Consider the following 222,759-nt stretch of genomic DNA (forward strand, 5'->3'; position numbering starts at 1 on the left):
GATCTCCGTCGGCAAGTACGACACTGCTGCGCAGCTAAGCGTCCCCGACCAGGCTTTCCGCGACCAGCAACTCGCCTTCATTGACGAATGGCTGGATAAATTCGGCAAGATCGACGCCAGGCAGCTCTCGCCGAAACAGCGCAGCGACCTTGGCCTGCTGCAGAACAAGCTGAATTCGGACCGCTGGTACCTGACGACTTTCCGCGAGTGGGAATGGAACCCCGCGCTCTACAACATCGCCAGCCCGATCGACTTCGTGCTGAACACCGAATATGCCGCACGGCCGCAGCGCCTGCGCACCCTGCTGCGCCGCATCGCCAGCGTACCGGCGTATTACGAAGCCGCACGCAACAACATCAAGAACCCAACGCGCGAGCACGTGAAGCTGGCCATCGACCAGGCGCCTGGCGTGCTGGCCGTGCTGGCCGACCTGGACAAGCAGGCACAGGACTCGATCCTCAATGCCAACGAAAAGAACCTGTACGCGCAGCGTATCGCCGCCGCCAAGGTAGCCGTGGAGGCTTATGCAGCCTGGCTCGGTGAGCTGGACAAGTCGCTGGCTGTCAGCGGCGCGCGCTCCTTCCGCATCGGCAAGGAGATGTACGAAGCGAAGTTCGGCTACGACATCCAGTCCGGCAGCAATGCCGAACAGACTTACCAGAAGGCGCTGGCGGCCCGCGAACAACTGCTGTCGAACATGGACCGCATTTCGGACGACCTGTGGCCGAAATACCTGGCGGACAAGGCCAAGCCGTCCGACCGCTTCGCGAAGATCGGCATGATGATCGACACGCTGTCGTCCAGGCACGTGGCGCGCGAAGAATTCTTCCCCGAGATCCGCCGTCAGATTCCTGTGCTGCAGGACTGGGTGGTCAAGAACGACCTGCTGACGCTCGATCCGAACAAGCCGCTGGTGGTGCGCGAGACGCCGGCCTACCAGCGCGGCGTGGCCGGCGCCAGCATCGAAGCTCCAGGCCCTTACCGCCCGCAGGACCGCACCTACTACAACGTGACGCCTCTGGACGACGCCACGCCGGAACAGGCCGAATCCACGCTGCGCGAATACAACCACTGGATCCTGCAGATCCTGAACATGCACGAGGCGATCCCTGGTCACTATGCGCAGCTGGTGTATGCCAACAAATCGCCGTCGATCGTGAAGTCGATCTTCGGCAACGGCGCCATGGTGGAAGGCTGGGCGGTGTACAGCGAACGCATGATGCTGGAATCGGGCTACGGCAACAACGAGCCTGAAATGTGGCTGATGTACTCGAAGTGGAACCTGCGCAGCGTGACCAACACCATCCTCGATTACAGCGTGCACGTGCAGGGCATGACGGAGCCGGAGGCGATCGACCTGCTGACCCGCCAGGCCTTCCAGACTGCCGCCGAAGCGAAAGAGAAATGGCGCCGCGCGCAGCTCACCTCGGTGCAGCTCACTAGCTATTTCTCGGGCTACTCGGAAATCATGGAATTGCGCGAGCAGCGCCGCGCCGCCCTGGGCAGCAAGTTCTCGCTGAAAGACTTCCACGAAGACTTCCTGAGCTACGGCAGCGCACCTGTGCGCGTGATCAAAGAGCTGATGCAGTAATCAGTCTAGGCTGCTCCCATGCCCCGCGCACGCCGCGGGATGATTCTGCTAACATGAATCGAGGGAGTGGCCATGACCATGCCGATCCAGTTTGATACAGCTCAATTCGTTAAAACACTGGTTGATGCTGGCGTGCTGCGTGAGCATGCCGAGGCGCACGCCGACGCTTTGAAACTTGCGCTGAGTCAACCGGTGGCGAATGATGCAGATCTAGCCATATCACGTGCAGAAATGCGTACTTTGCTTGCTGAACTTGAGTTGCGGCTGACGAAGAAGATGCGGCCGCTCTGGGTCTTGAATATCATTACCCTGATACTCGTCAGCGCAAATACGGTAAAGATCTTCTTCTGATCCTTAGTCCGCTTTTTCTTCCGGTGCAGTGGTCGCCTTGACGAACATCGGCGACAGGATCACGCCAATTTCAAACAGCAGCCACATCGGGATAGCCAGCGAGAACTGGCTGACGATATCCGGCGGGGTCACGATCGCTGCGATCACGAAGGCCGCCACGATCACATAGCCGCGCCATTCCCTCAGCTTGGCGACGGACACCAGGCCCATGCGCACCAGCACCACCACCACCACCGGCACTTCGAAAGCGCAGCCGAAAGCCAGGCACATTGACATCACGAAGTCGAGGTAGTTCTCGATATCCGGCATCACCGCAATCGAAGTCGGCGACACCTGGTTGATGAAGGCGAACACCTTGCCGAACACCAGGAAATAACAGAACGCCACACCCGCCATGAACAGGGCGGAGGAGGCAATCACCAGCGGCGCGACCAGCTTCTTTTCATGCGCGTACAGGCCGGGGGCAACGAAAGCCCACATCTGGTACAGCACCCACGGCAGCGACAGGATGAAGCCGAACAGCAGCGTCACCTTCATCGGCACCAGGAAGGGCGAGATCACGCTGGTGGCGATCATTTTCGAGCCCACCGGCATGGCGGCAATCATCGGCGCGGCGATCAAGTCATAGATCTTGGAGGGGCCGATACCGAAGCCGATCAGCGCCGTCATCACCACGATGCCGATGCTGGCCTTGACCAGGCGATCGCGCAGCTCAACCAGATGGCTGATGAAGGTCTCTTCGACGGGTTCTTGTTGACTCATTTAGAAAAACGATGCGTTCTTGCGGCTGCCGGGGCGGTGGCGCTTCATGCGCGCCGCGCCGGAGATGACGTGGGTGCGGACGCCGGCCTGCTGCTTGTACCACAACGGCACGGCAGAACTGCGCACCACGCGCTTGCGGCGGAAATCCTTGGCCTTGCGCGCCATGTCTTCGCTGGTCGGGGTGTACAGGTCCAGCGAAGGCGTCGTGACCGGGTCTTCATTGCGAAACGCCGCCTCCACTTCCCGCATATCCTTGCCGATGGAGTTTTCCATCTCGTCCTTGAAGGTGCTGGCGGCTTCTTCGGCCTGCTTGCGCAGGTTCTTCAGCTCGTCCAGCTCCATTTCACGGGAGACTTCGGATTTGACGTCGTTCAGGTAACGCTGGGCGCGGCCGTACAGCGTCCCGGCCATGCGCGCCACCTTGGGCAGCTTTTCAGGACCGATGACGACCAGGGCCACTACCCCGATGACGGCGATTTTGGTAAGACCGAGGTCGATCATTGCTGGTTACTGCTTATTCTTTTCCTTGGCTTCGACTTCGATGGTGCCCTTGTCGGTCACCTGCGCTGCCGGAGGAGCTGGCTGTGCCGGCTTCTCTTCATCCGCGCCCTTGACGCCATCCTTGAAGCCCTTGACGGCCTTGCCCAGGTCGGAGCCGATATTGCCCAGTTTCTTGGTGCCGAAGACCAGCATGACAATCACCAGAACGATCAGCCAGTGCCAAATGCTAAAAGAACCCATTACAAAACCCCTAAAAAAATCATTCGTTGGGACAGTATACGCGAAGCGCACCCTGTCATGTGCTTGTCATAATCTCAAGTCCGCATGCCGCGCCATGGACGCGGGCCGCCGTACAGGTGCATATGCAGGTGGTACACCTCCTGGCCGCCATCGGGACCGCTGTTGATCAGGGTCTTGTAGCCGCGTGTCGGCGTGCCATCTGCCTCGTAGGCAACGGCAATATCATGCTGCTCAGCCAGTTGCGGCACCAGCGCCAGCATCTTGCCCAGCAGGGGCGCGTGCTCCGGCTTGCAGTCAGACAGGGTCGACAAGTGCTGTTTCGGGATGATCAGCAAGTGTACCGGCGCGGCCGGGTGGATGTCCTTAAACACCATCAAGTCGTCGTCTTCGTGCACCACGGTCGACGGGATCTGTTTCGCTGCAATCTTGCAGAACAAGCAATTTTCCACTTTTATTCCTTACGGGATGCTTTTTCTTCCAGGCCGGACAGGCCTTCGCGGCGCGCCAGCTCATCGAGTACCTGCTGCGGCGACAAATCGAATTGCGCCAGCAGCACCAGCGAATGGAACCACAGGTCGGCGCATTCGTACAGCACTTTCGAAGCATCGCCGCTGACGCGGGCGTCTTTTGCCGCCATCACGGTCTCGGTGGCTTCCTCGCCGATCTTTTTCAGGATCGCATCGTCGCCTTTGGAAAACAGCTTGGCGACGTAGGAGGACGACGGGTCGCCGCCCTTGCGCGATTCGATGGTGGCCGCCACGCGGTCCAGTACATTGCTCATTTCTTAGCTTCCGCGTAAATCTCTTCAGGATCTTTCAAGACCGGCTCGGTGTTCTGCCAGTCGCCATTCTCGAACTTGTTGAAGAAGCAGGAGTGGCGGCCGGTGTGGCAGGCGATATCGCCTTCCTGTTCGATCTTCAGCAGCACCACGTCTTCGTCGCAATCAAGGCGGATTTCCAGCACTTTCTGCACGTGGCCGGACTCTTCGCCCTTGTGCCACAGCTTCTTGCGCGAGCGGCTCCAGTAGACGGCCTCGCCCAGCTCAACAGTCTTGTAGAGCGCATCCCGGTTCATCCACGCGAACATCAGCACATCGTTGCTGCCGGCTTCCTGTGCGATGACAGGCACCAGGCCATGTTCGTCCCACTTCACCTTGTTCAGCCATTTGGCTTTGGCGACATTAGCTGCAATTGCGGTAGCCATTGTGTGTTCCCCGAAGTTTAAGAAAGGCGCATGGGAATCCCCTGCGCCGCCATGAATTGCTTGGCTTCCTGTACGGTGTGCTGGCCGTAGTGGAAGATGCTCGCCGCCAGCACCGCATCGGCGTGGCCCAGCTTGACGCCGTCGGCCAGGTCTTGCAGGCCGCCTACGCCGCCGGAGGCGATCACCGGGATGCTGACCGCATCGCTCACGGCGCGCGTCAGGCCCAGGTCAAAGCCGGACTTGGTGCCGTCGCGATCCATGCTGGTCAGCAGCAGTTCACCGGCGCCCAGCTCGGCCATCTTGCGCGCCCATTCCACGGCATCCAGGCCGGTCGCGTTGCGGCCGCCGTGGGTGAACACTTCCCACTTGCCGGGAGCGACGTTCTTGGCGTCGATCGCCACCACGATACACTGGCTGCCGTGCTTTTGCGAAGCCTCGTACACCAGCTGCGGATTGGTCACGGCGGAGGTGTTCATGCTCACCTTGTCCGCGCCGGCGTTCAGCAGGCGGCGCACATCTTCGACCTTGCGCACGCCGCCACCCACCGTCAGGGGGATGAAGACTTGCGAGGCCACGGCTTCGATGATGTGCAGGATCAAGTCGCGGTTGTCGCTCGAAGCAGTAATGTCGAGGAAGGTCAGTTCGTCCGCACCCTGCTCGTCGTATCGGCGTGCGATTTCCACCGGATCGCCGGCGTCGCGCAGCTCGGTGAAGTTGACCCCTTTCACGACGCGGCCATCGGTCACGTCGAGGCAGGGGATGATGCGTTTAGCCAGCATATTCTTTACTCTGAAAGTTCGTCGGCACGTTCCTGCGCCGAAGCCAGGTCCAGCGTGCCTTCATAGATCGAACGGCCGCAGATCACGCCTTCGACGCCTTCGTCCTGCACAGCGCACAGGGCTTCCACGTCGGCCAGGTTGTGCAGGCCGCCGGAGGCGATGATCGGGATGCGCACCGCCTGCGCCAGGCGCACGGTGGCTTCGATGTTCACGCCGCCCATCATGCCGTCGCGGCCGATGTCGGTGTAGATGATCGATTCAACACCGTAGCCTTCGAATTTCTGCGCCAGGTCGATTACTTCGTGGCCGGACAGCTTGCTCCAGCCATCGGTCGCCACCTTGCCGTCCTTGGCGTCCAGGCCGACGATGATGTGGCCGGGGAAGGCGCCGCAGGCATCCTGCAGGAAGCCCGGGCTCTTCACGGCGGCCGTGCCGATGATGATGTAGCTGATACCGTCGTCGAGGTAGCGCTCGATGGTGTCGAGGTCGCGGATGCCGCCGCCCAGTTGCACCGGGATTTCAGGCAGGTCAAACTCCTCGGCATAGTCTTGCACGGCCTGGATGATCGATTTCACCGCACCTTCGTTCTTTGGCTTGCCGGCAAAGGCGCCGTTCAGGTCCACCAGGTGCAGGCGGCGCGCGCCTTGCTCGAGCCAATGGCGGGCCATCTTGCCCGGGTCGTCGGAAAAGACGGTTGCAAGTTCCATATCGCCCTGTTTCAGGCGAACGCAGTGACCATCCTTGAGGTCGATAGCAGGAATGAGCAGCATGATGTTGTTCTTGAGGTTAAGGATTCCAGTGGATGAAATTTTTGTACAGTTGCAGGCCGGTGGCGGCACTCTTTTCAGGGTGGAACTGTGTGGCAAAAATATTGTCGCGGGCGACGGCGCAGCAGAACGGCTGGCCGTACACGGTTTCCGCCGCGCTGTGCTGCGCCTGGGCGGGTTGCGCGAAGTAGCTGTGCACGAAATAGAACCACGCGTTGTCGGGAATACCGTCCCACATCGCGTGCGGCGCGCGCTGGCGCACCTGGTTCCAGCCCATCTGCGGCACCTTGAAGCGCGAACCGTCTTCCTGCAGCATGCCGTCGAGCTGGAAGCGCACCACCTTGCCGGGCAACAGGCCCAGGCCCGGGGTATTGCCGCCTTCTTCGCTCATGTCAAACAGCATCTGCTCGCCCACGCACACGCCCATCATCGGCTTCGACGCGGCAGCGCGCAGCAGCGCATCTTTCACGCCGGATTCATTCAGGCTGCGCATGCAGTCGCGCATGGCGCCCTGGCCGGGCAGCACGATGCGGTCGGCGGCATCAATGGCGGCGGGCTCGCCGGAAATCAGTACTTCGGCTTCGGGTGCGACGGCGCGCAATGCCTGCGCTACGGAGCGCAGGTTGCCCATGCCGTAATCGACTACTACGATTTTTTTCATGTCAGTCAGCCGTAGTTGTCGTTACAGGCTTCCTTTGGTGGACGGGATGGCGCCGGCAGCGCGCGGATCAAGTTCGCTGGCCATGCGCAGGGCGCGGCCGAAAGCCTTGAACACGGTTTCGCACTGGTGGTGTGCATTGGTGCCGCGCAGGTTGTCGATGTGCAGCGTGACGCCCGCATGGTTGACGAAGCCGCGGAAGAATTCCAGCGTCAGGTCGACATCGAACGCGCCGATCATCGCGCGGGTGAATGGAATGTGATACTCGATGCCCGGGCGGCCGGAAAAATCGATGACCACGCGCGACAGCGCTTCGTCCAGCGGCACATACGCGTGGCCGTAGCGGCGGATGCCCTTCTTGTCGCCAATCGCCTTGGCAACTGCCATGCCGAGCGTGATGCCCACGTCTTCCACTGTGTGGTGGTTGTCGATGTGGGTGTCGCCGGTGGCTTCGATATCGAGGTCGATCAGCCCGTGGCGGGCGATCTGGTCCAGCATATGGTCGAGGAAAGGCACGCCCGTGTTCAGCTTCTGGACGCCGGTGCCATCGAGATTGATGGCAACGCGGACCTGGGTCTCGCTGGTGTTGCGAGTGATTTCTGCGGTGCGGTTCATGAAAAGCTCTTGGGTTTCGCTTCAGGACGCCAGGGCGGCTTTCAGGCCGTCCAGCATGATTGCGTTTTCCTCGGGCGTACTGACCGTGATGCGCAGGCAGTTGGCCAGTACATTATGCATTCTACCCACATTTTTGATCAAAACCTTGCGCTCGAGCAGTTTGGCATGCGCCTGGTCGGCATTCGGTACACGAATGAGGATAAAGTTTGCCGCCGAGGGGAAAACGTTGACACCCGGCAATTTCGCCAGTGCCTCGGACAGCTCGCTGCGCTGTTGGCGCAGCAGGGCGGCCTGTTCGTTCAGCACCTCGAGGTGGTCGAGGCAGAATTCGGCGGCGGCCTGGGTCAGGACGTTGACGTTGTAGGGTGGGCGGATCTTGTCGAATTGTTCCAGCAGGGCTGGCGCGCAGGACATATAGCCGAGGCGGATGCCCGCCAGGCCAAGTTTCGACAGCGTGCGCATGACGATCAGGTTGGGGAATTCAGGCAGGCGGCCCATGAAGCTCTGTTGCGCAAAAGGCTCGTACGCTTCATCGACCACGCACAGGCCCTTGTCGCCCAGCGCCTTGATGACTTGCTCGATAGCGCCGGTGTCGAACAGATTGCCGGTCGGGTTGTTCGGATAGGCCAGGAAGACCAGGGCCGGCTGGTGCTGCGCGATCGCCGCCAGCATGGCCGGCAGGTCGAGTGTCAGGTCGGCCTTCAGCGGCACGCCGACGAAGTCCATGCCGGCCACCATGGCCGAGCGCTGGAACATGACAAAGGACGGCGCAGGCGCCATCATCACGGCGCGCTTGCCCTCGGCAGGCTGCAAGGCGCAGGCCTGGGCCATGATGGCGATCAGCTCGTCCGAGCCATTGCCCAGCATGACGTCATAGCCCGCTGGCACGCCCAGCCTGGCGCGAATACGCTGCTTGATGGTTTCGTAGCTGGCGACCGGGTAGCGGTTCAGCGCGACGCTGGCGATGCGGTTGGCCAGCTCATGATGCAGGTGGCTCGGCAGCACATAAGGATTCTCCATCGCATCCAGCTTGATAAATCCGCTGGCATCCGGCACATGGTAGATGTGGTCGGAACGCACATCCTGGCGGATCGTATTGGCGATAAGGCTGTCGAGGGACATTCTGCATTACTCCTGTTCTAAAACCTCGCTAAGCGCCGGCGATTGCTTTGCCTTGCGCCCTCTGCGTGGCGGAGGTGTCTGACCCTGCGGGTCAGACATCGGTTTACCGGTTTCGGCAAGCGCTTCAAGGCGCTTCCGAGCTATGTCGCAATACTCGGGATTCAATTCAAAGCCAACGAAATCACGGCCGCAGCGACGCGCGGCAACAGCGGTGGTCCCGCTGCCCATGAACAAATCCATCACCACGCCATCCGGCGGGCAGCTGGCCTTGACCATGCGTTCGATGATTTCCAAAGGCTTTTGCGTCGGGTGGTCGACCCTTTCCGCATGCTCCCGGTGCAAGCGCGATACGCTCCACAGGTCCTTGGGGTTGTAGCCCACTTCCAGCCATTTCGCGCCGACGAAGATCGAACGAGAACGGGCTTTCTTGGTTTCGGCGTCGTACGGGATACGCACGGCGTCGAGGTCAAAGTAATAATCCTTGCGGCGCACAAAGAAACCAATGGTGTCGTGCACCGACGAAAAACTGCGGGTACTGCCGCCCATGGAAGGCACGCGGCGGTCCCAGATAATCTCATTCATCATCGTCATGCGCTTTTTTAGCATGACGAAAATCTCCGGCGAATAACGCCAGGTCAGGAAGATGTACAGGCTTCCGTTCGGCTTCAGCTTGGGCAGGGCGGCGTCGATCCACGCTTCCGTCCAGGCCAGGTAGTCTTCCATCGACTGCTGGTCGGAAGTGTTGCCGTAATCCTTGCCCAGGTTGTAGGGTGGATCGGTCAGGATCAGGTCAACGGAACCATCCGGCACGCGGGCCAATCCGGCCAGCGCGTCCTCACAGTAGACCTGGTTCTTCCAGTCGGTCATTTCAGGCGCAGCTCCGCGCTGCGGGCGTGGGCCTGCAAGCCTTCGCCGTAAGCCAGTTCCGCAGCGATCTTGCCCAGCGTTTGCGCGCCCGCTTCACTGACGTGTATCACCGACGAACGCTTCTGGAAATCGTAGACGCCGAGCGGCGACGAGAAGCGCGCAGTGCGCGAAGTCGGCAGCACGTGGTTCGGGCCGCAGCAATAGTCGCCCAGCGATTCGGACGAGAAGCGGCCGAGGAACATGGCGCCTGCGTGGCGGATCTGGTCGGCCCACTGCTGCGGGTTCTCGGCCGAGATCTCCAGGTGTTCGGCGGCGATGCTGTTGGCGATGGCGCAGGCTTCCGCCATGTCGCGCACTTTCACCAGCGCGCCGCGATCGCGCAGGGAAGTTTCGATGACGGCCTTGCGCGGCATGGCCGGCAGCAGCTTGGCGATGCTGGCCTCGACCTTCGCGATGTATTCCGCGTCAGGGCACAGCAGAATCGCTTGCGCCAGTTCATCGTGTTCTGCCTGCGAGAACAGGTCCATCGCGACCCAGTCAGGATCGGTGGTGCCGTCGCAGATCACCAGGATCTCGGACGGGCCGGCGATCATGTCGATGCCGACGGTACCGAACACGCGGCGCTTGGCCGATGCCACGTAGGCATTGCCCGGGCCGACGATCTTGTCAACCGGCTGGATGGTTTCCGTGCCGTGCGCCAGCGCAGCCACGGCTTGCGCGCCGCCGATGCCGATCACGCGGGTCACGCCGGCGATGGCGGCGGCAGCCAGCACCATCTGGTTCTTCACGCCATCCGGGGTCGGCACGACCATGATGATCTCTTCGACGCCAGCCACTTTCGCCGGCACGGCGTTCATCAGCACCGACGACGGATAGGCTGCCTTGCCACCGGGGACGTAGATGCCCACGCGGTCCAGCGGCGTAATGCGCTGGCCGAGGATGGTGCCGTCGGCTTCGGTGTAGGTGAAGCCTTGCAGTTCCTGCCTCTGGCGCTCGTGGAAGGCGCGAATGCGGTCGGCGGCGGTTTGCAGGGCAGCGCGCTGCGCGCCAGGCAGCGCGGTCAGCGCGGCATCCAACTCCGGCTGGGTGATGTCGAAGTCGGCCATCGACGCCGCCTTGGTGCGGTCGAAGCGGTTGGTGTATTCCAGCACCGCTTCATCGCCGCGCGCGCGCACGTCGGCGATGATCTTTGCTACCGCGCCTTCGATGGCGTCATCGGTTTCTGCTTCAAAGGCCAGCAACGCGTCGAGCGTTTCCTGGAAGTCGTCTTGGGTGGAGTCGAGTTTGCGGATCATGACCATTACGCCTTCGCCAGCGAGGCGCGTTCAAATGCTTCGATAATCGGTTGCAGGCGGGCGCGCTTCATTTTCAGGGCGGCCTGGTTGACAACGAGGCGCGACGAGATGTCCATGATCTCTTCCACTTCCACCAGGTTGTTGGCGCGCAGCGTGCTGCCGGTGGAGACCACGTCGACGATCGCGTCGGACAGGCCAACCAGCGGCGCCAGCTCCATCGAGCCATACAGCTTGATCAGGTCGACGTGCACGCCCTTCTTGCCGAAGTGCTCGCGCGCGATCGAGGTGAACTTGGTCGCCACGCGCAGGCGCGCGCCCTGGCGCACCGCGGTCACGTAATCGAAGCCGGCACGCGTCGCCACCGACATGCGGCACTTTGCAATATGCAGGTCGACCGGCTGGTACAGGCCTTCGCCGCCGTGCTCCAGCAACACGTCCTTACCCGCCACGCCGAAGTCCGCCGCGCCATGCTGCACATAAGTCGGCACATCGGATGCGCGCACGATCAGTACGCGAATGCCAGGGTCCGAGGTAGGCAGGATCAGCTTGCGGGAGGTTTCCGGATTTTCGAGGACCTTGATGCCTGCTGCTTCCAGCAGCGGCATCGTGTCTTCAAAGATCCGGCCTTTCGACAGGGCGAGAATAAGGTCCATGATGATTATTTGATGCGGGTGATATTGGCGCCTACGGCGGACAGCTTCACTTCCATGCGGTCATAGCCGCGGTCCAGGTGGTAGATGCGGTCCACCAGGGTTTCGCCCTTGGCGGCCAGGCCGGCGATCACCAGCGAAGCCGATGCGCGCAGGTCGGTCGCCATCACGGGCGCGCCGATCAGCTGCTCGACGCCGTCGATGTAGGCGGTGTTGCCGTCGATGGAAATCTTCGAGCCGAGGCGGTTCATTTCCTGCACGTGCATGAAGCGGTTCTCGAAAATCGTTTCGGTCACCTTGCTGCTGCCGCTGGCGATCAGGTTCACCGCCATGAACTGCGCCTGCATGTCGGTCGGGAAGCCCGGGTATTCGGTGGTGCGGAAGGAAACCGGCTTTGGACGCTGGTCCATTTTCGCGCGGATCCAGTTGTCGCCCACGGTCAGCTCCACGCCCATCTCGCGCAGCTTGTCCAGCGCCACGTCGAAGATGTCGGTGCGCGTATTGCGGATCGTGATGTCGCCCCCTGCCGCCGCCACCGCGCACAGGAAGGTCGCCGCTTCGATACGGTCGGAGATCACGTCATGCTTGGCGCCGTGCAGTTCCTGCACGCCCTGGATCACCAGGCGGTCGGTGCCGATGCCTTCGATCTTGGCGCCCATGGCCACCAGCAGGTGGGCCAGGTCGGTCACCTCAGGCTCGCGCGCGGCATTCTCCAGCACGGTCTCGCCTTCGGCCAGGGTGGCCGCCATCAGCAGGTTCTCGGTACCGGTCACGGTGATCATGTCGGTCACGATGCGCGCGCCTTTCAGCTTCTTGCACTTGGCGTAGATATAGCCGCCGTCGATCGTGATCTCGGCGCCCATCGCCTGCAAGCCCTTGATGTGCTGGTCGACAGGGCGCGAACCGATCGCGCAGCCGCCCGGCAGCGACACCTTGGCTTCGCCGAAGCGGGCCAGCAGCGGCCCCAGGACCAGGATCGATGCGCGCATGGTCTTTACCAGCTCATACGGCGCTTCGTACTTGTCGATCTTAGAACCGTTCAGCGTGACCTTCTCGCCGTCCTGCTCAACCGACAGGCCGGTCTGGCGCAGCAGCTTGAGCATGGTCGCCACGTCGTGCAGCAGCGGCACATTGGTCAGTTCCAGGTCGCCCGCGGTCAGCAGGCCCGCGCACAGGATAGGCAGGGCAGCGTTCTTGGCGCCGGAAATCTTGATGTCGCCGACCAGGCGCTTGCCGCCGGTGATGAGCAGTTTGTCCATATTGTTCTTATCCTTGGAATTCTTCTGGGGTCAGGGTTTTCATCGACAGTGCGTGGATCTCTTCGCGCATGCGGTCGCCCAGCGCGGCATACACCAGCTGGTGGCGCTGGATCAGGCGTTTGCCGGCGAAGGCAGGCGACACGATCACGGCCTGGAAGTGCTGGCCGTCGCCTTCCACTTGCAGGTGGGTGCATTCGAGGCCGGCAGCGATGTAGCTGTGGATTGCTTCTGGAGTTGTGGTCACTTTGAATTCCTCAATAAATCAGTGGCGCAAGCGGTAGCCGCTGCGCAGGAGTTTGATAGCGAGCAGCGCCAGCACCACCAGGAAGGCGGAGACGATGGCGACGCTGATCCATGGGTTCACGTCGGACTGCCCGAAGAAGCCGTAGCGGAAGCCGTCGATCATGTAGAAGAACGGGTTCGCGTGCGAGACGGCCAGCCAGAATGGCGGCAGCGAATGGATCGAATAGAACACGCCGGCCAGGAAGGTCAGCGGCACGATCAGGAAATTCTGGAAAGCAGCAAGCTGGTCGAACTTCTCGGCCCAGATGCCGGCGATCAGGCCCATGGTGCCGAGGATGGCAGCACCGAGCAGGGCAAACACCAGGATCCACAGCGGCGCGGTGAAGCTCAGGTGCGCGAACCAGGCGGTAATCGCGAACACGCCAAAGCCCACGGTAATGCCGCGCACCATCGAGGCCAGCACGTAGGCGGAAAAGATCTCCCAGTGCGACAAAGGCGTGAGCAGCACGAACACCAGGTTGCCGGTGATCTTGGACTGGATCAGCGAGGACGAGGAGTTGGCGAATGAATTCTGCAGGACGCTCATCATCACCAGGCCCGGGATCAGGAAGGCGGTATAGGTCACGCCCGGATACACCTCGACGCGGCCCGACAGCACGTGCCCGAAGATCAGCAGGTACAGCATGGCGGTCAGGATCGGCGCGGCGATCGTTTGCGTCGCTACCTTGTAGAAGCGCAGCGTCTCTTTGTAGACCAGGGTGCGGAAACCGGTGGTGATCATACGATGTTCTCGTCCATGATTTGCAGGAAGATGTCTTCCAGGTCGGCCTGCTGCAGCTGCATCTCGTCGATGCTGATGCCGCCCTGGCGCAAGCGGGCCAGGATGCCTTCGACCTCCGCGTAATCGTTGATGCGCAGGCTGTATTTGTTGTCTTCCGGCGGATGGTTCAGCAGCGGCTGCAGGTCTTCCGGCAGGGAGTTGTGCGGCAGGTGCAGCACCAGCTGCGAACCGGAGATGCGGCGAATCAATTGCGACATGGTGTCCAGCGCCACCACCTTGCCCAGCTTGAGCATGGCGACGCGCTTGCACATGGCTTGCGCTTCTTCCAGGTAGTGCGTGGTCAGCACGATCGTGTGGCCTTCGCGATTCAGGCGCGTGATGAACTGCCACAGGGTCTGGCGCAATTCCACGTCGACGCCGGCGGTCGGTTCGTCCAGCACGATGACGGGCGGCTTGTGCACCAGGGCCTGGGCCACCAGCACGCGGCGCTTCATGCCGCCGGACAGCGCGCGCATATTGGTGTCGGCCTTGTTGGCCAGGCCCAGCTCCTCCATCACCTCGTCGATCCACTTGTCGTTGTTGCCCAGGCCGAAGTAGCCGGACTGCAGGCGCAGCGTTTCGCGCACCGTGAAGAAGGGATCGAATACCAGTTCCTGCGGCACCACGCCCAGTTTGCGCCGCGCTGCGCGGAAATCGGACACCACGTCATGGCCGTGGATCTTGACGCTGCCGGCATCGGCGCGGATCAGGCCGGCGATGATGGAGATCAGGGTCGTCTTGCCGGCCCCGTTCGGCCCAAGCAAGCCAAAGAACTCGCCTTCCTCGATTTTCAGGGACACGCCGCCAAGCGCCTGCAGCGCCTTGTAGCGCTTCTGGACGTTGCTGATTTCGATTGCTGTCATGCTTACTTGTATAGATAACTGGGACAACGATGACCGTTGTAAAGGCGCGCGCTCATCAGGCGCGGTAGACGGTCAATTATATTGGAATTTTGGTTCGGGCTCGTTGAACCCGTATTTAGTTACCAGGATTTCCGGTGTCAGGTGCTGACAGGCGAAGCCTGTTGGCCCCTGATACCGCTGTTACTACGCAGGGGGTGAGGCGGGGGTCAATGATGATGCAGGTCGGCGGGCGACACGAGCGTGCACACGCCGTAGAGCTTGGTCAAGCTCTGGAGCTGTTCTGGCAGGTTGCGCAGTTCCAGCTTGATGCCGCTTTGGGCGGCAGCGCGCTGCCATGCCAGCATGACTGACACGGCAGCGGAGTCCACGGCTTCCACCTGGCTCAGGTCGAACACGGTCTGGCCGGCGCGCAGCGCAGCCAAACCATGTGCCAGTGCCTCCGTGGCGTTGGCCACGGTCAGCGACTTCAGCGACAGCTGATTGGAAACAGTGGTATCAGGCATTATTTACCTGCGGTCTTCAGCGGCTTGGAAGCCAGCTTCTTGTTCTTTTCGGACAGGGTCTTGATCAGGCCGTCGATGCCGCCCTTCGAGATTTCCGAAGCGAAAGTGCCTTTGTAGGCTTCCACCAGCCAGGCGCCCAGCACGTTGATGTCATAGATCTTCCAGCCGGCGTCGGTCTTGGCAACGCGGTAGTTCAGCTGGATCGGCTCGCCACGCGTCTGGTTCACCTGGGAACGCACTTCCACTTCAGTGTCGCCTGGGGACGAACGCATAGGCTTGAAATCGACGGTCTGGTCTTTCACCTGGGACAGCGCGCCCGAGTAGGTGAAGATCAGCAGGGTACGGAATTCGGCAGCCAGTTGCTTTTGCTGTTCAGGGGTAGCTTCACGCCAGTAGCGGCCGGCCGCGAGCGAGGTCATGCGCTGGAAGTCGACGTAAGGCAGGATCTTGGTTTCCACCAGGTCCATGACTTTCTTCTGGTTGCCGGCCTGGATGTCCTTGTCGGACTTGGCGGTTTCCAGCACTTCGGAGCTGATGCGCTTGACCAGCGCGTCCGGCGCTTCATTGGCAGGAGCAGGAGCGGCAAATGCGCTGGTAGCGAAAGCTACAGTTGCGACCGCGATCAGTTGTTTGATCAATTTCATTGTTCTTTACCTATGTAGGGTTGTGTTCCGGATCACAGGCTGGGTTTGGTTTCAGCCGGTTCCGGCATTATAGCCTGAGGCTGCTTTGGCGCCTCGTCCTCCACTTCAGGCTGCTTCTGCTTGTCCTTCGGACCGTCTTCGCCATCGTAAACCTGGCTGTTACGGCGCTGCATCCAACCGTCACGGATGAACTCGTAACGGTCGAGGGCGGCATCTTCCAGCAGTGTGGAGGCGTCCAGCAGAGCTGCACGCTGATCCACAACACGGGTAACGGTGCCGATGTTGCGCACGTTGACAGGATCTTTGTATTGCCATGGATCGGCGCTGATATCCACCGGCAGGGCGGCAGTATCGCGCACGGTGGATGGGCCCAGCAGCGGCAGCATCAGGTAGGGGCCGGACGGCACGCCCCAGGAGCCCAGGGTCTGGCCGAAATCTTCTTTATGTTTTTGCAAACCTGCTTCGGAAGCAATATCGAGCACGCCCAGCAGGCCGAAGGTCGAGTTGAAGGCCACGCGCATCAAGTCCGACATGCCATCGCCAACCTTGCCTTGCAACAGGTTGTTGGCGGCGGTCCAGACGTCAGCCAGGTTGCCGAAGAAGTTGCTCACGCCGGTCTGGAAAAAGCCGGGGGTGACGTTCTTGTAGACGGTGGCGGTCGGCTTCAGCGCGTACTCGTCCACCTTGTCGTTGAAGTTGAACACGGCACGGTTATAGCCTTCGAACGGATCGCGCGGGTTTGGACCGGCGCAGCCGCTCAGCGTGCCAACGACGGCCAGGCTCAGGGCAAGTGTACGGAATTTGCTCATTGGGAGTCCTTTCCTTCGGCTGCCTTGCTATAGATGAACTGGTTGATCAGGTCTTCCAGCACGGTTGCGGACTGGGTGCGGGCGATACGGTCGCCAGCCACCAGGTTCTTCTCGTCGCCGCCGGCTTCGATGCCGATATACTGCTCGCCCAGCAGGCCGGCGGTCAGGATCTTGGCCGAGCTGTCTTTAGGGAACTTGAAGCCCTCTTCCATATCCAGCGTCACCACGGCTTTATACACCTTGTCGTCAAAACCGATCGACGCGACACGGCCAACCACCACGCCGGACGCCTTGACGGCAGCCTGCGGGCGCAGCGAGCCGATGTTGTCGAAACGAGCGGTCACCTGGTAGGTCTTGCCCATGGTCATCGAGCCGAGGTTGCCGGCCTTGAGTGCCAGGAACATGAGGGCGGCAGCGCCCATCACAATGAACAGACCAACCCAAACGTCGAGAGATTTACGTTGCATATCGAATCCTATAATCAGCGGTGTCAGGGCCAAACATACAACACGCTGCGCGTGTCGCATGTCAGGAGCTGACCCCGGTTGTTACTTGCTATTTGCTAAACATCAGCGCCGTCAGCATGAAGTCGAGCCACCAGATCATCAGCGAAGAGATGACCACGGTGCGCGTCGTCGCACCGGAAACGTCTTCCGGGGTAGGCTGGGCTTCATAGCCCTGGTACAGCGCGATATAGGTGATGGCTACACCGAACACCACACTTTTCACGAATCCATTGAATACGTCTTTCCACACGTCCACGCCACCCTGCATCTGCGACCAGAACGCCCCTTCGTCGACACCGATCAGCCCAACGCCGATCAGGTAGCCGCCCAGGATACCGACCGCGCTGAACATGCCGGTCAGCAGCGGAACCGAGATCACGCCAGCCCAGAAACGCGGCGCCAGCACGCGCTGGATCGGGTTCACAGCCATCATCTCCATGGCGGACAGCTGTTCGCCCGCCTTCATCAGGCCGATCTCCGCGGTCAGCGACGTACCGGCGCGGCCGGCGAACAGCAGGGCCGTGATGACCGGTCCCAGTTCGCGGGTCAGGCCCAGCGCGACCAGCAAGCCCAGCGATTCGGAAGCGCCGTATTTGTTGAGGGTGTAATAGCCCTGCAGGCCCAGCACCATGCCGACGAACAGGCCGGACAGGATAATGATCAGCAGCGAATAGTTACCGATCACATGAAGCTGCTCGACCAGCAGGCGCGGACGGCGCAGCAGGCCAGGCGACAGCCCCAGCATCGTGAAGAAGGTACGTGCGGAAAGGCCGATGCTTTCCACATAGTCGCGTGCGCCACCACCCACGCTCAGCAGGAAACGGCGCATCATTTGCGTGCTCCCAGGCCCAGGTCTTCGGCCAGCGATTTGCCCGGATAGTGGAATGGCACCGGGCCATCCGCTTCCGCGTGCACGAATTGCTTCACGTAAGGATCAGTCGAAACCATCATGTCTGCCGGAGTGCCGTGGGCAACGATCTTGCCCTGCGACAGGAAATACACATAGTCGGCAATCTGGAACGACTCTTTGACGTCGTGCGAGACCAGGATCGTGGTCGAACCGAGCGCATCGTTCAAGTTGCGGATCAGGTTGGCGGTCACGCCCATCGAGATCGGGTCGAGGCCGGCGAACGGCTCGTCGTACATGATCAATTGAGGGTCGAGCGCGATCGAGCGCGCCAGCGCCACACGGCGCGCCATGCCGCCGGAAATTTCGCCGGGCTTCAGCTTGGCAGCGTTGCGCAGGCCGACCGAATGCAGCTTCATCAGCACCAGGTCGCGGATCAGTTCTTCCGGCAGGTCGGTATGTTCGCGCAGCGGGAAAGCCACGTTTTCATACACGGTCAGGTCGGTGAACAGCGCGCCATGCTGGAACAGCATGCCCATTTTGCGGCGCAGCACGTAGAGTTCCTTGGTCTTCAGCTGGTGAACGACCTGACCCTCCACGCTGACGGTACCTTTTTGCGGGCGGATCTGGCCGCCGACCAAGCGCAGGACAGTGGTTTTGCCGCTGCCGGAGCCACCCATGACAGCTACCACCTTCCCGCGAGGAAAGTCCATATGGAGGCCGGACAGGATGGCCCGTTTTCCATAGCTGAAGTGTAAGTCCCGGATTTCGACTAAATTTGACACGGATGTCGCTCTTTGTTCTTGAGGCCACATTGTAATTCAGAAACGCTTATCTCTGCTTGGCGCGCCGTAGCGGCCCAGGTGGCACAGCTAAAGAGGCAAATTTTACAACACTAATAACCGCAAAGTCAGCAATTTACAAATTGAAACGCTTGTTGATTGGTGTTCAGTGCTGCAAGGCAGCAAATTCCTGCTATTTTAATAACTTTGGCTCATTCATAGGAAAAAAGGCATGAAAATTCGTCGGACGGTCGTTGCGTGCTCCCTGGCGGCTATCTCGGCCCAGGCCTTGGCGGATAGCGACAAGATCGAAGTGGTCACCGTGACTGCGCAAAAGCGCAAGGAAGACCCGAACAAGGTGGCGATGAGTATTTCCGCCATCAGCGGCTCGTCCCTGCTGTCGCAGCAGGTGGACGATTTCACCGACCTGACGCGGGCCGTGCCGAATATTTCCTTCACCGCCGCCACCGGCAATGGCGGCGCCGGTCCGGGAACTTCCAATATCGAAATTCGCGGCATCAGTTCCGCAGCCGGCCAGGCCACCGTCGGCATCTACCTCGGCGACGTGTCGCTCACCGTCGGCAACCTGTACACCATGGGGACGGTGGAGCCGAAGTTCTTCGACATTGACCGCGTCGAAGTGCTGCGCGGTCCGCAAGCCACGCTGTACGGCGCCAGTTCGATGGGCGGCACCATCAAGTTCGTGCCGAACGAACCGGACCTGAAGGAGCGCGAAGTCACGGCCTACGCCGAAGCCTCGTCCACCAAAGGCGGCAGCCCGGGCTATTCCACCAATGTGGTCGGCAACTTCCCGCTCATCGACAACGAACTGGCGCTGCGCATCGGCGCACAAGCCCAGCGCTCCGGTGGTTTCATCGACCAGGTCGACGGCGATGGCAAAGTACTGGCCAGCGATATCAACAAGATCAACGACCAGGAGCTGCGCGTTGCGCTGAAATGGGCGCCGACGCGCGACCTGACCATCACGCCTTCTATTTACTACCAGCGCGTGGACGCCAAGGATATCGCGGCCTTCAACCTGGATCGCCCGCCCTACCAGGCGCAAAAGCAGGTACGCGAGCCATCCATCGACAAGCTGCTGACGCCTAACCTGGCCGTCAACTGGGACTTGGGCGGAGCCGACCTGACCTCGAGCACCAGCTACTTCCAACGCAAATTCGACCGCACCCAGAACGGTTCGGCCTACAACAGTTACTCGCTGTCGACCTTCCTGACCTCGACCGACGATGGCGGCAAGGCCCCGCCCGAACTGATCGAAGCGATTGCAGGCCTGCCGTCGGCTGTGTACCTGAATAACGCAGTGCGCCAGATCTCGCAGGAGTTCCGCCTGGCGTCCAAGCCTTATGCGGCAGGCGGCTCGCCGGTAACCTGGCTGGCTGGCTATTACTTCTCCAACCAGCATACCAACCTGAATGAGAACGACCCGATCTTCGGCGTCAACGACACCTTCACCAGGTTCGGCTTCTCCAGCGCCGATCCGGACTTGCTGCCGGACTCATATCCCGGCGCCTTCCCGAACGATAACTCATTTGCCGGCGAATTCCACTACCGCGAAAAACAGCACTCAATCTTCGGCGAAGTAAATTACTACTTCTCGCCGGCGCTGCATGCCACCATTGGCGCGCGCTACCTGAAGGGCAAGTCCGCGCTTGCCCAGCGCAACAGCCTCTACCTGGCCGGAGCAGGCAACAACAGCACCACCAATCTGTCGTCGCATGCCTTCACTCCGAAATACGCGGTGACCTGGGAAGCTTCGCCTGACCACACCATCTACGGCTCTGTCGCCAAAGGCTTCCGCCTCGGCGGCTCCAATGTATTCGTGCCGCCAACCACCTGCGGTCCGGACCTGGAAGAAAACGGCCTGACTGCAGGCCCGCCAACCTATGCCTCGGACAGCCTGTGGAGCTATGAGGTCGGCAGCAAATCGCGCTTCATGCAAGGCCGCGTCGCCGTCAACGCCGACGTGTTCTACGTGAAGTGGAAGAACATCCAGCAAGGCGTGTACTTGCCGACCTGCGCCTACTCGTACAATGCCAATGCCGGCAACGCCACCAGCAAGGGCTTCGAATTCGACGTCAAGGCCAAGCCGATGGCCGGGCTGACCCTGAGTGCAGCCGGCGGCTACGTAAAGGCTGAACTGTCGAACGACGACGGCATCGCCAACGGCGTAGTCGGCGCAGTCAAAGGCGCGCAAGTGCAGGGCGTGCCGAAGTACAACGGCACCCTCACCGCGCAGTACAACTTCTCGACCGCCGGCGGCCGTAGCGCATTTGTGATGGGCGGAGTGCAGTGGGTCGGTCCTAGCAAAGGCTCGCTCAACCCCGAGCAGACCGACTACGAGCGTCCTTCTTACCACACGGCTAACTTCAGCGCCGGCATTTCGATTGACCGCTATCAATTGACCGCATTCGTGAAGAACGCCTTTGACGAAGACAAGGCAATCCAGCACCCGCAAGTCGCCTCGATCGTTCAGGGCTACCGCTTGGCGCCGCGCAGCATCGGCATGAGCATCGCTGCGAAGTTCTAAAGGAGAGATGGCGCTATGTACAAACGGATCTTGCTGTTATTTTTTCTAGCGGCCCATGCAGCACTTGCATCTGCTGCTAGCGACCGTGAACTGGAAGAGGGCCTGGCGAACGCGCTTCGCCTTAAACCCGGCACAACCGAACGTACCCGAGACTCTGGCAAAGCCATTCAAGCGTATATGCGTGAAGGAGTCGTGAACAAGCGGCCAAACGATCGCTGGGACTATACAGATTACTATCAGGTGAAGAAACCGGCTTCTTTCATGGGACATGACCTCGTCGTCATCGAAGAGGAGTACATGTCGAAGTTTATTGGTTGCTGTGTCAATCCGGGAGCTGGCGTCACGGTCAGGCTCAATGGGAGCCCACACAACCTGGAAAAATTTGCCGAAGCTAACATGTGCTCATTCGATGACAACGTAAGCGTCAAGGAAGGGTTGCGCGGCGTGCGAAACAAGACGGCGCTGCGCAAAGGGCGATACGCAACGTTGAGCTGTCGCGATAACGACACCCGTCGCTAACCTGATAGGGAACCAAAGGTCCCGACGGCCTTCGGAGTCTTTATGGGCCTATGCGGTTTGGTCGGCTGGCACTTTCATCCTACCGCGCTGGTGGCACTGCTCTCCTAAAGCTAACCCATGTTTGAATAGACGTGAACCCAATGCGCGCTATCACGGTTCCAGGAACCGAAGGCTATGCTGAAGATGCCGCGTGGCTGATCCCGCGCTATGAAAGCGTTTCCTTCGTCGATAAATATCGGGCTGTCTCTCATCTAATTCCTGCGGCACCAAGCACAATCCTGGATATCGGTGCCGGAACGGGTGTGGATTCTTCCTGGCTTGCCGAGCTTGGCCACGATGTCGTGGCCATAGAGCCTGTCACCGCATTCCGGGATGCTGGCATCAAGCTTCATCCCTCGCGCCGGATCGAATGGATTGATGACAGCCTTCCAGGATTGGTAAAGATCGCGCAACGCGAAAAGGAATTCGATGCTGTGTTGATTAGCGCGGTTTGGGGCCACCTTGCGCCAGATGAAATGTAGTAGTTCAGATCTGATCGTACAGTAAGGCCTTGCCAAGGGTGGGGTTACCCGGTTTGATAGAGGTGCGAATCTTTATTAAACCTGCGCGTTAGCGCAAAGGAGTAACCCCATGCGTAGTGTTCCTCAGAACGTCATTAAACACAAGGTCGGCCTGCTGAATCTGGCCGCCGAACTTGGCAACGTGTCCCGCGCCTGCAAGGTGATGGGCTTTTCCCGTGACACTTTCTATCGCTATCAGTCTGCCATGGAGACTGGCGGCGTGGACGCGCTCATCGACGCCAATCGCAAGAAGCCCAACGTCAAGAATCGCGTCGATGAAGCCATCGAGACGGCCGTAGTAGGCTTTTCGTTGGAACAGCCGGCATTCGGTCAAGTTCGGACGTCCAATGAGCTACGCAAGCGCGGCATCTTCGTCTCGGCATCGGGCGTCAGGTCAATTTGGCTGCGGCATGACCTGGAGTCCTTTAGGAAGCGCCTTTCTGCGCTTGAGCGGCACGTTGCGGAAACCGGGGATGTACTGACAGAGGCGCAGGTGGTAGCACTCGAGCGCAAGCAAGAAGATGACGTTGCCTTTGGCGAGATTGAGACTGCACATCCTGGCTATCTCGGAAGTCAGGACACGTTTTACGTCGGCACGATCAAAGGCGTCGGACGGATTTATCAGCAGACCTTCGTGGACACTTACTCCAAGTGGGCTGCCGCCAAGTTGTACAGCACGAAGACCCCGATTACTGCGGCAGATCTTCTTAACGACAGGGTCTTGCCGTTTATGGAGGAACAAGGGATGGGCGTTATCCGGATCCTCACCGACCGAGGTACCGAATACTGCGGGAAGCCGGAGAAGCACGATTACCAGCTGTATCTGGCGCTGAACGAAATCGAACACACCAAGACCAAAGTCCGACACCCTCAGACCAACGGTATCTGTGAGCGCTTCCACAAGACCATCCTGCAGGAGTTTTACCAGGTGGCGTTTCGACGCAGGATCTATCGGAGCATCGATGAACTGCAGGCGGACGTCGACGAATGGCTTCGCTACTACAACAACGAGCGCACGCATCAAGGGAAGATGTGCTGTGGCCGGACGCCGATGCAAACTCTAATTGACGGAAAGGAGGCGTGGCGCGATAAAATCATCGCACTGAACGACGGAATTTGATCTGACAGCGCCGATGTCCAAACCGGGTCACTGTCCGATCAGATCGCGACCACTACAGATGAAAGAAGGCTGGCAATGTCCAACATTGTGCCCTTACTCAAATCTGCCGCGGTCCTCGTCATATCGATCAGGCACGGCCTGGCTCCTGCTAATCGGCGAGTTTTCGAGATTTCTGCCGATGACACTATCGAATTGGCAAAGTCGTTCGGCCTTGAGATGACGCTGATTGCCCGCATGCCGTCAATACAGCCACTTAATTGCCAAGCGGGCGTCACCTGGTCCTGGTTAGCCTTCAAACGAAGTTATGCGCCATAGACCTTAGCCAGGATTGCGACCACCCCCAGCACGACGGTAAATAGCATGCCTGTGAGGATGCGAATTTCGACGCGGACACCGCGAATCTCCGCCCGAACGTCGCGGAAATTCTCCCTGGCCTCCGCCCGAAAGTCGCGAAAGTTCTCTCGTGTATCGTCCCTGAACTGGCTTAACAATTCTGACTGGTTTTCAGTGAAAACTTCGAGCCGCACCACTCGGTTTTCAACGTCACCATTCGGCTTACGCGTGGGGTCGCCATTCATCAGCCGCCTCGCTTTGGTATGCATGCACCGAGTTTACGCTCATGAGGAAGATCGTCAAGCGCACTGGGCTGTGCACTTGACGGGTGTGAAGATCAGTTCACCGTGATCTTGCCGGTGCCTGCGTTACTCAAGACCGATGCCTTAACAGCCGACGCGGCCAATGGTGAAACCGAATACGGCACACTCCAGCCGACCTGGTTGCTGAAGCTGCACTTGGTCGACAGGTTGAGCGCTGCGCCGTTCAACAGCGAACCGGCATCCGTGATCGCGCCGGTCTTGCTGGACGAGCCAGGGTTGGTCACGACCTGCGGGCAGCTCGAGGCGCCAGCGATATCAAATGCGTTGTTTTGCGAGATGATCTTGGCCTTGTAGGCGACGCCAATGCTGTAATGGTTCGGGTAGACAGCGTGCGAACGCGAGCCCTCGAAGTAGTTGTTATACAGGTGCACCTTGCCGAACCGTACGCGCGGGCCGCGTTCCGCCACATTCAGGAAGTGGTTGTTGTGGAAGGTTACGGTCAGGTGGCCGTCGTCAGTGGTCTTGCTGTCAGAAGAACCGATCAGGTTGTTCTTCTGGTGCAGTTCGAAGCGGTTGTTCGACACGGTCACGTAGTCTGAGCCGTTCTTCACATCCAGCGCGCCGTCGTGGCATTGCTTGACCTTGCCATTTTCGACTGGCAGCTTGTCGTCAGTGATCGAGCCGTCAGTGAAGACGTTGTGGTCGACCCAGACATTGCGGGAGTTCGAGATGGTGATGCCATCGTATTCCGAGTTCCAGTTGCCGCTGCTGCCATCGTTCGGATCCCAGACCGGGTAGAGCGAGCATGGGTTCTGGATCGTGAGATTGCGCACGATGACGTTCTGCACGCCGTTCAGCACGATGTTGCCGTTCACCAGGCGGGCGTCGTTGCCGACACCGATCAGGGTGGTGTTGCTGCCTGGTTTGATCTGCAGGCGCAGTCCCTCGTCGGTGGCGCTGGTGAATGGACCACCATTGTCGGCCGCGGCCATGTTAATGGTGCCCTGCAGTTTGATGATCTTCGGATTGTTGCCCTGCGCTTTCAGGGCAGCGACCAGTTGCGACCCAGTGTTGACCAGGTAGATGGCCGATGCCGGTGCTGCTGCGCCGCCGGTGGTGCCGCCACCTTGACCTGCCCAACCAGTGGAAGGTGCGGCTTCCTTGGTGGCGTTAGCTGCCGGCGCTGGTGCAGGGGTAGGGTCCGGGGTTGGCGTCGGGGTCGGCGTTGGCGTGGTGCTGGACAGGGGACCCACGGCGCACTTCTTGGTCACGCCTGGAGAAGGATCGCTGCCAAACGTGCTGGTAGCGCACAGGATGTCGCCAGCGAGCGTCTTGACGACCCATTTGTCCTTGATGCCATAGGAAACCTGTCGACTGCTGGTGCCGACCTTGCAGGTACCGCCCTGGTCAGCGCATTTGGAATAGCCACTGGGCCAATCGGCCGCGAATGAGCCGGCGGAATAGATCAACATCAGGGCGCCGCAAATGAAGCTTTTCTTCATAGCCTAGATATCTCCGAAAAATTGTTGAGGGAATTGACATGTAGGACAACCTTGTTCAAATAATCCATGTCATCAGACATCCTATAACATTACCGGCAGTTACGCAGAAATATTTCTATTGGACAACTACGAAAGTGTGGCTCCAGCTATACTTTGGAAATGGACAGGCTGCCTCTGACTCTCGTCGCGTTGGCTTTCGCGATCCTTTTTCCGCTCCTCGGCTTTGTTGCCGGCGTGAAGCCGCTCTATGAACACGGAGAGAATTGGTGGCGTTCCCGCACTTCCGTGGCAGTACCGGCCCGGGTCGAATCATTGGAACGGGTCGAGCATCTCAGCAGGAAAAGAATCGCGACGTATCGGGCCAAGGCCTCCTTTCGCTACACTTTCGAAGGCCGCCAATTCGTTGGCGGACAGGCCAGCTTCTATGACACTCCGGAACTTCACGGCGGCTTCCAGGACAAGTTGTACGATGAGTTAAAGAATTCTCAGCAGCGACAATCCCTGGTCGACATCTGGGTAGATCCCAGCCACCCCGAGCGCGCCGTTTTCAACCGTACGCTGGATTGGGAAACAACTGTCTGGAGCCTGCCATTTGCGCTGCTGTTCAACGGCTTCGGGCTGGCAGCCTGGGGCTACATATTTAATCTGTGGCGTCCCGGGCGCAACAAGACGATGGCTGACCGGCTCCGGGAAGGGCGGCCAATCCTGCTCGAAGGGACAGACGGCACAGCGCTGCTTTTTGTCTTTGCGCTGGCCTGGAACTCCTTTAGCTGGCCTTTCGCCACAATCGCGCTGGAACACATTCGCGCAAACGGCCTTTCGCTGGCGGCGATAGCGTTTCTGTTCCCAATCGCTGGCCTGGGTCTCATTCTGCTCACCTGGCTGCAGTTTCGGAATCGATGGTTTGCTGGACGGCCCGTTCTCGAAATTACCGGCCTTTCGCCGCTGCGTGGGTCCATCCATTTCAGCCCGGCGATCGGGCAGCGGTCGCCGCCACTTGAGCTGATGCATCATGTCAGCATCAGCCTTCGATTAGTGAAGAGCGTCAGAAGCAGCCAGAATAAGCCGATCAAGATTTGGGAACATTGCTTGCAGGACGGGCCTGTAGCCCGCGGCACCAAAGTCCTGGATTTCGTGGCCGGTCCACCACGCGAGCGCATGGGGGAACAGCTTGAACTCGTGCTTGAGCTGGCGGGCGCGAACTATTCGTTCCATTTGCCACGCAGCCGCTAGCTCCCGCCAAACACCTTCACAACCAATGCCGCAGTGCCAAGTCCCACGGTGACAATCATGCCAATCGTCGCAATTTGAAGACTAATTACCATCCGGAAATCAGCGCGGAGTTCACGAACATCTGTCAGGAGGTGCTCCGCTGTCGCTTCAAGGCGGGCCAGTCGGCTTTCAGTATCGCCCTTCTGCTTGCGGGAGGGTTCGTTCTGCATGGCAGCCTCGCTTTGAATGCGTGCTGCCAGTTTACGCTCATGGAAAACTTCGTCAAGCGCACTGGGCTGTGCGCTTGACGTGAGGCGGGATCAGCGCGGCAGGACCGAGGTGCCCATCAGGTACTCGTCGACAGCGCGGGCGCACTGACGGCCTTCACGGATCGCCCACACTACCAGCGACTGGCCACGGCGCATGTCGCCTGCTGCGAACACGCCAGGCTTGCTGGTCTTGTAGCTGTTGTCGCCTTCAGTCGCGGCGCGGGCATTGCCGCGTGCGTCCTTGTCGACACCAAAGGCGTCCAACACCTGCTGCACCGGCGAGACGAAGCCCATGGCCAGCAGCACCAGGTCGGCCTTCATTTCGAATTCCGAGTTCGGCACTTCGGTCATCTTGCCGTCTTTCCATTCGACGCGGCAGGCGACCAGCTTTTCAACCTTGCCGTTCTTGCCTTCGAGACGCTTGGTGGCGACGGCCCAGTCACGCTCGCAGCCTTCTTCGTGCGAAGACGAGGTGCGCAGCTTGGTCGGCCAGTACGGCCATACCAGCGGCTTGTTTTCCTGCTCCGGCGGCATCGGCATCAGTTCGAACTGGGTGACGCTGGCAGCGCCATGGCGGTTCGAGGTGCCAACGCAGTCGGAACCGGTATCGCCGCCGCCGATCACGATCACGTGCTTGCCGGTGGCCTTGATCTGGTCCTTGATCTTGTCGCCCGCGTTGACCTTGTTCTGCTGCGGCAGGAAATCCATCGCGAAGTGGACGCCTTTCAGTTCACGGCCCGGCACCGGCAGGTCACGTGGCTGCTCGGCGCCGCCCGCCATCACCACGGCGTCGAAATCTTTTTCCAGGTCTTCCGGGAAGATGGTTTCCTTGGAGCCGTTGGCAACGGTGGCCGGGAAGTCCTTGCCGATCAGGACGGAGGTGCGGAACTTCACGCCTTCTGCTTCCATCTGCTCGACACGGCGGTCGATGTGGTGCTTCTCCATCTTGAAGTCAGGGATGCCGTAGCGCAGCAGGCCGCCGATGCGGTCGGCCTTCTCGAACACGGTCACGTCATGGCCGGCGCGCGCCAGCTGCTGCGCAGCGGCCAGGCCTGCAGGACCGGAACCGACCACGGCAACCTTCTTGCCAGTCTTGACTTCGGCCGGCTGCGGCACGACCCAGCCGTGCTCCCAGCCTTCATCGATGATCTTGTGTTCGATCGACTTGATGCCGACCGGCAGCTCGTGGATGCCCAAGGTACAGGCGCTCTCGCAAGGCGCCGGGCAGATGCGGCCCGTGAACTCGGGGAAGTTGTTGGTCGAGTGCAGCACGTTCAGCGCTTCGCGGTAGTGGCCGCGATAGACCAGGTCATTCCAGTCCGGGATGATGTTGTTGACCGGGCAGCCCGAGTTACAGAACGGGATGCCGCAGTCCATGCAGCGCGCGCCCTGTACCTTGGCCTGGTCGTTGGTCAGGTGAATGACGAATTCTTTGTAGTTCTTGAGGCGAGCCTCGGGTGCCAGGTAGCTTTCTTCCTGGCGCTGGAATTCCATGAAACCGGTGATCTTACCCATTTTTCTGATCCTCTCTTACGCAGCGATTGCTTGAGTTTCCGCTTCGATCGCGGCGTTGTCTGCCATTTCCACCAGGGCGCGTTTGTACTCGCTCGGGAACACCTTGACGAACTTGGAACGGCTCTCGTTCCAGTTGTCGAGCAACAGGCGCGCGCGCGTGCTGCCGGTGTGTTTGAAGTGGCGCTCAATCAAGCGTTTGAGGATGATTTCATCGGCCTCCGGTTCGCCATTGCGATGCTGGCTATGCCAGGTGGCTTTGTCGACCAGCTGGTCGGCGGCCGCCTTCACTTCTTCCAGGCTCACCATGGACATATTGCACTTGCTGTGGAATTCGCCGTCCGGGTCGTACACGTAGGCGATACCGCCCGACATGCCCGCCGCGAAGTTGCGGCCGGTGGCGCCCAGCACGACCACGGTACCGCCGGTCATGTATTCGCAACCGTGGTCGCCCAGGCCTTCCACGATCGCGGTGGCGCCGGAGTTACGCACAGCGAAACGCTCGCCAGCCACGCCGTTGATGAAGGCTTCGCCGGCAACTGCACCGTACATGACGGTGTTGCCAACGATGATGTTGTTCACGGCCCAGCCGCGGAACTCGGTGTTCGGGCGCACGATGATGCGGCCGCCCGACAGGCCCTTGCCCACGTAGTCGTTGCCTTCGCCCACCAGGTCGATGGTGATGCCCGCTGCCAGGAAGGCCGCAGCCGACTGGCCTGCGGTGCCTTGCAGCTGGATGTGGATGGTGTCGTCCGGCAGGCCGGCGTGGCCGTATTTCAGGGCCACTTCGCCCGACAGCATGGTACCGACGGTGCGGTTGACGTTCTTCACCGGCGAGATGAAGGACACGCGCTCGCCCTTTTCCAGCGCAGGCTTGGCTTGTGCGATCAGCTTCAGGTCCAGTGCCTTGTCCAGGCCGTGGTCCTGCTCTTCGGTGTGGTAAATCAGCTTGCCGTCGTCCACTTTCGGCTGGTAGAACACATTGGTGAAGTCCAGGCCCTGTGCCTTCCAGTGGGTGATGGCTTTCGACTTGTCCAGCAGGTCGGCGCGGCCGATCAGTTCGTCGAAGGTGCGGATGCCCAGTTGTGCCATCAGCTGGCGCGCTTCCTCGGCGACGAAGAAGAAGTAGTTCACCACGTGCTCAGGCTTGCCCTGGAACTTCTTGCGCAGCTCAGGATCCTGGGTCGCAACGCCGACCGGGCAGGTGTTCAGGTGGCACTTGCGCATCATGATGCAACCTTCCACCACCAGCGGTGCGGTGGCGAAACCGACTTCGTCGGCGCCCAGCAGGGCAGCGATCACCACGTCGCGGCCGGTACGCATCTGGCCGTCGGCCTGGACGCGCACACGGCTGCGCAGGCCGTTCAGCACCAAGGTCTGCTGGGTTTCGGACAGGCCCAGCTCCCATGGCGTACCGGCATGCTTGACGGAGGACAGCGGCGATGCGCCGGTGCCACCGTCGTGGCCGGCCACCACGATGTGGTCGGCCTTGGCTTTCGATACGCCGGCAGCGACGGTACCGATACCGACTTCCGACACCAGCTTGACCGAGATCGAAGCGCGCGGGTTGGCGTTCTTCAGGTCGTGGATCAGCTGCGCCAGGTCTTCGATCGAGTAGATGTCGTGGTGCGGCGGCGGCGAGATCAGGCCCACGCCCGGTACCGAGAAGCGCAGCTGCGCAATGTACTCGGACACCTTGTGGCCCGGCAGCTGGCCGCCTTCGCCCGGCTTGGCGCCCTGCGCCATCTTGATCTGGATCTGGTCGGCGGAGTTCAGGTACTCCGCGGTCACGCCGAAGCGGCCGGATGCCACCTGCTTGATGCGCGAACGCAGCGAGTCGCCTTCCTGCAGCGGAATATCGGATTCAACCTGGTCCTTGCCCAGCTCGGAAGCCAGCGTCGCACCGACCTTGATCGGGATGCCTCTCAGCTCATTGCTGTAACGGCGTGGATCTTCGCCGCCTTCACCGGTGTTGGATTTGCCGCCGATACGATTCATGGCGATGGCCAGGGTGGCGTGGGCTTCGGTCGAGATCGAGCCCAGCGACATCGCACCGGTAGCGAAACGCTTGACGATTTCCTTGGCCGGTTCCACTTCGTCCAGCGGGATTGCCTTGGTCGGATCGATCTTGAATTCGAACAGGCCGCGCAGGGTCAGGTGGCGCTTGCTCTGGTCGTTGATCAGCTGTGCATACTCTTTATAGGTCGAGTAGTTGTTGGAGCGGGTCGAGTGCTGCAGCTTGGCGATGGCGTCCGGCGTCCACAGGTGGTCTTCGCCGCGCACGCGGTACGCGTATTCGCCGCCTGCATCCAGCGCGTCCGCCAGCACCGGGTCATTGCCGAAGGCCAGCTTGTGCAGGCGCAGGCCTTCCTCGGCCACTTCGAACAGGCCGATGCCTTCCACGTTCGACTGGGTGCCGCGGAAGTACTTGTCGACCAGCTGGCGGTTCAGGCCAACGGCTTCGAAGATCTGGGCGCCGCAGTAGGACATGTAGGTCGAGATGCCCATCTTCGACATCACCTTCATCAGGCCTTTGCCGACTGCCTTGGTGTAGTTGTAGATGGCGGTTTCCGGAGTCAGGTCGCCCGGCAGCGAGTGCGCCAGTTCGGCCAGCGATTCCATCGCCAGGTAAGGGTGGACTGCTTCCGCGCCGTAGCCGGCCAGCAGGGCGAAGTGGTGGGTTTCGCGGGCGGAGCCGGTTTCCACCACCAGGCCGGTGGAGGCGCGCAGGCCCTTGCTCACCAGGTGCAGGTGGATGGTCGACGTTGCCAGCAGGGCCGGGATCGCCACGCGGTCCGGACCGACGGTGCGGTCGGAAATGATCAGGATGTTGTGGCCGGACTTCACCGCGTCCACGGCTTCCGCGCACAGCGATGCCAGCGAAGCTTCCACGCCTTCCTTGCCCCAGGCCAGCGGGTAGCAGATGCTCAGCTCATAGGACTTGAACTTGCCGCCGGTGTGCTGGCTGATGGTCCGCAGGCGCGCGATGTCGTCGAAGCCCAGCACCGGCTGCGACACTTCAAGGCGCATCGGCGGGTTGACGTTGTTGGTATCCAGCAGGTTCGGTTTCGGGCCGATGAAGGACACCAGCGACATCACCATCGCTTCGCGGATCGGGTCGATCGGCGGGTTGGTTACCTGCGCGAACAGTTGCTTGAAGTAGTTGTACAGCGGCTTCAGCTTGTTGGAAGTGACGGCCAGCGGCGAGTCGTTGCCCATCGAGCCGACAGCTTCTTCGCCGTTAATTGCCATTGGCGCCAGGATGAAGCGCATGTCTTCCTGGGTATAGCCGAACACCTGCTGGCGGTCCAGCAGCGATGCGGACTGCTTCTCGCCGGCAGCCGGACCGTACTTGGCCACGTTGGCAGCGGTCTGGCTTTCGCTCATTTTGAGCTCGCCCAGCTTGATACGCACCGCGTTGATCCATGCCTTGTATGGCTTGGCGTTGGCGTAGGTGTCTTTCAGTTCCTTGTCGTCGATGATGCGGCCGGCTTCCAGGTCGATCAGGAACATCTTGCCCGGCTGCAGGCGCCATTTCTGGATGATCTTCGATTCCGGGATCGGCAGCACGCCCGATTCGGACGCCATCACCACCAGGTCGTCGTCGGTCACGATGTAGCGGGCAGGACGCAGGCCATTGCGGTCCAGCGTGCCGCCGATGTAGCGGCCGTCGGTGAAGGCCATGGCGGCCGGGCCGTCCCATGGTTCCATCATCGATGCGTAGTATTCGTAGAAGGCCTTGCGGTTGTCGTCCATCAGCGTGTGGTTTTCCCACGCTTCAGGAATCATCATCATCATCGCCTGCGCCAGCGGATAGCCCGCCATCAGCAGCAGTTCCAGCGCATTGTCGAAGCAGGCGGTGTCAGACTGGCCTTCATAGATCAGCGGGAACAGCTTCTGCAGGTCGTCGCCCAGCACGGCGGACTTCATCACGCCTTCGCGGGCGCGCATCCAGTTGAAGTTGCCCTTCACGGTGTTGATCTCGCCATTGTGCGCGATCAGGCGGTATGGGTGGGCCAGCGGCCACTCAGGGAAGGTGTTGGTCGAGAAACGCTGGTGCACCAGCGCCAGCGCGGAGATGCAGCGCGGATCCTGCAGGTCCTTGTAGTACACGCCCACCTGGTCGGCCAGCAGCAGGCCCTTGTACACGACGGTACGTGCCGACATGGACGGCACGAAGAATTCCTTGCCGTGGATCAGTTTCAGCGCCTGGATCGCGTGGCCCGACGATTTGCGGATGACGTACAGCTTGCGCTCCAGCGCGTCGGTCACCATCACGTCCTGGCCGCGGCCGATGAAGATCTGGCGGATGACCGGCTCTTTTTCGCGGACGCGGGGCGACATCGGCATCTCCGAGTCGATCGGCACGTTACGCCAGCCCAGTACGACCTGGCCTTCGATACGCACAGCGCGTTCAATTTCCTGTTCGCAAGCGATGCGGGAAGCATTTTCCTTCGGCAGAAACACCATGCCGACGCCGTATTCGCCTGGCGGCGGCAGTTCGACACCCTGCTTGGCCATTTCGTCGCGGTAGAACTGGTCCGGAATCTGGATCAGGATGCCGGCGCCGTCGCCCATCAGCTTGTCCGCGCCGACCGCACCCCTGTGGTCCAGGTTCTTCAGGATCAGCAGACCCTGTTCGACGATCGAGTGGCTCTTGTTGCCTTTGATGTGGGCGACGAAACCGACGCCACAGGCGTCATGTTCGTTGGCTGGGTTGTACAAACCTTGCGCTTGCATGCGATTCTCCGCTGAATTTTTGGTCACGAAAATCCAGAGTAATGCAGTGCACAAAAACGCGCAAGAAAAACAAATAGGGTCGGAGTCGAATTAAATCGGCGACAGTCGCGCGGGAATTTAATTGGGGACAGAGTGCCAGCCAAAACCGGGAAACCAGTGTCTGACCCATAGGGCCAGGCACTTTCGGCCCGCGTCCGCCGCGTCTTAAAGGATCTGACCCTGCGGGTCAGACCCTGGTTTACCGGTTTTGGCTGGCCGCCCCCGCTTAGCCGGCAGCACCTGCCGCTTCATGCGCCGCTCCAGTTCAGCCTTCCATTTGTCGCTGCCCAAAGGCCAGCCTTTCAGCGCCGCGCTCTCGATTGCCCGCTGGTCCACTCCAGCCAGCCCCTGCGCCGCCAGTTCTATATAGGCCGCCTCGCGCTGGAACGGCGTATTGCCCAGCGCCCAGTAGATCGGATGATCGTTCACCGCCCCATCCTGGCGAATCCCCGCATGGTGTGGATAGCTCGACCACTGGTAATGCTCCGGCCCTTCGGCCAGTCGCGCTCGGACCGCAGCGAATTCAATGTATTTAGAGCAAGAAATGAAGTAGCGCTCCGCCTCGATGACCGAGGTTTTATAGCGCCCCTGCCACAGAGTGCCGGCCCGGGAGTATTTCTGGTTGAAATAAGGGACATAGTGCCGCCCGATCCATTGCATCATGCCACCCAGGCCTTCCTCGTCGCTGGGAGAGGCTAGCAGGTGCAATTCGCCCGGCAAAAGGGTGTAGGCATGCACCGCCACCTTGTATTGGCGGGCGGCGGCGCGCATCCACGCGATGAAACTGCTGAAATCTTCAGCATCCAGGAACACTTCCTGGCCATTCAGGCCACGCTGGATGATGTAATGCGGCTGGTTGGGAACGACGAGACGAGGCAGACGGGCCATGAAAACAAAAAGGGTAGGATCGGGAAACCCCGATTCTACCCAGTTCGCTTGACTCTGTCCCTATTAAGACAAATTGAAGCTGGCGGACAGGCTGTAACCCTCGCCGTAGGCCGAACGCAGGGGCAAATCCTGGCCCAGGCCGCTACGCGCCTTTTTGCGTAAACGATACACCAGCATGTCGACGCGGCGGCCGGCATCCGGATCGTCGCCGCCAATGCCAGCCACGATCACCTGGCGCGGCACCGGACGGGTGTTAATGGTCAGCAAGTGCAGGAAATTGCACTCTTTCTCGGTCAGGGTGATGGCCTGGCCCTGCAGTTCCAGCTGGCGGGCCGAGACCTTCAGGGTCCACTTGCTTGGAACAGGGATGGCTTCCTGCGGGCCGACGCGGCGGTCCAGCGCCTCGATATGGGCGGCCAGTTCCGGGAACTTGATCGGCTTGGTCAGGTAATGGTCGGCGCCCAGGCGCAGGCCCATGATGCGGGAGTCGAAGGCCACGCGGCCGGTCAGCACGAGCAGGCCGATCTGAGGGTACAGCTGGCGCATGCGCGGGATGACATTGAAGCCATCCTCATCCGGCAAGCCCAGGTCGAGCACGACAACGCCCACGGTGCCCTGGCTGAGGGCGGACCACATTTCCTGGGCGTTATTGGTGGTGTGAACTACATGGCCAAGTTCAGCCAGGAAATCCGCCATCTCTTCGGCGTATTCCAGGTTGTCTTCCACGATGAGTATTTGCGTCATTGATGCGCCATTTTCCATTCAGTCGCGAGCCGGGGTTTAGGGCTTGCGTCGAAGAATTATCACGGTTGGTCACGGGCTGCGCAAGCCTTAAGCAGCGACCGGGAGCCAAATCCGAAATTTCTTGCCGCTTTCAGGCAAATTTTCCACAGACAGTGTGCCGCCGTGGACCTCAACAACATTCCTGGCCATATACAGGCCGAGGCCGGAACCGGCATGCCCTGCGGCAGCCTTGCCTCGGTAACCCTTGTCGAAGAGTTTGCCTAGCTCATCATCCGGAACGGGAGCGCCGTGGTCGATGACGAGGAGTTCAACCCCGCCTTCGCTGGCTTTCCTACCCTGCAATTCTATCGCAACGTTGTCATTAGTGTACTTGAGGGCGTTATCTAAAAGTATGTCGAGACACAAACGCATGCCCTGCGGATCGCAACGCATCCATTGCGGCAAGCCTTCTGCACGCACCGTGATGTCGCCGCGACGCTGGCGCGCGGCTTCGGCCGCCGTTTCCAGCAAGGCTTCCGGCGAGATTTCGTCGGCCTGGCGCTTGCGGCCAATGCTGGCCATGCGCTCAGGGCTCAGGTATTCGTTGATCAACTCCAACAAGCGGTCGACCGACGTCTGTATCTTGCGGTAGCGCTTCTTGGTGTTTTCATCAGCATTGGCCGAAGTCATTTCCAGGCGCTGGATCGCACCGTCGATCGTGGAGAGCGGCGTGCGGAATTCGTGCGACACCATCGACGCGAATTTCTTTTGCTGCTTCTCACGCTCGATGCGATCGCGGATATCGCGCACCGTGCCGACCAGGCGCAGCACGCCGCTATCGACGTCGGGCACCAGGGTCGATTCGATTTCGACCGGGATCATCACACCGTCGCGGCCCGTCATTTCCGCATCGCGCACGGTATGGCGGCGCGTGGTATCGCCGGAGGTGTAGGCTTCCAGCCGTTCCGGCAGTTCGCCCATCAAGTCGGCCGCAACCTGCTGAGCGCGGTCCGGCATGTAGCCAAACAGCTTTTCAGCAGAAGGGCTGACGTACAGCAGCTGGCCACTATCGCAGTCCAGCATCCAGTGTACGTCGCTGCTGTGGTCGAGGATCTGGCGATAGTGTTCAGCACTCAGCATGGGATCAATCCTGTAACGGTGCGAAGATCTGTTGCAGGTCTTCCTGGGTCAAGGCCATCTTCTGCGATTCGCCTTCGGCCAGCACGGATTGCGCCAGGTCCGATTTCTTCTGCTGCAGCAGCTGGATCTTTTCTTCCAGCGTGCCCTTGGCGATCAGCTTGTACACGAACACCGGCTTGTCCTGGCCGATACGCCAGGCGCGGTCGGTGGCCTGGTTTTCGGCGGCAGGATTCCACCACGGATCGTAATGGATCACGGTGTCGGCTGCAGTCAGGTTCAGGCCCACGCCGCCGGCCTTCAGCGAAATCAGGAAAATCGGCACCGCGCCTTGCTGGAAGGCAGCCACCTGGGCGCCGCGGTCGCGGGTTTCTCCGGTCAGGATGGCGTACGGAATGTCGCGTGCTTCCAGTTCTTCCTCGATCAGTTCCAGCATCGAAGTGAATTGCGAGAACACCAGGATCTTGCGCTTCTCTTCCAGCAGGTCTTCCACCATCTGCATCAGGTCGATCAGCTTGGCCGAACCAGCGGAGGCGGCTTTCTTGGTAGTCTTCACCAGGCGCGGATCGCAGCAGACCTGGCGCAGCTTGAGCAGCGCTTCCAGGATCACGATCTGCGAGCGCGCCACGCCCTTGCGATCGATCTCCTCGCGCACTTTCTGGTCCATGGCCAGGCGCACAGTTTCGTACAGGTCGCGCTGCGCGCCGCTGAGCTCCACCTTGCGCACCATCTCGGTCTTCGGCGGCAGTTCCTTGGCCACGCTGTCCTTGGTACGGCGCACCAGGAAAGGCTTGATGCGGCGGTTCAGCAACTGGCGGCGCTGCGGATCATCCTGGCGCTCGATCGGGTGGCGGAAGTTGCTGTTGAAGGTCTTCTCGTCGCCCAGCAAGCCCGGCAACAGGAAGTGGAATTGCGACCACAGCTCGCCGAGGTGGTTTTCCAGCGGCGTGCCGGACAGGCACAGGCGGTGGCGCGCACGCAGCAGGCCCGCGCTCTGGGCGGCCTTCGATCGGGTGTTCTTGATGTAGTGCGATTCGTCCAGGATCACCAGGTGGAAATCATGCTCGCGCAGCTTTTCCTCGTCGCGCGGCAGCAGGGCGTAGGTGGTCAGCACCAGGTCGACTTTCGGGATCTCGTCGAACAGCTCGGCGCGGTCCTTGCCCTGCAACAGCAGCACTTTCAGGCCAGGCGCGAAGCGGGCGGCTTCATCCTGCCAGTTGTTCATCAGGCTGGTGGGCGCGATGACCAGGGCTGGATGATCCAGGCGGCCGGCTTCTTTCTCCACCAGGATGTGGGCGATAGTTTGCACCGTCTTGCCCAGACCCATGTCGTCGGCCAGGATGCCGCCGAAATTGTATTCGCGCAGGAACTGCATCCAGCTCAGGCCGTCGGTCTGGTAATCGCGCAGGGTCGCTTGCAGGCCGGCCGGGGTCGGCACACGCTTGACCGAGGAGAACTGGTTGAGCTTGCGGCCCATTTCACGCAGCTCTTCGCCGCCGGTCCACTGGAAGTCGACATTGCGCGCCAGCTCGTCCAGGCGCGCCGCATCCAGCGAGGACATGCGCACCGAATGGCGGATCTTTTCGCTGAAGTAGAGCTCGCCGATCGTCGCCAGGATAGGGCGCAGGCGGTTCCATGGCAGGGCCACGCGCGTACCGTCCGGCAGCGCGGCCAGCATCTGGTCCGAGTCGCCATGCACAGCCAGCGCTTTCGGGCTGAAGTCGTTCGGGAAATTGCGGATCATCTGCACCAGCACCGGCAGCAGCGGCACGCGCTCGCCATTGACGGTGATGCCGAGTTCCAGGTCGAACCAGGCATTGCCATTCTCGGTGGTTTCTTCCTCGACTTCGGCGTACCAGTCGTCGACCGCCACCATATCGTAGCGGTACTTCGGCGATTTCTCGACGCGCCAGCCGGCAGCCAGCAATTCATCGATGCCGGATTCGGCGAAGCGGATCCAGTCGGCCTGGTTGGCCAGCAACAGGCCGCCGCGCACGCTGGACAGCGGCAGCGCGGTCGGTTTCTTGAAGCCCAGCTGGGTCAGTGTTTCCAGCGCGGCCGCCTCGGCAGCCTCGTCACGCTGGATGATCTCAGTCACTTCGCCGCGCTGGCGCACCACACGCTGCGAAGGATCGAAGGACACGCGCTCGCCGTCGTAGTCATACGACAGCACGGCATAGTCATTCCAGCGCTGCAGGGTGCCGTCGGCCAGTTGCGCCGAATCGAGCACCAGGATAGGCCGCGGCTTGACGTCGGTGCGCACGCGCTGGGGCAGCGGCTGTGGCAACGGCATCAATTGCTGCAGGCCGTGCGCCAGCAGCAGCTGCGATACCCGCATCTTATCGTTCGGCATCAGCAGCGGCGCCTGCGCCACCAAGGCCTGCAGGTCAGCCAGCGGAATGGTGGTGCCACCCTGGTTCAGCTGCAGCACGCCGGTCGACAGGTTGTCGATATACCATGGCGGTTCGGTCGGCAGCATGTAGTCGATCTGGTCGGCGCCATGGTGCCGGGCCCCTTCCTGCACGTCGACCTGCCAGCCAAGGCGCAGGCCCTTGCCTTCCTCGCGCCAGGCCAGGCTGGCATTGCGCTTGTCGCCAGCCTTCATCGGATAGACCAGGCCGTTGCCCACGTCGGACCAGGAGTTCGCCCACAGCAGCTTGTCCTGTTCGGACAACATTTGCAGCAGCGCCGCGCCGATCTTGCCGCGCGGCTCAGTGGCGCTGCCGGTCTGGGAATTGGGCCCGCTGCGCATGGCCACGAAGAAGCGGACCAGGTCTTCATCGCCCGGCGCCAGGAATGCTGGCGGAGCGGAGAGCAGGGAAAACACTTCGCTGACCGGGGTGGCCGCAGCCACGTCCCCGTTCGGTTTCAGGCGCGCCTTGTACAGGCAGAGCGCGACATGGCGCCCGCCGCTGGTCGGCGCCAGCACATAAATCAGTTTGTAGTTGGTCTGTTTCGGGTCGATTTCGACCGGGGCCAGTTTTGGCTTGGGATGCGCGGCTGCATCCACCCTCTGCAACCATGTCGCCACAGCATAGGGAAGCTGGTTGGGCGGAGCAGCTGGTGCGGGAGCCGGTGCGACTGGAGTTTCGCGGGCTTCGTCGCGGGTAATATCCATTGGGCGCATTCTTTTAAATCAGCGGTTCAAAAACAGCAACATGCAATATTATCCGCCTTCCACGTTTTCGTGTTTGTGAAAATCCTAACTTAGTGCAACTACAAGTTAGACGGACAACATTGACTAATTAATAATAATCGATTCCCGGGCCCGTGTTGTATGATTTCGGCCTTCACAGTTTGGAATACCGTCATGCTGCCTTCTATCGAACAACGCCTTGCCCTCGAACTGGCCGCCAAGCCGGCCCAGGTCGCCGCCGCCATCGCCCTGCTGGACGAAGGCGCCACCGTCCCGTTTATCGCCCGCTACCGCAAGGAAGCGACCGGCGGCCTGGACGACACCCAGCTGCGCAATCTCGAAGAGCGCCTGCGCTACCTGCGCGAGCTGGAAGAACGCCGTGAAGCGATCGTCAACTCGATTACCGAGCAAGGCAAGATGACGCCGGAGCTGCTAGATGCGGTCATGCACGCAGAGGACAAGACCCGGCTGGAAGACCTTTACCTCCCTTACAAGCAAAAACGCCGCACCAAGGCCCAGATCGCCATCGAAGCGGGCCTGGCCCCGCTGGCCGACGCCCTGCTGGCCGACCCGACCCTGAATCCCGAGGAACAGGCCGCCGGTTACATGCGCGAAGCCTTCGAGACCGCCGACGGCAAGAATCCTGGCGTGGCCGACGCCAAGGCCGCCCTCGATGGCGCCCGCCAGATCCTGATGGAACGCTTCGCGGAAGACGCCACCCTGCTGCAATCGCTGCGCGAATATGTCCAAGAGCATGGCGTAGTTGAATCGAAAGTTGTTGAGGGAAAGCAAGAAGAGGGCGAAAAGTTCGCCGATTACTTCGATTATTCCGAGCCGCTGGCCGCCGTACCGTCGCATCGCGCCTTGGCACTGTTGCGCGGACGCCGGGAAGGCATGCTGGACGTCACCCTGCGTCTCGATTCGGAAGAGGAAAAGCCGAAGTGGGACGCCCCGCATAACCCCTGCGAAAGCCGCATTTCGGCCCGTTTCGGCATCAAGCAAGCCGGCCGCCCCGCCGACAAATGGCTGGCCGACACCGTGCGCTGGACCTGGCGCGTGAAATCCTTCATGCACCTGGAAACCGAACTGATGGGCGCCCTGCGCGAAAAAGCCGAACTGGACGCCATCAACGTGTTTGCTACCAATTTGAAAGCTTTGTTGCTGGCCGCCCCGGCCGGCCCGCGCGCCACCATGGGCCTGGACCCAGGCCTGCGCACCGGCGTGAAAGTCGCCGTAGTCGACGCCACCGGCAAGGTTGTGGATACCGCCACCATTTATCCACACCAGCCGCGCAACGACTGGCACGGCTCGCTGCACACCTTGTCGCGACTGGCCGCCAAGCACGGCGTGCAGCTGGTCTCGATCGGCAACGGCACCGCCTCGCGCGAAACCGACAAGCTGGCGCAAGACCTGATCAAGCAATGTCCGGAGCTGAAGCTGACCAAGATCGTGGTCTCAGAAGCCGGCGCATCGGTGTACTCGGCCTCCGAATACGCCTCGCGCGAACTGCCGGAGCTGGACGTGTCGCTGCGCGGTGCCGTCTCGATCGCGCGCCGCCTGCAAGACCCGCTGGCCGAGCTGGTGAAGATCGACCCGAAATCGATCGGCGTCGGCCAGTACCAGCACGACGTATCGCAGACCCAATTGGCGCGCTCGCTGGACGCAGTCGTAGAGGACTGCGTGAATGCGGTGGGCGTCGACGTGAATACCGCCTCGGCGCCGCTGCTGGCACGCGTCTCCGGCCTGTCCGCCAGCGTAGCGCAAAGCATCGTCAGCTACCGCGACATGAAGGGCGCATTCGCCTCCCGTGCAGCGCTGAAGAACGTGCCGCGACTGGGCGACAAGACCTTCGAGCAGGCAGCCGGCTTCCTGCGCGTAATGGGCGGAGAGAACCCGCTGGACGCGTCGGCAGTGCACCCTGAGTCATACCCGGTGGTCGAGAAGATCCTGGCCGACATCCAGAAAGACGTGCGCGGCGTGATCGGCGAAAGCAAGTTGCTGAAAGCGCTGTCCCCGGCCAAATATGCCGACGACAAGTTCGGCGTGCCGACCGTGACCGACATCATCAAGGAACTGGAAAAGCCGGGCCGCGACCCGCGCCCTGAATTCACCACCGCCACCTTCAAGGAAGGCGTGGAAGAGATCAGCGACCTGCGTCCGGACATGATCCTGGAAGGCGTAGTGACCAATGTGGCCGCCTTCGGCGCCTTCGTCGATATCGGTGTGCACCAGGACGGCCTGGTTCACATTTCCGCCCTGTCGAACACCTTCGTCAAAGACCCCCACACGGTGGTGAAAGCCGGGCAGGTGGTGAAGGTCAAGGTACTGGAGGTGGACGTGAAGCGCAAGCGTATTGCCCTGACCATGCGCCTGTCCGACAGCGCGCCCGTCGCCGGCTCCCGCCCAGAGCAGCGTAGCGACCGCAACGACCGCCGCGCCATGGGCCAGCAGCAAAAGCAGCAATCGCGCGAGCCAGTCCAGCAAAGCTCGATGGCCGCCGCCTTCGCCAAGCTGCGCAGCTAAACAAAAGTCGGGGTCAGGTCTGTCTTTTGGACAGCTAACGCAATCATTTGATCTTGCTCAATACGCGATTTCGCTACCTTTCGCGTATTGATTTTGATCAAAGGGTAGCGCTGTCTGTCCGAATGACAGACCTGACCCCGAATTACGCCAGGACATGACCTGTGTCATCAAGTAAGGCGCCGTTTCGCGGTAAAATGGCGGGATTCCAATCCTTAGCAGTGAGAATGCAATGAGCGACGTACAAACCTGGATCAAAGAAACCGTGACCAACACCCCCGTCGTGCTGTTCATGAAGGGCACCGCCCAGTTCCCACAGTGCGGCTTCTCCGGCCGTGCCATCCAGATCCTGAAAGCCTGCGGCGTTGAAAACATCGCCACCGTGAACGTACTGGATGATCCGGAAGTGCGCCAGGGCATCAAGGAATACTCGAACTGGCCAACCATCCCGCAGCTGTACGTGCGCGGTGAGTTCATCGGCGGCTCCGACATCATGTCCGAGATGTATGAATCCGGCGAACTGAAGGCCCTGCTGGACAATAATGGCTGATCGCCCGCAGCGGCTGGTCATTGCCATCACCGGCGCTACCGGCGCCGTGTACGGCGTGCGGCTGCTGCAGCATTTGAAGCAAGCGACGGGGCAGGATGGCCGTCCCGTCGAGACCCACCTGGTCATCTCCGACGCCGCGGTCCTCACCCTCCATCAGGAAACAGGCTTGCAGCGCAAGGAAGTCGAAGCGCTGGCCCATGTCGTCCATAAGCAGAACAATATCGGCGCTTCCATCGCCAGCGGCTCTTTCCAGGCCGACGGCATGGTGATCGCTCCCTGTTCAATGAAAACCCTGGCTTCCGTCGCGCATGGCCTGTCGGACAACCTGATCGCCCGTGCTGCCGATGTGATGCTGAAGGAGCGCCGCCGCCTGATACTGATGGTGCGCGAGACGCCTTTCAATCTTGCGCATCTGCGCAATATGACCGCTGTCACCGAAATGGGCGGCGTTATCTTTCCGCCATTGCCAAGTTTTTACCACCAGCCGGAATCCATCGATGAAATGGTGGACCACACCGTGGCCCGTGTGATCGACTTATTCGGCATATGTCACAATCTGGCCCCTCGCTGGAATGGCATGAACCCTTGAAAACATGCGCCTTTGCGGGCCAATGTATCAAGTTTGTTACAAAGTGGTCTGGTCGTTTGTGACATGGCAGGACACCATGTTGGCAGTATCAAAAACATCATTTTGACACTTGGGCGGGGCGCGCCGGGAGCCGGCGCGCTAAGTGAAACTCGGACGTGCTTTTGAAAGCAATTTGCCCCGTTTTGCGCAGGATAAATGGTGTCGTTTTGTTACTTTTGGTAGTTGACCCTCACCAGCATGCGAATAAATTCGCGCGCAATTTGCTTGTGATGGTCGTCCAGCCGTTGCAAATCAGCGATCAATTTGACGTCAGCCGACTCGAACCGGTTCAGGTTGCTACCGTTCGAATCTCCATTATGGTGCTCGATTTCGGCACCGCCAAAGCGCAGCCATTCAGCAGGAACGCCCAGCCACTGCGCAATCATGCGCAGCTTTTCCTGGGTCGGAATTGCCTCTCCAACCAGCCATTTTCGGGCGGCGTGGACCGTAATCGGTCTGCCCTCAAACCTGATGTTGAACTCTCTCGCCAGCCGGGTTGGGCTGTCCGGAGAGTAGTGGGCATTTTTCAAAGCCTGCTGGAGTCGCTGGCTGAAGCTTTCACGTTCGTTCGAAGAATTCATAGTTGCACTATTTCATGTCACAACATGAATGTCAGTCTCTAGAACCATCAGACCAATTGTGACAATTGTAGTTAACAACAATTAACAATTGGCGCTACAGACTGGACGATTTCCCGCTCTGCCAACCCGAATTTCTTTCGGTAAAATCGGTAAAAAGTAGCAGAATCTACTTGTCATGACGACAAATAATCGGTTACAACTTTAGAAATAAAGTTGCTTGGCGACTACAAACCTAGGGGCTGTCTTTGTTGTCGACCGGTCGGCTGGTATTAAAGACCGTCGGTAACTTTATGCGCCTTTATGAATTTCATGATGCCGTGATCTCCGGTATCCCGGCGCACGATACCATCCCGCCATAGTTTGTGAAGGTGGGCCAGCGCTTCGCCCAACGCGAAGCTGAGTTGGTGGGCATCCAGCGGGCGGCGGAACATGATTGGTACTATCTCTGCCGCGGAGCGCGGCTGATCCGTGCAGGCGGCCAGCACCTCGGCCAGGCGCGCCTCGTGGTGATCGCGCAACTGCTTGATGCGGGTGTGCAGGCCTCGGAATGGCCGGCCATGCGAGGGCAGCACCAGCACGTCTTCCGGCAGGGTGGCGAAGCGCTCGAGCGAATCGAGGTATTGCTGCAAGGGGTTGGCTTCGGGTTCAACCGCGAAAACCGACATATTGGTCGAAATGCGCGGCAAGACCATGTCGCCGGAAATCAGCACATTGAGCTGTTCGCAGTAGAGGGCGGCGTGTTCCGGCGAATGGCCGAAACCGGTGATCACGCGCCAGGTGGCGTCGCCGGCCGCGATCACCTGGCCGTCATGCAGGCGCACATAGGAAGCCGGCACAGAAGGCACCAGCGAGGGGTAGTAATTCTTCCGGGAGCGCATTTTCTCCAGCATTTCCGGGTCGACCAGGCCATGCCGTTCAAAATGGGGGACGGCCGAAGGGCCGTCGACGCCGGGCAAGCCGGCCGACATCATGCGTGCGAAGGCATACTCGCCCGCCGTCATCCACAACGAGACGCCAAAGCGCTGGCACAGCCAATCGGCGAGCCCGACGTGGTCCGGGTGACAGTGAGTGGCCACTACGCGCCGCAGCGGCTGGCCAGCCAGCGGCCCGGCCAGCACGGCATTCCAGGCTTCCCTGCTGGCGTCCAGCGCCACGCCGCAGTCCACCGCGCTCCAGCCATCGGCTTCGCGCAACAGCCACAGGTTGATGTGGTCGAGCGCGAACGGCAACGGCAGCCGCATCCACGCCACGCCGGGCGCGACTTCGAGCACCGTGCCGCTGGCCGGCAGGGTGTCGCCAAATGGATAGTCAAGCTGGGATTCGAGCGGGTTCATGGCGTACAATAGATTGACGTTACGTAAACGGAAGATCCATTGTAAGCCATGCCGACCTACACCATCACCGAACTGGCCCGTGAGTTCGATATCACCCCGCGCGCCATCCGCTTCTATGAAGACCAGGGCCTGTTGAGCCCATCGCGCGAAGGTGCCGGCGGCCGCAACCGCGTGTATACCCCACGCGACCGCACCCGCCTCAAACTGACACTGCGCGGCAAGCGCATCGGCCTGTCGCTCAGCGAAATCAAGAGCCTGGTCGACATGTATGAGTCGCCAAAGGACACCGAAGCCCAGATGAACCGCTTCCTGGGCGTGCTGTCGCAGCACCGCGAGACGCTGGAACAACAGCGCGAGGACATCGAAATGTCGCTGCAAGAGATCGCCACCCACGAGGAAGAGTGCAAGCGCCTGCTGGCAGCACTTGCCGAAAAGCAAACTACGGCTACTTGACGTTTACGTTAACGTCACTCAGGCGTATCATTTGCGCTTCAATACCCAACACCAATAGAGGAAGACATGCTCCATCTCCCAGGCCTGACCTTTGATCACGGCGAAGACATCGCCGCCCTGCGCGAAGCGGTACAGCAGTTCGCCGCCGCCGAAATCGCCCCGCGCGCCGCTGAAATCGACCGCACCGACCAGTTCCCGATGGACCTGTGGCGCAAGATGGGTGAATTGGGCCTGCTGGGCATCACCGTCGGCGAAGAATACGGCGGCTCGAACATGGGCTACCTGGCCCACATCATCGCGATGGAAGAAATTTCCCGCGCTTCCGCCTCGGTCGGCCTGTCGTACGGCGCGCACTCCAACCTGTGCGTCAACCAGATCAAGCGCAACGGCACCGAAGAACAGAAGAAGAAATACCTGCCGAAGCTGATCTCCGGCGAGCACGTGGGTGCGCTGGCCATGTCCGAGCCGAACGCCGGTTCCGACGTGGTGTCGATGAAGCTGCGCGCCGACTTCAAGGGCGACCGCTGGGTGCTGAACGGCACCAAGATGTGGATCACCAACGGCCCGGACGCCGACACCCTGGTGGTGTACGCCAAGAACGATCTGGAAGCCGGCCCGCGCGGCATGACCGCCTTCCTGATCGAGAAGGGCTTCAAGGGCTTCTCCATCGCCCAGAAGCTGGACAAGCTGGGCATGCGCGGCTCCCACACCGGCGAGCTGGTGTTTGAAGATTGCGAAGTGCCGGCCGAGAACGTGCTGGGCGGCCTGGGCAAGGGGGTCAACGTGCTGATGTCCGGCCTGGACTTCGAACGCACCGTGCTGTCCGGCGGCCCGCTGGGCATCATGTCGGCCTGTATGGACGCCGTGGTTCCTTACATCCACGACCGCAAGCAGTTCGGCCAGCCGATCGGCGAATTCCAGCTGATGCAGGGCAAGCTGGCGGACATGTACTCCACCATGATGGCTTGCCGCGCCTACGTCTACGCCGTGGGCCAGGCCTGCGACCGCGCCACCTCGCCTGAGCAGGTGCGCGCATTGCGCAAGGATGCCGCCGGCGCCATCCTGTACTCGGCCGAGAAGGCAACCTGGATGGCAGGCGAAGCAATCCAGACCTTGGGCGGCAATGGCTACATCAACGAGTACCCGGTCGGCCGCCTGTGGCGCGACGCCAAGCTGTACGAAATCGGCGCCGGCACCAGCGAAATCCGCCGCATGCTGATCGGCCGCGAACTGTTCGCCGAGACCAAGTAAGCGAAGCCGCCCGCAAGGCCGCCATGATCCACGCCGCCTTCCCCAAGCTGCTGTCGTCGCAAATCGCGTTCGACATCGCGCGCACCATCCGCGAGGGGTTCGACAAGCACTACCGCCTGTTCCGGCAAGCGGCGCAGGCGGCCAAGCGGCATTTCGAGCAAGGCGACTGGGCGGTGGCCCAGGTCGCGGCGCGTGAACGGATCGACTTTTACGACAAGCGCGTGCAGGAGTGCGTGCAGATGCTGGAGGACGAATACGATCCGTCCGAGCTGACCGATGAAGTGTGGCGCGAACTCAAGCTGCACTACATCGGCATGTTGTCCGGCCACAAGCAGCCGGAGCTGGCGGAGACTTTCTTCAACTCGGTGTGCTGCAATATCCTGCACCGCTCCTACTTCCACAACGAATTCATTTTCGTGCGCCCGGTCGTATCGACCGAGTACATCGACACGGAAGAAGTAGCGCCGACCTACCGCGTGTACTACCCGGGCAAGGACGGCCTGACCTTCACGCTCAAGCGCATCGTCACCAACTTCCAGCTGAACACCCCGTTCGCCAACCTGTCGCGCGATGTCGCGCTGGTGGAAGAACGGCTGTCCGACCTGTTCGGCGAACTGGAACCGAATGCGCAAATACAGATTCTTTCGAGCCTGTTCTTCCGCAACAAGGGCGCCTACATCGTCGGCCGCGCCATCAACGGCAGCCGCGAACTGCCTTTCGTGGTGCCTATCCTGCACAACAAGAACAAGCAGCTGGTGCTGGATGCAGTGTTGACGGAGCAGCAGGACATCGTTCTGCTGTTCTCGTTCACGCGCGCCTACTTCCTGGTCGACATGGAAGTGCCGTCGGCCTACGTGCAGTTCCTGCGCAACCTGCTGCCGCTCAAGCCACGCAGCGAGATCTACACCATCCTCGGCCTGCAGAAGCAGGGCAAGAATGCCTTCTACCGCGACTACCTGCAGCACCTGAAGCACTCGTCCGACCTGTTCGCGATTGCGCCCGGCATCCGCGGCCTGGTGATGCTGGTGTTCGCGCTGCCGTCCTTCCCTTATGTGTTCAAGGTGATCAAGGACTTCTATCCGCCGCCGAAGGAAACCACGCGCGAGCAGATCAAGTCCAAATACCTGCTGGTGAAGCACCACGACCGAGTGGGCCGCATGGCTGACACGCTGGAGTACTCCAACGTCGCCTTCCCGCGCAACCGCTTCAGCGAAGAGCTGGTGATGGAGCTGAAGCACTTCGCACCATCGCTGATCGAAGAAGAAGGCGATCAGCTGGTGATCAAGCACCTGTACATTGAACGCCGCATGGTGCCGCTGAACATGTTCCTGTCGCACGCCGATGAAGTGGGCGACGATGCGGCACTGGAGCATGGCATCATCGAATATGGCAACGCCATCAAGGACCTGGTGGCAGCGAATATCTTCCCGGGCGACATGCTGTACAAGAATTTCGGCGTCACCCGTCACAAGCGTGTCGTTTTCTACGACTACGATGAAATTGAATACATCACGGACTGCAACTTCCGTGTGATTCCGGCGCCACGCAACGAGGAGGACGAAATGTCCGCCGAGCCGTGGTACCCCATTGGAAAGCACGACGTGTTTCCCGAGCAGTTCGACAAGTTCTTGCTCGGTAACGCGAAAATCCGAAAATACTTTATGAAGCACCACGCCGAGCTGCTCTCGCCTCACTGGTGGGCCAGGAAAAAAGCGCTGATCGCCAGTGGTGTCATTGAGGACGTGTTCCCGTATCCCCAGCACGTCCGTTTCCGCAACCGAGATTCGCTGCCCGAGGCAGCGAAGCAAGCAACACCTTCCCTTTTGGAGACCTTTGAAAATGAATGACCCAATCGTAATCGTCGGCGCAGCACGTACCCCAATGGGCGCCTTCCAGAGCGACTTCGCAAGCCTGAGCGCCAATGACCTGGGCGCAGTGGCCATCAAGGCCGCCGTCGAACGCGCAGGCATCAAGCCGGAAGCAGTCGAACACGTCTACTTCGGCAACTGCCTGATGGCAGGCCAGGGCCAGGCGCCAGCACGCCAGGCTTCGATCAAGGCTGGCCTGCCGGTATCGGCCGGCGCCGTGACCCTGTCCAAGATGTGCGGCTCCGCCATGCAGGCAGCGATCTTCGCCTACGACGCACTGGCAGCCGGCAGCGCTGAAGTGATCGTGGCAGGCGGCATGGAATCCATGACCAACGCCCCTTACCTGATTCCGAAAGCACGCGGCGGCTACCGCATCGGCCACGGCATGATGTTCGACCACATGATGTACGACGGCCTGGAAGACGCCTACACCCGCGACGCCAAGACCGGCGCCGGCCGCTCCATGGGCACCTTCGCCGAACAGTGCTCGGCTGCCTACAAGTTCACCCGCGAAGCGCAGGACAACTTCGCCATCGAATCCGTCAAGCGTGCGCAAGCGGCACAGGCATCCGGTGCCTTCAACTGGGAAATCGCCCCGGTGACCGTATCCGGCCGCGCCGGTGACGTAGTGATCGACAAGGATGAAGGCCCGCTGAAAGCCAAGATCGAAAAGATCCCAGCCCTGAAGCCAGCCTTCGCCAAGGACGGCACCATCACCGCCGCTTCGTCCTCCTCGATCAACGACGGCGCTGCCGCCCTGGTCATGATGCGCGAATCCACCGCCAAGAAGCTGGGCGCCACCGTGATCGCCAAGGTCACCGGCCACGCCACCAACTCCCTGGTGCCGGAACAGTTCACCACCGCCCCAGTGGGCGCGATCCAGAAGCTGCTGGCCAAGACCGGCTGGAAAGTCGGAGACGTTGACCTGTTCGAGATCAATGAAGCCTTCGCCGCCGTGCCAATGGCAGCGATGCACGACCTGGACATCCCGCACAGCAAGGTGAACGTGCACGGCGGTGCTTGCGCCCTGGGCCACCCGATCGGCGCCACCGGCGCGCGCATCATCACCACCCTGATCGGCGCATTGAAAGCCAAGGGCGGCAAGAAGGGCGTGGCAGCACTGTGTATCGGCGGCGGCGAAGCCACTGCCATGGGCATCGAGCTGGTTTAAGCACGATGGCGCTGGCACTCGTTATCGGCGCCTCGCGCGGCATCGGCCTGGAACTGGTTCGCCAGTACCTGGCCGACGGCTGGCGCGTGATCGCCACGGCCCGCAGGAAAGAAGATGTCGCCATGCTGGCCGAGATGGGTGCCGAAGCCCATAAGCTGGATGTAACGAATGTGGAAGCCGTAGCAGGCCTGGGCTGGAAACTGGATGGCGAACAGCTGGACGTCGCCATCCTGAACGCCGGCGTGTACGGCCCGCGCAGCGACGGCTTCCCGATGCAAACCGATTTCGACGCCGTCATGCACATCAACGTGCTGTCGGCGATGCGGCTGCTGCCGATCATCGCGCCGCTGGTGTGCGCGGGCCGCGGCAAACTGGCCGTGATGTCGTCGCGCATGGGTTCCCTCAGCGAGCGCCAGGGTTCATCCGGCTCGCTGTACCGCGCCAGCAAGGCCGCGCTGAACTCCGTGCTGGTCGACACCGCGCACCAGTTCGGCCCGCAAGGCGCCACCTGCGTGGCGCTGCACCCGGGCTGGGTGCGCACCGACATGGGCGGCGCCGGCGCCGCGCTATCGGTCGAAGAAAGCGTGCGCGGACTGCGCAAGGTGCTGGCCGAACTGCCGGCATCCGAACAAGCCGTCTACCGAGACTATGACGGTTCACCAATAGGCTGGTAAAGCCGAGCCCGTGTCACACCCTGGGGTCACACCCCAAGTGTGACACGGGCCCAGCCGTACAGAAAGATAACAATGATCCTCAACGAACAACACGAAATGATCCGCGACGCGCTGCGTGCGTTTTCGCAGGAGCGCCTGGCGCCCAACGCAGCGCGCTGGGATAAGGAACATCACTTCCCGAAAGAAGAACTGAAGGAACTGGCGGCATTAGGCGCCTTCGGCGTCGCCGTGCCGGAAGAACTGGGCGGCGCGGGCCTCGATTACGTTTCGCTGGCACTGGTGCTGGAAGAAATCGCGGCCGGCGATGGCGGCACCTCCACCGTCATTTCGGTGAACAACTGCCCGGTGTGCAGCATCGGCTTGATGTATGCGAACGAACAGCAGAAGCAGCAATGGCTGCGCCCGCTGGCGCAAGGTGAGATGCTGGGCGCCTTCGCCCTGACCGAACCGCACACCGGCAGCGATGCCGCCGCCCTGCGCACCACCGCCACGCTGGATGGCGGCGACTACGTCATCAACGGCACCAAGCAGTTCATCACTTCCGGCAAGCATGCCGACGTGGCGATCGTGTTTGCCGTGACCGACAAGGCAGCCGGCAAGAAAGGCATCAGCGCCTTCTGGGTGCCGACCAATACGCCCGGCTACATTGTGGCTGGCATCGAGCACAAGATGGGCCAGCATTCTTCCGACACCGCGCAGATCCTGTTCGAGAATTGCCGCGTGCCGGCAGCGAACATGATCGGCGAGCCAGGCCAGGGATACAAGATCGCCCTGTCCGGCCTGGAAGGAGGCCGTATCGGCATCGCTTCGCAATCGGTCGGCATGGCGCGTTCCGCCTTTGAAGCAGCGCTGAAATACGCACGCGAACGTGAATCGTTCGGCAAGCCGATCTTCGAGCACCAGTCGGTGCAGTTCAAGCTGTCGGAAATGGCGATGCAGCTGGAAGCCGCACGCCAGCTGATCTGGCATGCCGCGTCGCTGAAAGACGCCGGCCAGCCGTGCCTGAAAGAGGCGGCGATGGCCAAGCTGTTCGCCTCCGAGATGGCGGAGCGCGTCTGCTCCGACGCGATCCAGATTCACGGCGGCTATGGCTACACTGCCGACTTCCCGGTGGAACGCATCTACCGCGACGTGCGCGTTTGCCAGATCTATGAAGGCACGAGCGATATCCAGAAACTGCTGATCGCCCGCGCGTTGTGATGCAAGCGGGAGCTACGGCTCCCGCGTCGGCGGTTGTTGCGGCGAACCCGGGCAATCGCCGAGGCTGTCCAGGCTCTTTTTCGCCTGCTCCATTCCGTTCTGGCTCGCCATCGTGAACCAGTACTTCGCCTCGGTACACTTATCCGGGCTCGAAGTGCCCAGCACGCGCACGCCCAGGTTATATTGGGATGTCACGTGGCCATTTAATGCCGCCTTCCTGAACCAATAGTAGGCTGCTTCACGATTGCGGGTCGTAAAATCATAAAAGAAGCCCAGGCGGGCGGCCGCCCTGTTGTCGCCGGCATTAGCTTTGCCAACCAGTTCATTCCTTTCGGCTTCAGTCAACAAGAATGCAGAATTCGCATAATGCGGCTCTGCTTTTTTGGGCTGTTTATCATGCGCAATGACTTCAGTTGAAAGCAGGCACGCAGCGGAAAGCACGGCAATAATAGCGGTCGGTTTCGGCACATCGGTTCCCTTTGAGTTCTGGCAAGCATTACATGTTGCATGCCAAATGGCCAGCCCTTCGCGAATTTCGTCTGTTTGTAACACTTTGTCGGATTTCAAGTGCATATATGCTGAGAGGTTGTGGCTCTTATAAAATGTCCGCCATAAGGAGAAAGACATGGTTCATGTGATGTTGGTGGAAGATGATGAGCGCCTGGCCGAATTGGTCACGGAGTACCTCGCCGGTTATGAATTCAAGGTCGAGGTGGTGCCGCGCGGCGACGAGGCCCTGTCGCGCTTCAAGGCGGCCAATCCCGACGTCGTGGTGCTGGACCTGATGTTGCCGGGCATGGATGGCATGAAGGTCAGCCAGCAGATTCGCGACATCAGCGACGTGCCGATCCTGATCATGACCGCCCGAGAGGATTCCTACGATGAGGTATCGCTGCTGGAGCAAGGCGCGGACGATTTCATCAACAAGCCGGTGCAGCCGCGCGTGCTGCTGGCGCGCCTGCGCGCCCTGCTGCGCCGCCGCCAGGGCAAGCCGGAGGTGGACCACCTGAGCTTCGGCCAGCTGAGCATTGCGACCAGCGACCGCTCGGTCACCTGGCGCGGCCAGCCCTGTCCATTGTCGAATACGGAATACAAGCTGCTGCTGGTGCTGGCGGAAGCTGCGGGAACCGTGCTGTCTCGCGATGCGCTGCTGAAGACCATGCGCGGCATTGAATTCGATGGCCTGGACCGTTCGATCGATAACTCGATTTCAAAACTGCGCCGCAAGTTCGACGATACCGATGGCGAGAAGATCAAGACCGTTTGGGGCGAGGGGTACCTGTTCTCGCCGTCGGCCTGGAACTAGAACCGGTCAACCTGGGTCAGGTCCTGGCCCGCTCATTCAAACAGCGGCGCAATGGCGAGCGGGGTATTCTGGCTGACGACCTGGCCCTGCGCAGACCAGTCGGCAAAGCGGTAAGTAGCGGTACGATAAGTGCCGAGCGTTTCGCCGTCGAAGGCTGGACCATCAACTACTGGCAGGGGCGCTTCGCGCGGCCCGTATTTCGCCTGCACCAGCGCATCCGCGCGATTGCCGAACACGAAACGCACACCGCCGCACTTTTTCGAGCCGTAGGAGGAATCAATGTAGCGCTGGTAGGCCAGCGCCTGTTCGCACGCTGCCCGCAAGTCGGTCGACTCGTAAATGCCGTCGTTGCGCGTCAGGATCGTGACGCGCGGCGCAAAGCGGTAGCTGGCCATGCGGCGGTTCAGCGCCAGCACGGCGTTATCATCGTAGGCTGCCTTCAGCAGCGGGAAAACGGCGCGGCCGGTGGCGTCCAGCGGCAGGTTAAGCTGGGTGTTCTTGCCTGTCAGCGTCAGGTGCAAGCCTTCCAGCGTCGCCATCGGATCACGCGGGCTGACTTCGTAATGGATCTGCAGGAAGTTCTTCGGCTTGCCGTATTTGGCAAACACGACCATCTGCTTGTAAGCGTCGCGATAGCTGACCCACTCCTCCTGCGCCTGGACGGCGCAGCTCACCACTGCCAGGCATACAGCCGGCAGCGTGGTGCGGAGCAAGGTCAAAATCTTCATCAGAATCGGTAAGCCAGGGCCGTGGAAACGGAATAGTTGGTAGCCCGTTCGACCAGCGGGCTGTCCTTTGCATCGCCGACAAGGCGGTTGACCGTGGCGCCGGAAGTCAGCATCCAGCTTGGGCTCAACGCCCAGTTCCAGCGCACGCCGGCGCGCACATCCTGAACGCCAGCGCCGGGGCGGTAAGCGCTATTGATGCCGGAGCGGTCGGCTTCGTCCTGGGTCACACCAAACCAGGTTTCGCTATAGGCGCGGTTGACCAGCGAAACGCCGGCCGACAGCACCACGCTGTGGTGCGGCGCCACGTCTGTCATCATGTACTGCATGGCGGCATGCAGGCGCGCACCATTGCGCTCCCTGCCGCTGCCATAAGTCAGCGTGTTCGTCAGGCGCAGCTTGGGCGACAGGTAATAGTTGAAGAAGCCGCCGGCCAGGACGCGGTGTTTGATCACGTCCATATCGCGCAGCCGGTTGGAGTCAATTTCCTCGCGCTCACGGAACTCGTCAGGGCGAAGATTGGTGTGGGCTGTGCGCGCGCCGGATTCTGCGGACACGCCGCTGAAACTGAAGGAGACGCCATCCTGGTCGCGGCGCGGCGACAGTGCCAGCATCGGCCCGAATTCCACCGATGGCGTCTGCGACAGGTGCCAGCCCAGGGCGGTGCCGGAAACAAAAATACCATTGCTCCACTGGACCTGGAGTACCGGCATGGCCAGGGTGCGGTTGTCGCTCGATCCGTCGTAGCGGGGAACCGACTGGGCGCCAATACCAATATACATATCGCGGCTGCCGTCTGGCATCGGGTTGGTGGCCGGCGTCTGCGCAGCTACGGTGCTGCAGGCGCTGGCAATGGCGAGGAACAGGTACTGTCGCATATCAAAGGTGTGCGGTTGGGAATGGCGGACATTGTAATTGCAATACCCTCCCAGGCCGCTAAAACGCTCAGCTCCCTATCCCAGATTCGTTGCGAATTCACCGAAACGGTAGCGTAATCATATAAAAAATGACTGCCGAAATCCGCCCTGAGCTGTACGCTTTTTGTCGCAAATTTGTACGACAGGTTCACTGCAAGCCATTGTTTCTTATACAATGCGCCTTGATGAATCGCCTGTTCTTCCGTTTTTTCATACTGGTGATGCTGTCCATCAGTGCGGCGGCATTCATCGTCTATTTCGCCATCAACCGCCTGTTTGGCGACCCCCTCGATTCGATTGCGCGGCGCCAGGCCGCAGCCCAGATCTTCCTCCTCGAGCAGTACATCGACCAGGCCCCGGCCGACCAGTGGCTGGACCGCCTGAACAAGGTGCGCGAGGTTTCCGGCGTGCGTTTCGAGCTGGTGCCGCTGGGCGATGTGCGGCGGCAGCTGTCCGGCATCGACGCGGCGGGCTTCGAGCGCGGCGACGTGGTGCTCGATATCGGGCGCAAGGCCTTCTACCGGCGTGTGGACCTGGTCGGTGAGCGCTATATCGGCAGCAACGAGGAAGCGCTAGTGGCGCAGGACTTGCCGATCGATATCGGCTTTGCGCTATCGATGGAGGCGGTGCGCTACCTAATCGTGGCCCTGGTGCTGCTGATTCCGATCGCGGCCTGGTCGCGGGCGCACTGGCAGGGGCTGCAGCAGCTATCCGATGTGGCGGACCGCTTCGGCGGCGGCGAACTGGGGGCACGGGCGCATATGGAGCCCAAGGACAGCATCTATCCGCTGGCGGAGCGCATCAACCACATGGCCGACCGCATCGAGCGCTTGCTTGATTCCCAGCGCAACCTGCTGCACTCGGTGGGGCATGAGATTCGCACCCCGATCGCACGGCTTGAATTCGCGCTGGAGTTGCTGCGCGATGCGGCGGAAAACCCGGCGCTGGACAAGCGCATCAACGCCATGGAAGGCGACCTGCGCGAACTGAAGGAGCTGGTCAACGAGCTGCTTGGCATGACCCGCCTGGATGCCGAACAGCACCTGCAGCGCCGTCCGTTCGACCTGAGCTCGGCACTGGCCCATTGCCGCGAGACCCTGCCGCCTTCCGAAGGCATGCTGCTGGAAATGGAATTGGGCGGCACGCTGGGCCAGTTCAGCGGCGACCAGCGCTTGCTGGAACGCGCGGTCGGCAACCTGCTGCGCAATGCGCTCAAATACGGCACGCGTTCGGTGCGCCTGGGCGCGGCGCGGATCGGCAGCGTAGTGCAGGTGGTGGTCGAGGACGATGGTCCCGGCATCCCGCATGCCGAGCGCGAACGCATTTTCGAACCCTTCTACCGGCTGGACCGCAGCCGCGACCGCAATACGGGCGGCTTCGGCCTGGGGCTATCGATCGCGCGCAAGGCGGTGCAACTGCATGGCGGCACCCTGGTGGCCGGCAGTTCCGCGCTGGGCGGGGCGCGCTTCACGATCACGCTGCCGGGCTAGCAGGCGGTCTTGGTCTGCAGGCGGTGCGGGGCCTTGTTCTGCTCCCCGCGACCGACCCGTTCGAATTCCGAAATCACCTGCGCGCCGAACAGCAGCAGGGTGGCGCCAATTTCCAGGCTGAACATGACGACGATGGCCGTCGTCATCGAGCCGTACACCAGGTTCACCTGCGACAGTGTGGTGAAGTACCAGACCAGCACATGGCGTGCTACTTCCCACAGCGCAGTGGCGGTGGCGCCGCCGATCAGGGCGTGCGGCCAGGACAGGCGACCGACCGGCATGACCAGGTAGATTGAGCTCAACATCAGAACCTCCCCCGCCAGTCCCAGCAGGTAGAGCAGCACGCCGGACAGGCCGTGCAGCGACCACTTATAGCCGAACAGGTGCACGCTTTCCTCGCCGATCACCTGCAGGCTGCCCGCCACCAGGGTCATCACCAGCGCCCCAACGCCAAGGAACAGGATGTAGCAGTAGGGCAGGACCGCCGACACCAGGTAATGACGCCGGCGCACCTTGGCGCGGTGCAGGAAGATGAAGCACATGGCGTTTTCCAGCACGGAGAAAGCCAGGGAGCTGAAGAACAGCATCACCAGCACCAGCGCCCAGCCGACCAGTTCACGATGCTCCAGGAAATGGCCGACTTCGGCCACCACGGCCTTTGACTGCCCGGGGATCAGCCACTCGAGATAGCGGCCGATAATCTGCAGCAGCTCCTGCTGTGGAATGATATGGGACAGCGCCACCACCACCAGCATCAGCAGCGGAACGATGGACAGCAGCGAGTAATAGGCCACGGCGCCGGCCAGCAACAGCCCCTGGTTGGCCCGGAAACCCTTCAGGCACTGCAGGGCAAAATCCAGGGGATGCGCCAGCACAAAAGCCACCGCCCTGTGCTTGAGTATTCGCATCGCCCCATTCTACGCCGAAGTCCGCTGACGAGCCCGTGTCACACCGTGGGGTCACACCCCGAGTGTGACACGGGCTCGACTGTGCATTAGTTGAGCTCGTGTCACTGTTAGGGTGTGACCCCATGGTGTGACACGGGCTCTGCTGTGGCGCTAGGAGACGGCGGGTTCGAGCAGGGTGAGGGTCTGACGTTCGGTGTCGAGGCGGGCGCGGATGCCCATCGGGAGGGTGAACTGGTCGCGGATATGGCCGAAGCTGTAGCCGCTGACGGCGGGTACTTTCAGGGGCTTGAGGTGTTGGTCGGTGGTTTCGTCCAGCGTCAGGGAAATGTCGCTGTCTTGCGGGCCGCAGTTTTCGCAAATGCCGAGCATGATGCCGGCGGCCTGATCGAATTTGCGGTTGAGCTGGAGCTGCATCAGCATGCGGTCGATCCGGTACGGCGCTTCGTTTACCTCTTCCAGGAACAGGATGCCGCCCTTGTAATTGCTGGCGTATTCGGTGCCGACCAGGGCACTGACCAAGCATAGGTTGCCGCCAGTCAGCGGACCTTCACACTGACCGGGCACCACCGTGCGCAGTCCGTAGTGCGGTTCTTCCTCTGCCTTACGGCTGTTTTCCAGCGCCATCGGGATGGTGTATTCGTCCTCCGGTTGCATCAGCACATGCATCAGATGGGTCACCGAGTAGTCGGAGAAGGTGGAGGAGGCTACCGGGCCGTGGAATGTGACCAGTCCGACCTTCTTCTGGATCGCCAGGTGCAACGCCGTGATGTCGGAGTAGCCGATCAGGATCTTGGGATTGCGGCGGATCAGCTCGTAGTCGAGGTGCTCGAGCAACTGGATGCAGCCAGAGCCGCCACGAATTGCCCAGATCGCGGTAACTTCGGGGTCGGTAAACATGGCGTGCAAGTCTTCCAGCCGCTGCTCGGGGAAGCCTCCGTAGTTGCCATACACGGCTTCCAGGTTACGGCCCAGCTTGACGTGGAAGCCCAACGATTCAATATTCTTGATGGCCTTGGCAATCGCCGGGGCGTCGGTGTGCCCGCCGGGGGCGATCAGGCCCACCGTATCGCCAGCTTTCAGGCGTGGCGGCTTGACCAGGGCGGTTTTCTTCATGGTTGGCTTTCGGGAAACTGAACGGCCGCCTGCCGCTGCCGATACTCCAGGGAGTGTGGCAGCGGCCAGGGCGGCCGTTACGATTCGGCCAAAACTGCGCCGGGTAATCACATCAGTAGAACTTGTATTTCAGGTTGAGCGCGAAGGAGCGGCCACGGCCGTCTGCCACGCGCGGGTCCCAACCGGCGCCCACCACCTCGTCCACATTATGGGCGGTGAATGGCGGGTCGGTGTCGAACAGGTTCTGGATGCCGGCCATGATGGTGGTGTTCTTGAAGCCGGTGTACGTGCCCGAAATGCCGAAGATGCTGTAGTGCTTGATCTTCGGGTCAAAGCCGGCGGGCGGCGTGCCTTTGCCGCCATTTGGCAACTGGTCAGCGTAGTGCGAGGCGAATTTGTTGTTGAACAGTACACTCCAGTCGCCGCGCGAGACGGTCAGGCCGGCATTGTGCTTCCAGCGCAGGTAGACGTCGCGGGTGGCGAACTGGCCGACTTGCTCGATGAATGGCTGGCCTTCGAACTCGGCGAACTTGAAGGACTGCATCCAGGTGCCATCCAGCGTGGCGGTGGTCTTGTACTCGCCGAACTTGCCGTCATGGCGCATGCCCAGGTCCAGGCCGCGGGTTTTCAGGCCGGCGGCATTGATCCAGCCTGCCTCCACGTGGTCGATCACACCGGTTTGCGGGTTACGGATGATGTAGTCGTTCAGGTACTGCCAGTTCTTCAGCACTATTTGCGGCGTGCGGTTCAGGATGCGGTTCTGGATGTTGATCGCCCAGTAGTCCAGCGAGGCGGTGAAGCCGGTGAACGGCGCGATCACCATGCCAAGCGTGCCTTGCTTGGAGGTTTCGGGCTTCAGGCCCGGATTGCCGCCCGAGAAGTAGTTCAGGCGTGGAATGGCGCAGAAGGCCGGGTCGCCCGGATGCTGGGCGCAGCCCTCCTGGTCGATGGTGCCGTTGGGCAGTTCGCCCAGCAGGCGGCCCGAATAGAGCTGGGTAAAACTCGGCGCCAGGAAGCCCTTCGAGGCGGAGCCGCGGAACATCAGGTTCTGTGATGGCTGCCAGCGGAACGACACTTTCGGGTTGGTGGTGGCGCCGATCACCGAATAATCGTCGCGGCGCACTGCGAGTTGCACTTCCAGGTCCTTGATCACCGGGACGATCATTTCAGCGTAAACCGCCTTGATATTGCGGCTGACCCGGTCCTGGTTGGCGTTGCCGGGAGCGAGCAGGATCTTGGTCGCGTCGACATCCTGCGCGAACTCGTAAGTTTCCTTGCGCAGGTCGAGGCCGACTGCCATCGATACGGCACCCGCCGGGAGCTGGAATACCTCGCCCGAGATCGAACCATCGAGCTGGGTCATGGTGGTCTTGCCATGCTGCAGGCGCCCGCGGAACTTGGTCGATTCGATCAGGTTCATGGCTTCGTCGGTCTGGCTCTGGCCGGGCAACAGCCACGGATTGATCTTGCCGGTGCCAAGGGCTGAGTAGATCTGGCTGGTCCAGCCATAACCGTCGACCAGGTCGGTCTTGGTGGTGCTCTGGGCGCGCGACAGGCCAAACTTGTAGTCGTATTTACCCGCCAGCACGCCTTCCATGCCGATCAGTCCGCGCAGGTTTTCGGTCACGTTCTCCTGGGTGCGGTTGCCCCAGGGGGTTGAGCGCCATTTGTAGATGATCGGCTTGGTCTTGTCGTAAGCAGGAATGAACTGCGTCATATCCAGGTAATACGGGCCATTGACCGGATAGGCGGCGCCATTGGCCAGGCTGGTCGAAATCTGCACCGGGGTCAGTTCGGCAGTCGCCTTGGTGCGCGAGCCCAGCAGCTCCGCGAACAGCTTGTGCTCAGGGCTCAACTGGAAAGTCGCGCGCGAGATAGCGTTGGTGCGTTCGACCGGGAAGCTGATCACGTAGTCCGCGCCATAGTCATAGGCACAGGAATACCTGGTGCGGGTTGGCGCCGTAACGTCTTTCCACAGGTCGGTCTGGTATTGAGACATGCCGGGAATGCTGCCGCACTTGCCCTGGAAGCTCAGCGGGCTGGCCTGTAGGTAGGTGGTGTTGTCTCCTGGGACCTTGAAGCCCGTTCCCAATGCCGTGCCGGCGCCGGTCAGGATGTTGGCGTAGGGCGTGCCGGTGGTGTCCGGCGACAGGCCGCGCTCCGGCTGGAAGCCATTGGCGAAGTCGCGCTGGCTGGACGACAGCTTGTCGTTGACGTCATGCGTCACGCTGGCCATCACGTTCCAGCCCTGTTCGGCCAGGCTGCCCACGCCGCCCAGCAGGGAGTACCGGCGCTGCATGCCGCCACCGGCTTCAGTTGCGTTGTAGCTGGCTTCCGCTTCCAGGCCGGTGTAGTCCGTCCGCAGGATGAAGTTGACCACGCCGCCGATCGCGTCGGTGCCGTAAATGGCAGAAGCACCGTCTTTCAGGATTTCCACGCGCTGGATGGCTCCGAGCGGAATCGAATTCAGGTCGACCGCCTTGCCGGAGGCGCCGTGGTTGCCCACGCGGCGGCCATTCAGCAGCACCAGGGTGGCGTTCGGGCCCAGGCCGCGCAAGGAGGCGAAGGAGGCGCCGCCGGACACGCGGTCGGCGTCGGCGCCGAACACGTTGTTACCCGAAGTCATATTGTCGGCGCCGGTACCGTTGGCGGAAATGCTGCGCAGCAGGTCCTCAGTGCTGGTGATGCCGGCCTTCTTGATGGCATCGAAGGTGATGACTTGTACCGGGAGGGCGCCTTCGGCCGCTACACGCTTGATGCTGGAACCGGTGATCTCGACGCGCTGCATCGGCTGCGCAGCTTCCTGTGCGATTGCGGGGCTGACCACTCCAATGAGCGCAATCAGTTGCGCCAGCTTTTTAACCTTCACGAGCCTCTCCCAAGATAGGTGTTTTTTGCAGGTTAGCTCCGGAGAAATCTTGTCATCCAATGAAAATTACTCTTACGTCCATAACCTAATGTAATGCCGGCGTCACATTGCTTTTTGCTTCAATGTCGAGGTAGCGCCAGTTGGTGAATTCGACTGGGTGTCGGTTGTAGTTTTTAAGCCACGGTTGCTGGATATCGGCCGAGATCGGGTGGATCAGCAATACCCAGGGGTTATAGGCGTGGATCAGCTGGTTCAGCTCGCGGTACAGGGCGTTGCGCTCCGCACCGTCGCTGAGCTGGCGGGCTTTCTCGTAACGGGTGTTGTAGTCAGGCAGGTTGAAGCGGGCGTAATTGGCGCGGCCGCTATTTGGGCCCCACAGCAGCTGGAAGAAGTTGTCCCCGTCCGGGAAGTCGGCGATCCAGTTGGTTTCGAACATCTGCACCTTGCCGAGGCGGCTGGCCTTGATGATTTCGGTCTTCTTGTCGGTCTTGAAGCTGACCCGGATGCCCAGGGCATTCAGGTTCTTGCGCCACAGCTCGTCGCGCAGGCGGCCGACCATGGTCGGCTCGCTGTGCATGACCAGCGCCAGCGGTTGCCCGTTAGGCAGGGTGCGGAAGCCGTCCTTGCCCACCTTGTAGCCGAAGCGGTCGAGCAGGGCTTTGGCCAGCTTGGGGTTGTAGCTGATCGGGCTGCGATAGGCCCGGTCGTAGCCCAGCACGTTCGGCGGCAGCGGGCTTTGCGCGGGGATGGCCAGGCCTTTCTTCAGCAGGGCGATGTCCTCGGGGCTGTTATAACCCAATGCTATGGCGCGGCGCAGGGCGACCTTTTCCTTGCTGTAGCCGCCGATCACCGGATCGTCCATGTTCATCCACATGTAATAGGTCTGCAGCACCGGGAATGGGGACAGCACCATGCCACGTGCGGCCAGGTCCTTTTTCAGCACTGGCTTGGCCGACGACGGATCGAGCACCATGTCGCGCATCGACTCGGGCACCTGCTCGATATAGTCGAACTCGCCATTCAGGAAGCCCAGCACGCGCGACTGGTATTCCTCCATGATCTTGACTTCGACCTTGTCGACAAGCGGCAGGTGCTTGCCTTGCCAGACCTGGTGGTAGCCCTTGTTGGCGGCCAGCGTGATCTTGTCGCTGCGCTTCCATTCTTCGATGACGAAGGGACCGCTGCCGACCGGGTGGTTGCCGACCTGGCTGCCGTAGGCATCGGTCACCTCTTTCGCCACCGCGCCGGTAGCCGGCAGGGCAAGATAGAACAGCAGGCTTGGGTCGGGTTCTTTCAGCGTCAGGCGCAAGGTGTACTTATCAAGCACGCGCAAGTCCGCCAGTTTGCCCTCGAACATGAAGGACCAGGGCGACTTTAACGCCGGATCGAGGAGGCGTTCGATGGCGAATTTATAATCCGAGGCCGTAACTTCGCGCTTCTTTCCCTTAAATGCGGGATCATCGCTGAAGAACATGCCGGGCTTGAGGTGGAAGGTCCAGACCTTGCCGCTGGCATCGCTGGTCGGCATTTCGCGCAGGCTGCTGGGGGCCAGTTTGACCGGGCGCGCTTCGTAGTCGTAGCGCAGCATCGGCTCAAACAGGTTTTCAAGCAGGCTCAGGCTGGCCAGATCGGAGGCGACGGCAGGATCGAGGCCGGTTTCGCCCGTCGACAGGAAGGCGTGCAGGACTTTGTCGGCTGCCAGCACTGCCGGAGCTGCGCCAGCCAGGGCAAGGGACAGGGCGGCGGCGAGAACGCGAAAGTTTTTCATGCGGCGGAGCATAAGCCAGTGCGTGGCGATACGCCAGCTTATAACTTTTTTACATGAGCGAAGCGCATACTTTCATCCGCTGGCCCTATACTTTCGCTGCAAAATTGGTCATTCCACTACAAGAAGTACATCCATGTCCCTCAATTACATCTGGTCCGGATTTTTCCTCGTCGGCTTCGCAGCCGCCATCATCCAATGGCTGTTCATGGGCGATACGGAGATCTTCAAGAAGATCATCGACGGGACTTTCGAATCCGCCAAGCTGGGTGTGATGGACATTGCGCTGCCGTTGGCAGGCGTCATGACGCTGTGGCTGGGGATCATGAACGTAGGCGAAAAGGCGGGCGCAATCGGCTGGCTGGCCAAGATCATCTCGCCCTTCTTCTCGCGCATCTTCCCGGAGGTGCCGAAGGACCACCCGGCCACCGGTCATATGGTGATGAACTTCTCGGCCAACCTGCTGGGCCTCGACAACGCCGCCACTCCATTCGGCCTGAAGGCGATGGAAAGCCTGCAGTCGCTTAACCCGAACAAGGACACGGCCAGCAACGCCCAGATCATGTTCCTGGTGTTGCACACTTCCGGTCTGACCCTGATCCCGCTGGCGATCATGGCGCAGCGCGCCATCCTCGGCGCGGCCGATCCCTCCGATATTTTCATTCCGTGCATGATCGCCACCTACGCCGCTACGATCACCGGCATCATCGCGGTCGGCATCCGCCAACGCCTGAACCTGTTCGACCCTGTGCTACTGGCCTGGATCGGCGGCATGACGGCGGCCATCGCGGGACTGATCTGGTATTTCACCGCTTTCCTCACGCGCGAGCAGATCGAGGTGGTGTCCAAGGTGGCGTCCAACCTGATCCTGATTTCGATCATCGCGGCCTTCATCATCGGCGCCTTGCTCAAGAAGGTGAACGTGTACGAGGCGTTCATTGAGGGCGCGAAGGGCGGCATCCAGACTTCGCTGACGGTGATTCCTTATCTGGTCGGCATGCTGGTGGCGATCAGCGTACTGCGCAACGCGGGCGTCTTCGGTTTGGTAATGGATGCTTTCAACTGGGTGTTCAGTGCGCTCGGCCTGCGCACGGATTTCGTGCCTTCGCTGCCGACCGCGCTGATGAAGCCTTTCAGCGGTTCCGGTTCGCGCGCCATGATGATCGATGCGATGAAGACCTACGGACCCGACTCCTTCGTCGGCCGCCTGGCTTGCATCTTCCAGGGTTCGGCCGATACCACCTTCTATATCGTGGCGCTGTACTTCGGCTCGGTCGGCATCCGCAAGACACGCTATGCAATTTCCGCCGGCCTGATTGCGGATCTCGCGGGGGTTTTGACCGCGATTGCGGTAGCCTACGTGTTTTTCGGTTAAGGACCCATTGATGCGCCGCCTGCTTCTTGCCACATTGTTTGCCACATTGTTTGCCGCAATCAGCGCTTGCGCCCAGGCGGCGCTGCCGGAGCCGATCGCCAGGCTGGCCGCCGAAAAAGGCATTCCGGAAAATGCCATCGGGGCGGTGGTGCTGCGCGGCGATGAGGTGCTGGTGTCGCACGAAGCGACGCGTACCTTTACGCCTGCCTCGATCATGAAGCTGTTCACCACCATGGTGGGCCTGGATGTGCTCGGGCCCCAGTTCCGTGGCCGCACCGAGCTGCGCACAACAGGAGAAGTTGCGGGCGGCGTGCTGCATGGCGACCTGGTGCTGCGCGGCGGCGCCGATGGCGACTTCACTGCCGACGCCTTCACGCATATGCTGGAAAAACTGCGCACCAAAGGCATCCGCAGGATCGAAGGCAACCTGGTGCTGGACCGCCAGCTCTGGCAGCCGGCGCGTGCCGATGCAGGTGCGCCGCCGTTCGATGAATCGCCTGAGGCGTATTACAACCTGATTCCCGATGCGCTGCTGCTGAACATGAACCTGCAGACCCTCGATATCACGTCCGATGCGAAGTCGATCAAGGCCAGCGTGCTGCCGGAACTGGACAATGTGCGCGTGCGTTCCGAGCTGACCTTGGTAGACCGCGATTGCGCAAAGTGGGAGGACGGCTGGAAGATTCCCGAATACGTGCGCAACGGTCCAAACCTGACCGTGGTGCTGAAGGGGACATTCCCGCGCAACTGCAGCCGGACCAATGTGATCAATGTCCTGGACCGCACGGATTACGCCGAGCGCCTGTTCCGCGCGACCTGGGAACGGCTTGGAGGCCAGTTCAGTGGCCAGGCGGTCGAGGCTTCCGAGGCGCAGTCACGCGCCTTCAATAGCGGTTCGTCGACGCTGTTGGCCGAGCATGTGAGCCGATCCCTGCCCGAGATGGTGCGCGATACCAACAAGCTGTCCGACAATGGACTGGCCCGCACCATTTTCCTGAGCCTGGGCAGCCTGCAGGCCGATCCCTTGCTTGGCAGCCGGCCGCTGCCCGACCTCGCGGACGCTCCCGCCGCCCAGCCCCAATGCTGCGCCATGATGGATGCGCCACCTCGCATGCCCACGCAGGTCCGTGCCGAACTTGAGATCCGCACCTGGCTGCGCGGCCAGGGCGTCGACGATACCGGCATGGTGTTCGAAAACGGTTCCGGCCTGTCGCGCATCGAACGATTTACTCCCAATCAGATGGCCGGCCTGCTGAGGGTCGCGCAAACGTCCCTGTGGGCGCCCGAGTTCCTCACTAGCCTGCCGATTGCGGCGATCGATGGCACCATGAGGCGCCGCCTGAAAGAAAGCCCTGCAGCGATGCGCGCCCGCATCAAAACCGGTTCCCTCAAGAACGTGGTCGCGATCGCCGGCTACGTCCCCGACGCCAGTGGCCGCCAGTGTATCGTGGTGGTCATGGTCAACCACGAACGCGCTGGCAACGGCAATGGCCGCGCGCTGGCAGACGGCGTGATCGATTGGGTCGCGCGCAGCGCGGCACCGCAAGCGGCAAACGAGGTGCCGAGCGCACGATAAGGAGCATCCATGAGCGAAACGAAACAGTATTGGTTCCCAGCCAAAAGCCATGGCTGGGGATGGGGCGTGCCTGGCACCTGGCAGGGTTGGCTGGTGCTTGCCGCCTACGTGGTGGCCATGGCGGCCGGCGCAGTGGTGCTGAATCCTGCGCGTTCACCGCTTGGATTCCTGGTCCTGACCACGGCCGCCACGGCGATCTTTATCCTGGTTTGCTACCTCACGGGTGAACCTCCGCGCTGGCGTTGGGGGAACGATGGCAAGACGAAGTAAAGGGATTCCGAGCGCGCTGCTGGCGGTTGTAGTTGCGGTGGCGGCGTATTGGTACTGGTCGCCGCTGCTGGTTGTGCACCAGATGAAGGAAGCGGTGCGGGTGCATGATGTGGAGGCCTTCAATAGCCACGTCGATTTTCCGGCGCTACGCGAGAACATGAAGGACGATATCGCCGGCAAGCCGGGCGACGATGCGCTCAGCGGCTTCGGGCGCCTGCTCGGCGGCGTGGTGGTGGATGCACTGGTGCGGCCGGAGGCGGTGATGTTTGTGCTGGAGCACGGTGATTTTGCGAAGAAGCGCGACCGGCGCCACGAGGATCGCGACGCCCGTGACCGTGAGCGGGAACGGGACGAAGAGCCGGACTCCGGCGCAGCGAAACCGAAATGGGTGACCGAGCGCGATGGCGTCGACCGCTACATCGTCCGCAACGACAAGATCGCGCTGGTCTTCGTCCGCAACGGCTTTGCGGACTGGAAGCTGTCCGAATTTCGCCTATGACGCGCGCAGCACCTTGCGCGTGGCCCACACGATTGGAAGGCTGAACAGGAAGATGTGCGACAGGATGTCCATGCCCCATGAGAAGGCATTGAACGTCACCGGGCGCGGGAACGCCGATAGCGGCAGCACCACCAGTCGCATCGTGAAGAACACCAGCAGGCCGTAGCCGACGGCCGCCAGCAGCGGTTTGCGCGCCAATGCCGGGGCGCGTCGCGCCGCGAAGAAGAAGAGCGCCATCCACACAAAACTCAAGGCGAAGTGGCAGGCCAGGCCGAATGCAGCGGCGGGAGCGCCGCCGGTGAAGGCCGCCTTGCCCAGTGCACCGCTGGCCACCACTTGCAGCAGGCGCTCCGGCGGCATGCCGTTATAGCCGGCGAAGCTGATCGCGAACAGGATGTCCAGCAAGCCGCCCAGCGTGCCGCCGGTCAGGATTGCTCGTGTGGTAGACCAGGGCTGCTGCATAAGGGCTGTCTCCTTATAGGACTTTGGTGTAGTCGCGGCGCACCAGCACGCGGTCGCCGCAGTCGAAATGCCACCATTCGCTGTTGATGCCGGCGAAGCCAGCCTGGAACATGGCATCGCGCAGCAACTGGCGGTTGGCGACTTGTGCGGCAGTCAGTTCCCCGCTGGCGAGGTGCCGTGCCTCAAGCACCGGGTGCGACAATTCCGTCATGTCGTCGAAGCCCGTGCCCATGTCGAGCTCCTGGCCGGATGGGTCGAGGATGGTGATGTCGACCGCCATGCCGAAGGAATGGATCGAGCCGCGTTCCGGCGGCGCCAGGTACATCTGCAGGCTGGTGCCGGCCAGCGCCTGCCACAGCTCTTCCTGCACGCGGTGCGGGCGCAGGGCGTCGAGCAGCAGCGCCTTGTAGCCGGGAGCGCGCCGTGCCAGGTAAGCCACCACCCGTTCGATGGCGGCGGCGGCGTCGCGATGCAGCCAGGCGCAATCGAGCGGCGAATACAGGTCGCGGCCGACGAAGTTGTCCGGCCCCGCATAGCGCAGGTCGACCGCGATACCGGCGATGGTGGCCAGGTGGCGGAAGTCGGGGTTACCGAGAACGTCTTCGCTGCGGGTGGTCTTGCTCATTGCTTTCCTTGTTCCAGGCAGGCGCGCGCCATGCTGGCGATGGAGTCGGCCAACTGGCGGGCGCCGTGCGACAGCGGCGCGTGGCTGTTCGTCAGCAGGAAGAGCTGGATCGGAATGGCCGGCGCCCACTGGCGTTTCTGCACCTTGGCCGGATCGGCCGACGCCGCCGTGAAAGGATCGACCACGGCCAGGCCGGCGCCGGCTTCCACCAGCGAACGGGCAATCTGGTAAGTCTGCACCGTGGTGCGGAAGTTGGGCTGGATGCCCTGTGCTTCGCAGGAAGCCACGATCATCTCGCCCAACGGGTCGTTGTCGGCATGGCCTATCAGTTCACCGCTCAGGCCTTCCGCCGTCAGCGGCATGCCCGCTTCATCGCGGCGCCAGGTACCGGCCGGCGCGATCACCGTCATCACGCCTTGTGCAATCGGTTCGGCGATGATGCCGGGGTGGCGCGGGTCCTGCAGCGAAAGCGCCATGTCGGCTTCACCCAGGCGCAAGGTGTTGACGATTTCGGAGGTGTGGTGGGTGGCCAGTTCGCAGCGCGTGTCGGGAAATTCCTTGCGCCATTCGCTCATGGCTTGCGGCAGGACGCTGATAGCGATGGTCGGCGTCGACACCAGCCCCACGGTTTCGACGGCGCGGCCTTTCAGGCTGGCCGCCAGGCGGCGGATGCCCTGCAGGTCGCGGTGCAGTTTTTCGGTCTCGGCAAAAAGGCGGTGCGCTTCCGGCTTCGGGTACAGCTTGCCGCGCACGCGCTCGAACAGCGGCATGCCCAGTTGCAGCTCGGCGTGCTGCAACACCTTGGTCACGGCTGGCTGGGAAATATGCAGCACCTGGGCGGCGCCGCTGATGGTGCCAACCTGCATGATGGCGTGGAAAACTTCGATGTGGCGCAGCCGCATTGTCCTGGTTCCTCTTCCTCGGCGCCGCCGGTCGTCCCCTGCGGCATGTTGGCAGGATAGGGGAAAGCCGGCGGCCGTGCAAACCGCCTTACTGTATTGGCTTGGGCGCAGTCAGCACGTCGAGGATGGCGGCGGATTCGGCGTCCGGCACGCCGTCCCATTTGCTGTTGCGGTACTTGGCCTGGAAGGTCACCAGCACATTCTGGGTTTCTGGGTCCAGCACGCCGGTCTGCGGGGTGGCGTAGCCGTGCTGGGCCAGCTTTTGCTGGAACCAGGCGATGTCCGGCAGCTGGGCTTCGTATTGCGGACGCACCGCGGCCACGGCGGCCGCGTCCGGCCAGGCGATCAGGCCTTCGTCGGCCAGCCGCTTCCACGGGAACATCGGGCCGGGATCCTGCTTGCGTTGCGGTGCGATATCGGCGTGGCCGAGGAAGTTTTCCGGTGCGATCTGGTGGCGTTCCTTGATCTGCTTGAGCAGGGCGACCAGCTGGTCGATCTGGCGCTCGGAGAAGCCATACCAGTGGCGGCCGTCGGGCATGTCCTTGAAGCCGGGGTTGACGATCTCGATGCCGATCGAGCTGTGGTTCAGCGCCGTGTAGTTCTTCCAGCTGCTCAGCCCGGCGTGCCAGGCGGCGCGGTTTTCGTCGACCAGGGCGTAGACGCGCGGCTCATTCTCGTCGGTGATGAGATAGTGGGCGCTCACATCTTTCTCGGTCAGCAGCTTGATCGACAGCGGCAAGTCGGTCACGGTGTAATGGATCACGACGAAACGCACGCGGCTGCTCTGCCCTTTGGAGGTCAGCGAATGGTCGATGTTCGGCAGCTGGGTGGCACAACCGGTCAGCAGGGCGATCAGGGAAGCGAGCAGCAGTTTTTTCATGGTTTCCTTAGTTGCGTGGCCGGGCGGCCATCCTGGCAGCCGCATGATGCGGCCTGGCGCTGCGTTTTTGCAAATGGAATTCAGGCGGCAAGTCGGTGCGCATGGCTTCGAAAATCAGGGGATGCAGTTCGGCCGCGCGGCCGGACAGGACAATCGGCCGCGCGCCGAAGCGCGTCACCAGCGCCAGCGCCAGGCGCGCCAGTTCGCGGCCAGCCTGCAGCAGGATGTGGCGGGCGGCGGGGTCGGCCCCCGCGCTCATGGCAACGGCCAGCGCCAGCTTGCCGATGTCGCCGCGCTCCTGGGTGTACATGAAGTTGCGCGAGAAAGACCAGTCGCTGCCGCCGACATGGTCGAACACCGCATGCGCCATCGGCGAGTCCTCCCAGGCGCCGGGCTGTTCATCCTCGCCGCGCCAGATACGGCGCATCGCTTCGCGCGCAATCCAGAAGCCGCCGCCGGCATCGTCCAGCATGACGCCGCGGCCGCCGGCGCGGTGGAATTCGCCTTGCTCGTCGATGAAGGCGGCAATTGAACCGGTACCGGCATAGACCAGGTAACCCTGGCCGGGCTCGAAGGCGTCGAGATAGGCAACTTCGATATCGTTGCAGAGCGTGATGGCGTCCAGGCGTACGCCGAGCAGCGTGGAGAGCCAGTCCAGCAGCACGGCGCCATCGCCGCCGAAGCCAGTCAGCCCGGCGCAGATGCGCAGTGGCTTGCCGGCTTCCAGTACGTCTTGCGCCAGCTGGCTGAAGATGGTGTGGATCAGCTCGCGTCCGGCCGGCTTGGCCATCATCAGGGCGGACAGCCCGGCGACCGTTCCTTCGGCCACGATGTCGCCTGCCGGGGTGGCAAGCGCCCAGCGTGTTTCCGTGCCTCCAGCATCGATTCCCAGCCCTAAGGTACGATCGGTGTCAGGTTTGCCCATGATCTGTCGAGTGTACGTTGAAACGCCGACATCTTTGCATGAAAGCGCGTGCGGCACTCATTCCAAAAAGTTATAACGCAGCGGAAACTCTTGGACTTTCATTGCCTAAGCGGTCGATTGCCGATACCACCACGCTGCGGGCCGGCACGCCATTATCGTCGGTCAGCACCACTTCGCTGCGGCCGGCAGGCACCACGTTGAAGCGCCATTCTTCGCCGTAGTGCGCCCAGATCGCAAGCTGGGTGGCACGGCCGGCGTTGCCAAGGGTAAGCGACAGTCCGCTGGCGTGGCGCTTGACTGCCACGGTCGGCGCTGGCGGCGCTTCGCTGCCCAGCCATGGCGAAGCCGGCACCAGCGCCGGTCCCTGGTAGCTGGTGGCCTTCAGGTGGTCGCTCACGCCTTTGCGGTTTTGCATCAGGGCCGCAATGCTGAAATGAATGTGGCCGTTCGCGTTGCCGCGGCTGCGCGTGACGCCGACCTGCTGCACGATTTCATCCGCGCTGAAGGACTTGCTGCTGTCGTCAATGCGGCTGGTGTACAGGCCCGGCCAGATATGGCGGCCGCGCTTGTTCTGTCCCAGCCAGTAATCGAGCAACACGGGGAAAGCTTGCGGCTGCTGCGCGATCGGCCAGTACAGCTGCGGGGCCAGGTAATCGAGCCAGCCGTTCTGCAGCCACAATTCGGCGTCGGCATACAGCTTGTCGTACTGGCTGAAGCCCTGGATGCCGGGCGGGCGGCGGTCCGGGCGGCCAATGCCGAAGGGGCTGATGCCGAAGCGCACCCACGATTTTTCCTTGTGGATACCGGTGTAGAGCGCTTCGATCAGCTGGTTGACGTTCTGGCGGCGCCAGTTGGCGCGGTCCAGGGTGCCGCCGCCTTGCAGGTAGCGCTGGTACGGGGCGCCGTCGGGGAAATCCAGCTCGGGCTTGTTGCCGTTCGACGGCGCGTCCAGGGCCGCCTCGCCGCCATTGGCGCCGGGCGCTTCAATCGGATAAGGGTAGAAGTAGTCGTCGATGTGGACGCCGTCGATGTCGTAACGGCGCACCACGTCCAGGATCACGTCCAGCGTTTGCTGGGCGGCGGCTTCCTCGCCGGGGTCCATCCACTGGAATTTGCCATATTGGCGCACCACTTGCGGCCTGGTGTTGGCTACATGCTCACGCGCGTTCGGCGTGCGGGCGGCTGAATGGCGGGCACGGTAGGGATTGAACCATGCGTGCAGTTCGAGGCCGCGGGCATGAGCCTGCGCGATCCAGAAGGCCAGCGGGTCCCAGGCCGGCTCGGGAGCCTTGCCCTGCTGGCCGGTGAGGAACTCGGACCAGGGCTCGAGCTTGGACGGGTAAATGGCGTCGGCGCTCGGGCGCACCTGCAGCACGATCGCGTTCAGGTGCAGTGCCTTGGCGCGGTCGAGGATGGCGAGGGCTTCGGCCTGCTGGCGCGCCGGCGGCAGGTTGCTGCGGCTGGGCCAGTCGATGTTGGCCACCGTCGACACCCAGGCAGCGCGGAATTCGCGCGGCGCGGCAGGCGGCTGTTCGCCGGTGATGCGTTGCTGCACCGGCGCCGGGCTTGCCGCCGTGACCGGGGCGGGCGTATTGCCGCTCCCGCCACCGGAGGGTGGTGCCGCGGCGTCGCCGGCGGCTGGCACGGTCGGCGTCGACGAACACGCCCCCATTAATGCGGCCACGCCGGCCGCGGCGGCGGCTATGGTCAGCCGCCTTTTCGCATTAAAAGCCAAAACCAAATCCTCACATCAGCAGGAGCCGTATTCTACCTATTCCCGGCCAAAGTCCGGATCTATCTTGATCAGTGCCGTCATGATGAAGGCGGGGATGGTTGCCGTGCAGACATAAATGAAGAAGTGCTGGTAGCCGAGATACTCCTGGATCGCGCCGCTGGCCATTTGCGGAATCATCATCCCCAGCGCCATGAAGCCGGTGCAGATCGAATAATGCGCAGTCTTGTGCTCGCCCTGGCTGACCATGATCATGTACATCATGAACGAGGTGAAGCCGAGCCCATAGCCGAACTGCTCCACTGCCAGGCAAGTCGCGATCCAGGCGAAGTTTTGCGGTTGCGCCTGCGACAGGTAGACGAAAATCAGGTCCGGAATATGGATCGCAATCGCGAAAGGCCACAGGCAGCGCTTGAGGCCAAAGCGCCCGATCAGCCAGCCGCCCACCAGGCCGCCGAGGATCAGGCCGACGATGCCGATCGTGCCGTAGGCAATGCCCACAGCGGCGGTGTCCAGGCCAAGGCCGCCTTTCTCCAGCGGGTCTTTCAGGAACGGCACCACCATTTTCAGCAACTGCGACTCGCCAAGGCGGAACAGCAGCAGGAACAGCAGGATCACGACGATGCCGTCCTTGCGGAAGAAGGCGGAAAATGTCGCGAAAAACTCCTGCATCGGCGCCGACGAGTGCACTGCCGGCTTGTCTTCCGCCGGCCTTGGCAGCACGACGAAGTGATAGAGCGCCAGCGCCAGGAAGACCGCGCCGGTCACACCGAAGGTGATAGCCCAGGCCATATGGGGATTGCCGTGGTACTTGATGATTTCGCCGGCCAGGAATAGCAGGCCGCCGTTGCAGGCCACGTTGGCCGCGCGATAGAAAGTGCTGCGCACGCCGACAAATTCCGCCTGCTGCTTCTGCCGCAGGCCGAGCATGTAGAAGCCGTCCGCCGCGATATCGTGGGTGGCGGAGCTGAAGGCCATCAGCCACATGACGCCAAGGCTAAGCTGGAAAAAGTTCGAGAGCGGCAGCGTGAAGGCAACCGCCGCCAGCGACACGCCCAGCACCATCTGCAGGATGGCGACCCAGGAGCGCTTGGTGCCGAACATTTCGATCAGGGGAGACCACAGCGGCTTGATCACCCATGGCAGGTACAGCCAGCCGGTGTAGAACGCCATCTCCGTGTTGGAGATGCCAAGATCCTTGTACATGGCGGTGGACAGCGCCATCACCACGAAATAGGGAATGCCCTGGTTGAAATACAGTGTCGGAACCCAGCCCCAGGGGCTGCGTTGCTGCGCTCGATCCATTACGTCCTTTCTTGTCGGCCGGACGCGCGCAGGGGCGGATCAGATGGTGAGTGCGCCGCGCACGCTGCCCCCGGCCTGGTCCAGCAAGCCTGCCGCCTGCTGCACCGTGGTTTTCTTTAACAGGGCGACCACCGCCACTTTGACGTGGAAGCCGCACTGTTCCAGCGCTGTGCGGGCTGCCGCTTCATCGGCGCCGGTGGCGTGCATTGTGAGCCGCACCGTACGCGCGTACAGCTTCGCATTGGTCGGCTTCAAGTCTACCATCAAGTTTCCATAAACCTTGTTCAGGCGCACCATGAGCGCGCTGGAAATCGTGTTCAGCACGATCTTCTGCGAGGTGCCGGCTTTCAGGCGCGTGCTGCCGGAGATGATTTCGTGGCCGGTGTCGAGGGTGATGCCGATTTCAGCCTCCTGCGTGACCGGCGCACCAGGGTTGTTGGCGATGCCGACGGTTAGCGCGCCGGCCTTGCGCGCGGCTTCGATGGCGCCCAGCACATAGGGGGTGGTGCCGGATGCGGCCAGCGCCAGCACGACGTCATCCGGGCGCGGGTCCAGGGCCTGAAGGTCGCGTGCGCCCTGTTCGCGGTCATCCTCCGCGCCTTCCACCGCCTTGAACATGGCTTCCGTGCCGCCGGCAAGGATGGCGACGGCACGTTCGTGCGGCCAGGAGAAGGTGGGATAGAGTTCAACGCTGTCGAGCACGCCGAGCCGGCCCGAGGTGCCGGCCCCGACGTAGAGCAGGCGCCCGCCCGCTTCGATGCGGGGCACGATTGCTTCGACTGCCTTGGCAATGGCGGGGATGGCGGTGCGCACGGCTTGCACCGCATTCAGCTGGTCATCGGCAAAGGCGGCGACCAGTTGCTCTATGGGATATTGGTCCAGCTCGCGATGTTGTGCACTGGGTGTTTCGGTCTTCAGCATGGAACGAGTGTAATGCCAAATTGCCGGGCCGGCCCATGACGGGACTTGCGAAGCTTATTCCCCCAGGTTATGCGGCGCGGCCTACGCGGCGCGGCGCATCTCCGCCACGAAGTCGTAATGATCGCTGCGGCAGTAGGAATGCGTCAGCTCGATCGCCTGGCCCGACTCAAGATAGGCGATACGGGTAATAAACAATACAGCCTGCCCTTCCGGCACTTCCAGCTGGCGCGCCAGTTCGGCCGAAGCATTCATGGCGCGGATATGCTGCAGCGCGCGCGCCGGGCCCTTGCCGACAGAATCCAGGTATTGGTAAAGCGAATCGCCGATCAGTTCCGGATTGGGAACGATGGTTTGCGGCAGCACCGACACCTCATACGCCATCACCACGTCATCGGCCAGGCGCAAGCGTTCAAGCCGCGCCACGCGGGTATTCGGCGACAGGCCGAGGCTGAGCTGTTCGTCGGCGCTGGCGGCCACCAGCGCGCGCTTGAGCCAGCGCGAGCCGGGCTTGTAGCCGCGCTGCGAAAGTTGTTCCGAGAAGCTGGTCAGGTTCGACAGCGGTTGTTCGATGCGCGGCGCAATGTAGTTGCCCGAACCGCGGCGGCGTACCACTAGGCCCTGGTCCACCAGCTGGTCGATGGCCTTGCGGGCGGTCACGCGCGAAACGTTCAGCAATTCCGAGAGGGTTCGTTCAGAAGGAAGCGCCTGGTCGACCTGGTAACGTCCGTTTCGAACATCGTCGCTCAACTTGCGGGCAATCTGCATGTACAGCGGCGAATTGTCTTGTTGATCTGGTTTGAATTCAACGCTGGTGAGGCTCATTACATTTCTCCTATAACTGCTAGTGTAATAGCGAAAGAGAAATCACGCTGCTCTTTTCATATTTGCTTTAGCGCCCGATACACCGGGGTTATAGGCAGATAATCAGTTTTCATTAGCAGGCCGAAAGGACGGCACCGTATGCTGCTTGCAAAAGGAGAATGCATGCAAAGAGCTTTGCGCGCCTTGGCCGGCGCAGTACTGCTGGGCAGTATCGGCCACGTTTCCGCCAGCAAGCTGGATGCGGAACTGGCAGCGATCGTCAACGATGCGCAGCGGCCGCTTTCGGGCTTGTCCGTACTGGCTATCCGCGACGGCAAGGTGGCTTACCAACAACAGTTCGGGCTGCGCCGGCTTGATACGACGGGCCGCGGCATCACCGCGCCCGTCACGCCGCAGACCATGTTCCGTATTGCATCCATCTCCAAGATGATGACCACCTTGGGCATGATGAGGCTGGTCGAGGAAGGCAAGCTCAAGCTTGACACCGACGCCGGCGAATATCTGGGCTTCGCGCTGCGCAATCCGCATTACCCGTCGCAAGTGATCACCCTGCGGCATTTGCTGAGCCACACCTCAACGCTGCGCGATGACGCGGGCTATTCCTGGCCCGCTGGCACGGCCTTGCGCGATGTGCTGGCGCCAGATGGGAAGATGTGGGCGCGCGATGGCGAGCCGGGCCAGTACTTCACGTATTCCAACCTGAACTGGGCTGTGATCGGGACCATCATGGAACGCGTGACCGGCGAACGCTTCGACCGACTGATGAGGCGCTTGCTGCTGGCGCCGATGGGTCTACGCGGCGGCTATAACCCTGCCGAATTCAGCACCCAGGAAGTAGCGGATACCGCAACGCTGTACCGGCGCCGCACGCGCGAAACTGAAATCTGGGACAGCAAGGGGCCGTGGATTGCGCAGGTCGACGACTTCGGCGTGACCGCGCCGCAGGATCCGCCGGGCCTAGACAAGTATGTAATCGGCACTAATGCCACGCCCTTCAGCCCAACCGGCGGCCTTCGCATGTCGGCCAGCGACATGGGCAAGGTCATGCTCATGCTGATCAACAACGGCCGCCATGAGGGCAGGCAGCTTATCAAGCCGGCATCACTGGCCCTGATGTTTGGTGAGCAATGGCGCTTCAATGGCAGCAATGGCGATACCTTGAAAGGGCTTTACCATAGCTGGGGGCTGGGCGCCCAGCGCTTTGCCGACGTGCGGGGCAATATGGGCGGCATGCCGAAGGATGGCCGCTTCCATGCGGTCGGCCACCTGGGCGAAGCCTATGGCCTCGTGTCCACCTTCGCCGTAGACTTAAGGAAGAAGCAGGGCATCGTATCGCTGATCGGCGGCTTTGCCAGCGACCCGGAGGCCGATCCAGGCCTGCAGTCGGCGCACACGCGTGCCGAGGAACGGATCCTTGATGCGATTTACCAACGCGCCATCCTGCGCCGCCGCGACTGAACTACAATAGGCTAATTTTCCACAAGGCAACACAATTCGGGGATCGGATGGCGAGAGCACGGCAAGTGGTGGTGATTGGCGGAGGCGTGGTCGGCCTGGCGTCAGCGTGGTGGCTGCTGGAAGCAGGCTTCCGCGTGACGCTGCTCGAACGCGCCCCGACCGTTGCCAGCGCCGCCAGCTACCGCAATGGCGGCCAGCTCAGCTATCGTTACGTCTCGCCGCTGGCCGACGAAGGCGTGCCGAAAAAGGCCCTGCAATGGCTGTTCGAGCGCGACGGCCCGTTTCGTTTCCGTCCCGAGGCCGATTACCGCCAGTGGCGCTGGATGGCGCAATTCCTGCGCAACTGCAAGGCCGACGCCAATGCCCGCACCACCGCCAAGCTTTTGCAGCTCGGCGAGTTGAGCCGCCTGTCCCTGTCGCTGCTGGAACTGAAATTGCCGCTGAGGGAATTCAACTGGCGCAATGCCGGCAAGCTGGTGGTCTATCGCAGCGAAGAAGCCTTCAAGGCCGCGCTGGACAAGCCCGATAACGACGAAAACCGCGCCGTGCTCTGGGGCCGCGATACGGCCCGCATCGAGCCGGCGCTGGCCGAACTGGCGCCCAGGCTGGCGGGCGGCATCTTCAATCCCGGCGAAGCCGTGGCGGATTGCTATGCCTTCTGCCTGGCGCTGGAAAAACGCATCTATGCCCACCCGCGCTTCGAGCGCTGCATGCACACGGCAGCGCGCACCATTTTCGTTGAAGCCGGCAAGGTGACGGCAATCGAGACCGACGCCGGCTGGCTGACTGCCGACCATTACGTGCTCGCTGCCGGCATCCAGAGCCGCGACCTGGCTGCCACGGCCAACCTCGACCTGCCCATGTATCCGCTGAAAGGCTACAGCCTGACGGCGCCGATCCGCAGCGAACACGTGGCGCCCAATATCAGCGTGACCGATTTCGAGCGCAAGACGCTGTATGCCCGCATCGGCAAGCAATTGCGGATCGCCGCGATGGTCGACATGGTGGGCGAAAGCACGCGCATCGACCGCCGCCGCATCGCCAGCCTGTCCCGCCTGGCGCGCGAATCGATGCCGCATGCCGCCGACTACGACAAGGCGGAGGCCTGGGCCGGCCTGCGTCCCGCCACGCCGAACAGCGCCCCCATCATCGGGCCCACGCCTTATCCCAACCTGTGGCTCAACGTCGGCCATGGCCCGCTGGGCTTCACCTTCGCCTGCGGCAGCGCCAGCCTGCTGGCGACACTGATGCTGGGCAAGGAGCCGCCGTTTGAGCTCGACTGCCTGGCCTACAAGGTCTAGTTCAGGTATTTCGCAGGCACGGCCTCGGTCAGCCAGACTCCGTTTTCCGAGATGTAGAAGAGGTGGCCGTCGCGCGCCATCTGGCCGGATTCCACGGTCAATACGACCGGCTTGCCATGCCGGCTGCCCACTTTTTCGGCAGTTCCCTGGTCGGACGAGAGGTGCACATGCTGGCGCGAGGCCGAATGCAGGCCGCTTTCGCGGATCGAATCAAGGAAACGCGTGGCAGTGCCATGGTACAGGCGCTCCGGCGGCGTCCGGGGCGGCAGTTCGAGCGCGATATCAACGGAATGGCCCTGGTTGGCCCGGATTTTCGTGCCATCCGCGCTGATCGCAAATCGCTTCTTATCGCTGTTTTCAACGATGAATTCGATCTGGGAGCGGCTCAAATTCGTTCCGCAGGCGTTGGCAAGGGCAATCAATTGGTCGATCGATGCCCATCCATTCTGGTCCAGTACGAGCCCGATTTCTTCCGGTTTGTGACGCAAGACCAGGCTCAGGAACTTGCTTTGACTGACTTCGTTCATGACCGGCATATTAGCACCTGCCACTGTCGGCTTTCTTTACTGTGCAGCTGGGCGCCCCTTTCTCTCGCGCAAAATGAGGAGGGCAAAGCCCAGGCCCAGCAAAGCGAAAGTGCTTGGCTCAGGCACAACCGCCACCACTGGCAACTGGACCGGCGGCTCGACAAGCGGCGGTGAGCCGGTGGGTGCAGGAGGAGTCAGCGGCAATGCCACGTCCGGCGCCCGGGCGGGCGGACCTGCTGCAGGCAAGGGCGGCGGCAGGCCATTGAACGCCGGTGTCCGGCCGAATTCCGTCGGTGGCCTGCGATTGAAGTAGGATGCAGGGGGCCTGCTGTAGTTCATGTAGCTGAAGTCGATGCTGTTGACGGTATAGGGGGACTGCGTCGATCCAGTTGGACCCGCTAGGGCCTGGCCGCCTGGCAGGATGGAGCAGGCCAGCAGGCAAGACTTGAACATGGCTTCAGCTTTCATTTTGCGCTCCATGACGAGTTGGCGAAACTTCAAGCTTGAAGAAGCATCAACCGTACCTGCACCTAAGTCGCTGATTATCCGGCTCGTTGCTGGTTGAACCGGGCCATGCGTAAAATTTTGCGACGCGGCGCGCGGCTCATTCCCAGGGATTGGGTTCGTCGATGCGCTTGAAGAAGTCCCGTACGCCGGCTTGCTCGTCTCCCTGTTTCAAAGGCACGGCCAGCAGAATTGCCCCCTGGTTCATCGCGAGGAGGTAAGGCCTGTCGTGCGTAACCCATACTTTGAAATCATCGCAAAAATGATTGAGCATGCCGCCAACCTCATTCTTTTCGAAAAAACCACGCAACAGCTTGATGGGCGCGACTTTGACGGTCACTCGCGTACCGGGTTCAGGGAACTGGCTGCCAGGGATTTCGGCGGTCGTCGCAACCACCAGTGTCGGGGCGCTAGCTATCACCCTTTTTTCCCACTGGGTCTGGGCTCGCTCCCAATAAGCGCGCGCCGCTTCCGGATCACTGGGCATGTCGCGTGGCGGCTGGCATGCCAGGGCCGGCGAAGTCATTGCGACCGCAAAGGTCAGCGCGAATAAGGATGCATGGATTTTCATTCTGGCAATTATAGCTTTCCAGCCCGGATGGTGGTGCCAACCCGCATGACCTCGGGAAGTCACGCGAGCCGCTGTTATGGCGGATAATGGCGGGATGTCCAAATCCAAGACCCCTGTCGGCTGCCCATGCGGCGGTCCTTCTTTTGCGACTTGCTGTGGCCCTTTTATCGAAGGAAAGGCCTTGCCGGAGACGGCTGAGCAACTGATGCGCTCCCGTTATTCCGCCTATGCGCTGCAGAACGAGCCGTATTTGTTGTCGACCTGGCACGAAAGCACCCGTCCGACCGAGCCGATTATTAACAAGGACGAAAAGCTCCAATGGCTGGGACTTGAGGTAAAATCTGCTTTACGTTTACGTCAACGTAAAGCAGAAGCCCAGCCGAACGAGGATTTTGTCGAGTTCGTCGCCCGCCTGCGCGTGAATGGCCGTGGCCAGCGTCTGCATGAGCTGAGCCGCTTCCTGCGCGAACCGCGCGAAGGTGGCTTGCGCTGGTTTTACGTCGACGGCGAATTTCCAGAATAAGAGAAGAGGACGACAATGCCGCATATCGAAAGCAAACTCAATCCGCGCAGCGAGGACTTCAAAGCCAACGCCGACGCCATGCAAGCCCTGGTCGACGACCTGCGCGCCAAGGTCGCGAAAGCGGCGCAAGGCGGCGGAGAAGCGGCCTGCGCCAAGCATGTGGCGCGCGGCAAGCTGCTGCCGCGCGACCGCGTACAGATGCTGCTCGATCCCGGCACGCCTTTCCTCGAATTCTCGCAGCTGGCTGCTTTCGATATGTACGACAACGCCGCTCCGGCAGCGGGCGTGATCACCGGCATCGGCCGAGTAAACGGCCAGGAATGCGTGATCGTCTGTAACGACGCCACTGTGAAGGGCGGTACTTACTACCCGATGACGGTGAAGAAGCACCTGCGCGCGCAGGAGATCGCCGAGCAGAACAACCTGCCGTGCATCTACCTGGTGGATTCGGGCGGCGCCAACCTGCCGAACCAGGACGACGTGTTCCCGGACCGCGACCACTTCGGCCGCATCTTCTTCAACCAGGCCAATATGTCGGCCAAGGGCATCCCGCAGATCGCCGTGGTGATGGGTTCCTGCACCGCCGGCGGCGCCTACGTGCCGGCCATGTCGGACGAATCGATCATCGTGAAGGAACAGGGCACTATCTTCCTCGGCGGCCCTCCGCTGGTGAAGGCGGCGACCGGTGAAGTGGTTTCCGCTGAAGACCTGGGCGGCGGCGACGTGCACACCCGCCTGTCCGGCGTGGCCGATCACCTGGCCAAGGACGATATGCATGCGCTGTCGATGGCGCGCACAATCGTGTCGAACCTGAACCGCCAGAAGCCGCAACAGGGCGTGCTGCGCGAAGCGGTGGAACCGAAATACGCGCCGGAAGAACTGTACGGCGTGATTCCTGTCGACACCCGCAAGCCTTTCGATATCCGAGAAGTGATCGCGCGTATCGTCGACGGCTCCGAATTCGATGAGTTCAAGGCCCGCTACGGCACCACGCTGGTGTGCGGCTTCGCCCACATCTACGGCATGAAGGTCGGCATCATCGCCAATAACGGCATCCTGTTTTCCGAGTCCGCGCTGAAAGGCACGCACTTCATCGAACTGTGCTGCCAGCGCAAGATCCCGCTGGTCTTCCTGCAGAACATCACCGGCTTCATGGTCGGCCGCAAGTACGAAAACGAAGGCATCGCCCGCAACGGCGCCAAGATGGTGACCGCCGTCGCTACCGCTTCCGTGCCGAAGTTCACCGTGATCATCGGCGGCTCCTTCGGCGCCGGCAACTACGGCATGTGCGGCCGCGCCTACTCGCCACGCATGCTGTGGATGTGGCCTAACGCGCGCATCTCCGTGATGGGCGGCGAGCAGGCAGCCGGCGTGCTGGCCACCGTCAAGCGCGACGGCATCGAAGCCAAGGGCGGCCAGTGGAGCGCCGAGGAAGAAGCGGCCTTCAAGCAGCCGATCAAGGAACAGTACGAAGTGCAGGGCCATCCTTACTACGCCTCCGCGCGCCTGTGGGACGACGGGGTGATCGATCCGGCCGACACCCGCATGGTGCTGGGCCTGGGCCTGTCCGCCGCGCTCAACGCGCCAATCCCGGACACCAAGTTCGGCGTGTTCCGCATGTAAGGAGATGGCGATGACTTATGAAACCCTGACCGTCGACATCAACGACAAGATCGCCACCGTCACCCTGAACCGCCCTGACGTGCGCAATGCCTTCAACGAGCATTCGATCAACGACCTGGCGCGCGCCTTCTCGGAGCTGGGCCGCAACGAAAACGTGCGCGCCATTGTGCTGGCGGGTAACGGCCCGGCCTTCTGCGCCGGCGGCGACCTGAACTGGATGAAGAAGATGGCCCATTACACCCACGAGGAGAATGAGGCCGACGCCATGCAGCTGGCGCAAATGCTGCGCACTATCTACCTGTGCCCGAAACCGACCGTCGCGCGCGTGCATGGCGATTGCTATGCGGGCGGCATGGGTCTCGTCTCCGCCTGCGACATCATTGTCGCCGTGCCGGAAGCGAATTTCTGCCTGAGCGAAGTGAAACTGGGTCTGATCCCCGCGACCATTTCGCCGTATGTGATCAAGGCGATGGGTGAGCAGGCTTCGCGCCGCTATTTCCTCACCGCCGAACGTTTCAGCGCCGCCGAAGCCCACCGCATCGGCATGGTGCACGAACTGGTCGCCGCCGACGCACTGGACGCCAAAATGGCGGAAGTGCTGAAGGCGCTGGTGACCAACAGCCCGAATGCAGTGAAGGAAGCCAAAGTGCTGGTGCGCGACATCGCCGGCAAGCCGGTGAACGATGCACTGCTGGCCGATACGGCCCAACGCATCGCCCACATCCGCGCTTCCGAGCAGGGCCGCGAAGGCGTGACTTCCTTCCTGGAGAAGCGCAAGCCGGGCTGGCTGAATTGAACGGAGCAGTTTTTGGAAGCAAACCAACAAAGCGATTGGGTAGCACGTAGCCTGAAGTCAGTCTGGCACCCGTGCACCCAGATGCAGCACCATGAAACGGTCCCGCTGATCCCGGTCAGCCATGGCCGCGGCGTGTGGCTGTATGACCATCAAGGCAACCGCTACCTGGATGCGATCAGCTCCTGGTGGGTGAACCTGTTCGGCCATGCCAACCCGCGCATCAACGCGGCGCTGCGCGAACAGCTCGACATGCTGGAGCATGCGATGCTGGCCGGCTTCACCCACGAGCCGGTGATCCAGCTCAGCGAACGCCTGGCGGCGCTGACCCAGCACCAGCTGGGCCACGCCTTCTACGCGTCGGACGGCGCGTCGGCGGTCGAAATCGCGTTGAAAATGAGCTTCCACGCCTGGCGCAATATGGGCCAGGGCGACAAGCAGGAATTCGTTTGCCTGAAGGGCAGCTACCACGGCGAGACGATCGGCGCGCTGGCCGTGACCGACGTGGCGCTGTTCAAGGATGCTTACGGCCCGCTGCTGCGCGCCACGCAGACCGTGATGTCGCCCGACTCGCGCCAAGCGGCAGAAGGCGAAACGGCGGCCGACGTGGCACGCCGCGCCGCGGCCGATGTCGAACGCATGTTCACCGAACGCGCCGGCAAGATCGCCGCCATCATCATCGAACCGCTGGTGCAGTGCGCCACCGGCATGGCGATGCACGACCCGCTCTACCTGAAACTGGTGCGCGAGCTGTGCGACAAGCACGGCGTGCACCTGATCCTGGACGAAATCGCCGTCGGCTGCGGCCGCACCGGCACCTTCTTCGCCTGCGAACAGGCCGGCATCTGGCCTGACTTCCTGTGCCTGTCGAAGGGCATCAGCGGCGGCTACCTGCCGCTGTCCATCGTGCTGTCGCGCGACGAGATCTACCAAGCGTTCTACGATGCCGACGTCACGCGCGGCTTCCTGCACTCGCACTCGTACACCGGCAACCCGCTGGCCTGCCGCGCGGCCTTGGCCACGCTGGACATCTTTGCTGAAGACCATGTGCTGGAAGCGAACAAGGCGCGCTCGCGCAAGCTGACCGAGGCGCTGGCGCCGCTGGCCAACCACGAGCACACCGAGAACTTCCGCAACCGCGGCATGATCTGGGCCTTTGATGCCGTCGGCGCTACGCCGGGCTTCTCGCGCCGCTTCTTCACCGAGGGCACGAGGCAGGAACTGCTGCTGCGCCCCATCGGCAATACCGTGTACCTGATGCCGCCGTATATCCTCAGCGATGAGGAAATCGATGGACTGGCTGCGCGCACCTTGTCGGTGTTCGAGAAAACGCGGGTGGGCTGATCATGGAACTGCTCGCAAAACTCGACCAGCAATTGCAAGCGCTGGATGACAAAAGCCTGATCCGCAAACGGCGCTCGGTCGAAACGGCCTGCGCGCCGCGCATGATGGTCGACGGCCGTGAACTGCTGGCCTTCTGCAGCAATGACTACCTCGGCCTGGCAGCGCATCCGCGCGTGGCCGAAGCGATGCACCAGGGGATTGAACTGTATGGCGCCGGCAGCGGCGCCGCGCACCTGGTCAGCGGCCATAGCCGCGCGCACACCTTGCTGGAGCAACGCCTCGCAGAATTCCTGTCGCCGCACCTGGTTGAGGCGCAGGCGCTGTATTTCTGCACCGGCTACATGGCCAACCTGGCCGTGGTGACCGGCCTCGCAGCCGGCGACAAGGACACTGAAATCTTCAGTGAAGCACTCAACCACGCATCCCTGATCGACGGCGCCCGCCTGGCACGCACCAAGGTTTCCGTCTACCCGCACGCCGACGTGGCCGCGCTGGGAGAACTCCTGTCCGCCAGCACCGCCAGCAACAAGATCGTGGTGACGGACGCCGTGTTCAGCATGGATGGCGACCTGGCCGACCTGCCGGCGCTGCTGGCCCTGTGTGAACGTCACAAGGCCTGGCTGGTGGTGGACGACGCCCACGGCTTCGGCACGCTGGGCGAGAATGGCCGCGGCGCATTGGAGCACTACGCCATGCGCTCGCCTTACCTGGTCTATGTCGGCACCCTGGGCAAGGCTGCCGGCGTGGGCGGCGCCTTCGTTGCGGCGCACCGTACCGTGGTGGAAACGCTGATCCAGCGTGCCCGTCCTTACATTTTCACCACCGCTGCGCCGCCCGCATTGGCTCACGCGCTGCAAGCCAGCCTGGACATCATCTGCGGTGACGAAGGCCGCGAGCGCCGCGCTCACCTGCAAGCGCTGGTGGCACAATTGCAGGACAGCCTGCACTTGAAGCGCTGGCAACTGCTGCCGTCGAAAACGGCAATCCAGCCAATCATCATTGGCGAGAACGAAGAAACCATGCGCATGTCCGCCGCGCTGTACGAGCAAGGCATCTGGGTGGGCGGCATTCGCCCGCCAACGGTGCCAGCAGGTACTGCGCGCCTGCGTGTCACGCTGTCCGCCGGCCACACCGCCGACGACGTGCGCCGCCTGGCAGACGCAATTAACGAATTAGAAAGGACCTGATATGGCGCTTGAAGACCCTGTCATCGCTCCTGCACCCCAAGCCGCAGCGGCCGCCGATGGCCTGCCGCCGCGCTTCGCCTGCTTCGTGGCAGGCACCGACACCGAAATTGGCAAGACCCTGACGTCTTCCGCCATGCTGTATTCCCTGGTGCGCAATGGAGCGCGCGCCTGCGGCATGAAACCCGTCGCCGCCGGTGCGGTGATGAAGAACGGCCAGTTGCACAACGACGACGCCGACCAGCTGATCGAAGCGAGCAATGTGCACTTGCCGCAGGCGCTGACCACTCCCTTCATGCTGAAAGAGCCGGCTGCACCGCATATCGCCGCCGCCCTGGAAGGTGTTGAAATCGATCCGGTGCCGATCCTGGCCGCCTACGTGGAAGTCGCTGCCGCAACGGACGCCATCGTGGTGGAAGGCGTGGGCGGTTTCCGCGTGCCGCTGACCGACGATTTCGACACCGCCGACCTGGCCCAGCAGCTTGCGCTGCCGGTCGTGCTGGTGGTGGGCCTGCGCCTGGGCTGCATCAACCACGCGCTGCTGACCGTGGAAGCGATCGAGTCACGTGGCCTGAAGCTGGCCGGCTGGGTCGCCAACACCCTGGAATTTGAAATGAATTTCGCGGACGAGAATATCGCCGCACTGGCAGCGCGCATTCCGGCGCCGCTGCTCGGCCGCATCCCGCGACTGGCAAAGCCGACTGCCGCCGCTGCTGCCGAATACCTGAACTTCACGTCCCTGCCAAACTGGCCGGGCCGCCGCACCACGTAAGAGAGGAAGAACATGTCCCTGCAAGAACCTAAAGCCGTCCAACTGCACCGTCCAACCGCCGCCATCAAGCTGCCGGAAGCCGCTACCTGGCCCCTGGAAGACGTGATGGCCCTGTACGAGCTGCCATTCAACGAGTTGATGTTCCGCGCACAGGAAGCCCACCGCGCCCACTGGCCGGACGGCGACGTCGAACTGGCGACCCTGCTCTCGATCAAGACCGGCGGCTGCGAAGAGGATTGCGGCTACTGCCCGCAGGCCGCACGCTACGACACCGGCGTCGAAGCCAAAAAGATCCTGGACCTGGACACCGTGCTGGATGCCGCCAAGCAGGCAAAGGACAACGGCGCGACCCGTTTCTGCATGGGCGCCGCATGGCGCAGCCCGAAAGAGCGCGACATGGAAAAGGTCGAAACCATGGTGCGCGAAGTCAAGGCGATGGGCCTGGAAACCTGCGCCACCCTGGGCATGCTGGAAGCCGAGCAGGCGCAGCGCCTGAAGGACGCCGGCCTGGACTACTACAACCACAACCTGGACACTTCGCCGGACTTCTACGACAACGTGATCTCCACCCGCCAGTACCAGGACCGCCTGGACACCCTGGGCCACGTGCGCAACGCCGGCCTGAAGGTTTGCTGCGGCGGCATCGTGGGCATGGGCGAAACGCGCGAACAGCGCGCCGGCCTGATCGCCCAACTGGCCAACCTGAATCCATACCCTGAATCGGTACCGGTCAACCACCTGGTGCAGGTGGAAGGCACTCCGCTGCACGGCCTGGACAAGCTGGACCCGCTGGAATTCGTACGCACCATCGCCGTCGCCCGCATCACAATGCCGAAAGCGCGCGTGCGCCTGTCCGCCGGCCGCCGCGAGCTGGGCGAAGCCGTGCAGGCCATGTGCTTCATGGCCGGCGCCAACTCGATCTTCTACGGCGACAAGCTGCTGACCACCGACAATCCGGAAGCCAACGACGACCGCGCATTGCTGGCAAAACTGGGCTTGCCGACCCGCGGCGCCGTCCTGGACTCTGTACAAAAAGAAGCCTGCGGCTGCTAAGAAAAAAATTCAAAAAAGAGTAGAGAGAGACATGTTCAAAAAAATCCTGATTGCCAACCGTGGCGAGATCGCTTGCCGCGTCGCTGCAACTGCACGCCGCCTGGGCATCAAGACCGTCGCCGTGTATTCGGACGCGGACGCCAATGCCAAGCACGTCGCCGTCTGCGACGAAGCGGTGAACATCGGCCCCGCCGCCGCCAAGGAATCCTACCTGTGCGGCGACAAGCTGATCGCCGTGGCGTTGGCCACCGGTGCGGAAGCGATCCACCCGGGCTATGGTTTCCTGTCCGAGAACGCCGAGTTTGCGGATGCCTGCGCCGAAATGGGCCTGGCCTTCATCGGCCCGCCGGCTTCCGCCATGCGCGCCATGGGCTCGAAGTCGGCTGCCAAGCAGCTGATGGAAAAAGCCAATGTGCCACTGGTGCCGGGCTACCACGGCGACAATCAGGATGCAGGCTTCCTGCAGGAACAGGCCGACCGCATCGGCTACCCTGTGCTGCTGAAGGCTTCGGCCGGCGGCGGCGGCAAGGGCATGCGCGTGGTCGAATCGTCGGAAGCGTTCAAGGATGCGCTGGCGTCCTGCAAGCGCGAAGCGATCAGCTCCTTCGGCGACGACAAGGTGCTGGCCGAGAAATACCTGCAGCGTCCGCGCCACATCGAAATCCAGGTGTTCGCCGATACCCACGGCAACTGCATCTACCTGTTCGAGCGTGACTGCTCCGTACAGCGCCGCCACCAGAAAGTGCTGGAGGAAGCGCCTGCACCGGGCATGAGCGCCGAGCGCCGCGCAGCAATGGGTGAAGCTGCCGTTGCCGCCGCGCGCGCCGTGGGTTACGTTGGCGCCGGTACGGTGGAATTCATCGCCAACCAGGACGGCAGCTTCTACTTCATGGAGATGAACACCCGCCTGCAAGTTGAGCACCCGGTGACAGAAATGATCACCGGCACCGACCTGGTGGAATGGCAGATCCGCGTCGCCGCCGGCGAAACCCTGCCGAAGAAGCAGGAAGAACTGACCATCAACGGCCACTCGATCGAAGCGCGTATCTATGCCGAGAATCCGGAGAAAGGCTTCCTGCCGTCGATCGGCACGCTGCGCCACCTGGAAACGCCAGCCGCGGCCAACTTCGAGCTGGGGGGCGTGCCCGGCCATCCGGCTGCCGTGCGTATCGATTCCGGCGTGCGCGAGAACGATGCCATTTCGCCTTTCTACGATCCGATGATCGCGAAGCTGATCGTGTGGGGCGCAGACCGCAAGCAGGCGCTGGCCCGCATGGCGCAAGCACTGTCGCAATACCAGATCGTCGGCCTGGCGACCAATATCGCCTTCCTGAAACGCCTGGTGGAAGGCGACGCCTTCGCCAACGCAGACCTGGATACCGGCCTGATCGAACGCAACCACGATGCGCTGTTCCCTCCGGCGCGTTCGATTCCGGTTGCTGCCGTCGCGCTGGCCGCGGTGTCGCTGATCGAAGAAGAGAAGGAAAAGTCGGCCGCGCAATCGGGCGCCAACAAAGGCGATCCGTGGGGCCAGGCGCTGGGCTGGCGCATGAACTTCCATTACGCCCGCAAGCTGGCTTTCAGCGACGAACATGGCAAGCAGTACGCGCCGATGCTGACCTATTTGCCGCACGGCTGGCGCTTCGAGATCAAAGGCCTGGAAGTCGACCTGTCGCTGTTCAGGCAGGACGGCGTGGACCTGAGCATCAAGCTAGGCGAAACCTCGGTGCATGGCACCGTGCGCCGCGATGGCGATGTATTCCACGTGTTCACCGGCGGCGGCCACTATGTGCTGGACTATAACGACCCGATGGCGCACGCCGGCGAGTCCGAAGCCGAAGGCGGCCGCCTGACCGCACCGATGCCGGGCAAGGTGGTTGCCGTGCTGGCTGAAAAAGGCAAGGAAGTGAAAAAGGGCGATGCGCTGGTCATCATGGAAGCGATGAAGATGGAGCACACCATCTCCGCCCCGCATGACGGCGTGGTCGAAGAGGTCCTGTACGCGGTGGGCGACCAGGTGGCAGACGGCGCGCCGCTGCTGGCCTTCAAGACCGCCGCTTAAGGAGAGGCGCATGCGCATCCTGCTTTATCGCGCGGATGGCAATACCGCGCCGTGGATCAAGGATTTCGCCGAATTCATGCCGGAGGCCGAAGTGGTCGTATGGCGCGAAGGCATCGGCGAGCTTCCAGCCTGTGACTACGCAGTGCTGTGGACGCCGCCGCAATCCATGCTGGCCGACCTGGCGCGCGTGAAGGCGATTTTCCTGACTGGCGCAGGTGCTGACGCGATCATGAAGTACTCGCACGCGATTCCGCCGCACATTCCGATCGTGCGCCTGAATGACGCGGGCATGGGCATCCAGATGGCGGAGTACGTCACGCACGCCGTGCTGCGTTATTTCCGCCGGCTCGACGAATACGAGGCACAGGCCCGCGCCGGCGCCTGGCTGCAACTTGAAGCGCGTGACAAGGCCGATTTTTCGGTGGGCGTGATGGGCGTTGGCGCGCTCGGATCGCGCGTGATCGAGGCTTTGCGTCCATTCGAGTTTCCGTTGCGCGCCTGGAGCCGGTCGCCAAAATCGCTGGCTGGCGTTGAATCCTTCCATGGCGATGAGGGGCTGGACGCTTTCCTCGGCTCGTCGCGCGTGGTGGTGTGCATGCTGCCGCTGACGGAAGAGACCACCCACATCCTCAACCGCGCGAACATGATGAAGCTGCCGCAGGGCGCCTACCTCATCAACGTTGGGCGCGGTGCGCATATTTCCGAACCGGACCTGCTATCGCTGATCAAGTCCGGCCATATCGCGGGCGCCATGCTGGACGTGTTCCGCAACGAGCCGCTGCCGGCGCAGCATCCGTTCTGGCAGGAGCCGCGCATTACGATCACGCCGCATATTTCCGCGCTGACGTTGCGCCGCGAAAGCGTGGAGCAGATGGCCGGCAAGATGCGCCAGCACGCACGCGGCGAAGAGGTCGCCGATGTCATCAATCGCACAAAGGGATACTGAAATGAGTTTGCCAAAGAAGGTCAAGATTGTTGAAGTGGGCCCGCGCGACGGGCTGCAGAATGAAAAGGGCGACGTCCCGGCCGAGGTGAAGATCGAGCTGGTGAACCGCCTGACGGAAGCAGGCTTCCCGAATATCGAAGCGGCATCCTTCGTGTCGCCGAAGTGGGTGCCGCAGATGGCGACTTCGAAAGAAGTCATGGCGGGCATCACCCGCAAGCCGGGCGTGATCTACTCCGCGCTGACGCCGAATATGCAGGGCTTTGAAGCCGCGCTGGCGGCGGGCACCAATGAAGTCGTGATTTTCGGCGCAGCGTCTGAAGCATTCTCGCAGAAGAACATCAACTGCTCGATCGCAGAATCGATCGAACGCTTCGTACCGGTCGCCAAAGCGGCCAAGGATGCCGGCCTGCGCCTGCGCGCCTCGGTCAGCACGGCGTTTGGCTGCCCATACCAGGGCGAGGTGCCGCTGGATTCCGTGGCCTATGTTGTGGGCCGCATGCGCGACCTGGGTTGCGACGAGATCGATATTGCCGACACTATCGGCGTGTCGACTCCGCGCAAGACCCTGGCGGTGATGGAGCGCGCGATCAAGGAGTTCCGCGCCGAATCGCTGGCCGGCCACTTCCACGATACCTACGGCCAGGCGCTGGCGAACATCTACGCCTCGATGGAACTGGGGATCGAGATTTTCCACTCCTCCGTATCCGGCCTGGGCGGCTGCCCCTATGCCAAGGGCGCTACCGGCAACGTCGCCACCGAGGACGTGATCTACATGATGAATGGGCTCGGCATCGAGACCGGCGTGGACCTGGACAAGGTGGTCGACGCCGGCCAGTTCATCTCCAGCTTCCTGGGCCGCAAGGCCGCCAGCCGCGCGGGCAATGCCATTGCCGCCAAGCGCGCAGGGTAAGGCGCATGGCCAGGCTCTTGAAGATTTGGGGTCTCTGCATGGCTTTTGGCGCCGGCATCGCACCTGCGCATGCCGCAGTGTCCCCGCAGGAAGCAAATGCCAAGGTTGCCGCCGAGATCAAGCAAAGCCGGAAGGTACTCGAGGCTGCTTGCGAGGCAGCTTATGCGAAATTGCCGGGAAGATAGGTCAGCTTTCATCCGAACGGCCGCGTTGCAGGAACACTTCCCGCAGTGCGGCCGCTGCGCGCTGCAGCGCTTGCCAGTTGGGCGTTGCGAACAAGGCTTCAAGCCGCGGCAGGGGATGCGGCGCTCCAGCCGCGATATCACTCCACGTGCGCGCGAACTGCGCGATGCCGTTGCGCTCCTCCGCCGAGAAGACCGGTTCAGTGAAATGCGTCTTCCAGTCTGGCGTTACCCAATCCTCCCATTGATTCAAGACTTCGTCCGCCGCCGACATGGCCGGCGCGGAAGCTTGCAGTTGGCGTTGTGCGTCGAAAGAGCTGGCCAGTTCCAGGTATTCAATGATGCGGTTGCGCACGCGGCGCAGGCCGACTGGTTGCTCGGGCACGGAAGCGCGCGGGGTGCGCAGCCAGTAGTACAAGTCGTAAGTCGTAGCGCTTTCCGGCGCCGGTCCATCCGGGATATCGGTCTTTTGCTGCCACAACGGGAACCAGTGCGGATCGCGAACATGTTCAGCGCCTGTCGTGGCGCCGCCGAACTGCACGTATCGCACTTGAGCTTCAGCCAGGCTGTACACATTTGCGCCGCTTGCCAGGAAGGGGGAGTAGAGTTGCGGCAGGTCGTCGTGCCAGTCGCAGACAGGGCACGCTGCAAGTGAGCCGGGCGCGCCGGCGAAGGTGGCGTATCCGCAGCAAGGGCAGGTGTACATGGCTCTGATCCTAATGCAGAAAAAAAAAAGACCTGCACGAATGCAGGTCTTTTTTCTGAAACTTGGTCGGAGTACAAGGATTCGAACCTTGGACCCTCTGCTCCCAAAGCAGATGCGCTACCGGGCTGCGCTACACTCCGAAGAAGCAAGATAATACAAGCTGGGCAGGGGGCCGTCAACCCCCAGATTTAAAAGTTGGAGAATTTTGATGCCTTATCGAACGCCGAGATGGCGTATAGTGGCCGGTATCGTTATTTCTTTGCTACTGCACCTGGCAGCGGTGATCTTTGTGCGGCTGCCCGAACCGCGCAATGTGGCTGACTCCCGCACCTGGCTGACGAAGGTGGAAGTAAGGATAGTTGCGCCACCTGAGCCACCGGAACCGAAGCCGGAGGCGCAGAGCAAACCGGAGCGCGTTGCAGCCGCCGAGCCGCGCCGCCAGCCGCGTCGTGCAGAGCCGCGCAAGAACGCTGTCAAGGAAGAATCCGAGCTGGCAATCCAGCCAGCCCGCACATCCACGCTGGTGCTGAGTCCCGCCGAGCCGGGGGCAGCGCCGCACTTCGACCGCGAAACCGCGAAAGCCGCCGCGCGCGACATCGCAGGCGAGCTGGAAAGTGCCCCGCTCAAGATGCGCGAAACCCGGGACGAGAAGCTGGCCCGGCAAATCCAGAACGCCGCCCGGCCCAATTGCAAGGACGGCATCCCCGGCGGCCTGCTCGCCCCGCTCTACCTGATGATGGATAAGAAAGACAGCGGCTGCAAATGGTAAAAATCAATGGGGACGTACCCCATTTATTTTTACTGCTTGAGCTCGAGCGCGCGGTCGTAGAGGGCGTTCTTCTTTTTGCCGGTGATCTGGGCGGCGAGGGCGGCTGCTTGTTTAACCGGCAACTCGGCGAGCAGGATTGCCAGGATGCGGTCGGTTTCGGCGTCGTGGCCTTCTTCGGCTGGCGGGGCGCCTTCGACCAGGACCACGAATTCCCCTTTTTCATGGTTGGCGTCGGTTTTCAGCCAGCTGACCGCTTCGCCCAGCGGGCAGCGGTGGATCTGCTCGAACAGCTTGGTGACTTCGCGGGCGAAGACGACCTGGCGCTCGGCGCCGAAGGCGTCGCACAGCGCCTGGGCACACTCGACAATCCGGTGCGGGGCTTCGTAGAACACCAGCGTCGCCGGCGCGGACACCAGCCCTTGCAGCACGGTCTCGCGCTGCTTGGCCTTCGATGGCAAAAAGCCAACAAAGTGGAATTGGTCGTTGACCAGGCCGCTGGCCGACAACGCAGCCACGGCGGCCGAGGCGCCCGGCAAAGGAATCACGCGCAGGCCGGCGGCGCGCACGGCGTCCACGATGCGGGCGCCGGGGTCGGAAACGGCGGGCGTGCCGGCGTCGGACACCAGGGCAATGCGTTCGCCAGCCTGCAGGCGGCCGATCAGGCCTTCGGCCGCTTGACGCTCGTTGTGCATATGAGCTGCAATCAAGGGCTTGTGCAGGCCGAAGCGATTCATCAGCTGGGCCGTGTTGCGCGTATCTTCACACGCAACAGCGTCGACCAGCGACAGCACATGTAAAGCACGCAGGCTAATGTCAGTCACGTTGCCAATTGGTGTGGCCACCACGTATAAAGTTGCCGTAGGATAATTTTGGTGGGCGGTCTCGCCGAGGATTGGTAAACTGGCGAGAGAGCTGGAATCTTGTGCTGTCATTGGGGGAAGGATGCTGTCTAAAAATATCAAAACGCTGATACTTGGCGTTGCCACGGCCATGCTGGCCAGCGCTTGTAGCACGCCGTGCGACGCGCCCGGGGGATTGTGCGCGCCAATCACTTCGGTGACAAGTGCGCCGCCTGCCGTTGCCAAGGCGCCGCGGCCAAAACCGCCGGCGCCGCCGCCTGAACCGGAGGTCGTGGTCGAAACCTTCGCCGTGCCGTCGCCGGAAGATGCGGCGCGGCCGCCGAGCTTCATGCAGGTCGTCCCTCGGCCGGCAGAAAATGCCGATGGCAAGCGCGCTTACCGCATTGCCCTGCTGCTGCCGCTGCGCTCGGAGTCCCTGGGCCGTGCTGCCGATGCCTTGCGCGCCGGTTTCATGGCGGCGCTGGAGCGCGACAGCCACGGCTTTGAAGTCAATGTTGTGGAAACCGGCGATTCGCCGCAGGAAGTGCTGTCTGCTTACGTCACGGCCCAGGAAAAGAACGATATGGTGGTCGGCCCGCTGGCCCGTTCCGCCGTGACCGCCATTGCTGCCGGCCCGCTGGTGGAAAAGCCGACCATCGCGCTGAACCACCCCGAGTTGCGCGGCGATCCCCAGGTTCCGCCGCAAATGCTGACGATCGGCCTGTCCATCGAGGATGAGGCACGCCAGGTGGCCGAGTGGGGCGCGCGCGAAAATCCTTCCGCCAGGGCGCTGGTCATTTCCGGCAACTCATCCTGGCAGAAGCGCATTGCCGGCGCCATGAGCGCGCAATTGCAGCGCCTGGGCCTGCGCCCGCGCAACGTTGACCTGACTCCACTCAACGGCTACCTGCAAGACTCGGAACTGGTGGCCTTGCGCGGCCGCCTGCAAAGCGAGCCGGCCGGCGTGCTGTTCGCGGCGCTGGACCCGGACCAGCTGCGCCAGCTCAAGATCGCGTTGTCGGCGCCGCCGCTGGGCGAGCTCCCCTTGTATGGCACTTCTTCCCTGAATCCTGGCCGCACCATGTACCGCGCCGGTCCTGAACTGGACGGCGTGCGGCTGCTCGACCTGCCATGGCTGGTGCAGCGCGACCATCCGGCGGTGATGACCTATCCGCAGCCGGTGCCGCGCGACGAGGCGCGCATCAGCGCCGACATGGAGCGCGTGTATGCGCTGGGGATCGATGCCTTCCGCATCGCCCGCGAAATTGCGATCCAGCCGCAGCGCCGCTTCCAGCTTGATGGCGTGACCGGCCAGCTGACCATCGATTTCGGCAACGGGCCGTCCTGGTTCGAGCGGCTCGAGGTGCCGGCCGAGTACCACAACGGCGTGCCGGTACCGGTCGCCCAGTAAGGAAAACGCGTGCCCCGCACCGAACTGCAGGAAATCGGCCGGGGCGGCGAAGAGCGCGCCCTGGCTTTCCTGCAGCAGCAGGGGCTGACGCTGGTGGAGCGCAATTTCCTGTGCAAGACGGGGGAGCTGGACCTGGTCATGCGCGATGGCGAGCACCTGGTGTTTGTCGAAGTCCGGGAGCGCAATAGCCCCCATTTTGGCGGCGCAGCCGCCAGTATTTCTCCCGCAAAGCAGCGCCGCGTGCTGCGTGCCGCCAAGTTTTACCTGCTGCGTTTTGCCAAAATGCCACCATGCCGCATCGACGTGGTGGCCATCGACGGGGAACGCATTAGTTGGCTGCGCAACGCTATCATTGATCAAATGTAAGCATTTTTAACAGCGCTTGTGAGGCCCGCCAAGCCACTGCACTATAATTACGCACACTATGACCAATCAACGCATCCTCTCGCACTTCCACGAAAGTGCCGAACTCAAGATCCAGTCCGCAACCGTCCTGGCGCAGCCTATCGCGCAGGCGGTGGAACTGATGTTCTCTGCCCTCTCGAACGGCAACAAGATCCTGGCCTGCGGCAATGGCGGCTCGGCGGCTGACGCCCAGCACTTCGCCGCGGAACTGGTGGGCCGTTTCGAGCGTGAACGCTTCCCGCTGCCGGCAATTTCGCTGGCAACCGACACCTCGATCCTGACCGCAGTGGCCAACGACTACAGCTACCGCGAGATCTTTTCCAAGCAGGTGCAGGCGTATGGCCAGGCTGGCGACATCCTGCTGGCGATTTCCACATCGGGCAATTCGGCCAACGTGATGGCGGCAATCGAAGCGGCGCTGGAACGCGAGATGCGCGTAGTGGCACTGACCGGCAAGGGCGGCGGCGCGATCGGCAAGATGCTGACCGATGCCGACGTGCATATCTGCGTACCGGCCGATCGCACCGCCCGTATCCAGGAAATCCACCTGTTGACCATTCACTGCATGTGCGACGGCATCGACGTTGCACTGTTCGGAGGAGATGTAAATGAATAAAGCCCGTCCACTTTCGCTGGCCGTGATGGCCGCGGTCCTGGCGAGCACCACCCTGTCCGCTTGCGCCCCGATCCTGGTCGGCGGCGCGGTTGCCGGCACCCTGGCGGCGTCGGATCGCCGCACACTGGGCGCGCAGACCGAGGACAAGTCGATCGTGGTCAAGGCCGAGGTGAAGATGCCTAACATCGCCGGCAAGAGCGCCCACGTCAACGTGAACAGCTTTAACCGCCGCGTGCTGCTGACCGGCGAAGTGCCTGACGACGAGACCAAGGCCAAGGTGGAGCGCGAAGTGCGCGCCATCGACGGCGTGCAGAACGTGACCAATGAACTGGAAGTAGGCTTCTCCTCCAGCTACACCTCGCGTTCCAACGATGCGCTGATCACCTCCAAGGTCAAACTGAGCCTGGCCGATGCCAAGGATATCTCGGCCAATTCCTTCAAGGTCGTCACCGAGAAGGGCGCCGTGTTCCTGATGGGCCGCGTGACCCAGCGTGAAGGCGCGCAGGCGGCCGACATCGCGCGCGGCGTGGCCGGCGTGACCAAGGTCGTTAAAGTGTTCGAGTACATCACCGATGAAGACGTCAAGCAGTACCAGCCGTCCCAGCAGGCTTCCCAAGGCTAAAGACATATCATGAGTACGGGCTCCAGGGCATGGGTTAAACCGGCAATTGCGCTTGCCGTCATTGCCGGCATCGGCTTCACGACATACCAGTCGCTGAACAAGCGCCAATCCGCGCCTGCGGTGACCTTCCTCGGCATCAAAGGGGAAAAGATCACGCCCGAGAGCCTGAAAGGCAAAGTGGTGATGGTGAATTTCTGGGCCACCTCGTGCACCACCTGCGTGGCCGAGATGCCCGAAATGGTCGAAACGTACAACAAGTACAAGGGCCAAGGCCTGGAATTCGTCGCCGTGGCGATGAAGTACGACGCGCCCAACTACGTGGTCAACTTCACCGAAACCCGCCAACTGCCTTTTAAAGTGGCGCTGGACGTGACCGGCGACGCCGCCAAGGCCTATGGCGACGTCTCCATGACGCCGACGACCTTCGTCATCGACAAGGACGGCAACATCATCAAGCGCTATGTGGGCAAGCCGGAATTCCCGGCCCTCCACGCGCTGCTCGAAAAAGCCCTGAAGGGTTGAATTACTCGCCCCAGCCGCTGGGGTCCAGCGAGTTGTAGGCCCGGATCTCCTTCTTCCCGCCTTTCAGCTGGTAATAGTCGCTCTCATACAGGCGGAATGAGCACAGGTCGATCGGCGTCACTTCCGATGCATTGATGGAGGAAATCGCGCCGGCTGCCTCCAGGCTGCCGGTGACCAGCTCGGAGCAGAAGAAGCGCGCGAAGTCTTCCTTGTTATGCGTGAGCTTTTCCGCAACCGGGATGCTGTCGAAGGCATCGAGGGCGGATTTGATCGCCTGCGGCATGTCGTAGGGCTTGTGGTTCTGGTGGATGAGGAAGTCGTAAAAGGCCTTCTTGTTCATCTTGTCCCACAATCCTTTTTCGATGGGAAGCCACCAGATCTCGCCGTCATAGGTTTCGACCCGGTCGCTGAGCCGGCTGATGGAAACGCCGGAAAAGCCATTCAGCGTCGTGGATTCGATCACCTGGTTGAACATCCCGGGTTGTTCATCCTGGTCGATCAGCAGCTTGGTCTGCAGGATGACGCCCACGTGCGAAACGGGCGCCCTCGTCGCCCACTTGATCACTTCCGAAAAATCGCCCTTGCCGGAAAACGCAATGACATCGCCAGCTTTCATTTGCGCCCTGACATCGCTGTATTTGGCCGGAATCCATGCCATGACTGCCTCCCTAGGTTTTGGTCCGTGAGATTTCAGTTTAGGCAGCGCCAGCCGGGCCATTCTCTCGAATTGTCACATCACGCTTTGGGGTAGAGGATCATCTGCGTGCAGCGGAACAGGGCGATGGCTTTGCCGGTCGCCTTGTTGGTCACCGTTGCATCCCACACCTGCGTGGTGCGGCCGCCGTGCACCATGCGGGCGGAGACGGCGATCGTACCTTCGCGCGCGGTGCCGAGGTGGTTCGACTTCAGTTCGATCGTGGTGAAATTCTGGGCGCCTTCCGGCAGGTTGGCGATGCAGCCGAAGCCGCAGGCTGTGTCGGCCAGGGTGACGACCGTGCCGGCATGCAGGTAGCCGTTCGGCGCAAGGTGGTGCTGGACGATGTCGATTTCCGCCTGCAATTCGCCTTCCGCGGCGCCGGTGACGCGCACGCCAAGGTGGCCGGTCAGGTTGTTGTGAGTGAGTTGGTTGAGTTTTTCGAGGTCGAACTTCATCAGGCTTGTCTCCGTTTACAGATAAAGGATCATAGCAGCCGGAAACAGGGTATGCTTACGCATGCGCGACCTGCCCCACAAGGGCCCGGTCTGCAGGCAAGACCAGAAGCTCAAAAGGTGGATTCAACCGATTAACTTACGGAGAATGACCTATGAACGAACGAGAGCAACTGTCTGCCATCGTGCAGCGCATGGAAGTGAAGCTGACGCAGGGCCACCAGGAAGATTGGGCCCGCCTGCTGCACCGCGCCCGCACGCTGAGCGCCTTCGATTGCTCGGCCGCCAAGGGCGAGATCCTGCATTATTTCGGCGGCGCCGGCTCGATCAGCGATCTTCAGCTTGATGAAGAATTCAGCGACCTGCGCACCCAGCTCTACACCCTCTGCTACGGCAAGCACACCACGCATTGAAGCGCAGGACTGTCCGCCTGCTGTTCCTGGCCTGGGCCCTGGTTTCGACGGGCTGGCTGGCCAACTCGTTCCGGACGCGCGGCGTCGATCCGGCGCTGCTGCGCGGCAGCGTCGATGCCGAAGAATCCCTTAGCCTCCCGCCGCGCGCTTCGGGCGCCACGTCTGGATTGCTATTCTTTTGCGGCTCGGGCGTCGCGGCGGAGGCCTATGTCCCGATGCTGCGCCAGGTTGCCGATGCCGGCTATCCCGTTGTGATCATCAAGCTGCCGTTGCGCTTCGCCCCGCTCGACAGCAGCAAGGATGAGGCTTTGGCGAGGGCGCATCGGGCCATGGCGGCCCATGCCGATGTCCGGCGCTGGACTATCTCCGGCCATTCGCTGGGCGCCGCGCTGGCGGCCCGGCTGGCCTACCAGGAGCCGGCGCTCCCGGCCGCGTTGGTCCTGGTTGGCACCACCCATCCCAAGCAGGAGGATCTCTCCAAACTGCCTTTTCCCGTTACGAAGGTCTTTGCGTCCAACGATGGCGTGGCGCGCATCGGCGACGTGATGCATAACAAGCCGCTGCTGCCGGCGCAAACGCGCTGGGTGGAAATCAAGGGCGGCAACCATTCGCAGTTTGGACATTACGGCCACCAGTTGCTCGATGGCGAGGCGGCGATCAGCCGGGAGGCGCAGCAGGCGGTCGTCGTGCAAGCGCTGCTTGCTGCTCTCAAGCCCAGTTGATGGGGTCTTTGCCTTGCTGCGCCAGGTAAGCGTTGGCGCGCGAGAAGGGGCGGCTGCCGAAGAAACCCTTATGCGCTGAGAAGGGCGAAGGGTGGGGCGAGGTGATGACCAGGTGCTTGCGCGGGTCGATCAGGGCGCGCTTGGCGATGGCATAGCTGCCCCACAGGATGAAGACCAGGCCGTCGCGGCCGGCCGACAGGCGCTTGATGGCGCTGTCGGTGAAATTTTCCCAGCCCTTGCCGGCGTGCGAGCCTGCTTCGCGGGCGCGCACTGTCAGCACGCAGTTCAAGAGAAACACGCCTTGGCCAGCCCAGTCGGACAAGTCGGTGCGCTGGCGCGCCACACCCAGGTCGGTTTGCAGTTCCTGGAAGATGTTCTGCAGGCTCGGTTGCGGGCGATTGCCGTCGGGGACGGAGAAGCAGAAGCCCATGGCGGCGCCGGGCGTGTGGTAAGGGTCCTGGCCGAGGATCACCACTTTCACGTCGTCGAACGGCGTCAGGTCGAATGCGCGGAAAATATTGCGGCCGGCGGGGAAGCATTGGCGCTCGGCGTATTCGGTACGTACGAAACTGGTTAGCGATTGCCAGTAAGGCTGCGCGAATTCTTCTTCCAGTTGGGCTTTCCAGCTTGGTTCAATGCGGACGGTCATATCGAAATCTTATCATCCTGCGGCAGGCCTATACTGGCGCAATGGAATCGCATCCGAACCTGTTTGCCCATGCCGTGGCTGCAGCACCGGTCAATATCCGGCGCACTGCGCGGTTTGGCGAGGCGTTCGAGGCAATCACCCGGAATTGCCTGGCGCAGGTCCGTGGCAACTTGCCGGGCGTGCTGGCGGGGGACGTCGAAAGCCTGCACCAGATGCGGGTCGGCGTCCGGCGATTGCGCGCGCTCCTGTCGGCGGCAAAGTCCTGGGATCCTTTGCCGGAGGGGACCGCTGGCAAACTGCGCTGGTTTGGCGTTGAGCTGGGCCGGGCGCGCAACTGGGACGTCTTCCTTGAGTCGACCTTGCCCAGCCTTGGCGGTTCGTCCGAACCGGTGGAGGCGATGGCGCGCGAGCTGGCTGCGAAGCAGCGCGCCCACATCCAGCATTTGCTGCATGGTGCACGCTGCAAGGCGCTCATGGACGAACTGGCACTATGGAGCGGGGAACGCCTGTGGCGTGATCCGGCTCGCATACAGCCTTGGGACAAGGATGCGCGCAAGGTGGCGCGGTCCTTGCTGCGGCAGGCGCGCGAGCGGGTCAGGAAGCGCATCCGCCGGCTTGACGCAGCGCAGCCCAGCAGCTTGCACCGGCTGCGCATCGCAGTGAAGAAGGAGCGCTATATGCGCGAGTTCTTCAACATGAATGCACGCGCGCAGGTACTGTCCGACGCGCAGGAATTGCTGGGCAAGCTGAACGACGGCCGTGTTGCACGCGACCTGCTGCGCACCCTGCAGGATCACTTGCCCAGGCATGCGGCCGAACTGTCGTTCCTGGAGGGCTTGCTGGCGGAGCGGCAGGAGCATGAGATGCCGAAGGCCTTGCGTTTCGCCCGCCGCAAACTCTAGTCGTCCAGGCCTTTGCCGGCCAGGATCTGCGGCATGCATTTCTCGACGCGCGACTGGCGGGTCTTGGATTGCTTGGCGGAGGAGAAGTGCAGCAGGTAGCCGCGCTGGCGGCCCGGCGTCAGGCCGTAGAAGGCTTCCGCCAGTGCTGGATGCTCGTCGAGCTTTTGCAGGAATTCGTCGGCCATCGGGAAGTCTTCGGTCTTGCGGAATTCGACCTTGGCGCCCGACTTTTCCAGCTCGATCGCTTCTTCGACGTAGGCCTTGATGATTTTTGCCTGCCGCTTGATGTCGGCGAGGCCGGTGAAGCGGAGCTGGCGCCCTGCTTGAACGTTGGCAGTCTGCTGCACCAGGATGTTTTCCGGATCCTGCATCAGGGAGCCCTTGAAGAACAGAAGCGCGCAGTATTCCTTGAAACCGTGGATCAGGACCACGTTCTGGTCATTGTAGGTAAAGCACGCGCATCCCCATTTCGTCTCCTCGGCCAAATGCGTGGAGAGAACGATCTTGCGCAGTGCTTCGAATTCCTCGTGCCATTTATGCTCAGCCATTCTTGCCTCCCGTTGTTATTAGGTCGGCAATATACTACTTCAGAATGGCTGATTCGGCTCAGGCCTGTTCCAGGACGTTGTGGGCCTGGACGTCGGCGTGATACGAGGAACGGACCATGGCGCCAACCGCGGCGTGGGCGAAGCCCATTTCGTAGGCTTTTTCTTCGAACATCTTGAATACGTCCGGGTGCACGTAACGGCGAACCGGGAGGTGGCTGTTGGACGGCGCCAGGTACTGGCCGATGGTCAGCATGTCGATGTCGTGCGCGCGCATGTCGCGCATCACTTCCAGGATCTCTTCGTCGGTCTCGCCCAAGCCGACCATCAGGCCGGACTTGGTCTTGACGTGCGGGTAGCGTGCCTTGAAGTCTTTCAGCAGCGTCAGCGAGTGCTGGTAGTCGGCGCCTGGGCGGGCTTCCTTGTACAGGCGAGGCACGGTTTCCAGGTTGTGGTTCATCACGTCCGGCAAGCCGTCGGCGAAGATGTCCAGCGCCTTTTCCAGGCGGCCGCGGAAGTCGGGCACCAGCACTTCAATCTGGGTCTTGGGCGACAGTTCCTTGGTCTTGGTGATGCACTCGACGAAGTGGCCGGCGCCGCCGTCGCGCAGGTCGTCGCGGTCCACCGAGGTGATCACCACGTAGGACAGGCGCAGCTTGGCGATGGTGTTGGCCAGGTTGATCGGCTCCTGGGTGTCCAGCGGGTCAGGGCGGCCGTGGCCCACGTCGCAGAACGGGCAGCGGCGGGTGCACTTGTCACCCATGATCATGAAAGTAGCAGTACCCTTGCCGAAGCATTCGCCGATGTTCGGGCAGCTCGCTTCTTCGCACACGGTCACCAGCTTGTTCTCGCGCAGGATGTCCTTGATCTCGTAGAAGCGGGAAGAATGCGATGCCGCTTTGACGCGGATCCACTCCGGCTTCTTCAGGCGCTCGGCCTGTTCGATCGGGATGATCTTGATCGGGATGCGGGAGGTCTTGTCGGCGCCTTTTTGCTTGTCGCTTGGGTTGTAAGTCATAGCTGCTTGCTTTCAAGTTAATTCAGGTTCGGCCACCTGGAGCTGGTTGACCAGCTCCTTGGCCAGGGCCTGCTGGACATCGGCCAGCGGGACATCCACGCCCATCGATCGCATGTCGATGGTTTCCAGGCCTGCGTAACCGCAGGGATTGATCCAGGTGAAGGGGGCCAAGTCCATGCCCACGTTGAGCGATACGCCGTGGTAGGTGCAGCCATTACCGCGCACCTTCAGGCCGAGGGCGGCGATCTTGGCGCCTTTTTTCGGGCCGTTGGCGATGTAGATGCCGGGCGCGCCTTCAACGCGCTCGCCGGCGAGATTATACGCGGCCAGCACATTGATGATCGCTTCTTCGATCTTGTTGACGAACTGGCGGGCATACAGCTTTCCGCCCTTCTTGTTGCGGCGCAGGTCCATCATCAGGTAGATCACGACCTGGCCGGGGCCGTGGAAGGTCACCTCGCCGCCGCGGTCGGTCTGCACCGTGGGAATCGAGGTGGCGCCGGCCAGCAGGTGGCCGCGGTCGGCACCCAGGCCCAGCGTATAGACGGGCGGGTGCTCGACGATCCACAGTTCGTCGGGCGTGTCTTCCTGGCGCGCGTCGGTGAAGGCGCGCATCGCTGCGAAAGTTGGCTCGTATTCGGCTTGGCCGAGATGGCGGATCACCGCCGGCTGGATAGGCATAGGGCTACAGGTCGGGAAAAGCCCGTCCATTATACCGGTCCAGCCTTGTCGCTGCTTAATGGCTGAGCAGGTTTATGCCGATTTCCTTAGCCTGTCATCAGGTTGATGTTCTTTAGCCAATCTTGCAAGGACGGTCGCTGCGACTGGAAGATAACGTAATCCTTCAGCTTTTGCGGCACCGGGTCGCCATTCATCACCAGGCGGCTCAGCATGATGGCCAGGTCGGTATCGGCAATGCACCAGCTGCCAAACAGGTAATCGCCGTTGACCAGGCGTCCGGCCAGTTGCAGCAGCTTGTTCGCTGCCGCCTGGGCGGCTGGGGACAGTGGGGGCTCGGGCTGCTCGGCTCGCTTGTAGAACACGGTATAGGTGCTGCGGTCTTCCCTCAGCGCCTGCAGGTCGCTGCGAATCCAGGCCTGGACCTGGCGCGCGATCGCGCGTTTCTCTGGACGGACCGGGTACAAGCTGGGGTATTGCGGTGCGGGATACATCTCTTCCAGGTATTCGGTGATGGCACTCGACTCGGTGAGCATGAAGTCATCATGCACCAGGCATGGCACGCGGCCAGTCAGGGCCTTGGCCGTGAATGAGGGGTCCTTGTTCTGGCCAGCGTCCAGGTTCACCGTCTCCAACTCAAAGTCGAGGCCTTTTTCGCGCAGGGCGACATAGGCGGAAATGGCGTAAGGACTGACGAATTGACTGTCCACGTACAGTTTGAGACTCATGGCGGCGTTCCGACTTGGTAAAGTTTATTTATTTACATAATATTTGCTTGCCTCATGCTAGCCAAAACGATATATTTTCAACCGTCTTGCTAATTTTCCTCACATGCGAATTCCCAATCTATCTGCCCTGCGCGCCTTTGAAGCGGCAGTGCGCCACGGAAATTTCTCGCGGGCAGCGGCAGAGTTGTGCCTGACACACGGCGCGATCAGCCATCAGATCCGCGGCTTGGAACTAGAATTGGAGGTGCAATTGTTTGTGCGCCATGGACGACGCGTGACACCGACGGAGGAAGCGCGGCGGTATGCGGCCACCGTGGGGCGCTGCCTGGCAGAGCTGGGCGATGGCGCCGCCCAGCTGCGGCCGCAGCAAGGTTTGCAGCGCTTGAGCGTGACCTCCATCCCCTCCTTTGCCGCACGCTGGCTGGCGCCTCGGCTGGGACGATTTATTGAACAGCACCCGGAAATCGAAGTCGTGCTACAGCTCGGCCAGCAGTTGCAAGACCTGGCGCGCGACGGCATCGATATCGGCATCCGCTTCGGACGCGGCAAGTACCAGGGGCTCGAAACAGTCCACCTGAGCAGCGAAATCCTTTATCCGGTAGTAAGTCCTCGCTATCGCGGTGGCGACCTGCCGGCCTGCCCGCAAGATTTGGCGCACGCTACCCTGCTGCGCTCAGAGGACGCCTGGACGCCGTGGTTCCAGGCAGCCGGACTCAGCCTACCTGAGCCTGCTGGCGGTGTCATGTTCGAGGATTTGTCGATGCAGGTTCGTTCCGCCGTCGACGGCGACGGGGTGGCGCTGGTGCGTCATCTGGTGGCAATGGAGGAAATTGCTGCGGGACGCCTGGTGCGGCTGTTCGATATCGCCACGCCTTGCGCGTATGAGTACTATCTGGCGAGTCCGCCGCACGCCCTGCAGAAACCGCAGGTGCGGGCGTTCCGCGAGTGGCTGAAGGCGGAAATCGCCCGCAGCCAGCTTCTTAAAGCACCATCTTGACCATCGGGTGGCCGGACAGCGCGCGGTAAATATTGTCCAGCTGCTCGCGGCTGGTGGCGCGCACGGTGCAGGTCAGGCTGGTGTAATTCCCTTTTGCCGACGGACGCGATTCCAGCTTCCCTTCGTGGAAAGTCGGGTCGTGCTCGACCACTACCTCGATAATCGTGGTGGCGAAGGCGTCGTGGGTGGCGCCCATCACCTTGATCGGGAAGTCGCTCGGGTACTCAATGAGGGACTCTTCAGGCGAGATGGGTTTCATCATGATTTTTCCAATCTTGTAACAACAAAAAAAAAGACCCGGCGCGGTGCGAGTGCGCCGGGTTCCATTTTACATCGTTACCTATATGGCCCCTGAGGGCCACTTTTCAAGGTCAGGCGGCTTCTGGCGCCTTGTTCGACAGGCGCTGCAGGCGTTCCAGGGCCGATTCGCTGCCGTTGGCCGGGTTGGTCACCGATTTGCGGATCGCTTCGATTTCTGCGGCCTGGTCGTAAGGGCGCTGGCCGATGTCGGAGACGATCTTCATGCCTTCGGCTTCGTTGGCGATCGACTGGGCACGCTTGGTCAGCGCGTTCAGCGCGCTGGTATTGCCGCGCATGCCGGACAGGTTGGCCAGCTGGCTCTGGCGCTCGGCGCGCACTTGCTGCAGGTCGCGCTGGGCCTTGGCTTGGGCCAAGGCTTGCATCGCCTTTTTCGCGGCGGCATCGAAGTCGGCCAGCTGCTGCGACAGGGCGTCGACGATCTTCTGCAGTTCTTCCATATAGGCCTGGGCGTCGGCTTCTTCCTGGATTTCCTGCGGCAGGCGACCTTTGTTGGCTTCCAGCTCGTCGCAGAACAGGTTGATCGTCGCTTCCGAAATCTGGCCGGCGGCCAGGCGTTCGGCTAGGGTACCGGTGGCTTTTTCGTCGGTTTCGATCAGTTTGCGCAGGCGGACCACGTCGTCGCGCTCCTTATTGAAGGCGGCGCGGGCTTGGGCCAGCTTCTGGGCGGCGCTGCGCAGGGTGTCGGCCAGGCGGTCGCGGTCGGCCTCGGTCGCCGTTTCCGGGTCAAAACTGGCGATGGCTTCCGACACGCGGTCGCCCAGGGCGCCAAAGTGCTTGGAAATCAGTCGTGCAGTCAGGGCCCAGCCATTCGAGTTGCTCATTTTTGCTTCCTTTCAGTTAAGTTCAATTCACCAATGCGGCGGTCGTTATTGGATGACCAGCCGTTCCTGCTCCACCGGAATTCCCACTACGAAGTCGACGTGAATTCCGCGTTTCCTTGCATCGCCGTTCACGCTCTGGAGGATTTCCGTCGTGACCAGCAGGTATTCCTTGCTGCCGTCGCCCAGTTGCCGGGCGTAGGGCATGAAGTACAGCTCTTGTTTCAGGCCCTGCATGCCGCTGGCTTCGTCGATGCGGGTTTCGGTGCCCGTGAAGGGCGGGACAAAACCGGCATTCGGGTCGCCAACATCGCGCTCGAAGTCCAGCGCTTCCTGCTCGACGAAGGCGGTGGCCAGCACTGCGCTGTCCGCGCCGCTTTCCTCCAGCTGGCTGCGCCACAGGCTGAATTGCAGGTCGCCAAGGCCGCAGCCATCTGCGCCGGTGAAGGCGTCCTGGTCTTCCGCCGTGGTGGGGATGAAGCGCACCAGCTGCGTGCAGTACAGGATTTCCTTCACCTCGCCGTGCTCGTCCACATAAAGCTGGAGGAACTTTTCGCGCTCGTCCTCGTCACCCTTGGCCAGGTAGTAGCGGTACAGGCGGCCGGCCATCGACAGCTTGAACTGCGAAATGGCGAGAATCCGGCTGTCTTCCGCTTCCGGCAAAGCGACCAGGGAACCGTTGGCGTTGGCGCGCAGCAGGGGCGACGCTTGCAGGTTCACCACGCTGCCGATCCGGGCTGCCAGCGGCAGGCCGCGGTCTTCCGGCTGCGGCGCGTCGCTGTCGACGCCGCGGCGCTTGGCGCCGCTGCGCAGGTAATCGATGGCGTCTTTCCAGCCCATTCCTTAGTTCCTTTCAAACGAGTAGTTAGCGTTCTTTTTCACTTCCTGCGCCGCGGCCATCATCCTGAAGGCTTTCCAGGCCAGCCACACCAGGCCGCCGATCAGCAAGGCGACTGCCAGTTTGGCCAGGGTGCTCGATTCGTGGGCGGCTGGTTTGGCGGCCGGGGCTTGTACTTGCTGCTGGCGGGCGGTCTCGACAACAGCACCAGCAATGTCGCTCGCGCCGGCGGCATCGGCCATGGCACCGGTATTGCCGCTGACGTCACCCTGGACGGTTGGCGCCGGTGCCGGGGCTGGCTGAGCAGCAGGAGCAGGGGCCGGAGCCGCATGGCCGCTGGCTGCGCGGCCCAGCATGAAGCCGCCGATGCCCCACAGCCAGCCGTTGCTGCTGTCGCGGACGATTACGGGCGCCGGCGCACTGGTCGAACCGCTGCTCGGGGCGCCGTGCTGGGCAAAGGCGCCGTTGCTGTAGCCGCCATTTCCGCCGCTGCGGCCACCAGGAACGACCGGATCAAGCGGAGGCAGCGGAGGCGTGGTCCCGGTGCGGGAGGCCGTGGAGCTGCCGAAGCTGCCGGGCGCCGGCTGGCCAGTAGCGGCCGCACGCCGCGTGTCATAGGTGCGCATCGCCTGGTCCTGGGCGGCGCGGCGGTCGAGGTCACGGGGCATCGCCGAATCGCGTTGTTGCGTGCGTGCCGCAGCAGGCGGCTGCGACTGGCGCTGGCCAAAGGTGCCGAAGCTTGGCTTGCTCGGGGTGCTGACGCTGCGCGAAACCGTGCTGCGGCTCGAGGAAAAGCCGCTGCGGTATGAGCCGCCTGGGCGGGCATCGGCCGTGTTGGCGACTACAATTGCCACCACGATTGCCATGATGGCCGCGAAGCGAGTGCGCTTGAACATGAAATTCACCGTTGTCAGGTAGTTAAACTTTCGATGAAAATCAGCATATCTTTCAAACAATCCGATTGCATCGGTAAAAAAAGGCCAGCTTCACCATGACTAAGAAATACCTGGACATGAACCAGCACGACGCGCTTTACAAGGTGGCGCGTACCTATCCCGGCGGCATTGAGGCGCTTGCCCAGCAAATGGGCATTTCGGCCAACGTGCTGCGCAATAAGCTGGCGCCGACCATCGCTTCGCATTACCCCTCGTTCGAGGAGGTTTCAACGATCGTGGACCTGTGCCACAAGGCTGGCGTGCATGAAGCCATGTTGCCGCTGCACGCGCTGCTGACGCGGCATGGCATGGCGGCCTTCATCGTCCCTATCCCCGATGAGGTGAGCAATGACGACCTGTCGCAGACGGTGTGCAAGGTGATGGCCCAGGTGGGCGCGGTGGCGGAGGCGGTGTCCGAGGCGCTGATCGATGGCAAGGTGACGGAGGCGGAGGCCGACCTGATCGAGCGGGAGTTCCACGGCGCGCTGTCGGCGTTGGGCGAGTGGCGCGAGCGCATTCGCCAGCGCGCGAAAATCGGCAAATAAAAAAGCCAGCCTGGCCTGTTGGCCGGCTGGCTAAGACTCTTTCTTCCGTGGGGGCGAAATAGTCGGGACAAGGCGCGCAGCTTATCCCTGTTTCGCTCCCCCTTCATGACATCGCTTTAACGGCGCTCTTCTTCCCGGCGATCTTCGCCGCGACGTTCACGCACTTCACGGCGCTGCTGCTGTTGCTGCTGTTGCGGCTGTTGTTGATGTTGCTGCTGCGGCTGCATTTGGGGTTGCATTTGCGGCTGTGGTTGCGGCTGGGCCTGCTGCGGTGGTGGCGACATCTGCGGCGGGCGGGCCGGGGCCATCTGCATCTGCGGCGGTGCGTCGCGGCGGCCACGGTCTTCCCGGGCATCGCGGTCCCCTCCGCCGAAGCGCGGCTCATGGCGCGGTTGCTCCACGCGTTGCGGCTGCGGCTGCGGCATTTGCGGCGGCGCTGCTTGCAGTTGCGGCGGCTGCTGGGTCGCCGTAATGATGCCTGGGCGGCGCTGCTCCTCCCGCATATTGCGGCCGCGCCAATTGTCGCGCTCGTCATTATCGGTACGGGTCCAGTTCTGGCGCGGCTGCTGTGGCGGCGTCGTCAGCTGCTGAGGTTGCTGCGGCTGGGTTTGCAGCAACTGCTGGCGTTGCTGTTCCTGGCGCCCAGGGCCACGCAGGTCCGGGCCGCGTTCGGCACGACGCTCCCAGTTACGGTCGCGATTGAAGCGGTCGTCGCGGTCACGGTTGAAGCGATCTTCACGGCTCGGCGGCGGTTCCTGGCGTTGCGGACGCTGCAAGCTGGAAGCCAAGACCGGCGGCGCGGTCATGATCGGCACGTTGCGCACGTCCTGCGGCGTGACGCGCGCTCCGTTGTTCACCGGAATATGGCGGCCACGGCCCCACTGGTCGCTCGGCAAGGCAGTCACGCCATCGCGGCGGCCATCGTGGTCGCGGTCGTGGTCGCGGTCGTGGTAGCGCTCGTGCCAGCGCTCGTTGGTGCGGTGATTCCACACGAGGCGGCGCTCGAAATCGGACGATACGCGGTAAGCCGGCACATAGCGGTCGCGCGGGCTCAGCGGGTACCAGCCAACGGCGGGACCGGAACGGCCCGAGCCGAAGCTGACGCTCCAGTTATTGCCGCCGACCCAGCCCACCAGCGCGGGCGACCATACTGCGCGGCCAATGACGCGTCCCGGCGTCCAGCACCAGCGACCGCTGACCACGACCCAGCGGCCATAGTGGAACGGTGCATAGCCCCAGGGCGAGTTATCGACCCAGGTCCAGCCCCATGGCGAGATCCAGACCCAGCGGCCGTCACGATAGGGCGCCCAGCCGACCGGCACCGCGCGCGGGAACCAGACGGTGCCGTATTCGCGGTCTTCCACCCAGTTGCCGTAATTATCCAGGTCTTCGTAGCCGGTCATGTCAGCCGGCACGTAGCGCGAAGCGACCATGCCTTCGTCGCGGCGGTCGCGGTTGGCGACCCAGTTGTCGAAATCATCACGCCGCGCCAGCGCGGTAAAGATGTCGTCGCCGCGTACTTCCACGCGTTTTCCGGACCGGGCGGTCAGCATGGTGCCGGCGCCTTCAACGCGGGCATTGCCGGCGAAGACGTTGACCACGGTGGTGTCGGGAGCGCGCTCCGTGTCGACCCGGAAGGAGCCGGGTTCGGTGAGCGTAATGCGGGCTTGCGGCGTGAGGAATTCGAATTCATTGAGCATGGCCGGATCGCGCACGCGCACGGCGGCGGTGCCGTAGTTCAGGCGCAGCACCAGGCGCTCGTCATCCAGTTCCTGCACCTCGAGGTCGGTGTCGCCGTCCAGGCGGATGGCGGTGGAGCCGACGCGGAATTCCGCACGGGCGCCAGACGCGGTCGTCAGGTGGTTTTCGCTGGTGACCGGCCAGTTCATCAGGTTGCCGGATTCTTCTTCGCCGTTGACGAGCATGGTCACCCTGCCTTCGGTAACCGTCACCCGTCCCACCCGGGCGGGCGGATCGGCCATGGCAACCGAGGTCACTGCGACCAGCGCTGCCAGCACCAGGAACTGCACTATCTTGCGGCTCATTCTATCTCTCCAAGGGAACGTCTGCGGCGTTTTTGTTTTTATATAACGCCTGAGCCCCCTTGGCGAGGACGCAAGTTACAAATAATTTCAAATGGGGGTAAAACGCTGCACCTGCTTGCCATCCACTTCGATGATTTCGAAGAAGACTTCGCGCGGGCGGCACCAGATGGAGCCGTTGGCAGCCTTGTACACGATCATTGTGCTGAGGTCGGATTCCACCGTGGCCTCACACACCAGATCGTAGATGCCGCCCTTGTAATGCCGGAACTGGGTGGTCATGCCTGGGCCGCTCCCCGCTTGACGAAGAACAGGGCACCGCCGATAAACATCAGAAGGCCGCCAAATACGCGATTTTGCACCTTGATGGCTGAAGATTCGCGGAAGAAGCGCTGCATCGACGAGGCCAGGAAGGCATAGCTGTGCATCACCACCAGGTCAATCACGCACATGGTTGCGGCCAGGATGGCCAGTTGCGGCAGCAGCGCCGCATGCTGGTTGATGAACTGCGGCAGCACCGCCACCATGAAGATGATGCCTTTCGGGTTGGTGGCATTGGTCAGGAAGCCGATCATCACGCGCTTGCGGAAGGTCGGCAGCGCCTGGCGGGCGGCATGTACGCCTTCGCCGGCGGCGACTTTGGCGCGCCACTGGCTGATGCCCAGCCAGATCAGGTACAGCGCGCCCACGGTCTTCACCACGCTGAAGGCTACTTCCGAGGCGATCAGCAGGGAGCCGACACCCGCGCCGGCAATCGCCAGCACCAGCAGCAAGCCCAGTTGCAGGCCGAGGATGGTGGCGGAAGTACGCTTCACGCCATAGGACAAACCATGCGACATTGACAACACCGCGCCGGAACCAGGCGACACGGCAATGATGCAGGCAGCGATGACAAAGGTGATCCAGATGGTGAAAGTCATGACCGATTACCGACGAATAAAGAGTTCATTGTAGCGTTGAAGATGCCCGCTGGCTGCGGCGGCGTGTTAGATTGTCGATCCTGTAATTTTTCTTTGGAGTTATACGAAATGGCCGGTTCCAGCCTGCTTGCACTGATCGACGATATTGCCACCATCCTGGACGACGTGGCTGCCATGAGCAAAGTGGCAGCCAAGAAGACCGCGGGTGTGCTGGGCGACGACCTGGCGCTGAATGCGCAGCAGGTCGCAGGCGTGCAAGCCGACCGTGAATTGCCTGTTGTCTGGGCAGTAGCGAAGGGTTCGATGATCAACAAGGCGATCCTGGTGCCTGCTGCGCTGGCGATCAGCTACTTCGCGCCATGGGCGATTACGCCCCTGCTGATGCTGGGCGGCGCCTACTTGTGCTTTGAAGGTTTCGAGAAGATTGCCCACAAGTTCCTGCATTCGCCGGCGGAAGATGAGCAGCACCACAAGGAACTGGTGGATGCGAACCAGAGTGTTGACCTGGTGGCAATGGAAAAGGAAAAGGTCAAGGGCGCCGTGCGTACCGACTTCATCCTGTCGGCCGAGATTATCGTAATCGCCCTGGGCACCGTGGCGGCCGCCAGCTTCTTGCAACAGGTGACGGTGCTGGTTGGCATCGCCATCGTGATGACCGTGGGCGTATATGGCCTGGTGGGCGCCATCGTGAAGATGGACGACGCCGGCCTGTACCTTACCAAGCGTGCCGGTGCCGCCGTGCAGGCGATCGGCCGTTTCCTGCTGACTGCGGCGCCCAAGCTGATGAAATTCCTGTCGGTTGCCGGTACGGTCGCGATGTTCATGGTCGGTGGCGGCATCCTGACCCACGGTATTCCTGGCGCGCATGACGTGATCCATCACGCTGCCGAAGCTGCCGGTTCGGTGGGCGGCGTTGGTCCCCTGCTGGCTGCCATTACCCCGTCCGCGCTGGATACCATTGGTGGCGTGATCGCCGGCGCTATCGTGTTGGCGGTCGTCACCATCGGCAGCAAACTGTTGAGCGTGGTCAAGCGCTAAGCATCGGCCCGGCGGCACACTGTCATTTTTAACAAGGAGAATCCTATGTCGACCCATAACCGACCTTCCGGCGCGTTTGTTGGCGCCTCCTGGACCGCCCTGCTGCTGGGCGCCGGCGCCTTCCTGGCCGGACTGTGGAATGCCCAGATGGCGCTGAACGAGAAAGGGTACTACCTGACCTTGCTGCTGTATGGTCTGTTCGCCGCTGTATCGCTGCAGAAGTCGGTGCGCGACAAGGTGGAAGGCATCCGCGTGTCGAATATGTACTTCGGCCTGTGCTGGATTTCCACCGCGTCCGCCATCCTGCTGCTGGGGGTCGGTCTGTGGAATGCCAACCTGGCGCTCAGCGAAAAAGGCTTTTACGGCATGGCTTTTGCCCTGAGCCTGTTTGCCGCCGTCGCAGTGCAAAAGAACGTTCGTGACAGTTCGGCAATCCAGGCAGAAGTGGCCTGACCGGCCAACCCTGCCAGATTTGATCTACATCATTAAAAAAGCGCGCTCAAGTCCCTAGACTGTTCCCTGTGATCTTGCGTTATAGCAAGAAAGTCAACAGGGAGCGCGCGATGCGTAAGAATTTACCGGTAACCAATCAGGAAGTAGAACTGGACGAAGACCAGGCGATCGTCTCCAAGACTGACCTGGAAGGCAATATCGTCTACGTAAATCCTTACTTCGAGCACATCAGCGGCTTCTCCGCTGCGGAGCTGATTGGCCAGCCGCAAAACATCATCCGCCACCCGGACATGCCGCCGGAAGCGTTTGCCGACCTGTGGCAAACCATCCGCGCCGGCATTCCCTGGACCGGCCTGGTGAAAAACCGCTGCAAGAACGGCGATTTCTACTGGGTCAAAGCGAATATCACCCCGATCAAGGAAAACGGCCGCACCATCGGCTACATGTCGGTGCGCACCAAGGCCGAACGCGGCCAGATCGCGGCCGCGACCGAGGCCTACCGCAAGATCATTGCCGGTGCCCGCAATATCCGCATCAAGAATGGCCAGATCGTGCGCCTGGGCCTGTCGAACGTGCTGGCACGCCTGAGCCATGTGTCGCTGGCCATGCGCATCTGGCTGGCCACCAGCGTGGTCAACGTGCTGCAGATCGCGGTCTGCATCGCTGCACTGTTCGCCGATGGCACCAGCGACGTGACGCGCTGGGGCATCTTTGGCGCCACGGCCTTTGGCTTCCTGATCAACGTCTTCCTGTGGTACACGCTGCGCACCGGCATGCTGCAGCCGCTGGGCCGCGCGCTCGATGGCGCGCGCCTGATCGCGGCCGGCGACCTGACCGGCTCCTTCGACACCGACAGCACCGACGAAGTGGGCCAGTTGCTGCGCGCCCTGCAGCAGATGAATAACAACCTGATCGCCACCATTCGCGACGTGCGCTTCAATATCGATGCGATGGCCGTGGCGACCAAGCAGATTGCCGCCGGCAATGCCGACCTGGCCGGCCGCACCGAATCGCAGGCAGCGAGCCTGGAAAAGACCGCTTCCAGCATCGAGGAATTCTCTTCGACCGTGAAGGCCAATGCCGAGAACTCGATGGAAGCGAACGCGTTGGCAGTCAGCGCTTCCGGCGTAGCGGTGCAAGGCGGCGAGATCGTGTCCGAAGTGATTGCGACCATGGACGAGATCAACTCCTCGTCCCGGCGCGTGGTCGACATCATTGGCCTGATCGAAGGCATCGCCTTCCAGACCAATATCCTGGCGCTGAACGCCGCGGTCGAAGCGGCACGCGCCGGTGAGCAGGGCCGCGGCTTCGCCGTGGTGGCTGGCGAAGTGCGCAACCTGGCGCAGCGCTCCTCCGCTGCCGCCAAGGACATCAAGCAGCTGATCGAAATCTCGGTGGAGAAGGTCAGCACCGGCATGGAACGTGCGCAACGCGCCGGCGCCACCATGGACCAAGTGGTGAACTCGGTCAAGCAGGTCACCACCATCATGCACGAGATTTCCACCGCCTCCCGCGAGCAGAGCATCGGCGTCGACCAGGTCAACCAGGCCGTCAACCACATGGACCAGGTGACGCAGCAGAACGCCGGCCTGGTCGAAGAGGCCGCCGCAGCGGCGGTCAGCCTGGCCGACGAAGCCGGCCACCTGCGCGACGCCTTCAGCCTGTTCAAATTTGAACGCACCCGTCATGCGCGCCTGACGGCTGTCAATTCGGCACGCGGCGCGCAGCCAACCCGTAAGGCGCCCAAACGCCTCGCAGCCTGATACCGAACGAGAAAATCATGAATACCATTGCAGAACCAACCGTACAGTTTGATGCAGAGCTGATCAGCCGCATGAGCACTTCCGGCCCGCGCTACACTTCGTACCCGACCGCCGACCGCTTCAAGCCGGACTTCAGCTACTCCAGCTTCCTCGAGGCGCAAGCCAACCTGCGCATGCGCGGGGCGCGTGCACCGCTCTCGCTGTACGTCCATATCCCTTTCTGCAACGTGGTCTGCTACTACTGCGCCTGCAACAAGGTGGTGACCAAGGACCGCAGCAAGGCCGTCACCTACCTTGGCTACCTGAAGCAGGAAATCGATATGCAGGGCAAGCTGTTCGCGGGCATGAACCGCGTGGAGCAGCTCCACTTCGGCGGCGGCACCCCGACCTACCTGGATGACGACCAGATGGGCGAGTTGCTGGCGCACATGCGCAAGCACTTCGAATTCGCACCGGATGAAGAGGGCGAGTACTCGATCGAGATCGACCCGCGCACCGTCGACGCTGAACGTATCCACACGCTGCGCAAGCAGGGCTTCAACCGCGTCAGCATGGGCGTGCAGGACTTCGATCCTGACGTGCAGAAGGCCGTCAACCGCATCCAGCCTGCCGAGGAAACCCTGGCCGTGATCCAGGCAGCGCGCGACGCGGGCTTCCGCTCAATCAGCGTGGACCTGATCTACGGCCTGCCAAAGCAAAGCATGACCACCATGCAGGCAACGATGGACAAGGTGATCGAGGCCAATCCCGACCGCATCGCGCTGTACAACTACGCGCACATGCCGCACCTGTTCAAGCCGCAGCGCCGTATTGCGGAAGACGAGCTGCCAACGCCGGCCGTGAAGCTGGATATGCTGGCCCTGTGCATCGATCGCCTGACCAAGGCCGGCTACGTCTACATCGGCATGGACCATTTCGCCAAGCCGGACGACGACCTGGCCGTGGCACAGCGCCAGGGCCGCCTGCATCGCAACTTCCAGGGTTACTCGACCCACGCCGAAACCGACCTGGTGGCGCTGGGCGTGTCTGCCATCAGCTCGGTGAACGGCACCTACAGCCAGAACGAGAAAACGCTGGACGAATACTACGCGCGCCTGGACGAAGGCCGCCTGCCGATCGCACGCGGCTACGCGATGGACAACGACGACCTGCTGCGCCGCATGGTGATCCAGATGCTGATGTGTAACTTCGAGCTGTCGATCTCGGCGCTGGAACTCGGTTATCCGATCCGCTTCAAGCAGTACTTCGCCAAGGAGCTGGAAAAGCTGCGCGAGTTCGAGCGCGACGGCTTGCTGGCGATCGAAGACGACTGGATTTCCGTAACGCCCAAGGGTCGCCTGCTGATCCGCAATATCTGCATGGTGTTCGACCGCCACCTGACTGCCGACCGTGCTGCAGGAACGGCGCCGGGACAAGTGCATCCGCTGCGCTTCTCGCGCACGATTTGAGGAGTTCATGAACCTGCTGCCCATCCTGATTGCCGGCCTCGCCGGCAGTGTGCATTGCGCCGGCATGTGCGGCGGCATCGTCAGCGCGTTCAGCGTTGGCGGTCCGTCCGCCGCGCCGGCGCGTGCTCGCGTGATCCCGATTGCGCGCATGGGCACGGGTGGAACTGCCGCCATGACTTGGGCCGGCGCCAATGCAGGCGCGCTTGGCCACGTGCTGGCCTATAACAGCGGGCGCATTGGCAGCTATATGCTGGCTGGTGCAATTGCAGGCGGCATCGCCGGCAGCATCGCCAGCCTGGCACAAATGGCATCCGCGCAGTTGATCGCCTACTGGATGGCCAACCTGATGCTGGTCGCCATGGGCCTCTACCTGATGGACGCCTGGCGCGGCCTGGCCCGCGTGGAGGCCGTGGGCGGCATCCTGTGGCGCCGCGTGCAACCGATGGTCAAGCCCCTGGTTCCGATGGATACGCCGTTGAAGGCGCTGGCGCTCGGCGGCCTGTGGGGCTGGGTGCCTTGCGGCATGGTGTACAGCATGCTGCTGACAGCCATGCTGACAGGCTCCGCGCTGGATGGCGCCCTGGTGATGGGCGCCTTCGGCCTGGGCACGCTGCCGATGCTGCTGGCGATGGGCATGGCTGGTTCGAAGCTGCGCCAGTACCTGCAAAAACGCTCAGTGCGAGTGGCCTGCGGCCTGCTGGTACTGGGCTTCGGCGTGCTGGGCCTGGCCCGCGCAGCCAGCGGCGGCCAGCACGCATTGTTCGATGTGCTTTGCCTGACGGTGCGGCCATGATGATGAATGAAATTGCGGCCTGCTTCCATTGCGGCCAGCCGGTCGCCGCAAGTGCCAACTGGCATGTGAACATCGAAGGCGTCGAGCGCGCAATGTGTTGCCCTGGCTGCGCGGCTGTTGCGCAGACCATTGTCGATATCGGCCAGGCCAGCTACTACCGCGAACGCAATGGCTTTGCCGCGCCGGGCGAGGCGGGCGTCGCAGCGGCGCTGGTGCCAGCCGCGCTCGCGCTGCCGGAAGACGATCCGAACATCATCGACGATGGCGATGCGCGCGAAACGACCTTGCTGGTGGAAGGCATCCGCTGTGCCGCCTGCGTGTGGCTGATCGAGCATCGGCTGCGCCAGGTCGAAGGCGTGGAAATGGCCAACCTGAACGTCGCCACGGAAAAGCTGTTCCTTCGCTGGCACAAGGATAAAACTACCGCCGCGGCGCTGCTGGAGGCGGTGCGCAGCATTGGCTACAACGCCTGGCCTTACGATACCAGCCGCCACGACGCGCAGCTGCAGAAAGCCAGCCGCACGCTGGGCCGCCAGCTCTTCGTTGCCGGCCTGTCGATGATGCAGGTGATGATGTACGTGGCGCCGGAATACATGGCCGGTGACGACGGCACGCTGGATGCCGGCATGGCTAGCCTGATGCGCTGGGCCAGCCTGCTCCTGACGCTGCCCGCCATTGCCTACTCTGCCCAGCCTTTCCTGAAAGGCGCCTGGGCCAGCCTGAAGGCGCGCGTGCTGGGCATGGACGTGCCGGTGGCATTAGGCATCATGGCCGCCTTCATCGGTAGTGCCGTATCGACTTTCCGCGGCCACGGCGAGGTGTATTACGACTCGGTCACCATGTTCATTTTCCTGCTGCTGGCCAGCCGCTACCTGGAAATGGTGGCGCGCCGCAAGGCAGCCAGCGCCTTGTCGCGCCTGCGCCATGGCGTACCGGAGATGGCGCAGCGCCTGGCTGCCTGGCCGGACCTGCGCGATGCCACCACCGTGCCCGCCAGCGCACTTGCCGCCGGCGACCATATCATTGTCAAAGGCGGCGAATCCGTGGCAGCCGATTGCGTTGTCGTTGAAGGCAGCACGGCCGTCGATCTGTCGCTGCTGACCGGCGAGAGCGCCCCGCAGCGCAAGACTGTCGGCGATACGATTCCCGGCGGCGCGGTCAACGCAGGCAGCCCGGTCGTACTGCGCGTCGAGAAGCCGGCGCGCGAAAGCACCCTGGCCGGCCTGCTCAAGCTGATCGAGCGCGCCGGCAGCGCCAAGCCGCAAATCGCGCAATGGGCGGACCGTACCGCCTCTTGGTCTGTCGCTGCGCTGCTGCTGTTCGCGGCGGCCAGCTTTGGCTTCTGGACCTGGCATGACGCAGTGCGCGCCTGGCCGGTGGCGATTGCCGTACTGGTGGTGTCCTGCCCATGCGCCTTGTCGCTGGCGACTCCCTCGGCGCTGGCAGCAGCGACAGACCGCCTGTTGGGCAAAGGCGCCCTGGTCGTGCAGCCGCATGTCCTCGAGACTTTGCACCGCACCACACATATCGTATTCGACAAGACCGGCACGCTGACGGAAGGCTGCCCAACCGTGCAAAACATCGACGCGATCGATGGCGCGCGGATCATCGGCATCCTGCGCGTGGCAGCGGCACTCGAAACTGGCAGCGCGCACCCGATTGCACGGGCCATCAGCGCCGCCGCTGAAGCGCATGGCGCTGGCGCGGCTGGCGCCACCGGCCTGCACGAACTGGCGGGGCAGGGCATGGAAGGCATGGTCAATGGTGTTCGCTATCGCCTCGGCACTGCGGCATATGTAGCCGGCATCGCTGGCAGCCCGGTACCGCGATCGGGCCTGGCCGGAACGGCTGGCGCTGCGGGCGCCACGGACAGCTCGCCGATGACCACCGTGTGGCTGGGCATGCAGGGCCGTTGGCTGGGACGTTTCCGCATTTCCGACGCACTTCGGGCGGATGCGCGGCGGACGGTTGAATTCTTCCAGCGGCTCGGCAAGGAGGTCGTGCTGCTAAGCGGCGACCAGCAGTCACTGGCGGAGAGCGTGGCAGGACAGTTGGGCATCACGGAGGCGATCGGCGACTGCCTGCCGGACGAAAAGCTGGCATACGTCCAGGCGCTGCAAGCGCGCGGCGGCGTGGTAGCGATGGTTGGCGACGGCATCAACGACGCCGCCGTGCTGAGCGCGGCCGATGTCTCTTTCGCAATGGGCAGCGGGGCAACGTTGGCACAAGTACATGCCGACTGCGTACTGCTCGACGCCCGCCTGCCGCTGCTGACGGAAACCGCCCGCAGCGCGGACAAGACCATGCGCGTGATTCGCCAGAACCTGGCCTGGGCCACGCTATACAACATTGTTGCCATTCCGGCAGCGGCCTTCGGTGTGCTGAACCCCTGGCTGTCCGGCGTTGGCATGGCGGCCAGCTCCGCCATCGTCGTTCTCAATGCGCTTCGTTTGCGCAGAGGTTAAAAAAATGGAATCACTTTACCTGCTCATCCCCATCAGCGTCGGCCTGGTTTTCGGCGCGCTGTGGTTGTTTTTCAAGGCCTCGGATGACGGCCAATTCGACGATCTGGTAGGCCCGGCCATCCGCGTTTTGCAGGACAACGACCGGATTTGATCCACGTCATGTTTTTTTGAAGTGCTCCTCGGTAACCTTTGACATATCTCATCAAAGTGTCTGCCTGGAGAATTCAAAGTGGATCAATCACTGGACTACAACTACAAGGTCGTGAAGCAATTCGCGATCGCCACCATACTGTGGGGCGTTGTGGGCATGCTGGTCGGCGTCATCATCGCCGCCCAACTTGCCTGGCCCGCCCTGAACCTGGACATTCCTTGGCTGACCTACGGTCGCCTGCGTCCCCTGCACACCAATGCAGTGATTTTCGCCTTCGGCATCAGCGGCCTGTTCGCCACGTCGTACTACGTGGTGCAGCGCACTTGCCAGGTCCGTTTGTTCTCCGACAAGCTGGCAGCTTTCACTTTCTGGGGCTGGCAAGCGGTGATCCTGGCCGCCGTGGTCACCCTGCCAATGGGTTTCACCCGCGGCAAGGAATACGCTGAGCTGGAATGGCCAATCTCGATCCTGATCGCCCTGGTGTGGGTCAGCTACGCGGTGGTCTTCTTCGGCACCATCGTCAAGCGCAAGGTCAAGCACATCTACGTGGCCAACTGGTTCTTCGGCGGCTATATCCTGGCGGTGACCCTGCTGCACGTGGTGAACTCGATGTCGATGCCGGCCTCGCTGTTCAAGTCCTATTCCATGTACACCGGCGTGCAGGACGCGATGATCCAGTGGTGGTACGGCCACAATGCGGTGGGCTTCATCCTGACCGCCGGCTACCTGGGCATGGTGTACTACTTCATCCCGAAACAGGCCGAGCGTCCCGTGTACTCCTACAAGCTGTCGATCGTGCACTTCTGGGCGCTGATCTTCACCTACATGTGGGCCGGTCCGCACCACCTGCACTACACCGCGCTGCCTGACTGGGCGCAATCGCTGGGCATGGTGTTCTCCCTGATCCTGCTGGCGCCAAGCTGGGGCGGCATGATCAACGGCATGATGACCCTCTCCGGCGCATGGCACAAGCTGCGCACCGACCCGATCCTGAAGCTGATGATCGTGTCCCTGTCCTTCTACGGCATGGCCACCTTCGAAGGCCCGATGATGTCGATCAAGACCGTCAACGCACTGTCGCACTACACCGACTGGGGCATCGCCCACGTTCACGGCGGCGCACTGGGCTGGGTGGGCTTCATCACCATGGGCTCGATCTACTACCTGATCCCACGCATGGCCGGCCAGACCAGGATGTACAGCACCAAGCTGATCGACCTGCACTTCTGGGTCGCCACCATCGGCGTCGTCCTGTACATCGCCGCGATGTGGATTGCCGGCGTGATGCAGGGCCTGATGTGGCGCGCAGTCAACGCCGACGGCACCCTGACCTACACCTTCGTGGAAAGCGTCAAAGCCACCTATCCGTACTACGTGGTGCGCTTCCTGGGCGGACTGCTGTACCTGGCCGGCATGTGCATCATGGCCTACAACGCCTGGATGACCCTGAAGGGCCGCGAAACGACGCGTGCACGCATCCCTGAATTGAGCATGGCCGCCTGAGTGGCAACTGATCGGAGTAGAAGATGAAATTTTCCCATGAATGGATTGAGAAGAACCCCTGGCTGCTGATCGCTCTGGTTACGCTGGTGGTATCGGTGGGCGGCGCGGTGGAGATCATCCCGCTGTTCTTCCAGAAGTCGACCACGGAGCCGGTGGCGGGCCTGAAGCCTTATTCCGCGCTGCGCCTGACCGGCCGCGACATCTATGTGCGTGAAGGCTGCTACGTCTGCCACTCGCAGATGGTGCGCCCGTTCCGCGCCGAGACCGAGCGTTACGGCCACTACTCGGTGGCGGGCGAGTTTGTGTATGACCGCCCGTTCCAGTGGGGCTCCAAGCGCACCGGCCCAGACCTGGCACGCGTTGGCGGCCGCTACTCCGACGAGTGGCACCGCACCCACCTGAACAACCCGCGTGACGTGGTGCCGGAATCGAACATGCCGAACTATCCGTGGCTGGCGCAGAACAAGCTGAAGGCGGAAGACGTGGTGCCGAAGATGCGCGCACTGAAGCGCATGGGCGATCCGTACACGGAAGAAGAAATCGCCGCCGCACCGGCCGAACTGGCCAACAAGACGGAAGAGGATGCACTGGTGGCTTACCTGCAAGGCCTGGGCACCCTGATCAAGACGAGGAACTGAAATGGAAAACTTTTTTGGCAATGCGAGCAATGTGATGACGGTGATTTCCTTCCTCACTTTCCTCGGCATCGTATGGTGGGCCCAGCGCGGTAACTGGGAAGAAGCAGCCAAGCTGCCTTTCGCAGACGAGGAGAAGGACCATGGCTGATTTCACCAGCGAATTCTGGAACCTGTACGTCGTCGTCCTGACCGTCATCGGCATCGTCGGCTGCGGCGTGCTGCTGTGGTCCCAGTCGTCCGTCAAAGGTTCAGCCCTGAAGTCGGTGGACGGCAAAGTCGGCACCACCGGCCATATCTGGGACGAAGACCTGACCGAACTGAATACGCCCATGCCGCGCTGGTGGATGTGGCTGTTCTACCTGACCATCGCCTTCGCCATCGGCTATCTGTGGCTGTATCCGGGCCTGGGCAGCTATAAGGGCTCGCTGGGCTGGACTTCCGCCAAGGAGCACAAGGAAGAACTGGCCAAGGCAGAGAAGGAGTACGGCCCGCTGTTCGACAAGTACAAGGGCCAGGACCTGAAAGCAGTAGCGGCAGATCCGCAGGCGCACGCCATCGGCGAACGCCTGTTCCTGACCTACTGCGCACAATGCCACGGTTCCGATGCACGCGGCAACAAGGGCTTCCCGAACCTGGCAGACAAGGACTGGCTGCATGGCGGCGATCCCGACACCATCAAGCTGACCATCATGAAGGGCCGCCACGGCGTGATGCCTCCGATGGGCGCCGCAGTGGGGTCGGAAAAGGATATCGAAAACGTTGCGCAGTATGTCCTGAGCCTGTCGGACAGCACGCACGACCCGATCAAGTCCGTCATGGGCAAGTCGAAGTTCAGCGCCTGCATGGCCTGCCACAGTGCGGGCGGCAAGGGAAACCCGATGCTGGGTGCGCCTAATCTGAGCGACAAGACCTGGCTGTACGGCGGCAGTGCCGAAACCATCATGGAAACCATCCGCAAGGGCCGCAACAACACCATGCCTGCCTTCGAGGACTTCCTCGGCGAAGGCAAAGTGCATGTGCTGGCAGCCTACGTTTGGGGCCTGTCGAACCCTCCAGTCACCGCTTCTCGGTAAGAAATGAACGCCCCCGCACCACAAGTCATCAAGATGTACGCCAAGCGCGAGGATATCTTCCCGCGCGAGGTGAAAGGCCATTACCAGAACCTGCGCTGGATCTGCCTGATCCTGACGCAACTGGTCTTCTACGGAGCGCCCTGGCTGCAATGGAATGGCCGGCAGGCCATCCTGTTCGACCTGATGTCGCGCAAGTTCTACATCTTTGGCCTGGTCTTGTGGCCGCAGGACTTCATCTACCTGGCGGCCATGCTGATCGCCTGTGCCTGGGGCCTGTTCCTGGTCACGGCGGTTGCCGGCCGCGTGTGGTGCGGCTTCTCCTGTCCGCAAACGGTCTACACGGAGATGTTCCTGTGGATCGAGCGTAAGTTCGAAGGATCGCGCAGCGCCCAGATGCGCCTGGCGAAAGAGCCGATGTCGTTCAACAAAGCCTGGCGAAAGGGCGGCAAGCATCTCGCGTGGCTGCTGCTGGCCTTGTGGACCGGCTTTACCTTCGTCAGCTATTTCTCGCCGCTGCACAACCTCGCCAAGGAAGCGCAGACGTTCAACTTCGGCCCATGGGAAACCTTCTGGGTGCTGTTCTACAGCCTTGCCACTTACGGCAATGCCGGCTGGCTGCGCGAGCAGGTGTGCAAGTACATGTGCCCTTACGCCCGCTTCCAGAGCGCGATGTTCGACCGCGACACGCTGATCATCACCTACGACGAAAAGCGCGGCGAACCGCGCGGCCCGAAATCGGAAGGCTCCTGCATCGACTGCTCGCTGTGCGTCCAGGTCTGCCCGACCGGCATTGATATCCGTAAAGGCCTGCAGTACGAGTGCATCGGCTGCGCCGCCTGCATCGATGCCTGCGATATCGTGATGGACAAGATCCAGCAGCCGCGCGGCCTGATTCGCTACAGCACCGATCGCGCAATGCAGCTCGGCCTGAGTGCGAAAGAGATCCGCAAGCGCATCATGCGCCCGCGCGTCTTGCTCTATTCCGGCGGCCTGCTGCTGTTCATCATCGCCGTATTCACCACCCTGGCCTTGCGCACGCCGCTGAAGATGGACGTGATCCGCGACCGCGGTTCGATGGGCCGCGAAGTGGAAAACGGCATGATCGAAAACGTGTATCGCCTCCAGATCATGAACACCGGCGAACAAGGCCATACCTACCGTATCCGTGCCAGCGGCATCGATACGCTGCAGGTTGCGGTACCGGATACCGTGGAACTGGGCCCGACCGAAACCCGCGCGGTGCCGATCCGCCTGCGCGTTGATCACGGCAAGGGCGAGACTGGATCCAACAAGATTGCGATTGAGCTGACGGCGCTGGATGATCCATCGCTGGCCGTCAAGGAAAAAGCGGTATTCATCGTGCCGCGCTAAGGAGATTGAAATGAATGCTACCGTCGCCCCCGCCGACGCCGCCCCTTGGTATACCCATCGCTGGCCATGGCTGCTGATGCTCGGCCCGGCCGTTGTGGCAGTGGCAGGCATCGCCACCAGCTACGTCGCTTTCACCAGCCAGGATGCGCTGGTGGTGGGCGACTACTACAAACAGGGTAAGGCGATCAACCAGGACTTGCGGCGCGACCGCGCGGCCGCCGCCCTCGGCCTGTCGATCGGCCTGCGCTACGACGCAGCGGAAGGCCTGCTGCACGGCCATGTCGGCAGCAGCAAGCCGCTCGCGGACGAAATACTGTCCGTGCGCCTGCAACACGCCACCCAGCCGAATCGCGACATGGTGCTGATGGCCCGCCCCGATGCCGCCGGCAACTTCAGCGTAGCGCTGCCGATGCTGGAGCGCTCGCGCTGGCAAGTGCTCGTCGAGGGCAAGCAGCGCGACTGGCGCCTGGAAGGCGTCTGGCAATGGCCTGTAGAACGCGAAGTGGCGATCCGCGCCGACGCTGGCACTACGCCCGGCACGGCACGCTAGCCGACCAGGTATTCGCGCGCCAGCGCACGCGCCCGATGCAGGCGGCTCTTGGTAGCCGCCGTCGTCAGGCCGAGTTCCTGCGCAATCTCCGCAATGCTCAATTCTTCAAAGTCGCGCAGCAGCACAATCTGCAGGTAGTCGCGCGGCAGCGATTCCAGCGCCTGCACCAGTTCCGTCCGCAAGCCTGCATCATCCTGCGATGCCAGCCATTGCTCGGCGCGCTCCTCGTCATACGGGTCGTAGTTGAAGGCGCGCCGCCCAAGCCGCCGGCACTCGCGCTGCACGACCTTGAACAGCCAGCCGGAAAACGCCGCCAGCACCTTCAGCGAAGACAGGCGGCGCGACATCACCAGCAGCACCTCCTGCACCGCATCATCCACGTCGCTGATCAGGCAATTGCGCTGCGCATAACGACGGATGTCGGGCTGGCACACCGCCAGCAGCTTGGCCAGGGCCTGCGGATCGCCGCTGTGGGCCGCCTGCAGCACCGGCTGGTGCTGTTCAAGAAGTGCCATTACCGATTCGCCTTATCCAGTTTGCGGCCCACCATGGCGCAGGCAGGGCAGAAGCCAAACAGCCCTGACAGCACGATCCCCGCCGCCGACAGCGCCACGACCGCGCCCCACAGCCCGCCGAGGGCCAGGACGGCCCACGCCACCACTGCCAGGCCAACGATCACGCGCAGGGCGCGTTCCCAGGTTGGGACATTTTTAACATAGAACATTTTGCACTCCTTTTCGCAGTTGGAGGGAAATTCCTCACCTGCTAAGAGGGGTCGATTCCGGATTTGGATTCGCGGTTACAAAAATAAATTACACTAGCCAGCAGCCCCCTCGCCCAAAGGACGTCGATGAAGCCTCTCGGGATCAATGTGAAGGTCGCACTTGCCACCAGCATCACGTCCATCGTGATGATTGCCGTGGTGACCGTATTGCAGGCACAACGCCTGCGCGAGGACTTCACCAAGGTACTGTTTGCGCAGCAGGATGCCCTGATCACCCGCACCGCCGAAGACCTGGACGACAAGCTGACTACCCTGCTGGACGTCATCGCCCAGTCGGCACGCAAGCAGCCGCGCAGCCTGATGAACGACCCCGCCGGCTTGCGCAACTGGTACGAGGAGCGCGCCATGCTGTCGATGTTCGACGACGTCATCGTGATCGATGCCGCCGGCAGCGTAGTGGCAGATGTTCCCCATATCACCGGACGGGAGAAGGTCTCGGTCGCAGACCGCGAATACTTCAAGAAAGTGCTGGAGACCCGCAAGCCGCTGATTGCGGGACCGATCAAGAGCCGCGTCAGCGGCCAGCCCATCGTACAGATGGTGGCGCCCATCCTGGACGAGCGCGGCAAGGTGGCCGGCGTACTGGCCGGCGTGCTGCGGCTGTACAAGGACAATATGCTGGGCCACCTGCGCACCGCCAAGGTAGGCAAGACCGGCTACTACTTCGCCGTGACGCTCGGCGAGCCGTCAATCTACGTGGTGCATCCCGAAGCCAGCCGCATCCTTCAGCCGCGGGCCCCGAATGCCAACCCGGCTACGACGCGCGCGATGAACGGGGAGTTCGAGGGCACCGTCTTCAGCACCAGTGCCGCCGGGGTGCCCGGCGTAAGCAGCTACCGGCGGCTGAAATCCACCGACTGGCTGCTTGCCTCCATCCTGCCGGTGAATGAAGCCTTTGAGCCTTTCGAAGGCGTTCTGTTACATATGCTGGCATGGGGCGTAGCGGCGTCAGTGGTCGCCGCGCTGCTGATCGGCTGGATCACGCTCTACCTGCTGGCGCCAGTGGCGAAATTGCGGAATGCGATCCAGGACCTGCGTGCCGCGCCCGGCGCGTTCACCCCAATTCCCGTCACCCGCAAAGATGAAGTTGGCGAACTGACGGAAGCATTCAACAGCCTGATGCAGGAGCGCCAGGCAGCCGAAGCCCACTCGCAGGCCCTGATGGCGGAAGCCGGCCTGCGCGCGGAGGAGCTGGAGCAGGAGCGCGACCGTGCCGAGGCGGCCAATCGCGCCAAGAGCGACTTCGTGGCGAATATGAGCCATGAGATCCGCACGCCGATGAACGCCGTGCTAGGGATGGTGTATTTACTCGGGAATACCTCGCTCAGCGCACAACAGCGCAAATACCTGAACATGATCCGCACTTCCGGCCAGTCCTTGCTGGGCATCCTGAACGACGTGCTGGACTTTTCCAAGATCGAAGCGCGCCGCATGGAACTGGCGCCGATCGACTTTGACCTGGACGAGGCGATGGCGACCCTGGCCACCACCATGACCATGAACGCCGGAGACAAGGAGCTGGAACTGGCCATCGTGGTGGCGCCGGACGTGCCAACCCTGCTGCATGGCGATGCGCTGCGGCTGCAGCAGATCCTGACCAACCTGGCCAGCAACGCCATCAAGTTCACCGAGCAGGGGGAAGTGGTGGTTTCGGTGAAAACGGCGGTACGGGTGGCCGACCGCGCACTGCTTTGCTTCGAAGTCCGCGACACCGGCATCGGCATGACGGAACAGCAGACTGCCCAGTTGTTCCATGCCTTCTCGCAGGGCGACGAGAGCATCACGCGCCGCTTTGGCGGCACCGGCCTGGGCCTGGCCATCACGCGCCGCCTGGTGGAGCTGATGGGTGGCCAGGTGCAGCTTCAAACCGCGCCCGGCGATGGCAGCACCTTCTCCTTCGAACTCTGGTTCAGCGTGCTGCCGGAACGCGCCGCAGCGCGACGCCTGCCGACGATCGGGCCGCTGAACGTGCTGGTAGCGGACGATAACAGCACCAGCCGCACCATGATCGCCCAACTGTTGCGCGCCTGGGGTTGGGATGCGGACGAAGTCGATAGTGGCGAGGCAGCCCTGCAGCGCTTCCAGGAACGGCTGTCCGGGCCCCACCCTTATGACGTGGTGCTGACCGACTGGCACATGCCAGGTTCGGATGGCTATGCCTCGGCACGCGAAATCAGGCGGGCAGCCGAGGGCCACCGCCAGCCTATCGTGGTCACCATCAATGCTTTCGCGCGCGCGCAGGTCGACGATATCGCCAGCACGCCGGAAGCGGATGCGGTACTGGTCAAGCCGATCACGGCATCGAGCCTGTTCGACGCCCTGCACCAGGCGCTGGCGGCATCCAGCGGAGCCGAAGATGCTTCTGCGTCGGCTTCCGCACTGGGCAACCGGCTGCGCGGCGCGCATTTCCTCCTGGTGGAGGACAACCTGCTGAACCAGGCCGTTGCACGCGGCATCCTGGAACTTGCCGGCGCAACGCTCGACGTGGCGGGCGACGGCCAGCAGGCGGTCGATATCCTGCGGGCCAGCGCCAGCCGCTATGACATCGTGCTAATGGATATGCAGATGCCGGTGCTGGATGGCTTCAGCGCCACGCGCATGATCCGCGACGAGCTGAAACTGGACCTGCCGGTGATAGCCATGACCGCAGGCGTGCTGGCTTCCGAACGCCATCGCTGCACCGAGGCCGGCATCACCGATTTCATCGCCAAGCCGGTGGTGATCGAGGAGATGATGGCGGTGATAGAGCGCTACCTGCGCAAGCCTGCAGGAAGCGCGCCCGCTGCCAACGATGCCGGCACGGCGCCCTCGGAGCAGGCACCGTCCGAGCAGGTATTCAGCATGGACAGCCTGATGCGCGTGATGGGCAAGGACCAGAAGGGCCGGGCGGTCATGTTCAAGATGGTGCGCGGCGCGCTCGAAGGCGGCCTGCAGCCCATGGACGATGCGGATGCGGCAGTGCGCGCGGGCCGGCCCGGCGAAGCGGCGCGCATCCTGCACAGCCTGCGCGGCGCGGTCGGCGTGCTGGGGGCAAAGCGGCTAGTGAAGGCCACGCTGGACGCCGAATCGGCAATCCGGGTCGGCAATCCGGACAACCTGCCGGGCATGCTGGCTGCCGTGCGCTACGAACTGGAGCAGGTGCTGGCGCACGGGCGCCGCTGGCTGGAGCAGGAAGACCGCTAGTTGTCGCGCCGGTTCAGGTAAGCGCCGGCAGCCAGGCCTGCCCCGAAGGCCAGGTACACCATCAGCAGCGACGTATGCGACAGGCGCTCCTCGAATCCCGGCCGCAGCCGGTGCGGCGTCAGCTGGTAATCGGTGAAGCAGGCGACAGCGCTTGCCGCCGCCGCCACGGTGGCGGTGGTTGTCGCCTCCTTCTTGTCGAGCGTCTTGCAGCAGGACTTTTCAAATAGCGCGGCCCAGAACATCGACGCCCCGTGGTGGATCAGGTATCCGACCAGCGTGTGCTTGAGCGTAGGCTTGTCGACGCGCGTCGCCTTGTCACCCCAGAGCCAATGGCTAACCGCATTTACTCCTGCAAACATGCTGCCGGCTTCGCGTTTGCCGCAAGCGGCCAGCACCAGCGTCGAGGCAAGGCTGGCCAGTGCGCCGGGCAATACGCTGTGCTTGAGCGCCGTGCTCCAAGTGTCCATGGCGATTCTCCCTTTTCGTGTAATGTCCGAGGACGGGAGGAGGAGCCGATGCGGGTGCTGCTGACCGGCGCTACAGGGTTTATCGGGTCGCGTGTTGCGGCGGCCTTGCTGGCGCGCGGTCATGAGGTCATTGCTGCCGGGCGGCATCCCAGCCGCGACGACCGCATGGGCTTTGTTCCTGCCGACTTCGTCCACGATACCGAAAAAGCTGTGTGGGCGGCGCGCCTCAAGGGCGTGGATGCGGTGGTCAACGCGGTCGGTATTTTTCGTCCGCAAGGCGCAGCTTCTTTTGCGGTTGTGCATGATGCGGCGCCGCGCGCGCTGTTCGCCGCCTGCGCGGAGGTGGGCGTACGTTATGTGGTGCAGGTGTCGGCGCTTGGTGCGGATGCCGGCGCGCGTTCAGCTTTTCACGCGAGCAAGAAGGCGGCCGACGATGCACTGGCTGCGTCGCAGCTGGACGGCTGCATCGTGCAGCCCTCGCTGGTCTATGGTGCGGAGGGCGCCAGCGCGCGCATGTTTCGCATGCTGGCCAGCATGCCGCTCGCGGTCCGGCTGGGCAGTGCGCCGCAGCTGGTACAGCCGGTCCATATCGACGATGTCGTAGCCGCTATCGTTATCCTGGTCGAGCGGGGAGCCGCCGAGCGTCCTGCGACGGGCGCCGGCGTGGCGCGCCTGGCGCTGGTTGGCCCGGAGGCGCTGCCATTCGTGGATTACTTGCGCGCGTTGAGGGAAGCGATGGGCCTGGGCCGGTGGCGTTTGCCGGTGCTGCGGTTGCCGGATTGGCTCGCACGCAGCCTGTCGCGCGTTGCGGGCATCCTTCCAGGGAGCCCACTCGACCGCGAGGCGCTGGAGATGCTGGCGCGCGGGAATACCGCTGACGCGGCCCCCCTGGCTGCACTGCTGGGCCGCCAGCCGCGTGCGGTGCGCGACTTTATTGCCCAGCCGGAGGCTACACGCAGCCAGGCGCAACTCGACTGGCTGCTGCCCGTTCTGCGTGTGAGCATCGCCGCTGTGTGGATCTGGACTGCCATCGTATCGGCCGGCCTGTATCCGGTCGCCGACAGTTACACGCTGCTGGTTCGCACCGGCGTGCCGCAAATGCTGGCGCCGCTGATGCTGTACGGCGCATCCGCGCTCGACCTTGCCTTCGGCGTGGCAACGCTGGCTTGGCCACGCCGCAGCCGACGCTGGTTATGGCTTGCGCAGATCGCCCTGATCGCCTTCTACAGCATCGTCATCGCCTGGCGCCTGCCCGAATTCCTGCTCCACCCCTATGGCCCAATCAGCAAGAACCTGCCCATGCTGGCCACGCTGTGGATGCTCTACGAAATGGAGAAACCGTCATGGAATACCTGATCGTCAAATGGCTGCACGTCCTCTCTTCAACGCTGCTGTTCGGCACAGGCATCGGCTCCGCGTGGTACCTGCTGTTCGCGGTGATCAGCAAAAATGTGCAGGCAATTGCCGTCGTCACCCGCATTCTGGTGATTGCCGACTGGCTGTTCACCGGCGTTACGATGATCGCCCAGCCGGCGACCGGCTTTTACCTGATCCATCTCGCCGGCTTTCCCATACACACGCCCTGGATCAAATGGTCCGTCGTGCTGTTCGTGATCGCCTTGCTGTGCTGGCTGCCTGTCGTCTGGCTGCAAATGAAGATGCGCGATGTCGCGGCGGAAGCGATGCAGCAGGCGGCGCCGCTGCCTGCCCAGTTCTGGCGCTACTTCCGCGCCTGGGTCGTGCTTGGCATTCCGGCTTTCTTCGCCTTCATCGCCGTGTTCTACTTGATGGTCGTGAAGCCGGCCTGGGGATAGATGGCCTGGCCGCGCTCCAGCATGGCGACGAATTCGCCAATCCGTTTGGCCCGTGTTTCCGCGCGCTTGGCCTGGTGGGTGCGGAACAGGATCGAATAGCGGTTCTGCGAGCTAAGCTTCGAGAAGTTCGCACGCGCCTTGGCGCTGGCATCCAGCGCTGCCTGCAAATCGGCCGGCACTTCCGCCGCGCTCCATGAGTCATATGCTGCTTCCCAGCGGCCGTCCTGCTTGGCGCGCTCGACTTCCGCCAGCCCGGCAGGCTGCATCAGCCCCTTTTCGGCCAGTGCGGCGACCTTGTCGCGGTTCACCTTGGACCAGATGCTGCGCTTGGCGCGCGGCGTGAACTTTTGCAGCCAGTATTGCTCGTCGATGCTCTTCTTCTGACCGTCGATCCAGCCGAAACACAGGGCCGCGTCCAGCGCTTCCGGGTACTGGACCGACGTTTCCGGCGCCTCTTTCTTGGCGATCTTCATCCACACGCCGGGCGAGGAGGAATGCTGCTTTTGCAGCCACGTCCACCATGCTTTTCCTGTGGCAAACAGGCGCTGCTCCAGTTCGACTTTAGTGCTCATAGTTTGACCTTTCGTGCGACTTCGACAAAAGCCTTGGCGGCCGGCGAGGCCTGCGCCAGGTTGCGCAGCGCCAGCCCGACTCGGCGCCGCACTGGGGGCGAGAAGGGGCGCACCGCGATGTTCGGATGGGTGGCAGCCAGGTCGATCGGCAGCGCCAATTCTGCCATGCCTGACACGCCATCGCCGCGCCCCACCATGCCCAGCACGGTCAGCACCTGCGACATGCGGTAACGGACTTGCGGGCACAGGCCCTGTGCGGCAAACAGCGGCTCGATCAGGGTCGAACAGCCGGCGTCCGGCATGATGAAAGGCTCGTTCGCCAGGTCGTGCGCGCTGACGGACTTCTTGGCCGCCAGGCGGTGGCCTGCCGGCAGCAGCGCCACCATCTGGTCCTCCACCAGGTCGACGGTGTCGAAACGGTCGTCAGGCTGCTGGATAAAGCCGATGTCGACGCGGCGGTCGAGAATCCATTGCAGGGTGTCGTCGTCCGTGCCTTCGTCGATGCGCACTTCAATGCCGGGATAGCGCTTCTGGAAGACGTCGAGAATGGCCGGGATCAGCTTGAGCGAAGAGGTCGGGCCGAAGGAGCCGATGCGCAGCAACCCCTTATTCAGGCCGCTGGCTGCCGACACTTCCTGCCGCATCGATTCCGCCAGGCCGAGGATCTCTCGGGCGCGCACCAGCAGGCGCTGGCCCAGTTCCGTCACGTCGGCCGTGGCGCCTTGCCGTTCGATGAGCTGGGCGCCCAGCTCCTGCTCCAGCGACTTGATGGCATGTGAGATAGCGGACTGGCTCACGCCAAGCCGCATGGCGGCGGCGGTGAAGCCGCGCAATTCCGCCACGAGGGCGAAGATTTCCAGTTGGGTGAAAGTCATGAGGATTTACTCATTTTTCTATGAGTCAGGATTAGTATTAATGTATAACCTCCTTCACTGACACGCAAGGCCCACTGCCATGATCTACCTGAAACTGATCGCCTGCACCCTGATATGGGGCGGCACCTTCATCGCCGGCCATATTGTCTCGAATGCACTGCCGCCGCTGACGGCAGCCTCCATCCGCTTCTCGATTGCCGCCGCGCTGCTGCTGGTGCTGGCCTGGAAGCGGGAAGGCGGCCTGCCGAAACTCTCGATGCAGCAACTGGGGGCGACCGCCGCCTTGGGCCTGACCGGTATCTTCCTGTACAACTTCTGCTTCTTCTCTGCGCTGGGCAAGATGGAAGCCAGCCGCTCGGCGCTCTTTATCGCGATGAATCCGATCGTGACCGCGCTGGCCGCTGCCGCCGTGCTGCGCGAACGCCTGAACTGGCAGAAATGGGCGGGAATCGGCATTGCCTTTGTCGGCGCCACAGTACTGATCACGCGCGGCGAGCCGATGGCGGCCTTGCATGACATCAGCCAGTCGATCGGCGTTGGTGAATTGATGATGCTGGGCGCAGCCTCCTGCTGGGCAGCCTACACGCTGGTCGGCCGCGCCGCACTGAAAGGCCTGTCGCCGATCGCCGCCACCACGTATGCCTCGCTGTGGGGCCTGGGCTTCCTGCTGATCACCGCCTCGCGTGAGTTGCCGAACGTGGCTTGGGCATCGCTGGGCTGGCAGGTGTGGGCGTCGGTTACCTACCTTGGCGCTTTCGGCACCGTGGTGGCTTTCGTGTGGTGGTATGAGGGCGTGAAGGCCCTTGGCCCGGCACGCACGGCGGTGTTCAACAACCTGGTGCCGGTATTCGGTGTATCGCTCGCGGCGTTGATGCTGGGCGAGCAGGTGATGGCTTCGATGATTGCCGGCGGCCTGCTGGTGGCCACCGGCGTGACAATCACAAATCGATAATCAAGCGCTGATCAGGCTTGAAATGCCCATGCCTTCGGCGGCCAGGATCATGGTCATCGCGGCCAGTGAGGCTGAACGAAGGGCCTCATCGCGCTGGGCGCGTTCGTCGCCGTCCATCGAGCCCTGAGCCATGCGGGTCCAGCTATCGATAACGGGTTGGATAAGTATGCCTTTATCCACAGCCGGTTTCAGCGCCGCCGCCACCTGGTCATGCACCTTCAAGGTGCCGCTGATGATGAAGGTGACCGGCGCATCCACAACTTTCTGCTGGCCGAAAGACAGTTCGCGCAGCTTTTCCCGCGCTTCCTGCGAGCGCACGGCGACAAACTGCCAGTTCTGTACGTTGTAGGCGGAAGGCGCCAGCGTCGCCAGGCGTGCCAACTCCGCTACCTGCTCGTCGCTGACAGGCGCCGCCGGGTCGAAGTAGTTGGCCGAGACGCGGGATTCGATCAAGTCCTTGATTGGGTTAGACATTATTTAGCCTCCTGCAGCTTAAGTTGAAGAGTGAGTACGCTGCCCAGCACCACGGCCAGGCCAATCATTGCGGTGCCGCCGAGCTTCTGCCCGAGCAGGAGCCAGCCCAGGACGACGGCGGTTGCAGGGCTCAGCAGGCCGAGCGAGGACACGGCAACCGGCGACAGCTTGCTCAGGCCACGGAACCACAGCAGGTAAGCCACCAGGGCGCCGACGAAAGTCAGGTAGGCATAACCGAGGATCTCGCTGGCAGCCAGCGAGGCAGGCAGCGGCGGATCGGCCAGCAGCGCCAGCGGCGTGAGCATCAGGCCACCGAGCAAGAGCTGCCAACCGGCCAGTTCAACCACCGGCAAGCCGGTTTTCCAACGGCGCGCCAGCCAGGTACCGACAGCCATGCTCAGGGCGCCGGCCAGGGCTGCTGCAACGCCGAGGGCATCCCAGCGGGCGGACGGCGACAGCAGGAGGGCGGCCATGCCGGCCACGCCCACCGCAGCCGCGCCGAGTGCGGCCCATTGCGGGCGGCGTCCATCCCATCCCCAGGCCAAGCCCATGATGACGATTGGCTGGATCGCGCCCAGCACGGCTGCCAGGCCGCCCGGCAGGCGATAGGCGGCGACGAACAATAGGGCCTGGAAGGCGCCGATGTTCAGCGCCGCCAGCACGGCGACGCGCCACCAGAGATGGCGGGCCAGCATGCGGCCGGCGAACAGCACCAACAGCAGGCCGGCCGGCAGGGCGCGCACGGCGGCGGCGGTGAAGGGACGCCCGGCGGGCAAGATTTCGGTGGCAACGATATAGGTCGAACCCCAGATGACGGGGGCCAGCGCGGTGATCGCGGTATCGGCTAGGGGGAATTTTTTCATGGCTGCAAAAGTATCTTGAAATCGAGATAAATCGAGATAGATCGAAGTATAGCCGAATTTATCTTGAAATCGAGATAAATTGTTATAATCGTCCCGATAGATAACTGGAGACGGCTGTGGATAAAGTGGATTTAATCCTGGAGCAGTGGGCACGGGAGATGCCCGCCCTGGACGTGGGACCAATGGGCGTGATCGGGCGCCTGAACCGCTGCGCGGCGCTGATGCGGCGCCGGCTCGACGCGACATTCGAGCAATTTGGGCTCAGTAACTGGGAATTCGACGTGCTGGCGACCCTGCGCCGGTCTGGCGCACCTCACCAGTTGGCGCCAACCGCGCTGTTTTCGCAGCTCATGGTGACATCGGGGACGATGACACACCGCCTGCAAAGGCTGGAGGCACAGGGCTGGGTGACGCGCGCGCCGAATCCAGCCGATGCGCGCAGCCTGCTGGTCCAGCTCAGCCCTGCCGGGCTGGAATTGATCGAGCGCGCTGTGGCGGCGCACGTGGAAAATGAGAAGAACATCATGGCCCCGTTCGGGGCCGATGGCTCAGCCGCGCTTGACGCGCAGCTGCGCAAGCTGCTCGCTATGCTGGAGTCTTGAAGGCGCCGACCTGGGCGCCGATACGTGCGCCCATGGCCTCGCCCAGGGCCTGCAAGCCGCTCAGCGGGCGCACCATCACCTCGAATTCGACGATCTTGCCGGCGTCGTTGAAGCGAATGAAGTCGATGCCCTTGAGCTGTTTGTCACCGACGTTGGCGCTGAATTCCAGCACCACGCTCAGGCCATCGTCGGTCGCCAGCTGGCGGTGATAAGCGAAGTTCTCGAACACCTGGTAAGCCGTGTTCAGCACCAGCACCACCGCCTCCCGGCTGGCGTAAGGCTTGTTTGCAATCGGCGAGCGGAACACCGCATCCGCATCGACGATGGAGGGCAGGGTGGACAAATCACCGCCGGCGATCATCTTGTGCCAGCGTTCGAGCGATTCCGCAACGGCCGGTTGCAGCAGCATGGGCTTACTCCTTAAATGGCGGCAGCCAGTCGGGTGCCTTGGTTGATGGCGCGTTTCGCATCCAGTTCGGCGGCCACGTCGGCGCCGCCGATCAGGTGTACCTTGCAGCCCGCGTCGAGCAGGCCTTGCTGCAGTTCGCGCAGCGGCTCCTGGCCGGCGCAAACAATCACATTATCCACCGGCAGCACGTGCTGCTGGCCTTCGATGGTGACGTGCAGGCCTGCATCGTCGATGCGGTCATAGCTGACGCCCGACTGCATGTTGACGCGCTTGGCTTTCAGGCCGGTGCGGTGGATCCAGCCGGTGGTCTTGCCCAGGCCATCGCCAACCTTGCTGGTCTTGCGCTGCAGCAGGTGAACCTTGCGCGGCGAGGCTTCCACTTCCGGCGCGCGAAGCCCGCCGCGATCCTTGTAGCCATTGTCGATGCCCCACTCGGCGTAAAACTTTTCCGGCACCAGGCTGGCGCTCTTGCCTTCGTGGGTCAGGTATTCGGACACGTCGAAGCCAATGCCGCCCGCGCCGATCACCGCCACGTTCTTGCCGACCGGGGCGCCATCGCGCAGCACCTGCAGGTAGCCCAGGGCCTTCGGATGGTCGATGCCGTCGATGGCCGGTGTGCGCGGGGTGACGCCGGTTGCCAGCACCACGTCATCGAAGCCGCCCGCAGCCAGGCCGACCGCGTCGACACGGGTATTCAGGTGCAGCTTGACGCCGGTCAGCTCGATCTGGCGGCCGAAATAGCGCAGGGTTTCGTTGAATTCTTCCTTGCCCGGCACCTTCTTCGCCACGTTGAACTGGCCGCCGATTTCGCTGCCGGCGTCGAACAGGGTTACGTCATGGCCGCGAGAGGCTGCGGTGGTGGCGAAGCTCAGGCCCGCTGGGCCGGCGCCGACCACGGCGATGCGCTTGGCCTGCTGCGCAGGAGCAATCACCAGCTCGGCTTCGTGGCAGGCGCGCGGATTCACCAGGCAGGAAGTGATCTTGCCGGAGAAGGTGTGGTCCAGGCAAGCCTGGTTGCAGCCGATGCAGGTGTTGATTTCGTCGCCGCGGTCTTCGCGCGCTTTCTGCATGAAGAAGGCGTCGGCCAGGAATGGGCGTGCCATCGACACCATGTTCGCCGCGCCATCGGCCAGGATGCCCTCGGCCACTTCCGGCGTGTTGATGCGGTTGGTGGCGACCAGCGGGATGCCGACCTTGCCCATCAGGTTCTTCGTGACCCAGGCGAAACCGGCGCGCGGCACCTTGGTGGCGATGGTCGGAATGCGCGCTTCATGCCAGCCGATGCCGGTGTTGAGGATGGTGGCGCCGGCCTGTTCGACCGCCTGCGCCAGCTGCACCACTTCGTCCAGGGTGGAACCGCCTTCCACGAGGTCCAGCATGGACAGGCGGTAGATGATGATGAAGTCCTTGCCCACGCGCTCGCGCACGCGGCGAACGATTTCGACCGGGAAGCGCATGCGGTTTTCGTAGCTGCCGCCCCATTCGTCGGTACGCTGGTTGGTGCGGGCGGCGATGAATTCGTTGATCAGGTAGCCCTCGGAACCCATGATTTCGACGCCGTCGTAGCCGGCTTCGCGCGCCAACACGGCGCATTGGGCGTAGTCCTCGATGGTCGCCGCCACTTCTTCGGTGGAGAGTTCGTGCGGGGTGAACTGGTTGATCGGCGCCTTGATCGCGCTCGGGCCCACCAGTTTCGGATGGTAGGCGTAACGGCCGAAGTGCAGGATCTGCATGGCGATCTTGCCACCTTCCGCGTGCACGGCGGCGGTCACCTTGCGGTGCTGCGCCACTTCCTCGGTGGTGGTCAGCTTGGCGCCGGCCTTCCACGGACGTCCCGCCTCGTTCGGGGCAATGCCGCCGGTCACGATCAGGCCCACTTCGCCGCGTGCGCGCTCGGCGTAGAAGGCGGCCATGCGTTCAAAGCCATCGACTTCCTCTTCCAGGCCGACGTGCATGGAACCCATGATCACGCGGTTTTTCAGGGTGGTGAAGCCCAGGTCGAGCGGGGCGAGCAGGTGTGGGTAGCGGTTCATTGGCGTCCTCATTTATGCAACTGGTTGCATAAATATAGCCCGGTTACCGCGTCTCTGCAACTAGTTGCAAAGACAATGTGGCTTGTCCGCCTCGCGCTGCTGAGGCAAGATGGTGGCATCTTTTTCATTGTTTCCTGCCATGTCTTTGCCTCACGCGCTGTTGACCTCCCTGTCCGAGCGAGCCGGTTCCGGCTCGGAACTGGCCCGGCGCTTTGATAAATCGATCGGATTCTTCTGGGCTGCCACCCACCAGCAGATTTACCGCGAACTGGCACGCCTGGAGCAAGCCGGCTGGATCGAGTCCCTGCCCGCCGAAACGGGCCGGGGACGCAAGCGCGCCTATCGCGTACTGCCGGCCGGGACTGCCGAGCTGCGGCGCTGGGTTGCCGAGGCCGAAGATCCCCGCCCCCAGCGCGACGCCCTGATGGTGCGCATCCGCGCCGAGGCGGCGATCGGTCCGGCAGGGCTGGCGGACGAAATGCGGCGCCACCTGGCGTTGCACGAAGCGAAACTGGCCCTCTACAAGAGTTTCGAGCAGCGGGACTTCGCCAGTGAATCCGACTCGCGCGAACGAAAGCTGCAATACGTGCTGCTGAAGGGCGGTATCGCGCAGGAGGAGCTGGCCATCAATATGGCGCGCGAGGCCTTGCGTATCCTGGAAAGCTGACCTGGATCATTTCGCCGGGGAGGCAGGACGTCTACCATCCGGGCATGGATACCGACTACAAAGACCTCACTCAGGACATATCGGCCAACCTGGCGCAGCTACGCAAGACCCCGCCGGAAGTAATGAAAGGCTTCAGCGACATGGGCAAGGCTGCCATGGCGGGCGGTGCGCTTGATCCCAAGACCAAGGAGCTGATCGCGTTGGCGGTTGGCGTTGCCGCGCGCTGCGACGGCTGCATCGGATTCCACACCAAGGCTTTGGCCCGCTTGGGCGCTACCGTCCAGGAGGTTCACGAAGCACTGGGCGTGGCGATCTATATGGGCGGCGGCCCGGTGGCCATGTATGCGGCAAATGCCGTAGCGGCCTACCAGGAGTTTTCGGAACTACAAAAAGTGTAGGCAGTGTTATGCTCCAGTCAAGGGATTGCCTGGAGATGAAATGCGTCGTCGCGCCGTGCTGGGTTTTGCGCTGTCTGGCCTGCTGCCGGCCTGGGTAGCTGCGCAAGCTTTTCCGGTGATGAACGTCTCCACCCTGGTGGGTGACGACCCTGCCGCCACCATTTCCGAACTGGTGCTGCGCGAAGCCTACCGGCGCATTGGCCGCACGCTGGTCGTGCACCAGTTGCCCGGCGAGCGCTCGCTGGTATACGCCAATGACGGCAAGATGGATGGCGAGCTTTATCGCAAGCTCGGCCTGGACCGCGACTATCCCAACCTCGTCATCGTTCCCGTCCCCCTGCTCACCTTCGAGCTGGTGATCTTTTCGCGCGGTACTTCATTCGTGGTCAACGGGTGGGAGAGCCTGCGCCCCTATACGCTGGGCTTTGTGCGCGGGAACAAGATCGCGCAGGAGAACACCAGGGGCATGAAGGTTGAGCAGGTGCCGACCATGCACCAGGCTTTCGAAAAGCTGATGATGGGGCGCACGGACCTGGTGCTGGGTCATCGCGCGTCGGGCATGGCCGTGGTGCGAAGCCAGAAGCTGGAAGGCATTACCGTGCTGGAGCCGCCGCTGTCTTCCTTTCCGGTCTATCACTACGTGAACAGGAAGCACGAGGCGCTGGTGCCGGAGCTGACGCGCGTGCTGAGGCAAATGCAGGCCGATCGGACCATCGAGCGCATCCAGAAGTCCATACCGGGCAGCTGAGCAGTAATACCACTCGGCGAGTAGCCGAATGCTGGTATTCATCGTTTAACAGAATGTCTCATTTGAGACATCTCCCTTTTCATTCTCAAACAGCCATTTTTTGAGCCCTCGCAGGGCACATGCATTTTTGCAACTGGTCTTATATTGGCAGCACTAATTAAAACCACTTGACTACCAATTGTCCCAATCCCATCCTAGCCCGACAACCACAACCGAAGGAGGGGGAGCATGGAACAAAGGGTTTCAAGAAGTTTTCTGGTCGCCGGTTTGACGAGCAGCCTGCTGGCAGCTTGCGGTGGCGGTAGCGACACCGGCCAGGCCTCACAACAGCCGCGCACGCTCGCAACGTCCACCGTGGCGGAAACGTGTCCGGCGTGGAGCAGCAGCGCGGTCTACACTGCGGGCATGTGCGTGACCTACAACGGCACGGTGTACAAAGCCAAGTGGTGGACGCAAAACAATGTGCCGGGTGCAGAACAGTACGGGCCTTGGGAAGCGCAGGCGACTACGCCAACGCCTACTCCAACCCCGACACCAACGCCGGATTGTCCTGCGTGGAGCGCCAGCGCGGTCTATACCGGTGGCATGTGCGTCACCTATAACGGCTCGGTCTACAAGGCGAAATGGTGGACGCAGAATAATGTGCCGGGCACCGATCCGAACGGGCCTTGGGAGTTCCAGTCGACCACGCCGACTCCGACTCCGACTCCGACGCCAACCCCAACGCCTACGCCTACCCCGACACCTACTCCAACGCCGACGCCGACACCAACGCCAACTCCGACACCGACACCGACACCTACGCCGACTCCAACCGGCCGCGAGATCGGTTCCTACTTCGCCCAGTGGGGCGTGTACGGCCGCGATTACGAAGTAGCGGACATCCACACCACGAAGACGCCGGTCAATGGCGTGCAGACCAGCGTGGCCGACCAGCTCACCTTCATCAACTACGCCTTCGGCAATGTGTATCAGAAGAACGGCGGCTACGAGTGCGATATGGTGACGAAGGCCGAAGTGGGCAACGACAACCCAACTTCGCCGGATGCCGGCACCGGCGGCGATTCCTATGCCGACTACCAGCGCCAGCCGAAACGCACCGTCAACGGCCAGTCCGTGCCGTGGGACGCACCGCTTTCCGGCAACTTCCTGCAGCTGAAACTGCTCAAGCAGCAGCACCCGAACCTGAAAGTCTTCATCTCGCTGGGCGGATGGTCATGGTCGAAGTTCTTCTCGGCCGCAGCCAAGACCGACGCACTGCGCAAGCAGCTCGCCAAGTCCTGCGTGAAGATGTTCATCGCCGGCGACCTGCCGATCCAGGATGGGCGCGGTGGACCGGGCGCGGCCAAGGGCGTGTTCGACGGCATCGACATCGACTGGGAATACCCGGGCGGCGGCGGCCAGCCGTACAACACCTACGACGCGGTCAACGACAAGCATAACTTCACGCTGCTGATGGCGGAATTCCGAGCGCAGCTTGACGCGCAGGGCGCCACCGACGGCAAACGCTATGCGCTGACCGCAGCGATTGGCGCCGGCGTCGACAAGATCGCCAACACCGAACCTGGCCAATACGCACAGTACATGGACTGGGTGAACGTGATGACCTACGACTTCCACGGCGCGTGGGAATCGAGCACCAACTTCCATTCTCCGCTGTACCACGACCCGGCCGATCCGGCGACCGGCAACCTGGCCAAGTACAACGCCAACGATGCCCTCGCCACGCTGACCGCAGCCGGTATGCCGAAGAACAAGATCCTGCTCGGGATTCCGTTCTATGGGCGCGGCTGGAAGGGCGTCACGGCAGGGCCGAATGCCAATGGCCTGTACCAGGCTGCCAGCGGTGGTGCTGGCGGCACCTACGAGGGCGGCATCGATGACTACAAGGTCTTGCGCAACAAGACCGGCCAGCGCTGGTACCACCCGGTGACCAAGCAGTTGTACCTGTACACCAGCACCGGCGAATGGTGGAGCTATGACGATCCAACCGTGATCGGCACCAAGATGCAATACGTCCGCGACCAGGGTCTGCGCGGGGCCTTCTCGTGGGAGCTGGACGGCGATGCGAGTGGTGCGCTGACCAGCGAAGTCTGGAAGGGACGTTAATCGTCCATCCCTTGCCGGCGGTGCGCCCAGCGCCGCCGGCTTTTCCCTTTTTGGAGACGCTTATGAAACGTCGTGCGACGGTGCATTCCCTTGGCATCAGCGACGAATGGCGGCGCTGGATTGCCGAAAACCTGATGCTGGGCCATTCTCCTGCGACGCTGGCGGGCATTCTCGGCCAGTCCGGCATTCCTCCCCAACTCGCGCAAGCCGAAATCACGGCTGCGATGAACAGTCCGTACCTGCACGGTGTACAGCGCCTGCATAACCGGCTGGCCAAGCGCGACTGGCTGCTCGGCATCCAGGCGCGCCTGAACCGCATGGCGCCGCAGGAAGTGCCGCGCCGCGAACGCCTGTCGACCGAGGTTTTCCTGCACGAGCACTACCTGTGCAACCGGCCTGTGATCATCACCGGCATGCTGGACGACTGGCCAGCGCGCGGCAAGTGGACACTGGACTGGTTGGCCGCGCAGTTCGGCGAACGGGAAGTCGAAGTGCAGTTCGGCCGCAATGCCGATGCCGACTACGAAATGAACAGCATCGCGCACAAGCGCCATATGCCGTTCGGCGAGTACGTGGAACGGGTGCGCAGCAGCGGCAGCACCAACGACTTCTACATGACGGCCAATAACGACGGCCGCAACCGGCAGGCCCTGGACGAGCTGTGGCAGGACATGCCGCTGCTGCCGGAATACCTGGATGGCGAACGCAAAGGATTCTTCTGGCTTGGGCCGGCGGGGACCATCACGCCGTTCCATCACGACCTCACCAACAATTTCATGATCCAGGTGATGGGTCGCAAGCGCGTGCGGCTGATCGCGCCTTGCGAAACACCGAGGCTGCAGAACCAGCGCCATTGCTTTACTCCGGTCGATGGCCGCGACATCGACCTGCAGCGCTTCCCGTCGATGGCCGGCGTTCCGGTCCTCGACGTTGAGCTGGCGCCTGGCGAAATCCTGTTCCTGCCGGTCGGCTGGTGGCACTTCGTCCAGGGGCTCGATATCTCACTCACGATCTCGGCGACGCACTTCCGCTGGGATAACGATTTCTACAGCAGTTATCCGCATAACCACGATTTCTAATAACGGAGACAGCATGAATATTCGACCGAATTACCTGATGCTGGCGCTGGTCGGCAGCGCCATTGCCGGTTGCGGCGGCGGAACCGATAGCGGCCAAGCCCCGCAGCCGGCCCGCACACTTGCGACGGCTGCGGTTTCTGAGTCCTGCCCAGCCTGGAGTGCCAGCGCGGTATACACCGCAGGCATGTGCGTGACCTACAACGGCACCGTGTACAAGGCGAAGTGGTGGACACAAAATAATGTCCCTGGCGCCGAGCAGTACGGGCCGTGGGAAGTGCAGGCGACTACGCCAACCCCGACTCCAACCCCTACGCCAACACCAACGCCGACTCCAACGCCGGATTGCCCTGCATGGAGCGCGAGCGCGGTCTATACCGCCGGTATGTGTGCGACTTATAACGGCGCCGTCTACAAGGCAAAGTGGTGGACGCAGAATAATGTACCGGGCACGGAAGTGAACGGCCCGTGGGAGCTGCAGACGTCCACGCCAACGCCGACGCCGACGCCGACTCCTACCCCTACGCCAACTCCTACACCTACGCCAACTCCCACCCCGACACCGACTCCGACCCCTACGCCCACTCCAACGCCAGTGGCATGCCGCCCTGACGGCTTGACCTCGCCAGTGCCGAACGTCCCATACTGCAGCGTTTACGACGCCAACGGCCGCGAAAAACTGGCAAACGGCCTGAATCGCCGCATCGTCGGCTACTTCACCAGTTGGCGCACCGGCGCTAACGGCCAGCCGTCCTACCTGGTCAACGACATCCCGTGGCAAAACATCACCCACGTGAACTACGCCTTCGCCAGCGTCGGAACGGACAACAAGGTGCAGATCGGCAGCGGTGCGAGCAGCCCCGAGACCGGCATCACCTGGCCGAACATCCCCGCTGCGGCGATGGACCCGTCCCTCCCATACAAAGGCCACTTCAACCTGCTCGCGCAGTACAAGAAGAAGTACCCCGGCGTGAAGATCATGCTGTCGGTCGGCGGCTGGGCAGGCAGCGGCGGCTTCTACACCGCCACCACCAACTCGGACGGCAGCATCAACACGGCAGGTATCAACACCCTGGCCGATTCGATGGTCGCCTTCTTGCGCCAGTACACCTTCTTTGACGGGATGGACATCGATTACGAGCACCCGACCACCAATAACGAAGCAGGCAACCCGCTCGACTTCCCAATCTCCAAGCCAAGGCTGGCAGGCCTGATGAAGAGCTACAACGTGCTGCTGAAAACCGTGCGTGAGAAGCTCGATGCAGCAGCGGCGGCGGACAACAAGTACTACATGCTGACGATCGCCGGTTCCGCATCCGGGTGGGTGCTGCGCGGCGAGGAGAACCTGTCCGGCCTGAAGTACCTCGATTACGCCAGCCTGATGAGCTATGACCTGCACGGCGGATGGAACCAGTATGTCGGTCCCAACGCTCCGCTGTTCGACGACGGCAACGACGGCGAGCTGAAAGCCGGCAATGCCTACCAGTACGGCGGCATCGGCTACCTGAACGTCGACTGGGCCTACCGCTACTACCGTGGCGCACTGCAGGCGGGCCGCATCAATATCGGCGTGCCGTACTACACGCGCGGCTGGAAGGAAGTCAGCGGCGGCAACAACGGCTTGTGGGGCACCAGCCCGGTGGTCACCGACACCGTCGCCTGCGCCGGCGTGAAAACTTGCGGCAAAGGCGCAACCGGCATCGACAACGTCTGGCATGACCTGGACACCAATGGCAAGCCCGTACCTGGCGGCGGCAACCCGCTATGGCATGCGCTCAACCTGCAAAACGCCATTGTGCCGTCCTACCTCGATGCCTACGGCGTGACCGAGAAGACCATCACCGGCACCTACAGCCCGCAATACAGCGCGACGCTGGCTGCGCCGTGGCTGTGGAACGCAACACGCCAGGTCTTCATTTCCACCGAAACGGCGCAATCCATCGCTGCCAAGACCAGCTACGTCGTGAACAACGGCATCGGCGGCATCATGATCTGGGAGCTGGCCGGCGACTACGCATGGAACGCAGCGCGCAACGGTGGCGCGGGCGAATACTTCATGGGTTACACGCTCACGAACAACATCGCTGCTGCCTTCCGAAGCGCCGCTCCTTATGGCGCAACGCGCGCCGAAACGGCCATGCCGACCAGCAGCGCGAAGGTCAGCATCTCTCTTGGCGGCTGGAAGCTGGGCGACAGCAACTACCCGATCAATCCTGTGATGACGGTGACGAACAACACCGCCACCACGATTCCGGGCGGTTCGGTAGTGGAGTTCGATTATCCGGTATCGGCGCCGGCCAATATGAGCGACCAGTCAGGTTACGGGCTGACCGTCATCAAGGCAGGCTACACCGGGCCAAATAATATCGGCGGCTTCAAGGCCAACTTCAACCGCGCCAAGTTCACGATACCTTCCTGGCAGTCGCTGGCGCCGGGTGCATCGGTCTCGCTGACGCTGAACTACACCTTGCCGATCAGCGGGCCTTCCGCGTACACGATCACGGTGAACGGCGTTCGCTATGCGCTGAGCGAAGAGTATCCGGACCTGCCGGTGGCACTCCAATGAGCGAGGGAACCTGACATGAGAACTCTCACTTACGCGGCACTTGCCGCGGCGCTGTCGCTCTCCGCCTGCGGGGGGGGTGGCAGCGCCGACACCCCGGCCGCTGCGCGCACGCTGGCGCAGGGCGTAGTGGCCAGCGCCACCGCTTCCTGCCCGGCGTGGAGCGCCAGCCAGGTGTACACGGCGGGCATGTGCGCCATTTACCAAAGCAAGCAATTCGAAGCGAAGTGGTGGACACAGGGGAATGCACCAAGCCAGGCTGACACCTGGGGCCCATGGAAATACATCGGGGAGGCGACCGATCCACCCACCGACCCTGGCGACCCGCCGACGCAGCCAGGCGGCGTACCGACCAAGGCGCAGGCCGAAGCGCGCGAGCAGGCGCTGACTGACAATGACTTCTTCCGCAGCGTCAAGGCGTCGATCCGGACACTCGACAACGCAGCGGTGGAAGCGGTGACGCCTGGATTGGCCAGCAACCCGGCCAATGTGAAGCGCGTTGAACGTTTGCTGTCGTCGGCGAAGTGGGACTACTACTTCTCCTTGCGTGAAGCGAGCTATGAGTACCGGCGCTTCCTGCAGGCGGTGGCAAAGTTCCCGGCGGTGTGCGGCGACTATACCGACGGTCGCAATGCCGACAGCATCTGCCGCCATTCGCTGGCGACCATGTTCGCCCACTTTGCGCAGGAGACCGGCGAGCACAATGCCAGCCTGCCCCTGCCGCAGTGGCGGCAGGGCCTGAAATACTTGCGCGAGTTGGGCTGCACTGAAGATGGTCCAGGCTGCGGCTACAACACTGAATGTGCGGATCCGGTCTTCAACACGGTCTGGACTTGCGGGAAGAACGCCGATGGCAGCTACAAGAAGTACTTCGGACGCGGCGCCAAGCAGCTCTCGTACAACTATAACTACGGGCCGTTCTCGCAGGTGATGTTCAACGGCGACCAGTCGGTGCTGCTGAAAAATCCGGACCAGGTAGCGTCGACCTGGCTGAATCTTGCCTCTGCCACGTTCTTCTTCGTCTACCCGCAACCGCCCAAGCCATCGATGCTGCATGTGATCGACGGAAGCTGGGTTCCCAACGCCAGCGACATTTCCGCCGGCGCGGGGAACAACTTCGCCACCACGATCATGATCATCAATGCGGAATGCGGTACCGGCAGCGAAAAGCCGGCGGCGCAGAACCGCATTGATTATTACCGGCAGTTCGCGGCGGATCTTGGCTGGAATGTGGCGGGCGAGCAGCTATCGTGCGCGACGATGCAGCGTTTTGGCCCGTCCAGTTCCGCCGCCTACAACATCTATTGGGAGAAGAACTGGAACAGCGGCGGCGATTACCAGTGCCAGTTGGTGAACTACCAGACGCCTTACAACGCCCTTATCGCCGGCAATTACGTGAAGTGCGTTGAGCGCAACTGGAATGTCACGCTCAACTAAGGTGCATCAGCGTTGCGCAGCAGGGCCGACCGTGCCGAGGGCTTCCGCCATTCGTACCATTTTCACGAATTCGGCGCGATAGCCTTCGCGGTCGGCGCCGCGTGCGCCTTCCGCCAGCCTGGCGATATCGCCGTAGCTGAAGTCGGCCACCTGCTGCTCCCCACGCAGGCGCTGGGCGAAAGCTGCAACGGCGACGGCAAAGCGCTGGTCGTCCGGCGCAGCGTCGAGAGAATCGCGTGCGCTGCCGGCACGCACCGCATGCTCGACCTGCTTGCTGGCGGACTGGCCGGGCAGCTTGTAGCGCACCGTCACAAAGCACAGCTCATCGGATTTGCCTGATTCCGTGGCTTTCTTTTTGCCCGGCTGCTCGTAACGCAGCGGATCAACCAGCTTGCCTGCGTTGGCGGCTGGCGTGATTTCGTAGATGGCGGTGACGGTGTGGCCGGCGCCCATGTCGCCGGCGTCGACCTTGTCATCCTTGAAGTCCTGCCGGTTCAGCATGCGGGTCTCATAGCCGACCAGGCGATAAGCCGCGACTTGCGACGGGTTGAATTCGACTTGCACCTTCACGTCGTTCGCGATCGGGAACATGGTCGAACCCAGCTCCTGCGCCAGCGCCTTGCGTGCTTCCAGCAGGGTGTCGATGTAGGCGGCATTGCCGTTGCCGGACTGTGTCAGGCGCTGGATCAGGGCGTCGTTCAGGTTGCCCAGGCCAACACCGAATACCGACAGGTAGACGCCGGACTTGCGCTTGTCGACGATGAATTTCTCAAGCTGCCTGGGATCGGTGATGCCGATATTGAAGTCGCCATCGGTGGCCAGGATCACGCGGTTCACGGCCTTAGGGTCGAAGTTGCGCTCGGCCTGGGCGTAGGCGCGTTGCAGGCCATCGCCGCCGGCGGTGCCGCCCGACGCGTGCAGGTTGTTGATCACATCGATGATCTTCTGCTTGTCCTTGCCGCTGGTTGGCTCGAGGGCGACGGCGGTGCCGTTGGCATAGGTGACGATGGAGACCATATCGTCATCGCGCAACTGCTCTGCGAACAGGCGGAAGCCTTGCTGCAACAGCGGCAGTCGGTCACGTGGCCCCATCGAGCCGGAAATGTCCACCAGCAGCACAACGTTGGCGCGCGGGCGGGCGGCGGCCTTGATGTCATAACCTTTGAGCGCGATGTGGACAAGCTGGTTTCCCTGCTGCCATGGGCTCGGCATCACCTCCGTCGTAACTGCAAACGGCTGGCTGGCATTGGTGGGAGTAGCGTAGTTGTAGGGGAAGTAGTTGACCATTTCCTCGACGCGCACGGCTTGCTGCGGCGGCACGCGGCCGTCGGACAGCATACGGCGGACGAAGGCGTAGGAGGCAGTGTCGACATCCACGCTGAAGGTGGACACAGGCTGTTCGCTCACCAGCACGGACTTGTTGCCGTCCTTGTCGGGGAATTTGTCTGCCGATTGCGGCATGGGCGCGATGTGCGGCATTGGCGCTGGCACACCAGGAGAGTAAGCCAACACCGGGGCGGGCTTCACCGAGCCTCGCAGATCGGCCTTTGCCGCTGGCGCGACGGGTGCTGGCGGTACGGCGGCCGGCACTGGTGCCGGCATTGCAGCTTCGGCGACATGCTGCGGCGCCTGGGTCGGCTGCGGCGTACTGCAGGCAGCAAGCGTGAGCATGCCTGCTGCCAAGACCGGCGCAAAGGGTATGGTCTTCTTCATGGTGGACGTCCTTTTGGAATTGTTGTCCTGCTAACATCCCAAAAAGGAGCGTCTTGCGCAACCAAGGTTACATTTTGTAGCCAACGCGGGCGTCACGCCAAGCCCAGCGATTTGCGCAGGCTGGCATCAACCGGGCCAGCCGGCATGAAGCGGCGCAATTTGCTCAACAGCGAGGCTTGTCCTGCTGGCGTGCGGCGCATACGCCACGTCCCGAGCGCCGCTTCCACTATCGTGTTCGCGACACTATCGGGGCCGGGAGCGCTGTTGATGCTGTTGACGACGGAGCGGGCCGCAGTATCGCGCTCATGGTCATAATCGCCGATCCGCAGGGCGGCCTGGGGCGAGTTGGCGTCCAGGTTGGTCTTCGTGTACGAGGGCTGGACGAGGGTGACGCGGATACCGAACTGGCGCACCTCATGGTCCAAGGTTTCGGACAGGCCTTCGACCGCGTGCTTCGAGGCCGAATACAGTCCCATGTACGGTGCCGGCAGGAAGCCAAGCACGGAGCTGACATTCACGATCCGGCCACGGCGCTGCTTGCGCATATGCGGAAGCACCGCACGTACCATGCGCAGCACGCCGAACACATTGGTGTCGAACAGGGCGGCGGCCTCGGTGACCGATGTTTCTTCCACCGCGCCGACCATATTCATGCCTGCGTTGTTGACCAGGATATCAATGCGGCCCGCGCGCTCGATGACCGCCTGGACGCCAAGTTCCACGGACGCGTCATCGCGGATATCGATTTCAAGCAGTTCAACGCCCGACAGGGGCGACGTTTTGGCGATGCTGCGCACGGTGCCAAAGACGCGGCATCCCTGATCGGCAAACTTCTCCGCTGCGGTGCGCCCGATGCCGGACGAGACTCCGGTAATCAATACAATCGGCGAATCCTTCATGCTTTTTCTCCAGGGGGTTCAGAAGCGATAAGCCAGCGAGACAGCGAAGATATCGCTCGCCAGCTTGTAGTTGCCATGCAAGGTGCTGCCGGTCGGCGAACGCATGGCGACAGCCGCATCGTCGAGGAACAGGTGGGTGTAGCTGGCGCTCCATTCGACGCTCTGGCTGGCACGCCAGGTGGCGCCGAGGGATAGCCACTTGCGATCGACGTCCGGCACTCGGACGTCGCGGGAAGCGGCACGGACCGGCGTCTGGTCGTAAGCCACGCCTGCGCGCAGGGTCAGGTCCGGATTGAGCGTGTATTCGGCGCCCAGCGCGCCGAACAGGGTGTTGCGATAGTCGAAGGAGATCGCCTGCGTTGCCTGCGGCGAGTCGAAGTCCAGCACGACGTCCTTGAACCTGCTCCATTTGGTTCGGTGCACGTCGGCCATGACGGACCAGCGTTCGTTGAGCTGGTGCGTCACACTGACTGTCCAGGACGAAGGCATGCGCAGTTCGGTCGAGGCGTTGGTGTCAGTGAACCAGCCGGGGCGCGTGGCCGCGAGTATCGCCTTAGGCCCTTGCGGCACGTCAAACGTGATCGATGCATCGCTCAGCTTATGGTTGACGCCGGAGCGGTAGGCTGCACCGATGTGGGTTTGCCTGGTCGGGCTATACAGCAGGCCGAGCGTGAAGCCGAAGGCATTGTCGCTTCCATCGAGTGCGATGCGCCCGTCGGCACTGGTGGGAGCGTAGCCGGGCACGCGTGCGGCAGCCATGATCGCGCCGAAGTCGAGCGCGGACGTCAACGTCGCTTGCGCGCGCTCGAAGAAAAGCGAACCGCCAAGCGACAGCTGCTCGTTCAGGTCATACGACAGGGCGAGGCCGAGGTTGACCGCTTTCAGTTCGGTCTTCTGCCCCTGGTAACGGCCCTTCCATTGCGCGTCGTAGTCGGTGGTGAAGCCGAACGGCGCCGTCAGCGACAGGCCGAGGTGGGCGCGCTCGCCCAATGGCGTGTGGAAGTACATGGCTGGAATCGGCTTGGTCGCTCCCGCGTTGCCGCCATTACCGCCCGATAGAGGCCGGCCGAGCGCATCCTCGCCGTCGCCGTTGAACTTGACCGAGTAGTCGACCGTGGTCAGGTCGGCCTGGAAAACCCTGCCATCCAGGCCGCGCATCGCGGCGGGATTCTCTGCGATGGCCGATGCGTCCCCCGGGGCACTGATCGAGCCTGCGGTTGCCCGGCCCTGTGCCTTTGCGCTTTTCTCCTTGAGTTCAAATGCGGCGCCGTGGCTCTGGCCCGCCAGCAGCATGCCTGCTGCCGCAGCCAGCAGGGACTTCGAATACTTATGCTTCGACATCAACTTCTCCTCTTTTATGAATTCAACTACCGGTCATCAGTTGCGGTCCCGCCGCTTCGCCCGCGTGCACCGCTGGCTGCGTGTCGCCGGGCCGGATCTTGAACCAGATCGAGTACATCGCAGGCAGGAACACCAGGGTCAGGACGGTGCCGGCAAGGGTGCCGCCGATCAGCGTGTAGGCCAGCGTGCCCCAGAACACCGAGTGCGTCAGCGGCATGAAGGCGAAGATCGCCGCCAGCGCTGTCAGGATCACCGGGCGCGCGCGTTGCACGGTCGCTTCGACCACCGCTTTGAACGGATCCATGCCTGCTTCCTTGTTATGGTGGATCTGGCCGATCAGGATCAGGGTGTTGCGCATCAGGATGCCGGAGAGGGCGATCAGGCCGACCAGGGCATTGATGCCGAAAGGCTGCCGGAACAGGATCAGGGTCGGCACCACGCCGATCAGGCCCAGGGGACTGGTCAGGAACACCATCACCATTGCCGAAATCGAACGCACCTGGAAGATGATGATCAGCAGGGTGATCGCCAGCATGATCGGGAACAGCGGCAGCATGGCCTTGGTCGCCTTGCCCGATTCCTCGATGGAGCCTGCTTCCTCGATGGCATAACCAGTCGGCAGCTTGGCGATCAGCGGCTGCAGTTGCTTGGTGATGGCTGCCGAAACGTCCGGCGGCTGCAGGTTGTCGGCGATGTCGCCGCGCACGGTGATGGTCGGCATGCGGTCGCGGCGGCGTTCGATGGGTTCTTCCATCCGCACTTCGATCTTGCCCACTTGCGACAGCGGGATGCGCTGTCCGTTGGCGCCGGCCAGCGTAAAGTCGCCGATCCGGGCTGGATCGAGGCGGATGTCGCCAGCAGCGCGCGCCACCACCTGTACGGTGCGGATATCTTCACGCACGGCAGTCACCGGTACGCCGTTCAGCAGGAACTGCAGTTGCTGCGCCACCGCGTTGGAGGACAGGCCTACTGCCTGCAGCCGGTCTTGCTGCAACGTGAAATGCAGCGTTGGCGCACGGGTGCCCCAGTCGGCATTCACGGTCCGCATCATCGGGCTGTTCTCCATGAGCTGGCGCACGTCCGCCGCAATGCTGCGCAGCTTTTCCGGGGGACCGCTGACGCGGTAGGCAACCGGGAATGGCGAATACGGGCCAAAGACAAGCTGGGTGACGCGTACGCGCGCTTCGGATGCCAGGCCGCCGCCGACAGCTTCGCGCAAGCGCTGTTTCAACGCATCCCGCTCTTCCTGGCTGTCGGTGCGGACCACGATCTTGGCAAACGACGGATCGGGCAATTCCGGTCCCATGGCCAGGTAGAAACGCGGCGCGCCCTGGCCGATGTAGGCCGTGACGATCTTTGCTTCCTTTTGTCCGGCCAGCCATGCTTCAACCTTCGCGGTAGCAGCGCTGGTCTGGTTGATCGACGTGCCATAAGGCATTTGCACCTCGACCAGTACTTCCGGGCGGTCCGAGATCGGGAAGAACTGCTTTTTGACTACCGCCATGCCCAATACCGACAGCATGAACAGGCCCACGACCGAGCCGGCCACCAGCCACTTGCGGGCGATGACGCGCCCCAGCAGCTCGCGGAAGCGGTTATAGCGCGGGGTGTCGTAGATGGCTTCGTGGCCACCCTCGACCTTTTTGAAATCGGGCAGCAGCTTGACGCCCATATACGGGGTGAATACCACCGCCACCACCCAGGACGCGATCAGGGCGATGCCGACAATCCAGAACATATTGCTGGTGTATTCACCGGCGCTCGAACGGGCAAAACCGTTCGGCATGAAGCCGACGGCCGTCACCAGGGTACCGGACAGCATCGGTGCGGCCGTATGGCTCCAGGCGTAGGCCGACGCGGCGATGCGGTCGTAGCCTTCTTCCATCTTCACCACCATCATTTCGATGGCGATAATGGCGTCGTCCACCAGCAGGCCCAATGCCAGGATCAGCGAACCCAGGGTAATGCGGTCGAAGTTCTTGCCGGTTGCCGCCATGACGATAAAGACCATGGCCAGCGTCAACGGAACGGCAGCGGCAACCACCACGCCGACGCGCCAGCCCATGCTGATGAAGCTCACCAGCATCACCACCACTAGGGCGGCGAAGAACTTGAGCATGAATTCGTCGACCGAGGAGCTGATGTTGACTGCCTGGTCGGTCACCTTGGCCAGGCTCATGCCCAGCGGCAGGCTGGCGTTGATGGCGCCCACTTCGCTGTCCAGCGACTTGCCCAGGTCCAGGCCGTTCCAGCCATCGCGCATGACAATGCCCAGCAGGAGCGCAGGCTCGCCGCCATTGCGGATCATGAAGGTGGATGGGTCCTCATAGCCGCGTTCAACCTTGGCGATGTCGGACAGCTTCAGCGTGCGGCCCTGGGCCACCACCGGTGTCTCGCGGATTTTCTGCAGCGTGTCGAAAGCGCCGTCCAGGCGGATGAACACTTGCGGGCCCTTGGTTTCCACGGAGCCGGCAGCGGCCAATGCGTTCTGGCTGTTCAGCGCGGCGAATACTTCCTGCGGGCCGATGCCGAGCGTCGCCAGGCGTTCATGGGAGAACTCGATATAGATGCGTTCCTGCTGCTCGCCGACGATGTTGACCTTCTTCACCCCCGGCACGTGCAACAGGCGCTGGCGCAGAGATTCGGCGTCGCGCACCAGCAAGCGCTGTTGCTCGCCCTTGGCCTTCAGCGCATACAGGGCAAAGGTGACGTCGGCGTATTCGTCATTGACCATGGGTCCGATCACGCCAGGCGGCAGGTTGCCGATCTCGTCGCCGACCTTCTTGCGCGCCTGGTAGAACTCTTCCTTCACTTCCGAGGGCGGGGTGCTGTCGAGCAGGGTCAGGGTGGTGAAAGCCAGGCCGGGCCGGGTATAGGTCTCGCTGCGGTCGTACCAGCGCAGTTCCTGCAAGCGCTTTTCAATCTTTTCCGCTACCTGGTCCTGCATTTCCTGCGCGGTGGCGCCGGGCCAGGCGGTGACGATGGTCATCACCTTGACCGTGAACGCCGGGTCTTCGGCGCGGCCCAGTTTGAAGAACGAGATCACCCCTGCCAGCGAGATCAGGCAAATCAGGAACAGGGTGATGGAGCGCTCGCGTACCGCGAGGGCCGACAGGTTGAAGCGGCTCGGTTTCACGGACGGGCTCCTTCAGTTGGGGCGCCGGCGCCCTGGGCATCCACCCGCACGTTGGCGCCTTCGCGCAGCAGGTGCGCGCCGAGCGCGACGATCCGATCGCCTTGCTTGACCTGGCCGTCGATGCTGGCGCGGTCGTCTTCGAGTCGCTGCACCGAGACGGGACGCCAGGAGACCTTGGCCGGGTTGCCGTCGATGATCCAGACCCCTGGCCCCTTGCCTGCGTCGAACAGGGCGCCGATCGGCACCTGCAACCCGCCCTGGGCGGCCGGCTGGCCGTCGGCCACCTGGATGGTTACCGTGCTGCCCAAGGGAGCGTTGGCCAGTTCGCCTTCCAGCACATAGCGTGCTTCGAAGGTACGGGTGAGCCGGTCCGCTGCATCCGACAACTGCCGCAGCTTGGCGGGAACGCGCACGCCATCCTTGCCAAACAGGGTTGCCTGGGCGGCGGAACCAACGGCAGGGCGCACCGTCTCCGGCAGCTGGATCACCGCTTCGCGGCGGCCGGCATGGGCCAGGCGGACTACGACCTGGCCGGCATTGACCACCTGGCCGGGTTCGGCCAGCGTTTCCGTGACGACGCCGTCGCCATCCGCCACCAGCTCGGTATAGCGGCTGGCGTTCAGGGCGACGTCGGCCTGGGCCTCGGCTGCGCTGAGCTGGGCGCGGGCGGCATCAGCGGCGGCCTTGGCCTGGTCGTAGGCGGAAGCGGAAACTGCACCGCTTGGGCGCAGGTCGCGGTAGCGGGCTTCATCGTCGGACGCCTGTTTTGCCCTGGCGCGGGCGGCGGCGACGGCTTCCTGTTGAGCATGGGCTGCGAGTTTCAGGTCGACCGGGTCAATGCGCATCAACGGCTGGCCGCGCTTGACGGTCTGGCCGACGTCGACCAGGCGCTCCAGCACCTTGCCGGGAACGCGGAAGCCGAGGTCGCTCTGCACCCGTGCGGCGACAACGCCGGTGTAGGAGCGGGAAAGGGGGGCTACCCCCTGTACGACCGCGGCGCGCACCAGCGGCGCCTCGGTACGGGGATCGGTTGGATGTTTTTCGCCGCAAGCCACCACCGCAAACGGCAGCACGGCAGCGAAGACTGCGGATGGAGTTGAGCGAAGCAGGCGCATGAAAGTCCCATGGATAAAGTGATCGGGACTTTCATTATGGTTCTGGTGACTAATTTAGTCAATGGTCACAAACTATTTTTTTATGGCGACAGGCTCCTGAGCACCAGGCTGGACAGATGCGCCGGGGCATCTTCCGTGTAATCAAAGCTATGTTGCAGCAGCAGTGGGTTGAGGTAAGGGCGCATCACCAGGTAGATCGCCATCACCGTCTCATCCAAGGGAGTCTTGCGCTCGAAGTCGCCCGACTGGCGGCCCTCCTGCAACACCTCGCGCAGCAGCTTCTGGATGCGCACCTCATAGTCAAGCACGACCTGCCAGCGATCCGTTGCTGCTGTCGCTGCAATTTCGTAAAGCTTGCGTTCATTGAACAGCAGGCGAAGGCTGGCTTCAGTAAAGGCCTTGAACATACGGCGCAACTTTTCAGGCGAAGAACTGGCTTCGGCAATTGCCGCGCTGACCTCGGTTTCGATCTGCTGCATGCAATTGGCGCAGATCACTTCACCGATGGCCTGCTTCGACTCGAAGAACTTGTAGATATACGCTTTTGAGAAGCCGATCGACTTGGCCAGGTCGGACACGGTGGTCTTCGCATAGCCGTAGTGGCTGAAATGTTCAACGGCTGCGGCAACGATCTGGTTGCGCACTTCATGATCGGCCGGGCCCCGGGCCGGGGCTGGAGAGGTGAGTGGATTTTTCATGCGCTCAAGTTTAAGCCAAACAGAAAGATTGGACAACTTGTGACCATTTGGTATTATGGTCACCATGAACTCATGACGAAGGATGTCCGATGTTAAATAAACAAACCCTGGCGGCGCTGGTCGTTGCCACCCTGTCAACGGGCTGCGCCGTCGGCCCCGATTACGCCCGGCCGGAACCCGCCCTGGCGCAGCAATTCCACGGCCAGGCAGCTGTTGAGCAGCGCCAGGCCGCCACCACTGCCGACCTGGCGCAGTGGTGGAGCGGCTTTGGCGATCCACTATTGAGCCGCTTCGTGGCACAGGCGCTCGAGCAAAACCTCGACCTCGCGCAGGCTTCCGCACGCGTCGCGCAAGCGCGCGCCGGCCTGGGCGCGGCCAATGCTGCCCTGCTGCCTTCCGGGAACATCAGCGGGCAAGCCGCCCGGGCCTACCAGTCGGTAGAAACCCCTCAGGGGCAGATACTCAACTCGGCGCCCGGCTTTGACCGCCATGGCAGTTCCTATGAAGTCAATCTCGGCGCGAACTGGGAACTCGACCTGTTTGGCGGCTTGCGCCAGGGCCGCGAGGCGGCGCTGGCCGAATACCAGGCATCGGAAGCCGGCGCGGCGGCGGCACGGCTGGCGGTGGCGGCGCAAACGGCCGACATCTACATCACCGTGCGCGGCTTGCAGGCGCGCCTTGATGTCGCCCGCAAGCAAGTAAAGACGCAGCAGGATCTTGTGGCGACCATCAAGCTCTTATATGACAAGGGCCTGGCGGCGGAACTGCAACTAAGGCAGGCCGAAGGCGCGCTGGCCCAGGTGCAGGCATCCATCCCGGTGCTGGAGTCGGGCCTGGAAACTGCCCTGAATGCGCTGGACGTGATGCTTGCTTCGCCACCCGGTACCCATCACGCCGAGCTGGCCGAAATGAGCGCCATCCCGCTGGCTCCGCAGATTGCCGCCAGCGGCTCGCCGCGCGAACTGCTGCGCCGCCGTCCCGACCTGATCGTGGCAGAGCGCCGGCTAGCCGCTTCCAATGCCCGCATCGGTGTCGCCATTGCCGAGTATTACCCCAAGTTTTCCCTGAGCGGCCTGCTGGGCAGCGCCACCTCGGTCTCCGGCGGCAACCTGTTTACCAGCGGCGCCAACCAGGCTGCCGGCATACTTGGCTTAAGCTGGCGCCTGTTCGATTTCGCCCGGGTCGATGCGCAGATCGCGCAAGCCAGGGGGCAGGAGGCGGAAATGCTGGCCGCCTACCGGTTGGCGGCGCTGCATGCGAGCGAGGATGTCGAGAACGCGTTCTCGGCGCTGGTCAAGCGCGAAGAGCAGGCGGCCGTGCTGGAGCAAGGCGTCAGCTCGCTCGGCCGGGCGCGCGAAGCGTCGTTCGCAGCCTACCAGAAGGGCGTCGTCAGCCTGGTCGAAGTGCTGCAAGCGGACGAAAACCTGCTGCGCGCTTCCGATGCGCGGGTGCAGGCGCAAACGGAATCGGCACGCGCTGCAGTCGCTGCCTTCCGGGCACTCGGCGGCGGCTGGCAGGCTGCCGATGCCGGAGCAATGGCAATGCGCTAGCCAGCGCCAGCCGCCTCGGCTGGCTTAGAGGAAGCCGAGGTCGCGCGTGCTGTAGTTGGACAGGTTGGGCAACAGGGAGAGCAGTTCGCTGTCGCTGGCGCCCAGCCATTTACCCATGGTGGCCGCATACTGGTCGACCGAGGTGCTTGGCAGCAGGCGGCCCTGGCCGACGTCGTCAGGGCCATTGTTGGCGACGACCGGCGCAGTGCCGTAGAAGCGCTTGCCCTTGACGGCGCCGCCCATCATGAAGTGCATGCTGCCCCAGCCGTGGTCGGAGCCGTCGTTGTTGGCGACCAGCGTGCGGCCGAAGTCGGAGGCGGTGAACGTCGTCACCTTGTCGGACACGCCCAGTTCCACCGTCGCCTGGTAGAAAGCGGCCATGGCGTCGCCCAGCTTGGCCATCAGGCCCGGGTGGACGGTGGCCAGGTTGTCGTGGGTGTCGAATCCGCCCATCGAGACGAAGAACACCTGGCGCTTGGCACCCAGGCTGCCGCTGGCGGAAATCATGCGCGCGACCATCTTCAACTGGTCGCCCAGGGAATTCGATGCCGGGAATACCGTTTGCAGTGCAGGCGCGGTGGCCAGGGCCGAGGTGAGCGCCGCGTTGGCATCCACCGAACGGCGGGTCACGCGGTTGTATTCGTTCTCCAGCGCGTGCGTGCGCGGCTGGGTGATCAGGGTGCGCAGGGCCTCGGTGGCGGTGGCCGAACCAAACAGCGGCGACTTCAGGCCGTTGAACTGCATCGAGCCGTTGGCCGACACCTGGTACTGCACGGCCGTCTTGCCGGCCATGTAGACCGCGTTCCCCGATACGTTGACGCAGGTGAAGGTGGCATTGCCATTGCCCGACTCGAACAGGTCGCCCAGGCGGCCGCCCCAGCCGGTACGCGAGCCTTCGGGCGCGGACGACTGCCAGATCGATTGCTGGTCGTTATGCGAGAACAGTTTCGGCGGCAGCGGCACGGACTTGGTCTGGTATTGCAATTTCGTGGTCGGCTGGACCAGCGGGCCGACGTTCAGCATGACGCCAAGCTGGCCGTTGTTGAAAATCGGGACCAGGGGCGCGAGCGCCGGCGCCAATGCGAACTCGCGGGCTGCACCAGTCGAATCCATCACGGGGACGGATGGCGCCAGGGCGGTCGCGGTCAGGGCGTCGCGGGCATAGGCGATGGTCGGGCGCAGTCCCTGGTACAGCGTGTAGTTGGTGCTGTCGTAGGGGATGACCGTGTTCGCATAGTCGTTGCCGCCGTACAGGAAGACGCAGACCAGTGCCTTGTAGTCGCTGGCAGTAGCTGCCGCCGCCTCGGCGATCGACATTAGGTTGATGGCCCAGGGCGCCGCCACGCCTGCTACGCCGAGTGCCGATGCGCGCTTGAGGAAGGCGCGGCGCGAAGCTTGATTAGTCATGGTGGTGGCCTTTACTTCTGTACGATGAATTCGGGGGATGCCATGACCAGCGTGAGCGCCGCATAGACGCGGTTGGCGCGCGCGGCGTCGGTGCCGGTCGCCATGCTGGTGACAGCGTTGCGGATCAGGGTCACGGTGTCTGCGCCCAACTGGCCGGCCGCCAGCACCAGATTGATCTCGTCAACCAGGGCAGGCACGTTGTCGGCCAGCGGCAGCAGGCTCGAATAATCCGCCTTGACGTCGCCAATGCCCCTGCTGATGGCAGTCTGCATGTAGTTGGCATAGCCGACCACGCTGGTTTCGTTCACGATCTGGAATTCTGGTGCGACCACGCCCAGTGCCGGCGGCACGTAGCCGGGGCGGAAGAAATTGAAGACGCTCGGCGAGCGCAGCGGGCTTTGTCCCAGGCGGGACGAGGGCTCACTGGTATTGCCAATGGCCCAGGCTTCGCTCGGCGAGGTGGCGTTGTAGGCACGCGCCCATGCGGTAAAGCGCAGGATGGGTTCGCGCACCTTGCCGAAGCCGGCGTTCGTCAGATTGGCCGCGGAACGTGCTTCCTGGTCCAGCAGGATGGCCTTGATGACCGCTTTCAGGTCGCCCTTGACGCCGCTGCCGTTGTTGTTGAAGACAGCAGCGACACGCGCCACGTACTCTTTCGCTGGATTGCTGGTGACCAGGCGCTGGATCAGCTGCTTCGATACGAAAGGCGCCACGTTCGGATGCGCGAAAATCGTGTCGAGCGCCTTGTTCAGGGCCGTTGCCGCATCGACGCCGCTGGCGATCGTGGTGCCGAGGAAGATTTTTTCGCCAGGCTCGTATTTGGTTCCAACCTGGGTCATCGGGCGCTTGCGGTAATCCGGCGTGTCGCTGGTACCGCCGGCGAGGTCGGAGTCCCAGCCGGTGAATACACGGGCCAGGCCGGAAATGTCGGCTTGGGTATAGGTTTCCTGCTCGGTCGCCGTGCCGTCCGGGTTCAGCTTCAGCAGGCCGATGGTGAAGAGCTGCAGGATCTCGCGGGCGTAGTTCTCGTCCGGCATGGAGCCGGTTTTCGGATTGGCCTTGGCGTTGCCGCGATAGGTCAGGTATTCGCCCATCGAGGTCGACAGCGTGACCTGCTGCAGCAAGGTGCGGTAGTTGCCGAAGGCATTGGCCTCCAAAATGTCCATGTAGGCGGCGCCGGTGAAGGCACGCCAGGCACCGGTGAAGCCATCCAGAGAGGCGACGACGATTTCGGACAAGGCCAGCGTCACGCGCTGGCGCAGGGTATCGGGGGACGTGATCAGCTTGACCCACAGTGCCGCATCGATGCCGGCCTGGGTGTTCTTGTTTTCGATGGCGTTGAAGCCCTTCGCCATCAGCCAATCCCAACGCGATTGCGAAGTGGGCATCGACATCTGCTCGTCCAGCCACTTGCTATAGCCGAGCGCCTGGACCCGAGTCATCTGATCATGCGTTGCGCCCATGGAGGCCTGGGCGAGGAAACGTGCGGCCTGGGCGCCTGCAATCGATTCGACCTGGGGTGGCACCGGCGAGGTCGTACCTCCGTCGCTGCCCTTGCTTTCGCTCCCCCCGCCTCCGCACGCTGTCAGCAAGGTTGCCGCGGCCAGGGTCGCAGAGAGCTTTAGCGAGCTCTCATTATTCTCGATTGTGTCGTCCATTGTTGCCCCTCGGAAATTTCCTTAAGGGGGCAGTATAGCTAGAAATGGATGAGCAAAACCTATCGTGCGCAGGTTTTGTGGGTTTTATTCAACCCTTTGCCGAATGTAGTCGGGAGCGACTTTTTTAATGAAAGCCTCTGTGCCGATGCGGAAGTTTTCCGTTGCCGCGACGAGCCCGAAATAGTCGGCGCCCAAGCCTGCGGATTCTTCCAGCGTCATGTTCAAGCCACGGTGCAGGGCCTCCCATGTCAGGCGCACTGCGTCCGGGGACTGGTCGAGGATCTCGTACAGGATGGCGCGCGCTGCATCCATCACCGCGTCGGGACTGGCCACCTGCTGCACAAGGCCGATTCGCAGGGCTTCTTCAGCATCGATGATGCGGCCGCGCAGCAGCATTTCCGCTGCGCGGCCTTTCCCCACCAGGCGCGCAAGGCGGGTAGTGCCGCCAAAGCCAGCAACAGCGCCGATGCGCACTTCAGGATGACCGAGTTTTGCATGGCTGGCTGCGATGCGGATCATGCATGCTTCGGCAAGTTCCAGCCCGCCGCCCAAGGCGTGTCCGTTCAGGGCCGCCACCACGACCTTGCCAAGATTCTCGATGCGGTGCGTGATGTGGACCGCAAGCCTTGCGAATTCGCGTACTTCCAGCGGGGTAGCCTGGCTCAGGTACTTGATGTCGGCGCCGGCGGAGAAGGCTTTGGAGCCGGTGCCGGTAAGTATCACGGCGCCGGCTGCGGAACTGGCGGCCGCCATGTCCAGCATTTCTTCCAGTCGCTGCAAGGTCGGCAGGTCGAGCGCATTCAGCGCATCGGGGCGATTCAATGCAATGACGGCGATGCCGGCGGATTCTCCATACAGGACAGTCATGGCTTGGCTCCGGGAGTTGAGATTAAGGTTAGTATAGGTTTCCAGAATTGGACGTAGTTTTGTGAGTTCAGAAAACAGTTTTCCGAAAATGAAAAACCTTGCCTTCGACTGGAATGAGCTGAAGTTCTTTCTCGCGGTTGCACGAAGCGGCGGCCTTAGCGGCGCTGCTGCGGTACTGGGCACCAGCGCATCCACGGTCTCGCGCCACGTTGACGCGCTGGAGCGCCGCACTGGCCGAAAGCTGTTCTTGCGCCAGCAAAGCGGCTATGCGCTGACCGATGACGGCAGTGAACTGCTGGCGCACGCCGGGCAGGTGGAGCAGGCCATGGCTGCCGCTGCTGCGCCGGGCGATGCGCAGCGCGCAGTGTCCGGCGTGGTGCGGCTGGCGACTACTGAAATGCTGGCGCAATTCCTGGTCGCGCCCAGGCTGGCGGCATTGCGAACGCTGCATCCGGCGCTAAGGGTGGAGCTCGATATCGCCATGGCTGCGGTCAACCTGTCGCGGCGCGAAGCCGACCTGGCGCTGCGCATGGCCGCTCCGGACGATGGAGCAGGCGACTACATCGCAAGGCGTATCGGCAAGGTCGATTTCGCCCTTTACCGCGCAGCCGCTGTTTCGCATGACAGCGGTGACTACATAAGCTGGGACGGCGCCTGGGATGGCCTGCCGATGGCAGCCGCACTGCGCACTGCATTCGACGGCAAACCGCCAGTCCTGGCGTGCAACAGCCTGCCCACGCAGATCGCCGCCGCCCGCTCCGGCGTGGGCGCCGCCATGCTGCCATGTTTCATCGGTGATGCAGAGCCGGCGCTCCAGCGAATGGGGCGACTGGCCACGCCAGTATCGCGCGACCTGTGGCTGGTCTATCACCGCGACCTGAAAGCGAGCCTGCGCGTACAGGCAATGGCAGCCTTCCTGACCGAGATCACAGGCGTTTGCCACGCAAGAGACCTTTAATGTACTATTCGGCAATTGGGTGCGCGCGTCCTGTCCTGGATGCGCGTTAAACGGGAAACCGGTGACGCTGCCATGTGCGGCCACTCCGGTGCAGCCCCCGCTGCTGTAAGCCTGACGAATCCGGAAATACGCCACTGCGCAACGCGCGGGAAGGCCCGGACGAGGATGAAGGCGAGCCAGAATACCGGCCCGATACTGCCAGCACTGTTCTCCGGGGTGAAGGGAAGCCGCTGTCGACCGGCTTCCTGCGTCTTGCCCGCCTGCCCCCTGTCGACCGTCTCCCGATTCTCCCATGAAGGTGCTCCCATAGACCATTCGACGGGAGGTTTCGAATGCACATCATGGAAGGTTTCCTGCCGCCCGCGCATGCGCTTGGCTGGGCAGCCGTATCCGCTCCTTTCCTGGCCTGGGGCCTGCGCAGCATGGCGCGCGGCTTGCAGGCGCACCCCGAGCGGCGCATGCTGCTTGGCGTTGCTTCGGCCTTCGCTTTCCTCCTGTCTGCGCTGAAGCTGCCGTCCGTGACGGGAAGCTGTTCGCATCCGACCGGCGTCGGGCTTGGCGCGCTGCTGTTCGGTCCTGCGGCGATGGTGCCGGTCGGCTTTGTCGTGCTGCTGTTCCAGGCCTTGCTGCTGGCCCACGGCGGCTTGACCACGCTGGGCGCGAACGTGTTCTCCATGGCGATCGTCGGGCCCTTCGTTTCCTATGGCGTATTCCGCTCCACGGCGGCCCTCGGGCTATCGCGCGCGGTCGCGGTGTTCGCGGCCGCCTGTATCGGCGACCTGGCAACTTACCTGACCACTTCTGCACAGCTGGCCTGGGCCTTTCCTGATCCGATCGGTGGTATCAGCGCTTCGTTCGCCAAGTTCGCCGGTATCTTCGCGTTGACACAACTGCCGATCGCTATCAGCGAAGGCTTGCTGACCGTACTGGTGGTGAATGCGATGGCGCGCTTCAATGCGCACGAGCTGCGCCTGCTGCCGGTGATGGCGCATGTGAAGGAGAAGTCGGCATGAAGGCGCGTACTGGCTTGATCTGGGCGGCCATCATCCTGTTGACCGTTTTGCCGCTGTGGTTTGCAGACATGCCGCCGGCGGAGCCGGGCGGCGCGGCGCCAGCAGCATTCAGCGGAGCGGATTCGCGCGCGCAACAGGCGATTGGCATCATCGCACCACACTACAAACCCTGGTTTGCACCGCTGTTCGAACCGCCGAGCGGAGAGATCGCGTCGCTGCTGTTCGCGCTGCAAGCTGCGATCGGCGCGGGCGTGATCGGTTTCTGGCTCGGCACATCGATGGCGCGCGAGCGCGAACAACGTTGCGCACAGGGGGATTCGGTGCCGGAGCAGGATTCCCATGCGGATTGACGCCGCAGCCTACGCCTCGCGCTGGCAGGCCGTCGCTCCAGGCGCGAAGGGCCTGTTCGCGCTGGCCGGCATCGCTGCCGCCTGGCTCGCCCGCAGCCTTGACACGCTGGCCGTGCTCGCGCTGCTCTCCATGTTCGCCACGCTGGCCGGGGCGCGCGTGCCAATCCGGACCTACTTTGCCGTAGCGGTAGCGCCGGTCGGCTTCCTTTTGCTGTCCTGCCTGACAATGCTGGTCACGCCTGACGGCGGGGGCGGCTGGCGGTGGGCGCCTGGGCTCTCGCCGGCAGTCGGGTACATTGCCCTGCGCTCGATCGCCGCGCTGGCCGCCGTACTCGGGCTGGTGCTGACCACGCCGATGCCGGACCTGTTGATGTTGCTGCGCCGCCTGCGCGTACCCGAACTGCTGCTGGACCTGATGGCGCTGTGCTACCGCATGCTGTTCGTGCTGCGCCAGGCATGGGACGAAGGCAGTACCGCGCAAGCTGCGCGCCTGGGACATGGCGGCTGGCGCCAACACTGGCGGTCGATAGGGTTGCTGACGGGCCAGATGGCACTACAGGTATGGCAGCGCGCGTCGGCACTGCAAATGGCGGCCGATGCGCGCGCCTTCGAGGGCAGCCTGCGCCACTTGCCGACCTCCTTCCCGCATGCGCGACGCCAGCTTGCCCTATCCTTGCTGGCGAGCGTGCTGCTGCTGGCATTTTCCCTGCGTGACAGGCTATGACGCCTTTGATCGAACTCGAAGCAGTGGAGCACGCGTTTGCCGACGGCAGCCCAGGCCTGCGCGGCTGCACGTTGTCGCTTGGGCGCGGACGCCGTCACGCGCTGCTCGGCGCGAACGGCGCCGGCAAGACCACGCTCCTGCTGCACCTGAACGCTTTGCTGCGCCCCACCGTGGGCCGCTTGCGCTGGCACGGCAACGAGTACGACTACAGCCGCAGTGGGCTGGCCTCGTTGCGCAGCCGGGTCGGCCTTGTGTTCCAGAATCCTGACCGCCAGCTAATCTCGGCACTGGTCGAGGAGGATGTGGCGTTTGGGCCGCTGAACCTCGGCCTCGACGACGCCACGGTACGCACTCGCGCCGCGGATGCGCTCGATGCCGTAGGCCTGGCCGGCTTTGCGCGCCGTCCCGTGCACCACCTGAGCTTCGGCCAGAAGAAGCGCGTCTGCATTGCCGGCGTGCTGGCCATGCAGCCCGAAGTCCTGCTGCTGGACGAACCGATGGCGGGCCTGGACTCGCCGATGCAGATGGAACTCGAGACATTGCTGGACCGCCTCGCCGCGCGCGGCGTGACGATCGTCCTATCCACCCACGACGTCGACTTTGCCTATCGCTGGGCCGACGACATCCACATGATGGCTGCTGGCCTCTGCATTGCATCGGTTCCCACCCAGGAGCTGGCCTCGCGCCAGGAGGCGCTGCGCGCTGCCGGCCAACGCTTGCCCCAGGCATTGGCATTACATGCCGAGCTGGCCAAACGCGGCTTGCTTCCCGCCGGCGCCGCACCGCGAAGCGTGGAGGCCGTGCTGACCGCGCTGCGCGCCCAGCCTGTCGACGAACACCAAGGAGAAATACTGATATGACAGCTGGCAAAGTCTGGTTTGTCGGCGCCGGTCCCGGCGACCCCGAACTGATCACCGTCAAGGGACAAAAGCTGCTGGCACAAGCTGGCGCCGTGCTGTTTGCCGGCTCGCTGGTGGACCGCGCCGCAACGCTCTACGCGCCGCCTGGCTGCGTTATCCGCGATTCGAAAGACATGACGCTGGAAGAGATGACGGCCTGGCTGATCGAGCAAACTCGGGCCCACAGCACCGTAGTAAGGCTGCAGACCGGCGATCCCGGCCTGTACGGCGCCCTGATTGAAATGGCGCGCCCGCTTGCCGCCGAAGGCATTGAATGGGCAGTGGTCCCGGGCGTTTCGTCCGCCATGGCTTCGATGGCAGCCGCCGGAGAATCCATGACCTTGCCCGAGGTGACGCAAAGCGTGATTTTCACCCGCGTCGAAGGCCGCACCCCAATGCCGGATGGCGAAGACCTGGCCAGCCTGGCCTCACACCGCACCACGCTGTGCATCTTCCTGTCGATCACCCTGATGTACAAGGTCGAGGCGGCCCTGCGTGCGGCGGGCTGGCCGGAGGACTCGCCCATGCTGGTCGTGCACAAAGCCAGTTGGCCCGGCGAGGAGAAGATCCTGCGCGGGACGCTGGCCGACATCAAGCAGCGCTGCCGGGAAGCCGGCGTAGCCAGCCAGGCCATGATCGTGGCCAGCCCCACGCTGTGCGCCTTGCACTGGGAAACCCTGGTGCGCTCCAAATTGTACGACCCAACCTTTACCCACCGTTTCAGAAAGGCCAGCGCATGAACCAATCCATCATGATGCCAGCGATTGCAGCAGCGAGCGATACCATCCTCGTCGTCGGCCATGGCTCCCGCGAAGAGTCGGGCAACCAGGAAATCCGTGAATTCGTGGACATGTGGCGCGCACGCCGGCCGGGCTGGCGCATCGAATTGTGCTTTATCGAGTTCGCTCCCCCCGAGCTGAATGCCAGCTTGCTGGAGGTTGCTGCCAGTTCGCGCCGCGTGCTGGTAGTGCCGCTGATCTTGAATGCAGCCGGCCATGTCAAGATGGAGATCCCAGAGGCCATCGAGGGTGCGCGCATCGCCCGTCCGCAAACGGAATTCCTGCTGGCGCCGCACCTGACCGCCTGCGACCCGGTACTGGCCATCCTCAAGCGCCGTCTGCGCAGGGCCATGGGCACGCTCGACATGCCCGATCCGACCACCACCGGCGTCGTGCTGCTGGGCCGCGGCTCTTCCGACCGCGGCGCCAACGGCGAGATGGCCAAGATGGCGCGCTGGCTGCTGGAAGAGGGCGATCACGAACTGGTGGACCTGGCTTTCACCGGCATCACCTGGCCGCGCCTGGAAAAGGTCGTGCAGCGCCAGTTCACGCTGGGCGTGCGCCAGGTCGTGGTGCTGCCATACTACCTTTACACCGGCACGCTGATGCAGCGCATCCACCGCCAGGTTGAACACCTGCGCGGCCAGTATCCGCAAGTGCGCTTCGCCTGCACCGAGCATTTCGGCTTCGAGGCCGAGATTTTCGAGCTGATGGACCAGCGCGTGGAAGACTTGCGCGCTGGCGTGCCGGATAGCCGCCTGCCTTGCGACGGCTGTACCTACCGCGAGATCGCACATGACCATGGCCACGGCCACTCCCATGCGCACACACACGATCACGCAGAGGCGCAGCCAGCATGAGCACCATCAACACCGTCACCGAACAACTGACCCGCGCTGGCCAGGTGATCGAGCATGACAGCTTCGCCATCATCGACGCTGAAGTCGGCTCACATACCTATACCGAATCGCAATGGCCAATCGTACGGCGCATGATCCACGCCAACGCGGACTTCGACTTCAACGGCCTGACCGACTTCCATCCGGCAGCAGTGCGGGCCGGCATCGCCGCCATGCTGGCCGGCTCGACGCCTGTCGTTGCCGACGTTGAAATGATCTGCTCCGGCCTGTCGCAACCGCGCCTCGCCCACTTCGGCATGAAGACGCACCAGTTCATCAGCGATGCCGACGTTATCGAAACCGCCAAAGTCGAAGACACAACGCGCGCCGTACAAGCCATGCGCAAGGCGCACCGGCTTGGCCTGCTGGAGGGCGCCATCGTTGGCATCGGCAATGCGCCGACCGCGCTGATCGAGCTGGTGCGCCTGATTCGCGAAGAAGGCGTGCGCCCTGCGCTGGTGGTTGGCATGCCGGTTGGCTTTGTCTCCGCCGCCGAATCCAAAGACTTGATGGCGGAAGTGGCCGAGGTGCCGTGGATCGTCATCCGCGGCCGCAAGGGAGGCTCGACGCTGGTGGTCGCAGCCCTCCATGCCCTGCTGGCCCTGGCCGAGGCAAAGCAGAAGGCAGGGCAGGCATGAAGGAAAAGGCAGCGGCCGAACGCGGTACGCGCACCGGTTTCACGACCGGTGCCTGTGCTGCCGCAGCGGCGCGCGCAGCGGTGCTTGGGCTGGCGACGGGCCAGGTGCCGGAGGAAATCGAAAGCCTGCTGCCGAATGGTAGTCGGGTGCGCTTTGCCGTGCACGACGGCGGCTGCAGCGCGCAGTCCGCACACGCCATGGTGGTCAAATTTGCAGGCGACGACCCCGATTGCACCGACGGCGCCCACTTGACGGTCGACCTGCGCCTGCTGCCCGGCCGCGCCGGCGACGTGCTGTACGTGGCCGGCGACGGCGTTGGAACGGTAACCATGCCCGGCCTCGGGCTGGAGGTAGGCGGTCCGGCGATCAACCCCGTACCGCGTCGTAACATCGCCGATAACCTGCGCGAAGCCGCACCCGCCCTGCTGCAGGAGCATGGCATCGAAGTCACCATCAGCGTGCCGGATGGACAGGTGATGGCCAAGAAGACCACCAACGCGCGCCTGGGCATCCTGGGCGGCATCAGCATCCTGGGCACCACGGGCATCGTCAGGCCGTATTCGACGGCGGCCTGGCGTGCCAGCGTGGTGCAGGGCGTGCAAGTGGCGGCGACCACCGGCCACGAAGTGGTTGCGCTGACCACCGGCGGCCGCACGGAGACCTTTGCCATCGCCACGCTGCGCGCCGAACGCCCCGAGCTGCCGTCCGCTTGCTTCGTCCAGATGGGAGACTTCCTGCGCTATGCGCTGGACGAAGCCGCCTCGCAGCGCATTGGCCTCGTGGTGCTCGCGGTCATGGTGGGCAAGCTGACCAAGATCGCGCAGGGCGAAACCATCACCCACGCCAACCGCAGCGAGGTCGATACCGACCTGGTGGCGGAGATCGCGCGCCGCATCGGCGCCCCACCCGAGGACTGCGCCGCCATTGCAGCAGCCGAAACAGCGCGCTTTGGCGCCGAACTGATGGTTGAACGCGGCCTGGGCGACGCCTTCCACCATGCGCTGGCCCAAGCCGCCATCGATACCCTGACCGCGCCCGAGCGCTATGGCCGCGCATTCCAGCTGCGGGTGCTGGTGTGCGATTTCAGCGGCAACCAGGTCGCCGACGTCTGGTCGGCGCCTGCGCTCCCGCAAGAACGCCCGTCCGACGCAAGGCGCATCGGCATTGACCACATCCTCGATATCGACCCCGAGCCAATTCCCGAATAGACCCATGGATACCTGTTTAACTGATCCCAATCCCTGCCGCGTGATCGGCGTGCTGGATGACGGTGCCGCAAGCCTGAATGCAACAGCGCTGGCATGGCTGCGCAATGCCGACGTGGTGATCGGCGGCGCCCGCACTCTCGCGCTGATGAAGAATGAGTTCAAGCCAGGCGCCATCTGCCGCGACCTGACTGCACGCCTGAAGGAGGTTCCCGACTGGGTGCGCGCCGCGCGTGCCGACAACTTGTGCTGCGCGGTGCTGGCGACCGGCGATCCGCTGTGCCACGGTATTGCGCCTTACCTGGCGCAGCACCTGTGCGTGCAGGCGCTGGAGATACTCCCCAACCTGTCGACGCTGCAGCTGGCTTGCGCACGCATCGGGCTGGCCTGGCAAGATGCGCGCATTGTGTCGGTTCATGCCCGCGACGCCGGCGAATGGTCGCGCGGCAGTACACCTGGCCACGGCCTGTACGGACTGGCCCAGGCGCTGCGCCAGCATGCACGCCTGCTGGTGCTGACCAGTCCTGACAACAGTCCGGACCGCATCGCCCGGCTGCTGCTGGCTGAAGGCCTGGGCGACGATTTCCACATGGCGGTCGCAGAGAACCTTCTGCAGCCAGAGGAACGCGTACTGGCAGAACTTAGCCCACGTGAAGCGGCTGGCATGCAGTTCGCCGCCCTGAACGTCGTGTTGCTATGGCGCGTAACGCCGGTGCCAAGCCCTGTGCGATTCGGCCTGGCGGACGCGGAATTCGAACAGCGCCAGCCGGAGAAGGGCCTGATCACCAAGCAGGAAGTGCGCGCCGTCAGCCTGGCGCGGCTCCAGCTTCGATCCGACAGCGTGGTGTGGGATATCGGCGCCGGTTCCGGCTCGGTAGGCCTGGAAGCGGCCCGTTTGTGCCCACAGGGGCACGTGTTTGCCATCGAAAAGAACGAGGATGACTGCGCCATCGCAGGCCGCAACCACGCTGCGTTCGGCGTGGCAAATTACAGCCTGTACCACGCCAAGGCGCCCGATGGCCTGGATGCCTGGCCCGATCCGGACGCCGTATTCATCGGCGGCTCGGGCGGCGAACTTGCGGGATTGATTACCGGCGTGCTGCGACGCTTGCGTCCCGGCGGCACGCTGGTGATGAACTTCGTCACGCTTGAAAACCTTGCCACGGCCACTGCCGCATTGCAGGCGCTGGAGAGCAACGGCGTGAGCTGGGACGTGCTGCAATTGCAGGCCGCGCGCAGCAAGCCGATCCTGCACATGCACCGCATGGCGGCCGAAAATCCTGTGTGGATCGTTTGTGCACGCCGCTCTGGGGGAACAGCATGAGCGGTACCTTGTGGGGGATCTCCCTCGGCCCCGGCGACCCGGGCCTGATTACACGCGCCGCGTGGGAAGCGTTGCAGCGGCGCGATGCGATTTGGGTCTACCCGGCGCGCAGCGGCAAGACCCCAAGCTACGCATTCGATATTGTGCAACGCGCCGGCCTTGCACCGCCCGACAAGCATGAATTGCTGCTGTTCCCCATGACGCACGACGGCGAAAAGCTCGCACGGGCCTGGATGAAGGCCGCCGAAACCGTGCTGCCCTGGCTTCGCGCGGGCCGCGACGTGCTTTTTCTCGTCGAAGGGGACGCCAGCACCTATGCCACCTTCGGCCACCTGGCGCGCACGGTGCGGGCTTTGGACGAGCAGGTGCCTGTGCAAGTCATCGCCGGCGTCAACGCCTTCACCGCCGCCTGCGCCGAAGTGCCAGTGCCGTTCGCAGAACAGGATGACACGGTCGCAATCGTGCCAGCGGCATATGGCGTCAGCGCCATCGACCGTCTGTTGCCGGACTTCGACACCCTGGTGTTGATGAAGGTGAAGCCCCTGCTCGATGAACTGATCGACTGGCTTGAGCGCAAGGATTTGCTGGCGGGCGCGCACTTTATCGAACGTGTCGGCGCTCCGGACGAGCGTCGCTTCAGCGGCGTCGAGATCCTGGCGCTGCGGGGCACCAAAGTCAGCTACCTGTCGCTGCTGATCGTCAAGCACGGACAGCGCATTCGCGGTGAACGCATCAAGGGCTGCCTCAAGAAGCCCGGCCCTCAACCATTAACCCTGGAGACTGCATGAGCAGCTTATCAATTGTCGACACAGCGGCGCCGCGCTTATGCCTGGTAGCCATCACGAAGCATGGCGCGGCACAGGCTGCACGCCTGGCCGCCGACCTGCCCGGCGCCGACATCTGCACTTCCGCCAAGTTTGCGGCGCAATTTTCCGGCCTGCCGAATGCGGTACGCGCCTACGACGGCGCGCTGCGCGATGAAATCGGCCCCTTGATTGAAGGCTACGACCAGATCGTGTTCTTCGTGTCGCTTGGCGCCGTGGTGCGCCTGATCGCCCCCCACCTGCGCAGCAAGGACGAAGACCCCGGCGTGATTGTGGTGGACGACGCCGGCCAGTTCGTGATTCCGGTCCTGTCCGGCCACGTCGGTGGTGCCAACGAATGGAGCGAACGCGTAGCCGACTTGCTGGGCGCAGTGCCTGTGCTGACCACCGCGTCGGACGTGGGCCGCACCATTCCGGTCGATATCCTTGGCCGCCACCTTGGCTGGCGAGTGGAAGCGCCCAAGATCAACATCACGCGCGTTTCTGCGCACGTCGTGAACGGCGAACCGATCGCCTTCGTACAGGAAGCCGGCAGCCCGAATTGGTGGACCAGGCCGACGCCGCTGCCGGACAACATTCACTTCTTCAAGCACTTCGACGACGTACTGCTGGAGCGCTACACCGCGCTGCTGTGGGTAACCCATGCCGAGGTGTCGGAAGAACGCTGGAATGCCCTCCACGAACGACTGGTGGTGTATCGCCCGCCTCTGGACGGCGCAGCGTGAGCACTTTCACGATCGGCCTTGGTTGCGACCGTGGCGCCATGCTGCAAACGGTGCGTGAGGCCGTGCATGCAGCGCTGCGCGAGGCCGGAGCCCAACCCGGGCAGGTAAGCGCCGCCGCAAGCATCACGCTGAAACGCGATGAAGAAGCTTTGCTCGCTTTCGCCGAAGAAAATGGCTGGCCGCTGCACTTCTACGCACCGGAAGAATTGGCGGCCGTTCCGGTACCGAATCCTTCAGAAACCGTGCGCCGCTACACCGGCACGCCATCGGTAAGCGAGGCTGCCGCCCTGCTGGCCGCCGGCCCAGGCACGCCAATGACCGCCCTGGTGGTCGAAAAATTCAAACTCCGAGGCGTGGACAACCGCAATGTCACCGTCTCAATCGCAAGGAAGAATCCATGAACGCTCCATTCGAACAACCTGCTTCTGCGGGAAAGATCATGCTGGTCGGGATTGGTCCCGGCAGCGTGGACCACATGACGCAACGCGCCCGCGACGCTATCGCCGAGGCGGACGTGGTGATCGGCTACGTCACCTACATCAAGCTGGTGGCCGACCTCATTGAAGGCAAGGAGATCATCCGCAAATCGATGACGGAAGAACTGGACCGCGCCGTCAGCGCACTCGAAGCCGCGCGCGCCGGCAAGAAGGTGGCCCTGATTTCGTCCGGCGACGCCGGCGTATACGGCATGGCCGGTCCGACCTACGAAGTGCTGTTCCAGTCCGGCTGGACCCCGGAAGACCCGGTGCAAGTGGAGATCATCCCCGGCGCATCGGCCCTGAACAGCTGCGCGGCCCTGGTCGGCGCACCGCTGACCCACGACTTCTGCGCGATTTCGCTGTCCGACCTGCTGACGCCCTGGCCGACCATTGCCCGCCGCCTGGATGCGGTGGCGATGGCGGACTTCGTTGTGGCGCTGTACAACCCGAAAAGCGGCCGCCGCACACGCCAGATCGTCGAAGCGCAGCGACTGTTCCTGCGCCACCGCCGTGCCGACACACCAGTTGCCATCGTCAAGAGCGCCTACCGCCGCCGCGAAAATATTGTCTTCACCACCCTCGACAGCATGGCCGACGCCGACATTGGCATGCTCAGCACTGTCCTGATTGGCAACAGCAACACCTTCGTGCGCAACGGCCTGATGGTAACGCCGCGCGGCTACGCCAACAAGTACGACATGCAAGAGGGTGGCGCGACGCGCGAAGGTGAGCGTGCAGGCCGTTCCCTGTCGACAGGCCTGCTGGGATGGCTCGATACGCTGCGCGCCGAACACGAAGCCGGTGCCAGCATTGAAGAACTGGCAGCGCAGTACCGACTGCCCGCCGACTATATCCGCGCCACGCTCGACGAGCCGTGGGAAGCCGAGACCAGCACCGAAGCGGAAGGGAGCGAAGCATGAGCGACACCCCGGTAAAACCAAAGATCAGCAGCTACCACCGCCACCTGCTGATTTGCACCGGCCCGCGCTGCACTGCCGACGGCCAGTCGCAGGCCCTGTTCGACAGCCTGGGCGACAAGTTCAAGGCCGCGGGGCTGAATGAGGGCGAGCTGCGCGTGAAACGCAGCCGGGTAAGCTGCTTTGCGGCCTGCAAGGGCGGCCCGATCGTCTGCGTCCAGCCGGACGGCACCTGGTACTACAATGTCACTCCCGAGAACATGGACCGCATCATCGACCAGCACCTGTGCAATGGACAGGCCGTTGAGGAAATCGTGTTCCATCAACAGTGAGAGTAGAAGTGCAAAGCAGTTTTGACCAGGCAGCGATTGATGCCGTTTATCGTGTAATTGCCGAACGGCGCGACGTGCGCCACTTCGTACCTGGTGCAATCGATGAAGACCTCCTCATGCGCCTGTTAGCAGCGGCCCACCAGGCGCCAAGTGTCGGCCTGATGCAGCCCTGGCGCTTCATCCGCATCGAGAGCCCCGAGCTGCGCGAGCAGATGTATCGGCTGGTTGACGAAGAGCGCCGGGCCACCGGCGCCGCTCTTGGCGACCGCAACGAAGAGTTCATGCGGCTGAAGGTCGAAGGCATCCGTGACTGCGGCGAAGTGCTGGTGGCAGCCCTGATGGACCATCGCGAAAAGCACATCTTCGGCCGCCGCACCTTGCCCGAAATGGACCTGGCCTCGGCAGCCTGCGCTATCCAGAACATGTGGCTGGCCGCCCGCGTGGAAGGCCTTGGCATGGGTTGGGTCTCGCTGTTCGACCCGCTCAAGCTGGCTGCCTTGCTGGGCATTCCTGAAGGCGGCAAGCCGGTCGCCATCATCTGCCTCGGGCACGTCGCCGGCTTTTATCCCAAGCCGATGCTGGAACTCGAAGGATGGGCCATGCGCGGCAAGCTGGCCGACCTGGTTTATACCGACAGGTGGCAGGATAACAACAGTGCATAGCGTATAATCGCCGCCGTTTGGTGCCTCGCGCGCGTTCAAGCGTGCAGTTAAACGGGAAACACATGGCCGTGCTGGTTCAGCCGGCAGGCCAGGGTGTGCTGCCCCCGCAACGGTAAGCAAGCATCGTTCTCCAACGAAGGCCGTCTACACAAGCCACTGTGCGCAAGCATGGGAAGGCAAGACGGTTTGCCTTGCCAGCCCGGATACCGGCCAGACAGGTGGTGCACGCATCGGCGACGATGCGCGCGCTGTTCGGTCGCGCTCACGGGGAGGTGGGCGGGATTGCCGATTCAAACATCCATAATGAAAAAGAAACTGATCCCCATGGTCGCGGGGGCCTTGTGCGCTGTCGCGCAGGCACAAGAGCAAGAGACACCAGCCAGGGTGTACGTCGTTGGCCATCACTATGACAATGGCATTCGCACTTCCGACGCTGCCAGCGAAGGAACCATCACTTCGGCACTGATCGCCAACCGGCCTGCATTGCGGCCCGGCGAGATCCTTGAATTCGTGCCGGGCATGATCGTCACCCAGCACAGCGGCGACGGCAAGGCGAACCAGTACTACCTGCGCGGCTTCAACCTGGACCACGGTACCGACTTCGCCACCTTCGTCGACGGCATGCCGGTCAATATGCGCACGCACGGCCACGGCCAGGGCTATACGGACCTGAATTTCCTGATTCCAGAACTGGTTGGCCGCATCCGCTACCGCAAAGGCCCCTATTACGCAGACGAAGGCGATTTTGCATCGGCCGGCGCCGCGCATATGGGCCTGTCTGATAAGCTGAACGAAAATTTTGCATCGCTGACCGTCGGCGCGGATAACTATCGCCGCGGCGTAGTGGCGAATTCCACCGAGGTTGGCAACGGCAACCTGCTGTATGCACTCGATTTCGGCCACAACGACGGCCCTTGGCAGATGCCGGAAGCGTTCCACAAATCGACGGGTGTGCTGCGATACAGTTCGGGCAACAGCGCGGAGCGTTTCAGCATTACCGGCATGGCGTACAAGGCCGGCTGGCACGCGACCAGCCAGATCCCGCTGCGCGCGGTACAGGACGGACGGCTGGATGAATTCGGTGCGGCCGATCCGAGCGACGGCGGCCGCACCGCGCGCTACAGCCTTTCCGCCGAGTGGCGCAAGCGCGCGGGCGACACGCTGACGGAGGCGCACGCCTATCTGGTACGCAACGATCTCTCGCTGTACAACGACGTCACCTATTTCCTCGACGATCCGGTCAACGGCGACCAGGTGCTGCAGACGGAACGCCGCAAGATGACGGGTTTCGACCTGACCCAAACCTGGTTCGGTCAACTCGGCCAACGCTCGATGGAGAACAACATCGGCGTGCAGGGGCGCTTCGACCGCATTGCGCCAGTCGGGCTGTACGCAACGACGCAGCAGCAGGTGCGGCACCCGATCGCCGAATCGCGTGTTACCGAAGCGAGCATGGCCGCATGGTTCCAGAACACAGTGCAGTGGACGGACTGGCTGCGCTCCATTGCCGGCGTCCGCTACGACAGCTACCGCTTCAATGTCGGCAGCTCTATCGCGGAGAACAGCGGGAAGGTGAACGATCACATTGCATCACCCAAGATCTCCCTTGTGCTCGGGCCCTGGAGCAAGACGGAGTTCTTTGTGAACTACGGAGAAGGCTTCCACAGCAACGATGCGCGCGGTACCACGGCACGCCTGTCGCCACGCGAACGCGAGCCTGTCGATCCTGTCACGCCGCTGGTGAAAACGCGCGGTGCGGAAGTCGGCGCCCGCAGCGAGTTCGTGACCGGCCTGCAAAGCTCGGTCGCACTGTGGCGCCTGCGTTCCGGGTCCGAACTGGTATTTTCCGGCGATGCCGGCGACACGGCGCCGAGCCGAGCCAGCAAGCGTTCCGGCGTCGAGTGGAACAATCACTACGCCGCGACCAAGCACCTGCTGCTGGACTTCGACCTGGCCTATTCGCGTGCGCGCTACACCGAGTTCGACGCCGCCGGCGACCGTGTGCCGGGCGCTGTCGAGAAGGTGGCTTCGTTTGGCGCAACGCTGAACGACATCGGCCCATGGTCCGGCGCGTTCCAGCTGCGCTATTTCGGTCCGCGGCCGCTGATGGAGGACAACAGCGTTCGCTCGTCCAGCACGGCTATCGCCTACTTGCGCACCAGCTATCGCTTCGACCGCCGCTGGCAGCTGACGGCCGACGTGTTCAACCTGTTTGACCGCAAGGCGAGTGATGTCGACTACTACTACGCCTCACGCCTCGCGGGCGAACCGGCAGAAGGCGTGTCCGACATCCACTTTCACCCCGGCGAACCGCGCACGGTGCGTTTGACTTTGCGCGCCGTGTTCTGATCCGCCAGCCCGGCCAGATATGCGCACAGCATATCGGCCAGGCCGCCAGCGTAAGCCTTGATCTCCTTATCGGTACGGGGTTCCTGGGAAAACTGCTGGCCGACGGCGCTGAGAGTATCCATCACCAGGTCGCTTGCCAAGGTACGCTCCGCATTGGTGGCATTGGGCAGCACCTGGTCGATAAAAGTCCGGAACATCCGATCGCCGGAGGCTTTGGTTTCGATGGCCTCTGGCGCGTCGCGGTAAAGCGGCGCCGCGTCGTTCAGGGCCGTACGCACCGACGCTTCTTCACATTCCGAGCGCACAAAGGCATACACCAGCTTACGCAAGCGCTCCAGCGGCGGCTTCGCTGCATCCTGCAGGATATCCGACAGCATGGCCGACGTTTGCTGCCACTCGTCGCTTTGCAGGCGAAACAGGATCGAAGCCTTGTTGGGGAAGTACTGGTAGATCGAGCCCACGCTCACGCCCGCGCGCTCCGCCACGCGCGTTGTGGTGAAGCGGCGGGCGCCTTCTTTCGCCAAAACCTGAATAGCTGCCTGCAGAATTGCGCTGACGAGGTCATTTGAGCGGGCCTGTTTTGGCCTTCTTCGCGAGGAAACACGGGCGTTTTTGCTATCGGTCATGGCGGGTCCTGGGAACGCGAATATGAAATGTGAAGGATTATTCATATTATTCCTGCTCTTACACAAGAAAGGAATACCCAATGATTACCCTGACTTCCGCACCTGTCGCGCCCCTGCTGAACCGCCTGTTTGACGACGCCAAAAGCACACGGGTGCCTGCTATCGCCGCCTTCGCCGCACTGCCGGAAGAGGAGCGCGTGCGCATCATGAGCAGCAAGACCGGCTATCGCGAAATCTACGCGGACCTGAAAGACGCCGCGATCCCGGTGTCGCGCGAGACGGGCCTGCTGCTGTACATGTTGGCGCGCAACGCCAAGGCAAACGTGATCGTCGAATTCGGCACCTCATTCGGCATCTCGACCCTGCATCTGGCGGCAGCACTGCGCGACAACGGCGGCGGCCTGCTGATCACCACGGAGTTCGAGCCATCCAAGGCACAGCGCGCCCGCGAGAATCTTGAGGCAGGCGGCCTGCTTGACCTGGTTGAAATCCGCGAGGGCGACGCACTGGAAACTCTGCGCGCCGGCTTGCCGGAACAGATCGATCTACTGCTGCTTGATGGCGCCAAAGGCCTGTACTTCGACATCCTGCGCCTGGTGGAACACCGCCTGCGTCCCGGCGCGCTGATCATCGCCGACAATGCAGATTACTGCCCTGAGTACATGTCGGTGGTGCGCGAGCCGGACGGCGACTACCTGTCCTTGCCGTTGCCCGGCGACGTTGAACTTTCGATGAAGCGCAACTAAGTCACGAAGCGTCCGCCCACTCCATCGAGCGCTGCACCGGGGAAGTAGCGGCTCAGGCGACCGGTATTGCAGAGGGACTTGTGCTTTCATTTGATCGCTGTCGCCGCAGCCCTGATTCTGATCAGCTATTCCCCGAACAGGATAGCGACATGCCGTAGCAAACGCATGCCAAGACATGGGCACCGACGTGGTCGTCTAAATACCCGCTTCGGGTTCGTGGAAAAAAAATTGATCATAATCGATCTTTTGCGTCATAAATGATCGTGTTTAACCTATAATTTATTTTATTATTGATCGCTTTAAATCGATCAAGTTTGAGCTAAAATATCGATCATGATCGATATTTTTACACTCGCATGGACATCAAAAAGTTACAACTTGGACAGTTAAGCGAGGCCTTGCGAGGTGTTCACATTCCTCCGCGCCCACCTGTTGGCTGGATTCAATCAATTCGCAAAACGGTAGGAATGACCACCCGTCAACTAGCGGAACGCATGGGAGTTGCGCAAAGCACGGTCGTGGCCATGGAACAGTCGGAAAAAGGTGGCACGATCACATTGGACAGTTTGCATCGTGCTGCCGAGGCATTGGATTGTGAGTTGCGCTATGTTTTGGTTCCTCGTCAAGAGTTGCAAACCAAGGTCGAACAACAAGCGACCATCGTTGCGAAGAGAAACATCGCGAAAGTTGCTCACACGATGAGCCTGGAGAATCAAGAACCGTCGGATAAATTCAAGAATTCCTTGCTGAACGAAGAAAAGGAAAGAATCATGAGAGGGCGCTGGGGCAAGCTATGGGACCGCTAGGCGGATCGCACGCCCCCGGCGCCACACCAAACGATCCGGATGAGGTAGCAGGCCTGATCCCTAAACACATCACCACCCGTGGAGAGCTCGACGAATGGGAAACATCGAATATCTTAGCGGGGAGAAATTGGGCGTTTAACAACCGCTATCGCGGCGACATTCTCTCTGAGGACTATGTACGAAAACTGCATAAGCAGATGTTTGGCAAAACATGGAAATGGGCTGGCACATTTCGCAACACTGAGAAATCGATTGGTGTCGATCCGGCACGAATTGCAGTGGACCTACACAATCTACTCGGCGACGTGAAAACTCAGCTCGAGTTCAGTTCGTATCCTCTGGACGAGATCGCCACTCGGCTACATCATCGTCTCGTCTTGATCCATCCATTTCCGAACGGGAACGGTCGCCACGCTCGGCTTCTCACAGAGGTCTTCCTGCAAGTGAATGGCGCTGCGCCATTCACTTGGGGACAAGTCAACTTGAACGCCGCATCGGCAACACGTTCTGCTTACATCGCTGCACTACAAGCGGCTGACGCGCGCGATTACGCTCCCTTGTTGAATTTCGTAAGGTCATAATCCTCATGCTGACCAAATTTGGTCGGCATGAGGTTAGGCGGCACGGCGAGCTGAATATGTCGTGGCGATTATTCGACAGTCACAGATTTCGCCAGATTACGTGGCTTGTCAACGTCGGTACCGCGTGCGAGGGCTGTGTGATAGGCCAGCAGCTGCAGCGCAACCACGTGCAGGATCGGCGACAACTGGCCGTAGTGTTCCGGCAGGCGGATCACGTGCAGGCCGTCGCCTGAGGTGATGCGCGAATCGACGTCGGCGAAGACGTAGAGCTGGCCGCCGCGGGCGCGCACTTCCTGCATGTTCGATTTCAGTTTTTCCAGCAGCGCGTCGTTCGGGGCGATGGTCACCACCGGCATTTCGTCGGTCACCAGCGCCAGCGGGCCGTGTTTCAGTTCACCGGCTGGATAAGCTTCCGCGTGGATGTACGAAATCTCTTTCAGCTTCAGCGCGCCTTCCAGGGCGATCGGGTAGTGCATGCCGCGGCCCAAGAACAGGGCGTTTTCCTTGCGCGCGAATTCTTCGGCCCAGGCGATGATCTGCGGTTCCAGCGCCAGCACGGCGGCAATGGCGGAAGGCAGGTGGCGCATGGCTTTCAGGTGTGCAGATTCCTGTTCTTCGGTCAGCAGGCCATTCACTTGTGCCAGGCTGAGGGTCAGCAGGAACAGGGCGGCGAGCTGGGTGGTGAAGGCTTTGGTCGATGCCACGCCTACTTCAACACCGGCACGGGTGATGTAGGCCAGTTTGCACTCGCGCACCATGGCGCTGGTGGCCACGTTGCAGATGGTCAGGGTGTGCTCCATGCCCAGGCTGCGCGCGTGCTTCAGCGCGGCGATGGTGTCGGCGGTTTCGCCGGACTGGGAGATGGTCACCACCAGGGTCTTAGGATTTGGCACGCTGTCGCGGTAACGGTATTCGGAGGCGATCTCCACGCTGACCGGTACTTTGGCGATCGATTCGATCCAGTACTTGGCGGTCGATCCGGCATAGTAGCTGGTGCCGCAGGCGAGGATCAGCACGCGGTCGATTTCCTTGAAGACCTTGTAGGCGCCGTCGCCGAACAGTTCCGGCATGATGCCGGTCACGCCTTCCAGCGTGTCGCCGACCACGCGTGGCTGCTCGAAGATTTCCTTCTGCATGAAGTGGCGGTATGGACCCAGTTCCGCCGCGCCGGTGTGGGCGTGCACAGTCTTTACTTCGCGCTGCACCTGTTTGCCGTCGACGTCGACGATCCAGACGCGGCCCAGTTGCAGGTCGACCACGTCGCCTTCTTCCAGGTAAATGATCTGGTCGGTGGTGCCGGCCAGCGCCATGGCGTCGGAGGCGACGAAGTTTTCACCCTGGCCGATGCCGACGATCAGCGGCGAGCCCTGGCGCGCGGCGACCACGCGGTGCGGCTCTTCGCGGCAGAACACGGCGATGGCGTAGGCGCCGTGCAGGCGCTTGACGGCGTGCTGCACGGTGTCGAACAGGTCGCCGTTGTACATGTGGTCGACCAGGTGGGCGATCACTTCGGTGTCGGTCTGGCTGGTGAAGACGTAACCCAGGGCGGTCAGTTCGGCGCGCAGTTCGTCGTGGTTTTCAATGATGCCGTTGTGGACCAGGGCGATGCGGGCGGCCGACTCGCTTGGCGAGAAGTGCGGGTGGGCGTTGTGCGAGGCTGGGGCGCCGTGGGTGGCCCAACGCGTGTGGGCAATGCCGGTGAAGCCGTTCAGGCCACCTTCGTCGATCTGCTTTTCGAGGTCGGCCACGCGGGAGGTGCTGCGGGAGCGCTGCAGTTTGCCGTCCAGGTGCAGGGCGACGCCGCACGAGTCGTAGCCGCGGTATTCCAGGCGCTTCAGGCCTTCAACCAGGATGGGGGTGATATTGCGCTGGGCTACAGCGCCGACGATACCGCACATACGCGACCTCATTCTTTAAAAGTTAATGGATGCATGCTAGAGCAGGCACGAAGAAATTTGCTTTCTCATTTCTCTGTACTGTGAAAGAATATTTCTCAGTGCAAGCATGTAGAAATATTCTTTCAAATTATGGACTTTGATGAAATTGATCGTCGCATCCTCAACGCTTTGCAGAAGGATGCCTCCCAAACCAACGCTGAACTGGCTGCCGCGGTGCACGTGTCTGCGCCAACCTGCTTGCGCCGGGTCAAGCATTTGCGTGATTCCGGGGTCATAGAACGGGAGGTTGCCCTGGTTGCCGCGGATAAGGTCGGGGCGCACCTGACGGCGGTTGTGGAAATCTCCCTGGATATCCAGGCCGCTGAGCGGATGACGGAATTCGAGGCGCTGGTGGCGCCGGAACCGGCCATACTCCAGTGCTATCGCGTCTCTCCCGGGCCGGATTTCGTGCTCATCGTGCAGGTGTCGGACATGCCGGCCTACCATGCATTGGCCCACCGTTTGTTCGCCGGGCAGGCCAATGTGCGCAATGTCAAAGCCTACTTTTCCACTTTCCGGAGCAAGTTCGAGACCAGCATTCCGGTCTGAGCCAGTTATCCCGGTTTATACCGGGCTAAGCACAGGCTTATACACATCTTTTTCCACACCACCGCGCCGCTCCGGCGCGGTTATCCAGCGATACGCACCGCATATCCTCGCGTTTTCCGCAGGGTTTCCCACATCCTTATCCACAGTTTTAAGTTATCCGTGGTTGTTAGCCGGTATTCCCCAGGCTTTTCCACAGACGCAGTGCAACCGCGCGCTGTGTGGATAATTTGCGCGTGTCAGCCGCCTCTTATCCAAGGCCTGTCCCATGGTTTTCAGGCGGAATTGCACCGGCTTTTACACATCTTTATCCACAGCGCTAGAATGGGGCATGAACTACCTCGCACATATCTACCTGGCACGCCATAGCGAGGCGGCCATGGTCGGCGCTATGCTGGGCGATTTCGTCAAAGCGAACGGCGGGGATCACTACGCGCCGGAGATCGCGAATGAGATCGCGCTGCACCGATTTATCGACTCTTTCACGGATAGCCACCCGGTAGTGACCGAGGCCAAAAGCTTGTTCACGGAAGGCCGGCGGCGTTATGCGGGCATCGTGCTGGACGTGTTCTACGACCATATCCTGAGCCAGCGCTGGGACGAATACTGCGAGGAGCCGCGCCAGGAACTGATCGAGCGCTTCTACGGCGCCCTGGCGGCGCATGAAGGGCAGTTGCCGGAGCGGCTGCGCGAAATCCTACCCAAGCTGATCAAGCAGGACTGGCTGGGTGCTTATGGGGAGTTCAGCGGGGTCGAGCTGGCGCTGACCCGCATGTCGGACAGGTTAAGCCGGAACGGCCACCTGCTGCGCGAGGGCATCGGGGAAGTGCAGCAGCACTACGAAGCGATCGCCGATGGTTTCGATCGCTTCTTCCCCGAGCTGGTGAAATTTACTTACCAGCGCCGCCGCCAGTTCTCGGTTGCTTAGGTCTTCTTTACCTTCACTGGGCGCTTCCAGCCTTCAACCGTCAACTGTTTAGGGCGCGAGATGGTCAGCTTGCCGGCTGGTGCGTCCTTGGTCAGCGTCGTGCCGGCGCCGATGGTCGCGCCTGCGCCCACGGTTACAGGCGCCACGAGCTGGCTGTCGCTGCCGATGAAGGCGTCGTCTTCGATCACGGTGCGGAACTTGTTCGCGCCATCGTAGTTGCAGGTGATGGTGCCGGCGCCGATGTTCACGCGCGAACCGACGGTAGCATCGCCCACGTAAGCCAGGTGGTTTGCCTTGCTGTGCGCGGCGACCTGGCTGTTCTTGATTTCGACGAAGTTACCCACATGGACGTCTTCACCCAGTTCGGTGCCAGGGCGCAGGCGGGCATAAGGTCCGATCTGGCCCTTGTCGCCGACCACCGCTTCTTCGATATGGGTAAAAGCCTTGATATTGGCGGCGGCGCCGATCTTCGCGTTAATCAGCACGCAGTTCGGACCGATGGTTGCGCCCTCGCCGATTTCGACCTTGCCTTCGAAGACGCAGCCAACGTCGATTGTCACATCGCGGCCACAAGTCAGCTCGCCACGCACGTCGATACGCGCAGGGTCGGCCAGGGTCACGCCTTTGTCCAGCAGGCAGTTGGCGACATTGCGCTGGTAGATGCGTTCCAGTTCGGCCAGTTGGGCCTTGCTGTTCACGCCCAGCACTTCCCACGCTGCGGCAGGGTGGGCCGAGACGACTTGCACGCCTTCTTCCACCGCCATGGCGACGATATCGGTCAGGTAGTACTCGCCTTGCGCGTTTTCGTTTTTCAGCTTGCCCAGCCACTGCTTCAGCTTGGCGGTCGGGATCACCATGATGCCGGAATTGATTTCCTTGATCAGGCGCTCGGCTTCTGTGGCATCCTTCTCTTCAACGATGCGCTGGATCGCTCCGCCCACGCGAACGATGCGGCCCAGGCCGAACGGGTTGTCCTGCACCACGGTCAGGATGCCCAGCTTGTCCTTGCCGGCGGCTTCGGCCAGGCGTTTCAGGGAAGCGGCGGAAGTCAGCGGCACGTCGCCATACAGCACCAGGGTTGGCTGGTCGTCGTCGAGGTGCTCCAGGCCTTGCTGGACAGCGTGGCCGGTGCCGAGTTGCGGTTCCTGCAGGGCGGCCGAGATTTCGGTGCCGGGAACGGCCTTGTGCTTGTCCAGCGAAGCCAGCACCGCTGCGCCGCCGTGCCCGTAAATGACGCACAATTTAGCCGGAGACAGGCTGCGCGCGGTGTCGATGACGTGGGACAACAGAGGCTTGCCGGCTACGGGATGCAAAACTTTTGGCAGCGCCGACTGCATGCGCTTACCCATGCCGGCGGCGAGAATGACGACGTTCATAGACCGTAGTTTTCTTGTGTGAGTTAAAAGATGAAAAAGTTTAACACGTGCATCGTGCTGGCTTTTGCCCTTCTGCTCGCAGCATGCAGCTCCCTGCGGCTGGCTTATAACAACGGCGATACCTTGCTGTACTGGTGGCTCGACGCCTACGTCGATTTCGACAGCGAACAGAAGGCGGAGGTCAAGCAGGATATCGACGAATTTTTCCGCTGGCACCGCAAGACCCAGCTTCAGGACTATGTTCAGTTCCTGCAAAAGGCCCAACGCCAGTTGCGCGGCAACCCGACGCAGGCCGACCTGATGGCCGACTATGTGGATATCCGCGACCGTACCGAGGCGCTGCTGCTGCGCTCTGCCCCCGATATCGCGGAGCTGGCGCTGTCGCTCAAGCCCGAGCAACTCGCCGGCATGGAGAAGAAGTTCACCAAGAACAATGTCAAATTCCACAAGGAGAACATGAAGGGCGATGCCCAGGACCAGAACAAGTTCCGCTTCAAGAAGTCGATGGAACAGTTCGAACTATGGTTCGGTGGTTTCAGCGATGAGCAGGAAGCCATCATCCGCAAGACCTCCGACGCGCGGCCGCTGGATAATGCGCTGTGGCTCGACGAGCGTATCCGGCGCCAGCAGAAGATCATGAACCTGGCGCGCAAGATCATGACCGAGCGGCCGAGCAAGCAAGTGGCCACGCAGTGGGTCGAAGAATTGATCCGCTCGGGCTTTGACCGCTTGGACGCATCTGAACGCAAAGCCTTCTTCGAGAACTATACCCAGTCGACCGTGGAACTTGTCCACACCGTCGTGCGCATCACTACGCCAGAGCAGAAAGCCCACGCGCAAAAGCGCATGGAAGGCTGGATCAAGGACCTGAATACCCTTGCGGCGCAAGTGCATTAAGCCTTGGCGCCCAGACGGCATGAGATAATGCCGGCCATGCAAAAAAAGAAAGTCCCCAACCAGGTCCGCATCATTGGCGGCGACTGGAAGCGCACGCCATTGCCGGTGCTGGAAGCACTAGGCCTCCGCCCAACGCCAGACCGCGTGCGCGAAACCGTCTTCAACTGGATCAACCACCTGCACGATGCCGCCTGGAGCGACACCCAGGTGCTGGACCTGTTTGCCGGCAGCGGCGCCCTCGGTTTCGAGGCCGCCAGCCGCGGCGCGGCCAAGGTCACCATGGTTGACGCCAACAGCGCCGTCGTGCGCCAGCTGGAAGCCAACCGCGAAAAGCTGAAAGCCACCAATATCGCCATTCAGCGCGGCGACGCCTTGGCGACGGCGCAATCGCTGGCCGGCCGCGGCGCCAGATTCGACCTGATTTTCCTCGACCCGCCTTACCAGCAAGGCCTGCTGGAGCGCGCGCTGCCGCTGTGCCGCGCGCTGCTCAAGGACGGCGGCCTGGTTTATGCCGAGGCGGAAGCACCGCTGGCCTTCGACGGCTGGGAAGTGGTGCGTGCCGACAAGGCGGGCATGGTGTACTACCACCTGCTTCAGGCATTGCCTGAAAATGAGGCATAATTCTTCTTTGTCCTAAGCCAAACGCATGGAGTTGCAATGGTTGTAGCAGTTTATCCGGGTACTTTCGACCCGCTGACCCGGGGTCACGAAGACCTGGTGCGCCGCGCATCGGGCCTGTTCGACACACTGATCGTCGGCGTGGCCGATAGCCAGAACAAGCATCCGTTCTTCACGCTTGAAGAACGGCTGGAAATTGCCAACGAAGTGCTGGGCCATTATCCAAACGTCAAAGTCGAGAGCTTTTCCGGCCTGTTGAAAGACTTCGTGCGCGAGCACGATGCACGCGTGATTGTGCGCGGCCTGCGCGCCGTGTCCGACTTCGAGTTTGAATTCCAGATGGCGGGCATGAACCGCTACATGCTGCCGGATGTGGAAACGCTGTTCCTGACCCCATCCGACCAGTACCAGTTCATCTCGGGCACCATCGTGCGCGAGATCGCAGAGCTTGGCGGCGACGTATCCAAGTTTGTTTTCCCGTCCGTCGACCGCTGGCTGCGTAAAAAGATCGCAGCGCGCAAGGGCGAATAAGAGAGTAATGCCATGGCTTTAATGATTACCGACGACTGCATCAATTGCGACGTGTGCGAGCCCGAGTGCCCGAACGACGCGATCTACATGGGTCCGGAGATCTACGAAATTGATCCCAACAAGTGCACCGAATGCGTCGGTCACTTCGATGAACCGCAGTGCCAGCAGGTCTGCCCGGTCTCTTGCATTCCATTTAATCCAGATTGGCGGGAAAGCAAGGAGCAACTGTTGGCAAAATTCGAGAAATTGCAGGCAGATAAGACCTGATGCCTCCCAAAAAGGGTAGCTCTGCGGTATATTGCTACTTGATACAAACGGAGACAAAATGAGTATTACTCGCCGTAAACTTTTACAAACTGCTGCCGCCGCCGCTTTCTTGGCCGCCAGCAGCCTGCCCGCATTTGCCGCCGAAGTAGCGGGTGTCAAATTCCCCGAAACGGTCAGCGTAGCCGGCCATGACCTCAAGCTGAACGGCGCCGGCGTGCGCACCAAGCTGGTGTTCAAGGTCTACGCGGTAGGCTTTTACCTGCAAGAAAAGAAAACCACCGTGCAGGACGTGCTGAGCGTTGGCGGGCCGCGCCGCATTCGCATCGTCGCCATGCGTGACCTGAGCTCGGACGACTTCGGCATGGCCTTCATGAAGGGCCTGAACGACAACGTCAGCCCGGAAGAACGCACCAAGCTGCTGCCTCAGACCAAGGCTTTCGGGGAGATTTTTGCCCAGTTCCCTGGACTGAAGAAGGGCGACGAGCTGATCGTGGACTGGAACCCTTCGACCGGCTCCCAGCCGTTCCTGAACGGGAAGAAGGTCGGGGAAACGCTGCCGGACCAGGCGTTCTTCAACGCCATCATGCGCATCTGGATCGGCAACAAGCCGGTTGATTCTTCGCTGAAACCGAAACTGTTGTCAGGCGCGGAAAAACCAGCCCCAGCACCGGAAACGAACTGATTGCTGCGCTGCGGAAGGCTTACGCGCGGCAGGCCATTGCTCGCAGTTCTGCGACGTGGCTAGGCGAGCCTTCCATCGAATTCAGCATACGCTTGAACATCATGGTGTCGCGCATCAGGCGACGTTGCAAGCGTTCCTCTTTGCTCAACTTTGGCTTAACGACAAGCACGGCAGCGCGGGCGATACCACGCAGCAGCGGCTTGAACACGAATGCCAGCGCCAGCGCCAGGATCACCAGCGGCAGGTACTGTGCAAATTCGATGATGTTAATGTAAGTAGACATGGCTGTTTCTATACCTTTAGAATCTATTGGTACTATAGTGCGCCGCAACATATAACGCCAATTCCGTTTCTCCATAACAATCATTATTGGTGTGAATGACCGATGAGCTTTCTGACCCTGGACCTGAATCTGCTGCGCGTTTTCGACGCGGTAATGACTGAGCAGAACCTGACGCGCGCTGCCGGCCACCTGGCCATGACGCAGCCGGCGGTGTCGAACGCCATCAAGCGCCTGCGCGAAAGCCTGGGCGACGACTTACTGATCCGCACGGCCTATGGCGTAAAGCCGACGCCCAGGGCGGAAGCGCTGTGGCCCCAAGTCCGCAGCGCACTGGCCTCGCTGGAAGCTGCGGTGACGCCGGGCACGTTTGACGTGTCCAAGACCCATGCCACGTTCCGCATGGCGATGGCCGATGCAACGGCCGCGTTCTGGCTGCCTTCCCTGATGCGCTCGATTGAACGCGAAGCGCCAGGCGTGAACATCCGCATGGTACCTTTGACAACGCGGGAGCCGCGGCCGATGCTGCTGCGCGGGGATATCGACCTGGCGGTCGGCTTCTTCCCTGGCGTCGCAGCGCAGTTGATGAGCGAACCGAGCTCACCGATTCGCCATGAACGCCTGTATTCCGGGATTTACGTGGCCGTGATGCGGCGCGGGCACCCGCTGGCCAAGCAAGACCTGACGCTGGATAACTACTGCGGGGCCAACCACCTGCTGGTCAGCTTTTCCGGCCGTGCGCATGGCCTGGTCGACGAAGCGCTGGCGCAGATTCAGCGCGAACGCCGCATCCTGCTGACGGTGAACCAGTTCTTCACCGCTGGCCGCGTGGTGGCCAATAGCGACCTGATCACCGTGTTGCCGAAGCACCTGATCGCCTCCACTGGCATGACAGATGCGCTGATCTACAAAGAGCTGCCATTCCAGCTCCCAGCCGTACACCTGGACATGCTCTGGCACGAACGCGACGCCCGCAGCCCAGCCCACAAATGGCTGCGCAGCCACCTCGAGAGCATGAACTCGGTCGCCCAGAAGACCGCCCCCGGCACCAATCCCAAAAACGACACCTACTAAGCCTACAGCCGGGCTCGTGTCACACCATGGGGTCACACCCCAAGTGTGACACGGCCTCATCGGCTGTTTGGCAGAAAACGGTCGATTGCCCTCGCGACTGTCCGTATTGATACTCCGAAGTGGTTTGCGATTTGCTCGCGCGTGTAGGCGCTGGTTTGAAACGCACGCGCCATGGCTTCGTCGCGGTCTTGGTAAATCGAAGCGAAGGCGATTAAGGATTGAGCATCTTCCGATTGCGGATTGGGACGTTCTTTATGAAAGCGCAGTGGATCGGGTAGATCGATCCCGTTCGCGACGAATTCCTGGTAGGCGGCGACTCTTTGGCTCCGGTCGCCTGATCCAAATTGCGAGAGCAGCCAGCTGGTTTCGAGCCAACCTGGCGCATCGTCAAGGGCGAGATAGTACCGATGACTGCTCCACGGCCAATCGGCGGCATCATGTACGAGTTTTGCCCGTACGGGATTGAGACTGATATAGCGGGCCACTGCGAGCATTTGCTCACTTCTTGCCACGTTGACCGCGTGGAAGCGGCCTTGGATAACGTGGCCGGTTAATCCGTGCCGATGGTTGAAGTGCTGGCAGTATGAGGAATTCAGCTGAAGCATAGCGGCCGACAAATTGGCTTGAACCGTTTCTATCAACAAATGATAGTGGTTCGGCATCAGGCAAAAGGCATATACCTTAAGCTCGTGCTTGTCCACGGTTTCAGACAATGTGTCGAGCCAAATCAGGTGATCGCGCCGGTCATGATAAATGGCAGCACGACGATTCCCACGCGAAGTTACGTGGTAGATCGCTCCAGGAAATACGATGCGTGGGGCGCGGCTCATAACTGCAACGCTAGCATCTGAACATGCCGTGCATGCTGACGAAAATCAAACAGTTGAGCCCGTGTCACACTTGGGGTGTGACCCCAAGGTGTGACACGAAGTGAGCCGTAGTTAGGCGTCGAGGGTCATCAGGCTGGCGTTGCCGCCGGCGGCGGTGGTGTTGACGCATAGGGCGCGTTCGGCAATCAGGCGCCACAGCGGGATGTCGCCTTCTTCCGTCGTGTCGATGACCGATACGATCGCTCCGTCGCGTGCGGCCAGTTCTGGGCGCAACTTGGCGCCGAGGCTGGATTCCACCAGGGCGATCTGGAAGTCGGCTTTTGACATGTCGGCGGCGGCTACTGTCTGGATCACGGCTTTTACGTCTCCTGGCAGGTCTGCCGGCAACGAACCATCTACTATCAGGGCGCGATTGCCGGTCGACAGGGCGGCTGCAATCTGGTTCAGCAGCACGTCGGTGTGCGAGGCGAAGCAGGCGATATTGCCGCGTGGGACGTAGGCCAGCGTATTGCGCTCACCGGTCGGTCCTGGCAGGACCGTCAGGCTGCCCACTGGCGTGGTGCGTGCGTAGCTTTCGATATGCGCTGCGAGGCGGCTCTTGCCTTGTGCCTTGGCCCATGCTGCCAGCGAGTCGATTGCAGGCAGCCCCTGGCGCTCATGGCGCTCTAGCGTGACGGCGCCGCGCAGCAGGCGCTTCAGGTACAGCGGGCCGCCGGCTTTCGGGCCAGTGCCGGATTTGCCTTCGCCGCCGAATGGCTGCACACCCACCACCGCGCCGACGATGTTGCGGTTGACGTAGATGTTGCCTACGTGTGCGCTGGAGGTGATGTAGTCGATCGTTTCGTCGATGCGCGAGTGCACGCCGAGGGTCAGGCCAAAGCCGCTGCCGTTGATTTGCTCGATCACTTTCGGGAGTTCGGAACGCTTGTAGCGGATCACGTGCATCACCGGGCCAAACACTTCCTTGGTCAGCTCGGGCAGGGAGCTGATCTCCAGCACCGTCGGCGGCACGAACGTTCCGGCGTCGGCGCCTGGTACTTCCAGGGAGAAGCTGGCCTTGGCGTGGGCGCGTACTTTTTCGATGTGCGATAGCAGGTTTTGTTGCGCTTCCTTGTCGATCACTGGGCCGATGTCGGTCACCAGGCGGTCTGGCGAGCCGATTCGCAGCTCTTTCATCGCGCCTTTCAGCATCTTGATTGTCTTGTCGGCGATGTCTTCTTGCAGGAACAGCACGCGCAACGCGGAGCAGCGCTGGCCAGCGCTGTCGAAGGCTGACGAAATCGCGTCGCCGACCACTTGTTCCGGCAGCGAGGAGGAGTCGACGATCATCGCATTCTGGCCGCCGGTTTCTGCGATCAGCGGGATGTCCACATTTTCAGCAACCGAGCGCTTGGCCAGGGTACGGTTGATCAGCTGCGCCACTTCGGTGGAGCCGGTGAAGATCACGCCTTTTACGCGGGTGTCGTTGCACAGGCCTGCGCCAACCACTTCGCCGCGGCCTGGCAGGAATTGCAGCGCTGCGCGCGGTACGCCGGCTTCGTGCAGCAGTTCTACTGCGCGTTGCGCGATCAGCGGCGTTTGTTCGGCTGGTTTTGCCAGCACCACATTGCCCGCTGCCAGTGCTGCGGCGGCCTGGCCCGTGAAGATCGCCAGCGGGAAGTTCCATGGGCTGATGCAGGTCACAGGGCCCAGCGCCAGCGTGTTGGTGCTGCCGCGCACTTGCACTGCGTAGTAGCGCAGGAAGTCGACTGCTTCACGCACTTCGGCAATTGCGTTCGGCAGCGATTTGCCGGCTTCGCGCACGGCCAGCGCCATCAGCTCCAGTTTGTGGGTTTCGAACAGGTCGGCGGCACGATCCAGGCAGGCGGCGCGTTGCGATGGTTCGGTGGTTTGCCAATCCATGGCGAATTGGCTGGCTGCGTTCAGGGCGTTGTTGACGTCATCTGCAGTGGCTTCGGTCACCGAACCTACGACGTCGTCCTTGCGGGCTGGGTTGATGACAGGTTGCGCAACCTGGCCAGCAATGGCGTCAACTGCGAGCAGCGGGCCGGCGGTCCAGCTGCGCGGTTGTGCCAGCGCCAGCGAAACTTCGCGCAGCACGTCCTCGTTCGACAGGTCGATACCGGCGGAGTTCTTGCGTTCTGCGCCGAACATGTCCAGCGGGAGTGCGATGCCGTTGTGCGGTACGCCATTCAGTTTGCGTGCGGCTTCGATCGGATTGGTGATCAGGGAGTCAACCGGAATGCTTTCGTCGACGATCTGGTTCACGAACGAGGAGTTGGCGCCGTTTTCCAGTAGGCGGCGTACCAGGTAGGCGAGCAAGGTTTCATGCGAGCCGACCGGTGCGTAAATGCGGCAAGCCTTGTCGAGGTTTTCTGCGCCGACCACCTGGTCGTACAGGGTCTCGCCCATGCCGTGCAGGCATTGGAATTCGTAGCCGTTGATGCCGTCGCGCTTGGCCCAGGTGTAGATCGTGGACAGCGTTTGGGCATTGTGGGTGGCGAATTGCGGGTAGATCACGTCGCTTGCTGCCAGCAGTCGCTGTGCGCAAGCCAGGTACGATACGTCGGTGTAAACCTTGCGCGTATAGACCGGGTAGCCAGGCATGCCATCGACCTGGGCGCGCTTGATCTCAGCATCCCAGTAGGCGCCTTTCACCAGGCGCACCATGAATTTGCGGCCGCTGCGCTTTGCCAGGTCGACCAGGTAGTCGATCACGAATGGGCAGCGCTTCTGGTAGGCCTGCACCACGAAGCCGATGCCGTCGAAGCCTTCCAGTTCAGGATTGAAGGCCATTGCTTCCATCAGGTCCAGGGACAGCTCCAGGCGATCGGCCTCTTCGGCGTCGATATTCAGGCCGATGTTGTAGCCCTTGGCCAGTTTGACCAGGGCGGTGAGGCGCGGCAGCAGTTCGGTCATCACGCGTTCGCGCTGGGCGCGGCTGTAGCGCGGGTGCAGTGCGGACAGCTTGACGGAAATGCCTGGACCATTGCGGATGCCGCGGCCATTCGATGCCTTGCCGATGGCGTGGATCGCCTTTTCGTAAGCGGCGTAGTAATTGGCTGCATCGGCTTCGGTCAGCGCTGCTTCGCCCAGCATGTCGTAAGAATAACGATAGCCGCGGGCTTCGTTGTCCTTGCCGTTCTTGATTGCTTCATCGATCGTCTGGCCGGTGACGAACTGGTTGCCCAGCATGCGCATCGCCAGGTCGACGCCTTTGCGGATCAACGGTTCGCCACCTTTGGCGATCAGGCTGGTGATCGCCGAGCCGAGCCCTTCTTCGCTGGAGGAGCTGACCAGTTTGCCAGTAATCAGCAAGCCCCAGGTCGCTGCATTCACGAACAGGGAAGGCGATTCGCCCAGGTGCTTGCGCCAGTCGCCTTTGGAAATCTTGTCGGCGATCAGGCGGTCTGCAGTTGCGGAGTCAGGAATGCGTAACAGTGCTTCGGCCAGGCACATCAAGGCGATGCCTTCTTCGGACGAGAGCGAGAATTGATGCATCAGCGCATCCACACCGGAGGAACGGGTGCGCTTTTCACGAACAGCGGTTACCAGGCGCTTGGCCAGGGACTGTGCATCTTGTGTAGTTTCCGGGGAACCGACGTTAATTTGCGACAGAAGCCATTGCACGGCAGTTTGCTCGTCGCGGCGGTACGCAGCGGTGATGGCGCTGCGCAGCGGGGTGGGATCGCGCAGGATTTCTGCTTGAAGTGCGGCGAACGGAGTGGTGTTCAGATGCATGAATGTCTCTATTGGCTAGTATGTAAGAAAGCTGGGCGTTGACACAAAAACACGCCCGGCAAACCCTGTTTGCGCGGGCGTGTTGTGCAGTGCAACTAATGATTCGATTGTACGGCGGAATCGCTCGGATTAATTCTGGTAATACTTATTACTAGCAATAGATAGTTTTTGGTGAGAGAATTTGACCGAATAAAATTAATAGTGGGGATGTAATGCTGGACAAGATCAGTAAGAAGATTCTGGCCGAGTTGCAGAACGATGGCCGGATCAGCAATGTGGAACTGGCTGCGCGAGTGAACCTGTCACCTGCCGCTTGCCTTGAGCGGGTGCGAAAGCTGCACGAGGCCGGCTACATCATGGGGTATACGGCGCAGCTGAACCCGCAGTTACTCGATGTTTCGCTGCTGGTGTTCATTGAAGTCGTGCTGGATCGTACTACGCCCGAGGTGTTTGATGCCTTCAAACACAGTGTCCAGCTCATTCCCGAAGTCCTGGAATGCCATATGGTTGCCGGCGGTTTTGACTACCTGGTCAAGGCGCGTGTGAAAGACATGGCGGCTTACCGCGAGTTCCTTGGGAAAACTTTGCTGCAGAAGGGGGTGCGCGAGACCCACACTTATGCGGTGATGGAAGAAGTGAAAAACACTACCAAACTGCCGATCAAGTAAGCGATTTGCAGAAATTCTGGATGACGCCATAGGCGTAGCGAGCGGCGACGGTTTGCACGAAGTGCATGAAATCCGTCGCCGCTTCTTCGTTGGCGTTGTCGGAAATCGTCCTCATGATGGCAAACGGTATTCCCAGTTCGTGGCAAACCTGGGCAACTGCTGCGCCTTCCATTTCCACTGCCAATAGATCAGGCAGTGCGTCTTTCAAGGCTCCCAGATGGGCCCTGTCCTTGATGAATTGATCTCCACTACCGATCAGGCCGCGGTGCACTTGTGCGTTGTTTTGCAGGAATTCGCGTGTAGCCAGGCTGAGTTTCAGGCTCAATTCGCGATCTGTAGGCATGCGTGAAAGCCCGGTCAGCGGTATTTCGAAGCGTGGAAACAGCGGGCTGGCATCAAAGTCATGTTGTGCCAGGGAATCCGCGACGACAACATCTCCAACTTGAACCCCCAGGTCTGCAGAACCGGCAACGCCGGTAAAGATGATGTGGGTAACGTTGAACTTCTCCACAAGTGTTGCAGCAGTCACAGCAGCAGCGACCTTGCCAATTCGCGATAAAACAGCCACAGAATCGATTTTCCAGAGTTTTCCGGCCGTGTACTCACGCTTACCGTGAATGAGCTTGTAGGGGCTCTCCATGGCTTCCAGTAGACCTTGTTGTTCTTCTGCCAAGGCGGAGATGATCCCGAGACGCATGCGCGAGTTTTCCTCTATTTATTTAAAGTTGTATACGAAAGGATAGTAGTAGATAGTAAACGCGACCCTGTCTGTGGATAAAGCTGTTAACATCCACAGAATCAGAAGTTTACGAATTGTAGAACTGGCTGGACAAGAACTGCATGTAAACCGGACGAGTTCTGAACAAATTTTGTGCGTGAACTCAAAAACGGTGTTTACACACATTCGATCCTGTGGATATTCATTGACTTATCAACAGGTGGTGTAGTTTTTCAGCAGAAATTGGCACTCCGAACAGGTATCCCTGGCCGAAATCGCATCCTGCAGCGATCAAAATTTCCAGTTGGGCCTCGTTTTCGACCTTTTCCGCGATGACTTTGATGTCGAGTCTATGGGCCATGGCGACAATTGCCTCGCACAGGAGTTGGTTGTCGCTGAAGCTGGTGTCCAGCTTGAGGAAATCGATCTTGAAACGCTTCAGGAAGTTGAGGGACGAGTAGCCATAGCCAAAATCGTCCAGGGATATCTGGAGATGGGCGTCCCTGAGCGACTCCATGCGATGCACGACTTCGCGGTTCGCTTCCAGTAGCAAGCCTTCGGTTATTTCAATCACCATCGAGCGGGGTGAAAGTGCCTGCTCGCGCAGCAATTCCAACCAATGTTCGACGCCTACTGCTTCGTGGCGGAACTGCCAGGCTGATTTGTTCACGCAAACCTTGAAGTCATTGCCGAAGCTCGCTGCCAGGGCTGCTGCTTCCTGGAAGACCCATTCTCCGATGGCCGCGATGATGCCGGTATTTTCGGCAACGCCGATGAACTCGGCTGGTTTAAGCAAACCGCGCTGGGGATGTTCCCAACGAATGAGCGCTTCCGCCATTTCGATTTTGTTTGTGGCGAGGTGGCGGATTGGCTGGAACAGAAGCCGTAATTCCTTGTTTTTTAAAGCGCTATGCAACTCCTTGGCCAGTTCGATACGCATCTGGCTGGCTTCCTGCATGAAGGGCGCGAAGTAGTTGAAGCGGTTCCGGCCCTGCTGTTTCGCGAGATACATCGCCTGGTCTGCATTTTTGATGAGCACTTCAGCATCGTCGCCATCGTCCGGAAACAGGGATATGCCTACGCTGCCTGAAATATGGACGATTTCGTGCTTGAGCTGGAAGGACCTGGACAGGCTATGCAGGATTTCCTGCACGATCCTGACTACATCGCCGGGCTCTTTGAGCTCGCTGAGTATGACGGTGAATTCATCTCCTCCAAGGCGGGCTACGGTATCGGTATTGCGTACGCACTCGTGCAGGCGTTCCGCCACTTGTTTGAGCAGGATGTCGCCAAAGTCGTGGCCAAGCGTATCGTTGACGGCTTTGAATCCATCCAGGTCGATGAAGATCAGCGCCATCGGCAGTTGGTCGCGCGCTGCTTTTTTGATCTCCTGGCGCAGGCGGTCATTGAACATACGCCGGTTGGGTAGTCCTGTCAGGTTATCGAAGTTAGCCTGTTTCCAGATCGCTTCCTCGGTGGCCTTTTTCTTCGTAATATCAGTGAACAAGGCGACGTGTCGCAGCGGGTTACCTTTGTCATCGAACACAGTGTTGAAACGCAGCGAAACCAAATAATGGTCGCCATTCTTGTGCTGGTGCCAGATTTCCCCTTCCCAGTAGCCGGTGTGGGTGATGGTTTGCCGCATGCGGCTGTAGAACTTGATGTTCTGGTGGCTGGAAGTCAGTTCGTAAGCAAGATGGCCAATGACTTCTTCGGAGGCGTAGCCGCTGATCTGGGAGAAGGCCGGATTTACGGAAAGAATTCGGCCTTCGGCATCGGTCACCATCATGCCTTCGGAGGCATTTTCGTACATTAGGGTGGCCAGTTTGCTGGATTCTTCGTGACGCTTTCGCTCGCTGATGTCCTCCGCCATGACGAAGAGGCCAATGACATTTCCGTATTCGTCACGATCGGGCACGTAGGTGATGGCGTCGCAGCGCTCCTGGTCTTTACGCTGCATACCGCGTTCGAAATGGACAGTTTCGCCGGCAAAGGCGCGTTCGAGATGTGGTTTGGTTTCGGCGTACAACTCTGGCGGCAAGACTTGCTGCAGTTCTTCACCATTGCCGTAAATTTCAGCAAAGCGCCGGTTCTTGAAGGAGTAATGTTCGTCGCGGTCCATGTACGCGATCACGATTGGCAGATTGTCGGCTATCAGGCGTAAGCGCTGTTCGCTGCTGGCCAGTTTTTTTTCGGTTTCGGTCGATGTTGCGTAGAGGATCCGGTAGCGGCGTTCGCGTTCTTCGGCTGCAGCAAAGGATCGCAAGGCATAGACGATGGCGGCCAGGATCAGCGTGAAGATGAGGAATAGTGCGACGCCGGCAATCAGGAATTGGCGTTGTGAAATCAGAGCAAGGCCGACATTGGAATTTCCGACAGTGACTACCAGGGGAAGGTTCGGCAATTTGCGGTAGCTGGCGATGCGGGATTTTTTGTCGATAGGGCTGACGGTGTTAATTGTGCCAGTTGGATTGCTGCCGAAGGCGCGATAGACATTTGAGTCTCGGATATCTCGGTTAAAGGTTTGGTCAAAAAGTGGTGCGCGAGCCACGATATGTCCATTGGTGTGGAACAGAGTGATTGTCACGTCTTCGCTCAGGCGTGAGTTTTCGAAAGTCTCGGCAAGATTGCTGGCATCCACCGGGGCGACAATCACTCCCAGGAACTTGCCATCAGCGTCTTCAACCCTGCGGCTCAGGAAGAACAGGCGCGACTTTGAGACTTTGCCTATGGTTGGTTCTCCAATAAACAGCCCGTTTCCTGGCTTGAGCTGGGCTTGGAAGTAGTCCCGATCAGCATAGTTCACGCCTTTGACGGCGATATCGCGCGAGCTGGCTGCTGCATAGCCATTCGGATCCAGGAAAGTGATCCAAAAATTGCTTCCGAAGAATGCACCGCGCGAGGAGAGCAAGCTATCGATTGTCTGTGGCGTATACGGGGCGACCTTAATTGCATTCGAAAAGCCTAGCAGGGCAATGTCGGATAGCTGGATTGTGCTGAGTACGTGCGCTTCGATAGCTCGTGCGTAGTGCTGGGTTTGCTTACGGATAGCTTGTTCGCGATCGCTTGCAGAAGATGCGAGTTGCCAGGCGACGACTGCCGTGGCGAGCAGGGCGAGCATCGTCATGGTGACGAGCAATCGCCTGCGAAAGCGTCGATAGGCTTCGGTGGTCGACAAGAGCCCCTCCAGGCGAATTGCATGGAACAACTTGCTTGTTCAGTATAGGTGGAGAGTTTTGTTTACGTTAGATTAGTGTGTATACAAAGTAGTAATGGTTGTTAACAACCCCGACTTTCTGTGGATAAGTGCACCTTGCGGAGAAAAATCAGGGGTTTACGGGCTGTATAAGCAGGCGCGTAAACCTTGCGTGAGTTGCGGACTGTTTTTGGACAATTTTGGGCGGTTTTCGGGAAGTCTTGTTTACTCACAAACGATGCCTGTGGATATTCATAGCGTTATCCACAGCTTCGGACCAGGAGAAAGCTTGGAATCTGCGGGCCAGTTTGACTACATCATCGTGGGCGGAGGGACGGCGGGCTGTGTTCTCGCGAATCGCCTCACGCAAAATCCAAAAAACCAGGTGCTATTGATCGAAGCGGGAGGAAAGGACGATTACGTCTGGATTCACATCCCGGTCGGTTACCTTCACTGCATCAATAATCCGCGTACGGACTGGCTGTTTCGCACCGAACCGGATGTGGGCCTGGGCGGCCGCAGCTTGATTTACCCGCGCGGAAAGGTTCTTGGCGGGAGTTCTTCGATCAACGGCATGATCTATATGCGCGGCCAGGCTAACGATTACGACCAGTGGGCCGAGCTATGCGGCGATCCACGCTGGCGCTGGTCGGAAGTTTTGCCTCTATTCCGCAAGAGCGAAGACCATCACGGCGGCGTTTCGGATTTCCACGGCGCCGGCGGCGAATGGCGCGTTGAAAAGCAGCGCTTGCGCTGGGACATTCTCGACGCGTTCCGCGATGCTGCAGAACAGACAGGCATCCCGAAGATAGACGATTTCAACCGCGGTGATAATTTCGGCTGTTCATATTTCGAGGTGAACCAGAAGCGCGGGATTCGCTGGAATACTGCGAAAGCTTTTTTGCGAGCCGCGACCGGACGCCCCAACCTGACGTTGATGACGGGCTGCCACGTTGAAAAACTGGTGCTGGAGGAGGGTGTCTGCAAAGGCGTCATATTCACCGGCGGTGGTACTCGCTGGAACGCGGAGGCGCGTGAAACCCTGCTGGCGGCTGGAGCGATCGGCACGCCGCAGATTCTTCAGCTGTCCGGCATCGGCCCTGCAGACATGTTGGCGCAGGCAGGCGTGCAGCCGGTGCATGATTTGCCCGGCGTTGGAGCCAACCTGCAGGATCACCTGCAGCTGCGCATGGTATTCAAAGTCCAGGGCGCGCGCACCTTGAACACCCTGGCTTCAAGCTGGTTGGGCAAGGCACGCATTGGGCTTGAGTATGTGCTGTTCCAGAGCGGGCCGATGTCGATGGCGCCTTCGCAGATGGGCGCTTTTGCACGGTCGGGTCCTGAGCAAGCCACGCCTAACTTGGAATATCACGTGCAGCCGCTCTCGCTGGAGCGCTTTGGCGAACCGCTGCACGACTTCCCTGCTTTCACCGCGAGCGTTTGCAACCTGCGCCCAACTTCGCGCGGCCATGTGCGCATCGCTTCGGCCGACTCATACGCGCCGCCAAAAATTACGCCGATGTACTTGAGTACTGACGAAGACCGGCGCGTGGCCGCGGCTGCGCTGAACCTGACGCGCAAGATCGTTTCGGCGCCTGCGCTGGCGAAATACAGGCCGGAAGAATGCAAACCCGGTGTGCATTTTCGCACCGACGAGGAGTTGGCCGAGGCTGCGGGGTCCATCGGGACCACGATTTTCCACCCGGTCGGCACCTGCAAAATGGGCCGCGCGGACGACGTTTCGGCCGTGGTTGACAGCGAATTGCGGGTTCTCGGCGTGCGCGGCCTGCGCATTGCCGACGCTTCGGTGATGCCCACCATTACTTCCGGTAACACGAATTCCCCGGTAATCATGATTGCGGAAAAGGCAGCGCTTTTGTGTATGATCTAGCAAAACCGGGGAGACGCAATGTCCGACTTCATCTTGGAAACAAAGAGTTTGACCAAGGAGTTCAAGGGATTCACCGCTGTCGCCAACGTGGACCTGCAGGTCCAGCGTGGGCATATCCACGCCTTGATCGGACCGAACGGCGCCGGCAAGACGACATGCTTCAACCTGCTGACCAAGTTCCTGGTGCCCACCTCGGGCCAGATTCTCTTTAACGGCAAGGACATCACCTCGCACAAGCCGGCGCAGATTGCGCGCATGGGCGTGATTCGTTCCTTCCAGATTTCCGCAGTTTTCCCTCACCTGACCGTGCTCGAGAATGTGCGCATCGGCTTGCAGCGCAAGCTGGGTACGACCTTCCATTTCTGGCGCAGCGAACGCACGCTGGAGCGCTTGAATGGCCGCGCGATGGAATTGCTGGCCGAGGTCGACCTGGATTCGTTCGCCGATACGCTGACGGTCGACATGCCTTATGGCCGCAAGCGCGCCTTGGAGATCGCCACGACGCTGGCCATGGAGCCCGAACTGATGCTGCTCGACGAACCAACCCAGGGCATGGGCCACGAGGACGTGCACCGCGTTACCGAGTTGATCAAGAAGGTTTCCACCGGGCGCACGATCCTGATGGTTGAACACAATATGAGCGTGGTTTCAGGCATCTGCGACCGTATCTCCGTGCTGCAGCGCGGGGCGGTGCTGGCGGAAGGGCCGTATGAAGAGGTGTCGAAGAACCCGCAAGTGATGGAAGCCTATATGGGGACCGAAGCATGACGGCCGCGCTGGAGATCAGCCAGCTCCAGGCCTGGTATGGCGAGTCGCACATCCTGCATGACGTGAACCTGAATGTGAACCACGGCGAAGTGGTGACGCTGCTTGGCCGTAATGGCGCCGGCCGCACCACGACTCTGCGGGCCATCATGGGCTTGACCGGGACGCGCAAGGGTTCGATCCGCATCAATGGCCAGGAAGCGATCGGTTTGTCGACGCACAAGATTGCCCACTTGGGAGTCGGCTATTGTCCTGAAGAGCGAGGCATTTTTTCTTCGCTTACCACCGAGGAAAACTTGCTGCTTCCGCCGGCGTTGAAGACTGGGCAGGGCATGCCGGTCGAAGAAATCTACGAGATGTTCCCGAACCTGAAGGAGCGCCGAACGAGCCAGGGCACGCGCCTGTCCGGCGGCGAGCAGCAGATGTTGGCGATGGCGCGCATCCTGCGCACCGGTGCGCGCCTGCTGCTGCTGGATGAAATTTCGGAAGGGCTGGCGCCCGTTATCGTGCAAGGGCTGGCGCGCATGATCCGCACGCTGAAGACGAAGGGTTACACGATTGTGATGGTCGAACAGAATTTCCGGTTCGCGGCACCGCTGGCGGATCGGTTTTATGTCATGGAACACGGTCGGATTGTTGAGAGTTTTGCGTCATCGGAATTGGACGACCGCATGCCGGTATTGACCGAGCTGCTGGGCGTTTGAATATCAAAACTGAAAACGGAGACACTATGAAACGCAACGCCATTGCCTTTGCAGCAGCCCTTTGCGCCTTTGGTAGCGCGCACGCCCAGATTTCCGGCGACACCATCAAGATCGGTTTCATTACCGATATGTCAGGCGTCTACTCAGACATCGACGGGCAGGGCGGCGCCGAAGCGATCAAGATGGCGATTGCCGATGCCGGAGGTGCGATCAACGGCAAGAAGATCGAATTTGTTTTTGCCGACCACCAGAACAAGGCCGATATCGCCGCCTCCAAGGCGCGCGAGTGGTTCGACCAGCAGGGCGTGGACATGCTGGTTGGCGGCACAAATTCCGGCGCCAATCTGGCAATGGCAAAAGTGGCCGCAGACAAGAAGAAGGTCTTCATGGTGGTTGGTGCTGGCTCCTCGCGCCTGACCAATGAAGAATGCACGCCCTACACCGTGCACTACGCCTACGACACGGTGGCGCTGGCGCGTGGTACCGGCAGTACCATGGTCAAGCAGGGCGGCAAGAACTGGTACTTCCTGACCGCCGATTACGCCTTCGGCCACTCGCTGGAGAAGGACACGAGCGAGGTGGTTAACAAGTCGGGCGGCAAGGTGATCGGCAATGTGCGCCACCCCTTCCCTGGGACCGATTTTTCGTCCTTCCTGATGCAGGCTTCGTCCTCGGGAGCACAGGTGCTTGGCCTGGCGAATGCCGGCGGCGACTTTATCAATTCGGTGAAGGCAGCCAATGAATTCGGCGTGTCGAAGAAGATGAAGATGGCGGGCCTGCTGGTGTTCATCAACGACATCCACTCGCTTGGCCTCAATGCCACCGCCGGCATGTACCTGACCGATGGCTGGTATTGGGACATGAACGACACCACGCGCGCCTGGTCAAAACGCTACTTCGCGAAGATGAAGAAGGAACCGTCGATGCTGCAGGCGGGCGATTATTCTGCCGCATCGCAATACCTGGCTGCGGTGAAGGCCGTGGGCACGGACGATTCGGACAAGGTGATGGCGAGACTGAAATCGATCACCATCAAGGATGTCTTCACCACCCATGGCGTGATCCGGCCGGACGGCCGCATGGTGCACGATATGTACCTGATGGAAGTGAAGAAGCAGTCGGAGTCCAAGTATCCTTGGGATTATTACAAGGTCGCTGCGACGATTCCTGGCGACCAGGCTTATATGTCGAAGGCCGAATCCAAGTGTGCCCTTTGGAAGTAAGCTAGATGGAGATCTTCGGCCGCCCGCTTCCGATGATGATGTCCCAGCTTTTGCTGGGGCTCGTCAACGGTTCTTTTTACGCCATGCTGTCCCTCGGCCTTGCCGTGATTTTCGGTCTGATGAATGTGATCAATTTCGCGCACGGCGCCATGTACATGATGGGCGCCTTCCTCGCGTGGATCGGCATGACCTACTTCGGCATGAGCTATTGGAGCGTGCTCGTGTTGGCGCCGTTGATTGTGGGTGTGTTGGGCGTGGTGATCGAAAGGACCATGCTGCGCCGACTGTACAAGCTTGATCACCTTTATGGACTGCTGCTTACCTTCGGCCTCACCCTGCTGATCGAAGGCGGTTTCCGCTCGTTTTACGGGGTCTCAGGGCAGCCGTTCGAAACTCCCGAGGCCCTGCAAGGGGCAACGGACCTCGGCTTCATGGTGATGCCGAATTATCGCGCCTGGGTGGTGCTGGCATCGTTGGTGGTTTGCCTGGCCACCTGGTTCGTGATCGAGAAGACCAAACTGGGTGCCTACCTGCGTGCCGGCACCGAGAACCCGAAGCTGGTGGAAGCGTTCGGGATCAACGTCCCGCTGATGGTGACCCTGACCTACGGCTTCGGCGTCGCTTTGGCGGGCTTTGCAGGCGTTCTGGCGGCTCCAATCCAACAAGTGACACCCTTGATGGGGGCGAACCTGATAATCGTCGTATTCGCCGTTGTAGTGATCGGGGGCATGGGCTCGATTCTTGGCTCCATTGTGACCGGCCTTGGGCTCGGCGTGATCGAAGGACTGACGAAAGTGTTTTATCCCGAATTCGCCAACACGGTCGTATTTTTGGTGATGGTCATCATTTTATTGCTGCGCCCCGCTGGCCTGTTTGGCAAGGACCGTTAAATGAACAAGAAGCTGGGCTATTCCATCGCATTCGTGCTGGCGCTGGGCGCGCCGTTTGTCGGCTATCCCGTGCTGCTGATGAAGCTCTTGTGCTTCGCATTGTTTGCCTGCGCGTTCAATCTGCTGATCGGCTTTACGGGGTTGCTGTCGTTTGGCCATGCAGCCTTCTTCGGGGCGGCGGGTTACTTTGCGGGCAACGCTCTGAAGAATTGGGGGATGTCGTTTGAACTGAGCTTGCTGGTTGGCGTGGTGGCCGGTGCGGTGATCGGGTTGGTCATGGGCGGCCTGGCGATTCGGCGCCAGGGGATTTACTTCTCGATGATTACGTTGGCGTTGGCGCAGATGGTGTATTTCGCGGCGCTGCGCTTTACCGATTTCACTGGTGGTGAAGACGGCCTGCAGGGTATCCCGCGCGGCAAGCTGCTCGGGGTGCTGGACCTGGGCAGCGACCTGACGATGTATTACGTGGTCCTGGGGATTTTCATCGCGGGCTTTGCCCTGATCATGCGGACGGTGCATTCGCCTTTCGGACAGGTGCTGAAGGCGATCAAGGAGAACGAGCCGCGAGCGATCTCACTGGGCTATGACGTGGACAGGTACAAGCTCGTGGCGTTCGTGCTTTCCGGTTCGCTGGCCGCGCTGGCCGGTGCGACCAAGTCGATTGTGTTGGGCTTTGAAACGCTGACCGATGTGCACTGGGCGATGTCAGGCCTGGTGATTTTGATGACCCTTGTCGGCGGCATGGGCACGCTGGTCGGGCCGATCATCGGCGCGATTCTGATCATCGCTTTGGAGAACAAGCTCGGCGACTTCGGCACCATGATGTCCGGAGCCACCGGTATCGAGTGGTTCTCCACCCTTGGCGAAGCGGTCAGCCTGGTGGTCGGCTTTATCTTCGTTGCCTGCGTCCTGTTGTTCCGCAAAGGGATCGTTGGCGAGATCCTTTACCTGCAAGCGAAGAAGCGCAAGGTTTAGTTGGCGGGCTTGAGGCGGGAGCTATCGACCCAGCCGACGGCGACTCTCGCAGCTTTCGGATGCTGGTAGAAAACCAAGGTATAGCGGCCGTGAACGCGGGATGCTTCGAGCCGGTCGCCCGGCACCACGAAAGTGCCGGCGATTTCGCAGCGCTCGTCCGGCGCCGAATGGAATTGCAGTCTTCCGTCGCTTGCCGCGATAAGGGCTGCAAGCAGCCGGCTGCTCTTTTCGTTCGCTTGTTCGTGCTTCGCGAAACACGCTTGGCTTACCGCTGCCAGCTCGTAGATCTTCCCATCCTTCCACGTGACTTGCTTAATTTTCCCCCCGCCGGGTTGGCGCAAATGGACGACAGGATATTGGCCAGCGAAGCTGATTCCTGCGATTTCGGTGCAGGCGCCGAAAGGGGGAGAGACCTGGAGCGGCGCCTTGGATTGAATGCTGAGTAAGCGAAAAGCGGCTGGACATTCGAGGGCTGGCTGCCAGGAGCGGACGAGGGCGAAGTCCTTCGTGGCTTCTGGAATAAGCCGGAGGATTGCTGCCTCATCGGCATCGTCGATGGCGAATGCCTTCTGTCCGTTGTGGAAAACCGCCGGCTTGGTGGCGATATAGCGAACTTCAGTCCGGCCAAAGCGCCCGTCAATTCCATCGCCTGCGGTGGCGGTCCCGGCCATTAGCGAAATTAGAAGTAGAAGGAATGACCGACTGGCCATGTGAAGTGTCTGCGCGTTAAGGAGCGCGGATTATATCGTTGAGGGCCGTGATGTTTCAGAGCGCCAATTTGTATAGTGCGTGGGCGTCGTCGCGTGTGACCGGACGTGGATTGTTGCCGAGCAGGCGGGTTTGCTTCAAGGCCTCGTCGGCCAGCAGGTCGAGGTCGCTGGAGGTGATGCCGACTTGCTGCAGCGTGCGAGGCAGCCCCGTGATGATGGCGAATTGTTGCATTGCAACAGCGAGTGCCTCGGCGCGCGCTGCGGGGCTGCCTTCGGTGTGGGGAACGACAATTGTTGCCAGCTCGGCATATTGCTCGGCGCATGCCTCTGCGTTGAATCGCAGCACATGGGGCAAAACCAGCGAGTTCGATAGCCCATGCGGGACATGGAAGACGCCGCCGATCGGATAGGCTAGGGCGTGGACTGCCGCGACGGGCGCGTTGGCGAAGGCTTGACCAGCCAACATCGCGCCGAGCAGCATGGCCTGGCGGGCGACCAGGTCGTGGCCGTTCTCGCAGGCGCGGATCAGGTGGCGCGACAGCAGGTTCAAGGCCTGGAGGGCCAAGCCATCGGAGAGGGGATTCTTCTTGTGTTTGCTGGTGTAGGCTTCAATGGCGTGAACCATTGCGTCGATACCGGTTGCTGCGGTTACTGCAGAGGGCAAGCCAATGGTGAGCTCGGCATCAAGTATCGCCATATCGGCGAAGAGTTGAGGAGCGACGATGCCCATCTTGCTGGTGGCGTCTGTTGTCACGATGGAGATGTTGGTGACTTCGGAGCCGGTACCGGCAGTCGTCGGGATTTGGACCAAGGGTAGGCGCGTTCCGCGGACATTGCCAATGCCGTAGATTTCTGCGAGTGATTGAGGGCTGTCGGCGAGCACGGCGACCAGCTTGGCGACATCCATTGAGCTCCCTCCGCCGAGACCAATGACGAGTTCGGTCTCGTTCTGACGGGCGAGTTCGAGTGCCTCTTCGATCACGTGTTCGGGTGGATCAGCTACCACGTCCGCAAATTGTTCCACGTGAAACATTGCCGAGCGCAAGCTTGCGATCGGTGCCTCGGCCAGGCCCGTGCGCAGGAAGCCTTGGTCGGTAACGAGCAGCACGCGGCGGAGGTCTGGGAACCGTGCGCGAAGTTCCTTGCCCAAGTCCTTTGTCGCGCCGGGAGCAGACAGGAATACAGGAACGGTCGCGAAGCTGAAAGAGGTGATCAGGTTCATCAAGGAAGCTTACACCAGCCTCGGGCGCCCTGCTGTGTTCCGGCTTACAATATTACGTTTCCGAATCAGTTGGGGCGGGTGATGGTCGAGTATGGTTTGTTGGCTGGGGCTGCGTTCGCGGCAGGTTTTGTGGATGCGGTTGTTGGAGGCGGTGGACTGATCCAGATTCCGGCTCTCTTCTCGGCCATGAGCGGTACTCCGCCAGCAACGCTGTTGGGAACCAATAAGGTTGCCAGCGTATTCGGGACCAGCGCAGCGGCAGTGAACTATGCGCGCCGCACGCAAATCGCCTGGACGACCGTGGCGCCGGCGGCGATCGCGGCTTTCCTGTTTGCCTTCCTCGGAGCCTATACCGTCACCAGGATTCCGCCTGACTTCTTGCGAGGACTGCTGCCATTTGTGCTGTTGGCGGTGGCCGTTTATACCTTCTATCGCAAGGACCTGGGCAGTGTTCACGCTCCGCTGCACACCGGTACCAAGGAGAGGGTGCTGGCGGTGTTGGTCGGTGCGGGGATTGGTTTCTATGACGGCTTCTTTGGCCCAGGCACCGGGAGCTTCCTGGTCTTCCTGTTCGTGCGCAGCTTTGGCTTCGACTTTCTCGGCGCCTCGGCGGCTGCCAAGGTGGTGAACGTGGCGTGTAATGTGGCGGCAATCCTGTTGTTCGGATTCACTGGCCACATCATCTGGCAGCTCGGCTTGATGATGGCGGTGTCCCAGGTGGTTGGCTCTGTGCTGGGTACCAAACTGGCGCTGAAGCATGGGAGTGAGTTTGTGCGCCGTCTGTTCCTGGTTGTAGTGGTGCTGTTGATCGTCAAAACCGGCTATGACGCATGGATTAAGTGATAGTGTTTCACGTGAAACAATGTTGAAGAGGGTGCCAAACGGCGCCCTTTTTTGTTTCACGTGAAACATTTCGATCAAAAAAATCCTGCCCAAAAAATTCGCACGGTCGAAAAAACTTTATAATTCAGTTCGATCCCCAGCTTTCCCCCATTTTTACCATGTTATTTCCTACTGAATTCGACGTTATCGTTGTCGGCGGTGGTCACGCCGGTACCGAGGCGGCCCTCGCTTCCGCCCGCATGGGCCAGAAGACTCTCCTGTTGACACACAACATTGAGACGCTGGGTCAGATGTCGTGCAACCCATCCATTGGCGGCATTGGCAAAGGCCACCTCGTCAAAGAGGTCGACGCAATGGGTGGCGCCATGGCCATCGCAACCGATGAGTCGGGCATCCAGTTCCGTATCCTGAATTCATCCAAAGGCCCTGCCGTGCGCGCGACTCGCGCCCAGGCCGACCGTATCCTGTACAAGGCCGCTATCCGCCACCGTCTGGAAAACCAGCCCAACTTGTGGCTGTTCCAGCAGGCGGTAGACGACCTGATGGTGGAGGGGGACCGCGTCGTTGGCGCCGTCACCCAGATTGGCTTGAAGTTCCTGGGCCGTGCTGTCGTGCTGACCGCTGGCACATTCCTGGACGGTAAGATCCACGTCGGCCTGCAGAATTTCTCGGCTGGCCGTGCCGGTGATCCGCCAGCGCTTTCGCTGTCGGCACGCCTGAAAGAATTGAAGCTGCCACAGGGCCGCCTGAAGACCGGTACGCCGCCACGCATCGATGGCCGCAGCATCGACTTTTCGCAAATGACCGAACAGCCGGGCGACCTGGACCCAGTGCCAGTGTTTTCGGTGATGGGCAATGCCTCCATGCACCCGCAACAGTTGCCGTGCTGGGTTACCCATACCAACCAGAAAACCCACGACATTATTCGTGGCGGCCTCGACCGTAGTCCGATGTACACCGGCGTGATCGAGGGCGTTGGCCCGCGTTACTGCCCGTCGATTGAAGACAAGATTCACCGCTTCTCAGCCAAGGAATCGCATCAGATCTTCCTGGAACCGGAAGGCCTGACGACCCACGAGTTCTACCCGAACGGTATCTCGACCAGCCTGCCATTCGATGTGCAAATCGAGCTGGTGCGTTCGATGAAGGGCCTGGAGAACGCGCATATCCTGCGTCCTGGCTATGCCATCGAGTATGACTATTTCGACCCGCGCGGCCTGAAAGCTTCGCTGGAAACCAAGGCGATCAACGGCCTGTTCTTCGCGGGACAGATCAACGGTACCACCGGTTACGAAGAAGCTGCGGCGCAGGGCATGCTGGCCGGTATTAACGCGGCACTGCAAACCAAGGGCGAAGAATCCTGGACTCCAGCCCGTTCGGAAGCCTACCTCGGCGTGCTGGTCGATGACCTGGTGACCCAGGGTGTGCAAGAGCCATACCGCATGTTCACCAGCCGTGCTGAATACCGCCTGAGCCTGCGTGAAGACAACGCTGACATGCGCCTGACAGAAATCGGGCGTAAGCTCGGCGTGGTTGGCGACGCGCAATGGGAAGCATTCGATCGCAAACGCGAGGCCGTTGCGCAGGAACTGGAGCGCCTGAAATCGACCTGGGTCAACCCGCGCATTCTGGCGGCAGCCGAGTCGGAACGCGTGATTGGCCAGGCCATCGAACGCGAATACTCGCTGGCAGACCTGCTGCGCCGTCCGGGTGTCGGCTATGAAAAGCTGATGACCATGACCGGCAATGAAGGCCAGCCGCTGGCTGGTCCCGGCGTCACCGATGAGGCAGTGATGGAGCAGATCGAGATTACCCTGAAGTACTCGGGCTATATCGATCGCCAGTTGCGTGAAGTCGAGCGTCACGAGCACTACGAAAACCTGAAGTTGCCGGAAGGCTTCAACTACGCCGAGATCACGGCGCTGTCGATGGAAGTGCGGCAAAAACTGCAGAAGCATCGTCCGGAAACCCTGGGCCAGGCTTCGCGTATTTCGGGCGTGACTCCGGCGGCGATTTCGCTGCTTCTGGTGCACCTGAAGAAAGCCGGTTACGGCGGCTTTGTCACACTGAAAGACGAGGCGGCTTGATGGCGGTATTTGATCGCGCCGCGTTGGCGCACGTGTTGAAGAATGGCGTCGAAAAGCTGGACCTGGGCCTGAGCGAAGCACAACAGGAAAAACTGCTGGACTACCTGGCCCTGCTGAACAAGTGGAACAAGGTGTACAACCTGACGGCCGTTCGCGACCCGATGGAAATGATGACCCTGCACGTCCTGGATTCGCTGGCAGCAGTGCCGGCATTCACGGATGCGCAGAATGTGCTGGATGTCGGGGCAGGGGGCGGATTGCCGGGCGTAGTGCTGGCGATTGCCAGGCCGGAGATGAAAGTGTCGATGATCGACATCGTCCACAAAAAGACGGCCTTCCTGAATCAGGTCAAAGCAGAGCTGGAGCTTGGCAACGTAACGGTGTACACAAAGAAGGTGCAGGAACTGCAGGTCAAGACGCCCTACGACGTCATCACCTCGCGGGCCTTTGCGGACCTCAGCGATTTTGTGAACTGGTCCGGGCACCTGCTGGCAGAGGGCGGTCGATTCATAGCCCTGAAAGGCACGGCGCCGGCAGAGGAGCGAGAGCGACTGCCAGATCCATGGAAAGTGAACGAGCTACAGCCTTTGCAAGTACCAGGACTGGATGCACAGCGCCACCTGGTTTTCATCGGCAGGGCGTAACTGGCTAAACAGTATAAATAATTTTAATCGTTTATACGAAATAAATAGTATAAACGGTTTATACCGAATAAACGATTTAGACCATATAAGAAAACTCGATGGCCAAAATTTTCTGTGTAGCAAATCAAAAGGGCGGCGTAGGTAAGACTACCACGACTGTGAACCTGGCCGCCGGCCTGGCCAAACTAAATCAACGAGTGTTGCTTGTTGACCTCGACCCTCAGGGTAACGCGACAATGGGCGCGGGGATCAACAAGGCGACGCTCCAAGCTTCCACTTATGAAGTCTTGCTCGGCACGGCCGACGTGGCGACTGCACGCGTGCGTTCGGAAGCGGGCGGCTTTGATGTGTTGCCTGCAAATCGTGAACTGGCCGGCGCCGAAGTCGAGATGGTGCAGCTCGAGAATCGCGAGCGCCGCCTGCGCGACGCACTGGGCCTGGCTGCCAAAGACTATGACTTCATGCTGATCGATTGCCCTCCTGCGCTGTCGATGCTGACTCTGAATGGTTTGTGCGCGGCGCATGGCGTGATCATTCCTATGCAGTGCGAGTACTACGCGCTGGAAGGTTTGTCCGACCTGGTCAACACCATCAAGAAGGTGCACGCCAACCTGAACCCGGACCTGAAGATCATCGGCCTGCTGCGCGTGATGTTTGATCCGCGCATGACGCTGTCGCAGCAAGTCTCGGCCCAGCTCGAGCAGCACTTCGGCGACAAAGTATTCAAGACCATCATTCCGCGCAATGTGCGATTGGCCGAGGCGCCGTCCTACGGCATGCCGGGCGTGACCTTCGACCCGACCTCGAAAGGAGCGCAGGCCTACATCGCCTTCGGCGCAGAGATGGTTAAACGTATCAAGAAAATGTAATCAACGATGGCAACTAAAAAAATGAAAGGCCTCGGCCGCGGCCTCGACGCGCTGCTCGGTGGCGACGAAGATCCGTCCAATCCAACTTCCCATCCGACTCCGTCGGAAATGGCGGTGCAATTCCTGCAAGCCGGTAAATACCAGCCGCGTACACAGATGGACGAGGGCGGCCTGGCGGAACTCGCTTCGTCGATCAAGACCCAGGGCATCATCCAGCCACTATTGGTTCGACCGGTCGGTATCGACAAGGGGACTGGCCATGTCAAATATGAAATCATCGCGGGCGAGCGACGTTTCCGTGCGGCACAACTTGCCGGATTAGAAACTGTGCCGGTCCTGGTGAAGGACGTGGACGACACGACTGCGGCCGCGATGGCCCTGATCGAGAACATCCAGCGCGAAGACCTGAACCCGCTGGAAGAGGCGCAGGGTATCCATCGCCTGATCACCGATTTCAGCTTCACCCATGAACAGGCGGCCCAGGCAGTCGGCCGCTCGCGTTCGGCGGTGTCGAACCTGCTGCGCCTGCTGAACCTGGCGGAACCGGTGCAAACCATGCTGATGGCAGGTGATATCGACATGGGCCATGCCCGTGCGCTGTTGGCTGTCGATGCGGCATCACAAATTGCCCTGGCGAATGTTGTTGTAGCGAAACGACTGTCGGTGCGCGAAACGGAGAAACTTGTCCACAACCACATGGAAGAGGCGAAGTCCAAACCGGCACCGCGTGCGAAGGAAAAGTCGGGCGACATCAAGCGGCTGGAAGAGGAGCTGTCCGATACCCTGGCTACCTCGGTCGTGTTCAAGATGGGCGCCAAGGGGCGTGGCCAGATGATTATCGATTTCGCGGATCTCGATATTCTGGATGGGGTGATTGCCCGTCTGCGCGGCTAAAACCGGCAAACCGGTGTCTGACCCACAGGGTCAGACACCCGACCCGCGACGGCAGCAAACCAGTGTCTGACCCTGTGGGTCAGACACTGTCGTACCGGTTTTGAAAGAGCGCCATGCACCAGAGCTGACAGTTCCCTGTCAGCCTGCTGCGCTATTCTGGCGCGCTATTACCCTGTGAGTAATCGGCATTTGCACGCTTTTTGGGCAGAATTTCTTGTTGTTTGAGTGCCTTTTTGCGATGCACCACGTTTGACCTTGGCAACGTAAACAAACTATAATCCCGTGTCTTTGGGTCTAAAGGAATGGTGGCAAGTGAGTGATTCTTCAAGAAGTATCGCCTGGCCAGTTTTCCGAGTAGTTGCCCTGCAGTTCACCATCGCCGTCCTCTTTTCCGCTACCGTGGCGCTTTTCGCCGGGGTGGAAAAAGGCTGGTCCGCAGCCGTGGGCGGCGGTATGGCAGTGATCGGGAGCCTGATTTACGCGCTGATGGTAGCGCGCGGCACCGATGATGCAAAGAAAGCATTTCGGACGCACTTCCGCGCCGAGATGCTGAAGGTATTTGTAACGGCAGTGCTGTTTATTTGCGCACTGGTGCTGTTTAAGTCAGCCGCCTGGTTATGGCTGATCCTGGGATTCGTAGTGGCAACCCTGGCTTACTGGCTGTCGCTGCTCAAGATTTAATCATTAAAAATTCGGACCTATGACTACTGAACACGCTACGGGCGGTCACGCCGGCCCGGCTAACGCCACCGAGTACATCCAGCACCACCTTTCGCACCTGAATTCCGCTGGTGATGTTGTCTCCCCTAATTCCATCAACCTGGACACCTTCTGGATCTCCCTGATCCTTGGCTTCGTGTTCCTGGGCATGTTCTACATGGCTTCCCGCCGCGCCACCGCTGGCGTGCCAGGCAAGTTGCAGAACCTCGTTGAGTGGGTCATGGAGATGGTCAACGAGACCGTCAACTCCGCATTCCACGCCAAATCCAAAGTTATCGCTCCACTGGCCATTACCATCTTCGTATGGGTCTGGCTGATGAACGCCATGGACTTCCTGCCTGTCGACCTGCTGCCTAAAGTGCTGAGCTGGTTCGGTGTGCACAAGCTGCGCGTTGTGCCTACCGCCGACGTGAACCACACCTTCGGCATGTCGATCGGCGTTCTGCTGTGCATCATCGGCTTCTCGATCAAGGCAAAAGGCGCTGGCGGCTGGACCAAAGAACTGTTCACCGCACCGTTCCACGCTCACGGCACCGTCGGCACCATCATCCTGGCACCGATCAACTTCATCTTCCAGATGCTGGAGCTGTTCGCCAAACCAATTTCCCTGTCGCTGCGACTGTTCGGCAATATGTACGCCGGCGAGCTGATCTTCATCCTGATCGCACTGCTGCCATGGTGGGCACAGTGGCTGCTGGGCGGCCCATGGGCAATCTTCCACATTCTGATTGTTACCCTGCAAGCGTTTGTGTTTATGGCGTTGACGGTTGTGTACCTGGCCCTCGCGGTTGAAAAGCACTAATCAGCAACTTATTCGTAGTATTTGGTTTTAGTTTTTTGGTATTTTCGTTTTTTTTAAATTAGGAGAAATCTAATGCAAGCTCTGATCGCACAAGTACAAAGCATGACCGTTCTGGCCGTAGCAATCATCGTTGGCCTGGGCGCCATCGGCACCGCACTCGGCTTCGCTATCCTGGGCGGCAAGTTCCTGGAAGCTTCGGCACGTCAGCCTGAACTGATGCCACAACTGCAAACCAAACTGTTCGTTATCGCTGGTCTGCTGGACGCGATCTCCATGATCGGCGTTGGTGTTGCTCTGCTGTTCACCTTCAACAACCCATTCCTGACCGCCCTGACCGCCGCTGTTCAGTAATTAACGCTCCAACCGGGGAAACTCTTTCTAGGAGCAAGGTATGAACATCAATATGTCTCTCATCGGTCAGATGATCACCTTCGCGGTGCTCGTCTGGTTCTCGATGAAGTTCGTATTCCCAGCGCTGAACAATGCGCTGGATGAGCGTGCCAAGCGTATTGCAGACGGTCTGGCTGCGGCTGACCAGGGTAAAACTGCCGGCGAGCAGGCACAAAAAGATGCCGCCGCAGTTCTGGCGTCGGCTAAAGCCGATGCTGCCCAGGTAGTCGCAGACGCCGACAAGCGCGCACAACTGGTCGCTGAAGAAATCAAAGCAAACGCACAAGCCGAAGCCGCCCGCATCGTGGCGCAAGCCAAGGCTGAAGCCGAGCAGCAAGTAACCCAGGCCCGCGAAGCGCTGCGTGGTCAAGTGGCTGACCTGGCTGTGAAGGGCGCCGAGCAAATCCTGAAGCGCGAAGTCAACGCGTCGGCTCACGCTGACCTGCTGTCTCGCCTGGCTACCGAGCTCTGATTATGGCAGAGCTCGCAACCGTCGCCCGTCCTTACGCGGAAGCCCTCTTCCGCGTAGCCCAGGCTGGCAACCTCGCGCAGTGGTCCGATCTGGTGTCCGAACTGGCCCAGATCGGTTCGCATGAAGAGGTGCTGGCATATGCCCGCAATCCAAAAGTTCTGGATAGCGATGTCATCGCAGCCATCAAGGCCTTGCTGAAATCGCCGCTCAACGCGGAAGCGAACAACTTCCTCTCGATGCTGATCGAAAACGGTCGTATCGCATTGCTGCCGGAAATCGGCGCCCAGTTCGCGCTGCTGAAGAACGCAGCCGAAGGTGCGGCAGACGCCGAAATCACGAGCGCATTCGACATGAGCGAAGCCCAAGTGGCCGAGCTGATCAAGACGCTGGAAAAGAAATTCAGCCGCAAGCTCAAACCAGTCGTGAAGACCGATCCTTCGTTGATCGGTGGCGTTCGCGTCGTGGTTGGCGACGAAGTGCTGGACACTTCGGTCAACGCCAAGCTGCAGCAGCTGCGTTCCGCGCTGGTCGCCTAACCGGGCCGCCTTTCGCGACAGCTAGAGAGAAAACATTTAGGAGTTAGTATGCAACTCAACCCATCCGAAATCAGCGAGCTGATCAAGAGCCGGATCCAAGGCATTGATGGCGGCGCTGAAGTGCGCAATCAAGGCACCGTAATTTCCGTAGCAGACGGTATCTGCCGCATCCACGGCCTGTCGGACGTGATGCAAGGTGAGATGCTGGAATTCCCAGGCAACACCTTCGGCCTGGCAATGAACCTGGAGCGTGACTCCGTTGGTGCCGTTATTCTGGGCGCCTACGAGCACATCTCCGAAGGCGACACCGTCAAGTGCACCGGCCGTATCCTGGAAGTTCCAATCGGTCCTGAACTGCGTGGCCGCGTTGTTAACGCCCTGGGCCAGCCGATCGACGGCAAAGGTCCTGTTAACACCACCCTGACCTCCCCAATCGAAAAGATCGCTCCAGGCGTTATCGCCCGTGAGTCCGTCGGCCAGCCTATGCAGACCGGCCTGAAGTCGATCGACGCGATGGTGCCAATCGGCCGTGGCCAGCGTGAGCTGATCATTGGCGACCGTCAGACCGGTAAGTCCGCCGTTGCAGTTGATGCCATCATCAACCAAAAAGGCCAGGGCGTTACCTGTATCTACGTTGCTATCGGCCAGAAAGCATCGACCATCAAGAACATCGTGCGTTCCCTGGAACAGCACGGCGCGATGGAGTACACCATTGTTGTGGCCGCTTCCGCTTCGGAATCCGCAGCAATGCAGTACATCTCGGCTTACTCCGGTTGCACCATGGGCGAATACTTCCGCGACCGCGGTGAAGACGCCCTGATCGTGTACGACGACCTGTCCAAGCAAGCAGTTGCTTACCGTCAGATCTCCCTGCTGCTGCGCCGCCCACCTGGCCGCGAAGCATACCCAGGCGACGTGTTCTACCTGCACTCCCGTCTGCTGGAACGCGCTGCTCGCGTGAACGCCGACTACGTCGAAGCCTTCACCAAAGGCGCTGTCAAAGGCAAGACCGGTTCCCTGACCGCACTGCCGATCATCGAAACCCAGGCTGGCGACGTTTCCGCGTTCGTTCCAACCAACGTGATTTCGATTACCGACGGCCAGATCTTCCTGGAAACCTCGCTGTTCAATTCCGGTATCCGTCCTGCGATTAACGCAGGTATCTCGGTGTCCCGCGTTGGTGGCGCTGCCCAGACCAAGGTCATCAAGAACCTGTCCGGCGGTATCCGTACCGACCTGGCACAGTACCGTGAACTGGCTGCGTTCGCGCAGTTCGCTTCCGACCTGGACGAATCGACCCGTAAGCAGCTGGACCGCGGTGCCCGCGTGACCGAACTGCTGAAGCAGGCTCAGTACTCGCCACTGTCGATTTCCCTGATGGGCGCTTCCCTGTTCGCAGTGAACAAGGGCTTCCTGGACGACGTCGCTGTCAAGCGCGTGCTGGCTTTCGAAGCCGAACTGCACTCGTTCCTGAAGACCAAGCACTCCGCTCTGCTGGCTAAGATCGAAGAAACCAAGCAACTGGACAAAGACGGCGAAGCTGCGCTGTCGGCCGCCATTGCCGAGTTCAAGAAATCCTTCGCAAACTAATATTCGGGGGCCCGGCGACGGGCCTCCACGCAAAGGAGAAGGATCATGGCAGTAGGTAAAGAGATACGTGGCAAGATCAAGAGCGTAGAGAATACGAAGAAGATCACCAAGGCGATGGAAATGGTCGCTGCATCGAAAATGCGCAAAGCGCAGGACCGTATGCGCGCCGCCCGTCCCTACAGTGACAAGATTCGTAATATCGCTGCGAACTTGGCTAACGCCAATCCAGAGTACACGCACCCGTTCCTGGCTGAAGCCGGTACGGAAGCCAAGGCTGTGGGCTTTATCATCGTGACGACCGACAAGGGTCTGTGCGGTGGTATGAACACCAACGTTCTGCGTATGGTGACCAACAAGACCCGCGAGCTGGAAGCTGCAGGCAACAAGATTGAAGCAGTCGCAATTGGTAACAAAGGTTTGGGCTTCCTGAACCGCATCGGTGTACCAGTGGTCGCACAAGCTACCCAGATCGGCGATACGCCGCACCTGGAAAAGCTGATCGGCCCAGTGCAAGTGATGCTGGAGAAATTCCAGGAAGGCAAACTGGACGCCGTTTACCTGTGCTACACCAAGTTCATCAACACGATGAAGCAAGAGCCGATGGTCGAGCAGCTGCTGCCGCTGACCGCGGACAAGATGAAGGCCGATGAGCACTCCCACAACTGGGACTACATCTACGAGCCGGACGCTGCTTCCGTGATCGACGAACTGCTCGAGCGCTACATTGAAGCGCTGGTGTACCAGGCCGTTGCAGAAAACCTGGCGTCCGAGCAATCGGCGCGTATGGTGGCGATGAAGTCCGCGTCGGACAACGCCGGCAACGTGATCGGTGAGTTGAAGCTGGTCTACAACAAGACCCGCCAGGCTGCAATTACCAAAGAACTGTCTGAAATCGTCGCCGGTGCGGCAGCGGTTTAAACGAATTTAACTATATTTGAAGGAACGAACATGGCTGATGGCAAAATCGTTCAGTGTATCGGCGCTGTGGTGGACGTTGAGTTCCCACGCAACGCGATGCCTAAGGTTTTTGACGCGCTGAAGATGGAAGGCTCCGAGCTGACCCTGGAAGTGCAACAGCAGTTGGGTGACGGCATTGTCCGTACCATTGCTCTGGGCTCTTCCGACGGTCTGCGTCGCGGCATGACCATCCAGAACACCGGCAAACCAATCATGGTTCCAGTGGGTAAAGCTACCCTGGGCCGTATTATGGACGTGCTGGGCAACCCGATCGACGAATGCGGCCCTGTCTCCCACGAGCAGACTGCTTCGATCCACCGCGTGGCTCCTGCTTACGACGAACTGTCCCCATCCCAAGACCTGCTGGAAACCGGCATCAAGGTGATTGACCTGGTCTGCCCATTCGCTAAGGGTGGTAAGGTTGGTCTGTTCGGCGGTGCAGGTGTGGGCAAGACCGTGAACATGATGGAACTGATCAACAACATCGCTAAAGCGCACTCGGGTCTGTCCGTGTTCGCCGGTGTTGGTGAGCGTACCCGTGAAGGTAACGACTTCTACCACGAAATGGCTGACGCCAAAGTGGTTGACCTGGAAAACCCAGCCAACTCCAAAGTGGCCATGGTTTACGGTCAGATGAACGAACCACCTGGCAACCGTCTGCGCGTGGCGCTGACCGGCCTGACCATCGCTGAATCCTTCCGTGACGAAGGCCGTGACGTTCTGTTCTTCGTGGACAACATCTACCGCTTCACCCTGGCCGGTACCGAAGTTTCCGCACTGCTGGGCCGTATGCCTTCCGCAGTGGGTTACCAGCCTACCCTGGCCGAAGAGATGGGCCGTCTGCAGGAGCGTATTACCTCCACCAAGACCGGTTCGATCACCTCGATCCAGGCCGTCTACGTTCCAGCGGACGACTTGACCGACCCGTCCCCAGCAACCACCTTCGGCCACCTGGACTCGACCGTCGTTCTGTCCCGTGACATCGCTGCACTCGGTATCTACCCTGCAGTTGACCCACTGGATTCGACCTCCCGTCAGCTGGACCCGCTGGTTGTGGGCGAAGAGCACTACAACACCGCACGTGCCGTACAGGGCACCCTGCAGCGCTACAAAGAACTGCGCGACATTATCGCGATTCTGGGTATGGACGAACTGGCTCCAGAAGACAAGCTGGTCGTTGCTCGCGCACGTAAGATGCAGCGTTTCCTGTCCCAGCCGTTCCACGTTGCTGAAGTGTTTACCGGTTCCCCAGGTAAGTACGTTTCGCTGAAAGACACGATCAAGGGCTTCAAGATGATCGCTTCCGGCGAACTGGACCACCTGCCAGAACAGGCCTTCTACATGGTTGGTACCATCGAAGAAGCCATCGAAAAAGCCAAGAAACTGGGCTAATTCGATTGTCGTAGCGGCCTCCTCACCGGGGCCGCTATAGCTACAGAGGATAAACATGGCAAACACTATTCACGTTGATGTGGTTTCGGCCGAAGAGCAGATCTTCTCGGGCGAAGCGACTTTCGTGGCGTTGCCGGGCGAGCAGGGCGAGCTGGGTATCTACCCGAAGCACACCCCGCTGATCACCCGTATCCGTCCAGGCGCGGTGCGCATCCAGGTTCCAGGCCAGGCTGAAGAAGAGTTCGTCTTCGTCGCCGGCGGCCTGCTGGAAGTGCAGCCAAACGCCGTGACGGTCCTGGCTGACACCGCGATCCGTGGTCACGACCTGGATGAAGCCAAAGCTGAAGCTGCCAAGAAACTGGCGGAAGAAAGCCTGGCGAACAAGCAGACCGGCATCGACTACGCGAAAGCACAAGCGGAACTGGCAGCGGCTATCGGCCAGCTGGCAGCAATCGCAAAACTGCGCAAGATCAAGGGCTGATCCCTTCTTCTCGTCGCAATGGAAAGGCAGCCTCGGCTGCCTTTTTGTCTTTCTACAGGCTGCCGGGAATCGGCCAGCCAGAACGGCTCCGCGCGCCATGGCCCTGATTATCAGGTTCGCTGCATCGGACTCTGTATAATCCCTGTCTTAAGCAAAGCCTAACACTGGCGCCTTTTGTAGACGCCCCAATACCGTAAATGATTAGTACAAAGATTAGTACAAAGACATCCCAGCTGCACCGTCTTCTCAGCGTACTCCTAGTGTCTTTCCCCAGCGTGTTGTTGATCTTGCCCGTCGGCCGGCGTTTCAACTTTTACGTGTTGCTATTGTGTGCTGTTGGTGGCCTTGCGCTTGGAGTAAAGCCGGGCGGGAAGTCATTTCGTGACATCTTAAAGAAATATTGGGGTATTCATCTTGCAATGGCGGGCATGCTCATCGCAGTCCTCCTTAATCAAGCTGCACATGGCGCATTCGTGTTCAAGCCTTTTGAAAAAGGGCTGCAACTTGCCGTATTTCCGCTTTTGCTTTGGGTGTTCCTACTACTATCCAGCGATAAGCTCCGTATTCTTCAGTGGTCTTGGGTAATTGGGGCTCTGCTCTGCTCCATCGCGTTGATCTGGACGACATATGGAGTGAATGGACGCCCTGGCGGCATCATCTCGAACCCGTTCATTCTGTTCTCGAATCTGACGCTGCTGATGGGATGCATGGCTTTGCTTTCAATCGGATGGAATACGCGGGATGAAATCGCACCGATGGCGATCAAAGTAGTGGCGTGCGTCTTGAGTCTGGTTGCCTCGTATATGTCGGGCACCCGTGGTAGCTGGATCGCAGTTCCCGTCTTCATTCTGATTGCCGTGTCGCTTAAGCAGAGCATGCACGATCGCCGCAAGATCGCTATATCGGTTGTTTCAATGCTGTTGCTTGCCGCGGCGATGGCTTCTTTGCCATACACGAAAACGCGGATCGAACTCGCCTATTCCGAAACCGTGCATTATGCCGAACAGCCGAAAGCCGAAACGTCGATCGGCATCCGCTTGCAACTCTGGCAAGCTTCCTGGAACATGTTCCGGGAGAATCCAGTTTTCGGCGTTGGCACTGCTCCATATGAGGAAACGCTGAGAAAATTGGCAAGGGACAGGGTAATTACGCCGCTAGCGGGAATGCAACTCCACTCTCACAATGACCTTCTGCACTTCATGGCGACGCTGGGAACACCTGGTGCCATTGCCATGCTTGCACTCTATCTTGTACCTGGCCTGTGGTTCAAGAAGTTCTTGCGGAGCGCAGACTCGCAGCAACGCGTAGCGGCCGGCATGGGGCTGGCCACAAGCCTGGCGTTCCTGGCCTTTGGCCTGAGCGAGACCATGTTCTATTCAAACCTGTGCAGCGACTTCTACATCATCAGCGTGGCGGCCCTGTCGGCATTAGTCATCAACAGGCAAGAGGAACTGGAGAAAGCTGTCGCGTCTCCGCTGCCTTCGGAGTTAATTTATGAAAAATGAAGTTGGATGTTTCGTTGTCAATCTTGAGAAAGATGTTGAGAGGCGGGAGAACATCTCACGACAACTCGAAAAAGCCGGCATCCCTTATACGATTTTCAGTGCGGTCTACGGCAAATTTCTAACGCCTGAAGAACTGGCGCAGCACTACGATAAGCGCCGTGCCATTGAGCTGTCGCATGACCTGACGCCTTCCGAGATTGGCTGCGCGCTTAGCCATGTGTTCACTTATCGGAAAATGCTTGAAGAAGGCATGCAGTATGCGCTGGTGCTGGAAGATGACGCGCAACTAAGCGAGGATTTGCCCGCTGTTTTAACAGGGCTGCAACGCGAGTATGCCAGCAGCGAACCGGTCGTTTTCTTGTTGAATCATGTGCGGAAATACAAGAATAGAAAGACCCGGCGCCTCGATGAAAAATACATGGTAGCCGACATTTACGGCACACCGATTCGCGCAAATGGCTATTTCGTTACACGCGCCGCCGCGAAGCAGCTGCTCGACAATCTCTACCCAGTATGGGCAGTGGCCGATGACTGGGCCGTATTCAACCGGGACTTTGTGACAGTCAAAGCGGTTGTGCCTTATTGCGTCGGCCTCTCCGAGCACGCGCAGTTCTCCAATCTCGAGTCCGAAAGACAAGGTGTACAGTTGAAACGGAGCATCGGTTACCACTTACATCAACTCTTCTACCACAAATTTATCAATCAGCTCCTTATCAGACCTTTCCAGCGTGTATCCAAACAGGATGAAACCTGGTGATTATTAAGGCAGCCTCGGCTGCCTTTTGTCTCTTTCAGGCCAGGTTGAACGCCCACTTTAGACACGTGCGCGCGCCTGCGTACGCAACATAGAGGAAATGCCATGACCACGATCTTCATCACCGGCGCAGCTGGCGCCCTCGGCAGCGCAGTTGCGCGGGCATTCGATGCTGCAGGAGCCAACACTGTCCTGATCGGTCGCGAAACAGCGCGCCTGGAAAGCGCTTGTGGTCCTGCCAGCGGACGGCGCATGCTGGCGATCGCCGACCTGCGCGATGCTGCGTCGGCCGTTGCCGCCGCAAACGCCGCTGTCCAACGCTTCGGCCGTATCGATGTGCTGTGCAATATTGCGGGCGGGTTTGCGATGGGTACGCCCGTGCATGCGACGACGGATGCGCAATGGGACGAGCTGTTCGATCTCAATGTGCGCAGCCTGCGCAATGCGGTCGCGGCGGTGGTGCCCGGCATGCTGGACGGGCTGGGCGGCAAGGTCGTGAACATCGCTTCCGGCTCTGCGCGGCAGGGCATGGCGAATATGGGTGCTTACTGTGCCAGCAAGGACGTTGTAATTCGCCTGACCGAGTCAATGTCGGCCGAGCTGCGTGGTCACGGCATCAATGTCAATTGCGTCCTGCCCGGCACCATCGATACGCCGGACAACCGTGCCGCCATGCCCAATGCCGACCGCAGCAAATGGGTTCCTCCGGAAGCACTGGCAGACGTGATCCTGTACCTGTGCAGCCCGGCTGCGCGCGCTATCCACGGCGCTGCGATTCCATGTACCTGAAGCCGCTTCAGCCACAGAACGCATTGGTGTCACGAGATTGAAATCCGGTGCGCGCAGACGGGGTCAATGGCACATGCCGTAGGCTTGCTTGTCCTCGAACCAGCGGTAGGTGAAGGTGCGGGACACGTAGCGCTTGCCGCCAATGAGAACGTCCGGCGGGGTCAGGTCGAAGCGCTTTGGCATCTTGCCCTTGATGATCAGCCGGTAGCGGAACTGGGTATCGTCGCTGGTGCCGACGGCGAACAGCACCAGCGGCACGCCGTTGACGATTTCCACCATCTCGGGTTTGCCGTTGGTCGGGCGCTGGTAGACGCTCAGCACGGTCGCGTTTTCAATCAGCGGACCCTTCGGCTGGCTGACCTGGAAGTGGGCCGTGGCAAAGTGCACCTGGGTCGTGCGCGGCAGCATGTAGTTGACCCCGATTTCCATACCGCCTTCGGCAGCTTGCGGCAGGACGGTGGTGGCCGCCACCGTGATACCACGCGGCAGTTCAAAGGTGTCGGCGTCTACCGGCGTGCCGCAGTCGGGAGAAGTCGCCTGGTACAGCGGTCCAGGAGTATAGGTATCGCCGCAGCCGGCGAGGGCGAATAGCAGGGCGAGTGGCGCGGCTTTGCGCATGGTGTGACCTCTTGTTTTTAGTCATAACAGTTTACCCGACCGGCTGGCTGAGTGGTGCGCCACCCGCCCAGTCGCGGTGTTAGTCTTGAACTAAAAGTAGCGATGGGAGGCAGCCATGATCCACCATCTCGGTATCGTCGTTTCGGATTTCGTACGCAGCGCGGCGCTCTATGACGCTTGCCTGGCGCCCCTCGGGATTCGGCGTGCGGAGACCGACCTGGACTGGGCCATTTATGCTTCTGCTACCGGCCATCCATTCTTGTGGGTAGGCGCGGAGATTCCCAGCTATTGGAAGAATGGGCATGAACCTTCGCGTAGTCCCATCCATTTGGCGTTTTCCGCGCCGAACCAGGATGCCGTGAACGCCTTCTACCATGCGGCGATAGACCTGGGAGCCGAAGATAACGGCCCACCAGGTCCACGGGTCAGCGATGCAAATTTCTACAGCGCCTTCATTATTGACCTCGACGGCAACAATATCGAGGCCACCGTACAGCTAAGCTAGCTGCGCTTTTGCCGGCTGCGTGCAGCGGCCGACTTCATCAGTGATTTCCATTTCTGCCGTTCAGCAATCCGTTCCAGCGCTGTTTGCTGGTTGCGGCGCACCTCGCGTTGCAGCTTGTGGAAGTTGTGCAGGCGGTCGGGGTCCACATGGCCCAGCACTGCACAGCCGGGTTCGCCCTCGTGCCGGCAATCGCGGAACTGGCAGCCTGCGGCCAGCGATTCGATATCGTCGAAAGCTGACGACAAGGATTCCGGGCTCAGGCTGCGCAAGCCTGGCGTATCGATGATGCAGGCGCCGGAAGGGCAGAAATGCATGGACCGGGCGGTTGTCGTATGCCGGCCGCGATGGTCCGTGCGCCGAACGCCGCCGGTTTCCTGGGTTGCTCCAGCCAGGGCATTGGTCAAGGTTGACTTGCCGGCGCCGGAAGAACCAAGCAGGCAGATGGTTTGTCCGGGGCCTAGCCAGGGATCCAGCTGCGTTATGGATTCCGCGCTGGTGCCGTTCACCAGCAGGAACTGCGTGCGCGGCGGCAGCCGTTCCGTCAGCGCGGCCACCCGGCCATCAATGTCCGCGCAGAGATCCGGTTTGCTGAGGACGATCAGGGGCGTGACTTCGGCGGCCGCGGCGAGCGCCAGATAGCGTTCAATGCGGCGCAAATTGAAGTCGCCGTCCAGGCCCATGACCAGCAAGGCGGTATCGATATTGCTCGCGATGGGAGGTGAATCGGCGCGGGCGAATTGGTTCATTGGGGATAAACGGTGGTTTATCCACACCTCGTTCAAGGAATTGGCCTGCGCGATCACCCAGTCGCCGGCGCAGAGCGCCGTCCCGGCGAGCAGGCGGGGAAGGGCGCGAGCGTGAATTTCGGCCACGCCGTCGTGCAGGCTGATGCGGTCGCGTTGATATTCTGTGATGCGGTACAGGCGGCCGGCAGGTGCCTCGGCCAGGCGCGAAATGATGGTATTGTTAAGTCCGATGCTGCGTAAAGCTTCGTAGTCGAAGTCGATCATGATGAGCGTTTTCCATGGGTGAACACGGCCAGCCACGCGCGGCGTGGCAAGCAGGATTAGTCTGGAAATGTCGGCGCCCGGC

224 protein-coding genes, 1 tRNA gene and 2 riboswitches (1 of these 227 only partly in view) are annotated in these 222,759 nt (G+C 61.6%); of the genes, 124 read left to right on the forward strand and 101 right to left on the reverse strand.

All coding sequences use genetic code 11. The features are described from left to right. Positions 1-1,591, forward strand: partial view of a DUF885 domain-containing protein gene (locus tag ACN9M3_RS00720; protein WP_426319946.1) — the 3' portion only. It extends 335 nt beyond the left edge of the window; 1,591 of the gene's 1,926 nt are visible here — the last part of the coding sequence; its start codon lies off the left edge, out of view; its stop codon occupies positions 1,589-1,591. Between the two features lie 72 nt (positions 1,592-1,663). After that, the gene (locus ACN9M3_RS00725) at positions 1,664-1,942 is read left to right on the forward strand and encodes a hypothetical protein (protein ID WP_426166606.1); all 279 of its coding nucleotides are present in this window, start codon (positions 1,664-1,666) and stop codon (positions 1,940-1,942) included. A gap of 3 nt (positions 1,943-1,945) precedes the next feature. Here the strand turns inward: ACN9M3_RS00725 and tatC are convergent, their stop codons facing one another. The 24 genes from tatC to ACN9M3_RS00845 form a co-directional block, all read right to left on the reverse strand. After that, entirely contained in the window at positions 1,946-2,704 is a 759-nt protein-coding gene (gene tatC / locus ACN9M3_RS00730; protein ID WP_426166608.1) for a twin-arginine translocase subunit TatC, read from the reverse strand. Further along, the gene (tatB, locus tag ACN9M3_RS00735; RefSeq protein ID WP_426166609.1) at positions 2,705-3,205 is read right to left on the reverse strand and encodes a Sec-independent protein translocase protein TatB; all 501 of its coding nucleotides are present in this window, start codon (positions 3,203-3,205) and stop codon (positions 2,705-2,707) included. Between the two features lie 6 nt (positions 3,206-3,211). Then, on the reverse strand, positions 3,212-3,445 hold the full coding sequence (gene tatA, locus ACN9M3_RS00740; RefSeq protein ID WP_426166610.1) for a Sec-independent protein translocase subunit TatA: 234 nt from the start codon (positions 3,443-3,445) through the stop codon (positions 3,212-3,214). A gap of 74 nt (positions 3,446-3,519) precedes the next feature. Next, the gene (locus ACN9M3_RS00745) at positions 3,520-3,894 is read right to left on the reverse strand and encodes a histidine triad nucleotide-binding protein (RefSeq protein WP_130316485.1); all 375 of its coding nucleotides are present in this window, start codon (positions 3,892-3,894) and stop codon (positions 3,520-3,522) included. 2 nt (positions 3,895-3,896) lie between these two features. Further along, the gene (locus ACN9M3_RS00750; RefSeq protein ID WP_057265682.1) at positions 3,897-4,226 is read right to left on the reverse strand and encodes a phosphoribosyl-ATP diphosphatase; all 330 of its coding nucleotides are present in this window, start codon (positions 4,224-4,226) and stop codon (positions 3,897-3,899) included. Next, complete coding sequence (gene hisI / locus ACN9M3_RS00755; protein WP_426166611.1) at positions 4,223-4,648, reverse strand: phosphoribosyl-AMP cyclohydrolase; 426 nt, start codon at positions 4,646-4,648, stop codon at positions 4,223-4,225. Before hisI ends, ACN9M3_RS00750 begins: the two co-directional genes overlap by 4 nt. Before the next feature lie 17 nt (positions 4,649-4,665). Then, on the reverse strand, positions 4,666-5,427 hold the full coding sequence (gene hisF, locus ACN9M3_RS00760; protein ID WP_426166612.1) for an imidazole glycerol phosphate synthase subunit HisF: 762 nt from the start codon (positions 5,425-5,427) through the stop codon (positions 4,666-4,668). Positions 5,428-5,432: 5 nt separating this feature from the next. Next, positions 5,433-6,197 (reverse strand): 1-(5-phosphoribosyl)-5-[(5-phosphoribosylamino)methylideneamino]imidazole-4-carboxamide isomerase, encoded by a 765-nt coding sequence (gene hisA, locus ACN9M3_RS00765; RefSeq protein WP_426166613.1) that lies wholly within the window; start codon positions 6,195-6,197, stop codon positions 5,433-5,435. A 16-nt stretch (positions 6,198-6,213) separates the two neighbouring features. Beyond that, a complete protein-coding gene (gene hisH, locus ACN9M3_RS00770; protein WP_426166614.1) occupies positions 6,214-6,855 on the reverse strand; it encodes an imidazole glycerol phosphate synthase subunit HisH in 642 nt (213 codons plus the stop codon). Positions 6,856-6,876: 21 nt separating this feature from the next. Beyond that, positions 6,877-7,467 (reverse strand): imidazoleglycerol-phosphate dehydratase HisB, encoded by a 591-nt coding sequence (gene hisB, locus ACN9M3_RS00775; RefSeq protein ID WP_426166615.1) that lies wholly within the window; start codon positions 7,465-7,467, stop codon positions 6,877-6,879. A 21-nt stretch (positions 7,468-7,488) separates the two neighbouring features. Continuing rightward, positions 7,489-8,589, reverse strand: coding sequence for a histidinol-phosphate transaminase (gene hisC / locus ACN9M3_RS00780; RefSeq protein ID WP_426319952.1), 1,101 nt, complete (start codon positions 8,587-8,589; stop codon positions 7,489-7,491). A 6-nt stretch (positions 8,590-8,595) separates the two neighbouring features. Further along, positions 8,596-9,456 carry a DNA-methyltransferase gene (locus tag ACN9M3_RS00785; protein ID WP_426166617.1) on the reverse strand — a complete coding sequence of 287 codons (861 nt, stop codon included), beginning with the start codon at positions 9,454-9,456 and terminating at the stop codon, positions 8,596-8,598. Further along, positions 9,453-10,757 carry a histidinol dehydrogenase gene (hisD, locus tag ACN9M3_RS00790; RefSeq protein WP_426319954.1) on the reverse strand — a complete coding sequence of 435 codons (1,305 nt, stop codon included), beginning with the start codon at positions 10,755-10,757 and terminating at the stop codon, positions 9,453-9,455. The genes ACN9M3_RS00785 and hisD overlap by 4 nt, the downstream gene beginning before the upstream one ends. Further along, entirely contained in the window at positions 10,757-11,404 is a 648-nt protein-coding gene (gene hisG / locus ACN9M3_RS00795) for an ATP phosphoribosyltransferase (RefSeq protein ID WP_426319956.1), read from the reverse strand. The genes hisD and hisG overlap by 1 nt, the downstream gene beginning before the upstream one ends. A 5-nt stretch (positions 11,405-11,409) precedes the next feature. Further along, positions 11,410-12,660, reverse strand: a complete 1,251-nt coding sequence (gene murA / locus ACN9M3_RS00800; protein ID WP_426319958.1) for a UDP-N-acetylglucosamine 1-carboxyvinyltransferase — start codon at positions 12,658-12,660, stop codon at positions 11,410-11,412. Between the two features lie 7 nt (positions 12,661-12,667). Beyond that, positions 12,668-12,904: a BolA family protein gene (locus tag ACN9M3_RS00805; RefSeq protein ID WP_055938984.1), complete on the reverse strand. Its 237-nt coding sequence runs from the start codon at positions 12,902-12,904 to the stop codon at positions 12,668-12,670. 18 nt (positions 12,905-12,922) lie between these two features. After that, complete coding sequence (locus ACN9M3_RS00810) at positions 12,923-13,684, reverse strand: ABC transporter permease (protein ID WP_155455822.1); 762 nt, start codon at positions 13,682-13,684, stop codon at positions 12,923-12,925. Continuing rightward, a complete protein-coding gene (locus ACN9M3_RS00815; protein WP_426166625.1) occupies positions 13,681-14,586 on the reverse strand; it encodes an ABC transporter ATP-binding protein in 906 nt (301 codons plus the stop codon). The genes ACN9M3_RS00810 and ACN9M3_RS00815 overlap by 4 nt, the downstream gene beginning before the upstream one ends. Positions 14,587-14,792: 206 nt before the next feature. Then, a complete protein-coding gene (locus ACN9M3_RS00820; protein WP_426166627.1) occupies positions 14,793-15,089 on the reverse strand; it encodes an STAS domain-containing protein in 297 nt (98 codons plus the stop codon). Then, positions 15,089-15,733, reverse strand: a complete 645-nt coding sequence (locus ACN9M3_RS00825) for an MlaC/ttg2D family ABC transporter substrate-binding protein (RefSeq protein WP_426319962.1) — start codon at positions 15,731-15,733, stop codon at positions 15,089-15,091. The genes ACN9M3_RS00820 and ACN9M3_RS00825 overlap by 1 nt, the downstream gene beginning before the upstream one ends. A 32-nt stretch (positions 15,734-15,765) precedes the next feature. Beyond that, positions 15,766-16,542, reverse strand: coding sequence for an MlaA family lipoprotein (locus ACN9M3_RS00830; protein WP_426166631.1), 777 nt, complete (start codon positions 16,540-16,542; stop codon positions 15,766-15,768). Then, positions 16,539-17,009 carry an outer membrane lipid asymmetry maintenance protein MlaD gene (mlaD, locus tag ACN9M3_RS00835; RefSeq protein ID WP_426166633.1) on the reverse strand — a complete coding sequence of 157 codons (471 nt, stop codon included), beginning with the start codon at positions 17,007-17,009 and terminating at the stop codon, positions 16,539-16,541. Before mlaD ends, ACN9M3_RS00830 begins: the two co-directional genes overlap by 4 nt. Positions 17,010-17,097: 88 nt before the next feature. After that, positions 17,098-17,880, reverse strand: a complete 783-nt coding sequence (gene mlaE / locus ACN9M3_RS00840) for a lipid asymmetry maintenance ABC transporter permease subunit MlaE (protein WP_090435822.1) — start codon at positions 17,878-17,880, stop codon at positions 17,098-17,100. Beyond that, positions 17,877-18,680, reverse strand: coding sequence for an ABC transporter ATP-binding protein (locus ACN9M3_RS00845; RefSeq protein WP_426166635.1), 804 nt, complete (start codon positions 18,678-18,680; stop codon positions 17,877-17,879). Before ACN9M3_RS00845 ends, mlaE begins: the two co-directional genes overlap by 4 nt. 229 nt (positions 18,681-18,909) lie before the next feature. On the opposite strand from ACN9M3_RS00845, the gene ACN9M3_RS00850 reads away from it, so the two are divergent. The 4 genes from ACN9M3_RS00850 to ACN9M3_RS00865 all read left to right on the forward strand — a co-directional run bounded on the left by ACN9M3_RS00850 (position 18,910) and on the right by ACN9M3_RS00865 (position 23,424). Further along, entirely contained in the window at positions 18,910-21,225 is a 2,316-nt protein-coding gene (locus tag ACN9M3_RS00850; protein WP_426166637.1) for a TonB-dependent receptor, read from the forward strand. Positions 21,226-21,240: 15 nt separating this feature from the next. Beyond that, on the forward strand, positions 21,241-21,744 hold the full coding sequence (locus ACN9M3_RS00855) for a hypothetical protein (RefSeq protein ID WP_426166639.1): 504 nt from the start codon (positions 21,241-21,243) through the stop codon (positions 21,742-21,744). Between the two features lie 140 nt (positions 21,745-21,884). After that, entirely contained in the window at positions 21,885-22,265 is a 381-nt protein-coding gene (locus tag ACN9M3_RS00860; RefSeq protein WP_426319966.1) for a class I SAM-dependent methyltransferase, read from the forward strand. Positions 22,266-22,374: 109 nt separating this feature from the next. Continuing rightward, the gene (locus tag ACN9M3_RS00865; protein WP_426317908.1) at positions 22,375-23,424 is read left to right on the forward strand and encodes an IS481 family transposase; all 1,050 of its coding nucleotides are present in this window, start codon (positions 22,375-22,377) and stop codon (positions 23,422-23,424) included. A 302-nt stretch (positions 23,425-23,726) separates the two neighbouring features. On the opposite strand, the gene ACN9M3_RS00870 is transcribed toward ACN9M3_RS00865, so the two are convergent. Together ACN9M3_RS00870 and ACN9M3_RS00875 are read right to left on the reverse strand one after the other, a co-directional pair. Next, complete coding sequence (locus tag ACN9M3_RS00870; RefSeq protein WP_426319968.1) at positions 23,727-24,002, reverse strand: hypothetical protein; 276 nt, start codon at positions 24,000-24,002, stop codon at positions 23,727-23,729. 92 nt (positions 24,003-24,094) lie between these two features. Next, positions 24,095-25,522 carry a pectate lyase family protein gene (locus ACN9M3_RS00875; protein WP_426166645.1) on the reverse strand — a complete coding sequence of 476 codons (1,428 nt, stop codon included), beginning with the start codon at positions 25,520-25,522 and terminating at the stop codon, positions 24,095-24,097. A 159-nt stretch (positions 25,523-25,681) separates the two neighbouring features. Here ACN9M3_RS00875 and ACN9M3_RS00880 point away from each other — a divergent pair, with 159 nt between their 5' ends. After that, positions 25,682-26,755, forward strand: coding sequence for a DUF3592 domain-containing protein (locus ACN9M3_RS00880; protein WP_426166647.1), 1,074 nt, complete (start codon positions 25,682-25,684; stop codon positions 26,753-26,755). Here ACN9M3_RS00880 and ACN9M3_RS00885 read toward each other — a convergent pair. The 7 genes from ACN9M3_RS00885 to ACN9M3_RS00915 form a co-directional block, all read right to left on the reverse strand. Further along, positions 26,752-26,964 (reverse strand): hypothetical protein, encoded by a 213-nt coding sequence (locus tag ACN9M3_RS00885; protein ID WP_426166649.1) that lies wholly within the window; start codon positions 26,962-26,964, stop codon positions 26,752-26,754. The genes ACN9M3_RS00880 and ACN9M3_RS00885 overlap by 4 nt on opposite strands. A 90-nt stretch (positions 26,965-27,054) precedes the next feature. Next, positions 27,055-28,518: a glutamate synthase subunit beta gene (locus tag ACN9M3_RS00890; protein ID WP_426166651.1), complete on the reverse strand. Its 1,464-nt coding sequence runs from the start codon at positions 28,516-28,518 to the stop codon at positions 27,055-27,057. Between the two features lie 15 nt (positions 28,519-28,533). Then, on the reverse strand, positions 28,534-33,255 hold the full coding sequence (locus ACN9M3_RS00895) for a glutamate synthase-related protein (RefSeq protein WP_426319971.1): 4,722 nt from the start codon (positions 33,253-33,255) through the stop codon (positions 28,534-28,536). 204 nt (positions 33,256-33,459) lie between these two features. Further along, positions 33,460-34,182 (reverse strand): transposase, encoded by a 723-nt coding sequence (locus ACN9M3_RS00900; RefSeq protein WP_426319973.1) that lies wholly within the window; start codon positions 34,180-34,182, stop codon positions 33,460-33,462. 63 nt (positions 34,183-34,245) lie between these two features. After that, complete coding sequence (locus ACN9M3_RS00905; RefSeq protein ID WP_055939590.1) at positions 34,246-34,926, reverse strand: response regulator transcription factor; 681 nt, start codon at positions 34,924-34,926, stop codon at positions 34,246-34,248. A gap of 87 nt (positions 34,927-35,013) precedes the next feature. Continuing rightward, positions 35,014-36,045 carry a PAS domain-containing sensor histidine kinase gene (locus ACN9M3_RS00910; RefSeq protein ID WP_426166660.1) on the reverse strand — a complete coding sequence of 344 codons (1,032 nt, stop codon included), beginning with the start codon at positions 36,043-36,045 and terminating at the stop codon, positions 35,014-35,016. A 4-nt stretch (positions 36,046-36,049) separates the two neighbouring features. Then, the gene (locus ACN9M3_RS00915; RefSeq protein ID WP_426166662.1) at positions 36,050-39,160 is read right to left on the reverse strand and encodes a DEAD/DEAH box helicase; all 3,111 of its coding nucleotides are present in this window, start codon (positions 39,158-39,160) and stop codon (positions 36,050-36,052) included. A 192-nt stretch (positions 39,161-39,352) separates the two neighbouring features. On the opposite strand from ACN9M3_RS00915, the gene ACN9M3_RS00920 reads away from it, so the two are divergent. The 3 genes from ACN9M3_RS00920 (at position 39,353) to ACN9M3_RS00930 (ending at position 42,837) form a co-directional block, all read left to right on the forward strand. Further along, on the forward strand, positions 39,353-41,701 hold the full coding sequence (locus ACN9M3_RS00920) for a Tex family protein (protein ID WP_426319976.1): 2,349 nt from the start codon (positions 39,353-39,355) through the stop codon (positions 41,699-41,701). Between the two features lie 229 nt (positions 41,702-41,930). Next, positions 41,931-42,248 carry a Grx4 family monothiol glutaredoxin gene (gene grxD / locus ACN9M3_RS00925; protein ID WP_057265627.1) on the forward strand — a complete coding sequence of 106 codons (318 nt, stop codon included), beginning with the start codon at positions 41,931-41,933 and terminating at the stop codon, positions 42,246-42,248. Then, a complete protein-coding gene (locus ACN9M3_RS00930) occupies positions 42,241-42,837 on the forward strand; it encodes a UbiX family flavin prenyltransferase (RefSeq protein ID WP_426166667.1) in 597 nt (198 codons plus the stop codon). Before grxD ends, ACN9M3_RS00930 begins: the two co-directional genes overlap by 8 nt. 209 nt (positions 42,838-43,046) lie before the next feature. On the opposite strand, the gene ACN9M3_RS00935 is transcribed toward ACN9M3_RS00930, so the two are convergent. Further along, positions 43,047-43,457, reverse strand: a complete 411-nt coding sequence (locus ACN9M3_RS00935; protein ID WP_426166669.1) for a hypothetical protein — start codon at positions 43,455-43,457, stop codon at positions 43,047-43,049. A gap of 269 nt (positions 43,458-43,726) precedes the next feature. Next, the gene (locus tag ACN9M3_RS00940; RefSeq protein ID WP_426319979.1) at positions 43,727-44,791 is read right to left on the reverse strand and encodes an MBL fold metallo-hydrolase; all 1,065 of its coding nucleotides are present in this window, start codon (positions 44,789-44,791) and stop codon (positions 43,727-43,729) included. A 48-nt stretch (positions 44,792-44,839) separates the two neighbouring features. Between ACN9M3_RS00940 and ACN9M3_RS00945 the strand changes: the two genes are divergently transcribed. From ACN9M3_RS00945 to ACN9M3_RS00970, 6 genes are all read left to right on the forward strand, one after another. Continuing rightward, positions 44,840-45,244: a MerR family transcriptional regulator gene (locus ACN9M3_RS00945; RefSeq protein ID WP_426166673.1), complete on the forward strand. Its 405-nt coding sequence runs from the start codon at positions 44,840-44,842 to the stop codon at positions 45,242-45,244. Between the two features lie 66 nt (positions 45,245-45,310). Beyond that, a complete protein-coding gene (locus ACN9M3_RS00950; RefSeq protein WP_426166675.1) occupies positions 45,311-46,495 on the forward strand; it encodes an isovaleryl-CoA dehydrogenase in 1,185 nt (394 codons plus the stop codon). 23 nt (positions 46,496-46,518) lie between these two features. Beyond that, the gene (aceK, locus tag ACN9M3_RS00955) at positions 46,519-48,342 is read left to right on the forward strand and encodes a bifunctional isocitrate dehydrogenase kinase/phosphatase (RefSeq protein ID WP_426319981.1); all 1,824 of its coding nucleotides are present in this window, start codon (positions 46,519-46,521) and stop codon (positions 48,340-48,342) included. Further along, on the forward strand, positions 48,335-49,534 hold the full coding sequence (locus tag ACN9M3_RS00960; RefSeq protein WP_426166679.1) for an acetyl-CoA C-acyltransferase: 1,200 nt from the start codon (positions 48,335-48,337) through the stop codon (positions 49,532-49,534). The genes aceK and ACN9M3_RS00960 overlap by 8 nt, the downstream gene beginning before the upstream one ends. A 5-nt stretch (positions 49,535-49,539) precedes the next feature. Beyond that, entirely contained in the window at positions 49,540-50,208 is a 669-nt protein-coding gene (locus tag ACN9M3_RS00965) for an SDR family oxidoreductase (RefSeq protein ID WP_426166681.1), read from the forward strand. A 72-nt stretch (positions 50,209-50,280) separates the two neighbouring features. Further along, a complete protein-coding gene (locus tag ACN9M3_RS00970; RefSeq protein ID WP_426319984.1) occupies positions 50,281-51,408 on the forward strand; it encodes an acyl-CoA dehydrogenase in 1,128 nt (375 codons plus the stop codon). Positions 51,409-51,420: 12 nt separating this feature from the next. Here the strand turns inward: ACN9M3_RS00970 and ACN9M3_RS00975 are convergent, their stop codons facing one another. After that, positions 51,421-51,975 (reverse strand): tetratricopeptide repeat protein, encoded by a 555-nt coding sequence (locus tag ACN9M3_RS00975; RefSeq protein ID WP_426166685.1) that lies wholly within the window; start codon positions 51,973-51,975, stop codon positions 51,421-51,423. Between the two features lie 58 nt (positions 51,976-52,033). Between ACN9M3_RS00975 and ACN9M3_RS00980 the strand changes: the two genes are divergently transcribed. Beyond that, complete coding sequence (locus ACN9M3_RS00980) at positions 52,034-52,714, forward strand: response regulator (RefSeq protein WP_426166687.1); 681 nt, start codon at positions 52,034-52,036, stop codon at positions 52,712-52,714. A gap of 32 nt (positions 52,715-52,746) precedes the next feature. Here the strand turns inward: ACN9M3_RS00980 and ACN9M3_RS00985 are convergent, their stop codons facing one another. Both ACN9M3_RS00985 and ACN9M3_RS00990 read right to left on the reverse strand, forming a co-directional pair. Beyond that, the gene (locus tag ACN9M3_RS00985; RefSeq protein ID WP_426166689.1) at positions 52,747-53,442 is read right to left on the reverse strand and encodes a hypothetical protein; all 696 of its coding nucleotides are present in this window, start codon (positions 53,440-53,442) and stop codon (positions 52,747-52,749) included. Further along, a complete protein-coding gene (locus ACN9M3_RS00990; protein WP_426319986.1) occupies positions 53,442-54,317 on the reverse strand; it encodes a MipA/OmpV family protein in 876 nt (291 codons plus the stop codon). The genes ACN9M3_RS00985 and ACN9M3_RS00990 overlap by 1 nt, the downstream gene beginning before the upstream one ends. 224 nt (positions 54,318-54,541) lie before the next feature. Between ACN9M3_RS00990 and ACN9M3_RS00995 the strand changes: the two genes are divergently transcribed. After that, positions 54,542-55,846 carry an ATP-binding protein gene (locus ACN9M3_RS00995; protein WP_426166693.1) on the forward strand — a complete coding sequence of 435 codons (1,305 nt, stop codon included), beginning with the start codon at positions 54,542-54,544 and terminating at the stop codon, positions 55,844-55,846. Here ACN9M3_RS00995 and ACN9M3_RS01000 read toward each other — a convergent pair. From ACN9M3_RS01000 to ACN9M3_RS01015, 4 genes are all read right to left on the reverse strand, one after another. Next, positions 55,843-56,754: a YihY/virulence factor BrkB family protein gene (locus ACN9M3_RS01000; protein WP_426166695.1), complete on the reverse strand. Its 912-nt coding sequence runs from the start codon at positions 56,752-56,754 to the stop codon at positions 55,843-55,845. The two genes, ACN9M3_RS00995 and ACN9M3_RS01000, sit on opposite strands and share 4 nt — an antisense overlap. A gap of 150 nt (positions 56,755-56,904) precedes the next feature. Then, entirely contained in the window at positions 56,905-57,867 is a 963-nt protein-coding gene (locus tag ACN9M3_RS01005) for a S66 peptidase family protein (RefSeq protein ID WP_426166697.1), read from the reverse strand. 112 nt (positions 57,868-57,979) lie between these two features. Continuing rightward, on the reverse strand, positions 57,980-60,736 hold the full coding sequence (locus ACN9M3_RS01010; protein WP_426319989.1) for a TonB-dependent receptor: 2,757 nt from the start codon (positions 60,734-60,736) through the stop codon (positions 57,980-57,982). 85 nt (positions 60,737-60,821) lie between these two features. After that, entirely contained in the window at positions 60,822-62,504 is a 1,683-nt protein-coding gene (locus tag ACN9M3_RS01015; RefSeq protein WP_426319991.1) for an ABC transporter substrate-binding protein, read from the reverse strand. A gap of 133 nt (positions 62,505-62,637) precedes the next feature. Between ACN9M3_RS01015 and ACN9M3_RS01020 the strand changes: the two genes are divergently transcribed. Genes ACN9M3_RS01020 through ACN9M3_RS01035 form a run of 4 tightly spaced genes read left to right on the forward strand, consistent with a single transcriptional unit; the run spans position 62,638 to position 66,221 of the window. Beyond that, complete coding sequence (locus ACN9M3_RS01020) at positions 62,638-63,876, forward strand: nucleoside recognition domain-containing protein (RefSeq protein WP_426166703.1); 1,239 nt, start codon at positions 62,638-62,640, stop codon at positions 63,874-63,876. Between the two features lie 10 nt (positions 63,877-63,886). Next, a complete protein-coding gene (dacB, locus tag ACN9M3_RS01025; RefSeq protein ID WP_426319993.1) occupies positions 63,887-65,452 on the forward strand; it encodes a D-alanyl-D-alanine carboxypeptidase/D-alanyl-D-alanine endopeptidase in 1,566 nt (521 codons plus the stop codon). 9 nt (positions 65,453-65,461) lie between these two features. Continuing rightward, positions 65,462-65,722, forward strand: a complete 261-nt coding sequence (locus ACN9M3_RS01030) for a hypothetical protein (RefSeq protein WP_426166707.1) — start codon at positions 65,462-65,464, stop codon at positions 65,720-65,722. Further along, the gene (locus tag ACN9M3_RS01035) at positions 65,706-66,221 is read left to right on the forward strand and encodes a DUF2939 domain-containing protein (RefSeq protein ID WP_426166709.1); all 516 of its coding nucleotides are present in this window, start codon (positions 65,706-65,708) and stop codon (positions 66,219-66,221) included. The genes ACN9M3_RS01030 and ACN9M3_RS01035 overlap by 17 nt, the downstream gene beginning before the upstream one ends. Here the strand turns inward: ACN9M3_RS01035 and ACN9M3_RS01040 are convergent. The 9 genes from ACN9M3_RS01040 to ACN9M3_RS01080 all read right to left on the reverse strand — a co-directional run bounded on the left by ACN9M3_RS01040 (position 66,216) and on the right by ACN9M3_RS01080 (position 74,795). Continuing rightward, the gene (locus ACN9M3_RS01040; RefSeq protein WP_426166711.1) at positions 66,216-66,683 is read right to left on the reverse strand and encodes a hypothetical protein; all 468 of its coding nucleotides are present in this window, start codon (positions 66,681-66,683) and stop codon (positions 66,216-66,218) included. The genes ACN9M3_RS01035 and ACN9M3_RS01040 overlap by 6 nt on opposite strands. Before the next feature lie 13 nt (positions 66,684-66,696). Further along, positions 66,697-67,308, reverse strand: a complete 612-nt coding sequence (locus ACN9M3_RS01045) for a M15 family metallopeptidase (protein WP_426166713.1) — start codon at positions 67,306-67,308, stop codon at positions 66,697-66,699. Continuing rightward, positions 67,305-68,210, reverse strand: a complete 906-nt coding sequence (locus ACN9M3_RS01050; protein ID WP_426319996.1) for a LysR family transcriptional regulator — start codon at positions 68,208-68,210, stop codon at positions 67,305-67,307. Before ACN9M3_RS01050 ends, ACN9M3_RS01045 begins: the two co-directional genes overlap by 4 nt. A gap of 88 nt (positions 68,211-68,298) precedes the next feature. Then, the gene (locus tag ACN9M3_RS01055) at positions 68,299-69,090 is read right to left on the reverse strand and encodes a peptidoglycan recognition protein family protein (protein WP_426166717.1); all 792 of its coding nucleotides are present in this window, start codon (positions 69,088-69,090) and stop codon (positions 68,299-68,301) included. Between the two features lie 7 nt (positions 69,091-69,097). Continuing rightward, positions 69,098-70,015: an N-acetylglucosamine kinase gene (locus ACN9M3_RS01060; protein WP_426166719.1), complete on the reverse strand. Its 918-nt coding sequence runs from the start codon at positions 70,013-70,015 to the stop codon at positions 69,098-69,100. A 70-nt stretch (positions 70,016-70,085) separates the two neighbouring features. After that, entirely contained in the window at positions 70,086-71,756 is a 1,671-nt protein-coding gene (locus ACN9M3_RS01065) for a glycoside hydrolase family 10 protein (protein WP_426166721.1), read from the reverse strand. A gap of 30 nt (positions 71,757-71,786) precedes the next feature. Continuing rightward, entirely contained in the window at positions 71,787-73,052 is a 1,266-nt protein-coding gene (locus ACN9M3_RS01070) for an MFS transporter (RefSeq protein ID WP_426166723.1), read from the reverse strand. Between the two features lie 39 nt (positions 73,053-73,091). Next, entirely contained in the window at positions 73,092-73,973 is an 882-nt protein-coding gene (gene murQ, locus ACN9M3_RS01075) for an N-acetylmuramic acid 6-phosphate etherase (RefSeq protein ID WP_426166725.1), read from the reverse strand. Positions 73,974-74,054: 81 nt separating this feature from the next. Continuing rightward, positions 74,055-74,795, reverse strand: a complete 741-nt coding sequence (locus tag ACN9M3_RS01080) for a GntR family transcriptional regulator (RefSeq protein WP_055939138.1) — start codon at positions 74,793-74,795, stop codon at positions 74,055-74,057. 162 nt (positions 74,796-74,957) lie between these two features. Between ACN9M3_RS01080 and ACN9M3_RS01085 the strand changes: the two genes are divergently transcribed. Together ACN9M3_RS01085 and ACN9M3_RS01090 are read left to right on the forward strand one after the other, a co-directional pair. Further along, the gene (locus tag ACN9M3_RS01085; protein ID WP_426320000.1) at positions 74,958-76,253 is read left to right on the forward strand and encodes a serine hydrolase domain-containing protein; all 1,296 of its coding nucleotides are present in this window, start codon (positions 74,958-74,960) and stop codon (positions 76,251-76,253) included. Between the two features lie 47 nt (positions 76,254-76,300). Next, complete coding sequence (locus ACN9M3_RS01090; RefSeq protein WP_426166729.1) at positions 76,301-77,554, forward strand: D-amino acid dehydrogenase; 1,254 nt, start codon at positions 76,301-76,303, stop codon at positions 77,552-77,554. Here the strand turns inward: ACN9M3_RS01090 and ACN9M3_RS01095 are convergent. The 3 genes from ACN9M3_RS01095 to ACN9M3_RS01105 form a co-directional block, all read right to left on the reverse strand. Further along, positions 77,551-78,090: an RNA 2'-phosphotransferase gene (locus ACN9M3_RS01095; protein WP_426320002.1), complete on the reverse strand. Its 540-nt coding sequence runs from the start codon at positions 78,088-78,090 to the stop codon at positions 77,551-77,553. The genes ACN9M3_RS01090 and ACN9M3_RS01095 overlap by 4 nt on opposite strands. 27 nt (positions 78,091-78,117) lie before the next feature. Continuing rightward, complete coding sequence (locus ACN9M3_RS01100; RefSeq protein WP_426320004.1) at positions 78,118-78,549, reverse strand: PEP-CTERM sorting domain-containing protein; 432 nt, start codon at positions 78,547-78,549, stop codon at positions 78,118-78,120. Positions 78,550-78,685: 136 nt separating this feature from the next. Next, entirely contained in the window at positions 78,686-79,156 is a 471-nt protein-coding gene (locus ACN9M3_RS01105; protein ID WP_426166735.1) for a hypothetical protein, read from the reverse strand. A gap of 94 nt (positions 79,157-79,250) precedes the next feature. Here ACN9M3_RS01105 and ACN9M3_RS01110 point away from each other — a divergent pair, with 94 nt between their 5' ends. Genes ACN9M3_RS01110 through ACN9M3_RS01155 form a run of 10 tightly spaced genes read left to right on the forward strand, consistent with a single transcriptional unit; the run spans position 79,251 to position 90,366 of the window. Beyond that, positions 79,251-79,679, forward strand: a complete 429-nt coding sequence (locus tag ACN9M3_RS01110) for a YchJ family protein (RefSeq protein ID WP_426166737.1) — start codon at positions 79,251-79,253, stop codon at positions 79,677-79,679. 15 nt (positions 79,680-79,694) lie between these two features. Then, positions 79,695-81,302, forward strand: a complete 1,608-nt coding sequence (locus ACN9M3_RS01115; protein WP_426166739.1) for a carboxyl transferase domain-containing protein — start codon at positions 79,695-79,697, stop codon at positions 81,300-81,302. 10 nt (positions 81,303-81,312) lie between these two features. After that, positions 81,313-82,098 carry an enoyl-CoA hydratase/isomerase family protein gene (locus ACN9M3_RS01120; RefSeq protein WP_426320007.1) on the forward strand — a complete coding sequence of 262 codons (786 nt, stop codon included), beginning with the start codon at positions 81,313-81,315 and terminating at the stop codon, positions 82,096-82,098. Between the two features lie 12 nt (positions 82,099-82,110). Beyond that, positions 82,111-83,439 carry an adenosylmethionine--8-amino-7-oxononanoate transaminase gene (gene bioA, locus ACN9M3_RS01125; RefSeq protein ID WP_426166743.1) on the forward strand — a complete coding sequence of 443 codons (1,329 nt, stop codon included), beginning with the start codon at positions 82,111-82,113 and terminating at the stop codon, positions 83,437-83,439. A 2-nt stretch (positions 83,440-83,441) separates the two neighbouring features. Beyond that, a complete protein-coding gene (gene bioF / locus ACN9M3_RS01130; RefSeq protein WP_426166745.1) occupies positions 83,442-84,626 on the forward strand; it encodes an 8-amino-7-oxononanoate synthase in 1,185 nt (394 codons plus the stop codon). 1 nt (position 84,627) lies between these two features. Then, entirely contained in the window at positions 84,628-85,395 is a 768-nt protein-coding gene (gene bioD, locus ACN9M3_RS01135; protein WP_426166747.1) for a dethiobiotin synthase, read from the forward strand. Between the two features lie 12 nt (positions 85,396-85,407). Continuing rightward, a complete protein-coding gene (bioB, locus tag ACN9M3_RS01140) occupies positions 85,408-86,448 on the forward strand; it encodes a biotin synthase BioB (protein WP_130316548.1) in 1,041 nt (346 codons plus the stop codon). A gap of 31 nt (positions 86,449-86,479) precedes the next feature. Further along, positions 86,480-88,510, forward strand: coding sequence for an acetyl/propionyl/methylcrotonyl-CoA carboxylase subunit alpha (locus ACN9M3_RS01145; RefSeq protein ID WP_426166749.1), 2,031 nt, complete (start codon positions 86,480-86,482; stop codon positions 88,508-88,510). A 10-nt stretch (positions 88,511-88,520) separates the two neighbouring features. Next, positions 88,521-89,456: a 2-hydroxyacid dehydrogenase gene (locus ACN9M3_RS01150; RefSeq protein ID WP_426166751.1), complete on the forward strand. Its 936-nt coding sequence runs from the start codon at positions 88,521-88,523 to the stop codon at positions 89,454-89,456. Between the two features lies 1 nt (position 89,457). Next, a complete protein-coding gene (locus tag ACN9M3_RS01155; protein WP_426166753.1) occupies positions 89,458-90,366 on the forward strand; it encodes a hydroxymethylglutaryl-CoA lyase in 909 nt (302 codons plus the stop codon). A gap of 186 nt (positions 90,367-90,552) precedes the next feature. On the opposite strand, the gene ACN9M3_RS01160 is transcribed toward ACN9M3_RS01155, so the two are convergent. Then, positions 90,553-91,254: a CPCC family cysteine-rich protein gene (locus ACN9M3_RS01160; protein ID WP_426166755.1), complete on the reverse strand. Its 702-nt coding sequence runs from the start codon at positions 91,252-91,254 to the stop codon at positions 90,553-90,555. A 63-nt stretch (positions 91,255-91,317) separates the two neighbouring features. Beyond that, a tRNA-Pro gene (locus tag ACN9M3_RS01165) sits at positions 91,318-91,394 on the reverse strand. Positions 91,395-91,462: 68 nt separating this feature from the next. Between ACN9M3_RS01165 and ACN9M3_RS01170 the strand changes: the two genes are divergently transcribed. Next, positions 91,463-92,023 (forward strand): hypothetical protein, encoded by a 561-nt coding sequence (locus ACN9M3_RS01170; RefSeq protein WP_426166757.1) that lies wholly within the window; start codon positions 91,463-91,465, stop codon positions 92,021-92,023. A 29-nt stretch (positions 92,024-92,052) separates the two neighbouring features. Here ACN9M3_RS01170 and rsmI read toward each other — a convergent pair whose 3' ends face one another. After that, positions 92,053-92,955 carry a 16S rRNA (cytidine(1402)-2'-O)-methyltransferase gene (rsmI, locus tag ACN9M3_RS01175; protein WP_426166759.1) on the reverse strand — a complete coding sequence of 301 codons (903 nt, stop codon included), beginning with the start codon at positions 92,953-92,955 and terminating at the stop codon, positions 92,053-92,055. A gap of 10 nt (positions 92,956-92,965) precedes the next feature. Between rsmI and ACN9M3_RS01180 the strand changes: the two genes are divergently transcribed. Genes ACN9M3_RS01180 through ACN9M3_RS01200 form a run of 5 tightly spaced genes read left to right on the forward strand, consistent with a single transcriptional unit; the run spans position 92,966 to position 96,438 of the window. Further along, positions 92,966-94,273 carry a penicillin-binding protein activator gene (locus ACN9M3_RS01180; protein ID WP_426166761.1) on the forward strand — a complete coding sequence of 436 codons (1,308 nt, stop codon included), beginning with the start codon at positions 92,966-92,968 and terminating at the stop codon, positions 94,271-94,273. A 9-nt stretch (positions 94,274-94,282) separates the two neighbouring features. Beyond that, entirely contained in the window at positions 94,283-94,639 is a 357-nt protein-coding gene (locus tag ACN9M3_RS01185; protein WP_426320012.1) for a YraN family protein, read from the forward strand. A 58-nt stretch (positions 94,640-94,697) separates the two neighbouring features. Beyond that, complete coding sequence (locus ACN9M3_RS01190; RefSeq protein WP_426166765.1) at positions 94,698-95,294, forward strand: phosphoheptose isomerase; 597 nt, start codon at positions 94,698-94,700, stop codon at positions 95,292-95,294. Then, positions 95,287-95,916: a BON domain-containing protein gene (locus ACN9M3_RS01195; protein WP_426320014.1), complete on the forward strand. Its 630-nt coding sequence runs from the start codon at positions 95,287-95,289 to the stop codon at positions 95,914-95,916. The genes ACN9M3_RS01190 and ACN9M3_RS01195 overlap by 8 nt, the downstream gene beginning before the upstream one ends. Positions 95,917-95,925: 9 nt before the next feature. Continuing rightward, a complete protein-coding gene (locus tag ACN9M3_RS01200) occupies positions 95,926-96,438 on the forward strand; it encodes a TlpA disulfide reductase family protein (protein WP_426166769.1) in 513 nt (170 codons plus the stop codon). 1 nt (position 96,439) lies between these two features. On the opposite strand, the gene ACN9M3_RS01205 is transcribed toward ACN9M3_RS01200, so the two are convergent. Both ACN9M3_RS01205 and ACN9M3_RS01210 read right to left on the reverse strand, forming a co-directional pair. Beyond that, a complete protein-coding gene (locus ACN9M3_RS01205; RefSeq protein ID WP_426320016.1) occupies positions 96,440-97,096 on the reverse strand; it encodes a hypothetical protein in 657 nt (218 codons plus the stop codon). A gap of 77 nt (positions 97,097-97,173) precedes the next feature. Beyond that, positions 97,174-97,590, reverse strand: coding sequence for a PaaI family thioesterase (locus ACN9M3_RS01210; RefSeq protein ID WP_426320018.1), 417 nt, complete (start codon positions 97,588-97,590; stop codon positions 97,174-97,176). A 152-nt stretch (positions 97,591-97,742) separates the two neighbouring features. Here ACN9M3_RS01210 and ACN9M3_RS01215 point away from each other — a divergent pair, with 152 nt between their 5' ends. Together ACN9M3_RS01215 and ACN9M3_RS01220 are read left to right on the forward strand one after the other, a co-directional pair. Next, positions 97,743-98,000 (forward strand): DUF6966 domain-containing protein, encoded by a 258-nt coding sequence (locus tag ACN9M3_RS01215; protein ID WP_426320020.1) that lies wholly within the window; start codon positions 97,743-97,745, stop codon positions 97,998-98,000. Then, positions 97,997-98,722 (forward strand): alpha/beta hydrolase, encoded by a 726-nt coding sequence (locus ACN9M3_RS01220; protein ID WP_426166777.1) that lies wholly within the window; start codon positions 97,997-97,999, stop codon positions 98,720-98,722. Before ACN9M3_RS01215 ends, ACN9M3_RS01220 begins: the two co-directional genes overlap by 4 nt. Here ACN9M3_RS01220 and ACN9M3_RS01225 read toward each other — a convergent pair. After that, positions 98,709-99,371 (reverse strand): uracil-DNA glycosylase, encoded by a 663-nt coding sequence (locus ACN9M3_RS01225; protein ID WP_426166779.1) that lies wholly within the window; start codon positions 99,369-99,371, stop codon positions 98,709-98,711. The two genes, ACN9M3_RS01220 and ACN9M3_RS01225, sit on opposite strands and share 14 nt — an antisense overlap. 41 nt (positions 99,372-99,412) lie before the next feature. Here ACN9M3_RS01225 and ACN9M3_RS01230 point away from each other — a divergent pair, with 41 nt between their 5' ends. Next, entirely contained in the window at positions 99,413-100,273 is an 861-nt protein-coding gene (locus ACN9M3_RS01230; protein WP_426320022.1) for a CHAD domain-containing protein, read from the forward strand. On the opposite strand, the gene ACN9M3_RS01235 is transcribed toward ACN9M3_RS01230, so the two are convergent. From ACN9M3_RS01235 to yfcF, 4 genes are all read right to left on the reverse strand, one after another. Further along, positions 100,270-100,821: a YdeI/OmpD-associated family protein gene (locus ACN9M3_RS01235; protein ID WP_426320024.1), complete on the reverse strand. Its 552-nt coding sequence runs from the start codon at positions 100,819-100,821 to the stop codon at positions 100,270-100,272. The two genes, ACN9M3_RS01230 and ACN9M3_RS01235, sit on opposite strands and share 4 nt — an antisense overlap. A gap of 58 nt (positions 100,822-100,879) precedes the next feature. Then, entirely contained in the window at positions 100,880-101,836 is a 957-nt protein-coding gene (gene lipA / locus ACN9M3_RS01240) for a lipoyl synthase (RefSeq protein ID WP_057265523.1), read from the reverse strand. A 12-nt stretch (positions 101,837-101,848) separates the two neighbouring features. Beyond that, positions 101,849-102,517 carry a lipoyl(octanoyl) transferase LipB gene (gene lipB, locus ACN9M3_RS01245; protein ID WP_426320026.1) on the reverse strand — a complete coding sequence of 223 codons (669 nt, stop codon included), beginning with the start codon at positions 102,515-102,517 and terminating at the stop codon, positions 101,849-101,851. An 86-nt stretch (positions 102,518-102,603) separates the two neighbouring features. Beyond that, entirely contained in the window at positions 102,604-103,242 is a 639-nt protein-coding gene (gene yfcF / locus ACN9M3_RS01250) for a glutathione transferase (RefSeq protein WP_426320028.1), read from the reverse strand. Positions 103,243-103,345: 103 nt separating this feature from the next. On the opposite strand from yfcF, the gene gcvA reads away from it, so the two are divergent. Continuing rightward, positions 103,346-104,239 carry a transcriptional regulator GcvA gene (gene gcvA, locus ACN9M3_RS01255; protein ID WP_426320030.1) on the forward strand — a complete coding sequence of 298 codons (894 nt, stop codon included), beginning with the start codon at positions 103,346-103,348 and terminating at the stop codon, positions 104,237-104,239. On the opposite strand, the gene ACN9M3_RS01260 is transcribed toward gcvA, so the two are convergent. From ACN9M3_RS01260 to ACN9M3_RS01275, 4 genes are all read right to left on the reverse strand, one after another. Then, positions 104,223-104,498, reverse strand: a complete 276-nt coding sequence (locus ACN9M3_RS01260; protein WP_426172354.1) for an HP0495 family protein — start codon at positions 104,496-104,498, stop codon at positions 104,223-104,225. The two genes, gcvA and ACN9M3_RS01260, sit on opposite strands and share 17 nt — an antisense overlap. A gap of 112 nt (positions 104,499-104,610) precedes the next feature. Next, the gene (locus ACN9M3_RS01265) at positions 104,611-105,381 is read right to left on the reverse strand and encodes a hypothetical protein (protein ID WP_426166791.1); all 771 of its coding nucleotides are present in this window, start codon (positions 105,379-105,381) and stop codon (positions 104,611-104,613) included. 45 nt (positions 105,382-105,426) lie between these two features. Beyond that, positions 105,427-106,218, reverse strand: a complete 792-nt coding sequence (locus ACN9M3_RS01270) for a DUF2491 family protein (protein WP_426320033.1) — start codon at positions 106,216-106,218, stop codon at positions 105,427-105,429. A gap of 3 nt (positions 106,219-106,221) precedes the next feature. Further along, entirely contained in the window at positions 106,222-107,112 is an 891-nt protein-coding gene (locus ACN9M3_RS01275; RefSeq protein WP_426320035.1) for a hypothetical protein, read from the reverse strand. A gap of 95 nt (positions 107,113-107,207) precedes the next feature. Here ACN9M3_RS01275 and ACN9M3_RS01280 point away from each other — a divergent pair, with 95 nt between their 5' ends. Next, positions 107,208-107,696 carry a phage regulatory CII family protein gene (locus tag ACN9M3_RS01280; RefSeq protein WP_426166797.1) on the forward strand — a complete coding sequence of 163 codons (489 nt, stop codon included), beginning with the start codon at positions 107,208-107,210 and terminating at the stop codon, positions 107,694-107,696. A gap of 116 nt (positions 107,697-107,812) precedes the next feature. Here ACN9M3_RS01280 and ACN9M3_RS01285 read toward each other — a convergent pair whose 3' ends face one another. From ACN9M3_RS01285 to ACN9M3_RS01295, 3 genes are all read right to left on the reverse strand, one after another. Further along, positions 107,813-109,741 carry a DUF6600 domain-containing protein gene (locus ACN9M3_RS01285; protein WP_426320037.1) on the reverse strand — a complete coding sequence of 643 codons (1,929 nt, stop codon included), beginning with the start codon at positions 109,739-109,741 and terminating at the stop codon, positions 107,813-107,815. A gap of 87 nt (positions 109,742-109,828) precedes the next feature. Next, positions 109,829-110,020: a DUF1653 domain-containing protein gene (locus ACN9M3_RS01290; protein ID WP_426320039.1), complete on the reverse strand. Its 192-nt coding sequence runs from the start codon at positions 110,018-110,020 to the stop codon at positions 109,829-109,831. Beyond that, a complete protein-coding gene (locus tag ACN9M3_RS01295) occupies positions 110,017-110,658 on the reverse strand; it encodes a LysE family transporter (RefSeq protein ID WP_426320041.1) in 642 nt (213 codons plus the stop codon). The genes ACN9M3_RS01290 and ACN9M3_RS01295 overlap by 4 nt, the downstream gene beginning before the upstream one ends. A gap of 108 nt (positions 110,659-110,766) precedes the next feature. Here ACN9M3_RS01295 and ACN9M3_RS01300 point away from each other — a divergent pair, with 108 nt between their 5' ends. From ACN9M3_RS01300 to ACN9M3_RS01360, 13 genes are all read left to right on the forward strand, one after another. Next, the gene (locus tag ACN9M3_RS01300) at positions 110,767-111,696 is read left to right on the forward strand and encodes a DUF808 domain-containing protein (protein ID WP_426166805.1); all 930 of its coding nucleotides are present in this window, start codon (positions 110,767-110,769) and stop codon (positions 111,694-111,696) included. 45 nt (positions 111,697-111,741) lie between these two features. Continuing rightward, positions 111,742-112,149: an inner membrane protein YiaA gene (gene yiaA / locus ACN9M3_RS01305; RefSeq protein ID WP_426166807.1), complete on the forward strand. Its 408-nt coding sequence runs from the start codon at positions 111,742-111,744 to the stop codon at positions 112,147-112,149. Positions 112,150-112,259: 110 nt separating this feature from the next. Continuing rightward, positions 112,260-113,912, forward strand: coding sequence for a methyl-accepting chemotaxis protein (locus tag ACN9M3_RS01310; protein ID WP_426166809.1), 1,653 nt, complete (start codon positions 112,260-112,262; stop codon positions 113,910-113,912). Between the two features lie 17 nt (positions 113,913-113,929). After that, positions 113,930-115,360: an oxygen-independent coproporphyrinogen III oxidase gene (hemN, locus tag ACN9M3_RS01315; RefSeq protein WP_426166811.1), complete on the forward strand. Its 1,431-nt coding sequence runs from the start codon at positions 113,930-113,932 to the stop codon at positions 115,358-115,360. A 7-nt stretch (positions 115,361-115,367) separates the two neighbouring features. Then, positions 115,368-116,153 carry a sulfite exporter TauE/SafE family protein gene (locus tag ACN9M3_RS01320; RefSeq protein ID WP_426320044.1) on the forward strand — a complete coding sequence of 262 codons (786 nt, stop codon included), beginning with the start codon at positions 115,368-115,370 and terminating at the stop codon, positions 116,151-116,153. After that, positions 116,150-118,618 (forward strand): heavy metal translocating P-type ATPase, encoded by a 2,469-nt coding sequence (locus tag ACN9M3_RS01325; protein WP_426166815.1) that lies wholly within the window; start codon positions 116,150-116,152, stop codon positions 118,616-118,618. The genes ACN9M3_RS01320 and ACN9M3_RS01325 overlap by 4 nt, the downstream gene beginning before the upstream one ends. 4 nt (positions 118,619-118,622) lie before the next feature. Next, positions 118,623-118,769 (forward strand): cbb3-type cytochrome oxidase assembly protein CcoS, encoded by a 147-nt coding sequence (ccoS, locus tag ACN9M3_RS01330; RefSeq protein ID WP_426166817.1) that lies wholly within the window; start codon positions 118,623-118,625, stop codon positions 118,767-118,769. Between the two features lie 78 nt (positions 118,770-118,847). Continuing rightward, positions 118,848-120,272: a cytochrome-c oxidase, cbb3-type subunit I gene (gene ccoN, locus ACN9M3_RS01335; protein WP_426166819.1), complete on the forward strand. Its 1,425-nt coding sequence runs from the start codon at positions 118,848-118,850 to the stop codon at positions 120,270-120,272. 23 nt (positions 120,273-120,295) lie between these two features. Further along, entirely contained in the window at positions 120,296-120,910 is a 615-nt protein-coding gene (gene ccoO / locus ACN9M3_RS01340) for a cytochrome-c oxidase, cbb3-type subunit II (protein WP_426320047.1), read from the forward strand. Between the two features lies 1 nt (position 120,911). Beyond that, positions 120,912-121,058: a cbb3-type cytochrome oxidase subunit 3 gene (locus ACN9M3_RS01345; protein WP_426166823.1), complete on the forward strand. Its 147-nt coding sequence runs from the start codon at positions 120,912-120,914 to the stop codon at positions 121,056-121,058. Continuing rightward, positions 121,051-121,983, forward strand: a complete 933-nt coding sequence (ccoP, locus tag ACN9M3_RS01350; RefSeq protein ID WP_426320049.1) for a cytochrome-c oxidase, cbb3-type subunit III — start codon at positions 121,051-121,053, stop codon at positions 121,981-121,983. Before ACN9M3_RS01345 ends, ccoP begins: the two co-directional genes overlap by 8 nt. Positions 121,984-121,986: 3 nt before the next feature. Then, positions 121,987-123,354: a cytochrome c oxidase accessory protein CcoG gene (gene ccoG / locus ACN9M3_RS01355; RefSeq protein WP_426320051.1), complete on the forward strand. Its 1,368-nt coding sequence runs from the start codon at positions 121,987-121,989 to the stop codon at positions 123,352-123,354. Positions 123,355-123,364: 10 nt separating this feature from the next. Then, positions 123,365-123,904 carry a FixH family protein gene (locus ACN9M3_RS01360; RefSeq protein WP_426166829.1) on the forward strand — a complete coding sequence of 180 codons (540 nt, stop codon included), beginning with the start codon at positions 123,365-123,367 and terminating at the stop codon, positions 123,902-123,904. Here ACN9M3_RS01360 and ACN9M3_RS01365 read toward each other — a convergent pair. Both ACN9M3_RS01365 and ACN9M3_RS01370 read right to left on the reverse strand, forming a co-directional pair. Continuing rightward, complete coding sequence (locus ACN9M3_RS01365; RefSeq protein WP_426320053.1) at positions 123,901-124,419, reverse strand: RNA polymerase sigma factor; 519 nt, start codon at positions 124,417-124,419, stop codon at positions 123,901-123,903. The genes ACN9M3_RS01360 and ACN9M3_RS01365 overlap by 4 nt on opposite strands. Next, positions 124,419-124,628 (reverse strand): YgaP family membrane protein, encoded by a 210-nt coding sequence (locus ACN9M3_RS01370; RefSeq protein ID WP_426166833.1) that lies wholly within the window; start codon positions 124,626-124,628, stop codon positions 124,419-124,421. Before ACN9M3_RS01370 ends, ACN9M3_RS01365 begins: the two co-directional genes overlap by 1 nt. Positions 124,629-124,754: 126 nt before the next feature. On the opposite strand from ACN9M3_RS01370, the gene ACN9M3_RS01375 reads away from it, so the two are divergent. Further along, the gene (locus tag ACN9M3_RS01375) at positions 124,755-127,871 is read left to right on the forward strand and encodes a response regulator (protein WP_426320055.1); all 3,117 of its coding nucleotides are present in this window, start codon (positions 124,755-124,757) and stop codon (positions 127,869-127,871) included. Here ACN9M3_RS01375 and ACN9M3_RS01380 read toward each other — a convergent pair. Beyond that, positions 127,868-128,338 carry a hypothetical protein gene (locus tag ACN9M3_RS01380; RefSeq protein ID WP_426320057.1) on the reverse strand — a complete coding sequence of 157 codons (471 nt, stop codon included), beginning with the start codon at positions 128,336-128,338 and terminating at the stop codon, positions 127,868-127,870. The genes ACN9M3_RS01375 and ACN9M3_RS01380 overlap by 4 nt on opposite strands. 48 nt (positions 128,339-128,386) lie before the next feature. Between ACN9M3_RS01380 and ACN9M3_RS01385 the strand changes: the two genes are divergently transcribed. Next, positions 128,387-129,694: an SDR family oxidoreductase gene (locus ACN9M3_RS01385; RefSeq protein ID WP_426320059.1), complete on the forward strand. Its 1,308-nt coding sequence runs from the start codon at positions 128,387-128,389 to the stop codon at positions 129,692-129,694. Continuing rightward, complete coding sequence (locus ACN9M3_RS01390) at positions 129,682-130,152, forward strand: DUF2269 family protein (protein ID WP_426320061.1); 471 nt, start codon at positions 129,682-129,684, stop codon at positions 130,150-130,152. Before ACN9M3_RS01385 ends, ACN9M3_RS01390 begins: the two co-directional genes overlap by 13 nt. On the opposite strand, the gene ACN9M3_RS01395 is transcribed toward ACN9M3_RS01390, so the two are convergent. Together ACN9M3_RS01395 and ACN9M3_RS01400 are read right to left on the reverse strand one after the other, a co-directional pair. After that, the gene (locus ACN9M3_RS01395; RefSeq protein WP_426320063.1) at positions 130,119-130,724 is read right to left on the reverse strand and encodes a YdeI/OmpD-associated family protein; all 606 of its coding nucleotides are present in this window, start codon (positions 130,722-130,724) and stop codon (positions 130,119-130,121) included. The genes ACN9M3_RS01390 and ACN9M3_RS01395 overlap by 34 nt on opposite strands. Continuing rightward, on the reverse strand, positions 130,721-131,599 hold the full coding sequence (locus ACN9M3_RS01400) for a LysR family transcriptional regulator (RefSeq protein WP_426320065.1): 879 nt from the start codon (positions 131,597-131,599) through the stop codon (positions 130,721-130,723). Before ACN9M3_RS01400 ends, ACN9M3_RS01395 begins: the two co-directional genes overlap by 4 nt. A 79-nt stretch (positions 131,600-131,678) precedes the next feature. Here ACN9M3_RS01400 and ACN9M3_RS01405 point away from each other — a divergent pair, with 79 nt between their 5' ends. Next, the gene (locus ACN9M3_RS01405) at positions 131,679-132,551 is read left to right on the forward strand and encodes a DMT family transporter (protein ID WP_426166847.1); all 873 of its coding nucleotides are present in this window, start codon (positions 131,679-131,681) and stop codon (positions 132,549-132,551) included. On the opposite strand, the gene ACN9M3_RS01410 is transcribed toward ACN9M3_RS01405, so the two are convergent. Further along, the gene (locus ACN9M3_RS01410) at positions 132,552-133,025 is read right to left on the reverse strand and encodes a nitroreductase family protein (protein ID WP_426320068.1); all 474 of its coding nucleotides are present in this window, start codon (positions 133,023-133,025) and stop codon (positions 132,552-132,554) included. Next, positions 133,025-133,888 carry an EamA family transporter gene (locus tag ACN9M3_RS01415; protein ID WP_426166851.1) on the reverse strand — a complete coding sequence of 288 codons (864 nt, stop codon included), beginning with the start codon at positions 133,886-133,888 and terminating at the stop codon, positions 133,025-133,027. The genes ACN9M3_RS01410 and ACN9M3_RS01415 overlap by 1 nt, the downstream gene beginning before the upstream one ends. A gap of 158 nt (positions 133,889-134,046) precedes the next feature. On the opposite strand from ACN9M3_RS01415, the gene ACN9M3_RS01420 reads away from it, so the two are divergent. Then, entirely contained in the window at positions 134,047-134,490 is a 444-nt protein-coding gene (locus tag ACN9M3_RS01420; RefSeq protein WP_426172356.1) for a MarR family winged helix-turn-helix transcriptional regulator, read from the forward strand. Here ACN9M3_RS01420 and ACN9M3_RS01425 read toward each other — a convergent pair. Together ACN9M3_RS01425 and ACN9M3_RS01430 are read right to left on the reverse strand one after the other, a co-directional pair. Further along, positions 134,474-134,899 (reverse strand): nuclear transport factor 2 family protein, encoded by a 426-nt coding sequence (locus ACN9M3_RS01425; protein WP_426320070.1) that lies wholly within the window; start codon positions 134,897-134,899, stop codon positions 134,474-134,476. The genes ACN9M3_RS01420 and ACN9M3_RS01425 overlap by 17 nt on opposite strands. Positions 134,900-134,910: 11 nt before the next feature. Continuing rightward, complete coding sequence (locus ACN9M3_RS01430; protein WP_426320072.1) at positions 134,911-136,932, reverse strand: FAD-dependent oxidoreductase; 2,022 nt, start codon at positions 136,930-136,932, stop codon at positions 134,911-134,913. Positions 136,933-137,071: 139 nt separating this feature from the next. Between ACN9M3_RS01430 and ACN9M3_RS01435 the strand changes: the two genes are divergently transcribed. The 7 genes from ACN9M3_RS01435 to ACN9M3_RS01465 all read left to right on the forward strand — a co-directional run bounded on the left by ACN9M3_RS01435 (position 137,072) and on the right by ACN9M3_RS01465 (position 145,930). Next, positions 137,072-137,599, forward strand: coding sequence for a PadR family transcriptional regulator (locus tag ACN9M3_RS01435; RefSeq protein ID WP_426166857.1), 528 nt, complete (start codon positions 137,072-137,074; stop codon positions 137,597-137,599). A 44-nt stretch (positions 137,600-137,643) separates the two neighbouring features. Further along, a complete protein-coding gene (locus ACN9M3_RS01440; protein ID WP_426166859.1) occupies positions 137,644-137,997 on the forward strand; it encodes a carboxymuconolactone decarboxylase family protein in 354 nt (117 codons plus the stop codon). 40 nt (positions 137,998-138,037) lie between these two features. Next, the gene (locus ACN9M3_RS01445; protein WP_426166861.1) at positions 138,038-138,745 is read left to right on the forward strand and encodes a substrate-binding periplasmic protein; all 708 of its coding nucleotides are present in this window, start codon (positions 138,038-138,040) and stop codon (positions 138,743-138,745) included. A 228-nt stretch (positions 138,746-138,973) separates the two neighbouring features. After that, entirely contained in the window at positions 138,974-140,854 is a 1,881-nt protein-coding gene (locus tag ACN9M3_RS01450) for a glycosyl hydrolase family 18 protein (protein WP_426166863.1), read from the forward strand. Between the two features lie 62 nt (positions 140,855-140,916). Continuing rightward, complete coding sequence (locus tag ACN9M3_RS01455; protein WP_426320075.1) at positions 140,917-141,933, forward strand: cupin-like domain-containing protein; 1,017 nt, start codon at positions 140,917-140,919, stop codon at positions 141,931-141,933. A gap of 13 nt (positions 141,934-141,946) precedes the next feature. Further along, the gene (locus ACN9M3_RS01460; protein ID WP_426320077.1) at positions 141,947-144,496 is read left to right on the forward strand and encodes a chitinase C-terminal domain-containing protein; all 2,550 of its coding nucleotides are present in this window, start codon (positions 141,947-141,949) and stop codon (positions 144,494-144,496) included. 15 nt (positions 144,497-144,511) lie between these two features. Then, complete coding sequence (locus ACN9M3_RS01465) at positions 144,512-145,930, forward strand: glycoside hydrolase family 19 protein (protein ID WP_426320079.1); 1,419 nt, start codon at positions 144,512-144,514, stop codon at positions 145,928-145,930. A 6-nt stretch (positions 145,931-145,936) separates the two neighbouring features. Here the strand turns inward: ACN9M3_RS01465 and ACN9M3_RS01470 are convergent, their stop codons facing one another. From ACN9M3_RS01470 to ACN9M3_RS01495, 6 genes are all read right to left on the reverse strand, one after another. After that, a complete protein-coding gene (locus ACN9M3_RS01470) occupies positions 145,937-147,643 on the reverse strand; it encodes a vWA domain-containing protein (protein WP_426320081.1) in 1,707 nt (568 codons plus the stop codon). A gap of 92 nt (positions 147,644-147,735) precedes the next feature. Next, complete coding sequence (locus ACN9M3_RS01475) at positions 147,736-148,542, reverse strand: oxidoreductase (protein ID WP_426166873.1); 807 nt, start codon at positions 148,540-148,542, stop codon at positions 147,736-147,738. 18 nt (positions 148,543-148,560) lie between these two features. Continuing rightward, entirely contained in the window at positions 148,561-149,883 is a 1,323-nt protein-coding gene (locus ACN9M3_RS01480) for an OmpP1/FadL family transporter (protein ID WP_426320083.1), read from the reverse strand. Positions 149,884-149,905: 22 nt separating this feature from the next. Further along, positions 149,906-153,019 (reverse strand): efflux RND transporter permease subunit, encoded by a 3,114-nt coding sequence (locus ACN9M3_RS01485; protein WP_426320085.1) that lies wholly within the window; start codon positions 153,017-153,019, stop codon positions 149,906-149,908. Further along, positions 153,016-154,134, reverse strand: coding sequence for an efflux RND transporter periplasmic adaptor subunit (locus tag ACN9M3_RS01490; RefSeq protein ID WP_426320087.1), 1,119 nt, complete (start codon positions 154,132-154,134; stop codon positions 153,016-153,018). The genes ACN9M3_RS01485 and ACN9M3_RS01490 overlap by 4 nt, the downstream gene beginning before the upstream one ends. Before the next feature lie 80 nt (positions 154,135-154,214). Continuing rightward, positions 154,215-154,832 carry a TetR/AcrR family transcriptional regulator gene (locus ACN9M3_RS01495; RefSeq protein WP_426320089.1) on the reverse strand — a complete coding sequence of 206 codons (618 nt, stop codon included), beginning with the start codon at positions 154,830-154,832 and terminating at the stop codon, positions 154,215-154,217. A gap of 89 nt (positions 154,833-154,921) precedes the next feature. Here ACN9M3_RS01495 and ACN9M3_RS01500 point away from each other — a divergent pair, with 89 nt between their 5' ends. Continuing rightward, positions 154,922-156,382, forward strand: a complete 1,461-nt coding sequence (locus ACN9M3_RS01500) for an efflux transporter outer membrane subunit (protein ID WP_426320091.1) — start codon at positions 154,922-154,924, stop codon at positions 156,380-156,382. A 24-nt stretch (positions 156,383-156,406) separates the two neighbouring features. Here the strand turns inward: ACN9M3_RS01500 and ACN9M3_RS01505 are convergent, their stop codons facing one another. The 3 genes from ACN9M3_RS01505 to ACN9M3_RS01515 all read right to left on the reverse strand — a co-directional run bounded on the left by ACN9M3_RS01505 (position 156,407) and on the right by ACN9M3_RS01515 (position 160,314). Further along, complete coding sequence (locus ACN9M3_RS01505) at positions 156,407-157,789, reverse strand: DUF1501 domain-containing protein (RefSeq protein ID WP_426166885.1); 1,383 nt, start codon at positions 157,787-157,789, stop codon at positions 156,407-156,409. Positions 157,790-157,800: 11 nt separating this feature from the next. Further along, the gene (locus ACN9M3_RS01510) at positions 157,801-159,447 is read right to left on the reverse strand and encodes a DUF1800 domain-containing protein (protein WP_426320093.1); all 1,647 of its coding nucleotides are present in this window, start codon (positions 159,445-159,447) and stop codon (positions 157,801-157,803) included. 84 nt (positions 159,448-159,531) lie between these two features. Next, positions 159,532-160,314 (reverse strand): enoyl-CoA hydratase-related protein, encoded by a 783-nt coding sequence (locus ACN9M3_RS01515; protein WP_426320095.1) that lies wholly within the window; start codon positions 160,312-160,314, stop codon positions 159,532-159,534. A gap of 88 nt (positions 160,315-160,402) precedes the next feature. On the opposite strand from ACN9M3_RS01515, the gene ACN9M3_RS01520 reads away from it, so the two are divergent. From ACN9M3_RS01520 to ACN9M3_RS01600, 17 genes are all read left to right on the forward strand, one after another. Continuing rightward, positions 160,403-161,272 (forward strand): LysR family transcriptional regulator, encoded by an 870-nt coding sequence (locus ACN9M3_RS01520; protein WP_426166891.1) that lies wholly within the window; start codon positions 160,403-160,405, stop codon positions 161,270-161,272. Positions 161,273-161,274: 2 nt separating this feature from the next. Beyond that, positions 161,275-161,479, forward strand: a riboswitch (cobalamin riboswitch). A gap of 125 nt (positions 161,480-161,604) precedes the next feature. Next, complete coding sequence (locus ACN9M3_RS01525) at positions 161,605-162,285, forward strand: energy-coupling factor ABC transporter permease (RefSeq protein ID WP_426320097.1); 681 nt, start codon at positions 161,605-161,607, stop codon at positions 162,283-162,285. Beyond that, complete coding sequence (locus tag ACN9M3_RS01530) at positions 162,282-162,635, forward strand: energy-coupling factor ABC transporter substrate-binding protein (protein WP_426166895.1); 354 nt, start codon at positions 162,282-162,284, stop codon at positions 162,633-162,635. Before ACN9M3_RS01525 ends, ACN9M3_RS01530 begins: the two co-directional genes overlap by 4 nt. Next, positions 162,625-163,359: a cobalt ECF transporter T component CbiQ gene (gene cbiQ, locus ACN9M3_RS01535; RefSeq protein WP_426320099.1), complete on the forward strand. Its 735-nt coding sequence runs from the start codon at positions 162,625-162,627 to the stop codon at positions 163,357-163,359. The genes ACN9M3_RS01530 and cbiQ overlap by 11 nt, the downstream gene beginning before the upstream one ends. Next, positions 163,356-164,219 carry an energy-coupling factor ABC transporter ATP-binding protein gene (locus ACN9M3_RS01540; RefSeq protein WP_426320101.1) on the forward strand — a complete coding sequence of 288 codons (864 nt, stop codon included), beginning with the start codon at positions 163,356-163,358 and terminating at the stop codon, positions 164,217-164,219. Before cbiQ ends, ACN9M3_RS01540 begins: the two co-directional genes overlap by 4 nt. Continuing rightward, positions 164,216-164,998, forward strand: a complete 783-nt coding sequence (cobM, locus tag ACN9M3_RS01545; protein ID WP_426320103.1) for a precorrin-4 C(11)-methyltransferase — start codon at positions 164,216-164,218, stop codon at positions 164,996-164,998. The genes ACN9M3_RS01540 and cobM overlap by 4 nt, the downstream gene beginning before the upstream one ends. Then, positions 164,995-165,897, forward strand: coding sequence for a sirohydrochlorin chelatase (locus tag ACN9M3_RS01550; RefSeq protein ID WP_426320105.1), 903 nt, complete (start codon positions 164,995-164,997; stop codon positions 165,895-165,897). Before cobM ends, ACN9M3_RS01550 begins: the two co-directional genes overlap by 4 nt. Further along, complete coding sequence (locus ACN9M3_RS01555) at positions 165,894-166,574, forward strand: precorrin-8X methylmutase (RefSeq protein WP_426166905.1); 681 nt, start codon at positions 165,894-165,896, stop codon at positions 166,572-166,574. Before ACN9M3_RS01550 ends, ACN9M3_RS01555 begins: the two co-directional genes overlap by 4 nt. Beyond that, positions 166,571-167,782, forward strand: a complete 1,212-nt coding sequence (locus tag ACN9M3_RS01560; protein WP_426320107.1) for a cobalt-precorrin-5B (C(1))-methyltransferase — start codon at positions 166,571-166,573, stop codon at positions 167,780-167,782. Before ACN9M3_RS01555 ends, ACN9M3_RS01560 begins: the two co-directional genes overlap by 4 nt. 4 nt (positions 167,783-167,786) lie before the next feature. Continuing rightward, the gene (cbiE, locus tag ACN9M3_RS01565) at positions 167,787-169,103 is read left to right on the forward strand and encodes a precorrin-6y C5,15-methyltransferase (decarboxylating) subunit CbiE (protein ID WP_426320109.1); all 1,317 of its coding nucleotides are present in this window, start codon (positions 167,787-167,789) and stop codon (positions 169,101-169,103) included. After that, positions 169,100-169,891, forward strand: a complete 792-nt coding sequence (gene cobI / locus ACN9M3_RS01570; protein ID WP_426320111.1) for a precorrin-2 C(20)-methyltransferase — start codon at positions 169,100-169,102, stop codon at positions 169,889-169,891. The genes cbiE and cobI overlap by 4 nt, the downstream gene beginning before the upstream one ends. Further along, positions 169,888-170,652 (forward strand): cobalamin biosynthesis central domain-containing protein, encoded by a 765-nt coding sequence (locus tag ACN9M3_RS01575; protein WP_426320113.1) that lies wholly within the window; start codon positions 169,888-169,890, stop codon positions 170,650-170,652. The genes cobI and ACN9M3_RS01575 overlap by 4 nt, the downstream gene beginning before the upstream one ends. After that, positions 170,649-171,053, forward strand: coding sequence for a cobalamin biosynthesis protein (locus ACN9M3_RS01580; protein WP_426166915.1), 405 nt, complete (start codon positions 170,649-170,651; stop codon positions 171,051-171,053). Before ACN9M3_RS01575 ends, ACN9M3_RS01580 begins: the two co-directional genes overlap by 4 nt. After that, positions 171,050-172,051 carry a precorrin-3B C(17)-methyltransferase gene (gene cobJ, locus ACN9M3_RS01585; protein WP_426320115.1) on the forward strand — a complete coding sequence of 334 codons (1,002 nt, stop codon included), beginning with the start codon at positions 171,050-171,052 and terminating at the stop codon, positions 172,049-172,051. Before ACN9M3_RS01580 ends, cobJ begins: the two co-directional genes overlap by 4 nt. Next, positions 172,048-172,380, forward strand: coding sequence for a (2Fe-2S) ferredoxin domain-containing protein (locus ACN9M3_RS01590; RefSeq protein WP_426320117.1), 333 nt, complete (start codon positions 172,048-172,050; stop codon positions 172,378-172,380). Before cobJ ends, ACN9M3_RS01590 begins: the two co-directional genes overlap by 4 nt. Positions 172,381-172,388: 8 nt before the next feature. Further along, positions 172,389-173,042: a 5,6-dimethylbenzimidazole synthase gene (bluB, locus tag ACN9M3_RS01595; RefSeq protein ID WP_426320119.1), complete on the forward strand. Its 654-nt coding sequence runs from the start codon at positions 172,389-172,391 to the stop codon at positions 173,040-173,042. Between the two features lie 2 nt (positions 173,043-173,044). Further along, a riboswitch (cobalamin riboswitch) is annotated at positions 173,045-173,271 on the forward strand. A gap of 74 nt (positions 173,272-173,345) precedes the next feature. Beyond that, positions 173,346-175,391, forward strand: coding sequence for a TonB-dependent receptor (locus tag ACN9M3_RS01600; RefSeq protein ID WP_426320121.1), 2,046 nt, complete (start codon positions 173,346-173,348; stop codon positions 175,389-175,391). Here ACN9M3_RS01600 and ACN9M3_RS01605 read toward each other — a convergent pair. Continuing rightward, positions 175,340-176,062 carry a TetR family transcriptional regulator gene (locus tag ACN9M3_RS01605; RefSeq protein ID WP_426320123.1) on the reverse strand — a complete coding sequence of 241 codons (723 nt, stop codon included), beginning with the start codon at positions 176,060-176,062 and terminating at the stop codon, positions 175,340-175,342. The genes ACN9M3_RS01600 and ACN9M3_RS01605 overlap by 52 nt on opposite strands. 35 nt (positions 176,063-176,097) lie before the next feature. On the opposite strand from ACN9M3_RS01605, the gene ACN9M3_RS01610 reads away from it, so the two are divergent. The 3 genes from ACN9M3_RS01610 (at position 176,098) to ACN9M3_RS01620 (ending at position 178,150) form a co-directional block, all read left to right on the forward strand. Further along, positions 176,098-176,763, forward strand: coding sequence for an O-methyltransferase (locus ACN9M3_RS01610; RefSeq protein WP_426320125.1), 666 nt, complete (start codon positions 176,098-176,100; stop codon positions 176,761-176,763). Positions 176,764-177,119: 356 nt separating this feature from the next. Next, positions 177,120-177,569, forward strand: coding sequence for a mobile mystery protein A (locus ACN9M3_RS01615; protein WP_426166929.1), 450 nt, complete (start codon positions 177,120-177,122; stop codon positions 177,567-177,569). Next, positions 177,557-178,150: a mobile mystery protein B gene (locus ACN9M3_RS01620; RefSeq protein ID WP_426166931.1), complete on the forward strand. Its 594-nt coding sequence runs from the start codon at positions 177,557-177,559 to the stop codon at positions 178,148-178,150. The genes ACN9M3_RS01615 and ACN9M3_RS01620 overlap by 13 nt, the downstream gene beginning before the upstream one ends. A 68-nt stretch (positions 178,151-178,218) precedes the next feature. Here ACN9M3_RS01620 and glmS read toward each other — a convergent pair whose 3' ends face one another. Continuing rightward, on the reverse strand, positions 178,219-180,048 hold the full coding sequence (glmS, locus tag ACN9M3_RS01625) for a glutamine--fructose-6-phosphate transaminase (isomerizing) (RefSeq protein ID WP_426320127.1): 1,830 nt from the start codon (positions 180,046-180,048) through the stop codon (positions 178,219-178,221). Positions 180,049-180,177: 129 nt separating this feature from the next. Here glmS and ACN9M3_RS01630 point away from each other — a divergent pair, with 129 nt between their 5' ends. Together ACN9M3_RS01630 and ACN9M3_RS01635 are read left to right on the forward strand one after the other, a co-directional pair. Continuing rightward, positions 180,178-180,636 (forward strand): Lrp/AsnC family transcriptional regulator, encoded by a 459-nt coding sequence (locus ACN9M3_RS01630; protein ID WP_426320129.1) that lies wholly within the window; start codon positions 180,178-180,180, stop codon positions 180,634-180,636. A 328-nt stretch (positions 180,637-180,964) separates the two neighbouring features. Then, the gene (locus tag ACN9M3_RS01635; protein WP_426320131.1) at positions 180,965-181,561 is read left to right on the forward strand and encodes an ACP phosphodiesterase; all 597 of its coding nucleotides are present in this window, start codon (positions 180,965-180,967) and stop codon (positions 181,559-181,561) included. On the opposite strand, the gene glmU is transcribed toward ACN9M3_RS01635, so the two are convergent. Then, positions 181,558-182,937, reverse strand: a complete 1,380-nt coding sequence (glmU, locus tag ACN9M3_RS01640; RefSeq protein WP_426320133.1) for a bifunctional UDP-N-acetylglucosamine diphosphorylase/glucosamine-1-phosphate N-acetyltransferase GlmU — start codon at positions 182,935-182,937, stop codon at positions 181,558-181,560. The two genes, ACN9M3_RS01635 and glmU, sit on opposite strands and share 4 nt — an antisense overlap. Positions 182,938-182,967: 30 nt before the next feature. Here glmU and ACN9M3_RS01645 point away from each other — a divergent pair, with 30 nt between their 5' ends. From ACN9M3_RS01645 to ACN9M3_RS01665, 5 genes are read left to right on the forward strand one after another with little or no spacing between them, the layout of a single operon-like run. After that, positions 182,968-183,834 (forward strand): DUF6279 family lipoprotein, encoded by an 867-nt coding sequence (locus ACN9M3_RS01645; protein ID WP_426166941.1) that lies wholly within the window; start codon positions 182,968-182,970, stop codon positions 183,832-183,834. A gap of 36 nt (positions 183,835-183,870) precedes the next feature. Beyond that, a complete protein-coding gene (gene rsmD / locus ACN9M3_RS01650) occupies positions 183,871-184,455 on the forward strand; it encodes a 16S rRNA (guanine(966)-N(2))-methyltransferase RsmD (protein ID WP_426166943.1) in 585 nt (194 codons plus the stop codon). A 36-nt stretch (positions 184,456-184,491) separates the two neighbouring features. Further along, positions 184,492-184,983: a pantetheine-phosphate adenylyltransferase gene (gene coaD, locus ACN9M3_RS01655; RefSeq protein WP_057262219.1), complete on the forward strand. Its 492-nt coding sequence runs from the start codon at positions 184,492-184,494 to the stop codon at positions 184,981-184,983. A gap of 12 nt (positions 184,984-184,995) precedes the next feature. After that, a complete protein-coding gene (locus tag ACN9M3_RS01660) occupies positions 184,996-185,250 on the forward strand; it encodes a YfhL family 4Fe-4S dicluster ferredoxin (protein WP_426166945.1) in 255 nt (84 codons plus the stop codon). 58 nt (positions 185,251-185,308) lie between these two features. Then, positions 185,309-185,932 carry a chalcone isomerase family protein gene (locus tag ACN9M3_RS01665; RefSeq protein ID WP_426320137.1) on the forward strand — a complete coding sequence of 208 codons (624 nt, stop codon included), beginning with the start codon at positions 185,309-185,311 and terminating at the stop codon, positions 185,930-185,932. Positions 185,933-185,951: 19 nt separating this feature from the next. Here ACN9M3_RS01665 and ACN9M3_RS01670 read toward each other — a convergent pair whose 3' ends face one another. Beyond that, the gene (locus tag ACN9M3_RS01670) at positions 185,952-186,215 is read right to left on the reverse strand and encodes a hypothetical protein (protein ID WP_426166949.1); all 264 of its coding nucleotides are present in this window, start codon (positions 186,213-186,215) and stop codon (positions 185,952-185,954) included. Positions 186,216-186,317: 102 nt separating this feature from the next. On the opposite strand from ACN9M3_RS01670, the gene ACN9M3_RS01675 reads away from it, so the two are divergent. Further along, the gene (locus ACN9M3_RS01675; protein ID WP_426166951.1) at positions 186,318-187,286 is read left to right on the forward strand and encodes a LysR family transcriptional regulator; all 969 of its coding nucleotides are present in this window, start codon (positions 186,318-186,320) and stop codon (positions 187,284-187,286) included. Positions 187,287-187,342: 56 nt separating this feature from the next. Here the strand turns inward: ACN9M3_RS01675 and ACN9M3_RS01680 are convergent, their stop codons facing one another. After that, positions 187,343-188,116 (reverse strand): REP-associated tyrosine transposase, encoded by a 774-nt coding sequence (locus ACN9M3_RS01680; RefSeq protein WP_426320139.1) that lies wholly within the window; start codon positions 188,114-188,116, stop codon positions 187,343-187,345. Positions 188,117-188,227: 111 nt separating this feature from the next. Then, positions 188,228-191,857 (reverse strand): trifunctional transcriptional regulator/proline dehydrogenase/L-glutamate gamma-semialdehyde dehydrogenase, encoded by a 3,630-nt coding sequence (putA, locus tag ACN9M3_RS01685; protein ID WP_426320141.1) that lies wholly within the window; start codon positions 191,855-191,857, stop codon positions 188,228-188,230. Positions 191,858-192,069: 212 nt separating this feature from the next. On the opposite strand from putA, the gene ACN9M3_RS01690 reads away from it, so the two are divergent. Further along, on the forward strand, positions 192,070-192,525 hold the full coding sequence (locus ACN9M3_RS01690; protein ID WP_028103394.1) for an Lrp/AsnC ligand binding domain-containing protein: 456 nt from the start codon (positions 192,070-192,072) through the stop codon (positions 192,523-192,525). On the opposite strand, the gene ACN9M3_RS01695 is transcribed toward ACN9M3_RS01690, so the two are convergent. Then, the gene (locus ACN9M3_RS01695; RefSeq protein ID WP_426320144.1) at positions 192,518-193,222 is read right to left on the reverse strand and encodes a 5'-methylthioadenosine/adenosylhomocysteine nucleosidase; all 705 of its coding nucleotides are present in this window, start codon (positions 193,220-193,222) and stop codon (positions 192,518-192,520) included. The two genes, ACN9M3_RS01690 and ACN9M3_RS01695, sit on opposite strands and share 8 nt — an antisense overlap. A gap of 223 nt (positions 193,223-193,445) precedes the next feature. Beyond that, entirely contained in the window at positions 193,446-196,421 is a 2,976-nt protein-coding gene (locus ACN9M3_RS01700; protein WP_426320146.1) for a bifunctional diguanylate cyclase/phosphodiesterase, read from the reverse strand. 307 nt (positions 196,422-196,728) lie between these two features. Here ACN9M3_RS01700 and ACN9M3_RS01705 point away from each other — a divergent pair, with 307 nt between their 5' ends. From ACN9M3_RS01705 to ACN9M3_RS01730, 6 genes are read left to right on the forward strand one after another with little or no spacing between them, the layout of a single operon-like run. Next, positions 196,729-198,330: a GMC family oxidoreductase gene (locus tag ACN9M3_RS01705; RefSeq protein ID WP_426320148.1), complete on the forward strand. Its 1,602-nt coding sequence runs from the start codon at positions 196,729-196,731 to the stop codon at positions 198,328-198,330. A gap of 18 nt (positions 198,331-198,348) precedes the next feature. Next, positions 198,349-199,098, forward strand: coding sequence for an ABC transporter ATP-binding protein (locus tag ACN9M3_RS01710; RefSeq protein ID WP_426320149.1), 750 nt, complete (start codon positions 198,349-198,351; stop codon positions 199,096-199,098). Further along, positions 199,095-199,799 (forward strand): ABC transporter ATP-binding protein, encoded by a 705-nt coding sequence (locus tag ACN9M3_RS01715; protein WP_426320151.1) that lies wholly within the window; start codon positions 199,095-199,097, stop codon positions 199,797-199,799. Before ACN9M3_RS01710 ends, ACN9M3_RS01715 begins: the two co-directional genes overlap by 4 nt. A gap of 26 nt (positions 199,800-199,825) precedes the next feature. Then, positions 199,826-201,022, forward strand: a complete 1,197-nt coding sequence (locus ACN9M3_RS01720; RefSeq protein ID WP_426320153.1) for an ABC transporter substrate-binding protein — start codon at positions 199,826-199,828, stop codon at positions 201,020-201,022. Positions 201,023-201,027: 5 nt separating this feature from the next. Continuing rightward, entirely contained in the window at positions 201,028-201,912 is an 885-nt protein-coding gene (locus ACN9M3_RS01725; RefSeq protein ID WP_426320155.1) for a branched-chain amino acid ABC transporter permease, read from the forward strand. Beyond that, the gene (locus tag ACN9M3_RS01730; protein WP_426320157.1) at positions 201,913-202,887 is read left to right on the forward strand and encodes a branched-chain amino acid ABC transporter permease; all 975 of its coding nucleotides are present in this window, start codon (positions 201,913-201,915) and stop codon (positions 202,885-202,887) included. Here the strand turns inward: ACN9M3_RS01730 and ACN9M3_RS01735 are convergent. Both ACN9M3_RS01735 and ACN9M3_RS01740 read right to left on the reverse strand, forming a co-directional pair. Then, on the reverse strand, positions 202,884-203,558 hold the full coding sequence (locus ACN9M3_RS01735) for a hypothetical protein (RefSeq protein ID WP_426320159.1): 675 nt from the start codon (positions 203,556-203,558) through the stop codon (positions 202,884-202,886). The two genes, ACN9M3_RS01730 and ACN9M3_RS01735, sit on opposite strands and share 4 nt — an antisense overlap. A gap of 94 nt (positions 203,559-203,652) precedes the next feature. Then, complete coding sequence (locus ACN9M3_RS01740; protein WP_426323659.1) at positions 203,653-204,810, reverse strand: iron-containing alcohol dehydrogenase; 1,158 nt, start codon at positions 204,808-204,810, stop codon at positions 203,653-203,655. 90 nt (positions 204,811-204,900) lie between these two features. Between ACN9M3_RS01740 and ACN9M3_RS01745 the strand changes: the two genes are divergently transcribed. The 17 genes from ACN9M3_RS01745 to ACN9M3_RS01825 all read left to right on the forward strand — a co-directional run bounded on the left by ACN9M3_RS01745 (position 204,901) and on the right by ACN9M3_RS01825 (position 220,544). After that, on the forward strand, positions 204,901-205,662 hold the full coding sequence (locus ACN9M3_RS01745; RefSeq protein ID WP_426320161.1) for a TSUP family transporter: 762 nt from the start codon (positions 204,901-204,903) through the stop codon (positions 205,660-205,662). 158 nt (positions 205,663-205,820) lie between these two features. Then, positions 205,821-207,749, forward strand: a complete 1,929-nt coding sequence (mnmG, locus tag ACN9M3_RS01750; RefSeq protein ID WP_426320163.1) for a tRNA uridine-5-carboxymethylaminomethyl(34) synthesis enzyme MnmG — start codon at positions 205,821-205,823, stop codon at positions 207,747-207,749. Further along, complete coding sequence (gene rsmG / locus ACN9M3_RS01755; RefSeq protein WP_426166979.1) at positions 207,749-208,393, forward strand: 16S rRNA (guanine(527)-N(7))-methyltransferase RsmG; 645 nt, start codon at positions 207,749-207,751, stop codon at positions 208,391-208,393. Before mnmG ends, rsmG begins: the two co-directional genes overlap by 1 nt. A 98-nt stretch (positions 208,394-208,491) precedes the next feature. After that, positions 208,492-209,262, forward strand: a complete 771-nt coding sequence (locus ACN9M3_RS01760; RefSeq protein ID WP_055939498.1) for a ParA family protein — start codon at positions 208,492-208,494, stop codon at positions 209,260-209,262. A gap of 6 nt (positions 209,263-209,268) precedes the next feature. After that, positions 209,269-210,156 (forward strand): ParB/RepB/Spo0J family partition protein, encoded by an 888-nt coding sequence (locus ACN9M3_RS01765; protein WP_426166982.1) that lies wholly within the window; start codon positions 209,269-209,271, stop codon positions 210,154-210,156. 312 nt (positions 210,157-210,468) lie between these two features. Further along, on the forward strand, positions 210,469-210,837 hold the full coding sequence (locus tag ACN9M3_RS01770) for an ATP synthase subunit I (RefSeq protein ID WP_090435673.1): 369 nt from the start codon (positions 210,469-210,471) through the stop codon (positions 210,835-210,837). Positions 210,838-210,856: 19 nt separating this feature from the next. Then, on the forward strand, positions 210,857-211,678 hold the full coding sequence (atpB, locus tag ACN9M3_RS01775; protein WP_426320176.1) for a F0F1 ATP synthase subunit A: 822 nt from the start codon (positions 210,857-210,859) through the stop codon (positions 211,676-211,678). Between the two features lie 72 nt (positions 211,679-211,750). Beyond that, on the forward strand, positions 211,751-212,029 hold the full coding sequence (gene atpE, locus ACN9M3_RS01780) for a F0F1 ATP synthase subunit C (RefSeq protein WP_055939510.1): 279 nt from the start codon (positions 211,751-211,753) through the stop codon (positions 212,027-212,029). 40 nt (positions 212,030-212,069) lie between these two features. Continuing rightward, the gene (locus ACN9M3_RS01785) at positions 212,070-212,540 is read left to right on the forward strand and encodes a F0F1 ATP synthase subunit B (RefSeq protein ID WP_426320178.1); all 471 of its coding nucleotides are present in this window, start codon (positions 212,070-212,072) and stop codon (positions 212,538-212,540) included. A 2-nt stretch (positions 212,541-212,542) separates the two neighbouring features. Next, on the forward strand, positions 212,543-213,076 hold the full coding sequence (locus tag ACN9M3_RS01790) for a F0F1 ATP synthase subunit delta (RefSeq protein ID WP_426166989.1): 534 nt from the start codon (positions 212,543-212,545) through the stop codon (positions 213,074-213,076). A 48-nt stretch (positions 213,077-213,124) separates the two neighbouring features. Next, positions 213,125-214,666 carry a F0F1 ATP synthase subunit alpha gene (gene atpA, locus ACN9M3_RS01795; RefSeq protein ID WP_342115707.1) on the forward strand — a complete coding sequence of 514 codons (1,542 nt, stop codon included), beginning with the start codon at positions 213,125-213,127 and terminating at the stop codon, positions 214,664-214,666. 45 nt (positions 214,667-214,711) lie between these two features. Then, on the forward strand, positions 214,712-215,584 hold the full coding sequence (gene atpG / locus ACN9M3_RS01800) for a F0F1 ATP synthase subunit gamma (protein WP_426166991.1): 873 nt from the start codon (positions 214,712-214,714) through the stop codon (positions 215,582-215,584). A 30-nt stretch (positions 215,585-215,614) separates the two neighbouring features. Beyond that, the gene (atpD, locus tag ACN9M3_RS01805) at positions 215,615-217,015 is read left to right on the forward strand and encodes a F0F1 ATP synthase subunit beta (RefSeq protein WP_155454856.1); all 1,401 of its coding nucleotides are present in this window, start codon (positions 215,615-215,617) and stop codon (positions 217,013-217,015) included. 55 nt (positions 217,016-217,070) lie between these two features. Beyond that, complete coding sequence (locus tag ACN9M3_RS01810; RefSeq protein ID WP_155454855.1) at positions 217,071-217,496, forward strand: F0F1 ATP synthase subunit epsilon; 426 nt, start codon at positions 217,071-217,073, stop codon at positions 217,494-217,496. A 260-nt stretch (positions 217,497-217,756) separates the two neighbouring features. Continuing rightward, positions 217,757-219,001: an O-antigen ligase family protein gene (locus ACN9M3_RS01815; RefSeq protein ID WP_426166994.1), complete on the forward strand. Its 1,245-nt coding sequence runs from the start codon at positions 217,757-217,759 to the stop codon at positions 218,999-219,001. Continuing rightward, entirely contained in the window at positions 218,991-219,758 is a 768-nt protein-coding gene (locus ACN9M3_RS01820) for a glycosyltransferase family 25 protein (RefSeq protein WP_426166996.1), read from the forward strand. Before ACN9M3_RS01815 ends, ACN9M3_RS01820 begins: the two co-directional genes overlap by 11 nt. A gap of 102 nt (positions 219,759-219,860) precedes the next feature. Continuing rightward, positions 219,861-220,544: an SDR family NAD(P)-dependent oxidoreductase gene (locus tag ACN9M3_RS01825; RefSeq protein ID WP_426166998.1), complete on the forward strand. Its 684-nt coding sequence runs from the start codon at positions 219,861-219,863 to the stop codon at positions 220,542-220,544. 63 nt (positions 220,545-220,607) lie between these two features. Here ACN9M3_RS01825 and ACN9M3_RS01830 read toward each other — a convergent pair whose 3' ends face one another. Further along, the gene (locus tag ACN9M3_RS01830) at positions 220,608-221,162 is read right to left on the reverse strand and encodes a hypothetical protein (RefSeq protein ID WP_426320182.1); all 555 of its coding nucleotides are present in this window, start codon (positions 221,160-221,162) and stop codon (positions 220,608-220,610) included. 115 nt (positions 221,163-221,277) lie between these two features. Here ACN9M3_RS01830 and ACN9M3_RS01835 point away from each other — a divergent pair, with 115 nt between their 5' ends. Further along, a complete protein-coding gene (locus ACN9M3_RS01835; RefSeq protein WP_426320184.1) occupies positions 221,278-221,667 on the forward strand; it encodes a VOC family protein in 390 nt (129 codons plus the stop codon). Here ACN9M3_RS01835 and rsgA read toward each other — a convergent pair. Then, positions 221,664-222,677, reverse strand: a complete 1,014-nt coding sequence (gene rsgA, locus ACN9M3_RS01840) for a ribosome small subunit-dependent GTPase A (RefSeq protein WP_426320186.1) — start codon at positions 222,675-222,677, stop codon at positions 221,664-221,666. The two genes, ACN9M3_RS01835 and rsgA, sit on opposite strands and share 4 nt — an antisense overlap. Positions 222,678-222,759: the final 82 nt, after the last annotated feature.

Source organism: Pseudoduganella sp. R-43 (assembly GCF_049913255.1).
In the GTDB taxonomy this organism is placed as follows: Bacteria; Pseudomonadota; Gammaproteobacteria; order Burkholderiales; family Burkholderiaceae_D; genus Rugamonas.

Coding starts and splice junctions, on each gene's coding strand:
- ACN9M3_RS01415 (WP_426166851.1), bottom strand. CDS start 133,888: ATGAAAAAATTCCCCCTAGCCGATACCGCGATCACCGCGCTGGCCCCC.
- lipB (WP_426320026.1), bottom strand. CDS start 102,517: ATGCCTATCCAGCCGGCGGTGATCCGCCATCTCGGCCAAGCCGAATAC.
- ACN9M3_RS01270 (WP_426320033.1), bottom strand. CDS start 106,218: ATGGGCTGGAAAGACGCCATCGATTACCTGCGCAGCGGCGCCAAGCGC.
- cbiE (WP_426320109.1), top strand. CDS start 167,787: ATGGATACCTGTTTAACTGATCCCAATCCCTGCCGCGTGATCGGCGTG.
- atpG (WP_426166991.1), top strand. CDS start 214,712: ATGGCAGTAGGTAAAGAGATACGTGGCAAGATCAAGAGCGTAGAGAAT.
- ccoO (WP_426320047.1), top strand. CDS start 120,296: ATGAAATTTTCCCATGAATGGATTGAGAAGAACCCCTGGCTGCTGATC.
- ACN9M3_RS01455 (WP_426320075.1), top strand. CDS start 140,917: ATGAAACGTCGTGCGACGGTGCATTCCCTTGGCATCAGCGACGAATGG.
- ACN9M3_RS01095 (WP_426320002.1), bottom strand. CDS start 78,090: ATGCCGGTCATGAACGAAGTCAGTCAAAGCAAGTTCCTGAGCCTGGTC.
- ACN9M3_RS00885 (WP_426166649.1), bottom strand. CDS start 26,964: ATGCAGAACGAACCCTCCCGCAAGCAGAAGGGCGATACTGAAAGCCGA.
- ACN9M3_RS01020 (WP_426166703.1), top strand. CDS start 62,638: ATGTCCCTCAATTACATCTGGTCCGGATTTTTCCTCGTCGGCTTCGCA.
- hemN (WP_426166811.1), top strand. CDS start 113,930: ATGAATACCATTGCAGAACCAACCGTACAGTTTGATGCAGAGCTGATC.
- ACN9M3_RS01055 (WP_426166717.1), bottom strand. CDS start 69,090: ATGAAAAAACTGCTGCTCGCTTCCCTGATCGCCCTGCTGACCGGTTGT.
- ACN9M3_RS01690 (WP_028103394.1), top strand. CDS start 192,070: ATGCTGGACAAGATCAGTAAGAAGATTCTGGCCGAGTTGCAGAACGAT.
- ACN9M3_RS01200 (WP_426166769.1), top strand. CDS start 95,926: ATGAGTACGGGCTCCAGGGCATGGGTTAAACCGGCAATTGCGCTTGCC.
- cobI (WP_426320111.1), top strand. CDS start 169,100: ATGAGCGGTACCTTGTGGGGGATCTCCCTCGGCCCCGGCGACCCGGGC.
- ACN9M3_RS01070 (WP_426166723.1), bottom strand. CDS start 73,052: ATGGATCGAGCGCAGCAACGCAGCCCCTGGGGCTGGGTTCCGACACTG.
- ACN9M3_RS01470 (WP_426320081.1), bottom strand. CDS start 147,643: ATGAAGAAGACCATACCCTTTGCGCCGGTCTTGGCAGCAGGCATGCTC.
- ACN9M3_RS01080 (WP_055939138.1), bottom strand. CDS start 74,795: ATGAGCCTCACCAGCGTTGAATTCAAACCAGATCAACAAGACAATTCG.
- ACN9M3_RS01555 (WP_426166905.1), top strand. CDS start 165,894: ATGAGCACCATCAACACCGTCACCGAACAACTGACCCGCGCTGGCCAG.
- ACN9M3_RS01515 (WP_426320095.1), bottom strand. CDS start 160,314: ATGACTGTCCTGTATGGAGAATCCGCCGGCATCGCCGTCATTGCATTG.
- ACN9M3_RS01600 (WP_426320121.1), top strand. CDS start 173,346: ATGAAAAAGAAACTGATCCCCATGGTCGCGGGGGCCTTGTGCGCTGTC.
- murQ (WP_426166725.1), bottom strand. CDS start 73,973: ATGCTGAAGACCGAAACACCCAGTGCACAACATCGCGAGCTGGACCAA.
- ACN9M3_RS01505 (WP_426166885.1), bottom strand. CDS start 157,789: ATGACTAATCAAGCTTCGCGCCGCGCCTTCCTCAAGCGCGCATCGGCA.
- ACN9M3_RS01540 (WP_426320101.1), top strand. CDS start 163,356: ATGACGCCTTTGATCGAACTCGAAGCAGTGGAGCACGCGTTTGCCGAC.
- ACN9M3_RS00815 (WP_426166625.1), bottom strand. CDS start 14,586: ATGACAGCAATCGAAATCAGCAACGTCCAGAAGCGCTACAAGGCGCTG.
- ACN9M3_RS00825 (WP_426319962.1), bottom strand. CDS start 15,733: ATGAAATTGATCAAACAACTGATCGCGGTCGCAACTGTAGCTTTCGCT.
- ACN9M3_RS01365 (WP_426320053.1), bottom strand. CDS start 124,419: ATGGCACTTCTTGAACAGCACCAGCCGGTGCTGCAGGCGGCCCACAGC.
- ACN9M3_RS01495 (WP_426320089.1), bottom strand. CDS start 154,832: ATGAAAAATCCACTCACCTCTCCAGCCCCGGCCCGGGGCCCGGCCGAT.
- tatB (WP_426166609.1), bottom strand. CDS start 3,205: ATGATCGACCTCGGTCTTACCAAAATCGCCGTCATCGGGGTAGTGGCC.
- ACN9M3_RS01510 (WP_426320093.1), bottom strand. CDS start 159,447: ATGGACGACACAATCGAGAATAATGAGAGCTCGCTAAAGCTCTCTGCG.
- rsmG (WP_426166979.1), top strand. CDS start 207,749: ATGGCGGTATTTGATCGCGCCGCGTTGGCGCACGTGTTGAAGAATGGC.
- ACN9M3_RS00875 (WP_426166645.1), bottom strand. CDS start 25,522: ATGAAGAAAAGCTTCATTTGCGGCGCCCTGATGTTGATCTATTCCGCC.
- ACN9M3_RS00810 (WP_155455822.1), bottom strand. CDS start 13,684: ATGATCACCACCGGTTTCCGCACCCTGGTCTACAAAGAGACGCTGCGC.
- ACN9M3_RS00785 (WP_426166617.1), bottom strand. CDS start 9,456: ATGACCGACTGGAAGAACCAGGTCTACTGTGAGGACGCGCTGGCCGGA.
- ACN9M3_RS01665 (WP_426320137.1), top strand. CDS start 185,309: ATGAGTATTACTCGCCGTAAACTTTTACAAACTGCTGCCGCCGCCGCT.
- ACN9M3_RS01170 (WP_426166757.1), top strand. CDS start 91,463: ATGCCTTATCGAACGCCGAGATGGCGTATAGTGGCCGGTATCGTTATT.
- ACN9M3_RS01210 (WP_426320018.1), bottom strand. CDS start 97,590: ATGAAGTTCGACCTCGAAAAACTCAACCAACTCACTCACAACAACCTG.
- ACN9M3_RS00890 (WP_426166651.1), bottom strand. CDS start 28,518: ATGGGTAAGATCACCGGTTTCATGGAATTCCAGCGCCAGGAAGAAAGC.
- ACN9M3_RS01215 (WP_426320020.1), top strand. CDS start 97,743: ATGAACGAACGAGAGCAACTGTCTGCCATCGTGCAGCGCATGGAAGTG.
- ACN9M3_RS01430 (WP_426320072.1), bottom strand. CDS start 136,932: ATGAACCGCTACCCACACCTGCTCGCCCCGCTCGACCTGGGCTTCACC.
- ACN9M3_RS01190 (WP_426166765.1), top strand. CDS start 94,698: ATGACCAATCAACGCATCCTCTCGCACTTCCACGAAAGTGCCGAACTC.
- ACN9M3_RS01675 (WP_426166951.1), top strand. CDS start 186,318: ATGAGCTTTCTGACCCTGGACCTGAATCTGCTGCGCGTTTTCGACGCG.
- cobJ (WP_426320115.1), top strand. CDS start 171,050: ATGAACGCTCCATTCGAACAACCTGCTTCTGCGGGAAAGATCATGCTG.
- ACN9M3_RS01645 (WP_426166941.1), top strand. CDS start 182,968: ATGAAAAAGTTTAACACGTGCATCGTGCTGGCTTTTGCCCTTCTGCTC.
- ACN9M3_RS01490 (WP_426320087.1), bottom strand. CDS start 154,134: ATGCGCCTGCTTCGCTCAACTCCATCCGCAGTCTTCGCTGCCGTGCTG.
- ACN9M3_RS00860 (WP_426319966.1), top strand. CDS start 21,885: ATGCGCGCTATCACGGTTCCAGGAACCGAAGGCTATGCTGAAGATGCC.
- ACN9M3_RS00865 (WP_426317908.1), top strand. CDS start 22,375: ATGCGTAGTGTTCCTCAGAACGTCATTAAACACAAGGTCGGCCTGCTG.
- ACN9M3_RS01345 (WP_426166823.1), top strand. CDS start 120,912: ATGGAAAACTTTTTTGGCAATGCGAGCAATGTGATGACGGTGATTTCC.
- putA (WP_426320141.1), bottom strand. CDS start 191,857: ATGCATCTGAACACCACTCCGTTCGCCGCACTTCAAGCAGAAATCCTG.
- mlaD (WP_426166633.1), bottom strand. CDS start 17,009: ATGCAACGTAAATCTCTCGACGTTTGGGTTGGTCTGTTCATTGTGATG.
- ACN9M3_RS01520 (WP_426166891.1), top strand. CDS start 160,403: ATGAAAAACCTTGCCTTCGACTGGAATGAGCTGAAGTTCTTTCTCGCG.
- ACN9M3_RS00945 (WP_426166673.1), top strand. CDS start 44,840: ATGCCGACCTACACCATCACCGAACTGGCCCGTGAGTTCGATATCACC.
- ACN9M3_RS01720 (WP_426320153.1), top strand. CDS start 199,826: ATGAAACGCAACGCCATTGCCTTTGCAGCAGCCCTTTGCGCCTTTGGT.
- ACN9M3_RS01295 (WP_426320041.1), bottom strand. CDS start 110,658: ATGACTTTCACCATCTGGATCACCTTTGTCATCGCTGCCTGCATCATT.
- ACN9M3_RS01410 (WP_426320068.1), bottom strand. CDS start 133,025: ATGTCTAACCCAATCAAGGACTTGATCGAATCCCGCGTCTCGGCCAAC.
- rsgA (WP_426320186.1), bottom strand. CDS start 222,677: ATGATCGACTTCGACTACGAAGCTTTACGCAGCATCGGACTTAACAAT.
- ACN9M3_RS01120 (WP_426320007.1), top strand. CDS start 81,313: ATGACTTATGAAACCCTGACCGTCGACATCAACGACAAGATCGCCACC.
- ACN9M3_RS01605 (WP_426320123.1), bottom strand. CDS start 176,062: ATGAATAATCCTTCACATTTCATATTCGCGTTCCCAGGACCCGCCATG.
- ACN9M3_RS00850 (WP_426166637.1), top strand. CDS start 18,910: ATGAAAATTCGTCGGACGGTCGTTGCGTGCTCCCTGGCGGCTATCTCG.
- rsmI (WP_426166759.1), bottom strand. CDS start 92,955: ATGACAGCACAAGATTCCAGCTCTCTCGCCAGTTTACCAATCCTCGGC.
- ACN9M3_RS01680 (WP_426320139.1), bottom strand. CDS start 188,116: ATGAGCCGCGCCCCACGCATCGTATTTCCTGGAGCGATCTACCACGTA.
- ACN9M3_RS01450 (WP_426166863.1), top strand. CDS start 138,974: ATGGAACAAAGGGTTTCAAGAAGTTTTCTGGTCGCCGGTTTGACGAGC.
- ACN9M3_RS00985 (WP_426166689.1), bottom strand. CDS start 53,442: ATGAAGATTTTGACCTTGCTCCGCACCACGCTGCCGGCTGTATGCCTG.
- ACN9M3_RS01360 (WP_426166829.1), top strand. CDS start 123,365: ATGAATGCTACCGTCGCCCCCGCCGACGCCGCCCCTTGGTATACCCAT.
- ACN9M3_RS00820 (WP_426166627.1), bottom strand. CDS start 15,089: ATGCCTGATACCACTGTTTCCAATCAGCTGTCGCTGAAGTCGCTGACC.
- ACN9M3_RS01085 (WP_426320000.1), top strand. CDS start 74,958: ATGCAAAGAGCTTTGCGCGCCTTGGCCGGCGCAGTACTGCTGGGCAGT.
- mlaE (WP_090435822.1), bottom strand. CDS start 17,880: ATGATGCGCCGTTTCCTGCTGAGCGTGGGTGGTGGCGCACGCGACTAT.
- dacB (WP_426319993.1), top strand. CDS start 63,887: ATGCGCCGCCTGCTTCTTGCCACATTGTTTGCCACATTGTTTGCCGCA.
- ACN9M3_RS01390 (WP_426320061.1), top strand. CDS start 129,682: ATGGAATACCTGATCGTCAAATGGCTGCACGTCCTCTCTTCAACGCTG.
- ACN9M3_RS01440 (WP_426166859.1), top strand. CDS start 137,644: ATGGATACCGACTACAAAGACCTCACTCAGGACATATCGGCCAACCTG.
- hisD (WP_426319954.1), bottom strand. CDS start 10,757: ATGGTCATGATCCGCAAACTCGACTCCACCCAAGACGACTTCCAGGAA.
- ACN9M3_RS01310 (WP_426166809.1), top strand. CDS start 112,260: ATGCGTAAGAATTTACCGGTAACCAATCAGGAAGTAGAACTGGACGAA.
- ACN9M3_RS01030 (WP_426166707.1), top strand. CDS start 65,462: ATGAGCGAAACGAAACAGTATTGGTTCCCAGCCAAAAGCCATGGCTGG.
- ACN9M3_RS01745 (WP_426320161.1), top strand. CDS start 204,901: ATGGTCGAGTATGGTTTGTTGGCTGGGGCTGCGTTCGCGGCAGGTTTT.
- ACN9M3_RS01265 (WP_426166791.1), bottom strand. CDS start 105,381: ATGAGCAACTCGAATGGCTGGGCCCTGACTGCACGACTGATTTCCAAG.
- ACN9M3_RS00855 (WP_426166639.1), top strand. CDS start 21,241: ATGTACAAACGGATCTTGCTGTTATTTTTTCTAGCGGCCCATGCAGCA.
- ACN9M3_RS01015 (WP_426319991.1), bottom strand. CDS start 62,504: ATGAAAAACTTTCGCGTTCTCGCCGCCGCCCTGTCCCTTGCCCTGGCT.
- ACN9M3_RS01820 (WP_426166996.1), top strand. CDS start 218,991: ATGAAAAATGAAGTTGGATGTTTCGTTGTCAATCTTGAGAAAGATGTT.
- ACN9M3_RS01145 (WP_426166749.1), top strand. CDS start 86,480: ATGTTCAAAAAAATCCTGATTGCCAACCGTGGCGAGATCGCTTGCCGC.
- ACN9M3_RS01115 (WP_426166739.1), top strand. CDS start 79,695: ATGCCGCATATCGAAAGCAAACTCAATCCGCGCAGCGAGGACTTCAAA.
- ACN9M3_RS01810 (WP_155454855.1), top strand. CDS start 217,071: ATGGCAAACACTATTCACGTTGATGTGGTTTCGGCCGAAGAGCAGATC.
- ACN9M3_RS01590 (WP_426320117.1), top strand. CDS start 172,048: ATGAGCGACACCCCGGTAAAACCAAAGATCAGCAGCTACCACCGCCAC.
- ACN9M3_RS01180 (WP_426166761.1), top strand. CDS start 92,966: ATGCTGTCTAAAAATATCAAAACGCTGATACTTGGCGTTGCCACGGCC.
- ccoG (WP_426320051.1), top strand. CDS start 121,987: ATGAACGCCCCCGCACCACAAGTCATCAAGATGTACGCCAAGCGCGAG.
- ACN9M3_RS01195 (WP_426320014.1), top strand. CDS start 95,287: ATGAATAAAGCCCGTCCACTTTCGCTGGCCGTGATGGCCGCGGTCCTG.
- ACN9M3_RS01710 (WP_426320149.1), top strand. CDS start 198,349: ATGTCCGACTTCATCTTGGAAACAAAGAGTTTGACCAAGGAGTTCAAG.
- ACN9M3_RS01825 (WP_426166998.1), top strand. CDS start 219,861: ATGACCACGATCTTCATCACCGGCGCAGCTGGCGCCCTCGGCAGCGCA.
- ACN9M3_RS01425 (WP_426320070.1), bottom strand. CDS start 134,899: ATGCTGCTGCAACCGGCCGTTGCGGAATCGCTCGAACGCTGGCACAAG.
- ACN9M3_RS01400 (WP_426320065.1), bottom strand. CDS start 131,599: ATGACTTTCACCCAACTGGAAATCTTCGCCCTCGTGGCGGAATTGCGC.
- ACN9M3_RS01395 (WP_426320063.1), bottom strand. CDS start 130,724: ATGAGCACTAAAGTCGAACTGGAGCAGCGCCTGTTTGCCACAGGAAAA.
- ACN9M3_RS01285 (WP_426320037.1), bottom strand. CDS start 109,741: ATGAGCCGCAAGATAGTGCAGTTCCTGGTGCTGGCAGCGCTGGTCGCA.
- murA (WP_426319958.1), bottom strand. CDS start 12,660: ATGGACAAACTGCTCATCACCGGCGGCAAGCGCCTGGTCGGCGACATC.
- bioF (WP_426166745.1), top strand. CDS start 83,442: ATGGAACTGCTCGCAAAACTCGACCAGCAATTGCAAGCGCTGGATGAC.
- ACN9M3_RS01235 (WP_426320024.1), bottom strand. CDS start 100,821: ATGGCTGAGCATAAATGGCACGAGGAATTCGAAGCACTGCGCAAGATC.
- ACN9M3_RS00915 (WP_426166662.1), bottom strand. CDS start 39,160: ATGGATATTACCCGCGACGAAGCCCGCGAAACTCCAGTCGCACCGGCT.
- ACN9M3_RS01155 (WP_426166753.1), top strand. CDS start 89,458: ATGAGTTTGCCAAAGAAGGTCAAGATTGTTGAAGTGGGCCCGCGCGAC.
- ACN9M3_RS01320 (WP_426320044.1), top strand. CDS start 115,368: ATGAACCTGCTGCCCATCCTGATTGCCGGCCTCGCCGGCAGTGTGCAT.
- ACN9M3_RS01060 (WP_426166719.1), bottom strand. CDS start 70,015: ATGGGCAAACCTGACACCGATCGTACCTTAGGGCTGGGAATCGATGCT.
- ACN9M3_RS01575 (WP_426320113.1), top strand. CDS start 169,888: ATGAGCAGCTTATCAATTGTCGACACAGCGGCGCCGCGCTTATGCCTG.
- ACN9M3_RS01530 (WP_426166895.1), top strand. CDS start 162,282: ATGAAGGCGCGTACTGGCTTGATCTGGGCGGCCATCATCCTGTTGACC.
- ACN9M3_RS00905 (WP_055939590.1), bottom strand. CDS start 34,926: ATGACGCAAATACTCATCGTGGAAGACAACCTGGAATACGCCGAAGAG.
- ACN9M3_RS01105 (WP_426166735.1), bottom strand. CDS start 79,156: ATGAAAATCCATGCATCCTTATTCGCGCTGACCTTTGCGGTCGCAATG.
- ACN9M3_RS01370 (WP_426166833.1), bottom strand. CDS start 124,628: ATGTTCTATGTTAAAAATGTCCCAACCTGGGAACGCGCCCTGCGCGTG.
- aceK (WP_426319981.1), top strand. CDS start 46,519: ATGATCCACGCCGCCTTCCCCAAGCTGCTGTCGTCGCAAATCGCGTTC.
- ACN9M3_RS01695 (WP_426320144.1), bottom strand. CDS start 193,222: ATGCGTCTCGGGATCATCTCCGCCTTGGCAGAAGAACAACAAGGTCTA.
- ACN9M3_RS01035 (WP_426166709.1), top strand. CDS start 65,706: ATGGCAAGACGAAGTAAAGGGATTCCGAGCGCGCTGCTGGCGGTTGTA.
- hisI (WP_426166611.1), bottom strand. CDS start 4,648: ATGGCTACCGCAATTGCAGCTAATGTCGCCAAAGCCAAATGGCTGAAC.
- ACN9M3_RS01635 (WP_426320131.1), top strand. CDS start 180,965: ATGAACTACCTCGCACATATCTACCTGGCACGCCATAGCGAGGCGGCC.
- ACN9M3_RS01290 (WP_426320039.1), bottom strand. CDS start 110,020: ATGACCACCCAGTTCCGGCATTACAAGGGCGGCATCTACGATCTGGTG.
- ACN9M3_RS00895 (WP_426319971.1), bottom strand. CDS start 33,255: ATGCAAGCGCAAGGTTTGTACAACCCAGCCAACGAACATGACGCCTGT.
- ACN9M3_RS01630 (WP_426320129.1), top strand. CDS start 180,178: ATGGACTTTGATGAAATTGATCGTCGCATCCTCAACGCTTTGCAGAAG.
- ACN9M3_RS01835 (WP_426320184.1), top strand. CDS start 221,278: ATGATCCACCATCTCGGTATCGTCGTTTCGGATTTCGTACGCAGCGCG.
- hisG (WP_426319956.1), bottom strand. CDS start 11,404: ATGGACCTTATTCTCGCCCTGTCGAAAGGCCGGATCTTTGAAGACACG.
- ACN9M3_RS01480 (WP_426320083.1), bottom strand. CDS start 149,883: ATGTCGAAGCATAAGTATTCGAAGTCCCTGCTGGCTGCGGCAGCAGGC.
- ACN9M3_RS01050 (WP_426319996.1), bottom strand. CDS start 68,210: ATGCGGCTGCGCCACATCGAAGTTTTCCACGCCATCATGCAGGTTGGC.
- ACN9M3_RS01785 (WP_426320178.1), top strand. CDS start 212,070: ATGAACATCAATATGTCTCTCATCGGTCAGATGATCACCTTCGCGGTG.
- lipA (WP_057265523.1), bottom strand. CDS start 101,836: ATGACTTACAACCCAAGCGACAAGCAAAAAGGCGCCGACAAGACCTCC.
- ACN9M3_RS00965 (WP_426166681.1), top strand. CDS start 49,540: ATGGCGCTGGCACTCGTTATCGGCGCCTCGCGCGGCATCGGCCTGGAA.
- ACN9M3_RS01830 (WP_426320182.1), bottom strand. CDS start 221,162: ATGCGCAAAGCCGCGCCACTCGCCCTGCTATTCGCCCTCGCCGGCTGC.
- ACN9M3_RS00935 (WP_426166669.1), bottom strand. CDS start 43,457: ATGAATTCTTCGAACGAACGTGAAAGCTTCAGCCAGCGACTCCAGCAG.
- ACN9M3_RS01465 (WP_426320079.1), top strand. CDS start 144,512: ATGAGAACTCTCACTTACGCGGCACTTGCCGCGGCGCTGTCGCTCTCC.
- ACN9M3_RS01100 (WP_426320004.1), bottom strand. CDS start 78,549: ATGAAAGCTGAAGCCATGTTCAAGTCTTGCCTGCTGGCCTGCTCCATC.
- hisA (WP_426166613.1), bottom strand. CDS start 6,197: ATGCTGCTCATTCCTGCTATCGACCTCAAGGATGGTCACTGCGTTCGC.
- ACN9M3_RS01445 (WP_426166861.1), top strand. CDS start 138,038: ATGCGTCGTCGCGCCGTGCTGGGTTTTGCGCTGTCTGGCCTGCTGCCG.
- yiaA (WP_426166807.1), top strand. CDS start 111,742: ATGTCGACCCATAACCGACCTTCCGGCGCGTTTGTTGGCGCCTCCTGG.
- ACN9M3_RS01610 (WP_426320125.1), top strand. CDS start 176,098: ATGATTACCCTGACTTCCGCACCTGTCGCGCCCCTGCTGAACCGCCTG.
- ACN9M3_RS01110 (WP_426166737.1), top strand. CDS start 79,251: ATGTCCAAATCCAAGACCCCTGTCGGCTGCCCATGCGGCGGTCCTTCT.
- ACN9M3_RS01525 (WP_426320097.1), top strand. CDS start 161,605: ATGCACATCATGGAAGGTTTCCTGCCGCCCGCGCATGCGCTTGGCTGG.
- ccoS (WP_426166817.1), top strand. CDS start 118,623: ATGGAATCACTTTACCTGCTCATCCCCATCAGCGTCGGCCTGGTTTTC.
- atpD (WP_155454856.1), top strand. CDS start 215,615: ATGGCTGATGGCAAAATCGTTCAGTGTATCGGCGCTGTGGTGGACGTT.
- tatC (WP_426166608.1), bottom strand. CDS start 2,704: ATGAGTCAACAAGAACCCGTCGAAGAGACCTTCATCAGCCATCTGGTT.
- ACN9M3_RS01730 (WP_426320157.1), top strand. CDS start 201,913: ATGAACAAGAAGCTGGGCTATTCCATCGCATTCGTGCTGGCGCTGGGC.
- ACN9M3_RS00970 (WP_426319984.1), top strand. CDS start 50,281: ATGATCCTCAACGAACAACACGAAATGATCCGCGACGCGCTGCGTGCG.
- ACN9M3_RS01475 (WP_426166873.1), bottom strand. CDS start 148,542: ATGAAGGATTCGCCGATTGTATTGATTACCGGAGTCTCGTCCGGCATC.
- mnmG (WP_426320163.1), top strand. CDS start 205,821: ATGTTATTTCCTACTGAATTCGACGTTATCGTTGTCGGCGGTGGTCAC.
- ACN9M3_RS01560 (WP_426320107.1), top strand. CDS start 166,571: ATGAAGGAAAAGGCAGCGGCCGAACGCGGTACGCGCACCGGTTTCACG.
- coaD (WP_057262219.1), top strand. CDS start 184,492: ATGGTTGTAGCAGTTTATCCGGGTACTTTCGACCCGCTGACCCGGGGT.
- ACN9M3_RS01420 (WP_426172356.1), top strand. CDS start 134,047: ATGCCCGCCCTGGACGTGGGACCAATGGGCGTGATCGGGCGCCTGAAC.
- cbiQ (WP_426320099.1), top strand. CDS start 162,625: ATGCGGATTGACGCCGCAGCCTACGCCTCGCGCTGGCAGGCCGTCGCT.
- ACN9M3_RS00880 (WP_426166647.1), top strand. CDS start 25,682: ATGGACAGGCTGCCTCTGACTCTCGTCGCGTTGGCTTTCGCGATCCTT.
- ACN9M3_RS01225 (WP_426166779.1), bottom strand. CDS start 99,371: ATGACCGTCCGCATTGAACCAAGCTGGAAAGCCCAACTGGAAGAAGAA.
- ACN9M3_RS00990 (WP_426319986.1), bottom strand. CDS start 54,317: ATGCGACAGTACCTGTTCCTCGCCATTGCCAGCGCCTGCAGCACCGTA.
- ACN9M3_RS00950 (WP_426166675.1), top strand. CDS start 45,311: ATGCTCCATCTCCCAGGCCTGACCTTTGATCACGGCGAAGACATCGCC.
- ACN9M3_RS01725 (WP_426320155.1), top strand. CDS start 201,028: ATGGAGATCTTCGGCCGCCCGCTTCCGATGATGATGTCCCAGCTTTTG.
- ACN9M3_RS00900 (WP_426319973.1), bottom strand. CDS start 34,182: ATGGCCCGTCTGCCTCGTCTCGTCGTTCCCAACCAGCCGCATTACATC.
- ACN9M3_RS01325 (WP_426166815.1), top strand. CDS start 116,150: ATGATGATGAATGAAATTGCGGCCTGCTTCCATTGCGGCCAGCCGGTC.
- ACN9M3_RS01760 (WP_055939498.1), top strand. CDS start 208,492: ATGGCCAAAATTTTCTGTGTAGCAAATCAAAAGGGCGGCGTAGGTAAG.
- ACN9M3_RS01735 (WP_426320159.1), bottom strand. CDS start 203,558: ATGGCCGGGACCGCCACCGCAGGCGATGGAATTGACGGGCGCTTTGGC.
- ACN9M3_RS01005 (WP_426166697.1), bottom strand. CDS start 57,867: ATGAAGAAAACCGCCCTGGTCAAGCCGCCACGCCTGAAAGCTGGCGAT.
- glmS (WP_426320127.1), bottom strand. CDS start 180,048: ATGTGCGGTATCGTCGGCGCTGTAGCCCAGCGCAATATCACCCCCATC.
- hisC (WP_426319952.1), bottom strand. CDS start 8,589: ATGTCCCTCGACAGCCTTATCGCCAATACGATCCGCCAGGATGTGCGT.
- ACN9M3_RS01380 (WP_426320057.1), bottom strand. CDS start 128,338: ATGGACACTTGGAGCACGGCGCTCAAGCACAGCGTATTGCCCGGCGCA.
- ACN9M3_RS00930 (WP_426166667.1), top strand. CDS start 42,241: ATGGCTGATCGCCCGCAGCGGCTGGTCATTGCCATCACCGGCGCTACC.
- ACN9M3_RS01550 (WP_426320105.1), top strand. CDS start 164,995: ATGAACCAATCCATCATGATGCCAGCGATTGCAGCAGCGAGCGATACC.
- ACN9M3_RS01260 (WP_426172354.1), bottom strand. CDS start 104,498: ATGAAACCCATCTCGCCTGAAGAGTCCCTCATTGAGTACCCGAGCGAC.
- ACN9M3_RS00830 (WP_426166631.1), bottom strand. CDS start 16,542: ATGAGCAAATTCCGTACACTTGCCCTGAGCCTGGCCGTCGTTGGCACG.
- ACN9M3_RS00750 (WP_057265682.1), bottom strand. CDS start 4,226: ATGAGCAATGTACTGGACCGCGTGGCGGCCACCATCGAATCGCGCAAG.
- ACN9M3_RS01435 (WP_426166857.1), top strand. CDS start 137,072: ATGTCTTTGCCTCACGCGCTGTTGACCTCCCTGTCCGAGCGAGCCGGT.
- cobM (WP_426320103.1), top strand. CDS start 164,216: ATGACAGCTGGCAAAGTCTGGTTTGTCGGCGCCGGTCCCGGCGACCCC.
- grxD (WP_057265627.1), top strand. CDS start 41,931: ATGAGCGACGTACAAACCTGGATCAAAGAAACCGTGACCAACACCCCC.
- ACN9M3_RS01040 (WP_426166711.1), bottom strand. CDS start 66,683: ATGCAGCAGCCCTGGTCTACCACACGAGCAATCCTGACCGGCGGCACG.
- ACN9M3_RS00980 (WP_426166687.1), top strand. CDS start 52,034: ATGGTTCATGTGATGTTGGTGGAAGATGATGAGCGCCTGGCCGAATTG.
- ACN9M3_RS01460 (WP_426320077.1), top strand. CDS start 141,947: ATGAATATTCGACCGAATTACCTGATGCTGGCGCTGGTCGGCAGCGCC.
- yfcF (WP_426320028.1), bottom strand. CDS start 103,242: ATGAGTCTCAAACTGTACGTGGACAGTCAATTCGTCAGTCCTTACGCC.
- ACN9M3_RS01620 (WP_426166931.1), top strand. CDS start 177,557: ATGGGACCGCTAGGCGGATCGCACGCCCCCGGCGCCACACCAAACGAT.
- atpB (WP_426320176.1), top strand. CDS start 210,857: ATGACTACTGAACACGCTACGGGCGGTCACGCCGGCCCGGCTAACGCC.
- hisF (WP_426166612.1), bottom strand. CDS start 5,427: ATGCTGGCTAAACGCATCATCCCCTGCCTCGACGTGACCGATGGCCGC.
- hisH (WP_426166614.1), bottom strand. CDS start 6,855: ATGAAAAAAATCGTAGTAGTCGATTACGGCATGGGCAACCTGCGCTCC.
- hisB (WP_426166615.1), bottom strand. CDS start 7,467: ATGAACCGCACCGCAGAAATCACTCGCAACACCAGCGAGACCCAGGTC.
- ACN9M3_RS01670 (WP_426166949.1), bottom strand. CDS start 186,215: ATGTCTACTTACATTAACATCATCGAATTTGCACAGTACCTGCCGCTG.
- ACN9M3_RS01280 (WP_426166797.1), top strand. CDS start 107,208: ATGACTAAGAAATACCTGGACATGAACCAGCACGACGCGCTTTACAAG.
- ACN9M3_RS01765 (WP_426166982.1), top strand. CDS start 209,269: ATGGCAACTAAAAAAATGAAAGGCCTCGGCCGCGGCCTCGACGCGCTG.
- gcvA (WP_426320030.1), top strand. CDS start 103,346: ATGCGAATTCCCAATCTATCTGCCCTGCGCGCCTTTGAAGCGGCAGTG.
- ACN9M3_RS01275 (WP_426320035.1), bottom strand. CDS start 107,112: ATGTTCAAGCGCACTCGCTTCGCGGCCATCATGGCAATCGTGGTGGCA.
- ACN9M3_RS01715 (WP_426320151.1), top strand. CDS start 199,095: ATGACGGCCGCGCTGGAGATCAGCCAGCTCCAGGCCTGGTATGGCGAG.
- ACN9M3_RS01160 (WP_426166755.1), bottom strand. CDS start 91,254: ATGTACACCTGCCCTTGCTGCGGATACGCCACCTTCGCCGGCGCGCCC.
- ACN9M3_RS01500 (WP_426320091.1), top strand. CDS start 154,922: ATGTTAAATAAACAAACCCTGGCGGCGCTGGTCGTTGCCACCCTGTCA.
- ACN9M3_RS01790 (WP_426166989.1), top strand. CDS start 212,543: ATGGCAGAGCTCGCAACCGTCGCCCGTCCTTACGCGGAAGCCCTCTTC.
- ACN9M3_RS01045 (WP_426166713.1), bottom strand. CDS start 67,308: ATGAGCAAGACCACCCGCAGCGAAGACGTTCTCGGTAACCCCGACTTC.
- ACN9M3_RS01300 (WP_426166805.1), top strand. CDS start 110,767: ATGGCCGGTTCCAGCCTGCTTGCACTGATCGACGATATTGCCACCATC.
- ACN9M3_RS00725 (WP_426166606.1), top strand. CDS start 1,664: ATGACCATGCCGATCCAGTTTGATACAGCTCAATTCGTTAAAACACTG.
- atpE (WP_055939510.1), top strand. CDS start 211,751: ATGCAAGCTCTGATCGCACAAGTACAAAGCATGACCGTTCTGGCCGTA.
- ACN9M3_RS01385 (WP_426320059.1), top strand. CDS start 128,387: ATGCGGGTGCTGCTGACCGGCGCTACAGGGTTTATCGGGTCGCGTGTT.
- ACN9M3_RS01405 (WP_426166847.1), top strand. CDS start 131,679: ATGATCTACCTGAAACTGATCGCCTGCACCCTGATATGGGGCGGCACC.
- ACN9M3_RS01000 (WP_426166695.1), bottom strand. CDS start 56,754: ATGCGAATACTCAAGCACAGGGCGGTGGCTTTTGTGCTGGCGCATCCC.
- bioB (WP_130316548.1), top strand. CDS start 85,408: ATGTCCCTGCAAGAACCTAAAGCCGTCCAACTGCACCGTCCAACCGCC.
- tatA (WP_426166610.1), bottom strand. CDS start 3,445: ATGGGTTCTTTTAGCATTTGGCACTGGCTGATCGTTCTGGTGATTGTC.
- ACN9M3_RS01615 (WP_426166929.1), top strand. CDS start 177,120: ATGGACATCAAAAAGTTACAACTTGGACAGTTAAGCGAGGCCTTGCGA.
- rsmD (WP_426166943.1), top strand. CDS start 183,871: ATGCAAAAAAAGAAAGTCCCCAACCAGGTCCGCATCATTGGCGGCGAC.
- ACN9M3_RS00940 (WP_426319979.1), bottom strand. CDS start 44,791: ATGAACCCGCTCGAATCCCAGCTTGACTATCCATTTGGCGACACCCTG.
- ACN9M3_RS01150 (WP_426166751.1), top strand. CDS start 88,521: ATGCGCATCCTGCTTTATCGCGCGGATGGCAATACCGCGCCGTGGATC.
- bioD (WP_426166747.1), top strand. CDS start 84,628: ATGGCGCTTGAAGACCCTGTCATCGCTCCTGCACCCCAAGCCGCAGCG.
- ACN9M3_RS00995 (WP_426166693.1), top strand. CDS start 54,542: ATGAATCGCCTGTTCTTCCGTTTTTTCATACTGGTGATGCTGTCCATC.
- ACN9M3_RS01375 (WP_426320055.1), top strand. CDS start 124,755: ATGAAGCCTCTCGGGATCAATGTGAAGGTCGCACTTGCCACCAGCATC.
- glmU (WP_426320133.1), bottom strand. CDS start 182,937: ATGAACGTCGTCATTCTCGCCGCCGGCATGGGTAAGCGCATGCAGTCG.
- atpA (WP_342115707.1), top strand. CDS start 213,125: ATGCAACTCAACCCATCCGAAATCAGCGAGCTGATCAAGAGCCGGATC.
- ACN9M3_RS01660 (WP_426166945.1), top strand. CDS start 184,996: ATGGCTTTAATGATTACCGACGACTGCATCAATTGCGACGTGTGCGAG.
- ACN9M3_RS00870 (WP_426319968.1), bottom strand. CDS start 24,002: ATGAATGGCGACCCCACGCGTAAGCCGAATGGTGACGTTGAAAACCGA.
- ACN9M3_RS01205 (WP_426320016.1), bottom strand. CDS start 97,096: ATGGCATGGATTCCGGCCAAATACAGCGATGTCAGGGCGCAAATGAAA.
- ACN9M3_RS00960 (WP_426166679.1), top strand. CDS start 48,335: ATGAATGACCCAATCGTAATCGTCGGCGCAGCACGTACCCCAATGGGC.
- ACN9M3_RS01230 (WP_426320022.1), top strand. CDS start 99,413: ATGGAATCGCATCCGAACCTGTTTGCCCATGCCGTGGCTGCAGCACCG.
- ACN9M3_RS00910 (WP_426166660.1), bottom strand. CDS start 36,045: ATGCTGAGTGCTGAACACTATCGCCAGATCCTCGACCACAGCAGCGAC.
- ACN9M3_RS01090 (WP_426166729.1), top strand. CDS start 76,301: ATGGCGAGAGCACGGCAAGTGGTGGTGATTGGCGGAGGCGTGGTCGGC.
- ACN9M3_RS00920 (WP_426319976.1), top strand. CDS start 39,353: ATGCTGCCTTCTATCGAACAACGCCTTGCCCTCGAACTGGCCGCCAAG.
- ccoP (WP_426320049.1), top strand. CDS start 121,051: ATGGCTGATTTCACCAGCGAATTCTGGAACCTGTACGTCGTCGTCCTG.